Source organism: Stenotrophomonas sp. 78350_Sma (assembly GCF_056482105.1).
In genome coordinates, this window is sequence record NZ_CM151182.1 from 922530 (window position 1) to 1146943 (window position 224414).

Below are 224414 nucleotides of genomic sequence, written 5' to 3' on the forward strand. Positions count from 1 at the left end.
CACTTCGACGCCGTCGTAGCCGGCTTCGCGGGCCAGCTTTGCGCTGCGTGCGTAGTCGGCGATATGCCGCTCGACGCCGCTGGCCGACAACGCACGCGGGGTGAACGGGTTGATCGGCGCCTTCAGCTTCGACGGTGCCACCGACAGGGGGTGGTAGGCATAGCGGCCGGCATGCAGCAGCTGCAGGCAGATCTTCGCGCCATGCTGGTGTGCGGCGGCGGTGAGCTGCCGGTGCGGGCGCACTTCCCAGGGCCAGGACAGCTTGCCGCCGAACGGCTTCAACCAGCCCACCACGTTCGGTGCGAAGCCGCCGGTGACGATCAGGCCGACACCGCCCTCGGCGCGCTCGGCGAAATAGGCGGCCAGGCGCGGGAAGTCGCGGGCGCGATCTTCCAGGCCGGTGTGCATCGAACCCATCAGCACGCGATTGCGCAGCTGGGTGAAGCCCAGGTCCAGCGGGGCGAACAGGTGGGGATAGGCGCTTTCGTTGGCTGGCGACATGGTCGATACGCTTGCGTACGGAAGCGCGAAGCGTGCCGGGAAACGGCGGCCGGGGCAAGGGGCGCGGGGGTAGTGCCGGCCGCTGGCCGGGTACGCTCGGCACATGCGTGCTGTCGCTCCCGCATTTCGCTGCGCGAACCGCGGGCCCCACTTACCGGCCTCCAACCCCCGCGCCTGCGGCGCTGCCCCCGAACTCCGGGGGCGGTAGTGCCGGCCACTGGCCGGGTACGCTCGGCACATGCGTGCTGTCGCTCCCGCATTTCGCTGCGCGAACCGCGGGCCCCACTTACCGGCCTCCAACCCCCGCGCCTGCGGCGCTGCCCCCGAACTCCGGGGGCGGTAGTGCCGGCCGCTGGCCGGCATTCCAGTCAGCTCAGGGCGACTGCGGTTGCCGGCCAGCGGCCGGCACTACCGGCAGCGGCCGGCCAATCCCGAACCAGCCCAGCGTTACCCCGCACAGGGGGCCGATCAGCAGGGCGAAGGCGAGGGTGCCGACACCGACATTGCCGCCGAGCCACCAGCCCAGCAGCAGCACGCTGCCCTCGATCAGGCTGCGTACCTTCCAGATCGGCCAGCCGGTGCGGGCGTGCAGGCCGGTCATCAGGCCGTCGCGCGGGCCGGGCCCCAGCCTGGCGCCGATGTAAAGGCCGGTGGCCAGGGCGACCAGCAGCATGCCGGCGCAGAACATCGCCAGCTGCCAGCCAAGGCCGACCGCCGGGGGGAGCAGCCACAGACCGAACTGCGCGGACGGGCCGATCAACATCACGTTGAGCACGGTGCCGATGCCCGGCTTCTGTCGCAATGGCCACCAGAGCAGCAGCACCAGCGCGCCGATCACATTGGTGGCCAGGCCGAACGACAGCGGTGTCTGTGCGGCGATGCCCTGCGACAACACGTCCCAGGGAGCCACGCCGATCGCTGCACGGATCATCAGCGAGGCGCCGAAGCCGTACAGGAACAGGCCGATGATCAGTTGCAGCAGACGCAGGGGCAGGGCGGTGGGCATGGCGGCGCTCGGGGAGAGGGGGGATCTGTTTCCACCGTATTCCCGATTCATCCGCCGCCATAGATACAGATGCGGGCCAATCCGCCGCCACAGGCAGAATCCGTAGCCGAGCCCATGCTCGGCTGCTTTGCCTGGCCCCGTCAGCCGAGCATGGGCTCGGCTCTACATCGGCGTTCCAGCCTGGCTCAATCGCCCCAGCCCGCCAGCGCCAGCTTGCCCACCGTGCGTCCGCTGGCCAGGCGCTGATGCGCGATGTCCAGATTCGCCGCATTGATCGTGCCCAGCGTCTCGCTGAGGGTGCCGCGCAGCTGGCCAGCATCGATCATGCTGGCCGCGCGGCTGAGGATGCGGTGCTGTTCGATGCGGTCCGCAGTGGCGAAGCGCGAACGCGCGAACATGAACTCCCAGTGGATGCTGATGCACTTTGCCTTGTAGGGATCACCGATGCGCAGCGCGCCGCGTGGTTCGACGATGAGGCCGACATGGCCCTGTGGCGCCAGCAGCTGGCCCAACGCATCCCAGTACTGGTCGGTGTCGGCCAGGTTGAGGGCGACCTGTACTGCGTCGATGCCCAATGCCTGCAGCTGGGGCAGCAGCGGCTGCCGGTGGTCGATCACATGCTGGGCACCCATCTGCCGGCACCAGTCGATCGACGACTCACGCGAGGCGGTGGCGATCACCTCGAATCCGGCGTGCCGGCCCAACTGGATCGCCATCGATCCAACGCCGCCTGCTCCGCCGATGACCAGCAGGTGCTGGCCGGCATGGCGGCGATCATCCAGCTGCAATGGCATGCGCTGGAACAGCAGTTCCCACGCGGTGAGCGTGGTCAATGGCAGTGCGGCCGCTTCGGCGAAGTCGAGCGTGGTCGGCTTGCGCGCTACCAGGCGTTCGTCCACAAGATGGAACTGCGCATTGCAGCCCGGGCGGGTGACATCACCGGCGTAGTAGACCTCGTCGCCGGACGCGAACAGGCTGGCGTCCTCGCCGATCGCTTCGACCACGCCGGCGGCGTCCCAGCCGAGTACGCGGGGTGCGTCGAGCGTGGCCGGATCGGTGGCCGCCCGCTGCTTGCCGTCGACCGGGTTTACCGAGACGGCCTCGACCCGGATCAACAGGTCGCGGCCACCCGGAGGCAGCGGCGGGGGCAGGTGGATATCGCAGAGGGCGGGGGCGGATTCACGACTCAGGGCGACGGCTTTCATCTCGGCTCCGGCTGGGTTCGTGGCTCCATCATAGAGTTCCTCACGTTTCAGCAGATGCGCTGAATCGCGTGGAGCAACCTGTTGAGCAATATGTCGTATTCCGCACCTAAACCCCGTCAAACCCTTGCAGCGTGAGGGTCTTGCGGATTTTCATCATCCTGTATAGGGTTTCAACGTCGGACCGGTGGAGGGTCGGGCACAACACTTCACATGTTACGGGACTGTTAACATGACCTTCACCCGCCTGAGCATAATGTTCGCGGCGGTGGCGTGCTGAATCGGCTGTCGAACATCGACGCACTAGTGCTGGCCCATGCCTCTACCGGTTTCATACCCCCGAAATAGGAGCTGTACTCAATGAACAAGAAGATCCTTACTGCCGCGCTGCTGGGTGGTCTGGCTTTTGCCCAGGCTGCGTCCGCGCAGGAGTTCGATGACCGCTGGTACCTGACCGGTTCGGCCGGCTTCAACTTCCAGGACAGCGACCGCCTGACCAATGACGCTCCGTTCGTCACCCTTGGCCTGGGCAAGTTCATCAGCCCGAACTGGTCGCTGGACGGTGAGCTGAACTACCAGAACCCGAACTTCGACGCCAACAAGGACATGAACTGGTCGCAGTACGGCGTCTCGCTGGACCTGCGTCGCCACTTCATCAAGGAAGGCCGCGGCTGGAACCCGTACCTGCTGGCCGGCCTGGGCTACCAGAAGTCGGAAGAAGAGTACAACCCGATCGGCGGTGGCCTGGCTGACCGCAAGGACGGCAACTTTGCCGCCAAGGTCGGCGTCGGTCTGCAGACCACCTTCGAGAAGCGCGTTGCTGTCCGCGCCGAAGTCGCCTACCGCGCTGATTTCGACGACCAGAGCGTGAACCCGAAGCGTGCCGGCAACGATGAAAGCTGGTTCGGCGACGTGCTGGCTTCGGTCGGCGTCGTGATCCCGCTGGGCCCGGCTCCGGTCGCGGCTGCTCCGGCCCCGGCTCCGGTTGCCCCGAGCTGCGCCGACCTGGATGACGACGGTGACGGCGTCAACAACTGCGACGACAAGTGCCCGAACTCGCAGCCGGGTCAGACCATCGGTCCGGACGGTTGCCCGGTGCCGGTCTCCATCGACCTGAAGGGCGTCAACTTCGACTTCGACAAGTCGAACCTGCGTCCGGACGCCGTGGCGATCCTGAGCGAAGCCACCGAGATCCTGAAGCGTTACCCGGATCTGCGCGTTGAAGTCGCCGGTCACACCGACTCGAAGGGTACCGACGCTTACAACCAGAAGCTGTCGGAGCGTCGTGCTACCGCCGTGTACAACTACCTGACCAAGAACGGCGTTGACGCCGGTCGCCTGGTCGGCCCGATCGGCTACGGCGAGAGCCGTCCGATTGCTCCGAACACCAACCCGGATGGTTCGGACAACCCGGAAGGTCGCGCCAAGAACCGTCGTACCGAGCTGAACGTCCAGAACTAAGTTCTGACGCTCTGCCCGCAAGACACAGCAGGACCCGGCTTCGGCCGGGTCTTGTTGTTTCTGAGGTCCGGAATCCAGGCATCTGTTGATCCGGGAACAACCGTTCGTCGGGTTTTTGTTCGTAAAACCAATGAGTTGCCGTATTCATTGAAAGTGGCGCTTGAAAGCTGTCGCGGCATTGCTAAACTCGCCGCGTCACTTCCTTTCGTGGATGCTCCTCATGCTGCGCTCTGCATCGGCTGCCTTCCTGGCGCTGGCCCTGGTTCCCGCCGCCCACGCTGCGGTCGATTGCTCGGTCAACACCAGCGCCTCGCCGCTGCCGTTGCCGGCCACGACCATCGCGCCGGTGGCCGACGAGCTCTACATCCGTGGCAACCAGCTGGGCATGCCGGCCGGTGTGCTGAGCAGCAACTATGATCCGTCGCAGTCGCTGGACCAGGTGCTGCAGCGCCTGCGCATCGACGGCTGCCAGAACATCGCCAAGGCCATTCCGAGCGCACCGGCGGTGAAGCCGAACGATCCGGCGGCCTACAAGCCGCAGACCGAATTCGACAACACGCCCTGGCGCTTCGACATGAGCCAGAACGGCAAGCGCATGACCGCCGAAGAGTTCGACGCCTGGATGAAGGCGCGCGGCGTGCGCGTGGTCAAGGCGCGTCCGGCTCCGGCCGCCACGCCGGCACCGGCTGAAGCACCGGCTGAGACCAAGCCGGTCGACAAGAAGTAAGCGCCGCGGGGAGCAGAGGCTTGCGCACGCGCCGCCCGCCTGCCGCCCCCGCCGCCCGCTCCCACGCATCGCGTGGGCGTGCGACTCCCGGTGCCACAGCCGCCGGTGTCCGTCATGGCCTGGCGCGCGTGCTGTCCAAGGCCGGCGTGTGCTCGCGCAGCGAGGCCGCGCGCTGGATCGCCGAGGGCCGCGTACGCGTCTCCGGCCGCATCGTGCGGGATCCAGAGTTCCCGATTGGCCAGCCGGCGCCGCCGATCGAGGTCGATGGCCAGCCGATGGGCGCGCCGCAGCGCCTGTACCTGATGCTCAACAAGCCGCGCGGGGTGGTGACCACCGCGCAGGACGAGCGTGGCCGCGACACCGTCTACCGCTGCTTCGATGGTGCAGGGCTGCCGTGGATCGCGCCGGTCGGGCGTCTGGACAAGGCCAGCGAGGGGCTGTTGCTGTTCAGCAACGATCCGCAGTGGGCCGCGCGCCTGACCGATCCGGAAACGGGTCCGCAGAAGACCTACCACGTGCAGGTGGACCGCCTGCCCGACGAGGACACCCTGGCTGCGCTGCGCGCCGGTGTCGAGGACGAGGGCGAGTTCCTCGTCGCCCAGGCCGTGCGCGTGCTGCGCAGCGGCGACAAGACCGCGTGGCTGGAGGTGGTCCTCGACGAGGGCCGCAACCGCCACATCCGCCGCCTGTTGGCGGCCTTCGACCTGCAGGTGCTGCGCCTGGTCCGGGTCGCGATCGGTGGGCTGCAGCTCGGCGATCTCGGCAAGGGGCAGTGGCGGGTGCTGGAGGTCAGTGACCAGCAGCGGCTGGGGGCCGCTGCACCGGGCTGATCATCGCCCGCGGCCGGCAGCTGCCGGCCACCGTTCCAGGCGTAGGGGGCGCCTGGTTGCTGAATTTCCCGAACGGAGCCTGCCCATGTACCACCCGACCCTCAACCAAACCCTGCGCTGCGTAGGCCTGCTGCTGCCGATGGTGCTGCTGACCGCCTGTGGTGGCCACAAGAAGGTGGCCAAGGCGGAAACGCCGGCCGAAACCCCGGTGGTGGAAGTGAAGACGCCGGAACTGGATGGTCGCGGCAGCTACCGCTTCCTGATGAGCAACGGCGACAAGAAGATGACCGCCGATGAATTTGATGCCTGGATGAAGGCCAACGGCATCCGCGTTGCCAAGGGCAACGGCCAGGACGCTGCCGCCAAGCCGGTGGTGGTGGCCAGCAAGGACGAGCCGAAGGGCAAGAAGAAAAAGAAGTGATGCCTGTGGGTGTCGACCTTGGTCGACACGCCTTGACCGGTGGGGTCAGAGCCCTTTCCGCAGGAAAGGGATCCGACCCCGGCCATGATCAACCCTTGATCACGCCCAGCTCGACACCGATGCGGGTGAACGCATCGATTGCGCGGTCCAGCTGTTCGCGGGTGTGCGCGGCACTGATCTGGGTACGGATGCGGGCCTGGCCCTTGGGCACCACCGGGAAGAAGAAGCCGATCGCGTAGATGCCTTCTTCCAGAAGACGCTCGGCGAACTTCTGCGCCAGCGGTGCGTCGTACAGCATCACCGGGCTGATCGGATGCACGCCCGGCTTCACGTCGAAACCGGCGGCGACCATCTTCTCGCGGAAGTGGCGGGTGTTCTCCACCAGGGTGTCGCGCAGGTCATCGGCGGCGGCCAGCATCTCGAACGCCTTGATGCCGGCGGCGACCACGTGCGGCGGCAGCGAGTTGGAGAACAGGTAGGGACGCGAACGCTGGCGCAGCAGTTCGATCACCTCGGCGCTGGCGCAGGTGAAGCCACCCAGCGCACCACCCATGGCCTTGCCCAGGGTGCCGGTGATGATATCGATCTTCTCCAGCACGCCCTTCACTTCAGCCGAGCCACGGCCGGTGGCGCCCAGGAAGCCGGTAGCGTGGCATTCGTCGATGTGCACCAGCGCGTTGTACTTCTTCGCCAGCGCGGTGATCTCGTCCAGCGGGGCGATGAAGCCGTCCATCGAGAACACGCCGTCGGTGGTGATCAGCTTGGTCTTGCAGCCGGCGGCATCGGCGGCCTGCAGCTGGGCTTCCAGGTCGGCCATGTCGCAGTTGGCGTAGCGGAAGCGCTTGGCCTTGCACAGGCGCACGCCGTCGATGATCGAGGCGTGGTTCAGTGCATCGGAAATGATCGCGTCATTCTCGCCGACCAGCGGTTCGAACAGGCCGCCGTTGGCATCGAAGCAGGCGGCGTACAGGATGGTGTCCTGCTTGCCGAAGAAGTCGGCGATCTGCTTCTCCAGCTGCTTGTGCAGGTCCTGGGTACCGCAGATGAAGCGCACCGAGGCCATGCCGAAGCCGTGCGTATCCAGCGCATCCTTGGCGGCCTGGATCAGGTCCGGGTGGTCGGCCAGGCCCAGGTAGTTGTTGGCACAGAAGTTCAGCACCTTGCGGCCGTCGTCGAGGGTGATCTCGGCCGACTGCGGGCTGGTGATGATCCGCTCGGACTTGAACAGGCCCTGGGCGCGGATGGCGTCCAGTTCCTCGGCGTAGTGGCGGGTCAGGGCGGAGGAGGCGTCGGTCATGGCGTGGGCACGGCTCTGAACGGGGAAACCGTTGATTCTACCGGGCATCGCCGCCTGCCGACCGGCCCGGGCCGGGCATCGCCACGGCCGGCACATGTTGCATCGCAATAGCAAACTGGTTAAAAATTCGTGAACCGGAGCTGTCCCGCTCCGGCCGCTACGCCCGCTCCCCGCCTTCCACGCCACCGCCCCCACCGGAGACGCTCATGAAGCACGCCCGTGCCTGCCTCGCCATTGCCGCTGCCCTGACCCTGGCCGCCCCGTTCGCCGCCAGCGCCCAGGAAAACGAATCGCCGTACAGCTGGAACGTCACCGCCGTTTCCGATTACCTGTTCCGTGGTGTGTCGCAGACCGACGAGGATCCGACCCTGCAGGCCGGTTTCACCTACACCAGCCCGGTTGGCCTGTATGCCGGCGTGTGGGGCTCGGGCGTGGATTTTGGTACGGGTGACCCGAAGACCGAGGTCGACTACCTGATCGGCTATGGCGTGGATGTCACCGAGCGCGTCAACGTCGATGTGCTGTTGAACCGCTACACCTACCTGAAGTCCAGCCACCAGAACTACAACGAGCTGATCACCACCACCACGCTGGATGACACCTACAAGCTGACGGTGGCCTACACCAACGATGTCTGGAACAGCAGCACCGATGGCTGGTACTTCGGCCTGGGCGGCAGCTGGGGCCTGCCGAAGGACTTCACCCTGAATGCCAATGTCGGTCGCAGCACCTTCGAGGACGGCATCGCCAAGGATTACACCGACTGGAACGTCGGCGTCGCGCGCCAGTTCGGCCTGTTCAATGTCGGCCTGGGTTACTACGGCACCGACGGCAACGGCCGTGACAACTCCGGCAAGCTGGCCCACAGCCGGGTGATGCTGAGCGTGGCCGTCGGCAAATAACGCCGCAGGCGTTACGGGTAGTGCCGGCCGCTGGCCGGCAACACCAAAGAAAAAGGCGCCCAATGGGCGCCTTTCTCGTTTCGGTAGCGCCGGGCCATGCCCGGCGTCGCCGTGTGCCGGATCAATTCCAGCTGAGGACCACCTTGCCGGCCTTGCCTTCTTCCATCAGGTCGAAGCCCTTCTGGAAGTCGTCGATCGGCAGCTGGTGGGTCATCACCTTGCCGAGCGGGAAGCCGGACAGCACCAGCTGGGTCATCTTGTACCAGGTCTCGTACATCTTGCGGCCGTAGATGCCCTGCACGGTCAGGCCCTTGAAGATGATCTTGTCCCAGTCGCAGCCGGCGCCCTTGGGCATGATGCCGAGCATGGCGATCTTGCCGCCGTGGTACATGCAGTCGAGCATGTCGTTGAACGCACGCGGGTTGCCGCTCATTTCCAGGCCCACGTCGAAGCCCTCCATGTGCAGTTCCTTCATCACGTCCTTCAGCGACTGGTTGGCCACGTTGACCACGCGGGTGGCGCCCATGTCGGCGGCCAGCTTCAGGCGGAAATCATTGACGTCGGTCACCACCACGTTGCGCGCACCGATGTGCTTGCAGATGCCGGCGGCGATGATGCCGATCGGGCCGGCACCGGTGATCAGCACGTCCTCGCCGATCACGTTGAACTCCAGCGCACAGTGCGCGGCGTTGCCGTAGGGGTCGAAGAACGCAGCCAGCTCCGACGGGATCTGGTCCGGGATCGGCCACAGGTTGCTGGCCGGCATCACCATGTATTCGGCGAAGGCGCCGTTGACGTTGACGCCGATGCCGACGGTGTTCGGGCACAGGTGCGGGCGGCCGCCACGGCAGTTGCGGCAGTGGCCGCAGACGATGTGGCCTTCGGCCGAGACGCGCTGGCCGATCTCGTAGCCGGTCACTGCCGAGCCGAGTGCGGCGACGCGACCGACGAACTCGTGGCCGATGGTCAGGCCCGGCTTGATGGTGCGCTGGCTCCACTCGTCCCACAGGTAGATGTGCAGGTCGGTGCCGCAGATCGCGGTCTTCTCCAGCTTGATCAGGACCTCGTTCGGGCCCGGGGTCGGAACCGGAACTTCTTCCAGCCAGATGCCCTTGGCCGCTTCGCGCTTGACCAGGGCCTTCATCGTTTGCTGCGCCATCGGGGTGGAACTCATCAGGGGGAAAGCGCGGATTATAGGGTGCCGCGCGGATTTCCCATGTTGCGCTGCGGGTGCAGTGGCGGAACGAAAGGCGTGCGCCGGCGGGCGTTTCGAACGTGGCCGCTGTGCTCGTCGGGCCATGCCCGGTGGATGCGCGGGTGCCAACCAAGGTTGGCTGCTACCGGGGCATCGGTGCGCCCGGCCCATGACTTCCGGGGTTCGGGGCGGGGCAGGGCGGCGGGCTACAATCGAGGGTTCCACTACCAGGGGCCGCTCCATGCGCTCGAACCTGCTTGCATTCTCCATCGTCGCCAGCCTCGGGCTGGCCCAGGTCGCCCATGCCGCTGAAGGCATGTGGGTGCCGCAGCAGCTGCCGGAAATCGCCGGCCCGCTGCAGAAGGCCGGCCTGAAGCTGTCCCCGGAACAGCTGTCCAACCTGACCGGCGACCCGATGGGCGCGGTCGTCGCCCTCGGCGGCTGCACCGCCAGCTTCGTCTCGCCGCAGGGCCTGGTGGTCACCAACCACCACTGCGCGTATGGCGCCATCCAGCTGAATTCGACCGCGCAGAAGAACCTGATCAAGGACGGCTTCAACGCGCCGACCCTGAAGGACGAGCTGAGTGCCGGCCCGAACGCCCGCGTGTTCGTGCTCGACCAGATCACCGACGTCACCGCCCAGGCCAAGGCCGCCATCGCCGGCGCCGGCAACGACCCGCTGGCCCGCAGCCGCGCGCTGGACGCCTTCGACAAGGCCCAGGTCGCCGCCTGTGAAGCCGATGCCGGCTTCCGCTGCCGCCTGTACAGCTTCTCCGGCGGCAATACCTACCGCCTGTTCCGCAACATGGAAATCAAGGACGTGCGCCTGGTCTACGCGCCCCCGGGCAGCGTCGGCAAGTTCGGCGGCGACGTCGACAACTGGATGTGGCCGCGCCACACCGGCGATTTCTCGTTCTACCGCGCCTACGTCGGCAAGGACGGCAAGCCGGCCGCCTTCGCCGCCGACAACGTGCCGTACCAGCCCAGGCACTTCCTGAAGTTCGCCGACCAGCCGCTGGGCGCCGACGACTTCGTGATGGTGGCCGGCTACCCGGGCCGCACCAACCGCTATGCCCTGGCTGGTGAGTTCAACGAAACCGCCAGCTTCACCTACCCGACCATCGCCAAGCACTACAACGCGGTGCTGAAGATGATCGCCGATGCCGGCAAGGCCGACGCCGACGTCAAGGTGAAGTACGCCGCCACCGCGGCCAGCATGAACAACGTGGCCAAGAACTACCTGGGCCAGCTGGAAGGCTTCAAGCGCATCGACGCCGCTGGCCAGAAGCAGGCTGAGGAAGCCGCCGTGCTGGCCTGGCTGAAAAAGCAGGGCGCTGCCGGCAAGCCGGCCCTGGCTGCACACGCGCAGCTGCTCAAGCATCTGGATACCAGCAAGTCGACCCGCGAACGCGACCTGTTCGTCGGTCAGTTCAACAACACTTCGGCCGTTGGCGCAGCGATCACCCTGTACCGCCTGTCGATCGAGCGCAGCAAGCCGGATGCCGAGCGCGAAGCCGGTTACCAGGAGCGCGACCTGACCACCATCGAAGGTGGCCTGAAGCAGATGGATCGTCGCTACGTGGCGAAGATGGACCAGCAGCTGCAGACCTACTGGCTGGACCAGTACGTGGCCCTGCCGGCCGCACAGCGCGACAACGAAGTGCTGAACAAGTGGCTGGCCGGCAGCGATGCTGCTGCGGTGAAGTCGCTGGTGGCCAAGCTGGGCGGTACCGAACTGGGCAGCCTGGACACCCGCCTGAAGTGGTTCAAGGCCGACCGTGCCGCGTTTGAAGCCAGCAGCGATCCGGCCATCCAGTACGCCGTGGCTGTCATGCCGGCACTGCTGAAGCAGGAAGAGCAGAAGAAGATCCGCGAAGGCGAATCGCTGACCGCACGTCCGCTGTACCTGCAGGCCGTGGCCGACTACAAGAAGAGCCAGGGTGAGTTCGTCTACCCGGACGCCAACCTGTCGCTGCGCATCACCTTCGGCAACGTCATGGGCTATGGCAAGGACGGCGTGAAGTACACCCCGTTCACCACCCTGGAAGGCGTGGCGGCGAAGGAAACCGGTGAGGATCCGTTCGATTCGCCGAAGGCGCTGCTCGATGCGGTCAAGGCCAAGCGTTACGGCGGCCTGGAAGACAAACGCATTGGTTCGGTGCCGGTGAACTTCCTGTCCAACCTGGACATCACCGGTGGCAACTCGGGTTCGCCGGTGCTGGACGCCAATGGCAAGCTGGTCGGCCTGGCATTCGACGGCAACTGGGAATCGGTCAGCTCCAACTGGGTGTTCGACCCGGTGATGACCCGCATGATCGCCGTCGACAGCCGCTACATGCAGTGGATCATGCAGGAAGTGGCGCCGGCGCCGCAGCTGCTGAAGGAATTGAACCTGGCGAAATGATCCGTTTGCGGTCGCTGGCGGTCTATCCACGCATGGCGTGGCTCTACTGGCCGCCTCCGGCAGCGCCGGGCCATGCCCGGCGGAATCCGTAGGAAACCTGAAACCCCGCGACCCACGTCGCGGGGTTTTTTCATGCCCGGCCCGGCCCGGCCCGGTGCGCCGAACAGGTATCATCCGTGTTCCGCGTACTTCACAGGATGTGAACGAAACGCGGAAACCTCCTCCCCCCAGGACCCCTTGCACGCATGCGCATCCTGCTTGCCCGCCACGGCGAAACGCCGTGGAACGCCGAAGGCCGCTACCAGGGCCAGATCGATATTCCGCTTTCGCCGATCGGTGAAGCCCAGGCCCAGGCACTGGGTGCCCGCTTGGCCTCGGTCGACATCACCCGTGCCGTCGCCTCGCCGCTGTCGCGCGCGCAGCGCACCGCGCAGCTGGCACTCGGTGCCGCCCGTGCCGACATGCTGCTGACCGAGCCGGAGCTGCAGGAAATCGCCCACGGCGAGTGGGAGGGCCTGCTGGCCAGCGAAATCAACGAAAAGGATCCGTCGCGCCTGCAGGCCTGGCGCGAGGAACCCGATACCGTGCTGATGCCCGGCGGTGAATCGCTGCGCCTGGTGCTGGAGCGCAGCTGGCGTGGGCTGGCGCGCGCCACCGAAGGCCTCGGCGAGCACGACACCCTGCTGGTGGTCGCCCATGACGCGGTCAACCGCGTGATCCTGTGCAAGGTGCTGGGCCTGCCGATCTCCCGCCTGTGGACCTTCCGCCAGGCACCGACCACGCTCAACCTGCTCGAAGGCGCCGACCTGGACAGCCTGGAAGTGGTGCGCCTGAACGACTGCGCCCACCACACGCCGTTCTTCGGCGAAGCCAAGCACCGCGCCCTCTGATCCATCCCCCGCATCAACTGCTTCTGCTGGAACCGCTGCCGTGACGAACACCCCGACCACCCTGGCCGACTGGCTGGACTACATTGAACGCCAGCACCCGGCGACCATCGACATGGGCCTGGAGCGCGTGCGCGCCGTGGCCACGGCGATGGGCCTGGGCGCGCCGGCCACGCGCACCATCGTGGTCGGTGGCACCAACGGCAAGGGCTCCACCGTGGCCTTCATCGAGGCCATCGGCCGTGCTGCCGGTTGGAAGGTCGGTGCCTACACGTCGCCGCACCTGCTGCGCTACAACGAGCGCGTGCGCATCGACGGGCAGGACGTGGACGATGCGGCGCTGGTCGCCGCGTTCAACGCCATCGAGGCCGCGCGTGGCGAAATCACGCTGACCTATTTCGAGTACGGCACGCTGGCTGCGCTGCAGCTGTTCGCCGACGCCGGGCTGGACCTGGCGGTACTGGAAGTGGGCCTGGGCGGCCGCCTCGATGCGGTCAATATCGTCGACGCCGACGTGGCGGTGATCACCACCGTGGACATCGACCATGCCGAGTGGCTGGGCGAGGACCGCGAAGCGATCGGCACCGAGAAGGCCGGCATCATCCGCGGCTGGAAGCCGGTGATCCTGGGTGAGACCGATCCGCCGTCCAGCGTGCTGGCGCGTGCCTATCTGGTGGGTGCCAACGCGATCCGCGGCGGCAGCGATTATTTCTACGAACCGATCGATGCCCAGCGCTGGCGCTGGCGTGATGTCGGCCTGCGCATGGAGCTGCCGACCCCGGCGCTGGCCGGCCCGATCCAGCTGGCCAATGCGGGTGCCGCCATCGCTGCGATGCGTGCGCTGGACAAGCCGGTGCCGCGCGCGGCCTGGGCTGCCGGTATCGCGGCAGCACGCATTTCCGGCCGCATGCAGGCATTCGAGCGGGAGGGCGTGCAGATCCGCGTGGATGTCGGCCACAACCCACAGGCGGCGGGCCAGCTGGCGCGCACGCTGAAGGCCGAGGTCTCGGCCGGACGCACCCTGGCGGTGTACGCCGCGCTGCAGGACAAGGACGCGGTGGGCGTGGTGCAGGCGCTGCAGGATGTGGTGGGCGAATGGATCCTGGCTGGGCTGGATGGCCCGCGTGGGCAGAGCGCCGCCCAGCTGCAGGCGCGCCTGGCCGGCACGGCCGCGGCCAAGGCGCAGCTGGCCGATACCGTCGAACAGGCACTGGCGCAGGTGCTGGCCCAGGCCGAGCGCGGCGACCGCGTGCTGGTGTTCGGCTCCTTCCATACCGCCGCAGCGGCCCTGCAGATGCTGCAGGGCGATGCCTGATCCGCGTTCAGCCAACGCCGACGCCGTCCGGTCCGGCACCCGTATAATCGATGGCAATCTCCGGACAGTTGCCTGCCTCACGTGGATACGCCTCTGAAACAGCGTCTGATTGGTGCCATCGTGCTGGTGGCACTGGCCGTGATTTTCCTGCCGATGCTGGTCAAGGGACCTGCACCGGACAGCGGCGTCGCCAATGTGCCGATCGCCGCGCCGGATGCACCGGCCGATGGCCAGTTCGAAACCCGTGAACTGCCGCTGGTGGCCCCTGCGGGCGGCGCCACGGGGCTGCAGACCGGCCAGGCCAAGCCGCTTGCGGATGCCGCGGCACCTGCCACACCGCCGACCGTCGACACCTCGCCGGCGGTTGCCGCCGGCAACTATGCGGTCACCTTCGGTGCCTACGGCAGCAAGGCCGATGCCGACGCAGTGATCGCCTACCTGAAGCGCTCGCAGCTGCCGGGCTTCGCTGAAACGGCCACCATCAATGGCCGTCAGGCATGGCGCGTGCGCGTGGGGCCGTACGCCGACCGCGCACAGGCCGAGGCCGCCCGCCTGCAGGCGGTGAAGATCCGTGCCGATGTGAAGGCTGAAGTGATCACCCTGGATGCCGCAGCGGCCAGCAGCGCCCCGGTGGCCGCCACCCCGGCAGCGGCCACGCCAAGCGCCAGCACCCCGTCCGCAGCCACCGCGCCGTCGGCCGGTAGCAACCCGGTGCGCAGCGAAAGCCTGCCGCCGAGTACGCCGACCGCAACGACCGCTCCGGCTGCCAAGCCCGAGCCGCCGAAGCCGGCGCCGAAGCCCGAAACCCCGAAGCCGGAGCCGAAGCCGGATGCCGCCAGCAAGCCGGCAACGGCCCCGACCACGCCAGCAGCACCGGCGGCCAGCGGCGTCGGCTTTGCCGTGCAGCTGGGCGCGTTCGGCCAGGCCAACGATGCCAACGCCCTGCGCGACAAGGTGCGCGCCGCTGGTTTCAGCGCCTTTGTCGAGCAGGTGCGCACTGAAAAGGGCACTCTGCATCGCGTCCGCGTCGGGCCGGTGGCCAACCGCGCCGATGCCGAGCAGCTGAAGGCCCAGGTCGCCGCCAAGGTCGGCGTGGCCGGCATGGTGCGACCGCACCCATGACCCACGCGCAGCCCCGTTGCCAGCGCCGCCGAAGGAGCGGGGCGCCATGATCGACGTGGTGCTGCTGATCGTGATCGCCGCCTCGGCCTTGCTGGGGATGCTGCGCGGCTTCGTGGGAATCGTCATCGGCACCCTGTCGTGGCTGCTGGCCGCGTGGGCGGCCTTCGCCTTCGGCAATGATGCTGCCCATTGGTGGGCTGCCCCGGCGGCCCCCGGTGGCGAACACTTCGTCGGTGGCTACCTGGGGGTGGGCATCGGCGTGATGATCGTGGTCGCCGTGGTCGGCATGGTCATCAAGGCCTTGGTCCACCGCAGCATGCTGACCAGCCTGGACCGCCTGCTGGGTGGCGTGCTGGGCGTGGTCCGTGGCGGCCTGATCGCCGCGATCCTGCTGCTGCTGGGCAGTTTCACCCCGCTGACTGCCGAGCCTTCCTGGCAGCGTTCGGCGGTGCGCCCACTGCTGAACCCCACCGTTGCCTGGATGAACAGCAAGCTGCCGCACTGGGAGGTTCCCGGGGCCGATCTGCTGCCCAAGGCCTTGCCGACCGACGCGCTGTCCCCATCTGCATTGATGGAGTTGGGCAAGAACGCAGGCGCCGGGTTGGGAAAGCCGGGCGCGGCAGGCGATAATGGCATCCTCAACCAGGTAGTGGCAGGCAGCGGATGGCTGCGGCCTGCGAAAGCGGAACAGGGCGATTCCTACGATCCGGCCGAAGTGCGTCCGGACGCCCCAGCACTGCCGGACAGTATCGAGCCGGGCGATCCGGCCAATGTCGACCGCAGGCGCGGCGACCACCGCGGCCAGGCACGGCCACCTTCCTTGTAACTGGGCACAGCCCAGCGGAGACCTCGCACCATGTGTGGCATCGTCGGAATCGTCGGCAACCAGAACGTCGCCGGGCAGTTGTATGACGGCTTGACCGTCCTCCAGCACCGTGGCCAGGACGCGGCGGGCATCGCCACCGCCAATGGCAGCCGCCTGCGCGTGCAGAAGGCCACCGGCCTGGTCCGCGATGTGTTCGATGCCCGCACCATGTCCACCCTGGAAGGCAGCGTCGGCATCGCTCATGTGCGTTACCCGACCGCCGGTTCGGAAGGCATGGACGAGGCGCAGCCGTTCTACGTCAATTCGCCGTACGGCATCGCGCTGGCCCACAACGGCAATCTGATCAACACCGAAGCGCTGCGCCAGCAGGTGTTCGAGCAGGACCGCCGCAACGTCAACACCGATTCGGACAGCGAAGTGCTGCTGAACGTGTTCGCCTACGAACTGGAACAGCAGCGCCAGCTCAGCCCGGAAGCGGCCATCCGTGCCGTGGCCGGCGTGCACCGCCGCTGCAAGGGCGGCTACGCGGTGGTCAGCGTGGTGCTGGGCCTGGGCCTGGTTGCCTTCCGCGACCCGCATGGCATCCGTCCGCTGGTGCTGGGCAAGCGCAGCCATGCCGAGGGCGACGAGTACATCGTGGCCTCCGAATCGGCCGCGCTGGACGTGCTGGGCTTCCAGCGCGTGCGCGACGTGCAGCCGGGCGAAGCACTGGTGATCACCGCGCGTGGCGAGCTGTTCTCGGAGATCTGCGCCGAGCCGGCCGAGCACACCCCGTGCATCTTCGAGTACGTGTACTTCGCGCGCCCGGATTCGATGATCGACAACGTCTCGGTGCACAAGGCGCGCATGCGCATGGGCATCAAGCTGGGCGAGAAGATCCTGCGCCTGCGCCCGGATCACGACATCGACACCATCATCCCGATCCCGGACACCTCGCGCGATGCCGCGCTGGAGATCTCCAACGTGCTCGGCGTGAAGTACCGCGAAGGCTTCATCAAGAACCGCTACATCGGCCGCACCTTCATCATGCCGGGGCAGGGCGAACGCGTGAAGTCGGTGCGCCGCAAGCTCAACCCGATCCACCTGGAGTTCCGCAACCGTGTGGTGCTGCTGGTGGACGACTCGATCGTGCGTGGCACCACCAGCCAGCAGATCGTGCAGATGGCCCGTGACGCGGGCGCGCGCAAGGTCTACCTGGCCAGCGCGGCGCCGCCGGTGCGCTACCCGAACATCTACGGCATCGACATGCCGGCGGCCGAGGAACTGGTCGCGCACAACCGCACCGTGGAAGAGATCGAAGCCCACCTGGGCTGCGACTGGCTGATCTACCAGGATCTGGAAGACATGGAAGCGGCGGTGAGCGAGGGCAACCCGGCGCTGCGCAACTTCGATTCGTCGTGCTTCAACGGCCACTACCCGACCGGTATCGAGCCGGGCTACTTCGAGCGCATCCAGCAGCTGCGTTCGGACGATGCCAAGCACAAGCGCCGCGCCTGAGGTCCAAGCGTGGTTGACGTGCCCGACGTTGGAGGCGACCTGCTGCGCGCGGCGCAGCAGTGCCTGGCTGAAGCCGACCCGCTGCGCAAGGTTGCGCTGACCCAGGCCTACGCTGCTGCGTTCCGCGCCGGCCGCCTGAAGGTCGCGGCCGATGTGCCGCCGCCGGAGCCGATCTGCATGCCGGGCCGTCCGGCGCAGCTGGTGCTGGTGCATCCGCGCGAAGTACCCCGGCGCGGGCTGGGGGGCGTGGCAGGGCGTGCTGCCTTCATCCACGCCATCGCGCACATCGAACTCAACGCGATCGACCTGGCCTGGGATGCGGTGTACCGCTTCCGTGGCCTGCCGCCGGCGTTCCATGCCGACTGGGTCAGCTGTGCCGACGACGAATCGCGGCACTTCATGCTGCTGCGCGAGCGCCTGCAGGCACACGGCCACGATTACGCCGATTTCCCCGCGCACAACGGCCTGTGGGAAATGTGCGAAAAGACCGCGCACGATGGCCTGGCACGCATGGCACTGGTGCCGCGCGTGCTGGAAGCGCGCGGCCTGGACGTCACCCCGGGCATGATCGAGAAGCTGCGCAACGTCGGTGATGGCGAGACCGCCGATGTGCTGGAAGTGATCCTGCGCGAGGAAGTGGCACATGTGGCTGCCGGTTCGCGCTGGTACCGCTGGTACTGCGACCGCGCCGGCGTCGAGCCGCGCGCACGTTTCAAGGAACTGCTGGTGGAGTACGCCGGCGGCTACCTGCACGGGCCGTTCAACATGGAAGCGCGCCTGCTGGCCGGTTTCGATGCGGATGAGCTCGCCAACCTGGTCGAGCAGGCCGGTTGAAGAAAAGGGGACGGAGGGGATTAAGTCGTTTGTGGCACAAACCACTTGATCCCCTCCGTCCCCTTTTTCAGGCGTTTGGCAACACCACGCGCTTGCCATCCACCGTCGGCCGGTTGATGTAGAACAAGCCGGGACCCGGCCGGTACGGCAGTTCGCTGACGCCGGCATCGGCGGCGTAGGTCAGTGCGGTGTCGCCCAACGCATCGAAATTCCAGTGTGCCGACTGCATCAGGTAGCGCCGCCGCAGCAATGCTTCCTGGGTCTGGGTCAATGCCTGTCCGTCCACCAGCCGCCGCGCGATCGGCTGCAGGGCCGACGGCAGCTCCCAGCCGGGAACTTCGGCGGCATTGGCGGTCCATTGCACGCCGGCCTCGATGGCCTGCTGCTGCATCACCTGCAGTGCGATCAGCTGGTAGCGCCAGTCGATGCGTCTGCGCAGTACCACTGCGGCGGTCACGTACAGCACCGGTGACAGCAGCACGCTGCGGCTGCCGGCACGACGCTGCTGCTGCCACTGGTGCCAGACATCCACCCAGATCTCTTTTTCCCCAACGCCCAGCTGCTGCCGCCAGCGCTCGGCATCGGCCTGTGTTTCAGCGTAGACCGTGGTCGCCTGCAGCAGGGCCAGCGGTGGCGTCTGGTAGTCAGCCACTGCTGGCCGACGCAGCTGTTGCCGGCGTGGACGACTGAGCAGCTTTGGGCCTTCCTCCAGCTGGTTGTAACCACCACCGATGTTGGCGTGTACGCCGGGCAGGGCGATCTCGGTGAACGGCGGTGCCACGCTGGTCAGCGGATAGTGCTGGCGATGTTCATCGCGTGCAGTGAGCTGCACGACGCGACCGGCGATGCCGCTGTGCAGGGCCAGCTGCGGCTGCTCATCGGCGCGGCCGCCATTGACTGCGACCACGGTGTCGAACAGTCCGATGAAGCGCAGCACCGGTGTGGCGGGGGCGAAGTTCGCGGTACAGGACAGGCCGGCGCCCTGCAGTAGCTGGCGCCAGCGCGCGCTGTTCCAGCCCTGCAACTGGTGGGCGATGTCACGTGCGGCAGCAGCACCGCGTGAATAACCGAACAGGTCCAGCTGCACACCCTGCAGCGGTCGCTGCCAGCGTGCGGACAGCTCGGCCAGTGCCGCCGGCAGCAGCACCTGCAGCGCGCGCTGGACCTTCGCACGAACGCCGCTGGCACCGATGCCGAAGGCCAGCCCGATCAGATCGTCGTCGGCATCATCGCGGGTACCCACGCCTTCGATATAGATCGACAGCGAGGGCGCGGCCACCGCATTACGGCGACTGTCCGGATACAGCTGCTGCAGGCGCGCGATGTTGGTCAGGCCGTTGTCGTAGCTGCTGGTCAGCCGGCTCTGGTAGGTCGAATCATCATCCGCGCGCAGCTGCGCCGGCCGCGGCTGCGGGACCTGCGGGCGACCGCGCGCCAGGTTGTGCGCGTTGTTGCGGGTGCCGTCGAAGAACAGGCCGATCCGCAGCAAGCCGACATCTTCGTCCGTGTCCTGCGATGGTGCCATGTGCATGTCCCGTCGTGGCTACGTCACGGTAGCGCGAAAGCGATGTGTTGGCGAAGTGTAGTGACGCTTTTGACCTTACTTAACGCAGATGCGGTCGATCACAGTTCCTGATTTTCATTCCCATCTTCTATTGAATTCACACGACCCGCGCAGGCCATATGGCCAAACCCGGCAAACCCGGGCGTGCTGCATCAACGCTGTTCACATCATTCAAGGAGCGACGCAATGTTGTCCAGATCGATTGGCAAAGCGGCAGGTGGCCTCGTGTTGGGTTTGTCGGTGGCGGCTGCCGCGCATGCGGCACCGTTGTTCGAACCGGTAACGGTCATCAGCCGGGCATCGGCCAACAGTGAGCCTGCCCTGGGCAAGCTGCTGGCCACCCCGTCCACGGCGACGGTGCAGGAAGTACGTGTCGACGCGACGGCTACGGCGCAGCCGCAGCTCGAATTCGAACTGCTCGGCAAGCAGGTGCAGGCGGTACGCAGCAAGGTCGAGGCACTGCCCGATGGTGGCAGCATCTGGTACGGCCAGTTCCGCTCACCTTCGGACAAGCTGACCGCCGCCACGTCCAATGGCCAGGACGATCCGGGCAATTCGCTGATCCTGGTGCGTTCGGGCAACACCCTCACCGGTTCAATCCGCAAGGACGGCAAGCTCTATCGCCTGCGTCCACTGGGTAACCGCCACGTGCTGGTCGAGGTCGATGAATCGCGGATGCCGGCCGATCATCCGGCCGACTACAACCAGCTGCCGAAGATCCCGATGGCCGACAACGACCACATCGGCATCGCGCAGGCCTCGTCGGGATCGCCGGCGACCATCCGCGTGCTGGTGGTGGCGACCAATGCGGCGGTCACTGCCTATGGCGGCAACATGCAGTCGCTGGTGCAGCTGGCGGTGGCCGAGTCCAACCAGGGCTACGTCAACAGCAACGTCGGCATCACCCTGCAGCTGGCCGGTTACGAGACCACCAACTACACCGAGTCCGGCAATTTCACCACCGACCTGACCCGTTTCCGCAACACCAGCGACGGCTACATGGACAGCATCCACACCAGCCGCAACAACACCGCGGCCGATGTCGGTGTCCTGCTGATCAACAACACGAGCTACTGCGGGTTGGCCTCGGGCATCGGCTCGACGGCATCGACGGCCTTCGCGGCGGTGTACTGGGACTGCGCGACCGGCTACTACTCCTTCGCGCATGAGATCGGCCATCTGCAGAGTGCGCGGCACGATATCGCCAGTGATCCCAGCACGTCGCCCTATGCCTATGGGCACGGCTATCGCTACGAGCCGTCCTCTGGTTCGCGCTGGCGCACGATCATGGCCTATGACTGCTCGGCCGGCTGCCCGCGCCTGAACTACTGGTCCAACCCGAACATCAGCTACAACGGCATCCCGATGGGCAATGCCAGTACCGCCGACAACCAGCGCGTACTGGTCAATACCAAGGCCACCATCGCGGCCTTCCGCTGAGTGCTGCGCCCGCGGCCGCCTTGCGCGGTCGCGGGTGTTGCCGCCGTGCTCAGGCGCGCGCGAGCGTATCCAGCGACCAGCCGCTGGCATCCACGCGCAGCACCGAACCCTGCTCGTACCAGTCACCCAGCACGATGCGGGTGCAGGCGCGACCACCGGCCTGCAGCGAGTGGATCGCCGGACGGTGGGTGTGGCCATGGATCATGGTGTCCACGCCATGGCGCACGAAGGTGGCATCGACTTCGGACGGAGCCACGTCGGTGACGGTCTCGAACTGCGCACGATCACCCTGCTTCATTTCCGACTGGCGGGCCTGGCTGGCTTCACGCGCCTTCTGCGCGAATGCGATGCGCGCGGCCAGCGGCTGTGACAGGAACTGTGCCTGGAACACCGGGTCACGGGTCTGTGCACGGAACTGCTGGTAAGGAATGTCATCAGTGCACAGCAGGTCACCGTGCTGCAGCAGTACGGGGCGACCGTACAGCTCGATCACGCACGGGTCGGGCAGGATGCGCAGGCCGGCGCGGCGCGCGTAGTCCTCGCCAAGCAGGAAGTCACGGTTGCCGCGGATGAAATACACCGGCACGCCGCTGTCGGAGAGCACCTTCAGCGCGTCGGCCACCGCATCGGCGGCGGGCGAGGGCGTGTCGTCGCCGATCCAGGCTTCGAACAGGTCGCCGAGGATGTACAGCGCATCGGCGCCGGGCGCCTGTTCGCGCAGGAAGCGCAGGAACAGGTCGGTGATCTCCGGACGGCTGGGGTCCAGGTGCAGGTCGGAAATGAACAGCGTGGTCATGCGGTCATTCTAGGGCATCAACGATGTCGGTAGCGCCGCCGGCATCTGACCCCAGGGGCTACACCGGCAACGGCAACCAGGCCAGGCTGGCCGAGGCCAGTCCGATGGCGATGCCGGTGGCGGCAAGCACATCGGACGGATAGTGCAGGCCCAGCACCACCCGCGACAGCGCCACGCCGACGGTGAACGGCACCAGCAGGGGCGCCAGCCACGGGTAGTAGGCCAGCGCCACGATGGTGAACGACACCGCGTGCAGTGTATGCCCGGAGGGGAAGCTGAACTCGTCCAGCGGTGCCACCCAGGCGCGGATGCGCAGGTCGGCAGCATACGGGCGCGGGCGCCGGGTCCAGCGCTTGAGGCCCTTGTACAGCAACAACGCGGCCAGGCCGGTGGCGGCCATGTGCACGGACGCGCGCAGGCCGTCGAAGCCATCAAGCAGCACCAGGGCGCCCATCAGCACATACCAGAACACGCCATCACCGAGCCGGCTGATGACCGCGAACAGGCGGCGCACGCGGCGGCGGCGGCAGTAGTGGTTGGCCCGCCGGCACAGGCGTGCTTCGCGGTCGGCCAGCAGTTCAAGCCGCGTTGTGCGCATGGCCGGTCCTCCGCGACTGGGCCAGTTCGGCCAGCAGGGCGTCGAATTCCGCCACCACCTGCTGCGGATGCAGGCGCTTCATCGCGCGTGCGGCGTTGCCGCCCAGCACGTGGCGCTGCGCGTCATCGGCGGCCAGCTGCACGGCTGCTTCGATGAACTGCTCATCGTTGTCCACTGCGGCGCCATTCTCGCCATTGCGCAGGTACTCGCGCGCAGCGCCGTAGTCGAAGGCCACCGTTGCCACGCCGCTGGCCATGCTTTCAAGGGTCACGTTGCCGAAGGTCTCGCTGCGGCTGGGGAACAGGAACAGATCGCCGCTGGCGAAATGACGCGCGAGGGCTTCGCCGCGCTGGATGCCACAGAAGATGAAGTCGGGATTTTCATGCGCCAGCTTTTCGCGGGCCGGGCCATCACCCACCCACACAAAGCGCGCCTTGGGACGGATCTGCTGCAGCCGGCGGAAGGCCTTCACCGCCAGCCCGAGGTTCTTCTCTGCGGCGATGCGGCCGACGTAGATCGCCACCAGGCCGTTGCCGTCCACACCCCACTCTTCGCGCAGGGCAGGGTCTCGACGGTTCGGATCGAACTGCTGGCTGTCGACCGCGCGTGCCAGCAGGCGCACGCGTTCGAAGCCCTGCTCGCCGAGGAACTGCTGCAGTTCGCGGGTGGGTACCAGGGTTGCATCGGCCTGGTTGTGGAAGCGGCGCATCCAGCGCATCGCGGCGGCCTGCAGCCAGGCCACGCCGTAGTCGGGCAGGTACTCGTCGAAGCGGGTGTGGAAGCCACTGGCCACCGGGATGCCGAGGCGCCGTGCGGTGCGCACCGCCGACCAGCCCAGCGGGCCTTCGGTGGCGACATAGACGGCATCCGGGCGCTGCTGCTGCCAGTGGCGACCGAGCCGGATCGGTGCCGGCATGCCGAAGCGCAGGCCGGGGTAGCGCGGCAGGGCGGCACCAGGAACCAACAGGGTGCCCGGTGCGGAGTCCAGCGCTTCGTTGGCCTGGCGGGGCCGGATCAGGTCGATTTCATGGCCGGAGTTGCGCAGTCCCTGCTCCAGCCCCTGTACGGTGAGGGCAACGCCGTTCACTTCCGGCGGATAGGTCTCGGTGACGATGGCATAGCGCATGGCGGGCCTCCGGGTTTCCGGCATGCTCGGGCCTGGCGATGTAGCCGATGTGACCGCTTTGCGACCGGCAGATGACGCGGTCGGAAGCCTACGCCACCACGGCCCCGAAGGGCCGTGGTGGGCACCGTGCGTGGTGCGTGGATCAGAAGCGCTGCTGGTATTTCATGTAGATGAAACGGCCGATGTCGAAGCCACCGTAGTAGGAGAAGTTGGAACTCGGCTGGCTGTACATGGCCGGACCCTGGCGGCCGAACACGTTGTTGGCGCCGATCGAAACGGTGGCGTCCCACGGCAGGCTGTAGCGCGCCTGCACGTCATGGAAGGTGACCGATCCACGACGGTTGTAGTCACGCGTACCGCTGAACCACGGCGCACGCTGGCCAGGATGGGAACATTCGTTCGGATAGTCCTCGGCACCCAGGCAGCGTTCCTTGACCGCTGAGAAGTAACGCAGGCCCCAGGTCAGGCCGAGATTGCCACGCTCCCAGCCCAGCGATGCGTTGGAGCGCACGCGGAAGCCGATGCCGCCGTTGGTGGCGATGCCATTGCTGGGGATGGCCGGTACGCCGGCTTCGTTGGTGGTCTTCTCTTCGGCGTTGACCACGTAGGTGGTCTTCCAGTCGGCACTCAGCTTGCCCCAGCTGGTTTCGACCTTGTGGCCGATCTCCAGGTCATAGCCTTCTGCCTGGCGGAAGCCACTGTTGCGGTTGCCGAAGTTGAGTTTGTTGACGATGCCCAGCTCCGGATCGCGGGTGAAGCTGCTGCAGCGCTCGGCAATACCCAGCTCGTAGCAGTCGCGGAGGATGTCATTGGGATGGTCGGAAACGATGGTGTTGTCGATGCGGATCTTCCACCAGTCCAGTGCGATGTGAAGTCCTTCGGCGAACGTCGGGCTCCAGACCAGGCCCAGGGTGCGGCTGGTCGAGGTTTCCGGCTGCAGGTCCGGGTTGGAGCCGTTGGTGAAGGGCACGGGCGTCTGTCCACTGCTGCCGGTGATGGGTTCATTGCCCTGGCCGAGCTGGCGGTAGGCGTCGGCATTGGCGATGTCGGCGGCGCAGCGGGCGCGAACCTCGGCACTGCTTGCGGCTGCGCCATGGACCGTATCGCAGGGATCACGGAAGCCGGTGGTGAACGTCTCCGAGGCGCCGCCGTACAGGTTGGCGATGGTCGGCGCACGGAAGCCCTGGGCCCAGGTACCGCGGACCAGCAGCTGATCGATCGGCTTCCAGGTGAAGCCGAACTTGCTGTTGAGGGTTCCGCCGAAGGTGGAGTAGTCCGAGTACCGCGTCGCCGCGCTGAAGGTCAGTTCGCGGGCACCGGCGAGGTCGCGCAGCACCGGCACGCTCAGTTCCAGGTAGGCCTCGTCGACGCGGTAGCCGCCACCGGTGGGCCCTGCCGCCAGGTTGGTGGTGGCACCGGCCTGCGCCAGCGCATCAGGGATGAAGCGGCCGTCCTCGCGGCGGCTCTCGGCACCCACGGCGAAGCCCAGCTCACCGGCGGGCAGGCTGGCAAGGCTGCCGCTGAGGTTGGCGAACAGGTTGCGGGTGGTGGTGCGGCCGCGGGTGAGTTCTTCCGGGAACAGCCAGTCCTGCAGTTCCGGGTTGCCGGTCAGGCCATAGGGGTCGTCCTGGCCATACGGAACCAGCGGGTTCCAGGGTTTGCAGCCCGCGATAGGCGCATCCGGCGTTCCGCATTCGACCTTGCCGGTTGCCGGGTCGTAGAACGAAGGACCGGTGGCATCGGCCACGCGCTGCTTGTGCAGGTTGCCGGTGGTGCGTTGGGTCAGCTCACTGCGGTTGTACTGGTAACCCGCTTCCCAGTCGAAGTCGCGACCGCCGAATTCGAAGCTGCCCTCGAATGCCGCCACGCCCTGCCAGGTGGTCAGTTCGCTGGTGCTGACGCGCGGAATTTCCCAGGCACGACGGTTCCAGTGCACATCGCTGGGCGTGTCATAGCCGTGATGGTTGCCGAACGGATTGAACCAGCTGTCGGCCGACATCGGGGTGATTTCGGCTGGGCCGGACTGGAAGGGGTAGCCGGCGACCTGCCGGGTGGTGGTGCGCCGGTTCCAGGCCAGCTGGGTGTTGAAACGGATCTGGTCGTTCAGATCCGCGCGTGCGTCGACGAAGATCGAATCGCGCTTGATCGGCGTCTGCAGATGCATCTGCTCGTTGCTGTTGCTGACATCGCCGGTGAACGGTGTGTTGTCGCTGAGGTGGAAGCTGTCCGGCCCACCTGGCTGGCTGCCACGGTCGAGCGAGTAGCTGCAGCCCCGGCTGTTGTTGCAACCGGGGCCCTTGAAGCCGGTGATGCGACCCCACTGGCCGACCGTGGTCCAGCCCTCATCCGCATGGCGATCCGTATAGGTGTAGGCACTGAAGCCACGATCCTTCGCCCAGACGCCCTTTTCTTCGACATGCTCGGCAGCAATGCTGATGGAAGCACGGTCATTGGACCAGCCGGCAACCACGTCGTACTGGGTACGGGCACCGTCGCCTTCGCTGAACTGACCATGGTAAACGTTGGCGGTTACGCCCTGGACGTTGCGCCGGGTGATGATGTTCACCACGCCGGCCATCGCGTCGGACCCGTAGATGGCCGAGGCACCGTCCTTGAGCACTTCCATGCGTTCCACCGCAGCGGCAGGAATGCTGGAGATATCCTGGAAGCCAGACGTGGTCATGCCCAGCCGCTTGCCATTGACCAGCACCAGGGTGCGCTGCGCACCGAGGCCACGCATGTTCACGTAGCTGCCGCCGGCGGCTTCGCCGGCGCTCAATGGGCTGGCGCGGCTCAATGCCGGACTGCCGGTCGCGGTCAGGTTCTGCAGGATGTCGGCAACGGAGTTGAAGCCCTGTCGCTCGATGTCGGCGCGGCTGACGGTCAGCACCGGCTGCGCGGTTTCCAGGTCGACCTGGCGGATGCGTGAGCCGGTGATTTCGATGCGGTCCAGCGTGGTGGCTTCCGGTGCCTGCTGGGCGAGTGCGGGAGCGGCCAGGGTTGTGGTCGCCGTGATCGCAAGTGCGCGACGGATCGCCAGCCCCAGTGCGGGAATACGGATGGTCATGGGTCTCTCTCTCTCAGTCTTCGAAGTCTTCGGTGCGCGGCCAAGCGGGCTGCGCCAACGCCACCGCGGGCGGTGGTTGTTCGAACCTAGTGAAGGAGGAGAGGGAGAGGTATGGGGAAAGGACGAAATCGCCATGGAACGGCATGACGCTTCCGCACAAACCGGAAGTGAATCAATCGATTGATGTGATCGACGTGGGAGCGATGGACGAAGCCCCCTCGCCGCGACTCTGGATCGAATGCGTCATGGCAATTGCAGGCAGCGACAACCTGCGTGGAAACAGAAAAAACCACGGCCCCGAAGGGCCGTGGTCGTGGAGCTTCAACAGCGCGGATGGATCAGAAGCGCTGGGTGTACTTCATGTAGATGAAACGACCAATGTCGTAACCGCCGTAGTACGAGAAGACCGAGCGCGGCTTGGTGTACATGACCGGGCCCTGCTTGTCGAACACGTTGTTGGCGCCCACCGAAACGGTGGCATCCCACGGCAGGTTGTAGCGGAACTGCAGATCGTGGAAGGTCACTGCGCCACGCTCGTTGTAGTTGCGCGCACCCTTGTACCACGGCGCGATCACGCCCGGATCGGAGCACTCATCGGCGTACTTGGTCGGGTTGACGCACTGTTCCTTGACGCTGGAGTAGTAGCGCGCGGTCCAGCTCACGCCGAAGTTCTCCAGGTCCCAACCGACGGTCAGGTTCGAACGCACGCGGAAGCCGATGCCCGAGTTGGTGACGATGCCGTTGCTGACGGTCGGCACGATCGAGCTGTCGTTGGACGAGCGGGAGATGTCCTTGGCCACGTAGGTGGTCGACCAGGAGGTGCTCAGCTTGCCGTAGTCGGTCTCCAGGCGGTACGACAGGTCCATGTCGTAGCCTTCGACTTCGGCGAAGCCGGCATTGCGGCCACCGAACCTCAGGCCGGTGACGATGCCGTTGGACGGATTGCGGGTGAAGCGCGCGCAACGATCGGCCAGGCCCTGCTCGTAGCAGTCGATCAGGATCTGGTTCGGGCTGTCGTCGACGATGGTGTCGTCGATGCGGATCTTCCACCAGTCCAGCGAGACATTGAGGTTGCTGACGAACGTCGGGCTCCAGACCACGCCCAGGGTGCGGCTGGTCGAGGTTTCCGGCTTCAGGTTCGGGTTCGAGCCACCGATGAACGGCGTCGGCGTAGCGGCGACCGAACCTTCGGTCGGCTTGTTGCTGCTGTCCAGCTGGCGGAAGTTGGCGACATCGGCGATGTCCTTCGCGCAGCGTGCGCGGACTTCGGCGCTGCTCTTGGCCGAACCGTACTTGCTGTCGCACGGGTCAGAGAAGTTGGCGAAGGTCTCCGAACCACCACCGTACAGGTCGGAGATGGTCGGGGCACGGAAGCCCTGTGCCCAGGTACCACGCACCAGCAGCTGGTCGATCGGCTTCCACTTGAAGCCGAACTTGCTGTTGAGGGTGTTGCCGAAGGTGTTGTAGTCCGAGAAGCGGGTCGCGGCGTTGAGGCTCAGCTCACGGGCACCCGGCAGGTCGGCCAGCACCGGCACGTTCAACTCCAGGTAGGCTTCCTTCACCTTGTACGAGCCACCGGTCGGGCCAGCGGCCAGGTTGGTGGTGGCACCGGTCTGGGCCAGTGCATCCGGCACGAACTTGCCGGTTTCCTCGCGGTTTTCCACGCCGAAGGCAAAGCCCAGGTCACCGGCAGGCAGGGTGAACAGGCTGCCGCTGATGGTGGCGAAGGCGTTCTTGGAGGTGGTGCGGCCAGTCGCGTTCTCGGCCGGGAACAGCCAGTCCTGCAGGGCCTGGTTGTTGGTCATGCCGTACGGGCTGTCCACACCGTAGGGAACCAGCGGATTCCACGGCAGGCAGCCGGCGATCGGCGCGCCGGGCTTGCCGCACTCGACCTTGCCGGTGGTGGCGTTGTAGTACGACGGACCGGTAGCGGCCTGCACGCGGCCCTTGTGCAGGTTGCCGGTGGTGTGCTGGCGCAGCTCGTTCTTGTTGTACTGGTAGCCCACTTCCCAGTCGAAGTAGCGCTCGCCGATCTCGAACGAGCCGTCGAACGCGGCCACGGCGCGGTAGGTCTTCAGTTCGCTGGTGCTGGTGCGCGGCAGCTCCCACAGGCGACGGTTCCACTTCACTGCGGTCGGCGTGGCATAGCCATGCTGGTTGCCGAACGGGTTGAAGTAGCTGTCGATCGACATCGGGTCGATCTTGGCGACGTCGACATCGAACGGATAGCCGGCGGTGACGCGGGTCGAGGAGCGCTTGTTGTAGCCCAGTTCGGCCTTGAAGCGCACGTTGTCGGTGATGTTGGCCTGGCCCGAGAAGTACAGCGAATCACGCTTGATCGGATAGCTCAGGTGCATCTGATCATTGGTGTTGCTGACGTCACCGGTGAACGCGGTCGGATCGGTGAAGTGGTAGTTGGCCGGGTTGGTCGGGTCGCTGCCGCGGTTGAGTGCGTAGTTGCAGCCTTCCTTCGCATTGGTGCAGCCCGGGCCGCCCTTCACGCCATAGAACTGGCCCCACTGGCTGTTGGTGGTCCAGCCATCGGTCGGGTGGCGATCGGTGTTGCTGTAGCGGCTGAAGCCGCGGTCACGCGCCCACACGGCCTTTTCTTCGGAGTGTTCGGCAGCGAACGTGGCCGAGAAGCGATCGTTGGACCAGCCGGCAACCACGTCGAAGCGGTCACGCGCGCCGTCGCCTTCGCCGTACTGGCCGTGGTAGACGTTGGCGGTGATGCCGCTGACGTTGGTGCGGGTGATGATGTTGATCACGCCGGCCATCGCGTCGGAGCCGTAGATGGCCGAGGCGCCGTCCTTCAGCACTTCGATGCGTTCCACTGCCGACACCGGCAGGGTCGACACGTCCTGGAAGCCGGAGGTGCTGATGCCCAGGCGCTTGCCGTTGACCAGCACCAGCGTGCGCTGGGTGCCGAGGTTGCGCATGTTGACGTAGGTACCACCGGCATCTTCACCGGCCGACAGCACGTTGGCGCGGCTGATGGTCGGGCTGCCCATCGCGGTGACGTTCTGCAGGATGTCCGACACCGAGCTGAAACCCTGGCGTTCGATGTCCAGGCGGGACAGGGCCAGCACCGGCTGGGCGGTTTCAACGTCAACCTGGCGGATGCGCGAACCGGTGATCTCGATGCGGTCCAGGGTGGTCGGTGCAGTGCTGCTGCTCTGGGCGAAGGCCGGCAGGGCAGCCAGCGTAGCGGTGGTCGCCAGGGCGTAACGGATGGCCTGGCCCAGCGCGGTGGTACGTGAAGTCATTAACGATCTCTCTCTCAGGTCGTGCGCGAGACGTCACTCCGGACGTCGATGAAGCCGGTCGTTAATCAGACCGACGACCGATAGTAGTCTCGTTGGTTAACATCCTGTAAAGAGAGCGTGTCGAAAGGTGTCGCTTCACTTCACGTGATTTCACGAAAAATGAACAAAAGCAGATGCTTATGCCATTTCGGCATAGCCAGCGTCGGGCTTCAACTGCTGCGATGCAGCAGGAATTGCGCGGAAAACGCGCAGAGGAGGCCTATGGCGACGCGTTGTGACGCGCCGCCCTGGCAGTAGGGATCAGGCCACGAACGGCCGGAACTGGATGCCCAGGCCAGCGAGGCCGTCGGTCTCACCGATCAGGTCGGCGCGCAGCAGCGGGCGGGCATCGATGAAGGTCTGCGGCACGATCAGTGACAGGCGGTTGTCGTCGGCGGTCAGTTCCAACGCCGGCAGCGGATCGTCCTCGTGGGCACGGTTGAGCAGTACCGCCAGGCGCAGCAGGGCAGCCAACCGGCGTGCGGTCGACAGCAGTCGCTCGGGCAGGGCGTCGAAGGCGGTCTTGGTCACACTGCGGCGATGGCTGCGTACCAGTGCGGCCAGCATCTGCTGCTCCTGGCGCGAGAAACCGGCGATGTCCGAGTGCTCCAGCACATAGCTGCCATGCACGTGATAGCCGCTGTGGGCGATCATCAGGCCCAGTTCGTGCAGGCGCGCGGCCCAGCCGAGCATGCGTGCGTCGTCGGCATCGAGCTTCCAGCGCTCCTGCACCTGCTCCAGCAGCGACAGCGCGGTGTCCTGCACGCGGTCGGCCTGTACCGTGTCGATGTCGTAGCGCTGGCTGAGCGCGGCCACCGATTCGTCACGCAGGTCGTTCTCACCGGCGCGGCCGACGATGTCGTACAGGATGCCTTCGCGCATCGCCGCCTTGCTGACCAGCAGTTTCTGCAGGCCCAGCGCCTGGAAGGCCGCTTCCAGCACCAGGATGCCGCCGGCGATGATCGGGCGGCGGTCGCTGGACAGGCCCGGCAGCTGGATGTCGTCGATCTTCTTGGCCTTCAGCAGTTCGTCGCGCAGCTGGGGCAGGGCCTCGGCGGTGATCGCGCCCTTGCTCAGCTTCATCGTCGCGCAGATCTCGCTGATTGCCTTGTGCGTGCCCGACGAGCCCAGTGCTTCCTGCCAGCCCAGCGCGCGGTACTTGCTGGCGAAGGGCTGGAACTCGCGGCCGATCTCCGCCAGCGCGTCCTTCCAGCGCTTCTTGCTCAGCTTGCCGCCGGGGAAGAAGCGCCGGGTGCTGGCAATGCAGCCGGCCTGCAGGCTCTCGCGCTCCAGGGTCTGCATGCCCATGCCGATGATGAATTCGGTGGAGCCACCGCCAATGTCGATCACCAGCCGGCGCTGGCCGGGCTTGGGCGGTTGCGCATGGGCCACGCCCAGGTAGATCAGGCGCGCTTCTTCGCGTCCGCTGACCACTTCGATGGCGTGCCCCAGCGCGGTTTCGGCAGGGACCAGGAACGACTGCGGCGAGCGCAGCTGGCGTACGGTGTTGGTGGCCAATGCGCGTACCCGGTGCGGCGGCACGTTGCGGATGCGCTGGCCGAAACGGGCCAGGCATTCCAGCGCACGCTGCCGTGCAGCGGCAGAGAGGCCACCTTTGCCATCCAGGCCGTCGGCCATGCGCACCGTCTCGCGGAGGCGGTCGATCACCCGCAGCTGGCCGAGCGTGTAGCGCGCGATGACCATGTGGAAACTATTGGAGCCAAGGTCGATGGCGGCCAGCAGGTCGCCATCCTGCAATGCGGGCGGAGTCGTGGTGGTGTGCGGCATGGACGAATGTTAGCCGAAGGGGCGGTGTGCTCGTCACCGCGTGGCCTTCACATTTTGGAAGAGGGGAGTGCGGCAGGGCTGCGCCCTGCACCTGCCGAATCAACGGCAACGGCTAAAGCAAAAGCAAAAGCGGGCTATCCGTGGGATGGCGGGCTGGGTCCGATGGCAGGGGACGCCGTGAACCCGTCCATGGGGGCTTGGTCGCCGCATCCATGCGGCTCACACCCCTGCCACCGGACCCACCCCGCCTTCGACAGTTCGCTGCGATCTGATGGTGGGTGCCGACCGTTGGTCGGCACTGATCCTATCCCGCCCAAAATCGGTGCCTACTGCTCTTGGTAGGTGTCGACCTTGGTCGACACACCGGGTTACAGCCCCTGCATCAATGCCATCTGCGCAGAATGCGGGGCTTCGTCGTGGGCCGGTGCACGCTTGTGGTAGATGCCGTCGGCATCCAGTTCCCAGGCGTTGAGGTTGTCGTCAAGGTAGTTCTGCAGCACTTCGCGGTACACCCGCTTGGCCAGCTCCGGGTCGAGGATCGGGAAGCAGGTCTCGACCCGGCGCAGCAGGTTGCGTTCCAGCCAGTCGGCACTGGCGCAGTACATCTCCGGTGCGCCGTCGTTGCCGAACCAGTAGACGCGGCTGTGCTCCAGGAAGCGGCCGACGATCGAGCGCACGCGGATGTTGTCCGAGATGCCCGGCACGCCCGGGCGCAGAGTGCAGGCGCCGCGGATGATCAGGTCGATCTGCACGCCGGCCTGCGAGGCGGCGTACAGCGCGCGTACCACCTGCGGTTCGTTCAACGCGTTCATCTTGGCGATGATCCGCGCCGGGCGGCCGGCGGCGGCGATGCGCGTTTCGCGCTCGATGCGGCCGAGGATGCCGGTGTGCAGGGTAAAGGGCGACTGCAGCAGGCGCTTGAGCTTCATCTTCGAGGCCAGCCCGGACAGCTGCTGGAACAGCAGGTGCACGTCGTTGCCGATGTCCGCATCGGCGGTGATCAGGCTGATGTCGGTGTATGCGCGGGCGGTACCGCTGTGGTAGTTGCCGGTGCCCAGGTGCACGTAGCGGCGCAGCTTGCGGCCCTCGCGGCGCACGATCAGCAGCATCTTGGCGTGGGTCTTGTAGCCGACCACGCCGTACACCACCTGCACGCCGGCTTCCTGCAGGCGATCGGCCAGGCCCAGGTTGGCCTCCTCGTCGAAGCGCGCGCGCAGCTCGACCACCACGGTCACGTCCTTGCCGTTGCGTGCAGCCTGGATCAGCGCGTCGACGATCAGCGAATCCTTGCCGGTGCGGTACAGGGTCTGCTTGATCGCCAGCACATTGGGGTCGGTCGCCGCCTGCCGGATCAGGTCCAGCACTGCGGTGAATGCATCGAACGGGTGGTGCAGCAGCAGGTCCTGGCGCGCGACCGTCTCGAAGATGCCGTCGCTGTCGCGCAGCGTGCGCGGGGTCATCGGCGGGTACTTCAGGTCCGGCTGCGCGATCAGGTCGTACAGCTGGATGATGCGGTTGAGGTTGACCGGGCCGTCGATGCGGTACACCGCGTTCTCGGTCAGGCCGAAGTTCTGCAGCAGGGTGCGCACGATGTCGCGTGGCATGTCCTGTGCGATTTCCAGCCGCACCGCCGGCCGGTAGCCGCGGTCGACCAGTTCGTCGCGCAATGCCAGCGCCAGGTTCTCCACTTCTTCCTCGTCCACCACCAGCTCGGAGTTGCGGGTAACGCGGAACTGGTAGGCCCCCTGGACTTCCATGCCCGGGAACAGCTCATCGACGAAGGTGGACAGCACCGACGACAGGAACACGAAGTTCTGCGATCCGCCGAGCTTCTCCGGCAGCTGGATGATGCGTGGCAGCGAGCGCGGCGCACGCACGATGGCCAGGTGGCCGGCACGGCCGAACGCGTCGGTGCCCTTCAGCACCACCACGATGTTCAGCGACTTGTTGAGGATCTTCGGGAACGGATGCACCGGGTCCAGGCCCAGCGGCGACAGCACCGGCATGATCTCGTTGCGGAAGTACGCGCGCAGCCAGCGCTTCTGGCGGTGGGTCCACGAATGCCGGCCGAGTACGCCAATGCCGGCCTCCATCAGTGCCGGGCGCAGCGTCTCGTTCCAGCAGCGGTACTGCTGGTCCACCAGTTCGGCGGCACGGTCGTGGATGGCGTTGAGGATGGCCTGCGGGCTCATTCCGTCCGGTGCCGGCGGCAGGCCGAACTCCTGCGCGTGGCGTACGGCCGCGGCGCGGATTTCGAAGAACTCGTCGAGGTTGGTACAGGAGATGCACATGAAGCGCAGGCGCTCCAGCAGCGGCACCTGCGGGTCCATCGCCTGGGCCAGCACGCGGAAGTTGAAATCCAGCTGCGACAGCTCGCGGTTGATGTAGAGCGCCGGGTCGCGCAACGGATCGTTGTCCGGGCTCACGGGGAGGGGGAGGGATCCGAGGCTGCTCATGGCGTCATTCTTCGATGGAAGTCAGGGGGGCGGACTCGCGCGGGCGCACGTGGTCGGCATCGAAATGGCAGGAAAACACCGAGCCCTTGCCAACCTCGCTTTCAATCTCCAGCCGCGCGTGGTGCAGGCCGAGGATGTGCTTGACGATGGACAGGCCCAGGCCGGTACCGCCGCTTTCGCGGGAACGGCTGCTGGAGACACGGTAGAAACGTTCGGTCAGCCGCGGCAGGTGGGTGGCCGGGATGCCGTAACCGGAATCGCGCACCGCCAGCACCGCGCCGTCGCCTTCGCGGCGGAATTCCACCGCGATGCGGCCACCGGCCGGGGTATAGCGCACCGCGTTGGTCACCAGGTTGGAGAAGGCGCTGTGCAGCTCCTTGGTGGAACCCTGCAGGTCGACGCCGGCCAGATCGTCGATGCTGATCTGGTGGCGGCCCTGGCTGTGCGCCTCGGCCTCGCGGCGCAGCGTGGCCAGCATCGGTTGCATGGCCACGGTTTCTTCCTCGCTGTGTTCCTGCGATTCGAGGCGCGACAGCGTCAGCAGGTCTTCCACCAGCTGGGCCATGCGCTGGCTCTGCTTGCGCATTTCTTCCAGCATCGGTCCGGTTCCCGGGAAATCCTCCGGGTCCATCATGTCCAGGTAGCCGTGGACCACGGTGAGCGGCGTGCGCAGTTCGTGTGAAACGTTGGCGACGAAGTCGCGGCGCACCTGTTCCAGGCGCAGCAGCTTGCTGACGTCGCGGGCGATCAGCAGCCAGTAGTCCGACGAATAGGGAATCAGGCGCAGGTTCAGGCGGATCGCCGGATCGACCGGCGAGGGCACATCCAGGATCGGCTCGGCATTACGTCCACCGGCCAGCCAGTGTGCCAGCGGCATCGGCTGCAGGCGTTCGACCAGGGCTTCGCCGAGGTCCCCCGGATGATGCAGGCCGAGCAGGGCGGTGGCCGCTTCGTTGAACCACTGCACACGCTGGCTGTTGCGGTCCAGTACCACCACGGCATCGGGCAACGCGGCGGCGGCGGCGCGGTAGCTGCGCAGCATGTCGAGCAGGCGGCGCTTGCGAACGCGCATTTCCACCTGGTTGCGGTACAGCAGGCGGTCCAGCTCGTTCCAGACGCCGGTGCCTTCCTCGGCGGTGTCCCAGCGCTGGCGCGCGGTCAGCCGGCGCAGCACGCTGCGCAGCCGCCAGTAATGCCAGGCCAGGGTGGCCAGCGCGCCCAGTGCGATGCACAACCACAGGTGACCCGTGAACCACCCCACCAGTCCGGAGAACAGCAGTACCGCGGCAACGGTGGCCAGGGTCTTCAACCAGGCAGAGCGGATGTGGCGGGGCATTGCGATCTCGTCGTTGAGGTGCGGCGGTTCACTGGGGTGAACCGAGGGTTATAGCAGAGTTGCCGGTGCCGGCACCCGCGGGTGCGCGGCGCCGGCACGACGAGACTCAGGTGGCGGTGGAGAAGCGGTAGCCGGCGCCGCGCACGGTCTGCACCATGTTCTCGGCGTTGAACGGTTCCAGCGTCTTGCGCAGGCGGCGGATGTGCACGTCGATGGTGCGCTCCTCCACGTACACGCTGCCGCCCCACACATGGTCCAGCAGCTGGGCGCGGGTGTAGACGCGCTCGGGGTGGGTCATGAAGAAGTGCAGCAGGCGGTATTCGGTCGGGCCGATCGGCACCGGCTGGTCGTTGGCGAACACGCGATGGGCGGCGCCGTCGATGCGGATCGGGCCGACCGCCACGCTGCCGTCCTCGTCGTCCTCGCGGGCGCGGCGCATGACCGCACGGATGCGGGCCAGCAGTTCGCGCGCCGAGAACGGCTTGACCACGTAGTCGTCGACACCGGCTTCCAGGCCACCGACACGGTCGTTCTCTTCACCGCGGGCGGTCAGCATGATGATCGGTACTTCGCGGGTCAGCGTTTCCTTGCGCCAGCGGCGGGCCAGATCCAGGCCGCTGGTGCCGGGCAGCATCCAGTCCAGCAGGATCAGGTCGGGAACGCGGTCGGCGATCGCGGTCTGGGCCTCACGGGCATCGCCGGCGTGGACCGGTTCGTAATCGCCCTTGCGCAGGGCGAAGGCGACCATTTCACGGATCGCGGGCTCGTCATCGACGATCAGGATGCGTTTCTGCACGAGGACACCGTAGGGCTCGGTTACTGGAGTGGTGCCAGTAGACTACGGTTTGATGACATGTTTGTGACTACCTGGCCGGAACCGGCCGGGATTGCCATCGACCGGTCATGCAGCACTCAGCGGCGGTCGAGGTCCGGGTCCTGCACGCCCTGGCGGCGCAGCTCCAGCACGGTGGGGGTGATCGCCTCGATGCGTGCGTCCACCCGTGCCCGGCCCACGTAGTCCAGCGCCGGGTTGCGCTTGAGCGCCTGCAGCTGCATCAGCGACTGCTCCGGGCGGCCGCTGAGGAAGGCGGCCTCGGCATAGGCCTCGCTGGCGCGCACGCTGTCACCGGCCAGCTCGCTGGCGCGGGCGTATCGCTGCTGGAAGACCGGATCGTTACCACTTTGCGACAGCAGGGGCCGCAGCATGGCCTGCGCGCGCTGGCCCGCCTCTCGGGTGCCCTGTTCGTTCAGGATCTCGGCGTAGGTCAGGGCCACGGGCCGGCTGTTGGGGTGCTCGCGCAGCAGCTGCTCGAAACGGGTGTTGGCCTGCGCGCCCAGCCCGGCACGCGATTCGGCCTCGCCCAGGCCCAGTGCCAGCCACAGGTTGTCCGGGCGGGTCTGCAGCAGGCTGGCCAGGGTCTGCCGGGCCTGCGTGGCACCGCTGCGGCCGCCGCGCATGACAGCCAGCGCCTGGCCGTAGCGCTGGGCGTCGTTGAGGCCGTCCTTCTGCCGCTTGGCCATGTCCGCGTATTCGCGCTCCAGCTCGGCGGTGGAATCGGCGCTCAGCACCCGCAGGCGTTCCCGTGCCCACTCGAAGTCGCCGCTGGCGCCACGGGCCAGCTGGCCGACCGGAATGCGCAGCACGCTGCTGGGCAGCAAGGGGTTGTTTCCGCGCAGCAGCGGCTCGGCCAGCCCTGGATCGGCCGGATTCACCCGCTCCTTGCGTTCGCCGCTGGGGGTGCTGGTGGTCAGCAGCACCGTGTCCTTCTTCATCTGCTCGGCGCGGGCCTTGGCCTCGCTGATACGGGTGATGTTGACCGGGTGGGTGCGCAGGAACTCGGGCACGCTGTAGCCGCCCTCGTTGCCGCGCATCGCCGCCGACATGCGCTCGAAGAAGCCGGCCATCGCGTCCACGTCATAGCCGCTGCGCGACAGGGTGCGAATGCCGAGGCGGTCGGCCTCCGATTCGTTGGAGCGGGTGTAGTTGATCTGCCGCTGCTGCATCAGGCCCATGCCCGAGCTGATCGCGGCCATGGTCGCGTTGCCCGAGGAGGTACTGTTGCTGGCCTGGGCAGCCACCACTGCAGCCAGCATGCCCAGCAGGATCGGAATCTGGTCGCGCTGGGCGCGCTCGACCCCGCGCAGCACGTGCTGCTGGGTGACATGGGCGATTTCGTGGGACAGCACCGCAGCCACCTCATCCTCGCGTTCGGCGGTCAGCACCAGGCCGGCATTGACCCCGATGTAGCCGCCAAGGGTCGCGAAGGCGTTGATCTGGCGGTCCTTCATCACGAAGAAGGTGTAGGGCTGGCGCGGCTGGTCGCTGTTGGAGCCAAGCCGGGTGCCCATGGTCTGCAGCCAATCGTTCACCAGCGGGTCGTCCAGCAGGTAGCCGTAGTTGCGCAGCTCGCGCAGCATCATCGCGCCGTACTCGGCCTGGCGCGCCGGGGTCAGCAGCTCGCCGGCCGAGGAGCCGATGTCGGGCAGCTTCTCCTGGGCCTGGGCCAGCGGCATGGCCAGGGCCAGGGTGACGGCGGTAGTCAGCAGCAGGGCTCGCAAGCAGAAGGTCCTCGGGCAGGGCGCGCCAAGCGTGGCAGGGCAGGGGGCAACCATTCGTTAATCCACAGTGTTGCGGCGGTGGCGTGGAAATTCCAGCGCACCGGTACCATATGTAGACCGTCGATCCATCGTGGAGTTTCCCGTGACAGCCCAGACCGCCGGCGGTGCCCCCGCCATCACCATCTATTCCACCGCCGTCTGCCCGTACTGCGTGGCCGCCAAGAACTTCCTCAAGAGCAAGGGGCAGCAGTGGACCGAGGTCCGCATCGACCTGGACCCGGCCGAGCGCGAGAAGATGATGGCGCTGACCCGCCGCACCAGTGTGCCGCAGATCTTCGTCGGCGACGTCCATGTTGGCGGCTACGACGACATGATGGCCCTGCACCGTGAAGGCAAGCTTGAGCCGCTGCTGGCCGGGCAGGGCCAGGCATGAGCACGGCCGACGACGGCAGCAAGGACCGCATCGCCGAATTCACCGACTTCCGCAAGCGCATGAACGAGCGCATCCTGGGTGAACCCAACCAGGTGGTGCGCCGCTTCTTCGCGCTGGATACGCAGACCTACCAGGCCGGCGCGCTGGACGTGAAGACCAAGGAACTGCTGGGCCTGGTGGCCTCGATGGTGCTGCGCTGCGACGACTGCATCAGCTACCACGTGGCCCAGTGCAAGGACGCCGGGGTGACCCGTGAGGAGTTCTTCGAGACCTTCTCGGTCGGCCTGGTGGTCGGCGGCTCGATCGTGATCCCGCACCTGCGCCGCGCGGTCGACTTCCTCGACCAGCTTGAAGGCGGCGCGGCCGCCCCGGCAGCGCACGAGCACTGAGGTAGCGCCGGGCCATGCCCGGCGGATACCTGAACAAACGGCCGCTGGGCATGGCCCGGCGCTACCGGACGCGCGCAGGGGCCTTTACCGCTATCTCTCAGCCCAGGAGCCCCTTCTTGTTGAAGGGGCGCGCCGACAGGCGGGGGTAGAGGAGGAATGCGCGGGCAATTATGTCTTGGCCGGGGCCGGGACCATCGTCTACTTGGGTAGCCGCCCCCGGCTAAGGCATAATTGCGGGTGAAACTTCCTTTGCGCCGGCGTTTCCGGGCACGTCCGGACGGCGTTTTTCCCCCTGTTCGGAACATCGATCAATGACGCAGAAAATTACGGTCATCCGCGGCGACGGCATTGGCCCGGAAATCATGGACGCCACCCTGTTCGTGCTCGACCAGCTCAACGCTGGCCTGGAGTATGAAGACGCCGACGCCGGCCTGGTGGCCCTGGAAAAGCACGGCGACCTGATGCCGGCGGTGACCCTGGAGTCGATCGCGCGCAACAAGGTCGCGCTGAAGAGCCCGCTGACCACCCCCGTCGGTGGTGGCTTCACCTCGATCAACGTCAGCCTGCGCCGCCATTTCGACCTGTACGCCAACGTGCGTCCGGCCCACACCTTCCCGAACACCAAGTCGCGTTTCGACAACGTCGACCTGATCACCGTTCGTGAGAACACCGAAGGTGCGTACCTGGCCGAAGGCCAGGAAGTGTCGGCTGATGGCGAGACCGCCTTCTCCGGCACCCGCATCACCCGCAAGGGTTCCGAGCGTATCGTGCGCTACGCCTTCGAGCTGGCCCGCAGCGTCGGCCGCAAGAAGGTCACCGCCGTACACAAGGCCAACATCATCAAGTCGACCTCGGGCCTGTTCCTGAATGTCGCCCGTGAAGTGGCCGCGCAGTACCCGGACATCGAGTTCCAGGAAATGATCGTCGACAACTGCTGCATGCAGCTGGTGATGCGTCCGGAACAGTTCGACGTGATCGTTACCACCAACCTGTTCGGCGACATCATCTCCGACCTGTGCGCCGGCCTGGTGGGCGGCCTGGGCCTGGCCCCGGGTGCCAACATCGGCAAGGACGCGGCGATCTTCGAAGCCGTGCACGGCACCGCGCCGGACATCGCCGGCCAGGGCAAGGCCAATCCGTGCGCGCTGCTGCTGGCAGCGGCGCAGATGCTGGACCATATCGGCCAGCCGGAAAACGCCGAGCGCCTGCGCAAGGCCATCGTGGCGACCATGGAAGCCAAGGATTCGCTGACCGGCGACCTGGGCGGCACCGGCACCACCATGAGCTTCGCCAAGGCCATCGCCACCCGCCTGTAAACGGCTGGCGTTCCGGCTGGAGCTGGAGATCGTCTCAGGCGATGTCCAGCCGGGGCAACCATCGTTGAAGACGGGCCGTCCTTGTACGGCCCGTCTGCGTTTTCAACTGCGGCTTTTCATCAACAGGACTTTTTCAGATGCCTGAGGCGGCTGTGTGGGTCGTGGCGGCCGTTGCCGTCTATGCCATAGGTGTGGCCATCTACGCCACTTTCTACTGGCCGTGGTCCCGGGCCCAGCGTGCGCTGCGTCACCTGCGGAAGCATGGGGTGCCCCTCCGCAGCCTGCGCGTGAGCGAGGCGCGCGTCCTGCAGTTGATCGAGTTTCCTGCAGGGTTGCCGGTGTATCTGCTTGAAGGCAGCTGCGCGGCGTTCGTTGTCAGGGGCAAATCCCCTCCGGCCCAGCATGTGCAGACGCTGGCAGGCGTGCCGGTGAAGTATCCGGCGGGGCTTGCAGGTGCCGCGCGCGCGGGCAGCAATACCGCTGAAGTGGTGCTGGGGCGTGACCACGCGATGGTCGTGCGGCTCAATGGGGTCAAGCTGGCCTCGTAGCGTCGAGCATGGCTCGACTACGCGGGAACAGTCGAGCATGGCTCGACTCTACAAGAGCGATTTGTGCGTGAATCGCACAGATCATGTGCCACGAAGCCGCTGGTTCGTGCGCCTTCCGCTCCGCATCCTGTGCCCACTTCCCACCGCACAGGAGACGCCCCATGAACCTTTCCGCCTTCGGCCTGGCCAGCCTGATCGGCATGGCCGCCGCTGCGCCGGTCGCCGCTGCCGAACCGGCCCATCCCACCATCCGCCATATGGCCGGCGCGCCGGTCGCGGCCTCGCTGGATGCCGCGAAGACCGCGGTTCTGGTGATCGACTTCCAGAACGAATACTTCGACGCCAGTGCCGCGCCCGGCTTTGCTGGTGGCCGCATGGTCATCCCTGACGGCGTAGCCGCGCTGCGCCAGGCGAAGCGGGTGGTCGAGTTCGCCGATGCCAACGGCATCCGCGTGATCCACGTGCAGCATGTGCTGCCGGCCGGCGCGCCGCTGTTCGCGCAGGGCAGCGTCAACGCCGCCTTTCATCGCGGCCTGCTGCCGCGCCAGGGCGAGGCCGTGGTGCAGAAGGACAACGTGAGCGTGTTCGCCGGCGCCTCGGCTGCCGTGCTGGACACCGTGCTGAAGGACGCCGGCATCGACACGCTGATCGTCACCGGCCTGCAGACCCATGCCTGCGTGGCCGGCGCCGCCCGTGACGCTGCCGCCGCACCGCGCGGCTACCGGGTGATCGTGTCGTCCGATGCGACGGCCAGTCGCGATCTGGATCTGGCCGGCGGCCAGCGCATGGATCATCGCGCGCTGCACGAGGCCTCGCTGGCGCAGATCGAGGATACCTTTGGTGACGTTCTGAGTACCGATGCAATCCTGGCGCTGCCGGTGCGCAAGGCCGGCGACGGCGCTTGATAAGCTGGTAGGGCCCGCATGCCGTGGGCCCCCGCCAGGTGGAGTTGCCCGCTGATGGATCATTTCGCTGCCCTGCGTGCGCTACGCGCCATCGTCGACGCAGGCGGCTTCACTGCTGCGGCCGAACGCCTGGGCACGACCCACTCGGCGATGTCTCGGCAGCTGCGGCAACTGGAAGACCATCTGCAGGTGCGCCTGCTCGATCGCAACAGCCGCCGGCTGTCATTGACCGAAGCCGGACGCGATTACTACCAGGAGGCCGGCGCGCTGCTCGATCGTCTGCAGGAGGCGGATGACCGCGCGCGCGCAGGACAGGCCCAGCCCGGTGGCTCAGTGCGCATCAGCGTGCCGCAGGTGGTCGCCAGCCAGGAGTTGCCACAGTGGTTGCCGTCGTTCCTGCAGCGCTACCCGCAGGTCTCGCTGGATCTGTCGGCCGATGATCAGCTGGTCGATGTCGTGGGCGGTGGGTTCGACCTGGCCCTGCGCATCGCGCATGCGTTGCCGGACAGCCAACTGGTCGCACGTGAACTGGCCAGCTGCCCGCGCATACTGGTGGCCGCGCCAGCCTATCTGGCCCGGCACGGCCTGCCGCGGCAGGCGGCCGACCTTGCGCAGCACGCCCTGCTGGGCTTCAGTCCCACGCCGTCGATGCCGCCCTGGCAGCTGCAGGGGCCGCGTGGTGCCAGCATGAACATCGAGGCTGGCCAGCGCCTGCGCGTGGATGCCACGCCAGCGCTGTATGCCGCCGCGCTGGCGGGAATGGGCATCAGCCTGTTCACCGCGCTGACGGTGCAGGAAGATCTGCGCGCCGGTCGATTGATCCGTGTGCTGCCAGCGTGGCATGCGGGGCAGCGACGCTACTTCGCGCTGTATCCACATGCGCGTGCGCTTGCCCCCAAGGTGCGTGCGCTGGTCGAGCACCTCGCGGCGCACTACGCTGCACAGGTGGGCGCGGCAGGGTAGCCGCGCCGCTGCAACCGAGGTGGTGATGGAATCGGTGTACCTGCTGGTCGCGCTCGGCGCGATCGTCGCCGGATTCGTGCAGGGGCTGTCGGGTTTCGCCTTCGGCATGGTGGCGATGTCGTTCTGGGCATGGGGGCTGGAGCCGCGACTGGCGGCCACACTGTCGGTGTTCGGCGCGCTGGTCGGCCAGCTGGTGGCGGTGTTCACCGTGCGCCGCGGCTTCAATCCGCGCCTGCTGCTGCCTTTCGTGCTGGGTGGGCTGGCCGGCATTCCGCTGGGCGTGATGCTGCTGCCGCAGCTGGACATGGACTGGTTCAAGGCTTTGCTGGGCGGCTTCCTGGCGCTGTGGTGCCCGGTGATGCTGATGGCGCGCTCGTTGCCGCCGATCACCGTCGGAGGGCGCGTGGGTGATGCCATTGCCGGTATGGCTGGTGGCGTGCTCAGTGGCATCGGTGGCTTCGCCGGCCCGGTGCCGACGTTGTGGAGCACGCTGCGCGGCTTCGGCAAGGACGAGCAGCGCGCGGTCATCCAGAACTTCAACCTGGCCATGCTGGCGGTGACCATGGCCACCTATGTCGGAACTGGCCTGGTGACGCGGCAGATGCTGCCGTACTTCGCCATCGTGGCGCCGGCCATGCTGGTGCCGACCCTGCTGGGCGCGCGGGTCTACATCGGTATCAGCGAGGCGCGCTTCCGGCAGATCGTACTGAGTCTGCTGACCGCATCCGGCATCGCGCTGCTGGCCTCGTCGCTGCCGACGCTGCTGGCGCGTGCGCCGGCAGCCTGAGGCTCAGGCTGGGCGGAACATGCGGAAGCGCTGTTCGGTGCCGATGCGGAAGTAGTCGGCGGGGCCGCCGCCGCGCAGGATAGGCGCCGCTGCAGCGGTGTCGTAGATGCCGTCGACCAGCAAACGGGTGTCGATGTGCACTGCGACCACTTCGCCCAGCACCAGCCAGCCGTTGGTGTCCTGCCCGGCGGCATCGCGCAGGCGCACGATCTGGGTGCAGCGGCACTCCATGCTCACCGGGCTCTGTGCCACGCGGGGTGGCGCGACCTGTGTGGAGGCCAGTGGCGTCAGCCCGGCCAGGGCGAACTCGTCGACCTCCGGCCCGACCCCACGACAGCTTTCGTTCATTGCTTCGGCCAGGTCGAAGGTCGCCAGGTTCCAGGCGAACTCACCGGTCGCTTCGATGTTGCGCAGCGAGTCTTTGCGGCCCTGGCTGGAGAAGCCGATGATCGGCGGGGTGTAGTTGAACGCATTGAAGAAGCTGTACGGCGCCAGGTTCAGTGTCCCTTCGGCGTCGCAGCTGGAAATCCAGCCGATCGGGCGTGGGCCGATGATGGCGTTGAACGGGTCGTGCGGAAGGCGGTGTCCGTCTGCCGGGCGGTAGCTGTGGAAGGTGCAGGACATGGGGCAGGGTTCCAAAAAAAAGCCGTGATCCTCGCGGACCACGGCTTGTCGTTTACGACCAGATGGGGTTCAGCGCTGCTGGATCTTCGACAGCAGGCGCAGGAACTCCACATACAGCCAGACCAGGGTCACCATCAGGCCGAATGCGCCATACCACTCCATGTACTTCGGTGCGCGCTGGGCCACGCCGGTTTCGATGAAGTCGAAATCCAGCACCAGGTTCAGCGCGGCGACGACCACCACGAACAGGCTGAACGCAATGCCCAGCCAACTGGAATCGTGGATCACCGGCACATCGATGTTGAAGAAGCCGAGCACGAACGAGGCCAGGTAGAGCAGGGCGATGCCGCCGGTGGCGGCGACCACACCCATCTTGAAGTTCTCGGTGGCCTTGATCACGCCGCTGCGGTAGGCGATCAGCAGCGCGAACAGGGTGCCGAAGGTCAGCAGCACCGCCTGGAACACGATGCCCGGGAACTTGGCGTTGAAGACGGCCGAGATGGCGCCGAGGAAAAGCCCCTCGACCAGCGCGTACATCGGTGCGGTGACCGGGGACCATTCCTTCTTGAAGACGGTGACCAGTGCCAGCACCAGGCCGCCGATCGCGCCGCCCATGGCGTACAGCCTGGCCGCGTCCATGACCTGGTCGTACTCGTCGATCGACTGGTTCCAGGCGAAGGCCGCCGTCAACACTGTCAGCAGCAGCAGGAAACCGGTCTTGTTGACGGTGCCGTTGAGCGTCATGGCCTGGTCGGGGCTGGTTACCACCGAGCCACTGGCGAGGTCGAGGAAGGTCGACTCGGAAAGAGCCGGGTTGCCGCTGCGCATGCGTGTTCTCCGTGCGAATGAGGGGCTGGACGGCCATCCGGCCGATGACCGGGAGCATAGCCGATGGTTGCACGTGGTGCGGTGTCAGGCTTCGGATGCGGGTCGCCCGCGTTGACAGTTCATGATGCGCTTGGCCACAATGACCAGCTCCCCGGGCCTGGCCCGAGGGGATTGCAAGACCGGGGTATAGCGCAGTCTGGTAGCGCGCCTGCTTTGGGAGCAGGATGTCGGGGGTTCGAATCCCTCTACCCCGACCAATCCCACATCACGTCGGATTGGACGCCGTTCCGGTTCGGGCGCCCGTAGCTCAACTGGATAGAGCACCGGCCTTCTAAGCCGGCGGTTACAGGTTCGATTCCTGTCGGGCGCGCCATTAAAATCAATGGTTTACCCATTTTTTCGGCTCTGGTGACCGAATTCTCCAGAAAATTCTCCTGAAAACTAATGGACAGCTCGACGGGGCTGGCTAAGATACGCGTTGGTTGAACAGGGGAAAGCCATGGAGAAAAAGGCGCATTTCATCAAGGGATCACTGCGACGCAGTGTCGAGTTCCGAGAGGACCTTCAGAAGTTCCTGGAGCTGGGACCGGATGCATGGCCGGCCACCAAGAAGGCTAGCATTGAAGCCGTTCAGGGCTTGCTATACGGGGAGAACCTCACTGATGCGGCTGCAAAGCTTGAGGCTACTCAGGCCGAAGCTCAGCGCATGGCGGTCATGTTCCGATTCCTCACGGGCCGATTGGCGGAGGGCGGCGACCCGCTCGAGTTCGTAGATGACCTTACTGAATTGGCAGGCAAAGCCGATTTCGACCCGCGCCATCGGGAGGCGTTGGCCGCGATCCTAGTGCCGGAGCCCCAGCTGCGGGCAGAGGAACGCGAGCGCGAGGCTTTCACTTTCGGGAACACTATCGCGAGCGTCGAAACCAAGAGCATCGTCACATTCCATCTGGACGGGGAGCCCTTCACGGGCGTTAGCGTCACCATCAATTACCTTGATGGTGGCAACAATGACCAGTCCATCTCGCTCAACATGAGCAGTGGAGAAATTCGAGCTATCGCTAATAGTCTGATCCACTCGGCCGACAAAGTGGAAAGGGAGCTCGCCGCCATCAGGGGAGCGAATGCATGACCTTGGCGGAAGTCGTTCAGGCAGCCTCCGCGTTCGCTGCCGCAGGGGTCGTGGTTAACGAGCTTGTGAAGCATATCCGCGAATGGAGAGGTGGTTCACCTGAGCTTCGGACACTGAACCGGATGATCGCTCACATCCAAGATGAACAGCTCGCAGTGTTAAAAGACATCGCTCGTCGGATACCATGATCATATGCTGACAACCATCCTTTCCGTAATCACTGTCTTGGCAGCCTTCGGCGTAGGCATTGTCAGCGGCAAGGCGAAGCGTCGGATGGATGCAGAGCTTGAAGCTGCTGTCACGAAGTCGGAGTCGATGCTTGCAGAAATGCGGGCTATCCGCGATAAGTCAGCGTTGGCTGATGCCCAGGTTCGTGCTAGACAGGAGCACGATTCAGAGAATGAGCTGGCTGCTTGGACTGCTGAATTGGCTGCAGTTAGTGCAAGGCTTAGAGCCTTGCGCGATCGCGAGCTGGTTATCGAACGCGACGTTAACGAAGCTCAGTTTTTCAGAGATCGCATGGTGTCGGTGCTATCCATCCGCGGTAGCGGCGCCGAACGGCTTACTGACGTAGACGGTCGGTGGCTGTTGGAGCGAGACGCAAGTCTTGCAAAGTCATTGCGAGCTACCCGGCGACGTGACCGAGGCATCCCGCAGTCGCGCGAGTTGCCAGGTTGGGCAGTGGGACTTCGCTAAGTTAGATGGCGCATGGGAAGGACGGTCGTATGCGCCGTCCTGTCCCTATCCCTTAAGGGGGGCGCCTCAATGGCTTGGTCGATAGTTTCTCCATTGCAGCACCGCTGGACGACTCTTCTACTACAGGTAGAGAGTGGTCATAGACGTGGAGCATTGCATCAGTCTTGTGGCCACTAGCCTCCTTCTTGTTGCCATCAGTGTCGGTAACGCCTCGATGCTTCAGTCCGTGTAGGGCGAAGCGTTCGTCCGCCGCAATTACTTTTTCCCTCACCGCATTCCGCATCAGTCGGCCCCAGGCGGTGTGCCAGCCATGGGCGGTGAGCATTTCCCCGTCCTCGCTGACGAACAGCGGCCGCATCTTGGACGCTAGTGGGGCATTGAATTGAGTGATGCCGCGCTTGGCCCAGATGGCGGCGCGGCGATTCTGCAAAACCTGGATCGCGACCTCAGTCTGCTCACCCTTGCGCACCAGGTTATCGCGACTGCCTTTTCGTCGGTTGGTCTGGAGAACCTCTCCCTCAACGTGGTGATCGGTCAGCGTTCGAACTTCGATGCCGCGCAAGCGTGCCTGATAGGCTAGTTCCATGGCCGCCCATAGGTAGACCGGCAGCGCTCCTTTCTCGCGCGCGCCACGCTCGCTGCATCGGCGTGCGTAGTCCTGGACCCGGCGGAACACGTCGCGCTCGGGCATGCGGTGATCGCGCTTCTCCTTGACCTTCTTGATGCCGGCGGCAGGGTTGGTGGCCACATGGTCATGCTCGCGCGCCCAGCCAAAGACGCGGCGCAGGTAGCTGAGCCAGTGGTTCGCCTTGGTCGGGTAGCCGGGAACGGATGCATCACCAGGCTTTGTGCCCGGCCGGCCTTGGGCAATGATGTCGATCAGCCGACGGATGAACCCGGGTGACAGGCGGTCCACGACGGCATCCCCCAGCTTGCTCCCGTTCTTTAGCGGGAACACCTTGATCGCCTTCGCGTAGTCTCGATAGTGCTGCTGCGTGGTTGCCCCGAGCTGGGAGAACGCGAGGCTCTTGGCGTGCTGATCGATGACGTAGGCGACGGTGCCTCTCTGTGCCTCGCCCGCGCGAGCTTCGGCGATCGCATGCAGGTCCGATAGGCGTGCGGCCGGGCCAGCGACGGTCTTGCACTTGCTCCCGAATCCCTCCGGGTGTTGATCGCGCACATACCAGCGCCCACGGCCGGTCCCGTCCCAGTAGATTCCTTGAGGAACCTTGCCGTAGTCGATGTGCTTGGGGAGGTTCGATGGAACCTTGCGGGGACGTGCCATGTTTCGTCGCTGTTTCCGTTAGAGCAGGTCGGTGGAATAGGTGTCGCCATTGCTGGCGGGTGCAGTCAGGCCGAGGGCCTCGTTCAATGCTGTCGTGGTGGTCCAGATTCCGCCGCAGGCGTCGTACTGAAAGCGGATGCGGCGGTCGCGCGCCCAGCGCTCGACCGTCGCCAGTCGCGGGCGCTTCCCGGGCTGGCAGAGTTCCTGCAGGTCGCGGAATTGGAGGATCTCGCCGATCAAGGCGTGGCTCCTTCGCCCGCCCGGAATCGAGACGGCGACCAGTCACAGCTTTCGTCTGCAGGGATGTGGCCGAACATGGCGGTGCAGCGCCGGCAATGCACGCAGTCGCCGCAGTTCTTGCCCTCGGGCAGATCCATATCGTTGCCAGTGCGGCCGTACGGGTTTCGCTCAGCCATTGGCGGGCTCCTTCTTGCATTGGTTGCACGGGGCACTGCGGGGCGCCCGAATAGAGAACCTGGTTCCACGCACGTGCTCCCCGGGGCGGATGACGATGTGGCCGCAATCCAGTTCACACTGGAAGCGGCCGTCAAGCACGGACACTCCGGGGCTCGCGATGAACTTCGCGTTCACCACTGCGCGAATGGGACTCACGGTGAGCAGCTGGTCAGCCATGGATGGGCTCCATCGAGACGCCTGCCATGGCAGAATCCCCGGCAGTCCACAGGGGAATCAGGGAATGAGCTGGTGGAATGGCCTCAGTACATGTTGGCCACCGGGTGAGGGCGATTGCGTTGTGTGGTGGGACGCCTGGGCAGCGCTGTTTGGTGGAAGTGCGGCCGGCATCGCTATTGCGGCCCTGGTTGTCTCTTGGATTGGCATAGGCGTTACAACTGCCTCGGCCTTCGCCGTGTGGAAGCTCGGAGTTACTGCGAACGACGCTAGTGCAGAGGCAACGCGCATCGCTGCAGGAGAGGCAAGCCGTAACGCCAGTGAATCGGTCCGCCGAGAGTACCGGGAGGAAACCGAAGAGCTTTTGGTCCTTGCTCAGATCACTGGAGAGGTAGGAGTCGCTTCTGGGCTCATCAGCAACGCGATTAGGATTCTGATAGGCGGCGGAGTCGGTAAGCAGCTCTTCTTGGCAGACAGCAGCTACCGGAACCCGCTCTTCGCAGATCTTGATCGGCTTAAATTCCCAATGACTGGAGCGGCCCGAGACCGCTTGCATTACCTGGACCGAAAGGTCGCCGGCTGCCTGTTGCGTGCAACAGGACTCATGTCCATTGCACAAGAAGGCTACAGCGTTCTGCCTGACGACGCGTCTGCCGAGGATCTGGCCACGGTGTATGAAGCCCTGGAGTTTCTGCTTCCACTGATCCGCACAGATCTTGCAGTCGTGCAACTGGCCTGTGCAGCAGCTATGGAGCGCCTCGGCTTGGCTGATGTTGTGACTGCACGCGCCGCCACAGCGTTCGATCCTGATCGGTAGACGGCTCACTCCAGTACGTAACTTAGCCATTGCCTACCGCCTTGCTGAGCGGAGCCAGCAGCTGCACAAACGTGATCCACGGACGTGCCTCATGGGCTTGGGCGCCCAAGCAGCCGGCATCGTGCGGGAACGGGTATCGTGCGTAGCTGGTCAGCTGTGGCCGCTGGCAGATCCGGCAGCGCATGTAGTCGCCATCCATGCTCCAGCGCTCCGCAAACTCGCAGAGCGCTGCGTTCGCTTCGTACAGGTCGCCACTGGCGATGTACTTGGGATCAGCCATTGCCCACCGCCTGGCTGTCGATCTTGGAAAGCTCGCCGTCGTACTTCGCCAAGAGCCGTTGCTGCTCCTTCTTGGCGATTGCGATCACGCGGTTGATGGGCTTGATAGCCCTCATGTCGCGGTCGGGCGAAGTGGGGCCTTCAAGCAACTGCACGACAGCCGCCCACACATACAGATACGCCTCCGCCTTGGCTGCGGCCTTTGCGTGCTTGACTGCATCAGTCACGGCTGGCCTCCTGCCGCATGGCTGTCGATCAGGTCGATCTGCGCGGCGATCAGGGCGCCAGCGCGCACCAGGTCGTGGCGTGCGTCGACCGGCTTCCACCACTCCGGTGCCCACGGCCAGAAGAACGGCGGTTCCTGCGAGGCAATGTGCTTACGGCTTCCCACTTGGAGATCCATGGCAGCCAACTGCACGTAAGCGGTCGCAGCCCTGGCCAGTTCGCCTTCGCGATACTGCTGGTCGGAATCTCTGGAGAAGCCTTCCATGCACAGCTGTCGCTCACGCTCAGAAGCGATCGCCTTGATGCCGGTTCCCAGGTCCACGGCCTGCGCGGGCGGGGCGGTGTAGAGCGGGCCGATGGATTCGAGGATGGCCTTCATCTGATCCAGCGCTTCATCGAAGCCGTATCGCGCCGCCTCAGAGAGGAAATGCACGCCTCGATCTTCAAGGACGCAGGCGATGCCTACCGCGTTGAACATGGGGTAGTCGAACGCTATCGGCTTCCCCACCGGCTGGCGGGCGGCGAGGGAGTCGCGCAGCAGGCGCTCCAGCACCTCGACGCCTTTGGCCCAGCCATTGATCCCTGCGGTCGGTAGCACATCCTGCAGGCGCTGCAGCACTGCGCGGTCGTCGTCGCTGATGGACACGCCGACACCCTGACCACCCGGGGAGGACTGGGCGGAGAGGGCGAGCAGCTGCTTGCTCAGGGTGACGCGTGCGGTGACCAGTGCATTCGCCACCCTGTAGTTGCCAGCGTGCCGAGCATCGTTGGCTACTTCGTTCACTGCAGCGAGGGCTTGGGCCACGTCTTCCGGCAGCAAACCCCCCAGCCTCACCATCCCACCGGGCTGCACGTCCGCCAGGGTCTTGTTGTCGTTGCTCATGCCTGCATGTCCTTGCTGTTGGCGGGAGGGCGCGCCAGGCGCAGCGATTCCCAGGTAAGGGGATAGGGGCCACGCTTCACCCGCGTGTCTGCAGTAGTCATCGACACGCCTAGTTCGTTGGCGATCTGGCGCATCGTGTAGCGCTTGTTCTCGACCACGCGGGCGTAAAGCGCGGCCTTTGTTCTGCCAGCCTTAACGCGGTATCGGTGGTGCCGCTCGCTCAGCGTCGGGTCCATCAGGCTGCCTCCAGCTGCGGTTGCACAGCTGCGCCTACGTTCGCTTCCAAGATGGCGACCAGCGGCGGCGGGCTCACGCTGTTGCCAACCATGGCAACCGCGCGGCTATTGCTGACCTGTCGGCCATCTTGCGTGCGATCGATGATGTAGCTGGCCGGGAAGCCTTGAGCGCGGAACAACTCATGCGGCTTGAGCATGCGCAGCCCGATATCCACGATCACATACGGCACGCCGCTCAGATGCACCGTGACCAGCGCCAGCCGGTCCTTCGTGGTGATGGTCGCCAGCGGCTCGTTTAGTTCCCCGTGCTGTCCGCCAGCGCCGTAGTAACGCATCAGGAACGCGGCAACGCGCAGTGCGCCGGCTTCCTGCTCAGGGCTCAAGACGCACTGGATCACCCCGTGGTGAGTTGCACCAGCGCAAATGGTGCTGAGCGGATCAGTCGTTGTCTGGCCGTCCAGGTTCCTGCGCAGCGTAACCAGATTCGCGGTCGTGAGGCGCTGGTGGCTCCCGTTGGCGCAGATGGTCGGCAAGTGCTCATCGGCGGCACTGCCGGCGCCCTGGTAGAACCCGCCGTTGGCCTGTTCCAGAAACGCTGCCATGACCCCCATGGCATGGGCGGCACCGGCCGGCCGCGCCGCGCCAGCGCCGCTGGTGATGGTCGGCATCGGCTGGCCGGCGTCCGCGCCATCACTGCTGCCCCGGAACTTCACTAAGCTTGCAGCGGCCAGCGCGTGCTTGGTGCCTCCCGCGACCACAGTGCCCAATGGCTTATCGATGTCGAGACTGCGAGGCGCCTGACCGATCCTCTCGCCGTACCCCGACTGCACAAGCACAGGTGCCACAACGGCGTGGGAACCACCGCGCGGCCAGGCGGTGATGGTGCCCAGCGGATCACTTCCGGTAGCGACGCCGTTGGCGGATGCGTTCGCGCACTGCACGATCGTGGGCGACACGATAATCATCTCGCCACGGTAGGCTGCAGTGATGGTCGGCATCGGTTCACCGATTCCGTGCGGCCTACGTTCCCCGCCGTGGGTGGCGTGGACGATGAACGGCTCAGCGGCATCCAGCACGAAGCGCTTGATGCCTCGGGCGATGCGCGCCTGCGTCGCGTCCGCGAGCGGCTTCTTGCGGCCAAAGATGCTTGGGCACGGAATGGACCAGTCGATACTGGATGCCGCCGACACGTGCGGCTGTGCCCGGTTAGGACCGTGGGTCGGCTCGGGCCAGACGATCGCCTCACCATCGCAGCGGGCGACCATGTAGAGCCGCTCCCTCGTCGTACCTGCGCCGTAATCGCAAGCCCGCAGAACACGCCACTCCACCTGATACCCGAGCGTCCGCAGCACAGCCACGAAGCGACGCCAGGTGCTGCCCTCGCGCTTCTTGTCTGGGATCAGGAACTGCTGGTCCAGCGGGACGCGCTCGCCGGCAGCGGCGACTGTGCCGTCCAGCTTGATCACGCGGCCGGTCGCCTTGTCGCGCTTGGCGATCAGCGGGCCCCACTTCAGGATTTGCTTGACGTTCTCCAGCGTGATGATGCGCGGACGCACTGTGCCGGCCCACCGGGGCACAACCCACGAAAGCGAGCGGGTTGCTCGGCTGCGCGGCTGACCGCCCTTGGCCTGGCTGAAGTGCGTGCAGTCCGGGCTGGCATGTAGTGCGCCCACAGGGCGACCGCCGCACTCGACGCGCGGGTCTGCTTCCCACACGTCCTGGCACAGGTGGCGAGTAAAGGGGTGATTGGCGGAGTGCAGTCCCACAGCCCAGGGGTTGTGGTTGATCGCAATGTCCACCGCTCGGGCCAGTGCTGTTTCCATCGCGTGGCTGGCACCACCTCCGCCGGCGAACAGATCAACTGTGATCTCGTCCGCGCGCAGCCGCGACTTCAGGTCATGCAAGGGGAATCGGAAACCGCCGGAGCCGTCAGCCATGTGCTGCCTCCTTCGACGCCATTGCGGAGAGGGCCAGCGGTCGCACGAACCACGCGGCTGGGCCGTCCTCGGTCTCGCCCAGCCACGCGAGACGCCAGTCACCGCCGGGTGCCTCCGGATTCCAATCGTGCAGCTCCTGCGTGGCGCTGTAGACACCCGATCCGATGCCTTCCTCAGAGAACTCGCCCTCAACCACGACCAGGTCGAAGCCCTGCGCAAGGAACAACGGTCGCAGCGATACCTCGCGACCGTCGGCCCACGCCGGCACGTCCGGATGGCACAGGATCTCGCCGTCGGCATTGCGCGCTGGGAGGCGACTTGGGTGGTACAGACCTCGCCACGGGTCTGCCGGATCGACTACGGTGCGTGTCTGACTCCTGACCAGCTCAAGCAGTTCGGTCGCCTGCGCAAGCCGGGCCCGGGTGGTATCGCAGAGCGGCGTGTCGCCGTCTTGCATGCTGCTGCGCAGGGTCGAGACATAGGCGGCCGCGGCGGCTTCGAACACGCGCAGATCCTGCAAGCGCGGGAGGCGGTGATGCAGATCACGCAGCGCGGTCTGGGCCTGGCCGAGGGTGATGGCCTTCGCCTGGTTGGGGAGCCACACAGCCTCGACAGCGATCGCGCTGATCGTATCGAATGCGTCACGCAGAACGGGGCAGTTCGTGGGAAGAGTGGTAAGTTTTTCGTTCATCGGCGGGCCTGCTCGAATTGGGTGTCGGTGTTGATGACCGCGCCAGCGAGCGGCGCTACCTGGGACGCCTGCACGGCGCCAGCGGGGCGAAGGGGGAAGGGCGCGGCGTGGCGATAGCGGCGGTTGGGGTCCGATGCGAACTTGCCGCCTTCGATGCGAATCACCTGGTACTCAGGGAATGCCTCATCAGGTAGGGCTTCGCGTGCCTCTTCCATCAGCGCGACAAAGCGCGCCTGCCACTCGACCGGCATCGACTGCAGGGTGCGGCGCGGCACTACGTGGTAGGCGGCGCGGCTCACGCCGAATGCATGCCATGCCGGGCCGTCCGAATAGGTGCTACCGGGCCTGCCGGGCTCGATGACGGTAGCTGTGTGCGATTCGCTGCTCATGCGAGCCTCAGTCGATGTCATGGGCTGCCATGCGCTCTGCATAGCTGCCGTGGTTGGCGGCGTGACGGCTCATCAGCGGGCGAATTGGGGTGTGCCCCAGCACCTCGATGTGCCCACCCGCTGCGAGGAAGGCCTCCAGGTCGTCGGCCAGCTGCTGCCGGTCGAGTTCCCTGTGTCGGACCGTGGTCGCCGCGTCACTGACCCCTGTAAGTGGACCGGGCGTGTAGGTCGGCTTCACCCGGACAGGTGCAGCGCGCAGCGGGGCGATCGCATGTTGCGTGTGGCTGGAGAGGCGCCAGATGCCACGCACGCCGGAACGGTGGCAGATCGCCTGTCCGCTGCGCGCCAGTCCCTTCAGCGTGTGGCCGATGGCCTGGTGGGTGCCATTGATACGGCCAGCGGTCTTGATCTGCGCGACCGTGGCGCCTTGCGGGAACATAGACAGGACCCGACGCACCTCGGCAGCGCGGCCGGTTTGCTGTGGGCGAGCGCTCATGCGCGGGCCTCCGCAAGTAGTTCGCGCATGGCCCAGCCGTGATGCATCACCCTGGATGAGCTGTCGGCGACAGCGTCGGGGTTCTCGGTCAGGACCAGCGTGTTGTCCAACGGATAGCTGCTGTGCCCATCCCAGTCTTCAATCACGGCCTGCAGGCCGAAGTGTTCGCGCAGCTCCTGCGCGTTGGCGTTCTTGCCGCACAGGTGCGGCCTATAGATCACAACAGAGCGGCTCATGCCGGGATTCCTCGCGTGCGGTGCGTAGCGCGGTTGATGGGGGAGGTCGACCGAACGCGCACGCCCTGGCGGTCGAGCCAGCGGTGCGCGGCCTGTGCGGCAAGGCGGTTGAGGGAAAACGTGACGCCGCCGAGGGTGATCGAGTGGTGCGATACCCCCACGCTCCGGCTGGCGCTGGCGGCGACCTTGAGGAGCGACTCGCGGGGGGCGGCGGTGTAAAGACCGGCCCATAGCCAGCCCTGGCACACCATGAGGACGAGCAACTCGCCTTGATGGCCGGTGGCGAATTGCTGCTCCACAGGCAGAGCGGTCTGCATGCTCATGCCGTGAGTGCCAGGTCGCGTGCCTTGGCGATCTCGGCCTCGGCGGCAGCGATGCCAGTGGCGGTCAAGGTGGCCTTGCGCGGCAGCTGCGGGTCGTCGTACCTGATCAGCACGCGCTCATCCAGCCAGTTCATAACGCGGCGCGTGAACAGCTTCTCGGGACGGTTGCGGGGCGCGAACCCGTTGGCGGTGCGGTGGAGGGTGAAGTCGGAAGCGCCATGCGCTGCGAGCAACGCGGCTTTTTCCTTCGGCTTCAGTGGAGCGGCCATGGGCAGTTCTCCTGGTCAGGCAGCGATGGGCGTGGAAGGGGAGGCGGCGGCGATCTCTGTCAAGACCTCGCCCCGATGGCGGGCGAGCAGGGAGATCGGTATGCGCAGGTGTGCCAGGCTCGGATCGGTCCAGCGCAGCTCGGCCAACGCGGCTTTTTCCATCGGTACCGGACGGGTCGCGAGACCACACCTATGGCATTCGATGTGCAGCAGCGGTGGGCAAGGCGCGCCCAGGCGGTGTCCGGCCGGAGCGCCTTCGGTCACGACGATTTGCGGTCGATGGCCGGGTGCGCAGAGGGGGACTGAGTCTGGAAGCGGGCGAGCGGTCTGTCGCATGGTTAGCCCCTCACCGAAGTGCTGAGCGCCCAGCGCGCTTTGGCCGCATCGCGGTCTGCGTGCGCCTGGTGGATCTCGGCGATGCGCAGCGGCACGACAACCGCAGCCAACACCACGACGGCTGCCCAGGCGAGTCGGACACGGCGGCTCATGCTGCGCCTCCGCCAATCTCTTGCCGCATTGCCCGCAGGCTTTTGACAGGAAGCGCTTCATCCAGGAGTTCGGCGCAGTCGGCGCATGCGTACTGCGCTCCACCGCCGCCGTCGATGTCGATCCCAAGCACCCAGCCCTCGCGCCCGGCGAGATCCTCGCAGTCGTCCGTGCTTGTGGCGCCTGGGCTGTGCTCATCACAGTTGAAGCACCACAGGTGGTGGTTCTTCGCTGCAGACGCGCTCATGCCCGCACCTCCGCAGACATATCGCGCGAGCAGGCTTCCAGACGGAGGCTTGCGACGCCCATGCGCCGGGAGCGACGGAGTTGGTTGCGGCTGTGTTCGCCCTTGCTGCGAGCCCACAGGGTCCGGGCGGTGCTGTGATCGCGTGCTGCCACGGCCCGCAGGGCCTTCACGGCCAACAGCGGCAGCAGGCAGGGGCTTGTATCGGCGTAGCGATGAGACATGGCGCGCTCCTGTTCGAAGGAGGGCGCCGGCGGGTCAGTGGCCGAGGGGGCGGCTACCGCCGGTCACGGGAGGGGCCGGCAGGGTGGCGACCCGCCGGTCGCCCGCCAGCTGCACAGCTGGCAGGGCGGACTCTACAAACAAACTTGCGTGGCCGTCAACAAGAAAACTTGCGACGGAGCGCGATGTCGCCCGGAGCCCCCAACTTTCGGGCTACTTGGGTCGAAGCTGAACGGGGCAACGGGTGCTAACCTCCGGACCTTCTAAGGAGGGAGGGGAGGTGTATGGAAGTGTTCTTCAGCACGCTGGGTGCTCTGGGTGTGTGGCTCGTGGCGCTGGCCGTGCTTGCTTTGGCCGTCATGGGGCTGCTTATGCCATTGGCCGTGTTCGGCATCAAACCTCTTTTGCGGGTGCTCATTGAGGAGCAGCGCAGGAACAACCGATTGCTCGCTAGGCAGCTTCTGCGAGATCAGGGCATTGAACCGGAGGACGTGGCAGGAGTAGCCACGTCCAGAGATGATGGTGAGCCGCAGACGCTGCAGGACTTCATTCGCGAGCGTGATGGGCTTAGGCCGTAAGAGCAGCAATCAAGGGCGCGGCAAAACTGCGGCCATGTTCTTGATGAGCCCGGTTTGTTCGAGAGGGAAGCCCTCCATGATGGCTTCCCTCGCTTCTTCCATTTCGCAGAGCAATGCGCGCAGCTCTGTCGTTGATAGGTCGCTAAGGCGCTGTCTCAGAACCAGGTGTTGGTCGACAAGCCAGGCGAGCTGGAATGCGTCGCAAAGCATGCGAATCCGTCGAATGTATGCAAAGGCCGTAGCGTCGCTTGGCTCATTTGCGTGGCACTGGCGCAGGCATCTTGCGTCGGGCGGCCGTGCTTGCTGCCGGACCTTGTTAGCGAGTGCCTGCGCGAGAGCTTCCAGTGCTGCCGCTTCCTTCATGATCAACCCCCTTTGAAATCTGGCGCTTCCGCAGGTGCGCGGTAAAGTCGACCACGTTGTCCGGCGTGACTGTCTTCTCCTGCCGGGCAGTCAGATAGCTGTGAGCCAAGATGACAATCGAGGCGTCGCTGGCATCCTCTGGATCGAACGGCGATCCAAGAGCAAGACAGGCCAAGCGGACAAGTTGGTACGACGCGGCAAGCGTAGGGGCGTCGAGTTGCACGGTTTGAGACTGCGCAGTTCGGGGTGTTGAGAGCGCATTCAGTGGCTCATCCTTGTGCCAGCCAAGGAACTGCTCGACCGTCATGCCGAACGCGCGTGCCAGCTCCACCATGTACCTGGGGCGGCGTGTTGGAGTGTCTAGCAGCTGCTGGATGTGCTGGTACTTCACGTTGGGCGCGCCCGCAGCGCGGACGCGGGCTGCCAGAGCCTCAACGCCAAGTCCGTGGGCCTCCATCAGGCCCCGTGTGATTTCACCGATCAACATGCAAGCAATCTTGCACTGTTGATTCGCAAGAAAGATTGCGCTAGTTTATCGCAAGAATTCTTGTGAACTGGCATTTCATGACCCCTCTGCAACGGGCTATCGCGATCTGTGGGACCCAGAGTGAGCTGGCGCGGCGTGTGACCGGGAAGCCTGCGACTGGCTACGTCTATCACTGGCGAAAGAACGGTGTGACCGAGGAGGTGGCGATCGCCATCGAGAGGGCGGTCGCCTCGGCGATGGCCGAGAACCAGGATGCCGCGAACCGGGCCGCTACCCTCGGGGGCAGAGTAACCGCCGACGAGCTGATACCGGACGTGCGCTGGGAGCGTGATGCTGGTGGCGCCATCGTCGGCTACTTCAAGCGCGTCAGCGGTTCGCTGGGGGTAGCCAGTGCCAGCCCGTGACCCAGCGCTAGTCCTCTTCATAGGTCGCTATGGCTGGGTGCGCGGCCACCAGCGCTACCGCCTGTTCCGGACCCGGCAGCAGATCCGCAAGAGCGGGGTGATGGTGGTCCTCCTGGCGATGATTGCCGTGCTTGCGCTGGGAGTGCCGCGGCGCCCACAGGATGGCAACAACCCCGCCTGCCCCGGTGCGAACGTCGAAGGATCGGATGGCCTGAAAGCGCATGCGCTGAGGGAACGTGATGATCTCTGGCATGGCAGCAATGTTGATCGCCGCACTGCCGAGCGCGGAACGATGAAATGCGCGGCATTTCAGGGGGAGAGCGCATGACCTGCCTTCGCTCTGATCTTCACTGGCGGGACGCCTTGAACAACGCAGTTTCGTGCGCTCCGGGTGGAGTGCACGACGCGGCTGCCCACATCAGTAAACGCCGTGGGAAGTCAATCACTACCGAGACGTTGCGGAAGAAGCTTCGTGGGATCGAGGGTGAGTCCATATCGATGGAGATGGCCGAGATCCTCACCGAGTATCTGCAGCGCTTCGTTGGCACCCAGGCGATGGCGACTGACTGGGTGTGCTCGCTGGCTGGGCAGTTTGGCTTGATGGTGGATTACGTGCCAGCGCCGCCCGCAAACGGTTGGCCGGATGAACTGGCTGCAATCCAGGCAAAGCTGCTGGAGTTGCACAAGTTGACTGGTCAGCTGGCTGGCGCCGGCATCGACGCTCTGGCGGATCGTCGACTGACTGTTCCCGAGGCTGATCGCATCCAAGACCTTTCCCGCGAGGTACGCACGCTTTGCTTCCGTCTGGAGCGCAATGCATGCCGGGCTGCTGGTTTGCAGGGAGCTGAGGACTGACGTGGCGATTCATCACGCCCCTCGATCTAAGTATCGATGGCGTGGTCCAGCCAGCGCTTCCGCGCGGCAAGCAATGGAGCTTGCAGCACTCGCGTTGACCGATGCGGTGCCAGGCTTGGTGGGCGACGAAGCATTGGCGGAGCGCGAGCGCATCCGCCGGCGACAAGAGCAGCAAGACAACCGGCAGCACTGCCTGCCTTTGGGGAACCCAGATGTATCAAGCAAGCATTGAATCGGCCCCATCCCCCCGGGTGGCTTGTGAAAGGCCGCGTGCTACCCACTCCACTGAATCCGCCCTGGAATCGAGAGCGATTCTCGATACCAGCGATGGGTCCTTCCTGGGCACTTCGGACGCGGGTAATCAGACGCGCATTTCCTGGGTACATAGCGGCTCGGGAAACTACTGAATGTCTGAAAACTATGGGGATGTGCTGCAGCAGCTGCAGTCTGCTGGCCTGCTGGTCACCGAACTGGACACCACCGGGCGCATGGTCCGGTGCCGCGTCGAAGGTTCACGCGAGCGCCGGGGCTGGTACGCGCTCCACGAACTGAACACCTCGGCCGGGGAAGTGCTGGTCGTCGGCACCTACGGCGTCTGGCACGGCAACGAAAACGGCGCGACCAAGGTCGATCTGCGTAAGCGCGACAAGACCTTCTCCGATGAACAGCGCGAAGCGCTGCGCAACCGCCTGGCCGAGGATCGTCGCAAGGCGGAGTCCGCCCGGCAGACCCAAGCGAAGCGTGCGGCCGAGCGGGCGTCGTCGGCCTGGGCCAAGGCGAATGCAGTCGGCGATGCTGACTACCTGGTCAGCAAGGGCGTGCAGGGCTTCGGCCTGCGTTATGGCACTACTGGTGCCGCACTTGTCCCGCTGCTGGACGTCAACGGCCAAGTGCATGGCCTGCAGGTACTGCGCAGCGCCAAGCTGGCGGCCGCAGGGCGCAAGCCGGCCAAGGAATACTGGCCGGCAGGCATGGTCAAGAAGGGCCACTTCCACCTAATCGGCGGAAGCCCGCAGTGGATCTTGCTGGTGGCCGAGGGCTATGCCACTGCGGCCACGCTGCACATGGCGACGGGCTACCCGGTTGCCGTGGCTTTCGATGCTGGCAACATGCTGGCCGTCGCATCGGCCCTGGCAAAGCGCTATCGCAGCATCAAGATGCTGCTGTGCGCCGACGACGACGTACTGCAGAAGTGCAGGCACTGCAAGAGTCGCCTGGTGCTGGCCGACCATCCGCAGTTCTGCCCATCGTGCGCGCAGCCGCACGGCGCGTCGAATGCCGGCCTGCTCGGTGCAGAGGCCGCTGCGCTAGACGTGGGCGGCGCGGTGCTGCACCCGGTCTTCGCCGACGAGCCGGCCAGGCGTGAGCGCTTCATCGACAACGGCCGTAAGGTCAGCGACTTCAACGATCTGCACGCACAAGAGGGCCTGCATGTCGTGCGGGCGCAGGTCGAAGCCCGTCTCACGGAGCTTTCATGGCGGGTGCCTGCAGAAAAACGCGCGCCTTCCATCACCAACGACGGGGGCGAGGGGAATGATCGCTTGGCCCCCATCCATTCGCTAACCGAGCTTCTCGAGCGCTTCGCGCTGGTCTATGGGCAAGGCGGCACGGTGTTCGACCACAAAGAACACATGCTAGTTGCCCTGGGCGACATGCGCGATGCCTGTGTGCGCAAGGAACTGCATCGAGCATGGATGGAGCACTCGGATCGGTCCATCGTACGTGTGCGGGAAGTGGACTTTGACCCGTCGTGCGAGAAACCTGGGGTGACCTGCAATCTCTTCGCCGGGTGGCCGACCGTACCGCAGGAGGGCAACTGCGACCGGCTGTTGCAGCTGCTCTGGCACATGTGCGGAAACGAGGCCAACCAGAAGGCGCTGTACGACTGGGTGGTCAAGTGGCTTGCGTACCCGCTGCAGCATCCTGGCGCCAAGATGAAATCGACCATCGTCATTCATGGTCCGCAGGGTACCGGTAAGAACATGTTCTTCGATGAGTACATGAAGCTCTACGGTGACTACGGTCGCGTGCTTGACCAGGCGGCGCTGGAAGACAAGTTCAATGACTGGGCAAGCCGTAAGCTGTTCCTGCTGGCCGATGAGGTAGTTGCACGCACCGAGGTGTACCACCTCAAGAACAAGCTCAAGGCGCTGATCACTGGCGACCGCATCCGCATCAACCCGAAGAACATCCAGGCCTACGAGGAGGACAACCACGCGAACCTGGTGTTCCTCTCCAACGAGGCGATGCCTGTCGTGCTGGAGGAGGATGACCGGCGCCACGCAGTGATCTGGACGCCGGACAAGCTCAGTCAAGAGTTCTACACCGAGGTGCTGGCCGAAATCCGCAATGGCGCCACGGCTGCGCTGCACCACTACTTGTTGCAGGTGGATCTGACCGGCTTCACCAATGGCACCAACCCACCGATGACCCAGGCGAAAGAGGAGCTGATTGGCCTGAGCCAAGACAGCCCGCAGCGATTCCTGGACGAGCTCTACGGCGATGACATCCCGGGGTTAAAGCCCATGCCAGCGCTGTCGAAAGAGTGGTACGAGGTCTACAAGGCCTGGTGCGCGCGTGAGGGCTTGCCGCGCCCGGCACCTTCGCCAAAGTTCATCAATGCGCTGGTGCGCAAGCGCCAGATCATCCACCCCGACAGAGCGCGGAAGCGCTACCAGATCGAGCAGAGCGTGAACGGGCCTCACGGCTTCCTAATGCTCGGCAACTGCACCGTGCCAGACGGCAAGACAGAGGCGGCATGGCTGGGTGACCAGGTCGTGTCGTTCCGTCGCATGTTCTCCGACTACAAGGGGCGCGCGTGATCACTATGCCCATCAATGTGCGGTGTGTGCGGGATGTGCGGGCAGATGTGCGGGCACTGAATTGCTGTGAATCGCTTGCAGCAGTAGGCGTGTGCGGGACGTGCGGGCGACGGCCTACATGGGCGTGCGCGGGCGCGAACGGGTATCCAACTGCCACATCAGGATGTGCCTCGCGTGCGTATGTAGGTGGCCGCACATCCCGCACACGCCGCACACGCCTTGTGCCACAGCCATCTGGGGCTCGTCGCGTCCCGCACACGCCGCCGCACAGCCCGCACATGCTCGCGCGCGCGCAATTTTCCGTTTTAACGGTCTTCGAAGGAAATGGAGTGGGGGGTAGCAATGGCTGAGGATGACGTGACGATCACTGGGAAAGAGCTGGCCTCCCTGATCGGCTGCAAGCCGTCCTACGTGGTCGAGCTCAGGAAGAAGGGAAGGGTGGTGGTGGGTGCTGGCGGGAAGGGATTCCTGAAGAACGCCTCCCTGGAGCTCTACGCTCGCACCGCTGATCCGGTCTATGCCGGCGTAGCCCAGCGCCACGCAGATCAGCGTGGCAGCTCGCTGGTGGGGAGCATGGAGGGTGCAAATGCCCTCGACGCCGACATCGACGACGATGAGGAGGACGGTGACGACGACGATGCCAGGCCATCGCGCCCCGGCCGCCCACAAACACCGGATTCCGCGCGCAAGGCCAAGGCGCTGGCTGACAAGGCCGAGACCGACGCGCACATGGCCCACATCGCGCTGCAGAAGGAGCTCGGGCTGCTACTGCCCCGCGCAGACGTGGAGGCTTTCCTCGCTGAGCATGCAACGACGTTTCGGGGTGCGATGGAACGTCTGGCCGACACGCTGGCGCCACAGCTCGCGGCAACGCTGGATGAGGCCGGTTGCCGGCGCCTGGTCTGGGATGAGGTGAGCCATGCCTTGGAGGAGCTGAGCGAGGGCTTCCGAACGCTGGCGGCCAAGGCGGCGGAGGCTGCGGAATGATGGAGGCACAGAGTTGTCTGGCGTCGGTGCTGGCGCGCTCGCTGCAGCCGCGGCGGCCCATGAGCGTGTCTCAGTGGTGCGATGAGCACATGCGCTTGTCCACCAAGAGCGGCAGCAAGCCTGGCCGGTGGGTGACGGATCGGAATCCGCCGCTGCGGGAGCCGATGGACAACATGTCCGCCCGCAGCCCGGTACATGACCAGGTCTGCATGTTCCCGATCCAGTTCGGCAAGAGCCAGCTGGCGACTAATGCCATGGCCTACTGGATGGACTATGCGCCAGGCCCGATGATGTACGCGCTACCGGGTGAGGTGTCCATGAACAAGTGGATCGCCCAGAAACTCAACCCGATGATCGAGGTGTGCGCAGCGGTCAAGAAGGCACTGACCAGCACTGCCAGCCGCGACAGCGCCAACCAGCGCACGTTCAAGGACTTCGCAGGCGGCCAGCTGTTCGTGGAGCACATGGGCAGCCCGCAGCGCCTGAAGTCCTCGACGGTGAAGTACCTGCAGGTGGATGAGATCGATGAGGCGCCGCAGCAGCTCTCCACGGGCGACGATCCTGTGAAGATGCTGGACGGCCGCACGTCGTCCTTCCCGACGACCTACAAGCGGCAGTACATCAGCACGCCTGGCATCGCTGGGCTCAGCCGCATTGCCAAGCTGTACGACAAGAGCGATCAGCGCCGGTATCACGTGCCGTGCCCCCACTGCGGCCATTTTCAGGCGCTGCAGTGGAGTGGCCTGGTGTGGTCGCCCGACAAGAGACACGCATGGTATGCGTGCTGCGAGTGCGGCGTCGCCATCGAGGAACACTTCAAGACCGAGATGATCGCCAACGGGCGCTGGGTCGCGGCCAACCCTGACTCGCCCATTCGCGGCTACACCATCAACTGCCTCTACTACCAGTTCGGCCTGGGGCCGCGCTGGTTGGACCTGGTGAAGGAATGGCTGGAGGCGCAGGGCGATCCAGCTTCCCTAAAGACCTTCGTCAATGATCGCCTGGCCGAGACGTGGGAAGACCCGGCAATGCGGGCAGTGAAGCACAATGTCATCAAAGATCGTGCCGAGCCCTATGCGCTTCGCTCGGCTCCGCAAGGTGTGCTGGCTATCACCGTAGGTGTGGATACGCAGGACAACCGTCTTGCTGTTCACGTCGTCGGCTGGGGACGGGGTATGACCGCATGGACGCTGGACTATGTGGAGCTGCAGGGCGATCCAGCCGAGGAAGCGGTGTGGGTAGCCCTGACCGATTTGCTCAACCGCGCAATTGAGCGCGAAGATGGCGCGCTGCTCCGGCCGATGGCAGTGGCCATCGACGCTGGTGGCCACCGCACCGAGGCCGTCAAGAACTACGTCCGTCAGCGGCGCACCACCCGACCAATGTGCATCTTTGGTGCTGTACCCAACAACGCTCCCGTGCTGTCCAAGGGCAAGCTGGCTGACGTCACCTGGAAGGGCAAGACTGACAAGCGCGGCATCACCATCAACCACGTGGGTACCGTTGCGGCCAAGCACTACCTCTACAGCCGCCTCTCCGCTGATGCAGAGCGCAAGCCCGAGAATCGGATGGTCCACCTCAGCGACCAGTTGCCGGAAGAGTTCTTCCCGGGCCTAGTGTCAGAGGTCTACAACCCTGTGAAGAATCGTTTTGAGAAGAAAGTGACTCGAAATGAGCCTTTGGACACATGGGTCTATGCCTACGCTGCGACCCATCACCCAGAGGTTCGAATCAACCGCTTCACGCGTGCGGATTGGGATTTGCTGGAACAGAGGCTCGCCGGCCCGTCTAGCGTGAACGTTCCACGCGAAACGCCCGCCGAAGTGACTGAGGACGCCGCGCGTACCGATTCCCGTGAAACATCGAGCTTGCCTCGCCGGCAACGTCCCGCGCAGCCTCGCAGCACTGGGAGGCAGTGGTGAGCAGGAACACGGTCCGAAACAAGGTACGAATCAGTGAGCTGACGGAGGAGCTCGCGGTCGGCGCCGCGCTGCGCCTGCGATGTGACAGCGACGATATACGCAGCGTAGTGGAGGCCGTGGTGGCCTACCTTGTCGAAGAGTACCCAGCACAGGACCTGTACATCCCTGCCAGCATGCAGATCAGTGCCTACCCTGTAGATGAGATCCGAAAAGGGATGCAGGAACAGGAGTCTGTACGGTCGCTGTGCAGGAGGTTCAGGATTGACAGACGGACGCTGTACCGCTTGCTTGATGAGCCTTGCGCCAATGAGTAGTAGGTGCGGGTGAGTTCCCCGAGACTCACCCGCACTTGATCAGGAAACTGGCATCCATGATCTCGCGGATGCCTCACTTATGAGCTGGACCAAAGACGATGTGCAGAGGCTGAAGGCCGCCATCGCCAGCGGTCAGTTGTCCGTTCGGCATGGTGATCGTCAGATCACGTATCAGTCCGTCGAAGCCATGTTGACGGCATTGGACCGCATGGAAGCTGAGGTTGCCGTCACGACGGCTGGCCGACGGAAGTCGGCCACACGCCGCTACCGCTTCACGACGCTGAGGGGCTTCTGACATGGCGGCCTCGCTGCTGGACAGGGTCATCGGCGCCATTTCTCCGCAGGCAGCCCTGAAGCGTCACCGCGCCAGGGCAACGCTGGATGCGGTAAGAGCCTACGAGGGCGCCTCGCGAACTGACGGTTGGCGTGTTCGTAGGGCGGGGGCCAGCGCGAACACCGATCACCTGGCAGACGCCCGCGAGCTGCGCAACCGCGCTCGGGCGCTGGTGCAGAACGTTCCGTACTGCGCGCGGTCCCTCCAGGTGCTGGTGAGCGCAACGATCGGGACCGGCATTACTCCCAAGGCCGAAGGTCCAAACGCTTCCGCGCTGGACATCCTGTGGGGCCGCTGGGCCGATGTGGCGGATGCTGATGGAAAGTCGGACATCTACGGCCTCATGGCTACCGCGTATCGCGCGATGGAGCAGGACGGTGAGGTCATGATTCGCCGCCGCACCAGGCGTCAGTCGGACGGTCTCGCAGTCCCGCTGCAGCTTCAGGTACTGGAGATCGACTGGCTGGACGGGAACAAGAACGGGTCTGCGTCGGGCGGTGGTCAGATCATCAACGGCATTGAGTACGACGCGATCGGTCGGATTCGAGGCTACTGGTTGTTCGGAGCGCACCCCGGTGAGGCGGTGCGTGGCTCTGTACGCTTGAGCAGTTCGTTGGTGCCGGCATCCGACATCATCCACCTCTACAACCCCGTCCGCCCCGGGCAGGGACGCGGCATTACGCGCTTCGCCCCGGTGATCGCGCGAGTGCGCGACCTGATGCTGTACGAAGACGCCGAGCTGGCGCGGAAGAATCTGGAAGCGCGGCTTGGTGTGATCGTCAGTGGCGACATCGACTCGATGTCCAACGCGGACGATGACGGCCCTTCGCAGCTCGGCTCAAATCGCGACCAGGTCACCGACCTTGGGCCACTGCCCAGCGGTGGCGTCACCCACATCACTGGTGCCACAGCCTTCCAGACTGTCGAGCCAAAGCCGGCAGGGGGCTACGTCGAATATTGCAAGTTTAACGCGCACATCATTACTGCTGGCATCGGTGTCCCGTACGAGTCGGCCACCGGTGATATGCGTGAGGTGAACTTCTCCAGTGCCCGCATCCGGCAGATGGAGTTCCGTCGTGATTGCGAGCAGATGCAGTGGCTGGTGCTAGTCCCGCAGATGTGTAAGCCAATCTGGCGCTGGTTTGACGAAGCAGCTGCGCTTGGCGGTGGGGTGCGTTCCACGGGAAGCACTGCCGACTGGAGCACGCCGCGCTGGGACTACGTCAACCCCAAGCAGGACATCGAGTCGGAAATCGCAGCGATGGGCGCCGGGCTCAACTCACCCAGTGAAGCGCTGCGTCGGCGTGGCTACGACCCGGATGCGGTCTACGTCGAGATGGGCAAGGACTTCATGCGGATGAAAGAGACCGGCGCCCTCGGTCTGATGACTTTCCTTCAATCCAGTGGCGCCCGGACCGGCCTGGTCGACGCCTCAACAACCAACGAGGAATGACCATGCCCCAGCCAATCCAGGCTTTGACGCAGGACGGTACGACACGCCTCATGCCCACGCAGTTGCGTGAGGCCGAGCTGCAGCCGACCAGCTTCGATAGCGAGGCACGCACGATCGAACTCCAGTGGACCGCCGGTACCCGAGTGCGCCGCTATGACTGGTGGAACGACACGTACTACTGGGAGGAGCTGGTCGTTGATGAGGCTGCCTGCAACATGGAGCGTCTGTCGTCTGGCGCTGCACCGGTCCTGGACAGCCATAACACCTGGGGTATCGGCTCACAGATGGGAGTGGTTGATCGCGCCTGGCTCTCCAATGGTGAAGGCCACGCCCTTATCCGTCTCTCCGGTCGCGAGGAGTTGGCCGGCGTAATCGCCGATATCGGTGCCGGAATCATTCGCAATATCTCGGTTGGTTACACCGTGCAGCGCTATGAGATCGAGCGCGCGGTCAACCCCGGTGATTTGCCGATCTACCGCGCAGTGGAGTGGACGCCGAGCGAGATCAGCTTCGTCACTGTGCCGGCCGACCCGGCAGCAGGTACCCGCAGCAATCAACCCGCACAGGGGACCCCCTGTGTATTCACCCGTAGCGCATCGTCGCAGGAGCACACCATGCCTCAGCCCGCCGCCCGCGCCGCCGAATCGGCGGTCCAGCAGGAACCCATCAACAACACCCCGGCTCCAGTAGCGCCGGCCGCAGCTCAGGCTCCGGAAGGTGACACGCGCGCAGCCGACATCGTGGAGCTGGCAACCCGCCACGGCCAGACCGAGCATGCAGCTGGCTGGATTCGCGCTGGTCACTCGGTCGATCACGTGCGTGGCCTGATCTTGACCACGTTGGAGCAGCGCGACGCCGCTGCTGGCGGCAACATCAACCGCATCAGCGTCACCGAGGACGAGCAGGATCTGCAGCGATCCGCTGTGACGCACGCGCTGCTGCACCGAGCCCAGGTGATCGATCCCTCAACCAAGCGGATCTTCGCGCTCACCGGTGACAATCCAGTGCGAGGCCTGACCCTGATGGACCTGGCCCGTCGTAGCCTGGAGCGCTGCGGTGTACGTACCGATGGCATGGCGAAACTGGAGCTGGTCGGCCGCGCGTTCACGCAGAGCGGTAGTGACTTCCCGGTGCTGCTCGAAAGCACGATGCACAAGGCGCTGCAGGCGGCCTACGCGGTTGCGCCGGACACCTGGTCCCGCTGGTGCGTCACCGGCACCGTCAGTGATTTCCGCGAGCATTCGCGCTATCGCGTGGGCAGTATTGGCAACCTGGACAAGCTGACCGAGGCTGGCGAGTTCAAGAACAAGAAGATCCCGGACGGCGAGAAAGCAACGATCACCGCTGGCACCAAGGGCAACACCATCAACCTGACGCGTCAGGCGATCATCAACGACGACCTGGGTGCGTTCCTCGGCTTGGCGACCGCCTTCGGTCGTGCCGCAAAGCGGACCATTGAGGCCGACGCGTATGCGTTCCTCGCCAGCAATCCGAAGCTGGATTCCAACAAGACGCTGTTCCACGCCGACCACGGCAACATCCTGGCGGCAGCAGTGCCGAGCGTCACCTCGGTCGACGCGATGCGCGTCCAACTGGCCCAGCAGAAGGATGTGGGGGGGAATGATGTGCTGGATCTGTCGCCGGCACTCTGGCTCGGTCCGACCAAGTACGGCAGCGCCGCTCGTGTCACCAACAAGGCCGAGTACGACCCGGACGCTGAGGGAAAGCTCCAGCGCCCGAACGCGGTGCAGGGTCTCTTCCGCGACATCGTCGACACCGCACGCATCAAGGACGACAAGTGGTACCTGTTCGCCGATCCGAACGACTGCCCGGCCATCGAGGTCGCATTCCTCGATGGGATCACCGAGCCCTTCCTGGACTACGAGGAAGGCTTCACCGTCGACGGTGTGCGCTGGAAGGCTCGCCTCGACTTCGGCATCGCTGCCCTCGACTATCGCGGCGTGCAGCGCTGCGGCTGATCCCCAACTGGAGCACTGAGACATGGCACAGAACTTCGTATCCGATGGGGACGTGATCCCCTGGACCAACACCACCGAACAGCAGGTTGCATCGGGTCAGGCGGTTGTCGTCGGTCATCAGCTGGGGGTTGCCCTGGTCAACATCGCAGTCGGTGCAACCGGTAGCGTGGCCCTGGGCGGCGTGTTCACGTTGCCGAAGGTGCAGACGGCGGTCTTCGAACAGGGTGAAAAGCTCCTGTGGAGCGCAAGCGCCAAGGCATTCGACGGAAGCGCTGCGACAGCTGCTGCCGGCGACATCACTGGTGCGGCGTTTGCCTGGGCTGCCGGCTCCGCCGGTCAGGCGACGGCCGAGGTGCGGCTCTCGCCGGGCAACGCCACAAAGGCGTAACCGAACAGACCGGCACCGCTCAGAAATGCCAAGGTGGCGTGAGCGGTGCCGGTTCTTCCACAGCGACAACGGGGAATCGCATGGGCACCACCAGCACGCCGCGCGGCGTACGCAACAACAATCCTGGCAACATCGACCGTACCAGCACGCCGTGGCAAGGTGAGGATCGTTCCGTCGCCGCTATCGCCCGCGAGCAGCGCTTCTGCGTGTTCCTGACTCCGCAGGCCGGGTTCCGTGCTTTGGGGAAGACCCTTCTCACCTACCAGCGCAAGCACGGCCTGCGCACGGTGAAGGAGATCATCGGACGCTGGGCCCCCCCTGTGGAGAACGACACCGGTGCCTACGTCCAGCAGGTTGCCACTGCAGTAGGTGTGTCGCCGTCCGAAGTCATTCGCCTGGACAACCCGGTGACATTGGGGCGCCTCGCGACCGCCATCGCGAAGCATGAGAACGGTGGCATGTACTGGAACAAGGACGTGGTTGCGGCCGGCATCGCCGAGGCGCTCAAGTGATCGGGGGCGTCGACGGAAACGGCGCTCCTTGGTGGCTGGCTGCCAGCGCAGTCGCGCTGTGGCTGCTCAGGGAGACGTGGGGTGCCATTCTGGCGCGCCGGAAAGAGCGCACCGAAACCGATGCCAATGTGGATCTGCTCAACGGGCTCGTTGAGCGGGTGAAGTCCCTGGAGACCTCCCAGGCGGAGGTGGTGAAGCAGTACAACGAGGAGGTTCGCTTGCGCATGAAGGCGCAGGAGGACGCTCATCGGTTGAGGCTTCGGGTCATCTCGCTGGAGTCAGCTCTGAAGCAGTTGGGAGTAGTCGTCCCGCCTGTCGAGGAGCCTGTGTCATGAATCGGGTGCTTCTGGCGCTGCTGCTTGGCTTGAGTGCCCTGGTCATCTGGCAAAGGGGTTCGGTTGCCCAGGCGCACCGAGCTGCCGACATCGCCTCGGCTGCCCGAGACAAAGCTCGTGATGAGCGTGACGCCGCTGCGGCAGCACTGGCTGATGCAAACGCTGTGCTGGCGCTGGAGCGTGCTAGTGCTCAAGCAGCCAATCGCTTGGCTGCCACATATGAAAAGGAAAAGGACGATGCGCAGAAAGGCTCTGATCGCCTTGTCGCTGATCTCCGCGCTGGCAATCAGCGCCTGCACCAGCGCTGGGAAGCGGCCGTCGCCACCGCCGAGCTGTCCGCAGCCGCCGCTGCCGCCAGCCAGCCTGATGGTCGAGCCGACGACCGAATTGAGAGTGCGGGCAGAGCTATTGGCGCCGCAGCCCAGTGCGACGCACAAGTGAGGGCGCTGCAGGCATACGCGCTGCTCTGCACGGGAGGTTCAAAGTGAGCGAAGTCGAGTTCCTGCGGGATCTGGATGCTTCCCTGCATGCAGCTTTCGCCGTTGCCGGCATGGCGTCGATTGGTACGCATACAGCGAAGAAGGACGGTGCGGTGACGGCAAACGTCCGTGTTTACATCGCCCGTGACGTTGAGACCATCGGTGAGCTTCGTCAGTTCGTTGCCGGGCGGGTCGAGATCGCTTACCTGCGTGCTGACGTTGAGCCAGAGCAGGGCGACCGCCTGGAAGTGGGAGTAGCAGGGAGCGGGCTTGGCGTGGAGGTGTTCGTGAACAGCAAGAAGCTCAGCGACGACGGCTCCCGCAGCCGGTGGCTGGTGAACCGTGGTTGACCTGGCCGAGCCGCTGTCCTGGCAGCTGGTCGAGTTCCTGCGCGGCCGCGTGGAGCTGATCCGGGAGAGTGCTGGCTTCCGCACCGACATCGGCACCGGCTTGATCGTCGTTGACGACAGCGAAGTTGATGAAGACTTCGAGGGCCCGGCCACATTGATCTCTGTCAGGCAACTGTCGCGAAGTGGTGGGGGAAGCGCGCAGGTTACCTCGGATGCCGCGATCACCATCGAGTTCGAAGTCCCGCGTACCAGCAACCTCGCGAATCCGCGGCTGCTTGTGCACCGTGCCAGGCACGACTTGATCCGCGCGCTCACGTTCAACGTGAAGACGCTGCCCAAGGGCATTACCAGTTTCGATCTGCTTGAAACCCAGATGGCATCCCTGGAAGACGACGCAGGGCATTCCGCTGTCGTCGCTCAGATCACCGCGCGGGCTGGTCTGACCGAGACCTTTGAGCCCGTCCCCAACCCGTAGGAGAAGCACCACCATGGCACAGCCCAAGGTCCGTAAATTCGCAGGCGATCTGCGTTTCTGGGAGCACGGCGCGAACGGCGCCAGGATTCCCGTCATCCCCGAGCCCACTGACAAGTTCGGAAATCAGCCCCTGGAGCAGTCGTCGTTGACGTTCAGCTACGAAGCCGGCGACTCGGTGGAGATCAAGAGCAAGCGCCGTGATGCGCGCTATCAGCAGATCATCCACAAGGATTCGAACCCCGGCGTCACCAGCGTTTCGATCACCGCGTTGGAAGTGCCGCCGGCCATCCTGGCCCGCATGTTGTACGGCACGTTGGTGGCCACCCAGGTTGCCGCCGGCACCGCCACCGACGCTTCCGTGACCGTGGGTAGCGTGGACACGCCGGTGAAGCTGCCGCACAACTTCCTTCTGGCCGACACCGAGCCGACTTTCAAGAAGGGGGCCGTCGACCTGGTCAAGGGCACCGATTACACCCTCGATCCGGCGCACGGCCTGCTGATTCCGAAGTCCGGCGGCCAGTTGCAGGCGGGCGATACCGTTGTGGCGAACTACAAGTACGACGCGTACCTGGAAACCGCCATCAGCGGCGGCACCACACCGAGCAAATCCTTCCAGATCCTGGGCGACATGCAGGACCGCATCAGCGGTGACGAGGGCCTGCTGACCATCCCGAACGTCGACCTGACAGTGGACGGTGACGTGGACTGGTTCAGTGATGAGCCCATCCAGGTGACCCTGACCGGCCCGGTGATCTTCCAGGCCGGCGAGAGCGACCTGTACACCTTCAAGATCGCGGCGCAGTCAGGCGGCTGATCGCCGGGTTGACTCCAGCATGAGGAGGGCGCCAGCACGGCGCCCTCCCGATTCGAACTAGGAAGGGTGCCATGGCGACCAATCGCAACAACAACCTGCTCAAGTTTTTCGTCAGCGGGCGCCGTGCGAAGGGCCTCCATGGCTTGACCAATCTTGCTGGCGACGTTCTTAACCGCTACGACCTGTCAGTGCAAAGGGCCTTCATCGGCCTGCAGCGGCGGGCAGGCCCTGCGACCACGCAGGAGGTGCGCGGGTCCTACAACATCCGCGCGGCCGCCCTGAGGGGAAAGTACCGCGTGGAGACCGGTGAGCGCGGCTACTCGACGGGCAAGCGCGGCAGGGACGACTTCCTTTCGATCTGGGCGAGTACCCGGCAAATCTCGCTTATCGAATTCGGTGGCCGTTGGGCTGGCAGGCGATCGGTCGGCGCAACGGCCAGCATCGGTCTCGGCGAGACCAGGACTTATGACGGAGCGTTCATCGCCACAATCAAGGGCCGAAGGGCCATTCGCGTGCGAAGTTGGGACCGTGCGACCCAAAGGCGGGCGGGGCGAGGCCCCGTTCGGATTCTTCGGGGCCCAAGCCCCTTCGAGATGCTCTCAGGCGCTGACGGCAACAGCCGGGCTCTCGCAGCGCGCAGACGCTTGATCGAACGTTTTCACACCACCTACCTGGCTGAGTTGCGCCGCCAGTGGCGCGTTAATGGAAAGAGCAATGGCTGACCGGCTGGAAGAAGCAATCAGGGTTGTCATTGAAACCCAGGGGCGCGAAGGTGTGGATGACCTGCGCTCGGCATTTGGCGAGCTGGGTGATGTCTCGGTCGAGACGGCGGGAAAGACTTCTAAGCTGCTCGATTCTCTGACGGGCTTGACCTCGGCTGCGGCAAAGGCCGACGCATTTGAGGCGATGCTGGACCAGTTGGGCGAGCTGGAGCGGGAGTTCAACGCCAACCAGCGGGCGGCGCTTGAGCTGAGCCTCAGCATCGGTGAGATGGAGAAGCCGTCGCGCGAGGTGTTGGCGTCACAGCGCGATCTGCGCAAGGAAGGGGAGCGCCTGAAGAGGGCGCTGAACGAGCAGTGGGCCGAAGTTAGCAAGGTAGATTCGGAGTTGGCGGCGCTGGGGGTCAGTACAGCTGACCTGGCCGGCAGCCAGCAGCGCCTGCGGTCCGAGGCGGCGCGTACCACTGCGGCACTGAGCGCGCAGGCAAAAGCAGTCAGCGATGAGGCCACCGCTAACCGCCGTCGCACGCAGCAGCTCGCGGAAGACGACGCCGCGATGCGCAAGCAGGCGGAGACGACCCGCGCAGCGCAGAGGGCTCTGGCAGAGTACCGCGAGCGTGCTGACGATGCTGCTGCTGGGAGCGCGAACCTGGCCGGGGCAACTGAAGGCGCGGCAGGTTGGCTGGGTAAGCTGAAGGGCCTTGCCGCCGGCGCGATCGCGTTCGTCGGCTTGAACCGAGTGGTTGAAGGCATCAAGTCGATCATCACGGAAGGAAGTGACGCGGAGCAGGAGGTCAACCAGCTCGATGCCGCCATCCAGGCGGCTGGCCGTAGCAGTGAGTTCACTGCTGCGAAGCTGCTGCAGCTGGGTAAGCAACTGCAGACAGGCCTTTTCGATGGAGGGCAGGTCAACAGTGCGATGGTGCGCATGTTGTCCTATACCAACATCGTCGGCAGTCAGTTCCCCGCCGCGATGCAAATCACCATTGACCAGGCCCAACGTCTTGGCTTGTCACTGGAGTCGTCGGCGGAGATCGTAGGCAAGGCACTGCAGACGCCATCGAAGGCGATGGAGAGTCTTAGCAAGCAAGGCTTCACCCTGTCCGACAGTCAGAAGGAGTTGATCAAGAACCTCGAGGCAACCGGTCGCGTTGCAGAGGCGCAGACCATCATTATCGACCTTCTCACCGAGTCCTACGGTGGCGCAGCGGCGGCAGCCAAGGTCGGAACGATCGCGGGTCTCTGGAAGGAGGCCACCGATCGCTTCAAGGACTGGAAGCAGGAAGTCGCGGACCAGGGCGTGCTTGCCTACTTCAAGGATCAGCTGACGACGCTTCTGGCGACACTGGATCGTCTGGCGCAGGATGGGAGCCTTACCCGCTGGGCCAAGCAGACCTCGCAGGCCATTATCGGGATGGCGGAGGCGGTCAAAGGGGCTACGCGGTGGGTGGCTGACCATGCGCGTGTAATTGGCCTCATGGCTGCGGCCTACACTCAGTTCAAGGTGGTAGGCGCGCTCCTTCAGCTGAACGCGTGGAGGGCGGCGTTGCTTGCGACCACGCGCGCGCAGCTGGCAAACAACGCTGCAGTTGCCGCGGGCAGTTCTGGCATCGGGCGCTTTGGGCTGTTGCTCAGGGGCCTGCCGAAGGCAGTTCCGATCGCGGTATCGGTGCTGGGGCTGGAGGCCGCGATGGGTGGCCTTGGCGTCCTCAAGACTGTTGCTCAGGACATCTGGAAGCAGCACGATCCTGCCCTGAAGCGAGCCGGCGATGCGCAGCGTGCGTACATCAGCCAGGTTCGGGACTCCGCATTGGAGCTTCGCCGCCAGGCCGTCTCGTTCATTGAGTACCGCGACGTGGTGGTTAAGACCACTGAGGAAGTCGCTCGAATGGGGCAGGCTGAGCGGGAAGCCTATGCACAGCGCCTGGCTGGGCTTGAGCAGTACCTGACAGCCCAAGAGGGATTCCTGCTGATGCAGCAAAAGGCTGGCGTTGCTACGGCCGCTCAACTGCAGGAACTTGGCCTTGTGACGCAGCAGCTGCTGGCCGTGTCTACGGGATACGCAGGACTCTCCAAGGCGGTGAACATCGCTGCGGATGCCATGAAGAGTGGTATCGGGGGCGCGGCACAGCTGGTGGTCGAGCAGCTTCAGGGCGTGCAGAGCAATGCGCGCCTGGCCACCGATTCGATCAGCAAGATGATGGCGGGGCTCAATTTTGCTGATACGGGTAGCTTGGCCGCCGTTGGCACGGCGCTGGGCTATGTAGCGTCGCAGGGCGCGGCTGCGGAGCGCAATGTTCGGGATGGGCTTCTGGAATCGCTGCGGAGGCTCTCGGGTGAGGAGTTGGCAAGGTTTCAGGCTGCATCCCAGGCGGCATTTGAGGCGCTGCCTCAAAGTGCTGCCAATGCAGCCGCAGTCCTGCAGACGACGTTGCTTGCCGCGATGGAGAAGCTGGGCGTCTCCGCGTCCAGGTTGGGTGTGCAGTTCACCGGAGCCGGCCGGGACGCGATCGCCGCGTTCGGTGCCGTAACCGAGAGCGCTGTTGCCACCGGCGTTCAGATCGAAGAGGCGTTCAAGGCAGCCCTTGGGAAGGTCGCTACGCTGGACGAGGCGAGGGCCTTGGGCGCCTTGCTCGAAGCAGCGGGAACGCAGGGCAAAATCGGGTTCGACGCGGCGGCGCGTTCTGCAGCGGCACTCAACGCCCGAATTCGTGACATCCAGGCATCGGTGGACCCTCTGGCCGATGAGTTCGCCCGCCTCGGGATCCAGTCGCAAGAATCCCTGAACAATGCCCGTGATTCTGCGAAGGCAGCGTTTGAGGCGATCCAACGGGGCGCTTCGCAGGGCAAGGCCAGCATTGAGGATGTCCGCCGTGCATTCGAGGCCTATGCGAGCACTGCTCGCGCAGCGGTGGCCGATAGTGATAGCTGGCGCCGGGGCCAGGTGGAGTCACAGCTCGAGGTGCAGGGGAAGATCCTTCAGACCGGGCAGCACCTGAAGGAGATGGGCGGAAGCGGAAAATCTGCAATGCAGCAGGTCCAGGCCGGCGCGCAGGAAGGTAGGCAGGCCGTGGGGCAGTTGGCTCAGGAAACGTCCCAAGCTGGCAATCAGATGGAAAACCTCGGCAATCGAGCGGAGAAGTCTGGACAGCAGATGGGCAGCGCTGGAAAAGCGGCCCAGAGCATGGCGTTCAGCATCGGCGAGGTTTCCGATGCAGCGCTCAAGGCGATGCGCAACCTGAGTGGTCCGAATCCGCTTCAACAGTTCGCGAATGCCCTCAATAGGGTCACCGCCCAGCGCAAGCAGCTTGCGGCGTACAAGAAAGAGCTTCAGGGATTGGCGGAGACCGAGGACGAGTTTGCCTCCTCCGCAAAGAGCCGATTGGAGTATCAGTACGACTTCCTCGGCAAACAGGAGGTTGCCGAGGTCGCGGCGCTGGAAGCCCAGGTGCAAAGGAAGCGCGCCGAGCAGGATCGTGCGGCCGCCGATGCGATGAAGGAGCGGCGCAGGGCCGCTCAGGCCGAGGCAGATGCTCAGGCGAAGCTCGATGCGGAGCGGATACAGGCAGGCGCCGACAAGGAACAAGTGCTGATCATCGACTGGAAAGTGCCCAGCAAAGAAGTGGTGGCCGGGGCGACCGCCCAAGAGCTCCAGCAGGCCCAGAGGATCGCGAACCTGGTGACGCCGATGGTGCTGACCGCTGTCCAGAAAAGCCGCTCGGTTTCGGTCAGGGGGCGGCGCTGATGACCCGCATTCTGCTCGCCGGGATAGAGCTGCCGGCCGATCTCCAGTGGACCGATGAGTTCACGGCGTGGAGGGTGGGCCAGCAGGTTCGAAACAGCCTCAATGGGGCAATGATCGTGCAGGAGTCCGCGCGGCAGGCCGGTCGCCCCATCACGCTTCAAACAACCCGCGACGGCACTGCGTACGTCGGTGTGGTTGCCTTGTCCACCGTCCGCGCACTTCAGGCCAGTGAGGGCGAGGCGCGCCTGTCGCCTCTGGAGTTGGTTATGCCAGCCCATAACGGCGGCGATCGCACTTTCCAGGTTCGGTGGCGTCGTGTCGACGGGCCAGCTATCGAGGTCGAGCCTACTCGCTTCGCTGTTCCCGCGCTGGATTCGGACCTTTTCTCAATCACTCTTCGCCTCATGACGGTGTAACTAATGCCCATTTCCGCAACCGACATCAAGCTTCGCCAGTCGCAGCGCCTCACAGACAATCCGGATGGTGGTGGCCGGATGATCCAGGCAGAAGTCCAGGACGGCGCCATGAACAATCTTTTCCCTGACATCGGCGATGAGGAGCGGACTACCGGCCGTGCCACGCTGCGCAAGATGTTTGTGCACGTGGACACTTCGAACGTTGATGTGCTGAAAGATGCTATCGGCGTCCTCATTGAGCCGCCGTCTGACCCGAAGGTGACGGTGAGCATGTTCGCAACGGGGTCCTACAGTGATGTGCGCCTGGACGCCAAGAACAGGGTTGAGAGCTACATCACCCGTGGAACCGAGTCGCGATTCATTCTGATGGGGAACCACTTCATCGGCCAGATGACGCTGCTGGTGTACACGACCGCAGATGCGCCAAGCCCTGACATCAATGACAACCTGTCGCTGTTGACGCCTGCCAGCTCGGGGCATGATGAGGGCGAGCAGTACGTGCGGGTGAAGTCGGTGCTCTCGCGCACGACCCGAACCTTCACGGACGATCAGGGGGCTTTCGAGCGGGACGTTCTGGTCATTGAGCTGGTGAATGCCCTGCTGCGGAATTTCTACGGCCAGGAAGTCGTCCGCTACACCGCAAGCAAGCCGGCCACCCGTGTCTACGATACGAACGTGGTGGATGCCAACAGCTATCACAGCGTGAAGCGCCTTACTGCTGCTGGCAAGCCCGGCGATCTCTCCGTGTTGGTGGACACGCCGTACGTGCCAATCGTACCCACGTCTACCGCTGAAACCCCGGTGAGCGACGTGCTTGCCGGTCTGGGCATGATGAGTTTCGTTCCTTCCGGCGCGGCGGGAAGCCTGGCGCTCAACTTTGCGTCCAGCTTCCAGGCAGGCGTACCGGTTACCCGCTACCTGGGCACAGGAATGGCCGTCGGCAGCGTGAAGGTAGTCGCCGGGAGCGTGGAGCTTGCCGACGATGGTTCCGGATCGTTGACCTCGGTGGCGGTCACGCCCTGGGGCGGAACGGTCGACTATCAGGCGGGCGTGATCTCTGTCACCCATGCTTCTGGCGCGAGCGCCACCTCTATCAGTGTCACGGCGACCCCGGCCGGCGCGATCCCTATGCAGGGCTTTACCGATGAGATCGCGGTGACGCAGAACAACCAAGGCATGGTGTGGCTGATCCAAGCGACGCCCTTGCCTGCGCCTGGTACGGTGATCGTGGATTACCGGGCACTCGGTCGCTGGATTCGGTTGACCGACAATGGTCGGGGGCAACTTGTTGGCAAGCCGGGGCAGGGTAGTGGCACGGTCAATTATTCGACTGGGTCCATCGTGCTCACTGCTGGTGCGTTGCCCGACCTGAAAAGCAGCATCATCGCCGCGTGGGGCACGCCTGTGATCGCTGAATCCCGTGTGGGGGATGCGGCCATCCAGCCGCCGGCATTGCACTTCGTTCTGGGCGAGGGCTCGGCTGTCCCGGGCACCGTCAGCATGACCCTGCGGATCGGTGGTGCAGACGTCGCGGTCACCGACAATGGGGTGGGCGGCATGCTGATCGGCGGTCAGGTGCGCGGGTCAATCGCGTACTCGACGGGTGAGGTATCGCTGCGGCCTGGCACCCTGCCGGATGCGGACAGTCGCCTGGCAATCACCTACGATTGGGGGCAGCCGCTGCATGCTGCTCCGCAGCCGGTACCGGACGCGTCAGGCATCGTCTCCTTCACCTTGCCTCAGGGGCCGGTGCGCGCCGGCTCCGTTCTTCTCGATTGGTTGGTCAGCGTTACCCGTGATCGGGACGACCTGACGTCTGCGTCTCAGCCGATGCGGGTTGTCGCAAAGGACGACGGGAACGGCAACATCGTGGCCGTCTCGGTGGGCGACACAGCATCTACGACGGTGCTCGGTTCCGTGAACTACAGCACCGGCGCGGTGTCCGTGCAGGCCGGAAAGTTCCTGGTGCGCCAGGTTTCCTATCCGCAGTACGAGAACAGGTCCGGGCGGCTCAGAGTTGTAGGGTACGGCCGACTGGACGTGCTTTCACAGTTCTCGGCGGGCACGATCATGTCTGCGGCGTGGCTGCTTGCAGGGGAGAGTTCGCAGCAGGCGCAGGAATCGTTGCCGCTGCCCGCCATGCAGCTGCAGCTGACACCGACTATCAGCGACAGTGTTGTGCCCGGCAGCGTGCGCTTTGGCTTCCGTGGTAGGACTTACATCGATCGGAGCGGTGGGCTGTACCACAGCATCGACCCACAGACTGGAGCCGGCGTCTACGCCGGCACTGTGGACTACACGTCGGGTATGGTGAACCTCACTCAGTGGCAGCCCGGTGGCGGAAACACCGTACAGGTGCTTTCGCTGCTGACCCGGATCGCTGACCCGGGCGTGGCGTACTCCTTCTTCCGCGCGCCAGGCTCACCACTTCGTCCGGGTATGTTCACGCTGCGTGCCAACCGCCTGGACGGCGAGCTGCTGACGGCGACAGCTGACATCAACGGTGACATCACCAGCGCCCAGATCCGCGGCCACGTGGATTGGGAAAGCGGCGTTGCGAAGGTAAAGTTCGGTCAGCTGGTGCCGGTCGCCGGTAATGAAGGCCAAACGTGGTTCGATCCCGGCCAAGTGGAAGGCGACCAGGTCTGGCGCCCGGCCTTAGTGCTAGCCGGCTCAATCTACATGGGAGCGGTGGTTTACCGGTCCATTCCGCTCTCCGAGGTGGTAATCGGCCTGTCGTCGGTCCGCTTGCCCAGTGATGGCCGTGTGCCGGCATTCAAGCCCGGCCAAACGGTGCTGATTCATCACACAGCCAAGCACAGCGTCACGTCGCCGCAGGCGGGCCAGGTCGTGCCTTTCGGCCGCACGCGGATCGCCGGTGTCGAGGTCAGGGACTCCAAGGGGTCTCCGGTCGACAGTGCTTGGTATGCAGTGGATCCCGCGTTGGGTCGGCTGACCTTCAGCGACCCCCTGAACTTGTCCGCCTATACCCTGCCCATCGTGATCAGTGAGCGTGTCGAGGACCGCCGGCTGGTGGTGCAGCCTCAGATCACGGGGGAGATTGAGCTCAATAGTGGGCTTACGCATGACTTCCCTGCAGGGGAGGCGATGATCAGTGCTGCGCTACGGCTTGGCGAGGCGAACGGGTCACTCGATCTGCAGGCACGCACGGTGAACCTGTTCGACCAGGCAGCCTGGACTGGTGTGTGGAGCGACCTGCTGATCGGCAGCGCCGCACCTGGCACGTTCAATGACACCGACTATCCGCTGGTGGTGACCAACGCGGATGCCATTACCGAGCGATGGGCGATTCGCTTCAACAGCTCCACGACGTTCGAGGTGATGGGGGAGACGGTCGGCACCATCACGGCAGGGGCGGTCACCGCCGATTGCGCACCTACCAATCCGCGCACGGGCCGCCCCTACTTCACGATCCCTCGAGCAGGCTGGGGCTCCGGGTGGTCTACCAACAATGTGGTTCGCTTCAACACAGTCGGCGGCTTGGCGCCGATCTGGTTGGTACGGACCACGCTCCCAGGTACACCTGAAAGCGTCGTGGATTCGACTCGCTTCCAGGTCATTGGCAATGTCGCAGGAGTTCAAGCATGAGTCTCGTTCCAACTATTTTTCGAAGCACCGATCCAGGCGCTCCGCTGCTTTCAGGTGTGCCGGGCGCACTGATCGCGCTGCTCGATGCCGTCCTGGTCGATGGCTATGGCGTCGGCGCGGGAAGAAAGGACGGCCTCGGGTGGAAGAAGGGATTCGGTGGGGTAAATATTCGTGCCTATCAGAACTCCCAGTCGTTCGGCACTGGTTACTTTCTGAGGGTGGATGACACCGCAGCAAGATCGGCGTTGCTGCGTGGGTACTCGTCCATGAGCGACTTGAACACGGGGGAGGATGCGACCCCCTCGGCTGCCCTCAAAGCGAATGGATCAATGTGGGAGAAGTCCAACGTCGCGAGCGGCGCGCTCCGGCACTGGATCGCGATCGGTACGGAGCGGTTCTTCTACCTGTTCGTTGACACTGGCGGCAACTACGGAACGCAAGGGTACTCGGGCACGCACGGCCACTATGCTGGTGACATCACGTCGATGAAGCCAGGAGATAGGCATCACTTCACTGTTTCCTACAAAGGAAGCGATAGCGAAGCAAGTAGCACGGTTGGCTACGGGTTCAGAGCGCGAGCATGGAGTGATTTTGGAAGCGCGGACACGCAGACATCCGCCTTCATTGGTCGGTCGATGTCCGGAGTTCCTGGCTCTACTCGCGCGTTTGTCTCGGCGTCAGCTGCCACCACCAACGGTGTTGCACTGGGTAGCCAGTCGAACTACCCGACATATCCGTATGCAGGCAACGGTGGGCTGCTGTATTCGCCCGTCGATGTTCTTGAGAATGCAATGCAGCCACGCGGCTTTTTGCCTGGTGCATTTGCTCCCATCCATCGCCGGCCCTTCCCTGAGATGACCGTTGTTACCGATGTGGATGGGTTGCCAGCTGGTACCCAGCTTCTGGCGAAGTGCGTGACGGTCGATAGTTTCGCGGGTGGCTTCAGCGAAACGTACACCGGCCAGATCCTGATCGATATCACTAACGCGTGGGCTTAGTCATGGCTATTGCTTCAGAGCGATACGGCGTGAGGTGGGCGCGGGTTACCTGGAACGTACCCCGTGCTGCGGTACTGCTTGGATGCCGAAGTTCCTCTGGACAAGCGTGGGCAGGGCCCGGCTATCTCGCCGGTGAGGCGCCGAAGACGAGCGATCCAGCTGAGCCAGACGGGAGGCTGCGCATTCTGAACCAGCCCGCTCAGGGCCGGATCATGGTCTTTGAGCGCGGCAGTGGCATTTGCGTGGCGTCCACGATGAGCCGCGCGGACGGCACTTGGAGAGTAGATCGTCTCCATCCGGCATTCCGTTTCACGGTCATCGGCTTCGATGACCTCGGTCGGCAGAATGCCGCAATCCAGGACTGGATTGCGCCGGCGGCGCGCGAGTAGCGAATGGACCAGCTGGGCAACAGGGTAGTGCTGAACCTGGGCCCGCTCGCTGCGGCGGGCGGTGCCCTGGTCGGCCTGAACCTGGGCGTCGACTGGTGGACGGAGGAGCCGCCGGAACCCGAGCGCGCCTACCTTCGGACGAATTCCTCGCTCTCATGGTCGGTGGCTCGCCCGCACGCAGCCATGATTCTGGTTGGTTGGGGAGGCGAGGGTAGTGCATCGATTGTGGCCTCTTCCGGTTGGCGCCGCGCGCCGCGCCTGCAGGGGAGAGCCACAGCCATGGGGTGGGGTCTTACTCCATTGTTGAGCCGTGGAGGCACCCTGCGGTGGCGGACTTCGCAGGGCATCCTTCGGAGGTCAAATGCCCAGCCGTGGCGGTCCATGGACTTCGAGAGCGTGTCGCTACTGTCCCGATGGGGCACGCCAGGCATCCTCGGCGTGGGCGGCGCTCTGCGCTGGTCTTCGCGGGGGCAGGTGAGCGCGTCGACAGATGCGCGTTGGCTTTCAAGCAACTCAGCGCGAAGCCAATGGCGGGGGACCTGGGGGTGTGGGGATCGTTTGCCCCGCTCTTGGCGGCTGCGCTGGGGTACTGCAGCCAAGCTTCCATGGATAGTGCGGCCTCCAGTTCCACCCGATCCTGATCCCGAGCCCGGTTGGCCGGCCGGCAACATGGTCGGACTGAATTTGGGCTGCCCGGTGGTAGGTGGCTTCGGGGTTGTTCCACTCAATCTCGGCGTTGCCGCGTGCTACGCGGTGCGCCCGCAACGAAGGACGTATGTCGTGATCAACACCGTCTCATTCGTACGGCTGCCGGACCGAATGCCGATCGAAGTAACAAGAATCACCTTGGAATCGGGCCGTAGCGCATGGGGCTGGACGTTTGACTTTGAGCTTGCCGATCCGGCGCAGCTGGATCTCCTGAAACCCACAGCGGCGGGCCCGCGCCAGTTCGAGGTTGTGCTCAATGGCCATGCCTGGACTGGGATCGTGGAGAGCTATCAGAAGCAGCGCGAGTTCGCGGATGGGGCGGTACGCCTCAGTGGCCGGTCGCGCACTGCGCTTCTCGCCGCGCCTTACGCGCCAGCTCGGGTGAAGGTCACCGGCGATGATCGGAGCGTGTCGCAGCTGGTGGCGGAGGAGCTCGCCGATACGGGGTTCACAAGCCAGTACGGAACGGTCGACTGGATTGTTCCTGCGGGTGCGTGGTTCTACGACGCTAACACGCCTCTCGATGCCATCAGTGGCCTGGCCGGGGCAAGTGGCGCGGTGGTGCAGTCCGATCCAGCGCAGCCGGTGTTGCGGGTCAGGGCCAGCTATCCAGTCAGCCCGTGGCATTGGAGGGAATCACCTCCTGACCATGTTGTGCAGGAGGACATCGTCCTTACTGAGAGCCTCCAGATGCGCAGCGCGCCGCTGTACGATGCGGTGGTGGTCACCGGTGAGCTGCCTGGGAAGGGCGTCACCTGCAAAGTGCGCAAGGACGGCGAGGCAGGTCAGCTGTTCGCGCAACAGGTCAGCAGCCCGCTGATCAATGTTGCTGCTGCCGGCGCCGAGCGCGGTCGGAACATCCTCAGCGATCGCGGTGAGCAAGCCGCTGTCGACCTCACCATGCCGCTGTTTCCCAAGCCACTTAGACCAGGTGAGGTCGGTCCCATCATGCCGTTGGACCTGGTGGAGGTCGTTGGCGCTGCGGAGAGATGGCATGGGCAGTGCGAGTCGCTGCGCGTTGATGTTGTGATCGATCAGCAGGCAGTGGTGATCGAGCAGACCGTAACCCTTGAGAGGCACTACAGCGATGCGGACTGATCTTTGGGATCAATTCGGCGAACTGGTCAGCAGCAACCCTCGACTGCTGGCGACCGTCACCGCACACAACAGTGATGGCACCAGCACGCTGACGACGTATGACGGTGTACAGATGCGGGCGTTCGGCCAGCTGCAGCAGGCCTTCCCCTACAACGTCTGGGTTCGCGGTGGTCGGTTGGTCGAGGCGGCTCCCAACCTTCCGGTGATTGAGATCAAGATTTAGTCATGTTCTTGCGTCGATCTTTGGGCAGATTTTCTCCTGTTCAGTGACGTGTCCCCAGTCAATGACCTTGAACGCGGCTATCAGCAAGAGGCCGAATGCTATCAATGCGATAGCGACTGTGCCTATCCGTTGGTAAACGTCTTTATCCGCGCGGCAAATTCGGTCTACCAAGTAGGCGATAATCCTCTCCAGTATTGCTATTCCGGCACAGATGCCAACTAGCCAAAGATGGTAGTAGAGGGGGGCTGCGTCGCCGAAGGTGACAGTTCGTTTGACGGCTGCCGCCAAGGCGACCCCCGCTATTGCGAAGGGAAGCTGTGTCGAGAAAGTAACTATCTCTTTGAACGACTTATTGAGGAAGGCTGCACCTTTGGCGCAGGTCAGCTGGAGTCCCGCTGTTATGGCAATAAGCAAAAGTGAGCTTGCCGAGATGAGTGCAACTGAGACAGCCATCAAGGGTACTGAGGAGAGCCCGGCCAAGGCTTGTGAAGCCACTTTAGCCATATCTTTTCGGAGGAAAAGTTCGGCAACTATGAGAAGCCCGGCCGCAACTCCTACTGAAACGTATGAAGCAAAGGCGGTGCCCAGGAAGTCTGTTAGAGAGCGCCTTAGTTCAGGCATGGTGGGTAGTAATGGGCCGGCCTTACTTGAGCTTTCCACGGTGTGCGTTTTCGCCGGCTCCGGCCGGGTGCGAGAACTTTGCGGCGCAGTTGATACTCCAAGTCGCCACTGTTTGTATGCCCAGGATAAAAATGCTAGTCCGGCCACTGTCGTGATGATGCCGAGCACATTGCGCTTCTGCGCCCGACGGTGGAGAGGCGTGTTGACTGCTGGCTTGTTCACTTCTTGTTGGTCCTCGTCCATGATCGTTCACAGGCCAGCGGCCGACACCACTAAAACTTTAACGTCCACCTGTGGTTTATCAGATGAGCAATCGGTGATCATCAGTGACCGGTGAGGTGTTCGCCGGCTTCGACTTGGTGCCGCTGCAGCTCGACTACGCCACCGGCGCCGAAGAAGTTCGGGGAGCTGATCATCAAGAGCTGGGACGACAGCCAGGCCTCCCTGCTGTAGGCATCACGCAACTTGCTGGAGCAGGTCTTCGCGGTTGTTTCGTGGTGTGTTGACCGCGCGGCTGACCCTATACGCCTCCATGGACGGAGGCGAGCTAGCCAGCAGCATCGCCATGGCATCGTCGGGGCTGGCGGCCATCCAGTCATCGATCTGGCCGGCCTGCAGCCACACCGGCATGCGGTCGTGGATGTCGGCTGAGACGCCGCTGCTGTCGCCGGTGATGACTGTGAAGGTGCCCAGATTGCCTTCGGGCAGCAGCGGGCTGGTGTCCTCCCATAGGCCAGCGGCCAGCAGCGGCTCGGTGGCGTGGATGAACCATGGGTCTTTCTTCCCGTCCTCCGGGTTCACCGACCACTCGTAGTAGCCAGCCATAGGGATCACGCAACGCCGCTTCTTGAAAGCCGACCGGAAGGCGGGCTTGGTGGCCACGGTCTCGATACGGGCGTTGATAGTCGAGCCCTGCAGGCCCTTGGCCTTGGCCCAGAACGGCAGCAGGCCCCACGCTAGGCGGGTGACCTGCCGACCTTCGCCTCGGTCCAGGATCACCGATGCGCGCTGTGTCGGCGCCAGGTTATAGCTGGGCTGGATCTCGGCTAGGCCGGGGGCAAGGTCAGCCAGCCCCGGCTGGCCGAAGTCGATCACGGGGAGCTGGACGAATCGGCCGCACATGGCCGCAGGGTAGTCCGGCTGGCCGTGCCCGGGGCGTGTAGGGACAGCCCGACACAACAGGGCGAGGTCGCCCGATGGTGTCAGCCGGCCAAGACGGGCATCCTGACCTTGCCGGACCCGGGGCCGCAGGCTGCTCAACCCGGGGGCGCGTGAGCAGCGCTGCGCCGGCACAGGGTCGACTATGACTCGACTCTGCCCGAACGATTCAGGCAGGTCGCTGGCGCGTTCGCAGGATCTGCGACCGCCGGTCGTATCCTTCCGGCCATGCTTCCCTCGCACGGCTACCAAGGTTTCCGCACTGCCCCGATCCCCACTGGCTGGGTCCAGACTGGTGAGCGCTGGGCGCTCTGGTACAACGGCCGCGAGACGGCCAGTGTTACGCCCGATGGCGGTCATGGGGTGCGCATGTGGATGGAGGGGCAGAAGTTCTGGGAAGTGAAGCAAGCTCGAGCCGCCAACATCCGACAGGCAAAGCGCTACGCCGAGCGCTGGTGCGCCGCCAGACTGTATCCCGAGCTGCCTCTGCGTGAGGCCGTTGCCCGGCTGACCGACAGCACGCCGATCCAGTTGCCCCCGCAATTGCCCGGACTGCCGCCGACCCGCGAGCAGCAGCAACAGGCTCGACGCCTGGCCGAGGCCGGAGCGAAGGAGGTCGAGCGGATCAAGGCAGCACTCGAACCTCGCAAGCCGCCGGCAGAGACGAAGCCCCGAGCGCGGGACATCCGTAGCAAAGCATGGGTGAGGGCAGGGCTTCGCGATCTACGCGGTTGGTGACGGGGGAGGTTCCCGAATACACCATGCCTGCCCCTTGCAGGACTAGGCGCTTTCCCGATGGCCTCCTGAATTGAACTCAATCTAAGTTGTTGACTACAATGCACAGTCCGCCAGCCTTCTAAGCCGGCGGTTACAGGTTCGATTCCTGTCGGGCGCGCCATCGGCGAGGCACTGGGATCGCATCGGCGGATGTGAAGAAGTGCTTGCAAAAGCGTAAAGACTCCACCAGAATATCGGACTCGCTTCGGCAGACCGGAACTTCGGTGACAGTCCCCAGGCAAAGGTTTGAAGTTCCAGCGCCAGCGGATAGCGGCGAAGGAACAAAAGTTTCAGTGGTGGCTGTAGCTCAGTTGGTTAGAGTACCGGATTGTGATTCCGGTGGTCGGGGGTTCGAATCCCCTCAGCCACCCCACTGATTCAACCGCATCGGCGCAGCCGAAACGGTATTGCAATAAACAGAATGCACGCTACAATGTGCGTCTGGGTTTTACGGGCCGTTAGCTCAGTTGGTAGAGCAGTTGACTCTTAATCAATAGGTCCAAGGTTCGAATCCTTGACGGCCCACCAAGACGGAAGCCACCTGGTATGCCAGGTGGCTTTTTTCTTATTAAGTGTGACCCCATCATTTCGATGGATCACACGCTGAAGCGCTCCGCCTGGCGGGGGTCTGCAGAGGCAGCGGGACAGCAGGACTGGTTTCAACGATGTTGAAAAAAGTGCTTGCACCCACCGAGCGGATCGGGTCATAATTCGCGCCCCGATTTCGGGCTGTTAGCTCAGTTGGTAGAGCAGTTGACTCTTAATCAATAGGTCCAAGGTTCGAATCCTTGACAGCCCACCAGACGAAAGCCACTTGGTTCGCCAAGTGGCTTTTTTCTTGTCCGGGCGTCGCCCGGCCTTCATCCACGAATGGCGTGGATCTACTGAAAGCGCCGGTTGTGCACGAGCTGCCATGTTCAGCTTTGTGCAGGCCTTTCGCTTCCCGGCATCGCCTGCGACAATGAACGTCTGTGCCGGCCACGCGAAAGTGGCGGAATTGGTAGACGCCCTGGATTTAGGTTCCAGTGCCGCAAGGCGTGGGGGTTCGAGTCCCCCCTTTCGCACCAGTGCCGGCCTGTCCCCGCCCTGATCGGGCCATCTGCGCCCCCTTGACCGGCACGCGCTGGCAGTGCAGGCCGAATTGGGCGAAACTAAAGGGCTGCGGCAAGCAGGCGCGTCCCAGACGTCGTGTCCTTACAACCGTTTCATCCCAATCATCGAGCCGGGGGCCTGGGCCACCGGTGGCAGGAGTCAACATGCAAGCTTCGATCGAATCCACCGGCAACCTGGAACGCCGCCTGAGCTTCTCGCTGCCGGAAGAGCGTCTGCAGAGCCACATCGTCGGCCGCCTGGGCGAAATCGCCCGTACCACCCGCATCAAGGGTTTCCGTCCGGGCAAGGTGCCGGCCAAGGTGATCGAGCAGCGCTTCGGCGCGCAGGTCCGTGGCGAGGCGCTGGACGGCCTGCTGCGCGAAACCTTCGACGCGGCCGTGCGCGAGCACGACCTGCGCATCGTCGGCAGCCCGCGCATCGACAAGGGCGACGAGGGTGAGTTCTCCTTCGTCGCCACCGTGGAAGTGGTGCCGGACTTCGGCGACATCGACGTCAGCAAGCTGACCGTCGTGCGCCACAGCGCCGAGATCACCGACGCCGACATCGACCAGATGATCGAGAACCTGCAGAACCAGCGTCGTACCTGGGCCCCGGTCAGCCGTGGCGCACAGGACGGTGATCTGGTCGCCGTGGAAACCTGGTCGCAGGCCGGCGAAGAGCGCCTGCCGGCCGAGGGCACCGAGAAGGGTTCGATCGTGCTCGGCCAGGGCATGATGTTCGAAACCATCGAAAAGGGCCTGGTTGGCCTGGCCAAGGGCGAAGAGAAGACCCTGGACGTCGAGTTCCCGGCGGACTGGCGCGTGCCGGTGCTGGCCGGCAAGACCGTGCAGGTCACCGTCAAGGTTGCCGAAGTTTCCGAGCCGGTCGTGCCGGCGGTCGACGAAGCCTTCATCAAGAGCTTCGGCGTGAAGGGGGGCGATGTGGAGCAGTTCCGCAGCGACATCCGTGCCAACCTGGAGCGCGAGCTGAAGGGCGCCCTGATGAACCGTCTGCGCCGCGAAGTGGGCGAGCAGCTGATTGCCGCCTATTCGTCGGTGGAAATGCCGCCGCGCCTGGTCGAGAACGAGGCCCGCGCCATGCTGGCCCAGCAGGTCGAGCAGATCCGCCGCAACGGCCAGAACGTCGGTGAGATCCCGGCCGATGCCCACGAAGGCTTCAAGGACGCCGCCGCCAAGCGCGTGCTGGTCGGCCTGCTGGTCGGCGAGGTGGCCCGCATCAACGACCTGCGCCTGGAAGCCAAGCGCCTGAACGAAACGATGCGCCTGATCGCTTCGACCTACGAAGAGCCGGAGCAGGTCATTGAGATGTACCGCAACGACCCCCAGCTGATGTCTGGCCTGCAGAACCGTGTGATGGAAGAGCAGGTGATCGACTGGATCGCCGAGCGTGCCCAGCACACCGAAGAGAAGCTGTCGTTCCAGGACGCGATCCGCCAGTAAGCCCGGCCGGATCACCGGATGCCCCGCGCCTTTGCCGGCGCGGGGTTGTTGCCCCCCAAGATAGGTACCTCACGTAATGGACAACCGAACCAAAGCCCTGAACCTGGTTCCGATGGTGGTCGAGCAGACCAGCCGCGGCGAGCGTGCCTACGACATCTATTCGCGCCTGTTGAAGGAGCGCCTGATCTTCCTCGTGGGCCCGATCGACGATCACATGGCCAACGTGGTGGTGGCGCAGTTGCTGTTCCTGGAATCGGAAAACCCGGAAAAGGACATCAACATCTACATCAACTCGCCGGGTGGCGTGGTCACCGCCGGCATGGCGATCTACGACACCATGCAGTACATCAAGCCGAATGTGAGCACCACCTGCATCGGCCAGGCCGCCTCGATGGGCGCCCTGCTGCTGGCCGCGGGCGAAGCCGGCAAGCGCTACGCGCTGCCGAACTCGCGCGTGATGATCCACCAGCCGCTGGGTGGCTACCAGGGCCAGGCGACCGACATCGACATCCACGCGCGTGAGATCCTGACCCTGCGTTCGCGCCTGAACGAGGTGCTGGCCAAGCACACCGGCCAGTCGCTGGAGACGATCGCCCGTGACACCGAGCGCGACAACTTCAAGAGCGCCTTCGAGGCGCAGGCCTACGGTCTGGTCGACCAGGTCCTGGAGCGTCGTCCGGATGAGTCGATCCAGGCCGGCTGACCGGCCTTCACGGGGCCATGGAGGCCCCGTTCCTGCAGGGTCGGGCGGGACTGGTGTCCCCTCGGCCCTGTGCTATTCTCGAATCGAACCCCCGTTCAGCGGGTGGGGTAACTGGGTAAGCGAAGCATGAGCGAAGACCGCCAAGGTCGTTCCACGGACACCGGCAAGATCCTCTACTGCTCTTTCTGCGGCAAGAGCCAGCATGAAGTGCGCAAGCTGATTGCGGGTCCGAGCGTGTTCATCTGTGATGAATGCGTGGAGCTGTGCAACGACATCATCCGCGAGGAACTTGAGGAAAAGGCGCAGTCGGCGCGCAGTTCGCTGCCGAAGCCGCGCGAGATCCTCGAGGTGCTCGACCAGTACGTGATCGGCCAGAACCGCGCCAAGCGCACCCTGGCCGTGGCCGTGTACAACCACTACAAGCGCATCGAGAGCCGGCAGAAGAACGACGACGTCGAACTGGCGAAGTCGAACATCCTGCTGGTCGGCCCGACCGGTTCGGGCAAGACCCTGCTGGCCGAGACCCTGGCCCGCCTGCTCAACGTGCCGTTCACCATGGCCGACGCCACCACGCTGACCGAAGCCGGTTACGTGGGCGAGGACGTGGAGAACATCATCCAGAAGCTGCTGCAGAAGTGCGACTACGATGTCGAGAAGGCGCAGCAGGGCATCGTCTACATCGATGAAATCGACAAGATCTCGCGCAAGAGCGAGAACCCGTCGATCACCCGCGATGTGTCCGGTGAAGGCGTGCAGCAGGCCCTGCTGAAGCTGATCGAAGGCACCGTGGCCAGCGTTCCGCCGCAGGGCGGCCGCAAGCATCCGCAGCAGGAATTCCTGCAGGTGGACACCAAGAACATCCTGTTCATCTGCGGCGGCGCGTTCGCCGGGCTGGACAAGGTGATCCAGGCCCGTTCCACCGACGTCGGCAGCATCGGCTTCGGCGCCAAGGTGAAGAGCAGCGAGCGCAAGCAGGAAGTGGGCAAGGTGCTGGCCGAAGTCGAGCCGGAAGACCTGATCAAGTTCGGCCTGATCCCCGAGTTCGTCGGCCGCCTGCCGGTGGTGGCGACCCTGGAGGAGCTGGACGAGCCGGCCCTGATCAAGATCCTGACCGAGCCGAAGAACGCCATCACCAAGCAGTTCAAGAAGCTGTTCGAGATGGAGAACGTCGAGCTGGAGTTCCGTCCGGACGCGTTGTCGGCCATTGCCCGCAAGGCGCTCAAGCGCAAGACCGGTGCCCGTGGCCTGCGCACCATCGTCGAATCGGTCCTGCTGGACACCATGTACGACCTGCCGTCGCAGGAAAACGTCAGCAAGGTGGTGGTGGACGAGTCGGTGATCGAGCACAAGTCCGAGCCGTACCTGATCTACCAGACCCCGGCGGCCCCTGAACAGAAGGCCGCAGGCGCCGAGTGATCCTTCCAGGTTGTTGATTGGAAAGGATTTTCAAGGAATGCCTTGCATCTGAAAGCCGATGGCCCCATAACGGGGCCATCGGCTTTTTTTGTCTCCGGAAGATGCCCTCCCGGAGGCGGTTTTCCCCTTCCCTGGAGCCCCCATGGCCCGTTCCCCAAGTGAAACCCTCGACCTGCCGGTCCTGCCGCTGCGCGACGTAGTGGTGTTCCCGCACATGGTCATCCCGCTGTTCGTCGGCCGTGACAAGTCCATGCACGCGCTCGAACAGGCAATGGAATCGGACAAGCGCATCCTGCTGCTGGCGCAGAAGTCGGCCGAGACCGATGACCCGCATGCGGCCGACCTCTACCAGGTCGGTACGCTGGCGCAGGTGCTGCAGCTGCTGAAGCTGCCCGACGGCACCATCAAGGTGCTGGTCGAAGGCCTGTCGCGCGTGCAGGTCACCCACGTCGACGAGCGCAACGGCTCGCTGCACGGGCAGGCGGTGGAAATCGACGCCACCGACGAACGCGAGGCCCGCGAGGTCGAGGCGATCGCCCGCTCGCTGATGTCGCTGTTCGAGCAGTACGTCAAGACCAACCGCAAGCTGCCGCCGGAACTGCTGCAGACGCTGTCGGGCATCGATGAGCCGGCGCGCCTGGCCGACACCATCGCCGCGCACATCAGCGTGCGCCTGGCCGACAAGCAGCGCCTGCTGGAAACGCTGGCCGTCGGCGATCGCCTGGAGATGCTGGTCGGCCTGGTCGACGGCGAGATCGACGTGCAGCAGATGGAAAAGCGCATCCGCGGCCGCGTGAAGTCGCAGATGGAGAAGAGCCAGCGCGAGTACTACCTCAACGAACAGATGAAGGCCATCCAGAAGGAACTGGGTGACCTGGACGACGCGCCGGGCGAGCTGGAAGAGCTGGCCCGCAAGATCGCCGAAGCCGGTATGCCGAAGGCGGTTGAAGCCAAGGCGCGCAACGAACTGAACAAGCTCAAGCAGATGTCGCCGATGTCGGCCGAAGCGGCGGTTGTGCGCAACTACCTGGAGTGGCTGCTGGGCGTGCCGTGGAAGAAGCGCAGCAAGGTGCGCAAGGACCTGAAGGCCGCGCAGGACACCCTCGACGCCGATCACTACGGCCTGGAGAAGGTCAAGGAGCGCATCCTTGAATACCTGGCGGTGCAGTCGCGCGTGAAGCAGATGAAGGGCCCGATCCTGTGCCTGGTCGGGCCGCCGGGCGTGGGCAAGACCTCGCTGGGCCAGTCCATCGCCAAGGCCACCAACCGCAAGTTCGTGCGCATGTCGCTGGGCGGCGTGCGCGACGAGGCCGAGATCCGTGGCCACCGCCGTACCTACGTCGGTTCGATGCCGGGCCGCATCGTGCAGAACCTCAACAAGGTCGGCAGCAAGAACCCGCTGTTCGTGCTCGACGAGATCGACAAGATGTCGATGGACTTCCGTGGCGATCCGTCTTCGGCGCTGCTGGAAGTGCTCGATCCGGAGCAGAACAACGCGTTCAACGACCACTACCTGGAAGTGGATCTGGACCTGTCCGAAGTGATGTTCGTGGCGACCTCGAACTCGCTCAACATTCCGGGCCCGCTGCTGGACCGCATGGAAGTGATCCGCATCCCCGGCTACACCGAGGACGAGAAGCTCAACATCGCCACCCGTTACCTGGTGCCGAAGCAGATCAAGGCCAACGGCCTGCAGCCGGAAGAACTGGAGATCGGCAGCGATGCCATCCAGGACATCGTGCGTTACTACACGCGCGAATCGGGCGTGCGCAACCTGGAACGCGAGATCGCCAAGATCTGCCGCAAGGTGGTGAAGGAGATCGCGCTGGCCGGCCCGCAGCCGGCGGCGAAGGCGAAGAAGGGTGCGAAGAAGAAGGCGCTGGTGAGCGTGTCCAGCAAGAACCTGGACAAGTACCTGGGCGTGCGTCGCTTCGACTTCGGCCGTGCCGAGGAAGAGAACGAGATCGGCCTGGTCACCGGCCTGGCCTGGACCGAGGTCGGCGGCGATCTTCTGCAGATCGAATCGACGCTGGTGCCGGGCAAGGGCCAGCTGATCCTGACCGGCCAGCTCGGCAACGTGATGAAGGAATCTGCGTCGGCGGCGCTGTCGGTGGTGCGTTCGCGCGCCGTGGGCTTTGGCATCGACAGCGACTTCCTGCAGAAGCACGACGTGCACCTGCACGTGCCCGATGGTGCCACGCCGAAGGACGGCCCGAGTGCCGGCGCGGCGATGGTGACCTCGCTGGTGTCGATGCTGACCAAGGTGCCGGTGCGTGCTGACGTGGCGATGACCGGCGAGATCACCCTGCGTGGTCGCGTCACCGCGATCGGTGGCCTGAAGGAAAAGCTGCTGGCGGCACTGCGTGGTGGCATCCGCACGGTGATCATCCCGGAAGAGAACCGCAAGGACCTGGCCGACATTCCGGCCAACGTCACCCGCGATCTGAAGATCGTGCCGGTGAAGTACATCGAAGAAGTCCTGGACCTGGCGCTGGAGCGTCCGTTGGCACCGAAGAAGGCGCGCAAGAGTGCGCAGCGTGTCACGGTGCGCAGCAAGGCCAAACCGAGTGGAAGCGCGCGCGTCAAGCATTGACGCGCGCTGTCCAATGGCCCGAAACCCGCGTCGTTGCTGGCTTTCCAGCTTGCGTGGGGGTAGGGCCACTGGTATAAAAGCAGCACTCGCGAATGAGTGATCGCTGTCAGCGATGACTGAATCGGCGAACCGTTTCCACATGGCGGCCGCATGCAGAAGGCGTGCGGTTGCTTCCCTGTCGAATAAGCGGAACCCACCGCCAAAGGAGTTGTAGAGAATGAACAAGACCGAATTGATCGATGCCGTTGCTGAAGCTGCCGACCTGACCAAGGCCGAGTCCAGCCGCGCTGTCGATGCCGTCGTTGCTGCCGTCACCAAGGCGCTGAAGGACGGCGATGCGGTCACCCTGGTTGGCTTCGGTACCTTCCAGGTCCGCGACCGTGCTGCACGCACCGGCCGCAACCCGAAGACCGGCGACACCATCAAGATCGCTGCTTCGAAGAATCCGTCGTTCAAGGCTGGTAAGGCCCTGAAGGATGCTGTAAACTAAGCGGCTCGCTGGGGTGCTTAGCTCAGCGGTAGAGCGTCTCCTTTACACGGAGAGGGTCGGGGGTTCGAAACCCTCAGCACCCACCACAGCACCGCGGTAAAAGTTTGAGTGTGGAGCGGTAGTTCAGCTGGTTAGAATGCTGGCCTGTCACGCCGGAGGTCGCGGGTTCGAGTCCCGTCCGCTCCGCCATTCAACGAGGCCTCCGGCCAAAAGCTGGAGGCTTTGTTTTCTCCCCGGTCCAGGCCGGCTGAAAACAAAAAAGGTAACAACGCGGAGCGGTAGTTCAGCTGGTTAGAATGCTGGCCTGTCACGCCGGAGGTCGCGGGTTCGAGTCCCGTCCGCTCCGCCACTACATCGAGGCCCCCGGCCTGAAGCCGGGGGCCTTGTCTTCTCCCCGGAAGGTTCGGGAAGAAGGCGAAAAGGTTTTTGCAAGAACGGAGCGGTAGTTCAGCTGGTTAGAATGCTGGCCTGTCACGCCGGAGGTCGCGGGTTCGAGTCCCGTCCGCTCCGCCATTGCAGAATTCTTAAGTCCCTGTGAAAAAACTTTGAAAAAAGTGTTCATCGGGCTGGGTTTCCAGGGAGTCTTCGGATATACTGGGCGCCTGCAAAGTTTCAGCGCGGAGCGGTAGTTCAGCTGGTTAGAATGCTGGCCTGTCACGCCGGAGGTCGCGGGTTCGAGTCCCGTCCGCTCCGCCAACTCTAAAAGCCCTCGGCGCAAGCCGGGGGCTTTTTCTTTGTGTCATGCGTGCAATCGCACGCGCGGGGGGGATCTGCCCGCCGCGTGTTGCCGCGAAGGCGCGCGCAGGCCATGCGGGCGCTGCTTTTGGTCCCTGCGGCGAAGCGGGTTACACTGCCGGGCTCGCCAATCAGGCCTTGTGATTCCTCACCATGCTGCAGAAACTCCGCGACAAGACCTCAGGCTGGATCGTCACCGTGATCCTGGGGCTGCTGATGATTCCGTTCCTGTTCGTGATCGACAACAGCTACCTTGGTGGCGTTGGCGCACAGAACGTGGCCAAGGTTTCCGCGCCCCCGACCTGGTGGCGTTCGGCACCGTCGTGGTGGCCGGTGCGCATGCTGTGGCAGCACCATGAGATCAGCGCGCAGGATTTCCGCACCCGCTTCGAGCAGGAGCGCATGCGTGAGCGCCAGCAGCAGGGCGAGAATTTCGACCCGCGCGCGTTCGAGAGCACTGAGAACAAGCTGGCCGTGCTCGATCAGCTGATCGACGAGCAGGTCGTGCGCCTGGTCGGCGAGCAGGCCGGTGTCGTGATCGGCGATGGCGCGGTGCGCGAGTACATCGCCACCATCCCGGCCTTCCTCGATTCGAACGGCAAGTTCAACGAGAACAACTACCGCCTGGCGCTGGCCGGTGGCAATCCGCCGCGTACCCCGACCCAGTTCCAGGAACTGGTGCGTGAGAGCCTGCAGCAGTCGGTGATTCCGTCGGGCCTGCAGAACTCGGGCTTCGTCACCCAGTCCGAGACCGAGCGCCTGCTGAAGCTGCTGGGCGAGACCCGCGACGTCGAACTGGCCGCATTGCCGGAAGTGCCGGCCGACACCGCGCCGGTGACCGATGCGCAGATCAAGCAGTGGTACGACAGCCATGGCAAGGACTTCCGCCAGGCCGAGAGTGTCTCGCTCGAGTACGTTGAGATCAATGGCGCGAACCTGCCGGCAGCGACCGCAGCCGACGAAGCCACCCTGCGCAAGCGCTATGAAGACGAGAAGGCGAAGTTCACCACGCCGGAGCAGCGCCAGGCCTCGCATATCCTGATCACCGGCGACGGTGCCGAAGCCAAGGCGAACAAGATTGCCGCCGAAGCCAAGGCCGCCGGCGCCGACTTCGCTGCACTGGCCAAGGCCAACTCGGAAGACCCGGGCTCGAAGGACCAGGGCGGTGACCTGGGTTGGGTCGAACGCGGCGCGATGGTCAAGCCGTTCGAAGATGCACTGTTCGCTGCCAAGGCCGGTGACGTGATCGGCCCGGTCAAGACCGAGTTCGGCTATCACATCATCAAGGTTGCCGCGGTCCGTGGTGGCCAGGGCAAGTCGTTCGAGGAAGTGCGTGACACGCTGGCCGCCGAGCAGCTGAAGGCCGACGGCGAGCGCGGCTTCAACGAACTGGCCGGCCGTCTGGTCGACGCCATCAACAAGAGCCCGAGCGATCTGGCGGCTGCGGCCAAGGAAGTGAACCTGCCGCTGCAGACCCTGGGCCCGATCACCCGTGCCACCGCCAGTGGCATCGCCGCTGACCCGGTCGTGCTGCGTGCCGCGTTCTCCGACGTGCTGGTGCAGGACGGGACCGCCAGCGATCCGATCGCTCTGGGCGGTGCGACCAACCACAGTGTGGTCATCCGTGTGGCCGCGCACACCCCGGAACAGGCCATGCCGCTGGACAAGGCCCGCGAGCAGGTGATCGCCGCGATCCGTGCCGACCGTCAGCGCCAGGCCAGCGACAAGGCGGCCGATGCCGTGCTGGCCAAGCTGAAGGCGGGCGCTACCCTGCAGTCGCTGGCGGCCAGCGAGAAGCTGCAGCTGAGCCCGATGCCGGGCCTGCCGCGCAGCCAGCCGGTGCCGACCCCGGAAATCAACCGCGCGATCTTCAGCGCGCCGGTGCCGGCGGATGGCAAGCCGAGCTACGGCAAGGTCGACGTCAACGGCCACGCGCTGCTGTTCGCGGTGAACAAGGTGAACCCGGGCGACGTGAAGGAAGTGACCGCCGAGCAGCAGAAGCAGCTGAAGGACCAGCTGAGCCAGATCGATGGCATGGCTGCGGCCAAGGCCTACGTCGAGGCGATGCGCAAGAAGTTCGTGATCCAGACCACCGAAGCGAACCTGTAAGCCTCGCGGTGGGCAGGACGAGAAAGGCCCGGCAATGCCGGGCCTTTTTTGTTGGAGCGTTGCTGGAAGTTGAACTGTGGAGCCGAGCCCATGCTCGGCTTGTCATGAATCCAGGCAAGTCGCAGGCAAGAAAAAAGCCGAGCGTGGGCTCGGCTCTACGTGGGGAGGCGCTTGGCCTGTCCGTCAGTCTTCCACGCGCAGTACCGCGCCAGGCTTCAGCACGCTGCTGCCGCTCAGGCCGTTCAGCGACAGCAGGGCCTTCACCGGCATGCCATAGCGGCGGGCGATCGTCCAGGCCGACTCGCCATCACGCACGGTGTGGCGGCGGCTGCGCGGACGGTCGGCGATCGCGGCGACGGTCCTGGTGGCCTGCGGCGCGGGTACAGCGGCCGCCACCGGTGCGGCGCTGGCGACCAGCGCGGTCGCTGTCTCCGTCACCGTCGCATTTGCAGCCGAGACAGGTGCCAGCACTCGGGTGGTGCCCGAGGGGCGGCCACCGGAGGCCAGGGCCGGATTGAGGCGGGCGATCCTCGCCGGGTCCAGGGCGCGCTGTGCGGCCCACTGCTGCACGCTGGTGCCCGCAGGCAGGGTGTGGTCCTTCAGTACCGGCACGGTGCGGTCCAGCGAGGCCATCACGCCGGGCTGGTCTTCCACGTCTTCCAGCACGCACGCCAGGGCATGCAGCTTCTCGACGTAGGCATGGGTAACCGGCGACAGGCCAGGCAGCGCCGACGGCTTGGCGTTCTGCGCGTTCATGCCGGCCTTGCGCATGGACTGCAGCACGCGGTACTCGCCGGCGTTGTAGGCCATGGTGGCCAGGCGCCAGTCGCCGCCGAACATGCCGTGCAGGGTCTTCAGGTAGCGCACTGCGGCCTGGGTCGAATCGACTGCCGACAGGCGGCCGTCATAGCCGTTGGCCATCGGCACGCGGTGGTTGCGCGCGGTGGTGGCGATGAACTGCCACAGGCCGGTCGGGCCGCTGCCGTTGCGGGCATTGGGCCGGTAGCCGCTTTCCACGAAGGGAATCAGCGCGAACTCGGTGGGCAGGTTCGCCTTGCGCAGCTCTTCGACCACATAGCCGAACAGCACCAGCGCATCGTCATCCTGGTTGGCCAGGCGCGAGGGGGCGTGGGCGAACTGCTTCTGCCAGCGCGGGCTGGTGGCCTCTGCGTCGCAGCTGGGTTCGGCCAGGCCGTCGCGGAAGCTGGTGAAGATCTCCTGGCCGTTGCGCACCGAAGCGGCCGGCAGCGCCGAGGGATCCAGCGGCAGGGCCGCGGCAGCGGTCAGGTTCTGGCTGATGCCGGCGCCCAGCGACTGTGCGCCTGCGGTTCCGGCCAGCCCCAGGGCAAGGCCCAGGGCCAGCGGCAGACTTCGGCGCATCATGCGCGGAAGCCGTCTTTCCAGTGCCGGAGACCGGCCATCACGTCGACGTCGTCCACGACGTCACGGCCCAGGTGTGCCGATACCGACGCACGGATCGGTGCAGCGTGCACACGCAGGAAGGGATTGCAGTCGAATTCGTTGGCCAGGGTTACCGGCAGGGTGGAACGGTCATCGCGGCGCATGGCCAAAGCCTCCTCTTGGCGCTGCCACAAGGCAGCGTTGGCGGGGTCGACATGCCGCGCGAAGACGGCATTTGACACGGTGTACTCATGAGCGCAACAAAGCAGCAGTTGCGCGGGCAGGGCACCCAGCTTGCGCATCGACGCCAGCAGCTGGGACGGCGTACCTTCGAACAGGCGTCCACAGCCCAGGCTGAACAACGAATCTCCGCTGAAAAGATGTTCAGCAGTGTGAAACGCGATGTGGCTGCGGGTATGCCCGGGCACGGATAGTACGTGGAACGTCCGGCCCAGTGCCTGAACGCGTTCACCTTCGCCGACCCGCTCGGTCGCCGTGGGAATGCGTTCCTCGACCGGCGCGACAACCCGCGCGCCGGGGAAACGTGCCTGCAATGCCGGCACGCCACCGATGTGGTCGTCGTGGTGATGGGTAAGCAGGATCGTGTCCACGCGCAGGCCCTGATCGGCCAGCGCGAGCACGGGCGCGGCATCACCGGGGTCGACGACCACGGCGGCGCCATCGTTGTCGATCAGCGTCCAGATGTAGTTATCCGCAAATGCGGGCAGGGCAGTCAGTCGCATAGAATTGGACCATGCCCGCGCTGCAGAGCACCCGTCAAGCGAGCCAGACCCCGTGGTTCGACAGTGAACCGGCGGAGTCCTTGCGCGTGCTGGAGCGGCAATTGCTGCTGCCACAGCTGTCGGTGCTGCCGGCGCAGCCCTGGCTGTGGATCGCACCAAGTGTGGCCTGGCTGGACGATGCACAGCTGGGCGGACGCGGTCTGCGCCTGTACCGGCAGGGGCCGGGCTATGACGGCGATACCCGCTGCGGGCTGCCCTTGCCCCTGGCCAACGAGAGCGTCAATGCGATCGTGCTGCAGCATGTCACCACAGGCGATGCCGACCAGCTGCTCGACGAGTGCGAGCGCGTACTGATGCCGGGCGGGCATTTGTGGCTGAGCAGCCTCAATCCGTTCAGCCCGTACCGCACCCACTGGCGGCAGCATGGGCTGGTGGTGCGTACGCCGCAGCGGATCCGCCTGCTGCTCGGCCGCCATGGCCTGGAGTGCGACGATGTGCGCTACCTCGGCCCGCTCTGGCGCGGTGCCGGCAGCCGTCGCCCGGGGGGCTGGGCGCCATTGCGCGCGGCCTGCCTGTTCCATGCGGAAAAACGCACGCTGGCCCTGCCCGGGCCGAAACCGCTGCCGGTGCGCTGGCACGGCACCGTAGCTACTTGATTCTGGAGCTGTATTGAAAACCATCGAAATCCACACCGACGGATCCTGCCTCGGCAATCCCGGCCCCGGCGGCTGGGCTGCACTGCTGCGCTACAAGGGCCACGAGCGCGAACTGAGTGGTGGCGAGGCGCACACCACCAACAACCGGATGGAGCTGATGGCGGCCATTTCCGGGCTGGAGTCGCTGACCGAGCCGTGCAACATCGTGCTCTACACCGACTCGCAGTACGTGCGGCAGGGCCTGACCCAGTGGATGCCGGGCTGGATCCGCAAGAACTGGAAGACCGCCGGTGGCGACCCGGTGAAGAACCGCGAGCTGTGGGAGCGCCTGCAGGCGGCCACGCTGCGGCATCAGATCGACTGGCGGTGGGTGAAGGGCCACTCCGGCGATCCGGACAATGAGCGGGTGGATACCCTGGCGCGCAACGCGGCGATCCAGATCCGCGACGCCAGCCCGGTAAACTGAGCCCATGCGTCAGATCATCCTCGATACCGAAACCACCGGCCTGGAGTGGAAGAAGGGCAACCGCATTGTCGAAATCGGCTGCGTGGAGCTGTTCAAGCGCCGCCCGACCGGCAACAACTATCACCAGTACATCAAGCCGGACTGCGAGTTCGAACAGGGCGCGCAGGAAGTCACCGGCCTGACCCTGGAGTTCCTCGATGACAAGCCGGACTTCGCGCAGATCGCCGATGAGTTCCTGGCCTTCATCGATGGCGCCGAGCTGATCATCCACAACGCGGCGTTCGACCTGGGCTTCCTCGACAACGAGCTGTCGCTGCTGGGGCCGCAGTACGGCAAGATCACCGATCGCTGCACGGTGATCGATACCCTGGTGATGGCGCGCGAGCGCTTCCCGGGCCAGCGCAATTCGCTGGATGCGCTGTGCAAGCGGCTGGGCGTGGACAACTCGCACCGTGCGCTGCACGGTGGCCTGCTCGATGCGCAGATCCTGGGCGATGTCTACATCGCGCTGACCTCGGGCCAGGAAGAGATCGGCTTCGGTCTGGGCGATGAAGATGGCGGCGGTGCCGGCGCGGCATTGCAGGCTTTCGATACCAGCAAACTGCTGCCGCGTCCGCGCGTGGTGGCTACGCCGTCGGAACTGGAAGCGCACACCGCGCGCCTGGAGCGACTGCGCAAGAAGGCCGGCCACGCACTGTGGGATGGCCCGAAGGTGGAAGAGCCCGCCAGCGCGTAATGCCTGGAATGAGGTAGAGCCGGCCGCTGGCCGGCAGCGCCGTATCCACGCGTGGCGTGGATCTACCGGTCAGTGGCAGCGCACCAGGATCACGCTGATGTTGTCACGGCCACCGCCGTCGAGTGCGGCGGCGACCAGCGTATCCACGCATTCCTGCGCGCTGGCATCTTCGAATGCCAGGGTGCGGGCGATGCCGCGGTCATCCACTTCCTCGGTGAGACCGTCACTGCACAGCAGCAGCTGCATGCCGGGGCGCAGCTCGCCGCTGGTCGTGGCCACGTTCAGGTGTGCCGGATCCGTCACGCCCAGTGCCTGGGTAACCACGTTGCGGTGCGGATGCGCGCGGGCCTGCTCAGCGGTCAGGTTGCCCTGTGCGACCAGTTCCTGCACCACGCTGTGGTCCTGGCTGAGCTGCGCCAGCTGGCCGTCGCGCCACAGGTAAGCGCGGCTGTCGCCGACCCAGGCTACTTCATAGCGGTTGCCCTGCACGCGCGCGGCCACCACGGTGGTGCCCATCGGCAACGTGTCGTTGCGCCGGCGCGAGGCGCGGATGATCTCTTCGTCGGCGGTGCGGATGGCCTGTGCCAGCGGTGCGCCGCGGCGGATCTCGCGCACGATGGTTTCGCGTGCCAGTGCGCTGGCCACTTCGCCGCACGCATGCCCGCCCATGCCGTCGGCCACCAGCCACAGGGCCAGCTCGCTGTCACCGTAGTAGGTGTCCTCGTTGAGCTCGCGGCGCATGCCGGGGTGGGTCAGGTGTCCGAATTCGATCATGGTGGGCAGGGCGGAGTATTGCCGGGGGAGACAGGCATCATCGGGTGGGCGCAGGCATCCGGCAAGGCATGCGCCCAGGAAATTTTCACTTCGTTGGCCGGAATCACTTGTCGTCGGCCTCACTTCCTCGTATGATGCGCGTCCCCGGTCCGCCGGGGACCACCCGGAGAGGTGGCAGAGTGGTTGAATGTACCTGACTCGAAATCAGGCAGGCGTTTATAGCGCCTCGGGGGTTCGAATCCCCCCCTCTCCGCCAGATAAAGAAGAAAGCCGCCCACTGGGCGGCTTTTTTCTTGGCCAACGTTCGGGAGATGCAGGCGGTTGTTGTAGTGATCGACACCTCTGATGCGGGGGGATGAGAACCCCCGACGGGGTTCGACGGTTCTGCAGGAGCAGAACCGGACAGCCGTAGGCTGGCCCTGGAGCGCGTAGCGCGGAAGGGTCGGGTGCATGGATGCACCCGACAATCCCCCCTCTCCGCCAGATAAAAAAAAGGGCTGCCGAAAGGCAGCCCTTTTTTTTTATCTGGCGCGGGACGCAACGCGCGTTTCGCGCGTCGCCCCACACGTTGCCGTGCAACGCGTGGGCCCCTCCCTTTGCCTGCCTCTCCCCGCCCCTGTCGGGGCAGCCCCTCAACAGAGGGGCTTGTTGCTCCAGATCGTTCCGTGCGTGGTGGCTGCTGCATTGATGAGTTCCTTGTCTCTGCAGGAGCAGTGGAGGGCTGCCGAAAGGCAGCCCGATTTCTTTTATCTGGCGCGGGATGCGCCGCGCGTAGCGCGCGTCGCCCGAGACGTTGCCGCTGGGCGCATCCACGCATGGCGTGCGAGGGAAGGCCATTCGCACAGGGTGGGAATCCATGCCCTGTGCGAATGGCGTGTGCTCAGAACGTGTAGCCCAGCCCCAGCTGTATGCCGTTCTGGGTCTGGCCGTCGCGCCGCTCGCCCACGTAATCAACCATCACCGACAGGCGCTTGCTGGCACGGCTGGTCACGCCCAGGTTCCAGGCGAGGACCTGTTCGCCGACGGTCTGGCTGCTGGCACTGAACAGCAGGTCCGGGGCGGCGGCGAAGCCGTTGCTGTAGCGGGCCTGGGTATCGCCAAGCTCCTTCTGCCAGACCACGCGGGCACGCGGGGTGATGCGCTCGCCGTTGTTGCCGTCGAAGGTCTTGAACAACTGCAGGCCAGCGCCCACGCGGATGCTCTCCAGGCTGCCACTGCGGCCGACCAGTGCGGCTGCGTCCCGGCCTTCGTTGAAGTGCGTGGCCGAGGTGCGCGTGTAGTCGATCACCGGCAGCAGCGGCTGGATCACCACGCCGTTGCTGGTGGTGAACGAGAACGCATGCTCCACGCGCGCGGAAATCGCGTCGTTGCTGTACTTCGCACGCAGCGGTGCCTGCAGGCCCTCGATACCCTCGATGCTGCGACGGGTGTCGTGGCGAAGATCGGTGTAGCGGACGGCGGCGGACAGGTAGCCGCGCGAATAGAGCGCGTCCACGTAGCCGCCGATATCCAGCGCGCGGACATCGCCGCTGAATCCTGCACCTTCGCTGGACCGGGTCGACATGTCGGCCGCGGCAAGGCTCACGCCCAGTGTCACACGGTCGTCTGCCAGGCGGGTATCGGCACCAAGTACGATGCCGCCGATGGTGTGGCTCAGGCCGGCGACGCCGGCATCCCCCTCGATACGGCCGTGGCTGCCGAAGCCCCGCGCCCAGAAGCTGCGGTTGCGTCCGGCGTCGCCCGCATCACTGCCCGCATCCGCCGGTGCGACCAGGTGCATCGCCAGCTGGTTGAACAGGCGATTGCCGGTCATCGCAGATTGTGCCGAGGCCGTCTGTGCGGCCTGTGCAGCCAGGCCGTCCGCATCACCACCGCTGCGCGATGCTGCCTGGTGCTGCTGCACGACGTTGCCGATGCTGCCGACCAGTGCGGAATCGGCCAGGCGCAGGCTGGCATGCCCGTCGCCACGCAATGCTCCCGCCTGGCGCGCGATGTCATCGCGGTCAGCGAACTGCAGGGCGCCCAGCAGTCCACTCATCGAGGAAGTGCGCTGCGCAGCTGCCTGTTGCAGTGCGATGCCCAGGCCGTCGCCGGACGCGGCATTGCCGAACAAGTGTGTGTCGTCGAAGGAAGGATTGGCGGTCAGCCACAGGCCACTGCCGGTCTGGTTGACGGTGAAGCTGAGCAGTGAATTGTGGCGAGGGCGGAACACCGCGCCGGGAGCGGTGAGATCCACCGCGCTGCCGGCCTCGCCACTGCGCTCGACGTACTGGAAGCGCCCTTCGATGAAGTCCGACACCGGCGCTGCGCGGGTCAGGGTATCGGGCGTAGCGGTGCGGCACCACAAGCCGGCGTACTCACCGTTCGACGGGCCGCAGGGGGCGACGGGCAGCTGCAGGGCGCTGGAATCCACCTGGGTTCCGACCAGATGGTTCTGCTGGCCTGCCGGGAAGAACGCCTGCTTGACGTCCAGCGTTAGCCTGGCGCTGGGGGCAATGCTCAGCACGGCGCGGTTGATGTTGCCGTACAGGTTGTAGTCACCGGACCGCCGGTCCTCTTCGACGAGGAAGTAGCGGGCTTCTTCCAGCGTCAGTGCCGGTGCGGTGCGCTGGCTGTCGACCTGGAAGGCCAGGTTCGCGCCGTCCTTGAGGTTGATGTAGCGCCCCTTGCCGATCCGGAAGCGTTCGCTGGTGAACACGTCGTCGCCACCCGGCGCGAGTGCTTCCAGCGAGTAGGGGCGCATGACGATGCCGGAGGGCGCGAGCGTTCCGCCCTCGTTGATGTCGATCGTGGCATTCAATGAACCGTGTCCGGTCAGCACGCCGCCGCGTTCGACCACGGTCAGGCTGCGCAGTGCGCCCTGCTGCAGCTCGATGCGCCCGCCATTGCGGGCGCCGATGGCTTCGGCGTGGTGGATCCAGCCATTCTGCTGCAGGCGCAGGGTGCCGCCATCGGCCACCACATACTGGGCGGCGGAGGCGGTATCCAGTGACCAGACACCGCCCCTGCCGATGCGGATCACACCGAAGGCGTCGTCCAGCCGGATGTCCGGGGCCGATTGCTGGAAGTAGCGCAGGTTGGCCAGCGCGTTGGTGTAGCGCCCGCGCACGGCCAGGTTCGGATTGAGGTCTCCGCTCACTTCCTTGTCGATGGAAAGCACGTCGCCAGGCTGGACGTAACCGGCTTCGGTAACGACGCGATCACTGTAGAAGGTGACACCGGGATACGCGGTGCAGTTGCCTGCCGCGCTCTGGTCGCGGGTCGGGCAGAAGCGCGTGGCCACGGCCGCCACGTTCGGGTCGAAGTAGCGCAGGAAGCCCGACTGCTGGGTCAGTTCATAGTGCGCCTGGACGATGCGCGCTTCGATGACCGCGAAGTCGGTCGGGCCGAACATGTCCCGGTAGTACTTGATGTACTTGTCCTGCCCCGGGTACGGGGTAGGGCCGTTCGGACCGGATTCGCCATGGATGCCCAGCACCGTCTCCGTGTAGCTCCCGTGCGCCGGCAGCAGGCCGAACTGCGTCACCTTGCGCTTCACGCCGGCAACGAAGGCGTCGGCGCAGGCCGAGTAGCAGCCGCCGTCCAGTACGGTATCCAGCCCATGCTGGCGGATGATGGCGCCCATGCCCACGCCACCGGAGGCGGCCCCGCCCGGCGAGTTGCGGAACACCACCTGGCGCAGCGGCGTACCACGGGCCTGCGCGGCCAGGATGTAGGCCTCCAGCGTCTGCGGATCGGTCGCCAGCACGTTGCCGGTGTAGTAGAGCGTGTCTCCATTCACATGGAAGGCACTGGCATGGGCCTGCGGCGCGGCAGCGATGCCGAGAAGTGCTGCAACAAGGGCACTGCCGAGGACGGTGGCGCGACGGGCGGGGAGGGCGGGATATCGATGCATGCGGAGTTCCACGGAAAGGAGTGAAGTGCGGTTGCCGCCCTCTTTTGCTGCATCTGGTCAGGGCGGGTCGCGCGCGCTCGGCCGTTGGACTGGCCGGGCGTGGAGGGCGGCAGGCCGCCTCTCCAGACCGCTAACGCAGGTGCGGGGGTTTCTCCCCCAGTCGCCGTTCTCGCGGGAAAATGCAGGTGCAGGGGCGGAGCGTTCGCACCGCGCGGGTTACCATGTGTGCATCACTTGCTGGAGCCTTCCCCCATGAGCGCTGAAATCCTCGTCCCCGTGTCCTTCGGCGAGCTGCTGGACAAGATCTCGATTCTGCAGATCAAGTCCGAGCGCATCAGCGACGAGGGCAAGCTGGCCAACGTGCGCAGGGAGCTGTCGGCGCTGGAGCAGACCTGGATGGCGCACCCGGCGGCGGTGAAGGACATCGCCAAGCTGCGTGCCGAGCTGAAGGCGGTCAACGAGCAGCTGTGGGACATCGAGGACGACATCCGCCTGAAGGAAAAGGCGCAGGCGTTCGACCAGGGCTTCGTCGACCTGGCGCGCAGCGTCTACCTGCGCAACGATGAGCGTGCGCGCATCAAGAAGGCGATCAACCTGGCGCTGGGCTCGGCGTACGTGGAAGAGAAGTCCTACCAGGATTACGCGCAGCGTGGGTGAGGTGGACCCGCCGGGCGTGGCCCGGCGCTATCGATGATCCATCCGCTCAGGTGAGGTGGTCCGCCACGTAACGTTCGAATGCGGCGATGCCGTCTTCAACGGTGATCAGTTCCATCACATCGTCGAACTCGATCTTGGTGCCCCATTTCAGATCGGCGGCCTGCTTGGCCAGGTACTTGCGCGCGGCATCGTCGTAGCGGTCCACGCAGTAGCGGCGGTCCGAGTACGGGCCGCTGCGGTTCGGGTTGCTGGCCGCATGCAGGCCCAGCACCTTGGCGCCCATCGCGTTGGCGATGTGCATCGGGCCCGAGTCCGGGGTCATCACCAGGTTGGCGCGGGCAAGCAGGGCAGGCAGCTGCTTCAAGGTGTCCTTGCCGACCAGGTCCAGTGCCGGCGTGTGCAGTTGTGCCTGGATGGCATCGGCCATGCTGCGCTCCAGCTCGCTGCGGCCACCGCACAGCACCACCTGCCAACCGCGCTGTGCGGCGTGGTTGGCCACGGCTGCATAGCGGTCTGCATACCAGTTGCGGCGCACGTGGCTGGAGCAGGGCGAGATCATCAGCACAGGGCGGCCATCGTCCTGCCATTGCGCGGCGGCCCACTCAAAGGCGGACGGCGGTACGGCCAGGTCCCAGCTGACCTCGGTCTGGCGCAGACCCAGCGGCTCGCAGAAGCTGCCGATGGCATCCAGCACATGGATGCCGGGACGGTCGGGAATGCGCTCGTTGATGAAGAGCCCGTGCAGGTCCTTGGAGCGGCTGCGGTCGTAGCCGATGCGGCGCTCGGCGGGAATGAACGCCGACAGCAGGTTGGCACGGAACGCCACCTGCATCTGCAGCAGCGCTTCAAAACGCCCCGGTGGCAGCTGTTTGCGCAGCTCCTTGACCCCTGCCATGCCGCTCTTCTTGTCGTAGGCGTGGAAGGTGACGCCGGGCAGGCCGTCAAGCAGTTTGTGGCCGACCTTGTCGACGATCCAGTGGATCGGCGTGTCCGGACGCGCAGCCTGCAGGGTGCGCACCAGGGGCACCACGTGGGTGACATCGCCGAGTGCGGACAGGCGCAGGAGGCACAAGGAGGAGGACGCTGATGCCATGTGTTGTTAGACTCATTGAAATGGTCGCATTCGACGCCAATGAAGCGCTGACGCCATGCCGCGAGGGTCGCGGCATCGGGGCCATTCTGTTCGACCGCGAGCGGCTGCGGCAAGCCGAGGTTGGTCTGTTCTCGCCCCAGCACTGGGGCAGCAAGGCCCGGCCGGTCGGCGAGGGCGGTCGCGGCAGCGCCTGGTTCATCGATGCGCCGTTCGGCGCCAGCGTGCTGCGCCACTACCTGCGCGGCGGTCTGGCAGCGAAGATCAGCCATGACCAGTACCTCTGGCGCGGGTCGGACCGGACCCGGAGCTTTGCCGAATTCCGCCTGATGCGCGCCCTGCGCGAAAAGAAGCTGCCGGTGCCCCGGCCGATCGCCGCGTACTACATGCGCGAGGGCCTGCGTTACCGCGCCGCGATCCTGATGGAGCGGATCGAGGGCGTACGCTCGCTGGCCGACCGTGCGCTGGTCGCCGGCCGGGGCGCGCCCTGGGAGGAGACCGGGCGGCTGATCGCCCGCTTCCACCGTGCCGGCCTGGACCATGCCGACCTCAACGCGCACAACATCCTGTTCGATGGCAACGGCCATGGCTGGCTGATCGACTTCGACCGCGGGGTGATCCGCATTCCGGCCACCGCCTGGCGCGAACGCAACCTCAAGCGCCTGCTGCGCTCGCTGATCAAGCTGCGCGGCGAGCGCAGCGTGGAAGACGTGCAGAAGGACTACGCGCGCCTGCGCCGCGCCTATGACATGGCCTGGAACCGGGGCACCTGATGGACTGGTCGTTGCGTTTCCTCGGCGTCGGCAACGCGTCGGCGGTCGAGCTGGGGTCGCCGATGTCGGTGATCGAGCGGGACGGGCGTCCGTGGCTGACCATCGACTGTGGCGGCGAAGGCCTGACCGCGTTCAAGGCCCACTACGGGCACATGCCGCAGGCCCTGTTCGTCACCCATGTGCACCTGGATCACGTGGCCGGTTTCGAGCGGCTGTTCGTGGATACCTTCTTCAGCACGCACCGCCGCGGCAAGGTGCGCCTGTACGTGCCGGCCACGGTGGTACCGCTGCTGCACAAGCGCATCGGCGACTACCCGAACGTGCTGGCCGAGGGCGGTGCGAACTTCTGGGATGCCTTCCAGCTGATCGTGGTGGGCGAGGCGTTCTGGCATGAGGGCGTGCGCCTGGAAGTGTTTCCGGTGCGCCATCACTGGCCGGAGACCGCCTATGGCCTGCGCCTGCAGGGCGCGCTGACCTGGAGCGGCGATACCCGGCCGATTCCGGAGATGCTGGCACGCTATGCCAACGACAACGAACTGATCGCCCACGACTGCGGCCTGCACGGCAACCCGTCGCATACCGGCGTGGACGACCTGGAGCGTGAGTACAGCGCCGAGCTGCAGTCGCGGATGATGCTCTACCACTACGCCAGCGTGGCTGACGGTGCGGCGCTGGCCGCGCGCGGCCACCGCGTGGCGCAACCGGGGCAGTGCGTGCCGCTGGCTTTCCCGACCGCACCGAACGTGCTGGCACAGGATCCGCCGTGAACACCACTGTCCAGCCTGCTGATGCAACGCTGGCTGCAGAGCTGGAACATCTTGAGCGCGCCCTGCACACCCCGCAGGTGCGCGGCGATCGCGCGCGGCTGTCGGAACTGCTGGATGAGGATTTCAGCGAGATCGGCAGCTCCGGCCAGTGCTACGGCCGTACGGCAGCGCTGGCGGAGATCCCGCTGGAGCGGGCGCAGGTGCAGATCGAGTCGGAACAGTACGCAGTCTCGCTGCTGACGCAGGACCTGGCCCAGGTGCGTTACCGCAGCCGCCATCACCTTGATGGCCAGCCGCAGGGCTGGGTGCTGCGCAGCTCGCTGTGGCGACGGCATGCGCAGGGATGGCGGGTGGTGTTCCACCAGGGAACGCCGGAGGCGGGGTAGCGCCGGGCCATGCCCGGCGAAGAGCGCCAACCAAGGTTGGCAGCTACCAGAGCGAGGGGCGAGGGGCGCCAACCAAGGTTGGCATCTACCAGAGCGGGGCACGGCCCGAAAAGGCGGTGGCCCCGCCGGCTGACCTCGGCGCCCGCGTCGATCGATACCGTTGCTGCCTTCCGGCCCTGGCGGGGTTTTCGACCTAGCGTCGCGAGGGGCCGACGGGGCCACCATAGAGACGTTGGCCGCCCGGTGGGCGGCCAGTTCACGGATCAGGGGAAGCAGCGCGCGATGCGCCAGAGACCACAGCCGGACTGCGCATCGGCTGGCCGATGGCAGACGCGTAGTCTAGCGCAGGCAGGTGCATCGACGCCAGCTTCACGCACTGAATCGCCTGTAACCCGTTCCCGGCCACGGCGGCCGGGGCCGGCCCCCGTTGCTAGAATGCCGGCCAGGAGGAACGACCTCCCCCACATCGGGAATCAAAGACCAGGACGGCCTGGCCCTACCAAGAGGAGGGCCGTCATGGCCTGGATCTATCTGTTGTTCGCCGGCCTGCTGGAAATCGTCTGGGCCGTGTCCATGAAGCAGTCCGAAGGCTTCACCAAGCTCACCCCCACCGTGGTCACGATCATCGGCATGATCGCCAGCTTCTGGCTGCTGGCGGTGGCCATGCGCAGCCTGCCGCTGGGCACCGCCTATACGATCTGGACCGGCATCGGCGCCGTCGGCGCGTTCGTGGTTGGCATTGTGTTCCTCGGCGAGCAGGTCAACCCGATGCGCATCGGCGCAGCGGTATTGATCGTTTCCGGCCTGGTGCTGATGAAACTCTCCAGCAGCTGAATGCATTTACTTATGGCGGAGAAAGGAATCTCCGCGTTCTGCAGGTATATGCATTTTCGGCAAAATCATTTTGTCCGCCCGCTTTATTTGACGTACGTCATAAAAATAACGAGCGTGATTCACATGCCGCTGGCGCCATCGGTCGCACAGTGCCGCCATTCGTCATGCGAAACCGGGGAGTTTTCGCCTTGACGGACACGTTGGCCTGCCTGTTCCAGGTGCGGCCGCGTGAAGATGTGAAGATTTTCAGAAGTTAATGAAGCCAGGCCTTGTTCCCCTGCCGGGAGCCGGGGTGGGCCGCATTGTCTTCAAAAAAACCTGCCTGCAGTGCCATCTGGTCTTTTCATGGAGATTTACCGATGAACCGCATTTACCGTCTGGTTTTCAATCGCGCCCTCGGCGTAATGCAGGTTGCATCGGAGGTCGCCCAGAATCCCGGCGGAAGCGCGGTCTGCACGGCACGGGTGCCGCGATTGCGGGCGCACCAGCTGGCGGTCGCACTGGCGGCCACGCTGGCCAGCGGTTCGGCATTCGCAGCGTGCACAGGCACCACCACCGTCGACTGCGACGGCACCACCAACATCAACAACTACTCCAATGCGACCAACGGCCTCACGCTGAACATCGCCTCGGGTGCGTTGCTGCGTACGCCACCGATCGTAGGTGGCGGCAACGCAGCAACGCTGACCGGCGACAACGTGACAGTCAACAACAGCGGCACGATCGATCCGAGCTCGATCATCCTCGCGTCGCCCGGCCTGGTGGTCGGCAATGGTCTGGCCAACAACAGCGCGATCCTCGTCAACAACAATTCCGGCGGGCAGATCAAGGGTGTCGTCAACATCGCAACGCTGCTGGGTTTCGGTGGCCAGGCACTGGTGGCACAGAATGTCAACGGCATCACCACCATCAACAATGCCGGCCTGATCAGTACGTCGTTGATCGGCGTAGGTAGCGTTTCCGACGCGACCACGGTGGTGACCTATGGTGGCGCGGCAGCCAACGTGACCAACACAGGCACCATCGACGGGCGGGTCGGCCTGGGTGCTTCCGGCGGAAATGCGTTCCTCAATGCGGGGGCGGTCAGCGGCAGCGTTCACCTGGGTGATTCAACCGGCGGAAATACCTTCACCGCAGTGTCGGGTTCCAGCGTTGTGGCAGGCGGCGGCACCGCCATTGCCGGCGTGATTACCGGTGTCACCGGGGTGAAGGTTGCGGCTGCGGGATCGGTCGATGCCGGTACCGGCAGCGGTGCCACCAACAACACACTGGTGCTGCAGAACAGCGCTTCCGGTACGGGATCCGGCACCGGTGGAGCGGTGACAACGCTGGGTTGGAACCAGTACCTCAACTTCCGGAAGCTGACCGTCAACAGTGGTACCTGGAATCTGCAGGGCGCATGGACGGGAGCCGGGGCGACGACGCTCAATGACGGCCTGGTCAATTTCAATGATGCCGGTTCCTTCGGTACAGGGCTGTTCACCGCCAACGGCGGTGCCATCGCCTCCTCCACGGCCGGCCTGAACCTGGCCAACGCTTTCAGCCTCGGTGGCAATCTGTCTCTGTCCGGAACCAATGCGTTCGGCCTGGGGGGCGTCCTTTCAGGCGCTGGTGGGCTGACCGTCAACAACACCGGCATCGTCACTCTGGGCGGCGCAAACCTGTTCTCCGGCGGCGTCAATCTCAATGCCGGTGGCCTGCTGCTGGGCAATGCGGGTGCTCTCGGCTCCGGCACCCTCACCGTGGGTGGCACGGCGTCGCTGGACACCACCGCCGCGTTCAACCTGAGCAACAACCTGATCGTCAGCGGGGGCGGCACGCTCAACCTGCTCGGCAACAACAGTCTTGGCCTCAACGGATCGATCTCCGGCGCCGGCAACCTGGTCAAGGCCGGTCCGGGCACGCTCACCTTGAATGGTGCCAACCTGCTCACGGGCTCCTTCGCGGTCACCGGTGGTGCGCTGGCCTTGGGCGCCGGTGGCAGCCTGTCGCCTACAAGTGCGATTTCGCTGAGCGCAGGCACCAACCTCGATCTCTCGGTTGCGGCCAGCCAGACCATCGGCTCACTTGCCGGATCCGGTGCGCTCAACCTCGGCGCGCGCAGCCTCACGTTGGGCGGCCTGAACACCAACACCACCTTCTCCGGCGTCATCGGCGGTGTCGGTGGCGCGCTGGTCAAGGTCGGTACGGGTACCCAGACCCTGTCTGGTGCCAGTACCTTCACCGGTGGCGTCGCGCTCAACGGCGGCGGCCTGCTGCTGGGCAATGCAGGCGCGCTGGGCACCGGCGCGCTCAGTGTCGGCGGCAACGTGTCCCTCGATGGTACCGGGTCGCTTGCTCTCGCCAACGCGGTCAATCTGGGCGCGGGCAGCATCCTCAATCTGTCCGGGAACCAGGCGTTGACCTTCAACGGCGTCATCGGTGGTACCGGCAGCCTGGTCAAGAACGGTGCGGCCACCCTGACCCTCAACAACGCCAACACGTTTGGTGGAGGGCTGTCGCTCACCGCCGGTGGACTGGTGCTTGGCAACGGCGGTGCGCTGGGAACCGGCGCATTGAATGTCGGTGGTGCAGTGACGCTTGATGCCAGCTCGGCACTGACCGTGGGCAACGGCATCAACCTGGGACTGGGTGGTTCGCTCAATGTGCTGGGGGGCAACGCGCTGACGCTGGGTGGCGTGATCGGTGGTACCGGCAGCCTGGTCAAGAACGGCGCCTCCACGCTGACGCTGGGTGGGGCCAACGCGTTCACCGGCGGCCTGAACGTGAATGCCGGCAAGGTGGCGCTGGCCAGTGGCGGCAGCCTGGCGGCAACCGGGGCGGTGAGCCTGGCCGGGGCCGGCGCCGAACTGGATATCTCACTCGGCGGCAACCAGACCATCGGTGCGTTGTCCGGTGTGGCTGGCAGCACGCTTTCGCTGGGCAGCAGCACGCTCACCTTTGGTGATGCCACCAACCAGACGTTCGCGGGCGCGATCGGTGGTACCGGCGGCCTGGTCAAGCAAGGGACCGGCATCCAGACGCTGACCGGCGCCAATACCTTCAGCGGTGGGGTGAATCTTGCGGCCGGTGGCCTGGTGCTGGGCAACGCCGGTGCGCTGGGAAGCGGCGCACTGTCGATCAGTGGCAACGGTTCGCTGGACACCACCGCAGCGATGAACCTGGGCAATGCGATCAACCTCGGCGCAGCGCTGACACTGCCGGGCAGCCAGAACCTGACCCTGGGCGGCGACATCACCGGCACTGGCAGCCTGGTCAAGAACGGTGCGTCGACACTGACCTTGAACGGCACCAACACCTTCACGGGTGGCTTGAGTGCAAACGCTGGCGCCCTGCTGCTGGGCAACAGCGGCGCACTCGGTACGGGGACGCTGGGCATCGGCGGCAACGTCTCGCTCGATGGTGGCGCCGCGCTGAATCTGGCCAACAACGTGTCCCTGGGCGCGGGAGCCGCGCTGTCGTTGCCGGGCTCGCAGGCCATCACGTTGGGCGGGGTGCTCTCCGGTGCGGGCAGGCTGGTGAAGAACGGTGCCACCACCTTGACTCTCAATGGCGCCAACACCTTCGGCGGTGGGTTGACCGTCAACGGTGGCGGACTGGTGCTGGGCAATGCCGGTGCGCTGGGCACCGGTGCATTGTCGGTGGGCGCCAACACCACGCTGGACAGTTCGGTGGCGCTGAGCCTGGCCAACGGCGTCAATCTTGGAGCAGGGGCAGTGCTTAACCTGCTGGGCGGCCAGAATGTAGCACTGGGCGGTGTCATTGCCGGCACCGGCAGCCTGGTCAAGAACGGTGCGGCGACACTGGCGTTGAACGGGCCCAATACCTTCAGCGGGGGTGTTGGCCTCAACGCGGGCCTACTGCAGCTGGGCAATGCACAGGCACTGGGTACCGGCCAGCTGGACGTGGGCGGCAACGCGTCGCTGGATGCAGCATCGGCGCTCACCGTAAGCAACAACATCGGCCTCGCTGCCGGTGCCAATCTTTCCGTGCTGGGCAGCAATGACCTGACGCTCACCGGTCCGGTATTCGGTGCAGGCGGGTTGATCAAGGATGGCTTGGCGCAACTCACTCTGTCCGGTGCCAATCTCTTTACCGGAGGCACCACGGTCAATGCCGGTGTACTGGCGTTGGGGGCAGGTGGCAGCCTTGCCGCAGCCGGTGCGGTGAATCTTGCCGGTGCGGGAGCGACACTGGACATCTCCGCAGCCGGCGCGGCACAGACCATCGGTGCGCTGAACGGCGTGGCGGGCAGCCAGCTTGCACTGGGCGCGCAGTCGCTCACGTTCGGCGGTGCCAGCGACGGCAGCTTTGCCGGCGTGATCGGTGGCACCGGTAGCCTGGTCAAGAACGGCACGGGCGTGCAGACGCTGTCCGGTGCAAACACCTTCAGTGGTGGCCTTGCGCTCAATGCGGGTGGCCTGATTCTCGGCAACGCCAGCGCGCTGGGGACGGGGGCGCTCGGTATCGGCGGCACCACCACGCTCGACAGCACCGTGGCGCTGAACCTGGCCAATGCGGTGAACTTTGGTGCCGGTACGCAGCTGACGCTGGGCGGCAGCAACGATGTCACCCTTGGTGGCGTGGTGGCCGGCAACGGCAGCCTGATCAAGAATGGTGCGGGCCTGCTGACCCTCAACAACACCAATACCTTCGGTGGCGGCCTGACTTTGAATGGTGGCGGCCTGGTGGTCGGTGCGAATGGTGCGCTAGGTACCGGCGCGCTGGCGGTGAATGCCAGTACCGCGCTGGATGCAGGCGCGGCAGTGACGCTCGGCAATGCAATCACGCTGGGCTCGGGCGTTGCACTGACATTGCCTGGCAGCAACGCGCTGACGCTGGCGGGTGTGATCGGTGGCAACGGCAGCCTGGTCAAGAACGGCGCTACCACGCTGACGCTGTCCGGTGCCAATACCTACACCGGCGGTACCACCATCAACGCCGGCACGCTGGCGCTGGGCACGGGTGGAAGTCTCGCCGCAGCGGGTGATGTCACGCTGGGCGCGGGCGCTGGCTTCGATATCTCCGGTGCCGGCAGCAGCCAGACCATCGGTGCGCTCAACGGTGCGGGCGGCAGCACGCTGGCGCTGGGCGGAAATTCATTGACCTTCGGTACGGCCAGCAACGCCGCGTTCGACGGCGTGATCAGTGGCGGCGGCGGTCTGATCAAGGTAGGCGCGGGCGTACAGACGCTGTCCGGCGCCAACACCTTTGGCGGCGGCGTGACGCTCAACGCAGGCGGGCTGGTGCTGGGCAATGACGCGGCGCTGGGCACGGGTACCTTGACCGTCGGCGGTGCCGCCACGCTGGATACCACCGGCCTGGCAACGCTGGCCAACAACATCGCGCTCAACGCCGGGCTGACCGTGCTCGGCAGCAACGCGCTGACACTCAACGGTGTTCTTTCCGGGGCCGGCAGCCTGACCAAGAATGGCGGCGCAACGCTGACCCTGAACGGCATCAACACCTACACCGGTGGCACCAACATCAACGCCGGCACGCTGGCGCTGGGGGCCGGCGCCAGCCTGGCGGCGAGCGGCACGGTGAACCTCGCTACCGGTGCCACGCTGGATCTGTCTGCCGGCAGCGGCACGCAGGTGTTCGGCACCCTGGTCGGCAACGGTACGGTGAACCTTGGTGCCAACTCGATCGAAGTGGGCGGCGCCACCAATGGCACCTTCAGTGGCTCGATCGCAGGCACGGGTGGCCTGACCAAGGTTGGTACGGGCATCGAGACGCTGACCGGTGCCAACACCTACACCGGCGGCACCTTCATCAATGCAGGTACGCTGGCGATTGGTCCGGGCGGCAGCCTGGCAGCCACCGGCGCGGTGACGCTGAGTGCAGCAGGCACCGGCTTCGATATCTCCACCGCAGGGGCCAACCAGACCATCGGCTCGTTGAACGGCGTGGCCGGCTCGACGGTGAGCCTGGGGGCACAGACGCTGACACTCGGTGGTGTTGGCAACAGCCTCTTCGATGGCGCGATTTCCGGCACGGGTGGCCTGGTCAAGAATGGCGCCGGCATCCTCACGCTGGGCGGTGCCAATCTGTTCAGTGGTGGCGTTGCACTCAACGGCGGTGGCCTGGTGGTCGGCAACAACGCTGCGCTCGGCAGCGGTGCGTTGACGGTCGGAAGCAACGCAACACTGGATGCATCGACCGCTGCCAGCCTGGCCAACAACATCAGCCTGGCAGCGGGTGCCAATCTTGATCTGCTCGGCAGCCAGGCGCTGGCGCTGGGCGGTGTGATCTCGGGTACAGGTGGGTTGATCAAGGACGGTGCGGCCACGGTAACCCTGAGCGGTGCCAACACCTACACCGGGGGTACCACCATCAACAGCGGCACGCTGGCGATCGGTGCCGGTGGCAGCCTCGCCGCAACCGGCACGGTGAACCTGGCCGGTACCGGCACGCTCGACATCTCGGCGGGCAACCAGGCCATCGGTTCGCTGGCCGGCGTGGCCGGCAGCACGGTGGCGCTGGGCGGCAGCACGCTGACCCTGGGCGGCACCGTGGACAGCACCTTCAACGGTGCGATCAGCGGCAATGGTGGGCTGATCAAGAACGGCGCGGGCGTGCAGACGCTCACTGGGGCCAGCACCTTCAGCGGTGGCGTGGCGCTCAACGCCGGTGGCCTGGTGGTCGGCAACAACGCTGCGCTGGGCACCGGTGCGGTGACGGTCGGTGGCGCGGCTACGCTCGATTCGAACACCGCGGTGACGCTGGCCAACAACTTCATCCTCAACAACGCGTTGACCGTCCTCGGCAGCAACAATCTGACCCTCAACGGCAACCTGATTGGTACCGGCAGCCTGACCAAGGAGGGTGCGGCGACGCTGACCCTGAACGGCACCAACACCTATACCGGTGGCACCAACATCAACGCCGGTACGTTGGCACTGGGTGCTGGCGCGAGCCTGCACGCCAGTGGCATCGTCAACCTGGCCTCGGGTGCGACGTTCGATCTGTCGGCGGGCAGCGGCACGCAGCAGTTCGGTACCCTGATCGGCAACGGTACGGTGAATCTGGGCGCCAACACGCTGACGATCGGAGACGCCACCAATGGCACCTTCAGTGGTTCGGTGGCGGGCACCGGTGGCCTGGTCAAGGAAGGTTCGGGCACCCAGACGTTGACCGGCACCAATACCTTCACCGGTGGCACCACCATCAACGCTGGCACGCTGGCGATCGGCGCCGGTGGCAGCCTGGCTGCCACGGGTGCGGTGAATCTGGCCAACGCCGGTACCGCCTTTGACATCAGCGCGGGCGGCCCGCAGGCCATCGGCTCGCTGGCAGGCGTGGCCGGCAGCACCGTGGCGCTGGGTGGCAGCACGCTGACACTCAATGGCGTGGGCAACACTACGTTCGCTGGTGACATCACCGGCACCGGTGGCCTGGTGAAGAACGGCGCTGGCGTGCAGACCCTGAGCGGCAGCAATACCTTCAGCGGCGGCGTGGCACTCAATGCCGGTGGCCTGGTGCTGGGCGACAACGGTGCGCTGGGAACCGGCACGCTGACCGTGGGCGGCAACGCCAGCCTGGACGGCACCAGCGCGTTGACCCTGGCCAACACCGTGCAGCTGGCCAGCGGCACGCTGACCCTGGCCGGCGGCAACACGCTGACCTTGAACGGCCCGATCAGCGGCGCTGGCGGCCTGCTCAAGGATGGCGCAGCGACGGTCACCCTGGGCGGTGCCAGCACCTATACCGGTGCCACCACCATCAACAGCGGCACGCTGGCGGTGGCGGCCGGTGGCAGCCTGTCCGGTGCCAGCACGGTGAACCTGGCCGGCGCTGGCACGTTGGACATCAGTGCCGGTGGCAGCCAGAGCATCGGTGGCCTGGCTGGCGTAACCGGCTCCAGCGTGGTGCTGGGTGGTGCAACCCTGACCACCGGCGGCAACAACGGCAGCACCACCTTCGGCGGCGTGCTCAGTGGCACCGGCGGCCTGGTGCAGAGCGGCACCGGCACGCTGACCCTGAGCGGCGACAACGTCTATACCGGCGGCACCACCATCAATGGCGGCAGCACGCTGCAGATCGGCAACGGCGGCAGCACCGGCTCGGTGCTGGGTGACATCACCAACAACGGCAGCCTGGTCTACAACCTCGGCACCACGGCAACCGTGGGTGCTGTGGTCAGCGGCAGCGGCGGCCTGACCCAGGCCGGCAGTGGCACGCTGGTGCTGACCGGCAACAACGCCTACACCGGCGGTACCACCATCAATGCCGGTGGCACGCTGCAGGTCGGCAACGGCGGTGCGACCGGTGCGATTGTCGGTGACATCACCAACAACGGTGCGCTGGTGTCCAACGTTGCCGGCAACACCACGCTGGGCGGCACCATCAGCGGCGCTGGTGGCCTGACCCAGGCCGGCAACGGTACGCTGACCCTGACCGGCAACAACACCTATACCGGCGGCACCACCATCAATACCGGCGGCACGCTGCAGGTGGGCAATGGCGGTGCGACCGGTGCCATCACCGGCAATGTCGCCAACAACGGCAGCCTGGTGTTCAACGTCGGCGGCAACACCACGGTCGGCGGTGCGATCAGCGGCAGTGGTGGCCTGACCCAGGCCGGCGCCGGCGTGCTGACCCTGGTAGGCAACAACAGCTACACCGGCGGCACCACCATCAATGCCGGCGGCACGCTGCAGGTCGGCAACGGCGGGGCAACCGGCGCCATCGCCGGCGACATCACCAACAATGGTGCGTTGATTTCCAACGTGGCCGGCAATACTGCGCTGGGTGGCACCATCAGCGGTACGGGTGGCCTGACCCAGGCGGGCAGTGGGTCGCTGGTGCTGACCGGCACCAACACCTACACCGGCGGTACCACCATCAACGCCGGCGGTACGCTGCAGCTGGGCAATGGCGGTGCGACCGGCTCGATCGTCGGCGACATCACCAACAACGGCACGCTGGTGTCGAACGTGGCGGGCAACACCACGCTGGGGGGCACCATCAGCGGCAGCGGCGGCCTGACCCAGGCCGGCAGCGGCACACTGACCGTGACCGCCAACAACACCTACACCGGGCCGACCACGATCAACGCAGGCGGCACGCTGCAGGTGGGCAACGGCGGTGCGACCGGCGCGATCGGCGGCAACGTCACCAACAACGGCAGCCTGGTGTTCAACGTGGGTGGCAACACCACCGTCGGCGGCGCCATCAGCGGCAGCGGTGGCCTGACCCAGGCCGGCAGCGGCACGTTGATCCTGGGCGGCAACAACACCTATACCGGCGGCACCACCATCAACACCGGCGGCACGCTGCAGGTTGGCAACGGCGGCGCGAGCGGATCGATTGCCGGCAACGTCAGCAACAATGGCAGCCTGGTGTTCAACGTAGGTGGCAACACCACCGTCGGTGGCACCATCAGCGGCAGCGGTGGCCTGACCCAGGCCGGCACCGGAACGGTCACCCTGACCGGCAACAACACCTACACCGGCGGCACCACCATCAATGCGGGTGGCACGGTGCAGGTCGGCAACGGCGGGGCCAGCGGTTCGGTCACCGGCAACATCACCAACAACGGTGGCCTGGTCATCAACACCGGCGGCACCACCACGCTGGGCGGCACCATCAGCGGTGGCGGCAGCATCGTGCAGGCCGGTCCGGGAGGCCTGAACCTGGGCGGCAACAGCGGTGGCTTCAGCGGTACCGGCCAGGTCACCGGCGGCGGCCTGAATGTCACCGGCAACATCGGCGGCCAGTGGACCATCGGTAGCGGCACCACGCTGTCCGGCACCGGCACCATCGGTGGCACTGGCGGTGGCGTGACGGTATCCACCGGGGGCGTGCTGTCGCCGGGCAATGGCCCGGGCAACGGCAGCGGTGCGGGCAATGGCACCGGCACGATCACGGTGGGGGGCAACCTGACCCTGTCGCCGGGCAGCACGCTGGGCATCGATCTGGGTGCTACAGGCAGCGACACGGTGCAGGTGGGGGGAAGTGCCAGCGTAGGTGGCAGCATCGTGCAGGTGAACACCATTTCGCCGAGCACCAGCTACCAGCAGGGCCAGCAGTACACCGTGATCAACGCGGGTGGTGGCGTCAGCGGGCAGTTCGCCTCGGCAACCACGCCGTCGGCCTTCCTGACCATCACCCCGGTCTATACCGCGAACACGGCCAACCTGCAGATCGATGTGGCGCAGACCGCGGCATTCACCACGGCGGCGAAGACGCGCAACCAGTACAACACCGCTGCAGCGCTGGACAGCCTGCCGCAGAGTGGTTCGGCACTGGGCCTGTACAACACGCTGCTGATGTATGACGCGGGTACCGCGCGCGCGGCGTTCGACCAGCTGTCCGGTGAAGTACATGCGGCCAGCCGTGCGGTGCTGCTGTACGACAACTACCTGGAGGAGGGCATCCGCCAGCGCCTGGGCAGTGAGTTGCCGACCGTGCGTGGTGAGCGTGCCTCGGCCTGGCTGGCCGGTAGTGGCAAGGTGTTCCGCCAGGACGGTGACGGCAACGGCGATGACATCCGCTCCAACCGCAATGCGCTGATGGCGGGCGTGGACTGGCAGCTGGGCGAGCACGTGGTGCTGGGTGCGGCCGCAGGCAACGAGCGGCTGGATACGCGCCTGTACGATCGCAGCTCGCGGGCCCGCCTGCGCGGCAATACGTTCGGCCTGTATGCGCAGGGCCAGTGGAACAACGGCTTCGCGGTCGGTGGCAGCGTATCGCGCGGTGACTACCGCACGCGTACCACGCGTGAGGTGCCGCTGCTGGGCCAGACCCTGTACAGCCGCCAGGACTCGGATGTGACCATCGCGCAGGTGGAGGGCAGCTGGACCTGGACCCATGGCAAGACCCAACTGCAGCCGTATGTGCAGTTCACCAAGCACTGGGTCGACAGCGATCGCGCAGTGGAGCAGGGCGGCACTGCTGCACTGGAGCTGGAAGGCGGCAAGGACACGCTCAATGTCAGCACCGTGGGCGTGCGTGGACGCTGGGACGTGGGCAGCGGCGAGCGCTTCCCGGCGCAGCTGACGGTTGGCCTGGGCTGGCAGCACGCGTCGGGTGATACCGATGTGGCCAGCCGCAACCGCTTCGCCGTGGGTGGCAACGCGTTCGATGTCTACAGCACGGTGATGGCGCGTAACGCGCTGGTCAGCCAGGTCGGCGTGGCAGTTGGGCTCGGCCGCAACAGCCAGCTGTCGATGTTCGTGCAGGGCCAGCACGGCGATGGTCGCCGCGATGTCGGCGGGCAGATCAACCTGCGCGTGGGCTTCTGAGGGGAGCAGGGCCGCAATGGATCCGCGCGCTGCGTGGATCCGGGTCGGGGCGGAGGGTTACATCCTCCGCTCCATCTCCACGGCGTCGATGCCGGGGCCGTGGCCATCCGGCACCACCCGTGTCACCTGGAAGCCCAGGCCAGCGTAGAAGCCCCGGGTGTGCTGGCTGGTGCTGAGCGTGATGCGTGCAATCGAGGCATCACGTTCGGCCTGCTGCAGTCGTGCCACCGCCAGTTCACGGCCGATTCCCTGCCGGTGCAGCGCGCGCTCGACCATGCCCCAGCAGAAGCCGGCACTGCCATCGCCGCGGCGCGAGAGCCCGCCGCAGGCAATGATGCTGCCATCGCGCTCGATGACCTGGAACGCGCAGTCCGTGGCCTGCTCATGCAGGAAGCGTTCGAAATCGCTGCGCTCTTCGGGTGCGAAGTAGGTGGGTACGTTGCTGTCGAAGATCGACAGGCAGGCGCTGGCATCCGTGTGGTGGTAGAGGCGGAGTGTCATGGGTCCACGATAGACGATCGTCAGTAGATCCACGCCATGCGTGGATTCATGGGCCGGATGCCGTGCGTGCTTCGTTCAGGCCGAGATTCCCGCCAGCACCGCATACATCACCACGAAGCTGACCAGAAACAGGTAGACGCCGCCGATGGCCAGGTAGCGCAGCACGGTCAGCACCTTGTTGCCGCCGTAGACGCGCTGCTGCATCCACAGCAGGTAGACCGGGACCGCCAGCCACAGCAGTGCATACAGCCATTGGCTGACGGCGCCGAATGCGGGGGATGCGAGCGCGCTGCTGACGCCCGCGAGGAGGAAGGTTGCCAACAGCACCATCATCAGCCAGCAGTGGCTGTACAGCGCCACCACCAGGTGTTCCAGATAGCCCATCGGCCGCGGGATGTAGGCGATACGCAGCACCAGCGCGAACACCGGCATCAGGAAGAACAGGGCACCGGGCAATGCAGTCAGGATCGCCTGCATGTACAGATCGGTCTTGCCGCCCATGCGCTGGATGTTGGTGTTGCCATTGTGCAGGCGCTTGTTGAGCCAGTTGTTGGCGAACGTCGGCCAGCCGGCAACCACGACGGGATTGGTGTCCGCATCCCAGGGCTTGCCGTTGACGGTGTGGTTGAAGAAGGTGCCGTGCTCCGTCGTGGCGGCCTCCTTGCCGGCACCGGTGAGCTCGGCTTTGCGCTGCGCGGCTGCGGCATTCACTGCAGCCCTGGCCATGGCGAAGCCGGCGTTGCCGGTGGCGGGTGAGTTGGCCTGCTGGCGATCGATCGTCGCGAGCTGTTCCACGCGCGTGGCTTCGACCTGCTCGACGGTTGTGGCCCTGGTGTACGCCGAACCGCTGCTGCCGCCCATGTGGATGTCGTCGACATGCACGAACAGCTTGCCGATGAAGAACGTAAACAGGGTGAGGATGACGAACAGCCGCAGGGGCTGTACGTATCCCACGCGACGCCCCTTGAGGTAGTTCAGTGCGATGCGGCCGGGAACCCAGAGATCGCGCAGCGTGCGGAAGATGCGCCCGTCCAGGTGCCAGAAGGATTCGAACACTTCCTCGATGGCGTGGCCCACATGCTTGAGCGGGTTGTGCGCCGATTGCCCGCAGCGATGGCAGTAGTGGCCATGCAGGACGGTGTCGCAGTTCTCGCAGGCGGCGTGCGCGCTGTCGGTCGAGCTCATGGGCAATGGGCCAGGCGTCGGTTGAAGGCGCCTACGATAGCGAATTTTCAGGATTCGTTCAGTTTTGTTTGGGGGGCAGAGCGTGCGGAAGGCGACCGGAAGCATCCACGCATGGCGTGGATCTACTGATCTGTCCCCGAGAGCGCCGAAGAGGGGGATTGTCGGGTGCATCCATCGGGTGCATCCATGCACCGGATACCGGCGTGCGCTGCGCACCGGGACCCGCCTGGGGTGGTCTGTCCGTGCATATCGCGTATCTGGAGGAACAAGCCCCTCTGTTGAGGGGCGGCCCCGACAGGGGCGGGGAGAGGCAGGCAAAGGGAGGGGCCCAAAGGTTGCGCAGCAACGTTTGGGGCGAAGCGCGCGCAGCGCACTTCGCGTCCCCAGCCAGATAACTGAAAAAGGCCGCCCCAAGGGGCAGCCTTTTTCAGTTATCTGGCGGAGAGAGGGGGATTCGAACCCCCGAAGCGCGGTTTAGACGCTTACACACTTTCCAGGCGTGCTCCTTCAACCACTCGGACACCTCTCCGGATCCCTGCCATCGGCAAACGCCTCAGCAGGGGCGCAGATTCTAGCGGGCTGCGCGACACTTCACAAGCACCCCGGCCAGGAACCTGCGAAGGGCGTGCCGGGGGCGAGGGGGCTGGACAGGCATGGCACAATGGAACATCCGATGGAAAACGGTGGCCTGATGTCCTATCTCGTCCTTGCCCGCAAGTGGCGTCCGAAGCGTTTTGCCGAGCTGGTGGGCCAGGAACACGTGGTCCGTGCGCTCAGCAACGCGCTGGACAGCGGCCGGGTCCACCATGCGTTCCTGTTCACCGGTACCCGCGGCGTGGGCAAGACCACCATTGCGCGCATCTTCGCCAAGTCGCTCAACTGCGAGCAGGGCACCAGCGCCGACCCGTGCGGCCAGTGCGCGGCCTGCCTGGACATCGACGCCGGCCGCTACATCGATCTGCTGGAAATCGACGCCGCGTCCAACACCGGCGTGGACGACGTGCGCGAGGTGATCGAGAACGCGCAGTACATGCCCTCGCGTGGCAAGTACAAGGTCTACCTGATCGACGAAGTGCACATGCTGTCCAAGGCGGCGTTCAACGCGCTGCTGAAGACGCTGGAAGAGCCGCCGGAGCACGTGAAGTTCCTGCTGGCCACCACCGACCCGCAGAAGCTGCCGGTCACCGTGCTCAGCCGCTGCCTGCAGTTCAACCTCAAGCGACTGGATGAGGATCAGATCCAGGGCCAGATGACCCGCATCCTGGCAGCAGAAGAGATCGAGGCTGACGGCAGCGCCATCGTGCAGCTGGCCAAGGCCGCCGATGGCAGCCTGCGTGACGGCCTGTCGCTGCTGGACCAGGCGATCGCCTACGCTGGTGGTGCACTGCGCGAGGACGTGGTGCGCACGATGCTGGGCACCGTCGACCGCACCCAGGTGGCGGCGATGCTCGATGCGCTGGCCGAGGGCGATGGCCCGCGCCTGCTGCAGGTGGTGGCTGCCCTGGCCGAGTTCTCACCGGACTGGAGTGGTGTGCTGGAGGCGCTGGCCGAAGGTCTGCACCGCATCCAGGTGCAGCAGCTGGTACCGGGTGCGGCCGTTGCCGAAGGCCTGGATGCCACCGCGTTTGCCGAGCGCCTGCGCCCGGAAGTGGTGCAGCTCTGGTACCAGATGGCCTTGAATGGCCGTCGCGATCTGCCACTGGCACCGAGCCCGCGTGCGGGCTTTGAAATGGCCGTGCTGCGCATGCTGGCGTTCCGTCCGGCTGCTGCGGTACCGCCGGTGCCGAAGTCGGTTGAAGGCGCCGCAGGCGGCAACGTTGCCGGTGGAGGCAGCGGCGCGGGTACCCACGAAGCGACGCCGGCCGCTGCCGCCGCTCCGGCGGGCCCGGCCCCGGCGACGCAGGTGGCTGCGCCGCGGGAACCTGACCCCGAGCCTGAGCCGGCCCCGCAGCCCGAACCTGACCCAACGCCGGAACCCGAGCCGGTTCCGGTGGAAGAGCCCGTGTCGCCGCCGCCGGTAAAGGCCGAAGCAGAGACGCCGCCGCCGGCCGCTGAAGCAGAAGCGAGCGACGACCTGCCGCCGTGGGCGACCGATGAAGCCGAGGCGCGTGACGAGGCACTGGCGGCCGAGATGGCTGGGCCGGACGCCGCCATGGTGGCGCCCTGGCATGAGTCGCCGGCTTCCGTCGCGGCTCCCAGCGAGCCTGCGCCGCCCGAGCGCCCGTTCCGCACTGAAGGCATCGCCATCGCGCCGGCCGCGCCGGTCCCGGCGCGTGATACCGCGCCGCAGGAAGGTGTCAGCGAGCTGGCCACGGCCGAGGACTGGCTGGATCTGGTCGCCAACAGCGGCCTGAGCGGCCCGTCGCGTCAGCTGGCGGCCAACGCTGCCTTCATCAGTTGCCAGCACGGGACCTTGAAACTGGGCCTTTCGCCCGGATTTGAATACCTGCGCTCGGAGCGCGCGCTGGCCGCCCTGGGCGAGATGCTGGAGAAGGCCCTTGGCCAGGCGCCGAAGATCGTGGTCGAGACCGTGGAAACCGAACACGTTCCGGCCGAGACCCTGCACCAGCGCGCCGACCGCCAGCGTGGCGAGCGGCAGCAGGAAGCAGAGGCCGTTTTCATGGATGACCCGGAAGTGCAGGTGCTGATCCAACAGCACGGCGCCCGGGTTGTTTCCGATTCCATCCGTTCTTTTGACGAGTAAGACACCATGCGCGGAAACATCGCCCAACTGATGCAGCAGGCCCAGAAGATGCAGGAAAACCTGCAGAAGGCCCAGGAAGAGATCGCCAAGATCGAAGTGACCGGCAGCGCCGGTGGCGGCATGGTCAGCGTGACCCTGACCGGCGCCAAGGAATGCCGCAAGGTGCGCATCGACCCGTCGCTGGCCAGCGACCCGGAGATGCTGGAAGACCTGATCGCCGCCGCTTTCAATGACGCCTCGAACAAGATCGATGCCGAGTCGAAGTCGAAGATGGGTTCGGCCACCGCCGGCATGCAGCTGCCGCCGGGCATGAAGCTGCCGTTCTGATTTTCGGCGTGGCACCCGTGCAAGCGGGTGCCACAGAACCTGTAGCCGTCGAGCCTGCTCGACGCCATGAAAGCATGCCGCCGTGTCCGCACCCCTGCTTGAACAATTGATCGACGCGTTGCGGGTGCTGCCTGGCGTCGGCCAGAAGACGGCGCAGCGCATGGCCTACCACCTGCTCGAGCGCGAGCGCGAAGGTGGCCAGCGTCTGGCCGAGACACTGGCATTGGCGGTGGAGCGCATCGGCCACTGCGCGCAGTGCCGCGATTTCAGCGAAACCGAGCTGTGCCCGACCTGTGCCAACAGCAGTCGCGAGCGCAGCCAGCTGTGCGTGGTCGAATCGCCGGCCGACCGCCTGGCCATCGAAAACGCCACCGGTTTCCGCGGTGTCTACTTCGTGCTGCAGGGGCGGCTGTCGCCGCTGGATGGCATCGGCCCGCGCGAGCTGGGCCTGGAGCAGTTGGAGCGACGGCTGGCCGAAGGCGAGGTGCAGGAGTTGATCATCGCCACCAGCGCCACTGTCGAGGGCGAGGCCACCGCGCATTACCTGGCGCAGCTGGCGCGCGCAGGCAAGGTGCGGCCCAGCCGCCTGGCGCAGGGCCTGCCGCTGGGCGGCGAACTGGAGTACGTCGATCGTGGCACGCTGTCGCATGCGTTCGGGACGCGCAGCGAATTCCGCGATTGAGCAACGGCCGGCATGGCCGGGCGTGAGCGGCCTACAATGCGGGAGACATCCCCGCCGAGGCCGACCATGAGCAACGAAACCCTCTTCAGCAAGATCATCCGTCGCGAGATCCCGGCCACCATCGTCTACGAGGATGACGAGGTGCTGGGCTTCAAGGACATCGCACCGCAGGCGCCGGTGCACGTGCTGTTCATTCCGAAGAACGAGATCATTCCGACCCTGGATGACCTGCAGCCGTCGCAGGCGCACCTGATCGGGAAGCTGGCGCTGGCTGCCGCCGAGTACGCGCGCCGCGAGGGCTTCGCACAGGACGGCTACCGCATCGTGATGAACTGCCGCGAGGATGCCGGGCAGACCGTGTTCCATATCCACATGCACCTGCTGGCCGGTGCGCCGCTGGGGCATTTCGGTACGCCGGGGCGTTGAAGCCCCTATCCACGCATGGCGTGGATCTACAGTGGCAGCTGCTGGATGAAAAAAGGCCGCCCGAGGGCGGCCTTTTCCGTCACGCGTGCCGGTTGGCGATCACCACCAGCCCCAGCGGCCGTAGCCACCCCAGTACGGGCCATACGGGCCAGGGCCCCAGGGGCCATAGGGGTAGGGCACCACGTCGACCTGGCGCTGTTCCGGCCACAGGTAGATCACATCGGCCGACAGCTTCGGCAGGCGGTAGTCGTAGTCCCCGATGCGGGTGTTCTGGTAGCCATCGATCTTGCCGATGAAGGTCACGTCACGGCCCGCCTCAAACACGGCCGGGTCGTAGAAGCCGGCGCGGCAGGCGATGAAGCGGCCGTCGCTGGCGTCGGACGAGGTGGTGTTCGGGCGGCCACTGGCGTTGAGCGGGCGCGAGATCATCTGGAAGCAGGTCTCGCCCTGGCCGGGCTTGGTTTCGATGATGCGACCGCCCCAACGGACCGGCGTGCCGACCTGCTGGGTGGCGACCGAGTCGCGCGGGGAGACCAGGCTGAACTGTCCCTGCAGCGGCTTGGGGGCCGTGGCGCAGGCCGACAGGGCCAGCGTGGCCACAGCGGTGAGGAGGAACTTGGTGTTCATGGGGAGGCTCCGGAAGTCGGGCGATGCCTGCGCAGGTCCCGCAATAATGAAGCGAGGTCGGTGCAAGTTCCAGCGTAACGCGCGTCGGCGAAACGCTGGCTGAGTGCGAGCAGGGCGGGATCGGAACGTTGGGCATGAACCCGCTGTGCCCAGTCCTGCGCGGTTTCGTGGGGGTGCCGTCCCAGCCCGAGGCGGGCATAGCGCCGGCCCAGCCCGCGCCAGGCACGCAGCAGCGGGTCACGTTCGCGCTCGCCCCGGGCCAGCAGCCAGGCCATCCACGCCAGGGCCAGCATCGTTGCCACCACGAAGCCAGCGACAAGTTGCGCAGGGCCAAGATCATCCAGCCCCAACGGCTTGAGCAGTTGCTGCTGGCGGCGTGCATCGAAGGAGAGCACCAGGTCGTTCCAGCCGCGGCGCAGCCAGTCGCCCATCTGCCCCAGCTGCTGCCAGCGTTGCTGCAGCGGGCTGTCGGTGCCTGCCTGCAGGCGGTCGTCGAGGGTATCAAGGATGCGTTCCGGTGCGACCGCAGCGGTAGGGTCGACCCTTACCCAGCCGCGCTGCGGCAGCCATACCTCGGCCCAGGCATGGGCGTCCATCCGCCGCACGATCCAGTAGTCGCCAAGGCGGTTGTAGGTGCCACCGGCAAAGCCGGTCACCACCCGCGCCGGAATGCCGGCATTGCGCATCAGTACCACGAAGGCGGAACTGAAGTGTTCGCAGAAGCCGGCCTTGTAGCCGAACAGGAACTCGTCGACCGGATCGCGTCCCGCCGGCGGCGTCTGCAGCGTGTAGGAGAAATCGGTGGTGATCCATTGCAGCGCGCGGCGAACGATGGCTTCGTCATCACCGCCGGCATCCTGCCGCCATTGCTGCGCCAGTGTGGCCGTGCGCGGGTTGAAGCCACCGGGCAACTGCAGCGCGGCCCGTCGCAGATAGGGCGACAGCGTGCTGTCGAAGCGTTGTGGGGGCGCTGAATGCAGTCGCCAACGGCTCAGCGACGCCAGTGACCGCTCGCTGCTCAGGCTCATGTCCGCATCCAGCGTGCTGCCCGCAGGGGCGCGGCTGGGCAGGTCCAGTGCCACCAGCTGGCGCCGGTCGGTGGGTTCGTAGTCGATCTGATAGTCCCAGCCCTGCGTGCCGGCCTCGACCATGGCCGCCGGCCGTCGATCGCTGGCGCGGTCGCGTGTCCAGCGCCGGCCATCGAAGGCGGTCAGTACCGGTCCTCGCCAGTAGCGTTGCATCGGCTCGGGTACCGCACCGAAGAACTGCACGCGCAACGCCGGGGCATCGTCAGCCATCAGGTCCAGCCACTGGCCGGGCTCCATGCTGTCGGACAGCCCAGGCGTGCTGACGGCACGCTCGGGAACGCCCCACAGCGGCGTTGCCAGCCGCGGGAACAGCCAGAAGCAGGCCAATGCCAGTGGCAGGCCGATCGCCAGCAGGCGGCCAACGCCGCGCAGCTGCCCTCGCAGTGGCAGGTGGCCGGCGTGGCCTTCATCCCCGGCCAGGCGCTGCAGGGCGAGCAACGCGCTGATCCCCGCCAATGCGGCCAATCCGGTGGTCAGTGGTCCCTGGTCGAGCAGGAACGCCGCAAACGGGGAAAACAGCGCGAAGCCGAGCAGGCTGCGGGCATCGCGCCGGCTGCGCAGTTCGCTGGACTTGATCGCCAGCATCGCTGCCAGCAGGGCGCAACCGGTATCGCGCCCGGGTCGAACCATCCCCATCTGCCAGACGATGGCACCGAGCATGGCCAGCACCAGCAGCAGGCGCAGCGGCATGGGCAGGACCTTCCGCCACGACAGGGCCGCAGTCACGACCGCCGCGGCCGCGATCACGCCGGCCAGCAGGGGCGGCAACTGCAGCAGCAGCGGCAACAGCGCCAACGCCGCGCTGGCCAGGGTCCAGTTGCGGGCATTGCGGTCGAGCGAGGGCGTGGTCTCAGTCATGCGGCATCAATGCCAGTGCACGCAGGCACAGGTGGTGGTGGCTGGCACCCTGGCCTGGCCCGAACGGCGGGTGTGCAGGCAGCAGCAGGGTGTAGCGGCGGCCTTCGCGCTCGGCCATGTCGACCCATCGTGCCAATCGTGCGATGCGTGCTTCATGGCCCAGGGGGGCCAGCGTGCGCCAGTCGAGGATGACTTCGATGCCGACCGGCTTTTCGTACTCGCGCACCAGCAGGCTGTCGCGGCGTGCCGAGTGCTTCCATGAAATGCTGCGTGGTGCATCGCCCGCACGATAGGGCCGCAGCTGATGCAGTTCCTCGCCACTGGCATGGGCGCGGGTGTGCAGCGGATCGTTGCCGCTTTCCGGCAGTGGAGGAGCCAGCGCCTCGGGTTGCGGATAGACCAGCAGCGCTTGTTCCGGCCACACCCACGACCCTGCCCGCACCAGGCCCAGTGGCTGGGTGGTGGACAGGCGGATGCGTGGCAGTTCCAGCCAGCCTCGGCGTTCGCTGGGAACCTGCAGTTCCACTTCACCGCGGCCGTGTGCAGGCAGCGAGGTCCAGGCTTCGCTGTCACCCAGCTGCAGGTGCAGGCCGTGACGTGCGCGCGGATCGCGCAGTGACACGTCCACGCGCAGGCGCAGTGGTTGTCCAGCCGGAACCGGTTCGGCGGAGATCGCGTCGATCTGTACGCCCGACAGCTGAAGGTGCGCGGCGATGGCGCTGGCGATCGCCGCTGCCGCCAGCAGCAGGGCCAGCAGCAACGCCGGGTTGTTGTTGTAGTTCAGTGCGCCCAGCAGCATGGCCGCCAGCAGCGTGGCGACGAACAGGCCGAAGCGGGTGGGCAGCACGTAGATGCGATGGCGGTCCAGGCGCTGCGGCAGTACTTCAGGCCTGCGCGGGCGTGCCAGCAGTTGCAGTCGTGCCCAGCGTGTGGTCACCCTCAATCCACCGCAACGGTCTGCAGGATGGCCCGTGCCAGTGCCGGCCCCGAGCTGGACTCGGCTTCGGCCACCAGGCGATGACCGGCCACTGCCACGAACAGGGCCTGCACGTCCTCGGGCGCCACGTGGCTGCGGCCCAGCAGCAGTGCATGCGCCCTGGCCGCGCGCAGCAGCGCAAGGCCTGCACGCGGTGACAGGCCCACGCGCACGCCGGCGTGCTGGCGGCTGCGGGTCAGCAGGGCCTGCACGTAGTCGACCAGTGCATCGCTGGCATGGACCTGGCCGACGGCTTCACGCAGCGCGCGTACCTGGGTGTCATCCAGCTTCGGCACGGCACGTGCGATCAGGTCGCGGCGGTCTGTACCGCGCAGCAGTTCGCGTTCGGCCTGCGCACTGGGGTAGCCCATCGCCAGCCGCAGCAGGAAACGGTCCAGCTGCGAATCCGGCAGCGGGAAGGTACCGGACAGGTCCACCGGGTTCTGCGTGGCGATCACGAAGAACGGATCGGGCAGGGGGTGGGTCTGGCCATCCAGGGTGACCTGCTGTTCGGCCATCGCTTCCAGCAGCGCGCTCTGCGTGCGCGGCGGCGCACGGTTGATCTCATCGGCCAGCAGCACGTGCGTGAACACCGGTCCCGGATGGAACTGGAACTGGCGGCTGCCTGCTTCGTATACCGAGACGCCCAGTACATCGGCGGGCAGCAGGTCGGAGGTGAACTGCACGCGCTGGAAGCTGAGGCCCAGGCTGCTGGCCAACGCATGCGCCAGCGTGGTCTTGCCCAGGCCGGGTAGATCCTCGATCAGCAGATGACCGCCGGAAAGCAGGGCGACAAAGGCCAGCCTGACTTCCGGCACCTTGCCCAGCACCAGTGCGTTTACCTGATCCTGTGCCTCCCGCAGGGCCTGGCGCAGTTGATCGGTTAGCATGCTGGGATTGGGGGACGAGGCTGTCATGATCGTCTCAGGTCTGGAATCCATTCGATTATCCATAGAGCAATGCAAGGCGAACAGCGCGCGCGGACAATATTTCTCTGGTTATGGACGCTGGTCACAGCGGCCAAGCTGGTGGTGGCTGCGCGCCTGCCACTGTTCGTTGACGAGGCGTTCTACTGGCAGGAAGGCCAGCACCTGGCCGCTGCGTATTCGGATCTCCCCGGACTGACCGCATGGCTGGCGCGCCTGGGTGTGGAGATCGGTGGCCACCATGTGCTCGCGTTGCGCCTCCCGTTCCTGGCCATCGGCGCGCTGCTGCCGTTGCTGGTGGTGCGCACGGCCACGCGCTGGTTCGGCAATGTGGCTGGTTGGCAGGCGGGCAGCCTCACGCTGTTGATGCCGTTGTCGGCGACGCTGGGCCTGCTGGCGGTGCCGGATGTGCCCATGGCGCTGGCCGCGGTGATCTGCCTGCACGCCGGTGCACGGCTGCTGCACAACGTTGATGCATCGTCGGCGATGAAGCTTGCGCTGGGTCTGTCGATCGGTGCGCTCAGTCACTACCGTTTCATCGGTGTCATCGGCGTTGGCTTCATCGCGCTGCTGGCGCTGCCGCAGGGGCGGCGCATGCTGGCCGATCCGCGCGTATGGGTCGCACTGGCGGTGGGCGTGCTGGCGTGGCTGCCGTTGCTGGCATGGAACGCGGACAACCACGACGCCGGTTTGAAATTCCAGGTGGTCGAGCGCCATCCCTGGACGTTTGAATGGAACGGACTGTGGTTCCTGGTGATCCAGCCGATGCTGGTCACCCCGATCCTGTGCATGGCGATGTGGAAGGTGGCGCTGGCCGGTACCCGCAGGGGCGGCGGCACGCGCGTGCAGTGGCGCTACTTCGGCCTGGTCGGGGGCGTATCCACGCTGGGCATCTTCCTGCTGGGCTTCTTCACCGACGTCGAGCGGATCAGTTTCCATTGGCCGCTGCCGGGCTACCTGGCCCTGCTGGTGGCGGTGCCGGTGGTGCTCAACGGCTGGCCACGCTGGCTGCGGCGCACCGGCTGGTGGCTGGCCGGCGCAGGCATGGTGCTGGCGTTCGGTTATTACCTGATGGCCTCTACGCCTGCGTTGCGCGAGCAGCTGGCGGGCAGCAAGTACTACCCGCGCAATTTCGCTGGCTGGCAGCCGTTGGCGATGGCGGTGCGCGAAGAGTTGCAGCAGATGCCCGCGGGCACGCGGGTGCTGGCGGGGAACTTCAAGGTGGGGGCCGAACTGGGCTTCCAGCTCGGCAACGGCGATATCGAGGTGCTGCCGCATCCGCTCAACGACAAGCATGGGCGCACCGCGCAGCTGGCGCAGTGGGAACTGCTGCATGAGGGCAAGCGTTCGGCGCCGATGCTGCTGGTGCTTTCACCCAGCGATCAGCGTTACCGCGATCTGCTGGCGCGCTATCACGCCATCTGCGAGCAGGTGGGGCCGTTGCCGGCGCCGCGGGTGGTCAGCAGTGACCATGGGTTCCAGCGTTTCCTGCTGTTCCGGCTGCCGGCGCAGCGCGCACCGGGGGCGTGCGTGACTCCGGCAATGGCGTGGCTGGATACACCTTCCAACGGCGAAAAGGTGTCTGGCACGCTGGCCATCAAGGGATGGGCATTCAAGGATGGCGTCGGCCTGTCACGGGTTGAAGTGCTGGTCGATGGCCGCTCGATGGGGGATGCGCGCTATGGCCGCGCATTCGACGTGCGCCAGACCTGGCCGGACAGCACCGATCCGCAGCATCCGGCGGTGGGCTTCGATGCTTCATTGGACACCAGCACGCTGGCGCCGGGACGGCATTGGCTGGGCCTGCGCCTGCACGGCCGCGATGGCAGCGTGGAGGAATGGCAGGAGCAGCCGTTCGAGGTTCGTTGAGGCTTCTGCTTTTGTAGAGTCGAGCCATGCTCGACTGCTTCTGTACCAGGTGGCAGGGGGCCGGGAAAAGCAGTCGAGCATGGCTCGACTCTACAGTTCAGGGCACCGCGAACCCTGCCTGGCGCAGCAACCCGCACAGCGCGATCAGCGGCAGGCCGATCAGCGCGGTCGGGTCGCGGTTGTCGATCGCTTCGAACAGGCTGATGCCCAGGCCCTCGCACTTGAAGCTGCCGGCACAATCCAGCGGCTGTTCGGCGGCCACGTAGCGGGCGATCTCCTCCTGCCCCAGCGTGCGGAAACGGACTTCGGTCAGATCCACGGCGCTGAATGATTCTCCGCCCTGCGTGAGACTGATGGCAGTGTGGAAGCGTACCGTCTGCCCGGACATCGCCGCCAACTGCGCGCAGGCCGCCTTGGCCGTGCCCGGCTTGCCCAGCGGCCGCCCGTTCAGGTCCGCCACCTGGTCCGAGCCGATCACCCAGATGCCGGGGTAGCGGGCGGCGACCTCGGCCGCCTTGGCCGAGGCCAGGCGCGTCGCCAGGGCCAGCGGCGTCTCAGCGTTCAACGGGGTTTCATCCACGTCCGGGCGGGCGCAGTCGAAGGGCAGGCCCAGCCGCTGCAGCAACTCGCGGCGGTAGCGGGAGGTAGAGGCCAGGGCCAGTGACATGCGACAATTCCGGGGCAGGGCGCGGCAGTCTGGCCTGTGCGCAGCGCCAGCAGCAAGTCCTGTATGGCGGGCATTTGACAGCAGCCCCCCCGATCCTTAGTATTCAGCGGCTTATGTCCGCGAACGTGCCCGAATCGCTGGATGCTTGGCGGATGGTCGTAGCGCGAAGGCGCTTCGACGGCCAGGTCTCCCTGGCTGAATTGACCCGCCTGCAGGGGCTGGTCGCAGATACCGACGGCGAGTGTTCCTACTCGCTTGAATTCGGTCGCGACGAAGTCCTGCGGGTATCCTATGTGGAACTGACCATCGACACCGCGTTGCCGCTGACCTGTCAGCGCAGCATGCAGCGATTCCTGTTGCCGGTGAAGGTGACCCAGAGGCTTGGCCTGATCCGCGACGAGGACGAGGAATCGTCCCTGCCGGAGGAATACGAGGCGTTGCTGGTGCCGGAAGACGGCCAGCTGTGTCCGCTGGACCTGGTTGAAGACGAGTTGGTGCTGGCGGTGCCGGTGGTACCGCTGTCACCCGACGGCGAAGCAGTCGACAAGGACTGGGCGCCGAGCGAAGAAGAAACGAAGAAGGCCAACCCGTTCGCGGCGTTGGCGGCATTGAAGAAACAATAGCAGCCGGATTGTCGTCGGCGGCTGCGGCGAAAGCGAAAGTGTGCTGGGCGCTGGCGTCCTGCGCGACGATACGACGAAGCAAATCGAACCGAGTTTGGAGCAATCCCATGGCTGTGCAGAAATCCCGTGTCACCCCGTCCCGCCGCGGCATGCGTCGTGCCCATGACGCCCTGAGCGCCAAGCAGCTGTCGACCGACCCGACCACCGGCGAAGTGCACCTGCGTCACCACATCACTGCCGACGGTTTCTACCGCGGCAAGAAGGTCATCCAGACCAAGACCTCGGCCGTCGAAGAAGATTGATGTGCCGGGAAGGCCGCTGCCTCTGGGCAGCGGCCTTTGCCTTCTTTCCCGGGCGTGCCGGTGATCGGCGGCCCGCGCAACAGGAAACATGATGAGCAAGCGGATCTATTCGAGGATCGCGGGCACCGGTAGCTATTTGCCGGAAAAAGTCCTGACCAACGCCGACCTGGAAAAAATGGTCGAAACCTCGGATGAGTGGATCCAGTCGCGCACCGGAATTCGTGAACGGCACATCGCGGCCGAAGGCGAAACCACCAGCGACCTCGGCTACCAGGCCGCGTTGCGCGCACTTGAAGCGGCCGGTATCGACGCTTCGCAGCTCGACATGATCGTGGTTGGTACAACCACGCCTGACCTCATTTTCCCCTCCACCGCCTGCCTGATCCAGGCCAAGCTCGGTGTTGCGGGGTGCCCTGCCTTTGACGTCAACGCCGCCTGCTCGGGCTTCGTGTTCGCGTTGGGCGTGGCCGACAAGTTCATCCGTTCCGGCGACTGCAAGCATGTGCTGGTGATCGGCACCGAAACGCTGACCCGCATGGTCGACTGGAACGATCGCACCACCTGCGTGCTGTTCGGCGATGGCGCCGGCGCCGTCGTGCTCAAGGCCGACGAAGAAACCGGCATCCTCAGCACCCACCTGCATGCCGACGGCAGCAAGAAGGAACTGCTGTGGAACCCGGTGGGCGTCTCGACCGGCTTCAAGGACGGCGCCAACGGTGGTGGCACCATCAACATGAAGGGCAACGACGTGTTCAAGTACGCCGTCAAGGCGCTGGACTCGGTCGTGGACGAGACCCTGGCCGCCAATGGCCTGGACAAGTCCGACCTGGATTGGCTGATTCCGCACCAGGCCAACCTGCGCATCATCGAAGCCACCGCCAAGCGCCTGGACATGTCGATGGACCAGGTGGTGGTGACTGTCGACAAGCATGGCAACACCTCGTCCGGTTCGGTGCCGCTGGCCCTGGATGCCGCGGTGCGTTCAGGCCGCGTCGAGCGCGGCCAGCTGCTGCTGCTGGAAGCCTTCGGCGGCGGCTTCACGTGGGGTTCGGCCCTGCTGCGCTATTGATAGTGCAAGTTACGACAATGTGAAGCTTTGTCGTTACGGCCCCTCTGGGGCCGTAACGCGTTTATAGGAGTACCTGTCATGGTTGAGCCCATCGTCATCGAAGGGCAGCGCGCCTGGCTGAAGCAGTACGGCAAGGGAAGCCGCGCACTGGCCCTGGGCCTGCTCAATTTCGTTGCCCGCCGTTTCCATCTCGATGCCCTGCGCCCACCGCCGCACCGTGGTGGTGACGCCGCGCGCGAAACCGAAGCCCGTCGCCTTGGGGAACTGCAGGCGCAGGGCGTGAACGTGCCCGACGTGCTGGGCAGCGGCCATGCTGCACTGGTGATCGGCGACAACGGCAGCTCGTTCAATACCTGCCTGCGCCAGGCCGATGAGGCAGGCCGCGACCGGCTGGTGATGGCGGCGATGCAGGCCATCGCAGAGGCGCATGCGCGCGGCGCCTATTTCGGCCAGCCGTTGCCGCGCAACCTCACCTGGGATGGGCAGAAGGTGGGCTTCATCGACTTCGAGGAAGATCCGCTGGAAGTGATGGAGCTGTCCGAAGCGCAGGCCCGCGACTGGCTGATGTTCGGTTACGGCGTGGCCAAGTACTACGCCGACCGCCCCGAGCAGCTGCAGACGATGATGGCCGAGGCGATGGGCGATGCCCAGGCGCCGGTGCGCGAGCATGTGCATGCGGTCAGCGGCCGCCTGCGCAGCCTGGCCCGGGTGTGCATGAAACTGGGCCGTTCAGCGCGCGCGCTGGCCCATTCGATCTTCATCGCCCATGGCGCCAGCACGGCGGGCGTGCTGATGCTGGTGGGCCTGTGCGTGGATTTCCTCGCCGACGGCGACCTGGACGTGCTGCAGCTGTTCTGCTGATCGCTGGCAGGGGTCAGATCCCTTCTCCTGCGGAAAAGGGATCTGACCCCGTCGCGCTTGCCCGGCCGCGCTCCATACGCCTGCATACGCGCACGTACAGACGACACAGCGGATTCGCCCTTATCATGGCCCGCTTCGATTGCAACAAGCGGATGACCGCGTGACCGTATCCACCCTCGCTTTTGTCTTCCCCGGCCAGGGCTCGCAGTCTGTGGGCATGGTGGCCGAGCTGGCCGAACTGCACCCGCAGGTGCGTGAAGCCTTCACCGAGGCATCCGATGGTGCCGGCGTCGACCTGTGGGCGCTGTCCCAGGGTGGCCCGGAGGAAATGCTCAACCGTACCGAATACACTCAGCCGGCCCTGCTGGCCGCAAGCATCGGCGTGTGGCGCGCCTGGAACGCCGTGGGCGGTCCGCGCCCGTCGGTGCTTGCCGGTCACAGCCTGGGCGAGTACACCGCCCTGGTTGCCGCTGGCGCGCTGAGCCTGCATGACGGCGCCCACCTGGTGCGCCTGCGCGGCCAGCTGATGCAGGAAGCCGCACCGGCCGGTGTCGGCGCCATGGCCGCCGTGCTCGGCGCCGAAGACCAGCTGGTGCTGGACGTCTGCGCCGAAGCCGCAGGCAGCCAGGTGGTGGTGCCGGCCAACTTCAATTCGCCGGGCCAGATCGTGATCGGTGGCGACGCCGACGCCGTCGACCGTGCGCTGGCGCTGCTGGCCGAGAAGGGCGTGCGCAAGGCCGTCAAGCTGGCCGTGAGCGTGCCCTCGCACACCCCACTGATGCGCGAAGCCGCCAACCGCCTCGCCGAAGTGATGGCTGGCCTGTCCTGGCAGGCGCCGCAGCTGCCGGTGGTGCAGAACGTCGATGCCAAGGTGCATGACGGTATCGACGCGATCCGTACCGCGCTGGTGCAGCAGCTGTACCAGCCGGTGCAGTGGACCGGTTGCGTGCAGGCGCTGGCCGGCCGTGGCATCACCCAGATCGCCGAGTGCGGCCCGGGCAAGGTTCTGACCGGTCTGGTCAAGCGCATCGACAAGGCCATCGACGGCCGTTCGCTGGCCACCCCGGGCGACTTCGAAGGCGCCCGCGAGGCATGGTCGGTCTGACTCCCCCTGTTCCTGCCGACCGTACCGGTGGCCGCTGCACGCGGCACGGGTGCGGCCGCCGCCCCAGCCTGAGGAAAACATCATGAGCAAGCCCCTGCAGGGTGAAATCGCACTGGTCACCGGTGCCAGCCGTGGCATTGGTGCCGCCATCGCCGATCTGCTGGCCGCCCAGGGCGCCACCGTCGTCGGCACCGCCACCACCGAATCCGGTGCTGCCGCGATCGGCGAGCGCCTGGCCGCCCACGGCGGTCACGGCCGTGCACTGAACGTGACCGACGCTGCCGCGCTGGACAGCGTGCTGGACGGCATCGCCAAGGAGTTCGGCCCGATCTCGATCCTGGTCAACAATGCAGGCATCACCCGCGACAACCTGCTGATGCGCATGAAGGACGAGGACTGGGCGTCGATCATCGACACCAACCTGACCAGCGTGTTCCGCACCAGCAAGGCGGTGATGCGCGGCATGATGAAGGCACGCAAGGGCCGCATCATCAACATCGCATCGGTGGTGGGCGTGACCGGCAATGCCGGCCAGGCCAACTACGCGGCCGCCAAGGCCGGCATCATCGGCTTCAGCAAGTCGCTGGCCAAGGAAATCGGTTCGCGCGGTGTCACCGTCAATGTGGTCGCTCCCGGCTTCATCGACACCGACATGACCAAGGCGTTGCCGGAAGAAGCGCGCACCGCGCTGATCAACGACATCGCCCTCGAACGCCTGGGTTCGCCGGAGGACATCGCCCATGCGGTGGCCTTCCTGGCCAGCCCGGCTGCCGGTTACATCACCGGCGAAACCCTCCATGTGAACGGTGGCATGTACATGCCGTAAGCAAGGGGCGCAGGGATTGCGCCGCAAGTGGTTGATCTGCTGAGGTTTTTGCTGCGATGCAAGGCCGCGCCGGTTTCCACTACACTATCCCACGGCCATCGCCTTTGATGGCGACCACTTTTGAACCACAACTCCATCTGGAGCGAGATCCCATGAGCACCATCGAAGAACGCGTCAAGAAAATCGTCGTCGAACAGCTTGGCGTCAAGGAAGAAGAAGTCACCAACAGCGCATCGTTCGTCGATGACCTGGGCGCTGACTCGCTGGACACCGTCGAGCTGGTGATGGCCCTGGAAGAAGAATTCGAGTGCGAGATCCCGGACGAAGAAGCCGAGAAGATCAGCACCGTGCAGGCCGCCATCGACTACGTCAAGGCCCACGTCAAGGCCTGATGTCAGACGGCAGTGCGCGTGCGGGTCATCCTCGCCGCGCACCGCACCCCATGGGGCCGCTGTTGCGGCCCCGTGTGTTTGAGCATCACATCGAAGCAAACCGAGTTGCCCGTAGAAACCATCCGGGTCAGGAGAAACAGCAATGAAGCGTCGCGTCGTCGTAACCGGCCTGGGTATCGTCTCGCCGTTGGGCAATGATCTGGCCAGCAGCTGGGAAGGCATCACCCACGGTCGTTCGGGCATCGGTCCGCTGACCAACGTTGCTGATGCCTACGTGGATCGGTTCACCACCAAGATTGCAGGTGAGGTCAAGGGATTTGACATCACCGCCGACAATGAACTGTTCGGCAGGTTCCGGGTCAGCGGCAAGGATGCCAAGAAGATGGACCCGTTCATCCATTACGGCCTCGGTGCCTCGTTCATGGCCCTGCACGATTCGGGCCTGGAGATCACCGACGCCAATGCCGAGCGCATCGGCGCCATCGTCGGCGCCGGCATCGGCGGCCTGCTCGGCATCGAAGAGCAGACCATCGAGTTCCACGAGGGCAAGAAGATCTCGCCCTTCTACGTGCCCAAGACCATCATCAACATGCTGCCGGGCCAGCTGAGCATCATCACCGGCCTGAAGGGCCCGTCGTTCTCGGCGGTGTCGGCGTGCGCGACCTCGAACCATTCGATCGGTACCGCGATGCGCATGATCCAGTACGGCGATGCCGACGTGATGGTGGTCGGTGGTGCCGAGCGTGGCTCGTCGCCGACCGCGCTGGGCGGCTTCTGCGCGATGAAGGCCATGAGCACCCGCAACGACGCCCCGGAACAGGCCTCGCGCCCGTGGGACAAGGACCGTGATGGCTTCGTGCTGGGCGACGGCGCCGGCATCCTGATCCTGGAAGAGTACGAGCACGCCAAGGCACGCGGCGCGAAGATCTACTGCGAACTGGCCGGCTTCGGTGCCAGCTCCGACGCGTACCACATGACCGCCCCGAGCGAGAACGGCGAAGGCGCCGCGCGCTGCATGGTCATGGCCATGAAGGACGCCGGCGTGACCCCGGAACAGGTGGGCTACCTCAACGCGCACGGCACCTCCACGCCGCTGGGCGACCTGGGCGAGACCATGGCGATGAAGACCGCCTTCGGCGACCACGCCTACAAGATGATGGTCAGCTCCACCAAGTCGATGACCGGCCACCTGCTGGGTGCCGCGGGCGGCGTGGAAGCGATCTTCTCGGTGATGGCGCTTCAGGACAACATCATTCCGCCGACCATCAACCTGCAGCAGCCGGGCGAAGGTTGCGACCTGGACTACGTGCCCAACGAAGCACGCCAGGCCAAGGTGGACGTGGTGATGTCCAATGGCTTCGGCTTCGGCGGCACCAACGGCACGCTGATCTTCAAGCGCGTCTGACCGGCATCGTCGCGACGCGACCCATCGGCAATCCGACAAACGGAACAATGCCGTGCACCACGGAGCCGCCGCAAGGCGGCTTCCGTGCATCTGAACCCCTGAACTGGCCGCCATGACCCACGCACCGCTGATCCACCCGCTGCCGCACCCGATCGATCTGCTGGCCCTGCAGCAGCACGACCCGGCGCGCTTCCCGCTGCTGATGGAATCCACTGCCTCGGGCACCGCCCAGGGCCGCTGGAGCCTGCTGCTGGCCGCGCAGGGCGATTGCCTGCGGCTGGATGCCGATGGCCAGGTGCGCGACCAGCACGACGTGGTGCACGCTGGCGGATTCCTGCAGGTGCTGGACCGCGCCTGGCAGCGCGAACGCCTGCCACATGACGGCAGCCACAGCCTGCCGTTCCGCGGCGGCTGGGCGTTGATGCTGGATTATGAAATGGCCAGCCAGATCGAACCGGTGCTGCCAGCGCGTGCTCGCGAGGACGGCCGCCCGACCGCGCTGGCGCTGCGCTGCCCCGCAGCGGTGCTGCATGACCATCAGAACGACGCCAGCTTCGTCATCGCCGAAGCAGGTGAGCAGGTATTGCTGGATGCTTTGGTCGCACTGGCCTCGGCGGCGTTGCCCGAGGCCGGGCAGGGCTGGCAGCCGCCGCAGTCGGTGGGCGAGGACGCGCCGCAGCGCTTCACCGACGGCGTGCGCCGGGTGATCGAGTACCTGCGTGCCGGCGACGTGTTCCAGGTGAACCTGTCGCGGCGCTGGAGCGCGCAGTTCGCTGCGCCGGTCAGCCCGCAGGCACTGTATGCACAGCTGCGTCGTGCCAACCCGGCGCCGTTTGCCGGCCTGTTCAGCGCGCAGGGCCGCCATGTGGTCAGTTCCTCACCGGAGCGGCTGGTGTCGGTGCATGCCGGTCATGCGCAGACGCGTCCGATCGCAGGTACGCGTCCGCGGTTTGAAGGTGATGACGATGCCGCGCGTATCCAGGAGCTGGTCGGTCACCCGAAGGAGCGTGCCGAGCACGTGATGCTGATCGACCTGGAGCGCAATGACCTGGGTCGCATCTGCCTGCCGGGCACCGTGGTGGTCGATGAGCTGATGACCGTGGAGAGCTACGCCCACGTGCACCACATCGTCAGCAATGTCAGCGGCCACCTGCGCCCGGAGGTCACGCCCGGTGAGGTGATCGCCGCCACGTTCCCGGGCGGCACCATCACCGGCTGCCCGAAGGTGCGCTGCATGCAGATCATCAGCGAGCTGGAGCAGGTGCCGCGCGGTGCCTATACCGGCGCCTTCGGCTGGCTGAACCGCGATGGCGACCTGGACCTGAACATCCTGATCCGCACCGCCGAAGTGGATGGCCACGAGGTCAGCTTCCGCACCGGCGCAGGCATCGTGGTGGACTCGGACCCGGACAAGGAACTGGACGAGACCCGCGCCAAGGCGCGCGGCCTGCTGCGCGCGCTGGGCCAGCAGGGGTGACGCGGCCGGTTCGGCTTCGGTGGGTGCCGACCTTGGTCGGCACGGATGCCGCCATGGCCGTTCATCCACGCATGGCGTGGATCTACTGATCGCCGCGCCAGGCATGGATTGTGGTGGGTGCCGACCGTTGGTCGGCACGGGTGTGCGGCCCCGGTCATGACCCCACACCACCGGCACGGTATCCTGCACGACGGAATCGAGTTCAGAGGTAGTCCATGGCGGGAGCCAAGCGCGGGTGTCTGTTCGTGGTAACGCTGGTGGTGGTGCTGGCCGCCGTCGTGGCCGGCGCGGGCGCGTGGTTCTTCTACCAGCAGACCCGGTTCGCCGATGCCCCGATCACCCCGTCCGCCGAGAGCGTGGTCATCGCCAGTGGCGATGGCATGAACAGCGTGCTGCGCAAGCTGCGCGATGCGGGCGTGGACGAGGGCCAGGACACCCAGTGGCAGCTGCTGGCGCGCCAGCTCGATGCGGCCGGCAAACTGAAGGTGGGCGAGTACGCGCTCAGTGGCGAGCTGACCCCGCGCGAGCTGCTGCTGCGCATGCGTGCCGGCAAGGTGCTGCAGCACCGCGTCACCATCGTGGAGGGCTGGAACATCCGCCAGCTGCGTGCCGCGCTCAAGCGCGCCGAGCCGCTGCTGCACACCACCGACACGCTCGATGACGCCGCGCTGATGCAGCGCCTCGGCTTCGGTGGCCAGCATCCGGAAGGCCGCTTCCTGCCGGAAACCTACGTCTACCAGCGCGGCGACAGCGACCTGGACGTGCTCAAGCGGGCCCATGGCGCCATGGAAAAGGCGCTGGACGAGGCCTGGGAAAGCCGTGCGCCGGACCTGCCGATCAACACGCCCTACGAACTGCTGACGATGGCCTCGATCATCGAGAAGGAAACCGCGCTGGCCAGCGAGCGCCCGCAGATTGCCGGCGTATTCATGCGCCGCCTGAAGATCGGCATGCGCCTGCAGACCGACCCGACCGTGATTTACGGCATCGGTGCCGCGTATGACGGCAACATCCGCCGCCGCGACCTGACCACCGATACGCCCTACAACACCTACACCCGTGCGGGCCTGACCCCGACCCCGATCGCCATGCCCAGCCGCGATGCGCTGATGGCCGCCGCGCAGCCGGCACCGGGCGACGCACTGTATTTCGTCGCCGTGGGCGATGGCAGTGGCGCGCACGTGTTCTCGCCCAGCCTGGACCAGCACAACGCCGCAGTCGCCCGCTACCTGCAGCAGCTGCGCCAGCAACGTACCAAGGAGACCCCGGCGCAATGAGTCCCGCGCTGCTTCGCCACCCGCGTTTCGTCAGCCTGGAAGGCGGCGAGGGCGCGGGCAAGACCACCGCCATCAACGCCATCCGTGACTGCCTGCGCAGCCACGGTCATGAGGTGGTACTGACCCGCGAGCCAGGCGGTACACCGCTGGCCGAGCGCATCCGCGGCCTGGTGCTGAAGCCTGATGCCGAGATCGCCGCCGAACCGCTCAGTGCCGAGGCCGAACTGCTGCTGGTGTTCGCTGCGCGCGCGCAGCATGTGCGCCAGGTGATCCAGCCGGCCCTGCAGCGCGGCGCCTACGTGTTGAGTGATCGCTTCACCGATTCCAGTTACGCCTACCAGGGCGGTGGCCGCGGGCTCGATCCGCAGTGGATTGCCGATCTGGAGCGCCGCGCGGTGGGCCTGTTGCCGGGCCTGACCTTGCTGCTGGATGTGGACGTGGCGGTGGGCCGCGCGCGTGCCAACGGCCGTGACCTGTGGCCGGACCGCATCGAAAGCGAGCAGGACGATTTCTTCCAGCGCGTGCGCGAAGTATTCCGCGGCCGTGCGCAGCAGGACCCGCAGCGTTTTGCGTTGATTGATGCGGGCCAGGAGCAGGCGCGCGTGGCCGCTGATGTGGTCGCGCATGTCGAGCGCTGGCTGCAGGACGGGGAGGGCGCATGAGCACGTTCTCGCCATGGCAGCAGCGCGCGTTCGACCAGACCGTGGCCGCGCTCGATGCAGGTCGCCTCGGCCATGGCCTGCTGATCTGCGGGCCGGCCGGGCTGGGCAAGCGTGAGGTGGCGCTGGCATTGGCCGACCACGTGCTGGCCCGCGGCGATGCCGCGCATGCCACGCGCACGCGCCAGCTGATCGCTGCGGGTACCCATCCGGACCTGCAGCTGGTCAGCTTCATTCCGAACAAGAGCGGCGACAAGCTGCGTACCGAGATCGTCATCGAGCAGGTGCGCGAGATCACCGACAAGCTGGCGCTGACGCCGCAGTACGGCGTGGCACAGGTGGTGATCGTCGACCCGGCCGATGCCATCAACCGCTCGGCCGCCAACGCGCTGCTGAAGACCCTGGAAGAGCCGCAGCCGGGCCGCTACCTGTGGCTGATCAGCAGCGACCCGGCGCGCCTGCCGCAGACCATCCGCAGCCGTTGCCAGCGCCTGGAATTCAAGGTGCCGCCGCAGCATGAAGCGATGGCGTGGCTGCAGCAGCAGGGCCACAGTGAAGCATCGGCGCGCGAAGCGCTGGACGCCGCGCGCGGCCACCCCGGCCAGGCCGACAACTGGCTGCGCGAAGACGGCCTGAGCCTGCGCCGTGAAGTAGGCCGTGAGCTGGAGCAGCTGGCCGCCGGCAAGACCGGCGCGGTGGAGCTGGCGCAGAAGTGGTGCGGCGATGACAACGCGGCGCTGCGCCTGCGCTTTGCCGCCGACCTGGCGCTGGCCCAGGCCAGCACCGATGCCTTGACCACGCCGGAGCGATTGCACAAGCTTGCAGCCTGGTTCGATGCGGCCAACCGCACCCGCGACCTGCTGCGCACCACGGTGCGTGCAGACCTTGCGGTGGTTGAGTTGCTGCTGGCCTGGAACAAGGTGAACGAGCGGCCTGCCGCAAGGGGAAATCGATGAGTGCCAGCAACGCCCGCCAGGGCATCCTGTCCCTGGCCGTGAAGGACAAGGCCGCGCTGTACAGCGCGTACATGCCGTTCGTGAAGAACGGCGGCATCTTCGTGCCCACACCCAAGCGTTACTTCCTGGGCGACGAAGTGTTCCTGCTGCTGACCCTGCCCGATTCCAGCGAGCGCCTGCCGGTGGCCGGCAAGGTGATCTGGGTGACCCCGGCCGGCGCGCAGGGCAACCGCACCGCCGGCATCGGCGTGCAGCTGGCCGACGGTGCCGAAGGCGAGGGCGTACGCCACAAGATCGAGACCCTGCTGGCTGGCCTGACCAGTTCTGACAAGCCGACCCATACGATGTAACAGGGCGCGGATTGCCGCCCCCGGTAGCGCCGGGCCATGCCCGGCGGCGCCCCTCGAAACACCCGTGAACACGAATGTGAAAAACTGTTGACGGCCTCTGAAAAGCCCCTATAATGAGCGGCTCAGCAACACACCGGGCGGTTAGCTCAGCGGTAGAGCATTGCCTTCACACGGCAAGGGTCACAGGTTCGATCCCTGTACCGCCCACCAAATAGAACCCTGATTTTTCAGGTGTTATGAAAAAGCCGGCCATGAGCCGGCTTTTTCGTGTGCGTCAGCTATCGGCAGCTGTAGTGCCAACTTAGCATTCAATTGTGAGTAGAGCGTGCCAAGCCTCGATCAGGTTAAGTGAATCTCCTGTACTGTCGTCAATGCCTGCATTTGCGGTAAAGTCAGCTTTTGAGCCTTTGGCTTAAAGTTGAGGGGGGGCAGATACTGGTGCTGCAATGCCAGCGCTCTGGTCAAGAAATCTAAGCGATGCGAAAGGAATAGGCATGGCTGTAAATCAAGTGATTGAGCTTGGTGCAATAAACGTTGTGCTCACTCCGCATCCTACGGGGGCGTACAAGAGATTTTTTGAGCTCGTCTTGCGTGCTCGTATCAGGGCGCCCATCTTTGGCGGGAAGTGGGGAATCTTTAGCGCATTGGATCCAGTTGCCGGCAGAAACGGCGATGTTGTTGGCTTTAGTGGTGTGATTTCTACATTTACGAAGCTTGATAAGAATCTGCCGTGGTTCAACGAGGATACTGCGCAACCTGCGTCAGATGACGACTTGGATGGGCTGGCGATCCTGGATCATCTTCAGCCTAATCATCAGGGGTGTTCTTTCTACTTCGATTTGCGGCAGCATATTTTCATCTTTGAGACTCTTGCTCGCAAAGGTGGTCTATCTCCTCGTTTGATGAAAATTTTCCTGGATCGAGTATTTTTGGCAGAGGAAATTTCTTCGGAAATAAGGCCGCCTAAGCTCACTGTTATTCCAGATGCTGATGCGGTTGACGAAATCCTGGGCTGGGAGAGGATCAAAAAGTTGACGATCCACGCCACAAGGCCGAACCCCGGTGACTATGATGAAGATGACCTTGCTGAGTTCGAAGAATCCTTGGTAGAGCAGAACGCGGCTTCCGTCGACTTGGTGCTAAATGCCATGGAGGGTGAGTTCTTGCAGCCTAGTGACAGGACTCGAACTCTTACTGCAATCAGTGCAGATAACGGCTTCGTGGTTGCCAAAGGGCAAGATGAACAAGGGCATCCCAAGACACTATCGACGAAGGACGAGTCACCATTCTGGCAGAGAAAGTACTTTGATCCTGACGTTGAGATTTTTGGCTACGCCTTCGTAAGGATGGCGCAAGCGGCAGTGCGAACGATCGTTCAAAGTCGGCGGAGTAGGGCTTAACACATGAAAGTATCGGCTGCGTACAACGGTGTTCGAATTGCGTTTCGCCGATACTGGTCCACCTATGGGGGGATGTCATACGTGTTGACCTCCCCCTTCTGTCACGCAGCTGTGCTGCTCACGCTGCTTTGCACTCCATTCTGGTGGTCGGGAGACTGGTGGGAGAAGAGTCTTTCGGTTCTCCCGTCGCTTTTGGGGTTCTCGATCGCAGCATTTGCACTTCTTTTGGCTGTCGGGGACGACAAGTTCAAAGTTGCAATGGGTAGAGAGCGCAGTGGTGGAAGCGCCTCTACCTTGAACGATCTGGCTGCCAGGTTTTTTCATTTTTTGATGATTCAAGTGCTGGCTGTGCTTTTTGCATTCTTGGCGCTCGGGCGTCCCGCGACATGGCTGGTGAACAATGTGCCAGCCTTCGATCAAGCGACTGTTTTAGGATTATTTCTACTAATCGCAACGAAGATCTTCCGATTTTCCGGTTTCTTCCTTCTTTCGTATTCACTGATGACGGCGCTCGCTGCGACTCTCTCGCTTTTCAGAGTGGCGACCATTTTTTCGAAATTTGTTAGCGCGCAGCCTCCAGGGCCGGCTGCAGGATCGGGTGGTGCAGTTGGAAATGCCGCGGCTCATAGCAGGGCTGGAGTCCAACAACCAAGCCAGCGGGATCCGAATGACCCGTAGCGGCTTGTGATCATCATATAGCGTCACTCGCCAGGCAGTTGCTCACATCACGCACCAGCTGTCGCGCGGCCACGATCAGTCCGTCGATATGGAAAGCGCCCAATTGTTCGTCCGGGCCCCCTTCGTTGCGCGCACGGTCGGCGGCCTGCAGCAGATCTAGCAATGCTGTGAGCCCAGACATCGAACGGCGCAGCGAGGCGTGATTGCTGGCGCCGAGGGTGAGGCTGCGGCACGGCTGTCCGTCGTCGCCATCGGCGTGGCTGATGGCGTTGAGACAGGCGAAGAAGGCGGGCGACTGTGTGGGCAGGTTCTGTTCCTGCAGGGCGCATTCGATCTCGCGTGCGAGGTCTTCAGGCACGTCGGTGGCAATGTTGCCGATCAGGGCGTGCAGGCGGGGATGGATGGCGGTGCGGTTGGTCATGGCGAAACCCTCACTGGCGTAGGTCCACCTTCCGGAGCGAAGGTGGCGGACGGTGCGGGTTGGCGTACCAAGGCAAACAAGCTTCAGGGGAGAAGAATGCCTGGCGGATCTGGCGATCCCCACGCACCGGCCGCCATTGAAGGCAGTCGGTGCATTCTCTCTGCTGCGATTGTTCTTGCAGCCCCTAAATCTTGTTTGTTTATTCGAGACGCCAATCCCGGCCCAGGCAATCTGCCTCGGCGCGGCGATCATCACGCCGGGCAATCACATCGGTCTGTAAGGAAAGTTCCCAACTTTCTCCAGGCAGGCCGGACGTTTCCCGTTGTGTGCCGTCCAACACCTGCGAGTAGTGCGGCGCGTCACTGATGGCGCAAATCGCCGCCCCTGCCGACCGTGCGCATGACGCCTTCGGAGCCGCGCCGCCATGCCAATCACGTCACCTCGCGCGGGAGGGGGGGGGCACGCCACGAATGAAGGCAGAGGGTTCCATTCCTGCGCTGTCCCACCGCCCCGGGTAGGCGTAGTCTCAACCTCTCGCCGTACCCATCCACGCTGGAGTGTCACCATGCCGCTCGCCCGCATCGATGTTCGCAAAGGTAAATCCGCCGACTACCTGCAACGCGTCGGCGAAACCATCTACCAGGCCATGCGCGCGGTGGGTGTGCCGGAAAACGACCGCTTCCAGATCTTCCAGGAACACGAGCCCGGCACGCTGATCTACGACCCCGGCTACCTGGGCGTGGACCGCACCGACGACTTCATCTGCATCCAGATCACCTGGAACGAAGGGCGTACGCTGGAGCAGAAGAAGGCGTTGTATGCGGGCATTGCCGAGGGCCTGCACGCGGCAGTGGGCATCCGTCGCGAGGATGTGTTCATCAACCTGGTGGAAGTGAAGAAGGAGAACTGGTCGTTCGGGAACGGGGTAGCGCAGTACGTGAGTTGATGCGGGAAGCGCATCCACGCATGGCCTGGATCTACACCTCGCTGCCGACCTGCTCGCCTTCGGTGACCGCGGCACTGCGGGCCGCCTTCACTGTGTCGGCACTGTTGGGTTGTTCGCACTCGATGCTGGTCACGTAGCCGTCGTGGCTGATGTTGTGCTCGGCACGCTTGACCAGCCACTGCCCGTCCACGCCATCGCGGAAGCCCTGCATCACCACCGTGGCTTCGGCCATCAACGTCTCGCGGCCGGGCAACGTGTAGCTCAGCGTACGCGTCTGCCTGGCCTGTTCCTGGTGCTTGGCGCGCGCTGCAGCTTCGGCGGTTTCGCGGTCGGCGTAGGCCATGCGCAGGCGCACGATCGGTTCACCGCTGCCCAGCTTCACTTCCTGGCGCGTGGCACCGCGTACATCGCGATAGTAGGCGATGGTGGTGCCGGTCTTCTCGCGCGAGACGATGCTCACCTTGTAGCCACTGCCATCGGCCGGGGTCAGGGTGACGTCGGCAATGCGCTCACCGCTGGCACTGGTGGATTCACCCCGCTTGATGAACATCAGGCGGCCGCCGCCCGGCTTGGCGATGGCGTCATGCTGCTTGGCCAGGCGCAGCAGCAGGTTCATGTCCGACTCCTGCGACTGCACCGTCAGCGGCAGCGCGATCGATGCAAGCGACCCACTCACGGCAGCCTCCATTCCGTGTTCGCCGGCCATGCGTTGCACCATGCCGCCGATGGTCGTGCCCTTCTTCCAGGTGCGCGTCTTCTGCGTCTGCAGATCGTTCTTGCCGCCCTTGCTGGCCTCGAACGGCGCCGCGCGGGCACGCAGGGTCATGCTGCCCGGGTAGCCGGAAATCTCCACCTCGTCGCAGATGTACAGGCCCATGCGCCGCACGTCACCGTCGTAGCCGATGAAGGCTTCCAGCTCCGCGCCCGCCGGCGGCAGCTGGATCGGATCGGAAGGATCATGGTCGGCCAGCTGCAGTTCCAGCATGTCCGAGTTGTTGTCGGTCTCGTCGGTGATCCGCAGCGACTTGAAGCGCGACCTGATGGTGTCGGTGATGTCCTGGTTGTTGGCCACCACGCGGAATGCCGGTGTGATGTTCAGTCCCACAGGGCCACTCCCTTGCGCTCGTTTGCCGGGCGCTGCACATCCGGCAGGGTGATCGCCATGCCCGCGGGCAGTACCGCGCCGCGTGCGGCAAGACCCGGGTTGGCGTCGAATACCGCGCGCAGGATGGCCGGTGATTGTTCGCCATAGTGCGTGTACGCGATGCGGTCGACGACGTCGCCGTCGCGGGTGTTATACGTTCGTGCCATCGCTGTGCTTCCGCAGGGAGAGGGTGAATTCGTGCCGTTGGATTCCGGCATCGGCAGTGAAACCGGAGGCGGTGGCGTCGATCTTGTCGATGACCCACAGCCCCAGGTTCCCGCCCTTGCCGGTCAGCAACCGCTGTGGCTTGCCCTGCGCGGCCAGCTTGCGCAGCTGCGAGAGCTCATTGCCGGCACCGCGGAACGCATAGTGGATGACGCCAGGCAGCGTCATGCTGGCCTTGCCGGGCCCGGTGTACTGCAGCGCAGCCATCTGGCCGATGCGTTCCTGCGCTGCCCAGCCATACTCGTTGCTCTGCTGGATGTCCTGGAACACGGCGGTGTTGAGGCTGAACTTGAAGCCGCCCAGCATCAGAAGTACCGGGGCGTTGCCGGAATCGTTGGCTTTGAACTGCGACAGCAGCTTGTCCACTGTGCCGGTTACGAACTCGCGCTTCATGCTCAATTCCTGTCTGCAAGGCCACCACGGGCGGCAACCGCGTTGCGACGCTGCAGTTCGTCGGCGGTGCGACGTGCTACGGATTCGCTGGATTCACCTGGTTGCTGGTGGATGGTGATGTTGTTGGTCTGTTGTTGCTGCACGGTGGTGGGTGCACGGGTGGTGGGCGAGGGCATGGCCGGTGCAGTGCGTCCCTGCGCACCGCTCAGCTCAGCCATGCGCCGGTTCAAGCCATCGTTGCTGTCGGTGCCGACGGCATATGCGACCCGTGCCATGTCACCAATGCCACCACCACCGCGTGCCTTCATGCTGCTGTAGATGTTGGCGGCGCCCACTGCGGTCTGCAGCCCGCCCTCGGCGACCTCCAGCGCTTTGTCCTTGGCAGCCCCTACGCCACCACCAAGCTTGTCCATGAACCAGCCGACGCCTTCAATGACCGGCTTGAGCTTCTCCAGGATGCGGTCGAACGCAGCCGTTGCCTTCTCGCTGATCGACTCCCAGATGCTGCCGAGCGTCTCGCTGATGAAACCGGCGACGGTGCCAAGCATCTCGCCCAGCCACACCACTGCTCCCACCACGCCGCCGATGACCTGGATGACCAGCCGGAAGTTGGTCAGCAGCGCTTCGCCTACCAGTGAGCCGATCTGGCCGACGCGTGACAGTTCGTTGCCGGTGTACTGCGCCGGTTCCAGCATCTTCGACAGCCAATCCCAGGCCTGCCCGATCAGCCCGCTCATGACTTCCCAGGCAGGGCGCAGCGGTTCGACCGCGCGCATCAGCTCCCCCATCGCCGCGGTGCCTGCACCGCTGAGACCTTCCCAGACACCGCCCAGGAACGCCTTGATCGGCTCCCAGTATTTGCGCACCAGGATGGCGCCTGCGGTGATCGCTGCGATGGCGATCGTGATCGGCCCGCCACCGATGGCGGCCACGGCAGTAGCAACCACACGGAAGCCAGATGCCAGGCGCATGGCCATCGGCCCGAAGCGTCCCAACTGGGCCAGCAGGCTGCCGCCACGGAACAGCTCGAAGGCCTTCTGCACGGCCAGGATCGGGCCCTGCAGGAACGTCCAGGCGTAGCGGGCGCCGAGCACCGCCGTGCGCACGCCCAGCATGCCGACCACGATCTGCGTGGTGTTGGCGATCAGCTTCGGGTTTTCCTGCACGAACGAGGTGACCCCGTTCAGCAGTTCGGTGAGCTTGACCGCGGCCTCGCCCACCGCCGGCAGCAGCGCGGCACCGAAGGCCTTGGACAGGTTGTCCACGGCGATTTTGGCGCCCTCGATCTTCTGCGGGTCGGTCTGCATCGCATCGGCATAGGCTGCATCGGTGGTGCCTGCCGATCCATTCAGCGCCTTGTCGCGGGCTCGAACATAGGTGTCCCAGTTCTCGATCATCGGCTGGACGAAGTTCTTCGCCTGGGCATCGCCGAACAGTGCGCCGATCTTCTTCTGGTCGCCCGCAGTGGCCTGGATGATTCCCTGCATGGCGGCATCGAAGGGATTGCCACCGTCGGTCTGCGCGTCACCGATGATCTTGCGCAGGTCCAGATTGAGGCTCTTCTTCGCCTTGTTCTGCAGCTCCGGCGACAGGACGGACGACATGAAGTTCTTCATGTTGCTGGCGGCCTTGTCGGCGCCGCCGGCCGAATCCAGCGTGGCCTGGAGGGCGGCGCCGAGGGTCGCGGCCGCCGAGGTGCCCCGCAGCTTCATCGCTTCGAACGACGAGCCCAGGGCAGGCAGCACTTCAGCCATGTCCTTCAGGCCCAGGCCGCCCTGCCGGCTGTTGACGACCAGCACATCCAGCGCGTTCTGCATGCGCGAGGGGTCGATATCGAACGACTGCTGCAGGGCGGCTGCGGCCTGGGCCACATCATCGATGCTGGCGCCGGTGACGGTGGTGGTCCGCCCGACCGCGCCCAGGCTGGCCTGGGCCGACTGCGCATCCATGCCGGCGTCGATCATCAGCCTGATCGAGCGCTGCAGCGCGTTGGCGCCCTGGTTGGTCGCACGCGACTGTTCCAGGATGGCCTGACCCAAGGCGCTCACCTGGGCCCGGCTGAGGTTGGCCGCCACGCCGATCTGCTGGTTCTGGCGGGCAAAGCCGGAGGCGTTCTCCACCGGCTTGGCCAGCGCGGTAACGGCCGTGCCAAGCGCACCACGTGCCTCGCCGAATGCCGAGCCGAGCTTCTCGCGCTTCTCCAGATTGGCGGTGCGCTTTGCCTCGATGCTCTCCAGTGCCTCCTGCGAGGCACGCAATGCGTCGACCTGGGCACGCATGCGAGCGTATTCCTTGCTCGTCGTGTTCAGACGGGCAAGCCTGCGGTCCAGCAGTGTCATCTCGGTGCCGATGCGCTTGATGCCATCATTGGCGAAGGACAATGCGTCCTTCAGCGATTTGGACACCGAGCCGCCGATCGTGATCGTTGTCGTTTGAACGTTATTGGCCATGTACCGGCAACCCCTGAATCCACCAGATGAACTTCGACACCCGCAGCGTCATGATCTCGCGCAGGCCCCAGCCGGTATGCCCGGCCAGGGCAAGCACTCCCTGCCTGATCTGCGGCAGGGTCAGGTGGTAAAAAGCGCCACGCCTGCCTGCAGCCGGGCGTAGTCGCGCAGCGGCATCTTGCGCACGTCGTCCGGCGAGATCTCGCACAGGTTGGCGATCATCCGCACCTCACGCTGGGCGTCGCTGCCCTTGTCGTCCTGGTAGCGCTCCATGTCTTCCACGGTCGGTTCACGCATGCGCAGCACGGCGGTCTCCATGCCGTTGACCTGGCGCGGGCGGGTGAGGGTGATCTCGGCAAAGCCATCGCGCTCGATGACGGTGTCGGTGGGGGTCTTGGTCTTGCTGGACATGAAGGCGTTCCTGGAATGCGATGCGGTGCGATGGATGCGGGGGCGCGAGGCGCCCCCGGGTTCTTCGGTGCGGCGTGGGCTCAGATGCCCAGCGCGCCGCGGATGCCGGCCAGGACGTCGACGCCACCCTGGCGGGCGATCATGTTGACCACGTCGATCTCCTGCACGACCTGGGCGCCATGGGTCAGCTTGTAGTAGCTCAGCGCCAGGCTGACCTTGATCGTGCCTTTCTCGCCGACCTTGGTTTCACCACGGTCCAGCAGCTTCACCTTGCCGCGCATGTTGTGCACGACCTGGGTCACTTCGCCGTCGTCGCCTTCCAGCGCTTCGCGGGCGGTGAAGCCATACTCCTTGCTCTCGATGACGTGGAACTTGGTCATGATCTCCGCGTCGTCCGAGGCGAACTCGACCTCGGCGGTGAGCTTTTCATGGCCGAGCACGATCTCGGTCGGGGCCAGCATGCCACCGGCCTGGAAGTCCTCGGTCTTCAGCGACAGCTTGGGGGCGGTGAAGGACATCACGCTGCCGGCATAACCCTTGCCGTCGACGTAGAAGTTGAAGTTCTTGCGGATCTTGCGCGCCATGCTTAGAAGATCTCCGAGACGTAGTTGTTGTTCATGTGCATGCGGAAGGTCAGCTGCTCACCCGGGTAGGTCGGGGTGAAGTCGAAGTCCCAGTAGAAGCGGCCCTGGGCCACGCTGTCCGCTGCGTTCAGTTCAGGGTCAATCCAGCAGTTGCCACCGAGGATCGCGCCCTGGGTCTTCAGCCCGCGCAGGAAGGCATTGACACCCTCGCGCACGTCATCGACGTAGGTCTTGCTGATGCCGCGATCGACGGCCCACAGGTGGGCGGCTTCCAGGCTGTCGGCGATGATGTCGGCGGTGCGCACCACGCACAGGAACTGCCACTTCGGGTCGATGCTGGTGGTGCGGTTGCCCCACAGGCGGAAGCCCCCTTCGCGGATGACCGTCGCCACGTTGGCCTGGTTCAGCAGGTTGGCGCGGCTGGTGGCATCGGACAGACCGAAGTCGATCGCACGCGCGGTACCGACCACGCCGTTGAGTTCCAGGTTCGACGGCGACGCCCACCAGCCGCGCTCGTTGTCGCTGCGGGCGATGGCACCGGCCACGGCACCGGAGGCATAGCGGGTGACGATGGCATCACCGGACTGCACCAGCAGTGCCGGGTCGACCACGTAGACGCGCTTGGAGCCGGTCAGGGCGGCGGTGGACTTGGCAGCGTCGTCGTTGCTGTTCGGGCCATCCTTGATGATCACTGCGCGCAGCTTGTCGGCAATGCCGAGCAGTTCCGCGACGACCGGGTTGGCCAGCACGGCCTCCGGCTTGGCCGGGTCGGTGGGGTGCACATGGGTGAAGCCGGGTGCGACCAGGATGCGCGGCTTGACGCCAACGATGGACTTGGCAGCCAGCAGTGCATGCACGCCTTCGTAGGCGCCGGTCTGGGCGTTCACGCCGCCCAGCACGTTGGCCAGGGTGGCGCTTTCGTTGGCGCCCTTCTCGACGCGGACGACGACGACGACGGCACTGGACTGGTCGAAGATCGCGTCGAGCGCACCGGGCAGGGTGCCGGCATCGGCGCCGGTGGTGGCCGACAGCTTGGCAGCCTGCGACGACGAGGTCACCAGGACGGGCGTGTTGATGGGGAACGCTTCGGTGTCGGCCAGCGGTGCGGTGCCGACGATGCCGATCACGCTGCTGGAGGCGATGGCAATCGATCGGGCACCGGTATCGATGTTGACGACCTGTACGCCATGGAGAAATTCGGTCATTCGGGGTTCTTCCTCGGTGTGGGTGTGTGCCGGCTTGTGTAGGCGACGGGGTAATGTTCGGAGAATGTGGTTGTCGGGATAATTGCAGCGGTGGCCCGCTGATCGATCAGACCCAGCCGGAGGCGCTGACTCTGGCGCTGAAGGTTGAAACCTGGGCGATACCCCCGGCACGGCGCAGCGCGACGGAAATGCTGACGCTGTCTGATTCGTAGCTGGCCGACTTGGCAGGGACGCTGATCGACAGGCCTGCCGATGGTGCCGCCGATGCCGGAACGAACGAGGGAGCACTGGTGCTGAAAGAGGCTTTCGCGGGCGTGGAACCGGTGATCTGCACTTCGTACTCGGAAACGCTTGCACCTGCCGGAAGCCACTGGCCCGACGCTGCTACTGAGCTGCCTCCATTGCCGCCACCGGCGACGCCTGTGCGGATGGCATAGGTGCCGTCGGCATACATCAGGATCGAGACGGTTGCCGACACGGAGCCGGTGGAGTTGGTCTTGGCGCCATTGCTTGCCGAGTAGCCCTTGCCATGGAACGGTAGCCTGTAGGTGGCGCTGCCGCGGGCCGCCCACAGGTTGGACACGTCCATGCCGTTGATGCGATGGCCTACGTCCGCACGTTTGCTGCCGTACTGGATGTGCGCGTAGCGGCGGCTCAGGTCGGTGCCGCCGATACGGCGGCCCGAATCCTGTGCAAGTGGACCTTCGACGTACGGATCGAACAGGTCGTCAAAGTCGACACCGGAAGAGCGATATCCGCTGGGCATGTCAGCGCTCCGCTTTCAGTGCGCGCACTTCGGCGGCCAGCTCCTGGATGGCCTTGGCCATCACCGGCAGCAGCTGGTCGAGCTTGACCGATGCCACGCGCTCGCCCTGGAACTCGACACCTTCCAGGTCGACCGCTTCCGGCACCAGTTCGGCCAGCTGCTCGGCGACGAAGAACAGGCGGCGACGACCGTCGTCGTTGTACTCAGGCTTGTAGTGGCCGGCTGCCAGTTCCATCTGTTCGACAGCCGCCAGGCCGTAGGGGAGCGTGCCTTCGATGTTCTTCAGCTTGCGCGAAGAGCCAACGTCGTAGCCTCCCGTGGCAGATACGCTGCCGATGAAGGCATGGCCAGTGAACCCATTCTCCGCTGAGTATTGAATCCGATTGCCATCACCCCAGCCTACGTATCCCATGCGTGTTCCATCCGCGCGATGGAACGCGACGTAGCCAGCGAGTGCATCGGTACCGGCGTTGGTTCGAACGCAGTCGCCCGCGCTGATGACCGAGCCTGCTGCGGTGAGGGTTTCATTGAAGGAGGCGGGACCGATCACGGAAACGGAGGAGCCGCGCAGCTCAAGTGGTGCGAAGGCATTCTCGGCCGGATTCACTGATTGGAGCACGGTGTTTCCCGCCCCATTGCTGATGAATCGGATCAGATTGTGTCCCGCAGCTGCCTGGGCATACAGATAGGCATTGATGCGCAGTGCACCAGACACCGTGTCGCCGGCTTTGCTTATCTTGCTTGCCGGATCGAAGTTGCCGCTGGTCCAAATCGTGCCGCCCGCATTCAGCGTTGCGCCATAGCCGCCAGCGGAGTTGGAAAAAGTGAAATTCGGCCCGTTCTTGAAAATGTAGGAACTGGCATCGCCAAGTACCAGGACGCCGTCGTTCGCCACTCCGGCCCAGCCATAAGAGCGAAGCGAGTTTCCATTCACAGCAACGTGACCACTGAAGATTCCGCCGGTCTTGTCCATCTTCGTGTCAGGCGAAAAGTTGCCTGCGTGCCACATCGCCGAGCCGTTCCAGCGTGGCACGTCATTGTGTGCGATGGTCAGTTCGCCTGCGGCGGTCCGGCCGGTATTCCATGACCTCCAGGTCGACTTGCCCTCCCAGGCCCCGATGTACGCGGTTTCCGCGCCGTACTTGCCGAAGCCAAGAAGCGGGTATGTGCCACCAATGAACTGCTGGTCGCGGAAGTCATTACGCGACAGGTTGGCCTTGTCGTTGATCGCCTCCTGCAGCCCGGTCACATCAGCAATCACATGCTTGTGGCCCACGGTGGCGAAGTCACCGGCCAGGGCGAACTCGGAGGCGTGCTTGCCATCCAGGGTGTCGGCGTCCAGGCCGTTGCCATGCCCGGTGTCCTTCAGCGCGGCACTCTTCAGCTCCAGCGCCGTGCGGGCCGCGCTGGTGTTCGCCGCAGACAGCAGTGTCTTCGCCAGCGCGGTCGGGGCGCTGGCGCCGAAGCGCTTGTCGGTGTAAGCGCGCACGCCACGCGGGGTAACTGCGCGCTGGGTGTCGGTCGCATCTTCGGCTTCGGTGCTGGTGGCCAGCTCGACCACGCCGACGACCTCGGTGGTGGCCGGAGGATAGAGGAAGCCGGCATCGCCGAACTGGATCTGCGTCGTGTCGATCCCGCTGAAGCGGGTATCGGTGGCCAGCAGCAGCATCGACGCGGCCGACTTCTCCATGATCGGATCGGCCTGGCCGTAGCTGGCGAACAGGGTGCCGTCGGCCAGGTACAGGCCGAAGCCGCGCAGCGTGTAGGAGGTGGCGCTGTCGTCGCGGATGGTGACGTGCACGGTGTCATCGCCCACCGCCTGGCCGCCGAAGGTGGCGACGCGCTTGATCTCACCGGGCAGCGCGGTGAGCCCCGCGGAAGGCACGAAGGCGGTCGAGGTCAGGCCGATCTGGGTGATCAGCACGGCGTTGGTGCCGGTGTTCGGCGGATTGACCAGCTTGGCGAAGCCGGCATCGGTGATTTTCAAGCGCATGCGGGGGTTACTCTCCGATCAGTTGAAGGCGGCGGAAGGCCGTGGCGTGGGCGGCTGCAAGTGCGCCGACGGCGGCGTCGGCCTGCATGCCCTGGGTAAAGGTGAAATGCGAGCGCACCGGCTTGGTCCGGGTGATTTCGCCAATGACGTCCTCGACGAACATCGCCGTGGCGGACTGGCCATCCTGGTTGGCGATGGTCATCACCGCTTCGAAGGTGTGCGGCGCGCCCTTGGGCTGCAGCTGCCACCACTCGCGGATCAGCACCGAGCCGCCGAAGGCGGCCACCACGTCGCGCACGCTGCCGGCGGTGCCCTTGCGTCGCTGGATGGCGATGGCCGTACGCACCCGGGCGCGCTTCACGGCTTCGGGCCAGTAGGCCTTCCATTCGTCCACCGACAGCGCCCAGGCCAGCCAGGGCAGCAGTGCGGTCGGACAGCGGTCGGCATCCCACAGCGCGGTGATGTCCACCGGCAACGGACGCGCAACGATGGCGCGGGCAAGCGCGCGCTCGGCGTGGGTGGCGTTGGCGGGCAGCAGGTTCGCCGCTGAAGGCACCACCACCTGGGCGTCACCATCGATGACCTCGCCGGGCGCCGGTGCAGCGGCCAGGGTGACCCTGCTGCCCTCGATGACGCTGCCCTGCAGCAGCTGCCGCCCCTGCGCATCGGTGCGGTATGCCGCCTGCAGGCTCGCCAGCGCGCCGCCGGGGTGGCGGAAGGTGCGGTTGCGGCCATCGATCGCGCCGCGCAGGCGCGCGTTGATCAGGCGCGTGCTCGGCTCATTCATCGGTGCCGCCGTGGGTCAGGGTCACGCCGGTGCAGTGCGTGGCCTGGGTTCGGTCCACCACCACATCTGCAGCCGGACGGACGATCTCCACGCGCTGCACGCCCTCGGCATGCAATGCGGCGAACAACCCCGAACGGGTGACATCGCGGCCGAGACGATGTGACTCGCCGATGTAGCGGTCCAGGCGGGTGCGTGCTTCGGCAAGCACGACCTGTGAATCCGGGCCGGCAAAGGTGAACAGCGTGGCGTCGACCGTGTAGTTGACGATCGTGGCCGGCTTGACCAGCACGTGGTCGGTCAGCGGTCGCACGTCATCCGCGCTCAGCTTCGCCTCGACGATGTCGAGCAGGCCCTGGGTGGCGGTTCCATCCGCTTCGCGCGACAGCACCGAGACCACCACTTCGCCGGGGCCGGGACTGGTCGCACTGGCGTCGAGCACGCGCGGGTCCGCGCTCAGCGCATGGAATACATAGGCACCCTCCGGCCCTGCCACGCTGAATCCTTCCGGGCCCAGCTGGATGCGGCGGCGGAAGTCCTCATCGCTCTCATATCGCGGTGGAATGCCTTCCTGCGGTTTGCCCGGGTCGAGCACCTGGCGGACGACGCCGAAGATCGCGGCGAGGTGGTCCAGGTCGCTGCCACCGGCATACGCCAGCATCACGCCACGCGCGGCGTCGTTGACGCGCTGGCGATCGAGCAGGCGCAGGTAGGTGCAGACCTCCAGGATCTTGAAGGCCGGGTCCGACGGCAGCAGCGCGTCGAAAGTGGGATCCAGGGCCTGCAGTGCGGTCAGCGATTCATCGAACATGGCTTCGAAATCGAGCACTTCGATGACCGCCGGTGCAGGCAGCTGGGACAGATTGACACTGGTGAACGAGCCGGATGCCACGGTTAGCGAACCTCGATTCCTTCGATGGTGATGGCCTCGCCGTCCGGCAGGTGGATCCCGGTCACTGCCAGGATCATCACGCCGGGGGCGGGGAGGGAGACGTCGACGTTCTCGACGTGGAGACGCGGTTCCCATCGCGCCAGCGCGTCGACGGTGGCCGCGATCAGGTCCATGCGCAGCGAGCGGTTGGTCGGCGCATCGATCAGTTCAAACACGCGTGAACCGTATTCGCGGCGCAGTACGCGGGAGCCAAGGGGCGTGGTGAGGATGTCACGCACGGACTGGTGGAGATGGGCGAGCCCATCCAGTGATTTGCCGGTGTTGGCGTCGGTTCCTCGCATGGCCTCTATCGTCGTGGAGTGCGGGTTTTCAGGGCATTGCAGGCGTGGCCGCTCAGGCCTGGGCCGGCGTGGTCGGGGCGGTTGGGCCCTGTGCGGTGTGCTTGTGTGCCTTCAGACCGATGGCGCCAGCCTTGATCTCGCCCGGTGTGCTGATGTCCTTGCCAGCGCTGATCGCGCCGCTGACATCCAGATCGCCGGTCGCCTTGATCAAGGGCGTATCGAGCACGATCGATTCGCTGGCGATCACCTGTGCATTCGCACAGGTGACGATGACCTTGCCGCTGCCGACATGGACGTTGAGCGTGGTGGTTTCCTGGTCGTATTCGACGCTGCTGCCGTCGGCGAACTCGGTGCGTTGCCGCAGGCGCGAGTCGGCCGGTGGCGGAAAGCGGTCCTGGTACAGGCTGCCGAGTACCAGTGCCTGGCCGGGGTCGCCGTAGGGGCACGCCAGCACGACCTGCTCGCCCGGTTCGGGCGCGCACCAGCTGCGCATGCCTGGTCCGGCGCGGCGCTCCAGCCAGGGAATCCAGTCGGTAAGCATGCCGTCGGCATCGACGCGAACGCGCCCGTTCGCTTCGTCCAGCTCGCGTACCACACCGATCATCAGCAGGTTGCCGATCAACCGTGCGTGTTCGGCGCTCATCGTGCGCGCTCCGGCAACGGCAGGTAGCGGGACTCATGGGCGCGGCCGATCTCCGGCGCGAAGCTGTAGGACGCCTGCGGCACCACGCCACCGGCGTCGTCCCACGGGTTGTCGCCCAGTGCGATCGGCAGCGACCACTCGACGATCCAGGTGCGCAGGCCCGGCTGTGCTGCCGCTGGGTCTTCGGGCAATGCCGCGATCACATCGATCGCGCCGCTGGCAACGCCGGGAAAGCGGCCGAGCTGGTGCAGCCAGGTCGCGAGGGCGAGGGCCGCGTTGCGCAGCCGCAGCGCTGTGGTTGCATCGGTTGCCGGCAGCACAATGCGTGCTTCGAAGCGCAGCGTGGCCTGCAGAAGGCCACTGCCATCATTGTTTTCCCTGCTGCGGTCACAGCGGGTCATCGCCAGCAGGCAGGCCGGCAGGGGCATCCCCTCAGCGTTGGCGTCGCGATGGAACTCGATGCTTGCAAACCCCGGAAAGCGTGCGCGGATTGCGGCTTCGATCGCGGCAATCAGCGGATCGAGCGTAGGAGGGAGGGGATCGTTCGCCATGTCAGCTCATGCAGGGAAGGGAAGAAGGGCGTGGCCTGTGCGGCGCGCGCGGTCTGCAGCCAGTGTTGCCATCACCGCAGTGGGGTGGCATTGCAGGCGTGGCCGTATCCGGCAGGCTCAGTGCGCGGGAGTGGCGCTGCTGCTGCAGTCGGCAGGTGCTGCCGGCGCGGCGCCATTGATGGTGATGCCGCGCTGGTTGCCGAGGCTGCACAGCAGCGCACTCAGCTGGTCGGCCAGCGCGTGGTACTGCTGTGCGACGGCAACGTGATTGCGCAGCAGCGCGTCATCGCTGGCCGCGTGCAGGTCCGGCAGGCGGGAAGGGGGAAGCAGCTGGGCAGGTGCGATGCTGAGATCAGCGCGGCAGGGCGTGGCCGGCGTTGGCCTTGCGCCAGATGCGCACGAACTCAGCGTCAGCGTCGCCGCGATCACGACCAGGAGTCTTGGCATGGGTCTCGATGTCCCGTTGCAGGGTGTTGAACTGTTCGGTGCGCCGGGCCTGCTGGGCCAGGCGCTGTGATTCGGCCTGCGCGCCTGCGGCGCTGTTGGCGAGGGCCTGCTGGTGCGCGCGCTGGGCTGCATCGGTGCGGGCCGCCTGCTGCGCTGCCCGGGCGGTGGCAGCGGCAAGGTCCGCGCTGCGGTCGCGCAAGGTCCATCCCAGCCCGGCGCAGCTCGCGTGGCTGCCGGCAAGGACCAGCAGTCCGATGCCCAGCTTCAGTGTCCCGGGTGTCACTGCAGGGCTCCGCCGGCGGCACGGTAGGCCGCGCGTAGCGTTTCCAGTGCGTGCTCCTTCTGCCCGTAGCCGGCGCCTGGCAGCGACGCCCAGATGCGTCGTGCCGCGGTGACGGCGGCATCGAAGCGTCCCAGCCGGATCAGCTCGTAGGCACCGCATTGTTTCAACAGGGCGACCGCCGCACGGTCCTGCGAGACCGGGCCGAAGTCGGGCAGGCCCAGGCGTGCGCGCAGGTCGTCCCAGGTGCTGCGTAGGAACTGGTAGCGGCCGGCGGCGCTGGATTTGATGCCATAGCGCGGCAGCGACACCAGCACGCGGGGATGGTCGCGGTAGTCGGTGAACAGCTGGCCGCCGACGATGACGTCGTAGCCGTGGTCACGTGAGCGCTGGCCCGGAATGTCGGTGCCTTCGGACACGGCCAGCATGTCCAGGAACGCAGCGACGTTGGTGCCACCGAGGGCGCTGGCGGCGGCGACGGTCATGCGGCCGCTCCTGGTTGCTTGCGAACCAGGGCCAGCAGGGCGTCTATCTGTACGCTCTGCTGGGCGATCTGTGCACGCAGGGCGCTGACCTCACCGCGCAGCTGCCCGATCTCCTGGGCCATTGCCTCGCGTTCGTGCATCAGTCCATCGGCGCGTGTACGTTCGGCCGCGAGTTGTTCCTGCAGGGTGCGCAGGGTGTTGCTGGTGGCTTCGTCGGCGGTGCGGTCGACCTTGGCCGATGACAGCCACTGGCGCAGCCACAACGACACCGCGATCAGCACGCCCGAGGTCCCGCCCAGGTACTTGGCCCAATCCGGCACGCCCGCCAGCAGGTCGCTCTCGTTCATGCGCGTGCGTACCCCTTGAGCAGGGCCGGATGGACCGCCGGTGGCAGCGCGGTGCGCGCACCGCGCAGGGCGCGCTTGATGGTGGTCTGTGAGACGCCGAACTCACGCGCGACATGCTCGCGCGGCATGCCGCTGGCGACCGCGCGGGCGATCTGCTCACGGCGTTCGTGCGCGCCGGCGGCGAAGCAGGATGCCAGGAACAACAGTTCGCCGCCGAAGTGCGCGACCAGCCGCCGGGCGGCGTCGTGGCCAAGGATGTCGATCAGCCGATGCTGGTCGGGCAGGGTGGAGGGGACGTAGACGATGACGCGGTGACGGCCGGTGGTGCTGGAGGTGGTCGGCGGCCACGCACGCACCAGCGTAAGGGCTGCGGATTCGCCGATGACCTCGGCCAGGGTCTGGATACTGTCGGGCAGGGCGTTCATGGAGGATGTCTTCAGTGGCATTGATCTCCACTGTTGCCATCCCGCCTGTCCAGTCAAAACCGTTCATCTACTTTTATATCGGTGCGCTGAAGACGTTCAGTGGTGCGCGAGGACGGGTGAGGAGCACGACACGCCTGCTTGCAGTGCGCCGTATCCGCTTGCACCGACCGCTGGTGTTTTCCTGTAGATCCGTACTCGCTGTCCTCACCTGGCAGGAACAGAGGCAGATCAAGGGGATGGGGCAGGTACAGGGTGAGGACGGCCCCCCGCCGCATGGCCTCATGCGCCGTGTACTGGCCGGAAACAAAAAAGCCCCGGACGATGCCGGGGCTTCAGGACTGCAGGAGGCGCTGGATCAAAGATCGAATACCAGGTTGCCGCCGGTCTTGCGGGGGATGTACCCGGCGTCGCGCAGCCAGCGTGCCGCGTTGACCTGGTCCATGCGCTTGACCGGGAAGCGGTTGGCGAACATCAGGAAGCGCGCCACGGTGATCGACTCGCCCTTGCCCTTCAGGGCCGCGAGGGTTTCGACGAACCATGGCGCGGGCGGTTGCTGGTTGCCCGGGCGGGCCACGGTACGCGCCTGCTGGGCGCTGCCAGCGCCTGCCCGGGCAGTGGCCAGCGTGCACAGCGAGATGAAGATCGCATCCAGGCTCACGTTGTCCTTGCTGCCCTTGGGCTGGGACTTGAACAACTCGATGGCCTTCAGGCGCGTCGACGTGAACTGTTCGACCTCCATGGCGTTTCCTCTTTGCGAAATGGGTTGGGGATGCAGGGTGACGACAGGTGTCGTCGGTGATGGGGGATGACCTTACATCATTTCCGCCGATGATGGGTCGTGGCCTGCGGTGGGTTCAGCGGATGGGGCGGGTAGCGGGTCCTGATTACGGATCAGATCACACCGCGTGCAAGCAGCTGGTCCAGCGATCTGCGGACCAGATCGGCCGGGGTACCGTCGTTGTCGACTTCGATGTCGACCAGTTCATGCGGCAGCGGCTGCTCGCTGGCATGAGGGTCGCTGCTGCAATGGCCCGGGCGGTTGACGCGGATCACGACACCACCACGACGCCGGATCGCGCGGGCCTCATTGGCGAAGCGGACGTCGGGTACCAGCCCGCCCTCGGGCAGGCGTGCGAACAGCGAGCGTACCCACAGTTCGGGATGGACGCGGTCACGCCCCCATTCGGTACCGGCGGCCTGCATCAGGTGGCGCGGGGTGAGTTCGGCCAGCCAGTCGATGGCGTCCTCCTTGCGGCGGTCCAGTTCGTGCAGGGAGAGCCCAAGGAGAGAGGCGACGAACTGCCGCAGTGGGGCCGTGAAGCTGTCGCGTGGCAGCGCCAACGCCGATGCGAGTCCATTGGCGAGTGTGTCCTTGCCCGAGCGCTTGCTGCCGGCGATGCCGATGTAGAGCGGTACACGTGCGCGCGGCGCCGGCCGCAGGGCGATGCTGCCCAGTGCAGGGCCGGCACGGAACGCGGCCAGTGTGTCGGCAATCATGCGATGACCGCTGTCGAGGGAGGCGGGAATCATGCGGAATCTACTCCTGGAGAAATGCGGCAGGTGCCGGAGGATCAGGAATCGCGGCCGGCGAGGCTGCGGGCGCGGAGGATGCGCTGGGTGATGCGACCACCCCGGGCCGCCGCGGCGATCGGGTCAAAGCACAGCATGGCGGTGCGGGTACGTCGGCCGGCAGCAAGGTGGTCGCGGATGGTCCGCTCGGACAGCACCGGTACCCGCTGATGGATCTGCTGCACGGTCAGCTGCTCACCTTCGAAGGCATGCAGTCGGGGATGAGGCATGGCGGAAGCGCTCCTGGAAGGTGGCGGGCCGATACAGCCATCTTGCCTCTGCAGATGGTCTCAGTCAACACCTTTCATCTACTTTCATCGTGACGTGGTCGGCCGGACGGGCTGGCGGTCCACAGCCGCAATGCCGCTGCTGCCAGGCGCTCGCGCTCAACCGCGCCGCGTGCCGCCAGGACACCCTCGAGATACTGCTGGCGATGTCGGCGCGGACTGACCGCCGTCCAGCGCCCGTCGTTGCCCATGCGCCGGTAGCCGTCCAGTTGCAGCAGGCGACGTGCTTCGTAGTGCAGGCGCCAGTCGTCGCTGCTGCTGTCAACGTCGCGACCATCATGGATGCGTGGCATCTAGAACGGGCCTGCCGCATGCTCGGCGAGACTGCGTCTGCGCTCTGGCATCAGCCAGACCTTGGCACGCTCCTTGCCCACCACGCGGGTGCGTACGCCATGGCGTTTGACCACGTAGGCGGCGGCCTCGTTCACCTCGCGACGGTTGGGCTTGTCGATGCCCACCGCGATGACGATCTCGGTGGCGCGGTAATGCGCGCTCCAGTGTTCGGCAGGGAGCGACCAGTCGAAATGGCGATCGATCAGTTCGGCGATCGGCGAGATGGGTTCGTGTTCGCTGTTGGTGGCATTCAGCGCATCCAGTTCCTCGGCACTCAAGTGCCAGGTCTCGCCCCCGCAGTACAACGCATGGGCCTCTGCCCAGACCTGCTGCATGTCGATCCGCGCCGGTTCGCCCAACGCTACGGCGTGCACGGTCCACCAGCGGGTGTTGCCGGTGGCATCGCGCAGGAAGCGTTCGTCGTTGACACTGGCAAACAGGATGGTGCGCCGTGCATAGCGGGATTCGGTGCGCGCGTAGGGGCGGCGGATCTCGTCATGGCTGCGCGAGATGAATGATTTCAGCGCCGCGATATCGGTACGGCGGAAGGTGGCATCGACTTCGCCCAGTTCGACGATCCACTTGGAGATGACCTGCTTGACGCTGTCCTTGTTGGCCGGATCGAGCACCACCCCGTCAGCGATCAGTTGCAGCTCCGCCGGCGCCAGTTGCCGTGCCCAGCGCGTCTTGCCCAGGTTCTGTTTCGAGACGAACGTCAGCACGCCACGCGCGACCACGCCATCGGGCTCAAAGGCGGCCGCCACGCCGGAAATCAGCCAGCGCCGCATCAGGACCTCCTTCAGCACGCGGCCGTCGGCCATGCGCGTGGGCTGGGCTTCCTGCACGGTGTCGAAGAACGCCTGCAGGCGGGTCTGGCCATCCCACGGCCGTGAGGTGATCCAGCTGGCGGCGGGATTGTAGGGATTGGCTTCGGCCACCTGGCACAGGTTGGTCTCGAAGCTGGCGGTGGCCATGCCGGCGCGGTGCATGCAATCCATCACTTCTCCAGCCGCGACCTCCTTGGCGTTGTCCACGGTCGTCTGCAGCCCAGGGACCAGGATTTCCAGATCCTTGCGGATGACGTTGTAGCGCACGGTCACACCGGTACGGCGGCACAGCTCGGCCAGGTTGCGGGCCGTTGGCAACGGCCGCCCGCGCGCGCTGGTGTCGGGAAACGGGGTGAAGGCATCGAATGCGGACAGGTTGCCAGGCACCTGGTAGCGCGCGCTGTCCGATGACGGCGCATCGTCCCGCGCCACGTCGTCGCCTGCCGCGGGCGGCGCGGGAGGCAACAGCTGGATACGCACGGCGTCCAGCCCTTCACGCAGATGCAGGTCGTTGAAGTCGGTAGGACGGTCATCATCGCCATGCAGCGCAGCGAACTCGGGCCAGACTACGCGGGCATCGATGTCTGCAGCGGTCCGCGTGGCCAGAGTGACGCCAGGGTTGTCCAGTGGCTGCCGCGTCCACTGATCGTTGTCGGCACATAGCACGAACGACGCGTCCGGCATGGCGCCGCGCCAGGCCTGGCCGACCGGGCCGAGGTTGCCCGCATCCCAAGCCACTACCACACACCAGCCGGTGGCCTGGTGGATGGATTCGGCCGTGGCGTAACCTTCTGCAATGGCGATCGGCTGGCCGGGGACCGGCTTGCCGATGACATGGAAGCAGCCCTGCTTGCGGCCGCCGGAAAGAAAGTCCTTGTCGCGTCCGAGTGCCGGATCCATGCGGGGAAAGATCGCCTGCAACGAGACAATCCGACCCGCACTGTTCATCACCGGCACCAGCAGGGCATTGTCGATGTGGCGGAAGACCAGCCCATCGCTGTTGCGCACCAGCCATGGCGCCACACGCAGGCCATGTGCGTGGATGCCCTTGCGTATGAGATAGGGATGGTGGGCATCCGCGGGAATGGCGCGGTTCCACAGCACGTTGGCCACCTTGGCGGCGGCGTCCTCGCGCTCGCGCTGATCCCGTTCGCGCGCGTTGCGGGCCGCCTCCTGGCGTTGCCGGATGGCACGCTGCTCGGCGGCGCTCAACGCGGTCGGCGATTTCGCGCACCAGGCATGGCGGATGCCGGTCCGCCAGCTGCCGAACTCGCCGGCCGGCACGTGGTCGCCAAACAACACCGCCCAACCATTGCGTGTGCCACGACGGTCGCCTTCCACATGGAAACGCACCAGCGTGCCATCGGCGTTGAGCGCGTCGCGGCCGCGCGCGTCCGGCACGATACCGTGCGCGTGCATGGCCTGCAGGAACGCGGGAACGATGTCCTGCGTGGGATGCGGTGTGTGCATTCGACGGGGCCCCTGGGAACGTGGATCGGTCCACGGCGGCCGATGGTGGCCAACGTGCTGTGCAGTACCTGGCGTGCGCAGGCCACGCAGCGGCCGACCGACGCAGTGTGGTCAGGATGTGATGGGAGGTAGTGACACGGTCATGGTGTCGGAATGAGTGTTCAATTGCAACACCTTCCAGCACCTTGCATCCCCGGTCGCGAACAGGCCGGCCGGTACTCGTTGGATCTGTGATGACGATCCGCAGATTGCTGTGGTCGCGCCGGTGCGTCGCAGTTGGCGAGAACCGGTTTTCGGATGATGTGATCGCCGTCAGCGACGGCCCTTTGTTTCTCTCCATCGCGCCTTCGGGCGCCCGTGCACAAGGAGCCTGCATGCCTGAAATCCACTGCAACCACGAACACCAATCCGCCGCGGAGTCCATGTCGTTGACGGTCGTTGCGACGTTCTCAATCGGTGCGACCACCCCTCGATAAAATACAACCCGCATGACGGACACCATCGACGAAGCGCAGGAAATGGAAGCGCGCCACCTGCAACGCGCCCTGGCCCAGCACGCAACGCGGGCCAGCAACGTTGCCCCTCTCACTCCCATGGGGGAATGCCACAACCCGGACTGCAGCGAAGACTTCGACAACGATCCGGCAAGGCTGTTCTGTGGGCCTGCCTGTGCCGAGCGTTTCGAAGCCATCCATCAACACCGCAACGCATAGGAACAGGGGACATGTCTCTGAACAGCAACGACGCTGGCTTCACCGAACGCATCGCCGGTCTATCGGCCGAGCTCGCCGTGCTGGTGAGCCTGGTGGAGAACCACATCCATCTGCAGCTGGCTGATCTGGCCGACTCGGGTGATGTGGATGCACAGGAGCGATTCGCGGTAGCCGATCCGGAGCGCTGGTTGGAGAACGCCCGCAACAGCCTGCAGGCGGGTGTCATGTTCCTGGAGCGCGCGGTGCAGCAGCCGGCGCGGTTCTAGTCATCCGGTGCGGGGGCGGAAGGGGCCGGCCAGGCTGCCTTCCGTCCCCCTCGGGCAGTGGACGATCCCCTGCGCTGGAGGCTGCGTCATAACGTCGCACTGGCCGCCGGGCAACCCTGAACGTGGTCCAAGGTTGACCGCAGGCCCGTAGAATGGCCGGGTGCGTCGTTCTGTCCTCCACCGCCGGTTCCAGACCCTGGCATGGCTAGCCATGCTGCTGGTGCTGCTTGCCCCGCTGGTGAGCCGCTGGCTGGCGCATGGTCACGTTGCAGCGGCTGTGCCGGTAGCGGCGATGGACCATTCCCAGCATGCGCAGCATGCGATGGAGGGCCATCACGACCACCACGCGATGGCGATGCAGCAGGGCGAGGTCGCAAAGAAGCCGCCCGCCGATCCACACGCCGAGCATGAGATGGGCGTGGACTGCGACTACTGCCTGATCGCCGCGCGGCTGATCACCCTGCTGGTGGCGGCATTGCTGCTGTTGGCACCGATGGTATCGATATGCCGTGCGCTGCGTGGTGCAGTGCAGGCGTTGCCGCAGCGGGTCAGCGGCACATTGGGAGCACGCGGGCCACCGGCCTTCATGGCTGCCTGAGCCACACGCGCGGTGCATTGATCGTTTTTCATGAGGTTGCCGGCCACGGCCGGTGCCCGCACGCGCGTGTCTGTCCCTTTCTGATTGCTGCCCTGCCATTGCAGGGTGGCCTTGCATGCCGTGAACAAATGAAAACGAACCCCAACTCCGCGCGCCTGCGCCGGGCGACGCTGCCTGCCATGTGCGCGTTGCTCCTGCACACCGCCTCTGTACTTGCCGCCGATGCGGCACCACCGACCACGCTGGATACCGTGCGCGTGGTCGATACCCGCAGCGGCGAGCTGTCATCCACCGCCAGCGCAGGCTCTGCGCTGGGCCTGAGCGTGCTGCAGACACCGGCCAGCCTGACGGTGATTTCGCGCGAGCAGCTGGAACAGCGCGGCGACACCAACCTCAATGATGCGATCAGTCGCGCCGGTGCGATCAGTGCGATGCCGCACCCGGGCAATGGCCTGAGTGCGCTGTCCAGCCGTGGCTTCACCGATGGCGCTTCAGTGATGCGCCTGTATGACGGGCTGCGCCAGTACGGCGGTGTGGGCATCACCTTCCCGTTCGATACCTGGTCCATCGAGCGCATCGAAGTGCTGCGCGGTCCGGCCTCGGTCATCCATGGCGATGGTGCCATTGGCGGGGTCATCAACATCGTACCGAAGAAGCCGACGCGCGGTGCCATCGAGAACGAGATCAGCGTGACCGTGGGCAGCGAGGACACCGCACGCCTGGGCTTCGGCAGTGGCGGCGCGCTGGCGCCGGAGCTGGCCTACCGGCTGGACGTGAGCGGCAACTACAGCGGTGGCTGGGTTGATCGCGGGCGGAACAGTGATGCCACCTTCTCCGGCGCACTGCTGTGGCAGCCACGCACGGACCTGCAGCTGACCCTGACCCATGCGCAGGGCCACCAGAAGCCGATGCGCTACTTCGGTACGCCCCTGGTGGATGGCCGACAGTTGGACGCACTGCGCCACCGCAACTACAACGTGGAAGACAGTGACATTCGCTTTCGTGACCGCTGGACCCAGCTCGATGCGCTGTGGACACCGAACGCGAACGTGGAATGGCGCACGCGCATCTACCAGATCGACAGCCAGCGCGACTGGCGCAATGCCGAGGCCTATGTCTACAACCCTGGAACCGGGTTGATCGACCGTTCGGGCAATACCCGGATCACCCACAACCAGGACCAGACCGGGCTGACCTCGACGCTGCGGGTACAGGGGAACATCGCGGGCCTGGCCAACAGTTTTGCCGTGGGCCTGGACGCCAACCGTGCGCACTTCAAGCACACCAACAATACCTACGCCGGCAGCTCCGGCCCGGTCGATCCGTTCCATCCGGTGCCGGGGCAGTTCGCCAGCGATGCACCGAATCTGCCGCGCTACCGCAACGGTGCCGAGCAGTACGCTCTGTTCGTGGAGGACCGGTTGGCGCTGAGCGAACGCTGGTCGGTGCTGGGCGGGCTGCGCCACGACCGCGCGCGCATTGATCGTACGGATCTGGTCAGCGGCCAGAATGCGTTCTCGAAGACCTACAGCAGCACTGGCTGGCGCGTGGGCGCGGTGTTCGCATTGCAGCCAACGCTGAGTTTCTATGCACAGTACTCACAGGCGGTGGACCCGGTCAGCGGCCTGCTGATGATCAGCCCGGCCAACGGCGCCTTCGACCTGGCCAAGGGACGGCAGGTCGAGGTGGGCCTGAAGCAGGCGTTCGACGGTGGCGAGTGGACCCTGGCGGCCTATCGCATCCGCAAGACCGGCTTGCTCAGCCGCGACCCGCTGGTGCCGGATCGCCGGGTACAGGTGGGCGCGCAGACCTCGCGTGGCATCGAGGCATCGCTCAACTGGGGCTTCGCGCCGCGGTGGTCGCTCGATGCCAATGCCACGGTGCTGAAGGCCGAGTTCGAGGACTTCCTGGAAACCACCGGTTCGCCGCCGGTAGTGGTCTTGCGTGATGGCAATGTGCCGCCGAACGTGGCCGAGCGCCTGGCCAATGTGTGGGTGAGCTGGCAGTTCCTGCCCGACTGGAGCGCGGCCGCAGGCGTGCGTTACGTCGGCAAGCGCTACGCCGACAATGCCAACACCCTGGAGCTGCCCGGCTACAGCACCACCGACCTGGCGCTGACCTGGCAGGCGTCACCGCGCACGCGGTTGTCGGCGCGCTTGTTCAATGTGTTCGACAAGGCGTACTACGCCACGGCGTACCACACCAGTACGCAATGGCTGCTGGGACCGGATCGGCGCGTCGAGTTCACCGTCGACCATCGGTTCTGAGGGCACTGGCCATGTCGTTGCGATCCACTGCCAAGCGCTGGACCTATCTGGCGCACCGCTGGCTGGGCATCGGTGGATGCCTGTTGATGCTGCTGTGGTTCGTCAGCGGCATGGTGATGCTGTTCATCGGCTACCCGAAGTTGACGCCTGGCGAACGGCTGGCGGCATTGCCGGTGCTGGGTGATGCAAGGGATTGGCGAGGACTGTCGGCGCTGCCGGACGCTGTACAGGCCGAGCCGGAAGCCGTGGCCCTGACCACGGTAGGTGGTGAAGCGGCGTATGTGGTGCGCAGCGGCAGCAACGTCGGTGCGTGGTCGCTACGGACCGGCAAGGCGCTGCTGCCGGTTTCCACGCAGCGCGCCGAGGCGTCGGCCGCGCAGTTCGCCGGTGGGCAGGCCTTCGTTGGTGCGATGCGCGTGGATGAGGACCGCTGGACCCATTCGCGTGCGCTGGATGCGCATCGGCCGCTGTACCGGGTTGAAGTGGGCGGTGCGCAGCCGGGGGATGTGTATGTGTCCTCGCACACCGGCGAAGTGGTTCTGGACGCACCGCGCGTGCAGCAGCGCTGGAACTACGTGGGCGCGTGGCTGCACTGGCTTTACTTCCTGCGCATGCAATCGGTCGATCCGGTGTGGACGTGGGTGGTGATCGTGCTCTCAGCGCTGTGCACGGTGGCGGCAATCAGCGGCATCGTGGTGGGTGTGTGGCGCTGGCGCTTCCGTGGGCACTACCGCACTGGCGCGAAGACGCCGTATGTCGAGCCGTGGATGCGCTGGCACCACCTGATCGGGTTGGTGGCAGCGGCATTGGTGTTCACCTGGATCTTCAGCGGCCTGATGTCGATGAATCCATTGGGCGTCTTCAGCAGCACGCGCGAGGCGATCGACAGCGAGCGCTATCGTGGCGGTGTGGCAGCCGTGGATGGAATGCTGGGTGAACCTGCAGTGCTGCTGGCGGCGGCGGGTGCCCGGAACTTCAGGCCGGTGGAGATCCAGTGGCGGCGCATCGGCGGCGAACTGTTCGCAGTGTTGCTGGATGGACGGGGCGATACCCGCATCGTGTCCAGTGCAGATGGAGAGCTGCGGGTCCTGCGGCAACTGCCTGCGGGCTGGCTGCGGCAGAAGGCGCGCGCCATGTCCGATGCGCCGATGCAGGCGTTCGCGGTCCAGCAGGGGCCGGACGCGTACTTCTATCCGCGCGCACCCGAAGCGATGAACGGTGCAGCCGTACGCCGCTTCCCGGTGGCGGTGGCGGACTTCGGTGATGCCGAGGCGACGCGTGTCTATCTCGACCTGGCCACCGGCGATCCGCTGCTGACGATGGGACATCGCGAGCGTGTCGGGCGCTGGCTGTTCTACTTCCTGCACAGCTGGGACCTGCCGGCGATGCTGCGCTTCGACAGCACCCGGTTGGCTGTTCTGCTGCTGTTGAGCGTTGCGGGTGCGGCGTTGTGCGCGACGGCCGTGGTGATTGGCTACCGCCGTTTGCGGATGAAGTTGCGGCCAAGGCGGCGGTAGCGTCCTGCCACAAGCGCGTAGGCTGTGAGACTATCGGGAGTTCCTGGCCAAGAAGGCCGCGGCGTGCAGTCGATGTTGCTGTCGATGGCCAGGGGGAGTGCAGGGACGCCATGTTTGCAGCGTTTCAAAGGTCGTCCCTGGATAGGATTTCCACACAGCGTAAATGGAGCAAGGATGAACTACGTTTCAATGGGTGTTCTCGCAATTGGAATTGCAGCGGTATCTGCAGGTGCAAAGGCCGATTCCCTCCCGCGCCTGTACAACTTCCCGACCACCACCACGGCTTCAGTATCCAATGCGCTGCCCGCACCCGGGCAGGTGATCCAGCTTTCCGCACAGGTCGATTCCCAGGCCTTGGGGCTCTACCACATTCCCGGAAATGACCAGATCGGTGGTTTCGTTGAATTCAAGGTCAACGGCCAGCCGGTGGGCAAGGTCCAGGTCAATACCTCCAACACTCCCTTTCTGGGAACGGTTTCTGATCTGAACAAGGGGTGCTGGGCTGCTTTCCGTGATGTCCGGATCTGCACGCACCAATTTGCCTATGGCCGTCAAGCCAAGGTTGCGATCAACTACACCGTGCCCGCCGGTTTCACCACCGCGTCGATCACCGCCGCCTTCAGCGGCGATGGCCAGTTCTCACGGGGCTCGGTGTCGGCGCCGATCAACCTGCGCAACATTCCGACCTTTGGTGAGATCCGCGGTGCGGGCAACAAGTGCCTCGATGCCGAGGGTGCCAACACCGGTCCGGGAACCGCCATCCAGGTGTGGGATTGCACACCTGGTACCCCGCAGCAGCTGTGGACGGTGAAGCCCAACACTTCGACCATCACCGGCGTGCCCAGCAACCGCGTGCTCGATATCGTGGGTTACGGCACCGGCAATGGAAGCCGCATCCAGCTGTATGACGCGCACGGTGACTGGAACCAGTCGTGGAAGTTCACCAATACCTCCATCGTAGGCGTGGCCAACAAGGTGCTTGACGCGACCGGCGCCTCCAGCGCCAACGGCACCAAGATCCAGCTTTACAGCAACGCGCAGACCGCCAACCAGAAGTGGGAGTTCAATCCGGCCAACGGCTCGATCGTCGGTGTCGGCGGCAAGTGCCTGGATGTGGAAGGCGCCAACACGGCAGATGGCACCCGCGTACAGCTGTGGGATTGTACGGGTGTACCGCAGCAGCGCTTCGAACTGGGTTCGGATGGGTCGATCCGTGGGCTGGGTGGGAAGTGCCTGGAGGCAGCCGACGGCGCAAGCCATGACGGCAATGCGATCCGCATGTGGACCTGCAACGGCGGTGCGCACCAGTCGTGGCGCCTCGTCGGCGAGATCCGCAATCCGCAGACCAACATGTGCCTGGATGATCCTGGCCTGGGCAACACCAATGGCTCCAAGGTGCACATGTGGATGTGCCATGGTGGCGACAACCAGCGCTGGCAGTTCTCCTCCTACTGAGGAGAGCCAGGGCTGATGTCATGCTCTGGAACCGCGTGCCTTCGGGCGCGCGGTTCCGTACAGGCGTCACACCCGCAGCCAACGGGTGGAGACCGCCACCAGCAGCAAGGCTATGGCCACGCCGATGAACGCAGCGATCAGACCGAAGTGGTTGGCGGCGAAGCCGATCAGTGCCGGGCCGGCGAGGATGCCGGCAAAGCCCAGCGTAGAGACGGCCGTGATCGCCAGTGCACCGGGCATGCGGTTCTGATGGCCGGCCAGCGAGAACAGCGCCGGCGCGATGTTGGCGCAGCCGAGGCCGACCAGCACGTATCCGGCCAACGACATCTGCCACGGCGTGACCAGGGTCAGCACCAGCACGCCGCTGGCAGCGAGCAATGCACCGAATACGATCGCGCGCTGGCGTCCCATGCGTGAGACCAGTGCATCGCCGAACAGGCGGGCGACGGTCATGGTCAGGGTGAAGGTCACATAGCCGATGCCTGCCAGGCTGGCATCGACACGGCGCACATCGCTGAGGAACACCGCGCTCCAGTCCAGCATCGCGCCTTCACCCAGGAAGGCGACGAACGCGAGCACGCCGATGAACAGCACGATGCCATGCGGCATGGCCAGCATCGGGGTGTCATGGGGCATGCGCTCGCTGTGCCAGTAGGACGCCGACAGCAGCATCACCAGCAGCATGGCGGCAACGCCGATCAGTACCGATGCCAGCGGTGGCAGCTGCGCGGACATCAGCACGGTCATGCTGGCCGCGCCGAGGAAGCCGCCGATGCTGAAGAAGGCGTGGAAGCCGGACATCATCACGCGACGCGCCTCGCGCTCGACGATCACCGCCTGTACGTTCATCGTGCAGTCCATCGCACCCACGGCGGCACCGAACACGAACAACACCAGGCCCAGCGCCCACGCCGAGCTGGCCAATGCCAGGCCGGGAACGGTCAGGCAGATCAGCAGGCTGCTGGCCACCATCACCCGGCGGCAGCCCAGGCGCGCGGCCAGCACGCCGGACAAGGGCATGGCCAGCAGCGAACCCGCTCCGAGGCAGAGCAGCACCAGGCCCAATGTGGCGTCGTTGATGTCGGTGCGTGCCTTGGCGAACGGCACCAGCGTGGCCCACAGCGCGGTGGCGAAGCCGGGAATGAAGAATGCAGCGCGGGTCGCGTGCTGTTCTGCACGCGCGCGGTTGGCGAGGGACATTGGAGATGCGCTCAGGGCGGAGTGGGGTGTACCGCGATGCCGGCGGCGTGGAAGCGCGCCGCCAGTGCGGGCGGTGCCGATGTGGTGAGCACCAGATCGTCGATCTCGTCCAGGCTGGCGATCTGCCAGTGGCCGCGGGCACCGAGCTTTTCCGTGGTGGCGGCGACGATGATGCGGCTGCTGCAGGCCACCATCGCGCGCTTGAGCGTGGCTTCTTCGGCATCCATCGCCCACACGCCAGTGTCGCCGTCCACCGCGCAGGGGCCGGGCAGGTACACGTCAGCACGCAGGCGCTGGACCTGGGCCAATGCTTCGGCGCCGACCGCGCCCCCCCCGCTGGCCAGGCGGCCGCCGATCAGCTGTACGGAAGTACCTTCATGCAGGCTGGCGGCGACGGCGATCTGCGGGGCGTTGGTGATCACCGTCAGCCCGAGGGCGGCGGGTAGCTGCTGGGCAATGGCCAGGTTGGTCGAGCCCGCATCAAGCAGCGCCACCTGGCCGGGCTGCAGCAGTGCGCAGACGCGGGCGGCCAGTTCGGCCTTGTCGCCGCGGTCGCGGGTCAGGCGCTCGCGCAGCGGGCGTTCCTTCGGTGGCGGCAATACAGCGCCGCCGTAGACGCGCTGGCACAGTCCCTGGGCGGCGAGTTCGCGAAGGTCGCGGCGGATTGAATCTTCGGAAACGGCATAGCGGCGCGCCAGTTCGGCGGCGACCACGCGGCCCTGCTGGCGCAGTTCCTCGAGGATCTGCCGGGTGCGCTGGGCGGGGAGGGGGCTGGGATCGGAGCTCATGACGCAAGTCTGCATGTTCGTGCATAAATGTGCAACAACGTGCATTTGGTGGAAGTGGGCACAGGGCGGCTGGACTGCCGGTGAACCCGCCCGCCCCGGGGTCTATGGATCGCCCTCGCGGACCGGCATCATGGCGGGGCATTTGGCATGGAATCCCCGATGTCCCCCACCGTTCACCGCAAGCTGCGCATCGGCGCGGACCAGTACACCGGCCAGAAAGTGGTCGACCAGCAGTTCCACGAGTGCGATTTCTCCGGCGCGGACCTGACCGGCACCGAGTTCATCAACTGCAGTTTCTACGATGCCGACAGCCGCACCGGCTGCCGCTTCAACGGCGCCACGCTGAAGGAAGCCAGTTTCCGCAGCTGCGACATCAGCATGTGCCACTTCAGTTTCATCAAGGCGCTGGGCCTGGAGATCAGCGAGTGCCGTGCGCAGGGCGCGGATTTCAGCAACGCCAGCTTCATGAACCAGATCACCACGCGCAGCTGGTTCTGCAGTGCGTTCATCAAGAAGTCGAACCTGCGCTATGCCAATTTCTCGCGGGTAACGCTGGAGAAATGCGAACTGTGGGAAAACCGCTGGGACGGTGCGAACGTGAGCGGCGCCAGCTTCGCCGGCTCGGACCTGTCGGGCGGCCAGTTCGAGGGCATCGACTGGAACAGCGCCAACTTCACCGACTGCGACCTGACCAACTCGGAGCTGGGTGAGCTGGACCTGCGCAGCACCAACCTGCGCGGCGCCACGCTGGACGTGCAGCAGGTGGCGCTGTTGATGCAGCGCATCGGCATCACGGTGGTGCCGTAGGCATCACCCGGCGTACGCCACCCAGCCCTTGAAGCTGAAGCCTGCATAGAACAGCTCCACGCCGTCGAATCCGGCCTCCTGCAGCAGCGCCACTTCCTGTTCGGGGGCCAGCAGCGGCAGCCGCTCGGCAATGGCGTCGATCGCGCGCTGTGCATCGGCGTGGGCAACGCCCGAGGCTTCGGCGAACGCTGCGTAGCGCTGCAACCAACGCAGCTTGCCGGCCGGATCCTGCGGCACGCTGTGGTGGGCCACCACCAGCGGCGCGCCGGGTTGCAGGCGCCGGTGCAGCTCGCGCAGCGTGTGCAGGCGCTGCGTGGCATCGAGGAAGTGCAGGGTCAGCAGGCAGCTGGCCCCATCGAAGCGCAGATCGGGCGCATCGTCGATGTAGCCCTCCAGCAGCTGCACGCGCGGCATCAGCGGCCCCAGTGTCTGCTCGGCCAGGGCCAGCATGGGCGCGGCCGGGTCCACGCCCAGCAGCTGCCAGCCCGGCTGCGCCTCGGCGAAGGCCTTCAGCTCCAGCCCGCCGCCGGCACCGAGTACCAACACGCGGCCCTGTGCGGGAACACGTTCGGCCAGCAGCAGGCGGCTCATCTGCTGCAGGGCGACAAAGCCCGGCACCTGGCGCAGTGGACCTTCGGCATAGCGGGCCACCGCCTGCGGATCGGAGAACGAGGACATGCGCGGATTCCTGCGACGGGGGACATACCACTGTAGCGCGGCGCGCAAGAGGCATTGCGCGCCGCTGCCGCACGGGCAGGACAGGGCTCAGGCCGCTGCTGCCTCAAGCACGTCTTCCAGCCGCACCTCGCCGAGGAAGCCGCCGCTGCTGGCTGCCGGCTGCTGCGCTTCGATGGCGTGGGCGAACTGCACGCCGGCGTCGTCCTGCAGGCGCTCGAACAGCTGCTGCACCCTGGGAAACTCGCGACGATCGACCACCTGGTGATAGTCGTTCCAGCGCGCGATGCCGGCGAAGTACGCATCGGCGAAGCTGCGCTGTTCGCCCAGCAGCCACGGGCCTGTGCCGATCATCTGCTCCAGCGCCTGGTGTGCGTGGCGCACCTTGGTGGTGCCATAGGCACGCAGCGCCTCGCCGTCATCACCCCCGGCGTGTTCCAGCGCATGCCAGAGCGGGGCGTAGGCACCGAAGAAGCTGGTGTTGAGATAGGCCAGCCGGTGGTTGAGGCGATCGAAGCCGGACGTGCCCTGTGCGAAGCCCAGCCCCTGCGCGATGCCCTTCGCGGCCAGGTGGTTGAGGATGGCCAGGCTCTCGCTGAGCAGCTCGCCCTGCGCGGTTCGCAGGGTCGGGGTTTCGCCCAGCGGATTGAGGCGGCGGTAGTCTTCGCCCTGCACCTGGCCGGGCATGTCGATGCGGCACAGGTGATAGGGCTGGCGCAGCCATTCCAGGGCGACGATGGAGCCGAACGAGCAGCCCGAGGGCACGCCGTAGAAGAGGATCGGGGTCATGGCAGGTTTCCGGTTCAAGCCGCGATGCGGCGGGTGAAGAAAGCGTGCCTGCGTGGACATTGCCCCGGAAGCCGTTCGAATGGCATCCTGAAGTCCACATCTGTGGACGTTGTCCATGCTCAACCTCAACGATCTGGCCCTGTTCGTGACCGCGGTGGAGCAGGGCGGCTTCGCTGCAGGCGGGCGCCATCTGGGCCTGCCGCGCTCGACCCTGAGCAAGCGCGTGGCGCTGCTGGAAGAACAGCTCCAGGTGCGGCTGCTGCAACGCAGTTCGCGTCGCTTCGCGCTCACCGAGGTCGGCCAGGAGTTCTTCGAACGCGCACGTGCGGCGCTGTCGGAAGTGGAAGCGGCAGAAACCATCGTCCGTGGCCGTCAGGCCGAGCCCAGCGGCACCGTGCGCATCAGCGCTTCGATTCCGGTGGTGCAGGGTGAGCTCGCCGCGTGCCTGCCCGCGTTGGCCCGCCGCTATCCACGGCTGCGCATCGAAGTTGAAGTGAGTGATCGTTTCATCGACCTGGTGCAGGAAGGCATCGACATCGCCCTGCGCAGCCACTTCGGTCCGCTACCCGATTCCGGGTTGGTGCAACGCATGCTCGGTAGCGAGCGTATCGTGCTGGTGGCGTCCCCTGGCTATCTGGCAGCCGCGCCGGCAGTGGATACGCCCGAGCAGCTGCGCGCGCATGCCGGCCTGCTGACCGCGCGCCATGCAACGCGCTGGACGCTGCACAGCGCCGACGCCCGCACTGTGCAGGTGGAGCCGCAGGTGGCGCTGGTCGGCAATGAATCGCATCTGCTGGTCGCGGCGGCCGAAGCGGGTCTTGGCATCACCGTGCTGCCACACAGCCTGTGTGCGGCGTCAATCGCTGCCGGCCGCCTGCAGCAGGTCCTGCCAGCGTGGCATGCCGGCGAAGTCACCACCAGCGTGCTGCTGCCGCATCGTCGCGGCCAGTTGCCGGGCGTGCGCGTGGTGGTGGATGCGCTGGTCGCGCATTACCAGCTCAACGCAGCGCGCGCGCCAGTACCTGCCAGATCCTCGGGTCCTGGCACTGCGAAACGTTGAAACGCACATAGTCGGTCGCGCGCTGCGACTGACTGAATGCGTTGCCCGGTGCCAGCACGATGCCTTCGCGGAGGCATTGCCGCGCCAGTGCGGCGGCGTCGCGACCATCGGGCAGCTGGCACCACAGGAACAGACCGGCTTCCGGCTGCAGCCAAGGCGTGATGCCCAGCGTCTGCAGTTTCCGCAGCGTGTGCCGGCGCGCATCGGCCAGGTGCGAACGTATCGACTGCATGTGGCGGCGGTAACCGCTGTCGGTCAGCGCGATGTGCATCAACTGTGCGGCCAGATGGCCACCGCCGAAGCTGGTCGCCAGCTTCAGATCGGTCAGCGCTTCAATCCAGTCGTGGCGCGTGGCGATGTAACCGCAACGCGACGCCGCCGACAGCGTCTTGGAGAAGCTGCCGACATGGATCACCCGTGACAGTCCATCGAGCGCGGCCAGCCGCGGTGCCGGCTGCAGTTCAAAGTCGGCGAAGATGTCATCCTCGACGATGATCAGTTCGCTGCGTTCGGCCAGGCCCAGCAGGCGGTGTGCGGTGCTCGCGGATAGCACCGCGCCGGTCGGGTTGTGCAGGCCGGAGTTGGTGATGTACAGCCGCGGCGAATGCGCTTGCAGTGCCTGTGCAAACGCCTCCAGGTCCGGGCCGCTGTGCGTGTACGGCACGCCGATGGCCTGCACCTGATGCGCCTTCAGCAGCGCGTGGTAGTTGAAGTAGCTCGGATCATCCACCAGCACGCAGTCGCCGGGTTTGAGCAGGAAACGGCAGAGCAGGTCGACCGCGTGCGTACCGGATTCGGTCAGCAGGATCTGCTCCATCGGTGCATCAATGCCCAGCGCCGCGCTGCGCCGTTGCAGCAGCTGGCGCAATGCGGGCAACCCGAGCGGGCCGGCGTAGTCGACCAGCTGCATGGCATCGGCACGCGCCAGCCGGCGCAGACCGCGGCGCACGCCATCGTGATACAGCCAGTCACTGGGCATCCAGCCGCAACCTGGCTTGAGGTGGCCCGCCGGCGTCTCCAGCGATTGCCGTGATACCCACAGCGGATCCACCGCGCGGTCCAGCCGCGGCTCCATCTCGGCCAGCGCCAGCGGTGTGGCCGGGCCACTGACGTAGAAGCCCGAGCCTGCGCGCGCACTGATCAGGCCTTCGGCCGCCAGGCGCTCGTAGGCCTCGACCACGGTCGAGACCGAAACCCCCATCGCCGCCGCCTGTGCACGTACCGAGGGCAGGCGTGAGCCGGGGCCATCCAGCCGCGCACTGATGCGGGTGCGGACGGTCTGGATGACCGATTCGATGCGGGTAAGCGGACGCGGCATGGCGGAACCGTAGTGGAAGTGTGGGAAGTACAGTTACTTGCGACTGTACTGGATTGTAGCTGGGGTCGTCCCGCGCTGGATGCTTCCATACAGGTCCAGCCGGGCATCGTCCGGCACCTTCAGGAGTACAGGCGTGGAACGGTCGGCGAGTGGTTGGATCAATGGCTTCATCGGTGTGGTGATCTTCGCTGGCTCCTTGCCGGCCACCCGCCTGGCGGTGCTGCAGCTGGATGCCGGATTCGTCACTGCTGCACGCGCCACCATTGCCGCCGTGCTCGGCCTTGGCCTGCTCCTGCTGCTGCGCCAGCCGTGGCCGCGGCGCAGTGACCTGCCGGGGCTGGTAGTGGTCAGCCTCGGGGTGGTGGTCGGCTTTCCGTTGTTGACCGCACTCGCGCTGCGCCACGCATCGTCGGCGCACACCATCGTGTTCCTCGGCCTGTTGCCGCTGAGCACTGCGGTGTTCGGCGTGCTGCGCGGCGGCGAGCGGCCGCGTCCTGCCTTCTGGCTGTTCTCATTGCTGGGTAGTGCCTGCGTGGTCGGCTATGCCGCGCGCAACGGCATTGAAGCCTCGTTGCAGGCCGATCTGTTGATGCTGGCGGCGATCGTGGTGTGCGGGTTGGGCTATGCCGAAGGTGGCCGGCTCGCCCGTCATCTGGGCGGTTGGCAGGTGATCAGCTGGGCGCTGCTACTGGCCTTGCCGGTGATGCTGCCGCTGACGGTGCTGATGCGCCCGGCCTCGTTCACCGCGGTCGGTGCGTCGGCATGGTGGGCACTGGGCTACGTGGCGGTGTTCAGCATGCTGCTCGGGTTCCTGTTCTGGTATCGCGGGCTGGCCCAGGGCGGCATCGCCGCCGTCGGCCAGCTGCAGCTGCTGCAGCCCTTCTTCGGCCTGGCCCTGGCCGCGCTGCTGCTGCACGAATCGGTCAGCCTCAGCATGGTGCTGGTGACCGTGGTCGCGGTGATCTGCGTCGCCGGCGCGCGCCGCTTCAGCCGCTGAGCGAAAAAGGGGACGGAGGGGATTAAGTCGCAACTGGCCACACTGTGCCTGAAACGACTTAATCCCCTCCGTCCCCTTTTTCGACGATAGCGTGCGCGTATCGTGGAGGGCGGTGAACGGTATTGGCCGGGGCGGTGAGCTTGGCTGAAGCTGTGCGCATGAAGCCGATGTCGCGTATTTCCTTTGAGGGCCAGGTCGGCCTGGTGACCGGTGCCGCGGGTGGGTTGGGCCTGGCCTACAGCCGCCTGCTGGCCGAGCGCGGTGCGCAGGTGGTGATGCACGACGTCGGTGCGGGTACCGATGGACGCGGCGCCGATCCACAGCGCATCCTGCGCAGCGTCGAAGCGCTGCAGCGGCAGGGGTTGCCGGTGCAGGCCGCAAGCGGTCCCATCGACCATCGCGCCGGTTGCCATGCGCTGGTGCAGGAACTGCTGCAGGCGCACGGCCGCATCGACTTCCTGATCCACAACGCGGGCTGGGTCGAGTACCAGACGCTGGAAGCGATCGAGGACGAGGCGTTGGAGCAGATGCTGTGCCTGGCGGCGAAGACGCCGCTGTGGTTGGCACAGGCGGCGTGGCCCGCGATGCGCGCGGCGGGCGGTGGCCGCATCGTCATCACCACCTCCGATCGCGCGCTGTATCCGCAGTACGCACAGCGCGGACTGTCCGCCTATGCGATGGGCAAGCTCGCCGCGCTTGGCCTGGTCAATGTGTTGGCGCTGGAAGGTGCCGAGCATGGCATCGTGGTCAATGCGGTTTCGCCGGTGGCGAAGACGCGCATGTGGGGCATCGACGGCGAGCCCGACGAACTGCATCCGGATGCAGTCGCGCAGGGCGTGGCCTATCTGGCATCCACGCGTTGCCGCGACGGCGGATGGGTGCTGCGCGCCAGCAACGGGCAGTTCCATGCACTGCGACTGCAGGAGGCCGAACATGTGGCGTATCCGCGCGATCTGCGTGCGGTCAGTGCCGACAGCATCGAATCAGTCGCGCTGCAATGGCCAGCCATTGCCCGCGCCAGCGTGGACGCGCGCAGCTGAGGGCGTACCCTAGGCGGGTTCCCATTGCTTGCATCGAGATGATCGACCTGCGCCTGCTTCGCCAGTTCGTGGCCGTGGCCGAAGAGCTGCATTTCCACCGTGCCGCGGCCCGCCTGCACATGTCGCAGCCGCCGTTGACGGCGGCAATACGACGGCTGGAAGACGAACTCGGAAGTGAACTCATCGTGCGCGGCAACCGTACCCTGGGCCTGACCGTGGCCGGGCAGACGCTGCTGGTGGAGGCGCGGGCAACGCTGCAGCAGGCCGAGCGGGCGTTGCAGCGCACGCGCGAAGCCGCCGCCGGGCAGTCCGGCAGCCTGCGCGTGGGCTATGTGGGCAGTGCGCTGTATGGTCGCCTGCCGGGCTTGATCCGCCGCTTCCGCCAGATCTACCCGCACGTTCAGCTGCACCTGCAGGAAGCCACGTCGCGCCAGCAGCAACTGTGGCTACGTGAGCAGCGCATCGACGTCGGCGTGCTGATTCCGCCGATTCCCGCCGCCGAGTTGGTGCTGCACGATTTCGACCATGACCGCCTGGCAATCGCGCTGCCGCGCGCTCATGCGCTGGCCGACGCGCCGGAGGTCAGTCTGGCGATGCTGGCCGACGAACCGTTCGTTTCATGGCCGGCGGGCGAGGGCATCGGCTTCCACGCGCAGGTGCTGGGCCTGTGCACCGCGTCGGGCTTCACTCCGCGCGTGGTGCAGGAAGCGCAGGGCATGCACGCGGTGTTGTCGCTGGTGGCGGTGGACGCCGGCGTGGCGATCGTCCCGGCCAGCATGGCCAGCTTCCGCCCGCAGGAAATCGCCTATCGCGTGCTGGAGGGCGAAGCCGCTCGCTTCGCCCTGCAGTTCTGCGTGCGCCCGGAACAGGCGTTGCCGGTGGTGGGCAATTTCCTGCAGACGGCGGGTGCGAACTGATTCTGTGGATCCGCTACGCCTCGTCGTCGCGGAACAGGTTGGCAACGGCATAGTCGATGAACACCCGCAGGCGTGCACTGGGATGGCGCCCACCGGGCCATGGCAGCGAGAACTGCCCTTCGTGCGTGGGCAGTGCAGGCAGCACCTGCTGCTGCGGCCATCGGTCAGCGCTGGCAATGCTCAGAACCGATAGCTGATGGTGCCGGTGACCACGCGCGGGTAGCCGGCGAAGCAGTCGCCAAACGTACGGCACGGGGCGTAGTAGCGCTTGTCGGTGAGGTTGGTGATGTTCAATGCCATCGTCCAGTCGGTCACCTGCACTTCCACCAAGGCATCGGCCAGCGTGTAGCTGGGCGTGACGATGCGTCCGCCATTGCCCAGCGATACGGTGTTGCCGACGTGGCGCACGCCCAAGCCCAGGCGCAGGCGTGCGGCATCGTCCAGCTGGAAGCCCTTCGAGACCCAGGCCGAGGCCAGGTCCTGCGGGGTGTCATTGAGGCGCTGGCCCACTTCCAGCGCGAAGTTGCTGCGGCTGACCTCGGCCTCGTTGCGCGCAACGGCGGCGGTGATCGTCAGGTCGTTGGCGAACTGGAACTGCCCTTCCAGTTCCACGCCCTTGGAGCGGATCTGCCCGGTCTGCACCACGTTCAATACGTTGTCCGGGTCGTTGGTCTGCCGGTTGGTTTCGGTGATGCGGTACGCCGCCATCGTCAGCAGCAGGTTGCGTGCCGGTTGCCACTTGATGCCGGCCTCGCTCTGGCGGCCGCGCATCGGCTTGAAGGCCTGGCCGAACAGGTCCTGGCCGGCCACCGGCAGGAACGATTCGCTGTAGCTCAGGTAGGGCGACACGCCCGCGCCGAGGTCGCCGATCAGGCCGGCGCGGTAGGTGGTGGCGTTGTCGGTCTGGCTGGGTTGGCCTTCGGTTTTGGAGCGTGCATGGTCGCGGCGCGCGCCCAGCACCAGCGAGACGCGGTCGGCCCAGCGGATCTGGTCCTGCACATAGACACCCAGCTGGGTGGAGGTCTGGTCCGGCTGACGATCCCAGCCACGCACGATCGGCGCGACCGACACCGGGGCGTAGATATCGATGGGCGTGCCGGTGGCATCCAGCCGCTGCAGCTGTTCCTTGTACTGGCTGTAGTCCACGCCGGCCAGCAGCAGGTGCTGGAAGGCACCGGTGGCGAAGTCGAACTGCAGCGCATTGTCGGCGCTGAAGATCTGCACGTCGGGGCGGGTGCCGTAGGCGGTGCGGTTGACCACGCGGCGCGCAGCGTCGATGAACGGATCGGCCGGATTGCTGTAGCTGTCCACGTACATCTGCTGCAGCGTCGTCCTGCCGTCGATGTAGCGTACGGCCGAGCGCAGGCTGAGCACATCGTTGAAGCGGTGGTCGAACAGCGCGGTCAGGCTGTAGACGCGCGAGTCGATGCGGTCGAAGTCGGGGTCACCGATGAAGGTGGAAGGATCCAGGCGGCGCCCGGGGGGGGCCAGCAGGGTCGCGGCCAGCGGCAGGAACTGCTGGCTGGAGCCGGTCCTGTCATGCTGGTAACTGGCCAGCAGGGTGAGCGTGCTGCGTTCGCCGCGCCAGCTGACCGAGGGCGCCAGATAGACGCGGTCGTCCTTCAGTACATCGGTCTGCATGTTCGATTCACGCACCAGCCCGACGAAGCGTCCGGCAACCGTGCCGGCATCGTTCAACGCACCGCTGAAGTCCCCCTGCAGCTGCCTGCGGTCGAAACTGCCGAGCTGCACGCCGACCTCGCCACCGAGGGCGCCGAAGGTCGGGCGCTTGCTCATCGCATTGATGATGCCGCCGGTGGCGCCGGCACCGTACAGCACCGAAGACGGGCCGCGCAGTACTTCCACGCGTTCCAGGCCGTAGATCTCCGGGCGGGCGAGGGGGCTGAATCCGTAGCTGCGGCGCAGGCCATCCTGGTACTGCACCGGGTCCAGGCCGCGCACCGAGGTCGCGTCGTTGCGGGTATCCAGGCCCCAGGCATCGGCAGTGACGCCGGCGCTGTAGCGCAGCACTTCCTGCAGGTTGTGCGCGCCGCGATCGGTGAACAGCTGCTGGGTGACCACGCTGATCGCCTGCGGCGTTTCGGTCAGGGCGGTGTCGGTCTTGGTCGCGGTGCTGGCCCGCTCGGCCACCACGGTCACTTTGTCCAATGTGCGTGCCGCCGGGCCGTCCTGGGCCTGGGCGATGGCCGAGGCCAGCAGGGTGGGCAGGGCGAGCGCGTACAGCATCGGGCGGTGCGGCGACAGGGCGGGCATCGTCAGGAATCCGGGAAGGGCGGTGACGGCGGATTATCCGGATGCCTGCCTGCAAATACAAATGATTCCCAAATGCGATTGAGTTGCCCGGGGTGGATGTCAGGGCAGGCCGTCCGAGGCGCCGCGGATGCTCAGCCAGGCGCCACCGCCCGGGGCGCTGCCTGCGCGCAGCCGGAAGCCGTGCAGGCCGGCGATGGCGGCCACGATCGACAGGCCCAGGCCGAATCCCGGCCCCTGGCCGGCGCTGCTGCTGCCTCTGAAGAAGCGCTGGTAGATCAGCGTGCGGTCCTGCGGCGGGATGCCGGGCCCGTTGTCGATCACATCGATCCTCGGCGCGCCGTGATCGTCGACTGCACGCAGCAGGATGCGCCCGTGCGCAGGGGTGAACTGCAGGGCGTTGGACAGCAGGTTTGCCACCGCTTCGAACAACAGTTCACGGTCGCCACGCAGCAGGCCAACCTGTGGGTCCACCTGCAGCTCCAGCAACTGCTGCTTCTCTTCGGCCAGAGGCAGGTAGAACTGGTGCAGTTCCTGCAGCAGCTCGGCAACGTCGACCTCGTCGAAGGCCGAACGTCGCTGGTGGCTCTCCAGTTCGGACACCCGCAGCAGCGCGGTGAAGCGCGCCATCAGCATGTCCGTTTCCGCCAATGCCTTGTCCAGCGGGTCGGCATGCGGATCCTGCTCGTCCAGGCCGACGCGCATGCGGTACAGGTGCGCCCGCAGTCGGGTGAGCGGGGTCCGCAGATCGTGGGCGATGCTGTCGCACACGCCTTTGACCTCGGTCATCAGCTGTTCGATGCGTTCCAGCATGGCATTGACGATGCTCGACAGCCGATCGATCTCGTCGCGACGGTTGGATACCGGCAGGCGTTGACCGAGGTCACCGGCCACGATGCGGTTGGTGGCGGCTTCGATCTGCTGGATCCGCTTCAGCGGGCGCCGGCGCAGCAGATGCCAGCCCACCAGGCCAGGAATGACGGTCAGCGATACCCCCCACAACAGCGCATCGAGGATGATGCTGTTGACCGCAGTGAGCTTGCCGTTCTGGCGGACGAACACCAGCGTCCGCCCATCCCGGGTCGCAATGCCCAGCGCGTTGCCACCACTGTCGTGCCGGCCGCCGGCCAGCGTCCATCCCTGCACCGGATGCGAGCGGCCATCCAGTGGCAGTCCCTCGGGAATGGCGATCAGCGTGCCGCCCATGGGTGAACCGCGGCGGTCGAACAACCCGTAGGTGTACACCTGGTGCAGGTCGAAGCGCTGGCTGTCGCGCAATGCATCGTCCAGTGCCTGGCCGTCGAACGCCATGAACAGATGGGCACGCTGCTGCAGCCCGGATTCGGTCAGGTCATTGAGGTAGTCCGAGATGCGCCAGTACATCACGCCCAGCAGCAGGCTCGACCAGGCGACGAACAGGATGCAGTACAACCCGAGCAAGCGGCTGCTGGACGAGCGCCATTGGTCAGGGTTGCGCATCGAAGACATAACCGGTTCCACGTACGGTGGTGATGGGTTGCGGGCGGCCCGGCTGCTCGATGCGTTTGCGAACACGGCCGATGTGGACGTCGATGAGGTTGGTGCCGGGGTCGAAGTGATAGCCCCAGACTTCCTGGAACAACATGCTGCGGGTGACCACCTGGCCGGCATTGCGGACCAGGAATTCGAGCAGCTTGAACTCCGTCGGCAGCAGGCTGATCTCCTGCCCGCCACGCCGGGCCGAACGGGTCATCAGATCCAGTTCGAGGTCGCCGGCGCGCAGGACATTGTCTGCAGGGCCGGCCTGGCTCTGGCGACGGATCAATACCTCCACGCGGGCCGCCATCTCATCCGAGGCGAACGGCTTGGTCAGGTAATCGTCACCGCCTGCACGCAGGCCTCGCACGCGCTCGTCCACGTCCGACAGCGCGCTGATCATCAGTACGGGCGTGACGATACCTTCGCGCCGCAGGGCAGTGACCAGCGCCAGGCCATCGATACCGGGCAGCATGCGGTCCAGGGTGATCACCGCGTAGTCGCCCGCACGCGCCAATGCGAGGCCGGCAGTGCCATCAACGGCAACGTCGACCTCGAAGCCATGGCTGCGCAGCTCGGTTGCGATTTCCTCCGCGGTGACAAGGTCGTCCTCGATGGTGAGTACGCGCGGCATGGGCCAGTGTGCAGGTTGGATGGCTGCCATCCTCGCAACCGCGCGCGGTGACTGCAAATGAAAAATGTTTCATGCGCGATTCGCCGGAATCCACGTACGGGTCTTCTATATTCGGCGCCGAGCGTCTCCCCCCGGCGCGTGGAATCCCGGCCACCGATGAACCTCCTGCACACCCCGTTGCCACGCCCCGCCCGGCCACTGAGGATGCGCCGGCCGGCGCTGTTTGCACTCGTTCTGCTCAGCCTGCTGTCGGCCTGCGGCAAGGAGGCGCCCAAGCCGGCCGGCAGGCTTCATGAGGTGGAAGTGCTGACCCTGCAGGAGAAGCCGTTGGCGATGGAACAGGAGCTGCCTGGCCGGACCATCGCATCGCAGGAGTCGGATGTGCGCCCGCAGGTGGATGGCGTGCTGGTCAAGCGCCTGTTCGAAGAGGGCGAATCCGTGCATGCCGGGCAGCCCTTGTTCCAGATCGAGCCGGCCCTGTACCAGGCGGCAGTGAACCAGGCCCAGGCCAACCTGAAAACCGCCGAAGCGGCGGCGGTCACCGCACGCCTGCGCGCGCAGCGGATGCAGGCGCTGGGTGGCGAGCAGCTGGCCGCGCGCCAGGACGTGGATGACGCCATCGCCAGTGGGCAGCAGGCCGCAGCCGCGGTGCAGGCGGCACAGGCGAGCCTGGATACCGCGCGCACGCGGCTTGGTTTCGCCACGGTTACCGCGCCGATTGCCGGTCGCATCGGTCGTGCGCTGTTCACACCGGGTGCGCTGGTCACCTCGGGCCAGGCCAATCCGCTGGCGCGGATCCAGCAGGTCGACCCGATGAACGTGGACATCACCCAGTCCAGCAACGAGTACCTGGCTTTGCGCCGTGCGATCGCCGACGGAGGCGTGCAGGCCACCACCGCTGCAGTGCGGCTGCGCCTGTCCGATGGCAGTGAGTATCCGTTGCCCGGCACCCTGGAATTTGCCGATATCGACGTGCAGCAGGAAACCGGCAGCATCACCCTGCGTGCACGGTTTCCCAATCCCGCCGGGCAGCTGCTGCCGGGAATGTATGTGCGGGCGCAGGTGGGGCAGGGCACGCAGCGGCAGGCGCTGCTGGTGCCGCAGTCTGCGGTGGACCGCAGCCCGAAGGGCGAGGCGCAGGTGTGGGTGGTGGATGAGGGCGGCAAGGCGAAGCTGCGCCTGTTCCGTACCGCACGGGCGATTGGCGACCAGTGGCTGGTGCTGGATGGCATCGTGGCCGGCGAACGGGTGGTCGTGGCCGGCGCACAGGGGCTCTCCGATGGCATGGCGGTGCAGGTGAAGCCCGCGGCGGCAGTCGCGCCGGCAGCCGCCGGGAAGGGCTGAGCCATGTTGCCGCGCTTCTTCATCCATCGCCCGGTATTCGCCTGGGTGCTGGCGATCTGCATCATGGCCTTCGGCGCGATCGCCGTCAGCCAGCTGCCCGTCGAACAGTACCCGGATATCGCACCGCCGCAGGTCAACATCACCGCCAATTACACCGGCGCCTCGGCGCAGACGGTGGAAGACAGCGTTACCCAGGTGATCGAACAGCAGATCAAGGGCATCGATCACCTGCTGTACTTCTCCTCCACCAGTTCGTCATCGGGGCAGGCGCGGATCACGGTCACGTTCGACCAGAGCGCCAATCCGGATATCGCCCAGGTCCAGGTGCAGAACAGCGTCAACCAGGCCATCAACCGACTGCCGCAGGAAGTGCAGCAGCAGGGCGTGACCGTGGCGAAGTCGCAGGGCGACTCGCTGATGGTGGTCTCGCTGTACGACACCAGCCGGCGCATGGAACGGGTGGACGTTTCCGATTTCCTGGTCAGCAACGTGCAGGATCCGATCAGCCGCATCCCGGGTGTCGGCGAGATCAATGTGTTCGGCTCGGCCTATGCGATGCGCGTGTGGCTGGACCCGCACAAGCTGCGCGCCTACGACCTGATGCCGGCCGACGTGCGCACGGCCATCCAGGCCCAGAACACCCAGGTCACCGCCGGTGAGCTGGGGGCGTTGCCATCCAGCGCAACGCAGAGCCTGAATGCCACCGTCACCGCACAGTCGCGCCTGCAGACGCCCGAACAGTTCCGCGCGATCATCCTGCGCACGCTTCCCAGCGGCGCCGCCGTACACCTGGGCGACGTGGCACGGGTGGAGATCGGTGCCGAGAACTATCAGACCAGCAGCTATCTCAATGGCTATCCGGCGGCGGGTTTCTCGGTCACGCTGGCTTCCGGGGCCAATGCGCTGGCCACCGCGGATGCGGTCCGTGAGGAGATCGAACGCCTGCGACCAACGTTCCCGCCCGGGCTGCAGGTCGCCTATCCCCGCGATAGCACGCCGTTCGTGCGGGTCTCGATCGAAGGTGTCATCCATACCCTCATCGAGGCCATCGTGCTGGTGGTCGTGGTGATGTTCCTGTTCCTGCAGAACCTGCGTGCCACGTTGATCCCCGCGATCACGGTGCCGGTGGTACTGCTGGGCACGTTCGGCGTGCTGGCGGTCGCCGGATTCACGATCAACACGCTCACCCTGTTTGCGATGGTGCTGGCGATCGGCCTGCTGGTCGACGATGCCATCGTGGTGGTGGAGAACGTCGAGCGCATCATCCACGACGAGCACCTGCCGCCACGCGAGGCCACCGAAAAATCGATGGGCGAGATCACCGGCGCGCTGATCGGCATCACCGTGGTGCTGGGCGCGGTGTTCCTGCCGATGGCCCTGTTCGGTGGTTCCACCGGCATCATCTACCGCCAGTTCTCGATCACCATTGCTTCGGCGATGGCGCTGTCGGCGCTGGTCGCACTGACGCTGACCCCGGCGCTGTGCGCGACCCTGCTCAAGCCCTCTTCGGCGCAGAAACCGCAGGGCCGCTTCTTCAGGGCGTTCAACCGCGGTGTCGAGCGCAGCCAGTTGGCCTATCAGGGAAAGCTCGGTGGCGTGGTCGCCCGGCCGCGGCGCTGGATGGCGTTCTACCTGCTGCTGGTGGTCGCCATGATTGCGCTGTACGCGCGCATGCCCACCGGCTTCCTGCCCGTGGAAGATCAGGGCCAGGTGACCTTCCAGTTCTCCACGCCGGAGGGCACCCCGATGGCGCGCACCGAAGCGCTGGGCGAGCAGATCAGCCGCTACTTCATGGAGCACGAGAAGCAGAACCTGGACGTGGTGTTCGTGGTGGTCGGCCGCAACAATGCCGGCACCGGCCAGAACGCCGGACAGGGCTTCCTCGCACTGAAACCCTGGGATGAGCGTACCGGCGACAACACCGCTGCGGCGATCATCACGCGTGCCAATGCCTACTTCCGCAGCTTGCCGGATGCCAAGGTCAATGTACTGGCACCGCCGGCGGTGCGTGGACTGGGCCAGTCCAGCGGCTTCGAACTGTGGTTGCAGGACACCAGCGCCGCCGGGCGCGTGGCCCTGCAGGCGGCGCAGGAACAGGTGGTGCGTGCGGCCGGCGAAGACGATGGGCTCACCTCGGTGCGCCTGAATGGCCTGGGCGACAAGGCCGAACTGCGGCTGGACATCGACCATGCCCAGGCCAGCGCGCTGGGGCTGTCCCAGGCTGACATCAATTCCACCCTGTCCGCGGCCTGGGGCGGCAGCTACATCAACGATTTCCTCGATCGCGGCCGGGTCAAGCGTGTCTACATGCAGGGCGACCAGCCGTACCGCAGCGTGCCCGACGACATCGGCCAGTGGTATGTGCGCGGTGGCAACGGCCAGATGGCGTCGTTCGCCAGCTTCGCCAGCAGCCACTGGGCACGTGGGCCGCAGCTGCAGCAGCGCTTCAACGGTCTGCCGGCGATGCAGATCCAGGGCAGCGCCGCGGAAGGACGCAGTTCGGGTGAAGCGATGCAGCGCATGCAGGCGCTGGTTGCGGACCAGCCGGGATTCGACCTGCAGTGGAGTGGCCTGTCCTACCAGGAGCGGCTGGCCAGCAACCAGACGATCTGGCTCTACCTTGCCTCGATTGCTTTCATCTTCCTGTGCCTGGCTGCGCTCTATGAAAGCTGGACGGTGCCGGTGGCGGTGGTGCTGGTGATTCCCTTGGGCGTAATCGGTACCGTGCTGGCGACCACGGCGGCAGGCTTCGTCAACGACATCTACTTCCAGGTGGGTCTGCTGACCACCATCGGCCTGTCGGCGAAGAATGCGATCCTGATCGTGGAGTTCGCCGAGGCCCGTTATCGTGCAGGCAGCTCCGCGGTGGAGGCTGCGCTGCAGGGCGCACGCCTGCGCCTGCGGCCGATCGTGATGACGTCGCTGGCCTTTGTGGCCGGCGTGATTCCGTTGGCGCTGGCGACCGGTGCGGGTGCAGTCAGTCGCCGTGAAATCGGCATGAGCGTGATCGGCGGCATGGTGTCCGGCACGGTGCTGGCGGTGGTGCTGGTGCCGCTGTTCTTCGTGCTGGTGCGCCGCCTGGGCCGGTCACGGCTGCAGGACTGAGGGGGCGCGGCTGTCATCTGGCTGCCGCAGCACCATCACCCGTCCTTTGCCCAGGTGTCGCTAGCGTAGGCCGTCCCCGTCCCCCGCGGAGATCTGCCATGTGGCTGCTCGATCATCTCTGGCCCGGCCGCAGACCTGTCCCTCCCCCGGTCGCCGTCGAACCGCAGGCGACGCCCCGCCGGCCCTGGCTGAAGCGCCCGGTGCGGGCCGGGCGCAGCTGCATGGCCCCCTGGCAGAAGATCGCCGCACCGCCGCGGCGCACACGCCACTAGGCGGTGCGGTCGGCGGGATGGTTGACCCCGTCGTTGACCGGGATCACACCCAGCGCGAACGGGTCGATGCCCTCCAGGCAGGCCACGTTGTAGCCGTACTGGTCCGGGTTGGAGCGGCGCCGGTGATGGGTGTAGATGCCGCACACGCCACAGAAATAGTGCTCGGCCACATGGGTGTTGAACTGGTACAGCTGCAGGTGGTCCTGCCCGCGCACCACCTGCAGGCCCGCGCGGGTGACGCTGGCGGCGATGGCGCCACGGCGGCGGCACATGGAGCAGTCACAGCGGCGCGGGTCGACGATGCCGTCGGGCAGGTCCAGCAGCAGTTCGACCGTACCGCAGTGGCAGGTGGCGCGGTGCCGGGGTTGGACCGGAACGCCGGCCACGGACGTGATACCCATCGTTGCTCCTGTGTGGTGGAAGGCGGCCGCAAGGGCCGCTGCCGACCCTGCGCCGGCCAGCCTGAACGGACCGTAGATGCCACGCTGATCCGGCTTGTGGCTAACTATGCGGCTTCAAGACCGCGACAGGATGCCAGTGAACGCCGCAGGACGTTGGATGACAGGAAGTGCCACAGCGCTGGCGGCGCTGTGGGTGACCGGGGTGCTGGCGTACCAGTTGCCGGGGCCGGGCTGGTTGGCCATCGGCGTGGCCGTGCTGTGGCTGCTGGTTGCCCTGTGGGCGTCGTGGCGGATCGCGCGTGGCCGCGGTTCACGCAGGTCGGGCCTGATGTTCGGCGCGTCGCTGGCGCTGGCCGTGCTTTGGTGGTTGCTGCTGACCCCGCGCCAGGACCGCCTGTGGGCCGACGACGTCGCGCAGCGTCTGCACGTGGTGTCCTTCGATGGCCGCCACGTGGTGTTCAACAACGTGCGTGATTTCACCTGGCGCACCGAGACCGACTATGACGCGCACTGGGTGCGTCGCGAGTACGACCTGGACCAGCTGCGCTCGGCCGACCTGGTGCTGTCGTACTGGATGGGCCCGGCCATCGCCCACACGCTGATCTCGTTCGGCTTCGAGGATGGCCGCCACGTGGTGTTCTCGCTGGAGATCCGCAAGGAACGCGGTGAATCGTTCTCGGCACTGGGCGGTTTCTTCCGCAAGTTCGAGATGACCCTGGTGGCGTCGGAGGAGACCGACATCATCCGCACACGCACCAATGCGCGTGGCGAGGATGTCTACCTGTACCGGCTGCATGGCATGGACCGCGCGCAGCTGAAGGAACTGTTCGCTGCGTACATTGCGCAGGCCCGTGAACTGGATGCGAAGCCCGGCTTCTACAACACGTTGACCAGCAACTGCACCACGATCGTCTTCGACCTGGCCCGCCACATCGCACCGCGCCTGCCGCTGGATTACCGCCTGCTGTTGTCCGGTTACCTGGCCGAGTACGCGCAGGAGGTCGGCGCGCTCACCCCGGGCGTGCCGTACGCCGAGCTGCACGACAAGGGCCGCATCACCCAGCGTGCGCTGGACCTGGGCGATGGCGCCAATTTCTCCACCGCAATCCGCCAGGGCGTGCCCGGCACCGAGCAGGACCCGCAGTAATGACACGATTCTTCCCATCCCGCTGGCAGCGCCTGCTGCCGGTGTTGTTCGCCGTCTTCCTGCTGCTGGGCAGCAGTGGCTGCGCGATGGTCACCGTCAAGCAGGTCAAATCCAGTGATTCGCTGGTCAACAAGCGTGCCGACGTGCTCAACACCGGCAAGCTCAGCCCGGCCGCGCGCGAGACGCTCAGCGCGGCAGGCCTGGACGAGTCGCAGTGCGAGAAGGACTTCCTGGTCTGCCGCAGCACGCTGCTGATGACCGACGATCTCAATGTCGAGCAGAGGTTGTCGGCGCTGTCCGAACTGTGGGTGAAGGCAGCGCTGGCGCTGACCCCGAAGAAGACCGCTGCCGGCGATCCGCCGATGAGCGATGCGGCGCTGGATGCCTGGCTGGAAGCGGCGCGCTATGCCTACGCCTACCTGTTCTACAGCGGTCGGTCTCCGTCTGATCGTGCTTTCGAGGACCGGCAGACGCAGGTGCGTGACTACTACAACTACGCGGCAGAGAAGGCGGCGGTGGTGCTGTTCGTGCGCGCACGCGCCGCTGCGCTGGCCGGCGAGGACTATACGAAGCCGCTCACGGTCGGCAGCTGGTCGCTGGCCTCCAACTACCAGCAGCTGAACCTGAAGAGCATTCCCGCGCAGCTGGTGCCGGCTGGCACGGTCAGCTTCGTCGGCCTGCGCAGTACCTATCGCCGCGATGGGTTCGGTGCCGAGCTGGTGATGGTGATGGACCCGCCGAAGCTGGTCGCGCCGGTGATCGCACCCGATGGCCCCAAGGCCGAGACGCCGCAGGAGGATGAGGACGACGCGCGCCGTGGCCGCCGCCATCGCCATGACGACTCGGTACCTGAGTTCAGCGAGATGTCCTCGATCAACGTCACTGCGCTGCTGCGCTTCGAGGGCAGCAGCCTGGACGATGTGATGCGCACGCGCCGGGTCGAACTGGATGCCTATTCGCCGGAAGCCACCGAGCGCATCACCCTGCACGGCGAACAGGTGCCGCTGGCCGGCAACTTCACGGCTGCCTACGGCTTGTGGCTGGCGCAGAGCGGTTTCGCCCGGCAATCACTGCGCACCCTGTTCGGCATGAGCGAGGGCATCGGCGAACCGCACATCTACCTGATGCAGCCGTGGGACCCGAACCGCCGCATCATCTTCATGCTGCACGGCCTGGCCAGCAGCCCGGAAGCCTGGGTGAACCTGGCCAACGAGATCATGGGCGACCCCGAGCTGCGCCAGCAGTTCCAGGTCTGGCAGGTCTATTACCCGACCAATGCGCCGATCGCGCTGAACCGCTACGAGATCGCCAATGCGTTCAACGATACGCTCAAGCACTTCGATCCCAATGGCAGTACGCGTGCATCGAAGGACATGGTCTACATCGGGCACAGCATGGGCGGCGTGCTGGCGCGCCTGCTGGTCAGCGACTCTGGCGACGTGCTGTGGAATGACCTGCTGGCCAACTACGACCTGAAGGGCGAGCGCCTGAAGCGGGTGCAGAACAAGCTGGGGCCGCTGCTGCATTTCAAGGCGCAACCGAACGTGGAGCGCGCGATCTTCATCGCCGCGCCACACCAGGGCACCGACATCGCCGGCAACAAGGTCGGTCGCCTGATCGGTCGCCTGGTGCGCCTGCCGCTGACCATCCTCGGCAAGTTCGAGGACGTGTTCCTGGCGCTGGCGCAGGCCGAACAGCAGGTCGATGGTACGGCCAAGCCCAAGATCCCCAACAGCATCGACAATCTCAAGGCCAGCGATCCATTCGTGAAGGCGTCCGCGCAGCTGCCGATCGAAGCGGGCCTGAAGTACCACTCGATCATCGCCCAGCGCAAGCCGGAGCTGCCGGTGGAAAAGTCCGATGATGGGCTGGTGCCGTACTGGAGCGCGCACCTGCCGGCCGCACTGTCGGAGAAGGTGATCATTTCCGGCCACAGCGTGCAGGAGACCCCACAGGCGGTGCTGGAGGTGCGGCGCATCCTTCACCGGGATATCGATGACATGGGGACTGGCACCCGGTAGTGCCGGCCGCTGGCCGGCAATCCCACAATCCGGCGGCGCTACACCCGCCGCGCGATCACCGTGGCCAGCAGCGCCAGGCCGAAGGTGATTGCCAGGCACAGCACGTAGCCGGTATGGGGTGCGCTTTGCACGAACAGCGCGAACAGTGCGCCGGAAACCGCCAGCGCGGTGGTCACCGACAGCGCTTCGCTCAGCTGCAGTGCCGAGGTGTTGGCACCCTGCTCGTGTGGTGCGGACAATGACAGCGTCAGCACCGACAGGCTGCCGTAGATCATGCCCATGCCGAAGCCGGTCATGGCCCAGCCGACCAGGGCCACCGGCAGCGGCACTGCGTTGAACAGCACGGCCAGTGTGGCGGCAATACCGATCGTCATCAGCGGTGTGCCCACGCGCAGCAGCTGCTGGCGCGACCAGCCACGCTGCTGGTGGCCCTGCAGCCATGAACCGGCGAACCAGCCCAGTGCGCCAAGACTGAGCACGGCACCGGCCCAGCTGGGTGAGAGCCCGCGTTCGCGCTGCAACAGCAGGGGCAGATAGGCCTCGCAGGCGAAGAATGCGGCTGCCGCGACGCCGCGCAGCGCGATCACGCTGGGCAGTCCGCGGCGCAGGATCAATGTGCCGGCCGGCAGCAGGCGATGCACGCAGAACATCAGGGCCAGCATGGCCACGCCGATGCAGAGCAGTGCAGGCAGGCCCTGCTGCTGGCCGCCGAAGTAGAGCAGCAGCGCCGCCAACGAGGCACCACTGGCCCAGCGCACCACGTTGCCTCGCCCATCGTCGGCGAGGCCGCCATCGGTGGGTTGCATGCGCGTGAGTGCCGGGCGCAGCAGCAGCGCGGCCGGAATGGCCAGCAGCGGCACGGCCAGGAACACCCAGCGCCAGCCGAGATGCTGCACGATCAGCCCGCTCAGCGCGGGGCCGATCATTGACGGCACCACCCAGCCTGCGGAGAACGCGGCGAATACCTTCGGCCGCAGGTGCTCCGGGTAGCTGCGCCCGACCATCACATAGAGCGAGACCGAGATCGCACCCGCACCCAGGCCCTGCAGCAGGCGCCCTGCCACCAGCATGCCCATGCGCATGGCAAAGCCAGCCAGCAGCAGGCCCAGCACGAAGCAGGCCAACCCGTACCAGAGTGGCCGTGCCGGCCCATGCTGGTCGGCCCAGCGCCCGGCCAGGGTCATGCCGATCACGCTGGTGGCCAAGGTACCGCCGAAGGCCAGTGCGTACAGGCGCAGGCCGTCCAGTGCCACGGCCACGGTCGGCATGGCGGCCGCCACCGCGAGGGCCTCGAAGGCATGCAGCGCGACCAGCGCGACCATGCCGATGGTGGTGGCGCGGTAGCGCGCGGACAGGATCGAAGTGTCAGCCGATGAACTGGCGTTGGCGGGGGAGAGCGTGGGGGTCATACGGGTCAGATGCGGGCCGCGCTTGTCAACAGGCGGCGAAGATAGCAGCATGACACCTCAACTGTAGTTGAGGTCAAGCAATGGTGTCCCAGGAACTGAGCGTTGGCGAAGTCTCCCAGCGCAGTGGCGTGGCGGTTTCGGCGCTGCACTTCTACGAGCGCAAGGGGCTGATCAGCAGCCTGCGCACTTCGGGCAACCAGCGCCGCTACAGCCGCGACGTGCTGCGCCGGCTGGCGGTGATCCGCGTAGCGCAGCGCGTGGGCATGCCGTTGGAAGCGGTCGGCCGGGCCTTCGAGAGCCTGCCCGACGGCCGCGCACCGACCAAGGCGGATTGGGCCAAGTTGTCCGCGCGCTGGCGCGCCGAGCTGGAGGAGCGCATCCACATGCTGCAGCTGCTGCGCGATGAGCTGACCGGCTGTATCGGCTGCGGCTGCCTGTCGCTGCAGCGCTGCCGCCTGGCCAACCCCGGTGACGTCCTCGGCGAACGCGGCGACGGCCCGATGCGCTGGGAATGAAAAAGGGGACGGAGGGGATTAAGTCGCAAGTGCACAAACGACTTAATCCCCTCCGTCCCCTTTTTCTTACCAGACCGTGATCGTCTCGCCGCTCTGGATGCCTTCCACCGCGCGCTGGTAACCCAGTGCCGCGCGCTGTGCGGTCACCGCTTCGAAGCCCGGGAAGTAGGGGCCGTAGTCGGCCATCGACTCGACCAGCACGTTGGGGCTGATCACGTTGATGCGCAGGCCACGTGGCAGCAGCTCCAGCGCAGCGGCACGCACGAAGCCTTCCAGTGCGGCATTCACTGCGGTGGCGTTGACGCCGTCGCGGATCGGATGCGCGCTGATGATCCCGCTGGTCAGGGTGATCGAACCGCCTGCATTGAGGTGGTGCTGGGCGGCCAGCGCCAACCGCACCTGCCCAAGCAGCTTGTCCTGCAGGCCGAGGTTGAACTGTGCCGGCGTCATCGCCTGCAGCGGGCCGAAGTGCACCGCGCCGGTGGTGGAGATCACCGCATCGACCGGTCCGCTGCGTGCGAACAGGTCGGCAACGCTGGCATCGTCGGTCAGGTCAACGCGCAGTTCGCCACTGTGGCGACCGGCGGCAAGGATCTGGTGATGCTGGCCGAGCTGGCGGGCGACTGCCTGGCCGAGGGTGCCGCTGGCACCGACGAGGAGAATCTTCATGGCCGTTCCTTGAGGAGGGGGATGGGCGCAGTCTGCACCCTCACAAAGGGGTTAGGTAAGGAGCGTATGCTTCGCTGATTCCTAACTCTGGATTAGTAATGGATACGTTGCGCTGCATGCAGGCCTTCGTCGCCGTGGCCGAGCGCGGGAGCTTTGCAGGGGCTGCCGAACAGCTGCAGGTGTCGGCGGTGATGGTCGGCAAGTACATCCAGCAGCTGGAGGCGCATCTGGGCACGGCCTTGCTGCAGCGGAACACCCGCCGCCAACGCCTGACCGAAGCCGGCGGGGCCTACCTGGCCGGTTGCCGGCAGGTGCTGGAGCAGGTGCAGCAGGCCGAGGCGGATGTGGCCGGCCTGCAGGTGCAGCCACGCGGCCTGCTGCGGGTCAGCGCGCCGACCACCTGGGGCAGCTGTGTGCTGGCTCCGCAGCTGGCCACGCTGTTGCGCGCGCAGCCGCAGTTGAACATCGAGCTGGACCTGAGCAACCGCCGCGTGGACCTGATCGAGGATGGTTTCGACGTGGCGATCCGGGTGGGGCCGCTGCCGTCGCAGGAAGTGGTGGCGCGACCGCTGCCGCCGTACGCGATGAGCCTGTGCGCGGCGCCCGCGTACCTGCGCCGGCGCGGCACGCCGCGCACACCCGATGATCTGGAAGGGCACGACTGCCTGAGCCACCTGGCCTGGCGTGGTGGCCACGGCTGGCAGCTGGCCAATGGCGAACAGGTGGATTGGGACGCACGCCTGACCTGCAACGATGGCTTCGCGTTGCGTGAAGCTGCCGTGGCCGGTGCCGGCCTGGTGTTGCAACCGACGGCGTTGCTGGCTGCCGAAATTGCCGCCGGGCGCCTGAAGCCGCTGCTGCGCGGCTACCTGCCCGAACCGCGGCCGATGCACCTGATCTACCTGCCCGACCGCAGGCCGCGCCCGCGGTTGCAGTGCTTCGTTGATTTCGTCATGACCACATTGGGGCGGTGATCATCGGGTAGATGGGGTCAGATCCCTTTGCCTCGGCAAAGGGATCTGACCCCAGGGGATCAATCATTCGCCGCAGACAGTTCCTGTCCACGCACCTGCGCGGCGCGCAGCGCCGTGTCCACCAGCGCCTCGAAGCCACCGGCCTGGAAGCTCTCGATGGCGGCCTGGGTGGTGCCGTTCGGCGAGGTCACGCGGCGGCGCAGCTCGGCCGGGCTCTCACCAGCCTCATCCAGCATGCGCGAGGCACCCAGCAGGGTCTGCACCACCAGCGTGCGCGCGGCGTCGGCCGGCAGGCCCTGGGCGATACCTGCTGCTTCCATCGCTTCGGCCAGCAGGAACACATAGGCCGGTCCGCTGCCGGATACAGCAGTGACCGAATCCATCAGCGGTTCGCTGTCGATCCACACCGTGCGCCCGGCACTGGCCAGCACCTGTTCGGCCTGCGCGTGCTGCTGCGCGTCCACCGAGGGCGTGGCGTACAGGCCGGTCACGCCGGCGCCAAGCAGGGCCGGGGTGTTCGGCATCGCACGCACCACCGGCAGATTGCCGCCCAGCCAGCGTTCCAGCTGCGTGCTGGTGATGCCCGCGGCAATCGATACCACCAGCGGCTGGTTTGCCTGGGCCAGTGCCTGCAGCGACTGGCAGACATCGCGCAGCACCTGCGGCTTCACCGCCAGCAGCCAGGTGCCGCCCTGCGCGGCGGCATCGGCGGCGTTGTCGTGCACCTGCACGCCGAAGTCGGCGGCCAGCGCCTGGCGCAGTTCGGTCACCGGCTCCGCCACGTGGATGTGCACGGCCGGCACGCCCTGGCGGATCAGGCCGGCGATCAGGCTGCGGGCCATGTTGCCGCCGCCGATGAAGGTGATGGAATCAGCTGCCATGGAAGTCTCCTTGGAAAATCAGGCCGGGCGCGGGCGGGCGCCGAACAGGGCGGTGCCGATGCGCACCAGGGTGGCACCCTCGGCGATGGCTTCGGCGTAGTCGCTGCTCATGCCCATCGACAGCGTGTCGACCTGCGCGTGCTGGGCAGCCAGCGACTGGAAAAGTGTGCGCATGCGCACGAATGCATCCCGACGGCGCTCGGCCTCGGGCCATGGCGCGGGAATCGCCATCAGTCCGCGCAGGCGCAGGGTGGGTTCGGCGGCAATCGCGGCGGCCAGTGCATCCACTTCTTCCGGTGCACAGCCATGCTTGCTGGATTCGTCGTCGATGTTGACCTGGATCAGCACGTTCAGCGGGCCGCGCGCGGCCGGGCGATGGCGTGCCAGCGCGGTCACCAGCTTGGGGCGGTCCACGCTCTGCACCCAGTCGAAATGGCTGGCCACGGCATCGGCCTTGTTCGACTGCAGGTGGCCGATCAGGTGCCATTCCAGCGCCAGGTGCTGCAGCGCCTGCATCTTGGCGAGCGCTTCCTGCACGTAGTTCTCGCCGAAGGCGTGCTGGCCTTGTGCGGCCAGCGCGGCCACAGCCTCGGCCGGCTGGGTCTTGGACACCGCCAGCAGGCGTGGATCGGGCCTGCCCGCGCCCTCGGCGGCGGCATGCAGGTTGCTCAGGATCTGGGGCAGGGGAGTGGCCACGTAACGCGTTCCGTTGAATCAGGAGGCTATACTGCCGCCCGGGGAAAGATCCTTCCAGTCGAAGCCGTTATTGGGGAGTAGCCGCTCATGGATATCGCCGAACTGTTGGCGTTTTCCGTAAAGAACAAAGCGTCCGACCTGCACCTGTCCGCAGGCCTGCCGCCGATGATCCGCGTGGACGGCGACGTTCGCCGGATCAACATCCCAGCCCTGGACCACAAGCAGGTCCATGCGCTGGTGTACGACATCATGTCCGACAAGCAGCGCCGCGATTACGAGGAATTCCTCGAAGTGGACTTCTCCTTCGAGATTCCATCGCTGGCGCGCTTCCGAGTGAACGCGTTCAACCAGAACCGCGGTGCCGGTGCGGTGTTCCGTACCATTCCGTCCGAGGTGCTCACCCTCGAGGACCTGGCCTGCCCGCCGCTGTTCCGCGAGGTGATCCAGCAGCCGCAGGGCCTGATCCTGGTGACCGGCCCGACCGGCTCGGGCAAGTCGACCACGCTGGCGGCGATGATCGACTACATCAACAAGAACGAGTACGGCCACATCCTCACCGTCGAGGATCCGATCGAATTCGTGCACACCTCGCAGAAGTGCCTGATCAACCAGCGCGAAGTGCACCGTGACACGCATGGCTTCAATGAAGCGCTGCGCTCGGCACTGCGTGAGGACCCGGACATCATCCTGGTCGGCGAACTTCGCGATCTGGAAACCATCCGCCTGGCGCTGACCGCCGCGGAGACCGGCCATCTGGTGTTCGGCACCCTGCACACCAGTTCGGCGGCCAAGACCATCGACCGCATCATCGACGTATTCCCGGCCGGCGAAAAGCCGATGGTGCGCTCGATGCTGTCCGAATCGCTGCGTGCGGTGATCTCGCAGGCGCTGCTGAAGAAGGTTGGCGGCGGTCGTACCGCAGCGTGGGAAATCATGGTCGGCACCCCGGCCATCCGCAACCTGATCCGCGAGGACAAGGTGGCGCAGATGTACTCGGCCATCCAGACCGGCCAGCAGTACGGCATGATGACCCTGGACCAGCACCTGCAGGACCTGGTCAAGCGCAGCCTGATCACCCGCAACCAGGCCCGCGAGTACGCCAAGGACAAGCGCCTGTTCGAGTAAGGCGGGGCAGCAGCGGGGCGGCGTGCGCCAGTGCGCCGCCGTTCCCGCGCCGTTTCCTCCACCGACCGTTTCCTGGTACATGCCCCATTGGGAGCCCGCCGTGAACACCACCGCGACCACCATCGATTTCACTTCGTTCCTCAAGCTGATGGCGCACCAGCGCGCCTCGGACCTGTTCATCACCGCTGGCATGCCGCCGGCGATGAAGGTCAACGGCAAGATCTCGCCGATCACGCAGACCCCGCTCACGCCGCAGCAGAGCCGCGACCTGGTCCTCAACGTGATGACCCCGGCACAGCGCGAGGAGTTCGAGAAGACCCACGAATGCAACTTCGCCATCGGCCTGTCCGGTGTCGGCCGCTTCCGCGTGAGCTGCTTCTACCAGCGCAACCAGGTCGGCATGGTGCTGCGTCGCATCGAGACGCGCATTCCGACCGTGGAAGAGTTGAGCCTGCCGCCGATCATCAAGACGCTGGCGATGACCAAGCGCGGCATCATCCTGTTCGTCGGTGCCACCGGCACCGGCAAATCGACGTCGCTGGCGGCGATGATCGGCTACCGCAACCAGAATTCGACCGGCCACATCATCACCATCGAAGACCCGATCGAGTTCGTGCACAAGCACGAAGGCTGCATCATCACCCAGCGTGAAGTCGGCATCGATACCGACAGCTGGGAAGCCGCGTTGAAGAACACCCTGCGCCAGGCGCCGGACGTGATCATGATCGGCGAGGTGCGTACCCGCGAAGGCATGGACCACGCCATCGCCTTCGCCGAGACCGGCCACCTGGTGCTGTGCACCCTGCATGCCAACAACGCCAACCAGGCGATGGACCGCATCGTCAACTTCTTCCCGGAAGACCGCCGCAACCAGCTGCTGATGGACCTGTCGCTGAACCTCAAGGGCGTGGTCGCGCAGCAGCTGGTGCCGTCTCCCGATGGCCGTTCGCGCAAGGTTGCCATGGAGATCCTGCTCGGCACGCCGCTGGTGCAGGACTACATCCGCGACGGCGAGATCCACAAGCTGAAGGAAGTGATGAAGGACTCGGTCCAGCTGGGCATGAAGACCTTCGACCAGAGCCTGTTCGAGCTGTACCAGGCCGGCGAGATCAGCTACGAGGACGCGCTGCGCTACGCCGATTCGCAGAACGAGGTACGCCTGCGCATCAAGCTCAGCCAGGGCGGCGACGCCCGCACCCTGTCGCAGGGGCTGGATGGCGTGGAGATCTCGGAGATCCGGTGACCCGGCCGGCAACGGTCGTGACTGGATTGATGAATTCCAGTCATGACCGACTGCCATCCCGTCGGTTCAATCCATCGCCCAAGCGGGCGTATCGTCAGCGCTCCCCCTCTGGAGCACGACGATGCAGACACGTGAACTCGGCCGCAGTGGCCTGAAGGTTTCCGCCCTGGGCCTGGGCTGCATGGGCCTGAGCCATGGCTATGGCCAGCCGGTCGAGCGCAGCCAGGGCATCGCCCTGCTGCAGGCCGCCGTTGAACGCGGCGTGACCTTCTTCGACACCGCCGAGGTGTACGGCCCGTACACCAATGAAGATCTGCTTGGCGAGGCGTTGGCGCCGTACCGCGACACGCTGGTGATCGCCACCAAGTTCGGTTTCAAGGATGCGCGTGTCGACACCGGTTTGGACAGCCGCCCGGAGAACATCCGTGCGGTGGCCGAAGCCAGTCTCAAGCGCCTGCGTACCGACCACATCGACCTGTTCTACCAGCACCGTGTCGACCCGAACGTGCCGATCGAGGACGTGGCCGGCACCGTGCGCGATCTGATCGCCGAGGGCAAGGTCGGCCACTTCGGCCTGTCCGAGGCCAGTGCCGCCACCGTGCGCCGCGCGCACGCGGTGCAGCCGGTGGCTGCCGTGCAGAGCGAGTACTCGCTGTGGTGGCGCGAGCCGGAACGCGAACTGCTGCCGACGCTGCAGGAACTGGGCATCGGCTTCGTGCCGTTCAGCCCGCTCGGCCGCGGTTTCCTGACCGGTGCGATCAACGCCGACACCACCTTCGACGCCAACGACTTCCGCAACACCGTGCCGCGTTTCGAAGTGGAAGCGCGTCGTGCCAACCAGGCGCTGGTGGATCGCATCAGCACGATCGCCGTGGCGCGGGGGGCGACCCCGGCGCAGGTGGCATTGGCCTGGCTGCTGGCGCAGGCGCCGTGGATCGTGCCGATCCCGGGCACCACCAAGGTCCACCGCCTGGAAGAAAACCTGGGCGCGGCCGACCTGCAGCTGGCGCCCGAGGAACTGCAGCGCATCGCGCAGGCGCTGGACGAAGTGTCGATCGTCGGCGAGCGCTATAACCCGCAGCGTGCGGCCCAGGCCAAGGGCTGACCACCAGGTGGGTGCGGATCGCTGGTGGGTGCGGACTGTTGGTCCGCACTCCTCAACCCTCACCCCATCGGCCCACGCAGCGCATCAAGCACCGTGCGCATCGCCACGGTCACGTGGCGGCGCGACGGGTAGTACGCGTAGTAGCCATCGAAGTGCGGGCACCAGTCGTCCAGCACCGACTGCAGGCGGCCCTCGTCCAGCATCGGCTGCACCTGGTCTTCCGGCAGCCAGGCCAGTCCGCTGCCGGCCAGCGCAGCGGCGCGGGTCATGCCCATGGTGTTGAAGGTCCACTGGCCGGACACGCGCACACTGAGTTCGTTGCCGTCCTGGCCGAAATCCCACGGCATCAGCCCGCCATGCGTGGGCAGGCGCAGGGTCACGCAGTTGTGGTCGGCCAGTTCGTCCGGATGCCGTGGCACCACATGCTGGCGGAAGTAGCTGGGTGCGCCGACCACGCGCATGCGCAGCGGCGGGCTGATCGGCACCGCGATCATGTCACGGGCCAGCCGCTCGCCGAGGCGGATGCCGATGTCGTAGCGCTCGGCCACGATGTCGGCCAGCCCGTAGTCGGCCGCCAGTTCCACCTTCAGGTCCGGATACTGCTGAAGCAGCGGCGCCAGCCTCGGCCAGGCGATGTACTCGGCGGCGTGGCCGGTGGCATTGATGCGGATGGTGCCGGCCGGGCGTTCCCGGTACTCGGCCAGTGCGGCCAGCCCATCCTCGATCTCGGCCAGGCGTGGGCCCAGGGTGTCGAGCAGGCGGGCGCCGGCTTCGGTGGTGGACACGCTGCGGGTGGTACGGGTCAGCAGGCGCACGCCGAGGCGCTGTTCCAGGCCGCGCATGGCATGGCTGAGCGCGGACTGGGAGACGCCCAGTTGGGCGGCGGCCTTGGTGAAGCTGCCCTCGCGGGCAACGTGGACGAAGGCCTGCAGGTCGTTGAGATTTTCGCGGGGCATGACGGGATGATACGGCCGGGCTGCGCCCGGCACCTGCTTCAAGCCAAGGCAACGTCAACGTCAAATGCGTGCATCCCGTGGGATGGCGGGGTGGGGCCGGTTGAGGGGAACGCCGTAAATACGTCCATGTAGGCTCGGTCGCCGCATCCATGCGGCTCACGCCCCCTCAACCGGACCCACTCCGCCTTCGACAGTTTCCCGTGAGCTGTTGGAACGGCATTCTGCTTTGGTGGGTGTCGACCGTTGGTCGGCACTGGGTCGGACGTGTGGGTATGTCGATTTCTGCGTCTGTGGTTCGTCGAATGAATGACTTCAACGGGAGCTGCACATGAGCACTGACACCAAGCCCAAGGGCCCGGCCTCGTACTTCCCCTCCATCGAGAAGACCTACGGGCAGCCGGTTGCGCACTGGTTCGGCCTGCTGTCGAAGAAGAAGGGGCTCAAGCACATGGAACTGGTCAGCTTCCTGAAGAGTGAGCACGGCCTGGGCCATGGCCACGCCAACGCGCTGGTGGCGCACCATCTGGCCGGCAAGGGCTGATCGGCAAGGGGGCAAGCAGGGTGGGGCGCATTCAGCTGAACGATTTCATCTGCAACTGTCATGCGGATCGTGTCTAATAGCGCTCCCCACCTGCTGTTCCCCACCCGTATGTCCCTTCCCTCCCATGGCCCCGCGCCGTGCGACGACGCTGACGGCCACCTGGTCACCGCTGGTCCGCTGACCCCGCCGCCGGACAGCGCTGGTACCACCGCCGACGAAAAAGCGCTGCGCCACTCGATCGCCGAGGATGTGCAGGGCATGGTGCTGGCCACGATGGTGGCCTCGCTGGGCCTGGCGATCTTCGCCAAGAGCGGGCTGATGATCGGCGGCATGGCCGGCATGGCCTTCCTGCTGCATTACGCGCTGGACTGGAACTTCGGCGTGGTGTTCGTGCTGGTCAACCTGCCGTTCTACTGGGTGGCGCTGCGGCGCATGGGCTGGGAATTCACCCTGAAGACCTTCGCCGCGGTCACCGCCTGTGGCGTGCTGACCGACCTGCTGCCGCGCTGGATCGACTTCTCGCACATCCACCCGCTGTATTCGGCGATCGTGGGCGGTGCGTTGTCCGGCCTGGGCATCCTGTTCTTCATCCGCCACCGCGCCAGCCTTGGCGGCATCGGCATCCTGGCGGTGTACCTGCAGCGCACCCGTGGCTGGAGCGCGGGCAAGGTGCAGATGTCCTACGACGCCTGCCTGATGGTGGCCGCGTTCTTCGTGTTGTCGCCGTCGAAGGTGCTGTACTCGGCCATCGGCGCGGTGGTGCTCAGCCTGGTGCTGATGTTCAACCACCGCCCGGGCCGTTACATGGGCGTGTGACGATTCGACGGTAGTGCCGGCCGCTGGCCGGCAGCACCTGCAGCATTCCGAGGCTGCCGGCCAGCGGCCGGCACTACCGGGAGGCCTGCAGCCACGGCGGCGACAGCGTCAGCAGCCGCGCATGCACCGGGCAGTCCTCGGCGTGCGCACCGGGCAGGTAGCCCAGGCTCATCAGGAATTCGCCGGTGATCTCGCCGCCGGTGAAGCGGAACGTCTTCCTGAACAGCTTCACCCAGTCGGCCTTGCTGCGCGGATGGTGCGCGTCCAGCCACGCCGCGAAGCTGCCGTGGCTGGCCCGCAGCTGCTGGATCACCTGTGCGTTGTGGATCGCCGCCAGCACCTTCAGCCGGTTGCGGATGATGCCGGCGTCCGAAAGCAGCCGCTCGATGTCCTGCTCGGCATACGCTGCCACCCGGTCCACATCGAAGCCGTCATAGGCCGTGCGGAAGCCCTCGCGCTTCTTCAGGATCGTTTCCCAGCTCAGGCCGGCCTGGTTGATTTCCAGCACCAGCCGCTCGAACAGTTCGCGCTCGTCCCGCTGCGGGAAGCCGTACTCGTTGGCGTGGTAGTAGTCGTGCACCGGATGGCCCGGGGCGATGAGGCAGTAACCGCTCATGGGAAAGACTCGTTGGATTCGGGTTCGGGATCGATGGCCAGCGCAGGGCGCCCGCCGATGGACAGCATCGGCCAGCGTGGCGGTTCGAGAGTGAGCTCGCCATCACGCAGTGCCTGGTTGATCGCTTTGGCCTGGCCGCTCGCGGTGCCGAACAGCGAACCGGCCCGGCGCCAGTGGGTATCACTGCCACGTGCGTACAGCACGCAGTCCGGCCCACGGTGGGTGTACAGCTCGCACAGCAGCACTTCGCCGGTGCCATCGCCGTCCAGGTCGCGATGCACGATCAGGCAGTCGCGCTCGCTCTGGGCGCAGGATTCGCCATTGATCGCGCGCGTGGCCAGTGCCTGCCACCAATCGTCCGGCGGCGAGCTGGATCCCTTGGCCAGCTTCAGCGCACGCTGCAGTGCGGTGACGTCCTGCGGCCCCTTGTCGAGGCGATGGCCGTCGTCCCAGCGTGAGGTACGTGCCAACGCTGCAGCGATCACCTGCGGCGCATTGGCATCGGCGGTGATGGCTGGATCACGCTGCAGCTCGCGCAGCGCCTGCACGCCACGGCGTCCAAGATCGAAGCGCAGCACGTTGACGTCGCTGCTGGTGATCGCCGGCGGGTCCGCGCGCAGCCGCGCCAGCTGGCTGGACAGGGTCAGCCGCACCGGGTCCAGCAGCGGCGAGTTGCCCAGCAATGCCAGTGCCAGTACCGCCCAGCACATCCAGCGGTTGACCGGCTCCAGCATCTGCAACCAGCGGCGCTGCCGGCGCAGCACCGCCAGCGCGTAGCCCACGGCATAGCCGGTCACGGCCAATGCGACGAGTACCGCCCAGAACCGGTCGATGGTCCAGCCGTACTGCGTCACGCGCAGGCCCAGTGCATACAGCGCCAGCGCGGCGTACACCGGCAGCGTCAGCAGGCTGGCCTCGACCAGCCTGCGCAGCACGAGAGGGTAGGGTGCACTGTCATCCCCCTGCTGGTAGACCGCATTGGTGAACGTCACCAGCAGCAGTGACACCACCACCAGCAGGCTGGCGGCCGAACGGGTTTTCCACAGCGGCTCCAGCCCGGTAAGCGGCAGGCTCAGCACGAACAATACGGCGATGAAAGAGAGCAGCGGCAGCAGCCCGCGGCAGATCGCGAACAGCACCTGGCGGGTGATCTGGATCGCGCGGTGCTGGGTGCGCCCAATCAGCACGCCGAAGCCGGCCAGGCTGCCGGTGGCCAGCGCGATGAATGCATCCTGGCGGAACAGATCGCGGAAGACGTTCACGTCCAGCAGCTGGAACAGCGCCGCCCACAGCCACAGCAGCAGCCAGGTCAATCCGGTGAACAGCGTTGCCAGCGCCAGGGTCAGGCCGTTCTGCCAGGCGCGCTCGAACAGCTCGGGGTAGCTGGCGCGCCAGTGCCCGTGCTGCAGCTGGAACTGCCACCAGGGCAGCGCTACGAATACCGCCACGGCAATGCCCAGGGTCAGTGGAAACTGCAGCGCGCTCGACTCCAGCGCGGTCTCGCCAGTGAGGTTCCAGCCGATCCAGGCGGCCAGCGCCAGCACCACCGCCGAGCCGAGCACGGCCTGCAGCCACAGGCGGCGCTGGCCCAGCTCGACCAGGCTCAACGCCACCGCGCTGGGAATGGCCAGCGCCCAGGCGTACCAGCAGTAGCGCCAGCCGATATCGCGGAACGGCCACGCATCGGACAGTTCCTGCGCGGCATACAGCATCAGACCCTGCAGCAGGGCAATCAGGACGATGGCGCTGCGTGCCGGCAGGGTCAGGGGCGATGAAGACTGCATCGATGACCTTCCATGGCAAAGCACCATCCTAGCCCATCGCTGTTCGGCGCCATCGCGCGACCATCCCGCGCCCAGCAGGTAGAATGGGCCCATGCCTGTAACGCCGACCTCCCTTGCCGATCACCTGCTCGTCGCGCTGCCGTCGCTGCTCGACGCGACCTTTGCCCGCAGCGTCGCGCTGATCTGCCAGCACGACGAGAACGGGGCGATGGGCGTGCTGGTCAACCAGCCGTCCGAATACACGCTGGGAGAAGTGCTCGCGCAGATGGACATCACCACCGGTGATGGCGACCTGCAGGCGCGCATGGTGCTCAACGGTGGCCCGGTGCATCCCGAGCGCGGCTTCGTCATCCATGACGACGCGCGGGCGTGGGATTCCAGCCTGACCGTGGGCGACGGCCTGTACCTGACCACTTCGCGCGACATTCTTGAAGCGATGGCGCGCGGCGAAGGCCCGGCCAATGCCGTGGTCACCCTCGGCTGTGCCGGTTGGGGCGCAGGGCAGCTGGAAAGCGAGCTGTCCGAGAACAGCTGGCTGACCGTGCCGGCCGATGCCGAACTGGTGTTCCAGCTGCCGCTGGAGCAGCGCTGGCAGGGTGCGGCCTCGCGCATCGGCGTCGACCTGTTCCGGCTGACCGACTACAGCGGCCATGTCTGAGCCCGTCACGCCCGCGCCGGACCCTGCTGCCCCGGCCATCCGCCGTGACGGCACGGTCCTGGGTTTCGATGTCGGCTCGCGCCGGATCGGCGTGGCCATCGGCAGTGCCTTCGCCGCGCATGCGCGCGCGGTGGCCGTGGTCGATGTGCACGGCAACGGCCCGGACTGGACCGCGATCGAACGCCTGCTCAAGGAATGGAAGCCCGACGGCCTGGTGGTGGGCGACCCGCTGACCCTGGACGGCCAGGACCAGCCCAACCGCAAGCGCGCGCAGGGCTTTGCCCGCCAGCTGCGGGAACGTTTCAAGCTGCCAGTGGTGATGATCGACGAGCGTTCCAGCTCGGTCGAGGCCGCCCGCCGCTTCGCTGTCGAGCGCGCCGAAGGGCGCAAGCGCCGCCGTGATGCGGCCGCCCTCGATGCCGTGGCCGCGGCGGTGATCATCGACCGCTGGCTGTCGTCGCCGGACGACGCCACCCCCATTCCCTGACTGCCGACTCCCGCCATGACTGCCCAGCAAATCGATGCCTCCGGACGCCTGCGCCACCTGTTGACCCTGGAGGGCCTGCCGCGCGAGACCCTGCTGCAGCTGCTTGACCGGGCGGGACAGATCCGCGATGCCGCGGTCGGCCGCGTTGGCAACAAGCGCCACGTGCTGGCCGGTTCGGCGGTGTGCACGCTGTTCTTCGAACCGTCCACGCGCACCCGCAGCTCGTTCCAGTTGGCCGCGCAGCGCCTGGGCGCCGACGTGCTGAACTTCGATGCCTCGACCTCGTCCACGCGCAAGGGCGAAACCGCCTGCGACACCCTGCGCAACCTGGAAGCAATGGGCGTGCGCGGCTTCGTGGTACGCCACCCCGATGACGGCGCCGTGGCCGCACTGGCCGACGCCGCGGGCGAGGGCACCGCGCTGATCAATGCCGGTGACGGCCGCAGTTCGCACCCGACCCAGGGCCTGCTGGACATGCTGACCCTGCGCCAGGCCAAGGGCCCGGATTTCTCGAAGCTGAAGGTGGTGATCGTCGGCGACGTGAAGCACTCGCGCGTGGCCCGCACCGACCTGCACGCGCTGCGTACGCTGGGCGTGGGCGAGATCCGCGTGTGCGGCCCGCAGTCGCTGCTGCCGGACGACGAGACCCTGAAGGGCTGCGTGGTCGGCGATGACTTCGACGCGATGCTGGAAGGCGTCGACGCGCTGATGATGCTGCGCCTGCAGCGCGAGCGCATGGAAGAAGGCCTGGTGCCGTCGCTGGAGCAGTACCACGCCCAGTACGGCCTGACCAATGATCGTCTGGCCCGCGCCGGCAAGGATGCAGCGGTGCTGCACCCGGGCCCGATCAACCGCGGCGTGGAAGTGACCGACGACGTGGCCGACGGCCCGCAGTCGTGGGTACTGCGGCAGGTCGCCAACGGCGTCGCCGTGCGCATGGCCGTGCTGGAAACCCTGCTGGGCTGACCTGCCCTGGTGGGGTAGGTGTCAACCTTGGTTGACACACTCACCGCCCGGTTCGTGCGCGCACTGTTTTGGTAGATGCCAACCTTGGTTGGCACTATCCACCGGTGCTAATGTCATCGGGCAGATCACATGACGCCCCAAGCTCCCATTCGCACCATGCATGGGGATATTGCCCAAGCCGCGTCGTCAGCCCGGCCCTGGTCGGATTTCCCATCAGGTACATCGCATGCCGGTGCAACGATTCGTCAGAGCGGATCGCATGATCGTGATAGCAGGCCTGCCAGAAGCGCCCGACTCGCCCCAGCAATCGGTTTGCCTGCTGGGCTGTGCGCGACTTGAAACGCTTCATGACGGTTTCCAGCGTTCCCGCACGTAGTTCGACTAGCCAGTGGATGTGGTCGGGCATGACCACGTAGGCAATCGAGCGGGTGAAGCCTTCCTGATCCAGTCGCTGGAATTCGCGGACTGCCAAGGCGGCCGCTGCGGCGTTGGTGAAGAGCGGCGCGCGGTCATGGACGACGGTGGTGAGGATATAGCTGAGGCCGATGCTGGAGTGACGGCCGAGCAGGAGACGGGTGTTCTGCATGGAGCAAGCATGGGCGGGCCTGCTTTCAGTGAACATCGGGGAAAGGCTTGGTTTCAGGTAGGCCAGTGCCAACCAAGGTTGGTAACTACCAAAGCAGTCAATGCCAACCAAGGTTGGCAACTACCAAAGCAGTCAATGCCAACCAAGGTTGGCAACTACCAAAGCAGTCAATGCCAACCAAGGTTGGCAACTACCAGAGCAGTCAATGCCAACCAAGGTTGGCAGCTACCAGAAGCTGCGGTTCATCGCTTCTGCGCGAACAGCCAGGCCCACATCGCCGGGTCGGCGTAGGTGGCGTCCCAGGCATTGTGGTTGCCTTCCGGGTACTCGGTATAGCGCACGTCGCGCGCGGTGGCGCTCTGGAAGGCGCTGTGCAGCCGGCGGTCGTCGTCCGGCGGCACCACATCATCGAGTGCGCCGTGGAAGATCCAGATCGGCGTCTGCCGCAGGCGTTGGGCGATCACCGCATACGGATCTGACTCCTGTGCGACCTGCTCGACGAACAGGGTCGGTCGCTTCGCGCGCGGTGCGAACACGGCACCGCATACCGGCACGATCGCGGCAAAACGATGCGGGTCGTCCAGGCCGATGTTCCAGCTGCCGTAACCGCCCATCGACATGCCGGTCAGGTACTGCCGTGCCGGGTCGGCGCCGAACTCGGCGACGATCGCGTCCAGTGCGGCCAGGGCCATGCGGTTGTTGCGCCCGCTCCATTCGGAATGGCGCGGTGCCTGTGGAAACACCACCAGGGCCGGGAAGTCGGGATGCTCGCGCAGATAGGGGCCCAGTCCCGAGTAGGTCTGCTTGACGCCATCGGCGCCGCGCTCGCCCGAGCCATGCAGGAACAGGATGACCGGGGGTCCGCCCTGCGTGGCTGCGCTGCCCGGGGCGGAGGCCCGGACGCCGGCAGGAATGAAGACCTGGTAGTAGGCGGTCTCGCCATCCACCTTCACCGCGCGGCCCTCGAAATGCCCGCGCGCACTGTCCGGCAACGAGGCACAACCGGACATCATCAGTACGGCCAGCAGCGGCAGCCAGCGCGACATCGAACGGACCATGGGACTTCCCGAGGCAGTAGGGTCACCTGCATCGTAGTGCGCGGCGGGTCAACGCAGCATCATGCACCGCGTCACTCCGGCCGAGGAAAGCTGGCGATGATCTCCAACTGCTCCCGTGCTTCGGCATTGCCTTCGGCAGCGGCGGCCTGCACCTGCGCCATGTCCGGGTGCAGTACCACCAGCAGCGGGTTTTCGCAGACCGGGCAGTCGTACTCGGTGGCGTCCTCGTCCAGTTCCATTTCCATGGCGCGCGAGCTGCCCTTCCATTCGCAGGCCGGGCAGGTGTGCTGCTGGTCGCGCCAGCCGGGCTGGAAGTAGTTTTCGATCGTCGTTGCCATGGGTGTTCCAGTTGGGATCCGGGCAGAGCCCGGCGTGGCGGGGATCCGACCCTGCAGGGTTCAGTGCAGCAGCACCAGGGTGGCCAGGCCGAGGAAGGTGAAGAAGCCCATCGAGTCGGTCACGGCGGTCAGGAAGATGCCGCTGGCCAGCGCCGGGTCGAAGCCGAAGCGTTTCAGCGTCAACGGCACCAGCACGCCTGCCAATGCAGCGAACAGGAGGTTGCAGGTCAGTGCGATGGCAATCACTGCGGACAACCCGGGCGAGTGGAACCAGGCCAGCACGATCAGGCCCAGCACCGAACCCAGCATCACGCCGTTCAGCAGCGCGACCCGTACTTCCTTCCACAGCAGGGTGCGGGCATTGGAGGCGCCCACCTGGCCCAGCGCCAGGCCGCGCACCATCAGTGCCAGCACCTGGGTACCGGCGTTGCCGCCGAGGCCGGCGACGATCGGCATCAGCACCGCCAGTGCCACCAGTTTGTCGATGGTGCCTTCGAAATGACCGACCACGCTGGAGGCCAGGAAGGCCGTGCACAGGTTCACCGACAGCCACATCAGGCGACGGCGCATCGCGCGCCAGACCGGGCTGAACAGATCCTCGTCCTCGTCCAGACCGGCGGCGCCCAGCGCCTGGTGCTCGGCCTGGCCGCGGATGATGTCGACCACGTCATCGATGGTGATGCGGCCGATCAGGATGTTGTTGTCGTCCACTACTGGCGCGGAGATCCAGTCATGGTCGGAGAACTGGCGGGCGACTTCCTGGTCGCTCTCGCCGACGTCGATGGCTGGCTGCTCGTCGTCGATCAGGCGGTTGATCGGCGTGGTGTCCTCGTGGGTCACCAGTGCCGCCAGCGACACCCGGCCGAGGTACTGATGGCGGCGGCTGACCACGAACAGGTGGTCGGTGTGGTCGGGCAGTTCACCGCGCAGGCGCAGGTAGCGCAGCACGACGTCGACATTGACGTCGGCGCGCACGGTCACCACGTCCGGGTTCATCAGGCGGCCGGCACTGTCCTCGGGATAGGACAGCACCTGTTCCAGGCGCTCGCGGTTCTCGCGGTCCATCGACTTGAGGACTTCGTCGATGACCGTGTCCGGCAGGTCTTCGACCAGGTCGGCCAGATCGTCGATGTCCAGGTCTTCGACCGCGGCGATGATCTCGTCCGGGTCCATGTCCGCGAGCAGGCTTTCGCGCACGTCGTCGCCGACGTGGACCAGCACCTCGCCATCATCTTCCGGATCGACCAGGCCCCACACCACCTCGCGCTTGCCCGGCGGCAGCGATTCGAGCAGGTTGCCGATCTCGGCCGGGGCCAGGGTGTTGACCAGGCGCCGCACCGGGCCCAGCCGGCCGCTGTCCAGTGCATCGGACAGCATCCGCAGTTGGCGTGCAGTCTTGTCGTGGCGTACAGCTTCAGCCATCGCAGCTCCCGCGGGGATAAGAAAAGCCGCGATCCCGGCAAGGATGCGGCAACAGGGGTGTTCAGCGCGTCATTATCGCAAGGGGATGTTTCACCGGATACCCCGGCGGCAACGAGACGGGGTCAGATCCCTTTTCCCGCGGAAAAGGGATCCGACCCCAGGCGTGCATGCCCGGCGAGCGGGTGGTGTCAGGGCGTATCGGCCACCAGTGCCAGCCAGCGTTCGATCGCGCGGCGGTCGCGCGCGGCCAGCAGCTTGGGTGCGCGTGCACGCAACGTCGCCAGGTCGGCCTCGCGGATCGCGCGGCGTACTTCCAGCAGCGTGCCCGGGTGCAGGCTGAATTCGGTCAGGCCCAGTGCCAGCAGCAGCGGGGTCATCCGTGCATCGCCGGCCATCTCGCCACAGACCGCCACCGGGATGCGGTGGCGCGCGCCGGTCTCGATCACCATCTGCAGCAGCCGCAGCACCGCCGGGTGCAATGGCGAATACAGCTCGCCCAGCGCTTCATTGTTGCGGTCGGCCGCCAGCAGGTACTGCACCAGATCGTTGGTGCCGATCGACAGGAAGTCGACCAGATCGATGAAGCTCTCCAGCGCCAGCGCGGCCGCCGGCACTTCGATCATCGCGCCCAGCGGCACATGGTCGGACACCATGTGGCCTTCGCCGCGCAGCTGTTCGGTCAGCTTGAGCATGCGCCGGCGCACCGCCAGCAGCTCCTCGCGGGTGCTGACCATCGGCACCAGCACCCGCAGCTTTCCGTAGGCCGAGGCGCGCAGGATCGCGCGCAGCTGGGTGTCGGCTACCTTCGGCCGTGCCAGCGACAGGCGTACGCCGCGCAGGCCGAGCGCCGGGTTCTCTTCGTTGCTCAGGGTCAGGCCGGTGCGGTCGGCCTTGTCCGCACCCAGGTCGAGGGTGCGGATGGTCACCGGTCGCCCGCTCATGCCCAGTGCGGCATCGCGGTAGGTCTGGAACTGTTCTTCTTCGTCCGGCAGCTCGTTGCGCTGCAGGAACAGGAATTCGGTGCGGTACAGGCCCAGGCCGTGGGCGCCCAGCGCATGCGCCTGGGTCACGTCCTCCAGCGATTCGGCATTGGCCAGCAGGGCGATGTCGACCTGGTCGCGGGTGCGGCTGGGCTTGCTGCGCAGGCGGCCAAGCTCGCGCTGTTCGCGCGCGTGTTCCTTCAGTCGTGCGCGGTAGTCGCGCAGATTGTCGGCCTGCGGATTGGCGGTGATGCTGCCGTCGGCACCATCGATGATCAGCACGTCGCCATCGGCGATGCGGCTGAGCAGCTGCGGCACGTTGACGATCAGGGGCAGGTGCAGGCTGCGCGCCAGGATCGCGCTGTGCGAGAGCGCGCTGCCGGCGGCGGTGACGATGCCGACCACGCCCTGTGCCTGCAGCTGTGCCAGCTCGGACGGGGCGATGTTATCGCAGACCAGGATTTCCCCGGCCAGGCCTTTCACCGCCGGCGGGCGCTCGGGCTGCAGGAAGGCATGGATGCGGCCGATCACATGGTCGAGGTCGTCCATGCGGCTCTTCAGATAGGCATCGTCCATGCCGTCGAAGACTTTGGCCAGGCGGTCGCGCTGCAGGCGCAATGCATAGCCGGCGCTGTACGGTCCGCTGCGGATCAGTTCGTCCAGGCCATACAGCAGCTCGGGATCGTCCAGCAGCAGCGCATGCAGGTCGAGGAACTCACCCACTTCCTGGTTCAGCGCTCCATGCAGGCGCTGGCGCAGCTCGTGCATCTCCGTGCGTGCGGCATCCAGCGCACGGTGCAGGCGGGCCAGTTCGGCCTCGACCTGGTTGGCGGCAACGCGCTGCTCGGCCACTTCCAATGCATGCGGCAGGCGCACGCGGGCGCGCCCCATTGCCGTGCCGCGGGCGGCACCATGGCCGGCCAGCAGCAGTACCGGCCGTTGGCCGGAAGGGGGCTGGCCGGCGCGTGCGCGTGGCACGCTCAGCTGTCCTCGTCGAAACGGCGTTCGAACAGGCCGACCACCGCCTCCATCGCGGCGGCTTCGTCCTCGCCGTTGATGCGCACCGTGACCGGGGTGCCCTGGCCGGCGGCCAGCAGCATCACGCCCATGATGCTCTTGGCGTTGATCTCACGGCCCTTGGCGGCCATGGTCACGTTGCAGCGGAACGGCGCCAGGGTCTGCACCAGCTTGGCGGTGGCCCGGGCGTGCAGGCCCAGGCGGTTGCTCACGGTGAGTTCTCGTTCAAGCATCGTCGACTATCGCTCCATTACGGGTGCCCGCCGCGGCTGTGGCGGGCAGTTGATCCAGTCCCTGTTCCGGATAATTCATCACCCGCAGCAACATCGGCAGGCTCAGCGCCGACACCCGGCGAACCGGGGTCCCCAGCCGGGCCAGCTGCCCGGCAAGGTTGGCGGGGCTGGCGCCGTACAGGTCGGTCAGGATCAATACGCCTTCACCACTGTCGACCCGCCGCAGAGCGGCCGAGGCGAGCGGGAGCAGGGCGTCCAGGTCTGCGTCGAACGGTACTTCGAAAGCTTCGGTTTTCAGCGGCAATTGCCGCAGGAGCCGGGTCGCCACGTCAAGCAGGGCGGTCCCGACCCCAGGATGTGTTACGAGGAGAATGCCACAGGTCATTACTGCACGTTAACAGGTCAAGGTGAATCGGCGATAGCAGCAGGAGAGGGGCACTGTGTCCCGTATTCAGCGTTGCTCGCGTGGGAGCCCTTTTTCGTTGGAAAAGAGATCCGACCCCATCCGTTTTTCGATGCCTGACAGCGATTCATCCACGCATGGCATGGATCTGCCGTGTCGACCAAGGTCGACACCTACCAACAGTGAAACGACGTGCCGCGATCTGTCCAAGGCGGGGTGGGTCCGGTTGCGGGGGTGTCCGCGGCATGGATGCCGCGGCCAAGCCCCCAGGGATGGGTTTACGGCGTCCCCCGCAACTGGACCCGCCCCGCCATCCCACGGAATGCCGCTTTTGTTGTTGCTGTTGCTGTTGCTGTTGCCGGCCAGCGGCCGGCACTACCGGCGGGTGCCGGGCGCAGCCCGGCCGACCACCCTCAATCCTGTTCGCGGTGGTACGTTGCCACGTCTTCCCAGCCCATCTCGCGGGCGTGGCGTGCCATGCGCTCGGCCAGGAACACCGAGCGGTGCTTGCCGCCGGTGCAGCCGAACGCCACGGTCACATAGCTGCGGGTGCCATCCCCCAGCTTCGGCAGCCAGGTATCGAGAAAGTCCGTCAACTGGGCCAGATAGCGCTGCACATCCGGCTGCGCTTCCAGGTAGTCGCGCACGCCGGGTTCGCGACCGCTCAGCGCACGCAGTTCCGGGTCCCAGTGTGGATTGGGCAGCGCCCGCGCATCGAACACGAAGTCCGCTTCGGCCGGCACGCCGCGCTTGTAGGCGAACGATTCGAACAGCAGCGACAGGCCGGTGGCATGGTCCATCGTGAACTCGGTGATGATCCGGCGCCGCAGCTGGTGCACGTTGAGGTTGCTGGTATCGATCACCGCATCGGCCTCGCGGCGCAGCGGTGCGGTCAACTCGCGTTCGCGGGCGATGGCTTCGGGCAGGGACAGCCCCAGCTGGCTCAACGGATGGCGGCGGCGGGTGTCGGCGTAGCGCTTGAGCAGCGTCTCGTCGCTGGCTTCGAAGAACAGCACCTTCACGTCCACGCCGGCGTCGGCGGCCAGCTGCCGCCAGTCGCCCAGCTGGCTCAGGTCGGCCTGCCCACGCACGTCGATGCCTACGGCCAGCCGGCGCGGTGCACTGCCGCCGCGATTGGCCAGCAGGCTGCGCACGAAGTCCGGCAGCAGGTTGATCGGCAGGTTGTCCGAGCAGTAGTAGTCCTGGTCCTCGAAGGTCTTCAGGGCGACGGATTTACCCGAGCCGGACAGGCCGCTGACGATGATCAGGGTCGGGGCGGAGGGGGTGACGGTGCTCATGGACAGGCTCTTCGTAGGGCAGGGGGTCAGGGCGTTCGCCGTTCCAGCAGGTTGCTGTGGCGGGCGATGAACATCGCCGCCGGGTCGATGCCCTTGGTCCGCAGGATATGCAGGCGGGTGGCCGCCTCGGTCAGCACGGCCAGGTTGCGGCCGGGCATTACCGGCAGGGTGATCAGCGGCACGTCCAGATCCAGCACATGGCGGGTACCCGAATCGCCGGTGAGGCGCTCGTAGCCATGCGGGGTGGGTTCGGTCATCGGCTTGGTCAGGTGAACGATCAGCCGAAGGTACTTGTTCTTCTTTACAGCCGTGTCGCCGAACATCTCGCGCACGTTCAACACGCCCAGGCCGCGCACTTCCAGCAGGTCCTGCAGCAGCTCCGGGCAGGTGCCGTCGAGTACATCGGGTGCGATCTGGGTGAATTCGGGGGCATCGTCGGCCACCAGGCGATGGCCACGGCTGAGCAGTTCCAGCGCCAGTTCGCTCTTGCCGGATCCCGCTTCGCCGGTGATCAGCACGCCGATGGAGTAGATCTCCATGAACACGCCATGCAGGATCACCCGCGGCGCCAGCGTCCGCGCCAGGTGGTAGGAGAGGTGGTTGAGCAGCTCGTGGCCGCGCTTGGGCGACAGCCACAACGGGGTGCCGGATTCATCGGCGGCGGCGCGCAGGTCTTCCGGGCACGCCTGGTTGCGGGTCAGCACCAGTGCCAGCGGGTGCGACTGCATGATTTTTTCGATCGTTTCCCAGCGCTGGCGCGGTTCAAGTGCGTCCAGCCAGGACAGTTCCTCGGTGCCCAGGATCTGCACCTTGTTGGGGTAGATCGCATTGAGGTAGCCGGCCAGCGAGGGGCGCCGCGAGACCGTATTGCCGGCCTCGAGCTCGCGCTTTTCACCCGACTGGCCCGCGGCCCAGCGCAGCCCCAGCCGCTCGCGCTGCTGTTCGAACAGTTCACGGGCGGTGATGCTGGTATTCATGCGGCACTCGCAGGTGGGGTCATGTCCAGCGCCTCGCGCAGGGCCCGGGCATCGCCTGCCTGGCGCAGGGCCTGGCGGACATCCGCTGCCGAGAACAATTCGGCCAGCTCGGACAGCAGCATCAGGTGCTGGTGGGTGTAGTGGGCAGGAACGGCCATCGCGAATACCAGGTCCACCGGCTCGTCGCCACCGAAGTCGACCGGGGTGGCCAGGCGCAGCAGGGCGCCACGGGGGCGGTCCAGGGTCGGCGCGCGGCCGTGGGGAATGGCGATACCGTGGCCGATCGCGGTGCTGCCCAGCGCTTCGCGCTGGCACAGGTTCAGATAGATCTGTTCGGCGTTGGCCTGGCGGCAGGCCAGCAACCCGGCGGCGGCCTGCAGGACGCTGTCACGGTCGGTGGCCGTGCAGAGCTGGGTCTGCACGGCCGCCAGGAGGTCAGTCAGGGGCATGTCTGCGGGGAACGGTGGCGATCAGCCACCATTGTCGCCCACCGGCAGCGGTGCGTGCTGCTGTTTTTTCTCCTTGTGCTTGATCACCAGGCGGTCAAGCTTGTCCGCAAGCAGGTCGATCGCGGCGTACATGGTCTGGCCGCCGGCCTCGGCGTGCAGGGTCTGCCCAGGGATGTTGAGGCTGGCGTCGACGTGGTGCTCGGTCTTCTGCAGCTTGAGGGTCACCCGCGCTTCGCAGTGCTGGTCGAAGTGTTTGCCGATCCGGGCCAGCTTCTCCTCCACATAGGACTGCAGGGCCGGGGTGACTTCGACATCTTTGCCAAACGTTTCGATGCGCATCGGGTTTCTCCTGTGTTCGGATGTGCCAATGAACCTCTCCGCCGGGCGCGGCGGCGCGTCAAGCGATTCTGACCCTTTCGTGCGAGGCGGAAATGTTCATGGCTTCACGATACTTCGCCACGGTGCGTCGCGCTACTGGAATTCCCGACGATTTGAGCAGGTCAGCCAGCTTGGCGTCAGAAAGCGGCTTGCGCGGGTTCTCGTCGTCGATCAGGCGGCGGATCATCGCCTGGATGGCGGTGCTGGATGCTTCGCCACCGCCCTCGGTATCAATGCCCGAGGCGAAGAAGGCGCGCAGCGGCAGGGTGCCGCGCGGGGTACGAACGTGCTTGCGGGCAATCGCGCGCGAGACCGTGGATTCGTGCAGGCCGAGCTCGGCGGCGATCTCGCGCAGGGTCAGTGGACGCAGCGCCTGCTCGCCGAATTCGAGGAAGCCGGCCTGCTGCAGGATCAGGCTGCGCACGACGCGCAGCAGGGTCTCGCCACGCTGCTGCAGGCCCTTCAGCAGCCAGCGTGCTTCCTGCAGCTGGGCGCGCAGGTAGCCGGCGTCGGCGTCGCCGCAGCGGCGGATCAGCTGTTCATAGCCACGATGGATCACCACCTTTGGTCCGGCGTGCCCGGCCAGCGCCGCGCGCCACACGCCGTTCTGCCGCCACACCACTACGTCCGGCACCACGTAGGTGTCCTGCGACAGCGGCGCGATCTGCGTGCCCGGGCGCGGGTCCAGCGAGCGCAGCAGCGCCACGGCAGTCTCGACCTCGTCCAGCGGCTGCTTCAACTCGTGTGCAAGCCCGGCAACGCCGCTGCGCGGCAACCGCTCCAGTGGTCCTGCGGCAATCTGTCGCGCCAGCAGCAGGCCCGGCGTTTCATCGGCCAGCACGTCCAGCTGCAGCTGCAGGCATTCGCCAAGCGTGCGTGCAGCCACACCCACCGGATCGAAACGCTGGATGCGATGCAGCACGGCAAGGATCTCGTCCTCGTCGGCGTGGATCGCCGGCAACAGGGTTTCGGCGATGGTGGCCAGCGGCTCGCGCAGGTAACCGTCGTCGTCCAGTGCATCGATCAGTGCCGCGCCGATGCTGCGATCGCTGGCAGAAAGATGCGACAGGTGCAGCTGCCACAGCAGATGGTCGGCGAGCGTTTCGGTTTCGGCCACGCGCTCGGCAGCGCTGCCGGTATCGTCGTCATCATCGAAGCTGCCACCGCTGCCGGTCGCCGTCCAGTCCAGTTCGGCCGGCGCCCAGTCGTCGCCTTCATCGCTGCGTTCTGCAGGCGCTTCGTTGTCGTTGACATCGCTGCCTTCATTGGCGGCGCTGCTGTCGTTGCTGTCGGCCCAGTCCAGTAGCGGGTTGCTCTCCACTGCCTGGGCGATCTCCAGCTCCAGTTCGGTGGTCGACATCTGCAGCAGCTTGATCGCCTGCTGCAACTGGGGCGTGAGCACCAGTTGCTGTCCCAACGATGTCTGCAGCCGAGTCTTCATGCCTGTGCCGAAAGGAAGGAAAGGGACCCGGCGACCGCAGTCACAGCTTGAAGGAATCCCCAAGGTAGACCCGGCGCACGTCGGCGTTGTCCAGGATCGCCTCCGGCGAACCCTGGGCCAGCACGCTGCCCTCGGCGAGGATATACGCGCGGTCGCAGATACCCAAGGTCTCGCGCACATTGTGGTCGGTGATCAACACGCCGATGCCACGTTGCTTGAGATGGGTGACGATGCGCTGGATCTCGCCCACCGAAATCGGGTCGACACCGGCGAAGGGTTCGTCTAGCAGGATCAGGCGCGGCTGCGCGGCCAGTGCGCGGGCGATCTCGCAGCGGCGGCGTTCGCCACCGGACAGGCTGGCGCCGAGCTGGTCGGCAACATGGCCCAGCTGCAGCTCGTCCAGCAGGCCGTTCAATTCGCGCTCGCGGCCGGCCGAGTCCAGGTCCTCGCGCAGTTCCAGCACCAGGCGGATGTTGTCGGCCACGGTCAGCTTGCGGAACACCGAGGGTTCCTGCGGCAGGTAGCCCACACCCTGCTTGGCGCGGGTGTACATCGGGTCGCCGGTGATGTCCTTGCCGTCGAGCACGATGCTGCCGGCATCGGCGGCGACCAGGCCGACGATCATGTAGAAACAGGTGGTCTTGCCGGCGCCGTTGGGGCCGAGCAGGCCGACCACTTCACCGGCGTCGAGGGTCAGCCCGAAGTCCTTGACCACTTCGCGCTGCTTGTACTTCTTGCGCAGGCCCTTGGCGACGAGCATTACTTCTTGCTCCCGG

Annotated in this window: 216 protein-coding genes, 14 tRNA genes, 1 other RNA gene and 1 pseudogene (2 of these 232 cut by a window edge); 123 read left to right on the forward strand and 109 right to left on the reverse strand. The window is 65.9% G+C overall.

The window, feature by feature from the left end:
* The 3 genes from ACZK4H_RS04120 to ACZK4H_RS04130 form a co-directional block, all read right to left on the reverse strand.
* On the reverse strand, positions 1-501 hold the start of the coding sequence (locus ACZK4H_RS04120) for an NADPH-dependent 2,4-dienoyl-CoA reductase (protein WP_099551219.1). The gene continues 1530 nt to the left of window position 1, outside the view; the window shows 501 of its 2031 coding nt (coding positions 1-501); it begins with the start codon at positions 499-501; its stop codon lies beyond the left edge, outside the window.
* Positions 502-874: 373 nt separating this feature from the next.
* Positions 875-1507, reverse strand: coding sequence for a membrane protein YczE (gene yczE, locus ACZK4H_RS04125; RefSeq protein ID WP_099551218.1), 633 nt, complete (start codon positions 1505-1507; stop codon positions 875-877).
* A 185-nt stretch (positions 1508-1692) separates the two neighbouring features.
* Complete coding sequence (locus tag ACZK4H_RS04130; protein WP_099551217.1) at positions 1693-2712, reverse strand: zinc-binding alcohol dehydrogenase family protein; 1020 nt, start codon at positions 2710-2712, stop codon at positions 1693-1695.
* Between the two features lie 357 nt (positions 2713-3069).
* Here ACZK4H_RS04130 and ACZK4H_RS04135 point away from each other — a divergent pair, with 357 nt between their 5' ends.
* The 4 genes from ACZK4H_RS04135 to ACZK4H_RS04150 all read left to right on the forward strand — a co-directional run bounded on the left by ACZK4H_RS04135 (position 3070) and on the right by ACZK4H_RS04150 (position 6148).
* Entirely contained in the window at positions 3070-4170 is a 1101-nt protein-coding gene (locus ACZK4H_RS04135) for an OmpA family protein (protein WP_005412354.1), read from the forward strand.
* Positions 4171-4390: 220 nt separating this feature from the next.
* Positions 4391-4897 (forward strand): hypothetical protein, encoded by a 507-nt coding sequence (locus ACZK4H_RS04140; RefSeq protein WP_010483956.1) that lies wholly within the window; start codon positions 4391-4393, stop codon positions 4895-4897.
* Positions 4898-4917: 20 nt separating this feature from the next.
* Positions 4918-5727 (forward strand): pseudouridine synthase, encoded by an 810-nt coding sequence (locus ACZK4H_RS04145; protein WP_142807330.1) that lies wholly within the window; start codon positions 4918-4920, stop codon positions 5725-5727.
* 85 nt (positions 5728-5812) lie between these two features.
* Positions 5813-6148: a hypothetical protein gene (locus tag ACZK4H_RS04150; RefSeq protein ID WP_099551281.1), complete on the forward strand. Its 336-nt coding sequence runs from the start codon at positions 5813-5815 to the stop codon at positions 6146-6148.
* 88 nt (positions 6149-6236) lie between these two features.
* On the opposite strand, the gene kbl is transcribed toward ACZK4H_RS04150, so the two are convergent.
* Positions 6237-7445, reverse strand: a complete 1209-nt coding sequence (gene kbl / locus ACZK4H_RS04155) for a glycine C-acetyltransferase (RefSeq protein ID WP_099551280.1) — start codon at positions 7443-7445, stop codon at positions 6237-6239.
* A gap of 206 nt (positions 7446-7651) precedes the next feature.
* Between kbl and ACZK4H_RS04160 the strand changes: the two genes are divergently transcribed.
* Positions 7652-8347 (forward strand): TorF family putative porin, encoded by a 696-nt coding sequence (locus ACZK4H_RS04160; protein WP_099551279.1) that lies wholly within the window; start codon positions 7652-7654, stop codon positions 8345-8347.
* 121 nt (positions 8348-8468) lie between these two features.
* On the opposite strand, the gene tdh is transcribed toward ACZK4H_RS04160, so the two are convergent.
* Positions 8469-9491 carry an L-threonine 3-dehydrogenase gene (gene tdh / locus ACZK4H_RS04165; protein WP_010483949.1) on the reverse strand — a complete coding sequence of 341 codons (1023 nt, stop codon included), beginning with the start codon at positions 9489-9491 and terminating at the stop codon, positions 8469-8471.
* A 292-nt stretch (positions 9492-9783) separates the two neighbouring features.
* On the opposite strand from tdh, the gene ACZK4H_RS04170 reads away from it, so the two are divergent.
* The 7 genes from ACZK4H_RS04170 (at position 9784) to ACZK4H_RS04200 (ending at position 18427) form a co-directional block, all read left to right on the forward strand.
* Positions 9784-11946 carry a S46 family peptidase gene (locus tag ACZK4H_RS04170; RefSeq protein ID WP_099551278.1) on the forward strand — a complete coding sequence of 721 codons (2163 nt, stop codon included), beginning with the start codon at positions 9784-9786 and terminating at the stop codon, positions 11944-11946.
* 245 nt (positions 11947-12191) lie between these two features.
* Positions 12192-12836 carry a histidine phosphatase family protein gene (locus ACZK4H_RS04175; protein WP_010483945.1) on the forward strand — a complete coding sequence of 215 codons (645 nt, stop codon included), beginning with the start codon at positions 12192-12194 and terminating at the stop codon, positions 12834-12836.
* Between the two features lie 40 nt (positions 12837-12876).
* Positions 12877-14148, forward strand: a complete 1272-nt coding sequence (gene folC, locus ACZK4H_RS04180; protein ID WP_099551277.1) for a bifunctional tetrahydrofolate synthase/dihydrofolate synthase — start codon at positions 12877-12879, stop codon at positions 14146-14148.
* Between the two features lie 81 nt (positions 14149-14229).
* Positions 14230-15270: an SPOR domain-containing protein gene (locus ACZK4H_RS04185; RefSeq protein ID WP_099551276.1), complete on the forward strand. Its 1041-nt coding sequence runs from the start codon at positions 14230-14232 to the stop codon at positions 15268-15270.
* A gap of 46 nt (positions 15271-15316) precedes the next feature.
* Positions 15317-16096 (forward strand): CvpA family protein, encoded by a 780-nt coding sequence (locus ACZK4H_RS04190; protein ID WP_099551275.1) that lies wholly within the window; start codon positions 15317-15319, stop codon positions 16094-16096.
* A 30-nt stretch (positions 16097-16126) separates the two neighbouring features.
* The gene (gene purF / locus ACZK4H_RS04195) at positions 16127-17593 is read left to right on the forward strand and encodes an amidophosphoribosyltransferase (protein WP_005408246.1); all 1467 of its coding nucleotides are present in this window, start codon (positions 16127-16129) and stop codon (positions 17591-17593) included.
* A gap of 9 nt (positions 17594-17602) precedes the next feature.
* On the forward strand, positions 17603-18427 hold the full coding sequence (locus tag ACZK4H_RS04200) for a ferritin-like domain-containing protein (RefSeq protein ID WP_099551274.1): 825 nt from the start codon (positions 17603-17605) through the stop codon (positions 18425-18427).
* A gap of 67 nt (positions 18428-18494) precedes the next feature.
* Here ACZK4H_RS04200 and ACZK4H_RS04205 read toward each other — a convergent pair whose 3' ends face one another.
* Positions 18495-19952: a DUF2235 domain-containing protein gene (locus tag ACZK4H_RS04205; protein ID WP_099551273.1), complete on the reverse strand. Its 1458-nt coding sequence runs from the start codon at positions 19950-19952 to the stop codon at positions 18495-18497.
* Between the two features lie 225 nt (positions 19953-20177).
* On the opposite strand from ACZK4H_RS04205, the gene ACZK4H_RS04210 reads away from it, so the two are divergent.
* Positions 20178-21431, forward strand: coding sequence for a zinc-dependent metalloprotease (locus ACZK4H_RS04210; protein ID WP_099551272.1), 1254 nt, complete (start codon positions 20178-20180; stop codon positions 21429-21431).
* A gap of 49 nt (positions 21432-21480) precedes the next feature.
* Here the strand turns inward: ACZK4H_RS04210 and lpxH are convergent, their stop codons facing one another.
* From lpxH to ACZK4H_RS04260, 10 genes are all read right to left on the reverse strand, one after another.
* On the reverse strand, positions 21481-22227 hold the full coding sequence (gene lpxH / locus ACZK4H_RS04215; protein WP_099551271.1) for a UDP-2,3-diacylglucosamine diphosphatase: 747 nt from the start codon (positions 22225-22227) through the stop codon (positions 21481-21483).
* 58 nt (positions 22228-22285) lie between these two features.
* Positions 22286-22825 (reverse strand): phosphatase PAP2 family protein, encoded by a 540-nt coding sequence (locus ACZK4H_RS04220; RefSeq protein WP_099551270.1) that lies wholly within the window; start codon positions 22823-22825, stop codon positions 22286-22288.
* Complete coding sequence (locus ACZK4H_RS04225; RefSeq protein ID WP_099551269.1) at positions 22806-23951, reverse strand: glycosyltransferase family 4 protein; 1146 nt, start codon at positions 23949-23951, stop codon at positions 22806-22808. The genes ACZK4H_RS04220 and ACZK4H_RS04225 overlap by 20 nt, the downstream gene beginning before the upstream one ends.
* A gap of 142 nt (positions 23952-24093) precedes the next feature.
* Positions 24094-27018: a TonB-dependent receptor domain-containing protein gene (locus tag ACZK4H_RS04230; protein ID WP_099551268.1), complete on the reverse strand. Its 2925-nt coding sequence runs from the start codon at positions 27016-27018 to the stop codon at positions 24094-24096.
* Positions 27019-27356: 338 nt separating this feature from the next.
* The gene (locus tag ACZK4H_RS04235) at positions 27357-30284 is read right to left on the reverse strand and encodes a TonB-dependent receptor domain-containing protein (RefSeq protein WP_099551267.1); all 2928 of its coding nucleotides are present in this window, start codon (positions 30282-30284) and stop codon (positions 27357-27359) included.
* A gap of 300 nt (positions 30285-30584) precedes the next feature.
* Positions 30585-32111 carry an exopolyphosphatase gene (gene ppx / locus ACZK4H_RS04240; protein ID WP_099551266.1) on the reverse strand — a complete coding sequence of 509 codons (1527 nt, stop codon included), beginning with the start codon at positions 32109-32111 and terminating at the stop codon, positions 30585-30587.
* A gap of 368 nt (positions 32112-32479) precedes the next feature.
* The gene (gene ppk1, locus ACZK4H_RS04245; RefSeq protein ID WP_099551265.1) at positions 32480-34567 is read right to left on the reverse strand and encodes a polyphosphate kinase 1; all 2088 of its coding nucleotides are present in this window, start codon (positions 34565-34567) and stop codon (positions 32480-32482) included.
* A 4-nt stretch (positions 34568-34571) separates the two neighbouring features.
* Positions 34572-35903 (reverse strand): phosphate regulon sensor histidine kinase PhoR, encoded by a 1332-nt coding sequence (gene phoR / locus ACZK4H_RS04250; RefSeq protein ID WP_087921666.1) that lies wholly within the window; start codon positions 35901-35903, stop codon positions 34572-34574.
* 106 nt (positions 35904-36009) lie between these two features.
* Positions 36010-36699, reverse strand: coding sequence for a phosphate regulon transcriptional regulator PhoB (gene phoB, locus ACZK4H_RS04255; RefSeq protein ID WP_005408258.1), 690 nt, complete (start codon positions 36697-36699; stop codon positions 36010-36012).
* 116 nt (positions 36700-36815) lie between these two features.
* Positions 36816-38462: a M48 family metalloprotease gene (locus ACZK4H_RS04260; RefSeq protein ID WP_049431132.1), complete on the reverse strand. Its 1647-nt coding sequence runs from the start codon at positions 38460-38462 to the stop codon at positions 36816-36818.
* A 142-nt stretch (positions 38463-38604) separates the two neighbouring features.
* Between ACZK4H_RS04260 and grxC the strand changes: the two genes are divergently transcribed.
* From grxC to ACZK4H_RS04295, 7 genes are all read left to right on the forward strand, one after another.
* Positions 38605-38895 (forward strand): glutaredoxin 3, encoded by a 291-nt coding sequence (grxC, locus tag ACZK4H_RS04265; protein WP_004154541.1) that lies wholly within the window; start codon positions 38605-38607, stop codon positions 38893-38895.
* The gene (locus ACZK4H_RS04270) at positions 38892-39284 is read left to right on the forward strand and encodes a carboxymuconolactone decarboxylase family protein (protein WP_099551264.1); all 393 of its coding nucleotides are present in this window, start codon (positions 38892-38894) and stop codon (positions 39282-39284) included. Before grxC ends, ACZK4H_RS04270 begins: the two co-directional genes overlap by 4 nt.
* Positions 39285-39595: 311 nt before the next feature.
* Positions 39596-40600: an isocitrate dehydrogenase gene (locus ACZK4H_RS04275; RefSeq protein WP_099551263.1), complete on the forward strand. Its 1005-nt coding sequence runs from the start codon at positions 39596-39598 to the stop codon at positions 40598-40600.
* A gap of 266 nt (positions 40601-40866) precedes the next feature.
* Positions 40867-41148, forward strand: a complete 282-nt coding sequence (locus tag ACZK4H_RS04280; RefSeq protein WP_143567562.1) for a hypothetical protein — start codon at positions 40867-40869, stop codon at positions 41146-41148.
* Between the two features lie 161 nt (positions 41149-41309).
* Positions 41310-42053 carry a cysteine hydrolase family protein gene (locus ACZK4H_RS04285; RefSeq protein ID WP_099551261.1) on the forward strand — a complete coding sequence of 248 codons (744 nt, stop codon included), beginning with the start codon at positions 41310-41312 and terminating at the stop codon, positions 42051-42053.
* Positions 42054-42107: 54 nt separating this feature from the next.
* Positions 42108-43016 (forward strand): LysR family transcriptional regulator, encoded by a 909-nt coding sequence (locus ACZK4H_RS04290; RefSeq protein ID WP_099551260.1) that lies wholly within the window; start codon positions 42108-42110, stop codon positions 43014-43016.
* Positions 43017-43041: 25 nt separating this feature from the next.
* Positions 43042-43803, forward strand: coding sequence for a sulfite exporter TauE/SafE family protein (locus ACZK4H_RS04295; protein ID WP_099551259.1), 762 nt, complete (start codon positions 43042-43044; stop codon positions 43801-43803).
* Positions 43804-43806: 3 nt separating this feature from the next.
* Here ACZK4H_RS04295 and ACZK4H_RS04300 read toward each other — a convergent pair whose 3' ends face one another.
* Positions 43807-44427 (reverse strand): flavin reductase family protein, encoded by a 621-nt coding sequence (locus ACZK4H_RS04300; protein WP_099551258.1) that lies wholly within the window; start codon positions 44425-44427, stop codon positions 43807-43809.
* Positions 44428-44496: 69 nt separating this feature from the next.
* The gene (locus ACZK4H_RS04305) at positions 44497-45255 is read right to left on the reverse strand and encodes a Bax inhibitor-1/YccA family protein (protein WP_099551257.1); all 759 of its coding nucleotides are present in this window, start codon (positions 45253-45255) and stop codon (positions 44497-44499) included.
* Positions 45256-45435: 180 nt separating this feature from the next.
* On the opposite strand from ACZK4H_RS04305, the gene ACZK4H_RS04310 reads away from it, so the two are divergent.
* The 4 genes from ACZK4H_RS04310 (at position 45436) to ACZK4H_RS04325 (ending at position 47080) form a co-directional block, all read left to right on the forward strand.
* Positions 45436-45512 (forward strand) — tRNA-Pro (locus tag ACZK4H_RS04310).
* Between the two features lie 39 nt (positions 45513-45551).
* Positions 45552-45628: transfer RNA gene (locus ACZK4H_RS04315), tRNA-Arg, on the forward strand.
* 126 nt (positions 45629-45754) lie between these two features.
* On the forward strand, positions 45755-46384 hold the full coding sequence (locus tag ACZK4H_RS04320; protein ID WP_049460341.1) for a hypothetical protein: 630 nt from the start codon (positions 45755-45757) through the stop codon (positions 46382-46384).
* A 192-nt stretch (positions 46385-46576) separates the two neighbouring features.
* Positions 46577-47080: a hypothetical protein gene (locus ACZK4H_RS04325; protein ID WP_099603958.1), complete on the forward strand. Its 504-nt coding sequence runs from the start codon at positions 46577-46579 to the stop codon at positions 47078-47080.
* A 52-nt stretch (positions 47081-47132) separates the two neighbouring features.
* Here ACZK4H_RS04325 and ACZK4H_RS04330 read toward each other — a convergent pair whose 3' ends face one another.
* From ACZK4H_RS04330 to ACZK4H_RS04340, 3 genes are all read right to left on the reverse strand, one after another.
* Entirely contained in the window at positions 47133-48365 is a 1233-nt protein-coding gene (locus ACZK4H_RS04330) for a site-specific integrase (RefSeq protein ID WP_241898470.1), read from the reverse strand.
* 18 nt (positions 48366-48383) lie between these two features.
* Entirely contained in the window at positions 48384-48605 is a 222-nt protein-coding gene (locus ACZK4H_RS04335) for a hypothetical protein (RefSeq protein WP_099603957.1), read from the reverse strand.
* 168 nt (positions 48606-48773) lie between these two features.
* On the reverse strand, positions 48774-48998 hold the full coding sequence (locus tag ACZK4H_RS04340) for a hypothetical protein (RefSeq protein WP_099603955.1): 225 nt from the start codon (positions 48996-48998) through the stop codon (positions 48774-48776).
* 64 nt (positions 48999-49062) lie between these two features.
* Between ACZK4H_RS04340 and ACZK4H_RS04345 the strand changes: the two genes are divergently transcribed.
* Positions 49063-49812, forward strand: coding sequence for a hypothetical protein (locus tag ACZK4H_RS04345; RefSeq protein WP_143570814.1), 750 nt, complete (start codon positions 49063-49065; stop codon positions 49810-49812).
* A 22-nt stretch (positions 49813-49834) separates the two neighbouring features.
* On the opposite strand, the gene ACZK4H_RS04350 is transcribed toward ACZK4H_RS04345, so the two are convergent.
* From ACZK4H_RS04350 to ACZK4H_RS04420, 15 genes are all read right to left on the reverse strand, one after another.
* Entirely contained in the window at positions 49835-50092 is a 258-nt protein-coding gene (locus ACZK4H_RS04350) for a hypothetical protein (protein ID WP_099603953.1), read from the reverse strand.
* Positions 50085-50318 carry a hypothetical protein gene (locus ACZK4H_RS04355; protein ID WP_099603952.1) on the reverse strand — a complete coding sequence of 78 codons (234 nt, stop codon included), beginning with the start codon at positions 50316-50318 and terminating at the stop codon, positions 50085-50087. Before ACZK4H_RS04355 ends, ACZK4H_RS04350 begins: the two co-directional genes overlap by 8 nt.
* Complete coding sequence (locus ACZK4H_RS04360; protein WP_099603951.1) at positions 50315-51199, reverse strand: hypothetical protein; 885 nt, start codon at positions 51197-51199, stop codon at positions 50315-50317. Before ACZK4H_RS04360 ends, ACZK4H_RS04355 begins: the two co-directional genes overlap by 4 nt.
* Positions 51196-51435 (reverse strand): leucine zipper domain-containing protein, encoded by a 240-nt coding sequence (locus ACZK4H_RS04365; RefSeq protein ID WP_099603950.1) that lies wholly within the window; start codon positions 51433-51435, stop codon positions 51196-51198. Before ACZK4H_RS04365 ends, ACZK4H_RS04360 begins: the two co-directional genes overlap by 4 nt.
* The gene (locus ACZK4H_RS04370; RefSeq protein ID WP_099603949.1) at positions 51435-53372 is read right to left on the reverse strand and encodes a DNA cytosine methyltransferase; all 1938 of its coding nucleotides are present in this window, start codon (positions 53370-53372) and stop codon (positions 51435-51437) included. Before ACZK4H_RS04370 ends, ACZK4H_RS04365 begins: the two co-directional genes overlap by 1 nt.
* Positions 53365-54063, reverse strand: a complete 699-nt coding sequence (locus ACZK4H_RS04375) for a hypothetical protein (RefSeq protein ID WP_099603948.1) — start codon at positions 54061-54063, stop codon at positions 53365-53367. Before ACZK4H_RS04375 ends, ACZK4H_RS04370 begins: the two co-directional genes overlap by 8 nt.
* Positions 54060-54452 (reverse strand): hypothetical protein, encoded by a 393-nt coding sequence (locus ACZK4H_RS04380; protein WP_099603947.1) that lies wholly within the window; start codon positions 54450-54452, stop codon positions 54060-54062. The genes ACZK4H_RS04375 and ACZK4H_RS04380 overlap by 4 nt, the downstream gene beginning before the upstream one ends.
* Positions 54453-54459: 7 nt before the next feature.
* Positions 54460-54948 carry a hypothetical protein gene (locus ACZK4H_RS04385; protein WP_099603946.1) on the reverse strand — a complete coding sequence of 163 codons (489 nt, stop codon included), beginning with the start codon at positions 54946-54948 and terminating at the stop codon, positions 54460-54462.
* Positions 54945-55184, reverse strand: coding sequence for a hypothetical protein (locus tag ACZK4H_RS04390; RefSeq protein ID WP_099603945.1), 240 nt, complete (start codon positions 55182-55184; stop codon positions 54945-54947). Before ACZK4H_RS04390 ends, ACZK4H_RS04385 begins: the two co-directional genes overlap by 4 nt.
* Positions 55181-55507: a hypothetical protein gene (locus ACZK4H_RS04395; protein ID WP_099603944.1), complete on the reverse strand. Its 327-nt coding sequence runs from the start codon at positions 55505-55507 to the stop codon at positions 55181-55183. Before ACZK4H_RS04395 ends, ACZK4H_RS04390 begins: the two co-directional genes overlap by 4 nt.
* Positions 55504-55776 carry a hypothetical protein gene (locus ACZK4H_RS04400; RefSeq protein ID WP_099603943.1) on the reverse strand — a complete coding sequence of 91 codons (273 nt, stop codon included), beginning with the start codon at positions 55774-55776 and terminating at the stop codon, positions 55504-55506. Before ACZK4H_RS04400 ends, ACZK4H_RS04395 begins: the two co-directional genes overlap by 4 nt.
* 15 nt (positions 55777-55791) lie before the next feature.
* The gene (locus ACZK4H_RS04405) at positions 55792-56040 is read right to left on the reverse strand and encodes a hypothetical protein (protein ID WP_241898471.1); all 249 of its coding nucleotides are present in this window, start codon (positions 56038-56040) and stop codon (positions 55792-55794) included.
* Positions 56041-56114: 74 nt separating this feature from the next.
* On the reverse strand, positions 56115-56264 hold the full coding sequence (locus ACZK4H_RS04410; protein WP_199157847.1) for a hypothetical protein: 150 nt from the start codon (positions 56262-56264) through the stop codon (positions 56115-56117).
* Positions 56261-56509 carry a hypothetical protein gene (locus ACZK4H_RS04415; RefSeq protein ID WP_099603941.1) on the reverse strand — a complete coding sequence of 83 codons (249 nt, stop codon included), beginning with the start codon at positions 56507-56509 and terminating at the stop codon, positions 56261-56263. The genes ACZK4H_RS04410 and ACZK4H_RS04415 overlap by 4 nt, the downstream gene beginning before the upstream one ends.
* Positions 56506-56730, reverse strand: a complete 225-nt coding sequence (locus ACZK4H_RS04420) for a hypothetical protein (RefSeq protein ID WP_099603940.1) — start codon at positions 56728-56730, stop codon at positions 56506-56508. Before ACZK4H_RS04420 ends, ACZK4H_RS04415 begins: the two co-directional genes overlap by 4 nt.
* Before the next feature lie 282 nt (positions 56731-57012).
* On the opposite strand from ACZK4H_RS04420, the gene ACZK4H_RS04425 reads away from it, so the two are divergent.
* On the forward strand, positions 57013-57306 hold the full coding sequence (locus ACZK4H_RS04425; protein WP_099603939.1) for a hypothetical protein: 294 nt from the start codon (positions 57013-57015) through the stop codon (positions 57304-57306).
* 316 nt (positions 57307-57622) lie between these two features.
* On the opposite strand, the gene ACZK4H_RS04430 is transcribed toward ACZK4H_RS04425, so the two are convergent.
* Positions 57623-58156 (reverse strand): hypothetical protein, encoded by a 534-nt coding sequence (locus ACZK4H_RS04430; RefSeq protein ID WP_099603938.1) that lies wholly within the window; start codon positions 58154-58156, stop codon positions 57623-57625.
* Positions 58157-58293: 137 nt separating this feature from the next.
* On the opposite strand from ACZK4H_RS04430, the gene ACZK4H_RS04435 reads away from it, so the two are divergent.
* The 24 genes from ACZK4H_RS04435 (at position 58294) to ACZK4H_RS04550 (ending at position 84484) form a co-directional block, all read left to right on the forward strand.
* Positions 58294-58560, forward strand: a complete 267-nt coding sequence (locus ACZK4H_RS04435; RefSeq protein ID WP_143570816.1) for a hypothetical protein — start codon at positions 58294-58296, stop codon at positions 58558-58560.
* Between the two features lie 100 nt (positions 58561-58660).
* Positions 58661-58888, forward strand: coding sequence for a hypothetical protein (locus ACZK4H_RS04440; protein ID WP_143570817.1), 228 nt, complete (start codon positions 58661-58663; stop codon positions 58886-58888).
* Positions 58889-59064: 176 nt separating this feature from the next.
* Entirely contained in the window at positions 59065-59415 is a 351-nt protein-coding gene (locus ACZK4H_RS04445) for a hypothetical protein (RefSeq protein WP_241898472.1), read from the forward strand.
* A 407-nt stretch (positions 59416-59822) separates the two neighbouring features.
* Positions 59823-62237, forward strand: a complete 2415-nt coding sequence (locus ACZK4H_RS04450; RefSeq protein WP_099603935.1) for a DUF5906 domain-containing protein — start codon at positions 59823-59825, stop codon at positions 62235-62237.
* A gap of 342 nt (positions 62238-62579) precedes the next feature.
* A complete protein-coding gene (locus ACZK4H_RS04455; protein WP_099603934.1) occupies positions 62580-63224 on the forward strand; it encodes a hypothetical protein in 645 nt (214 codons plus the stop codon).
* Positions 63221-65146 carry a phage terminase large subunit family protein gene (locus ACZK4H_RS04460; protein WP_099603933.1) on the forward strand — a complete coding sequence of 642 codons (1926 nt, stop codon included), beginning with the start codon at positions 63221-63223 and terminating at the stop codon, positions 65144-65146. The genes ACZK4H_RS04455 and ACZK4H_RS04460 overlap by 4 nt, the downstream gene beginning before the upstream one ends.
* Positions 65143-65460 carry a helix-turn-helix domain-containing protein gene (locus ACZK4H_RS04465; protein ID WP_199157845.1) on the forward strand — a complete coding sequence of 106 codons (318 nt, stop codon included), beginning with the start codon at positions 65143-65145 and terminating at the stop codon, positions 65458-65460. The genes ACZK4H_RS04460 and ACZK4H_RS04465 overlap by 4 nt, the downstream gene beginning before the upstream one ends.
* 79 nt (positions 65461-65539) lie before the next feature.
* Positions 65540-65755, forward strand: a complete 216-nt coding sequence (locus ACZK4H_RS04470; RefSeq protein WP_053451656.1) for a phage head-tail joining protein — start codon at positions 65540-65542, stop codon at positions 65753-65755.
* A 1-nt stretch (position 65756) separates the two neighbouring features.
* The gene (locus ACZK4H_RS04475) at positions 65757-67247 is read left to right on the forward strand and encodes a phage portal protein (RefSeq protein WP_099603932.1); all 1491 of its coding nucleotides are present in this window, start codon (positions 65757-65759) and stop codon (positions 67245-67247) included.
* 2 nt (positions 67248-67249) lie between these two features.
* Positions 67250-69226 (forward strand): prohead protease/major capsid protein fusion protein, encoded by a 1977-nt coding sequence (locus tag ACZK4H_RS04480; protein WP_199157844.1) that lies wholly within the window; start codon positions 67250-67252, stop codon positions 69224-69226.
* A gap of 22 nt (positions 69227-69248) precedes the next feature.
* Positions 69249-69614, forward strand: coding sequence for a DUF2190 family protein (locus tag ACZK4H_RS04485; RefSeq protein ID WP_053451659.1), 366 nt, complete (start codon positions 69249-69251; stop codon positions 69612-69614).
* A gap of 80 nt (positions 69615-69694) precedes the next feature.
* A complete protein-coding gene (locus tag ACZK4H_RS04490; RefSeq protein WP_099603930.1) occupies positions 69695-70126 on the forward strand; it encodes a structural protein P5 in 432 nt (143 codons plus the stop codon).
* The gene (locus ACZK4H_RS04495) at positions 70123-70461 is read left to right on the forward strand and encodes a hypothetical protein (RefSeq protein ID WP_053451661.1); all 339 of its coding nucleotides are present in this window, start codon (positions 70123-70125) and stop codon (positions 70459-70461) included. The genes ACZK4H_RS04490 and ACZK4H_RS04495 overlap by 4 nt, the downstream gene beginning before the upstream one ends.
* Positions 70458-70949: a lysis system spanin subunit gene (locus ACZK4H_RS04500; protein WP_099603929.1), complete on the forward strand. Its 492-nt coding sequence runs from the start codon at positions 70458-70460 to the stop codon at positions 70947-70949. Before ACZK4H_RS04495 ends, ACZK4H_RS04500 begins: the two co-directional genes overlap by 4 nt.
* Positions 70946-71290, forward strand: a complete 345-nt coding sequence (locus ACZK4H_RS04505; RefSeq protein ID WP_053451663.1) for a hypothetical protein — start codon at positions 70946-70948, stop codon at positions 71288-71290. Before ACZK4H_RS04500 ends, ACZK4H_RS04505 begins: the two co-directional genes overlap by 4 nt.
* Entirely contained in the window at positions 71283-71765 is a 483-nt protein-coding gene (locus tag ACZK4H_RS04510; RefSeq protein WP_053451664.1) for a hypothetical protein, read from the forward strand. Before ACZK4H_RS04505 ends, ACZK4H_RS04510 begins: the two co-directional genes overlap by 8 nt.
* A gap of 13 nt (positions 71766-71778) precedes the next feature.
* Entirely contained in the window at positions 71779-72579 is an 801-nt protein-coding gene (locus ACZK4H_RS04515; protein ID WP_099603928.1) for a phage tail tube protein, read from the forward strand.
* A 71-nt stretch (positions 72580-72650) separates the two neighbouring features.
* Complete coding sequence (locus tag ACZK4H_RS04520; protein WP_099603927.1) at positions 72651-73301, forward strand: hypothetical protein; 651 nt, start codon at positions 72651-72653, stop codon at positions 73299-73301.
* Complete coding sequence (locus tag ACZK4H_RS04525) at positions 73294-77043, forward strand: coiled-coil domain-containing protein (protein ID WP_099603926.1); 3750 nt, start codon at positions 73294-73296, stop codon at positions 77041-77043. Before ACZK4H_RS04520 ends, ACZK4H_RS04525 begins: the two co-directional genes overlap by 8 nt.
* Positions 77043-77459, forward strand: a complete 417-nt coding sequence (locus ACZK4H_RS04530; protein ID WP_099603925.1) for a hypothetical protein — start codon at positions 77043-77045, stop codon at positions 77457-77459. Before ACZK4H_RS04525 ends, ACZK4H_RS04530 begins: the two co-directional genes overlap by 1 nt.
* Before the next feature lie 3 nt (positions 77460-77462).
* The gene (locus ACZK4H_RS04535; RefSeq protein ID WP_099603924.1) at positions 77463-81068 is read left to right on the forward strand and encodes a hypothetical protein; all 3606 of its coding nucleotides are present in this window, start codon (positions 77463-77465) and stop codon (positions 81066-81068) included.
* Complete coding sequence (locus ACZK4H_RS04540) at positions 81065-82066, forward strand: hypothetical protein (protein WP_099603923.1); 1002 nt, start codon at positions 81065-81067, stop codon at positions 82064-82066. The genes ACZK4H_RS04535 and ACZK4H_RS04540 overlap by 4 nt, the downstream gene beginning before the upstream one ends.
* A 1169-nt stretch (positions 82067-83235) precedes the next feature.
* Complete coding sequence (locus ACZK4H_RS04545) at positions 83236-84261, forward strand: hypothetical protein (RefSeq protein WP_241898473.1); 1026 nt, start codon at positions 83236-83238, stop codon at positions 84259-84261.
* Positions 84251-84484 carry a hypothetical protein gene (locus ACZK4H_RS04550; protein ID WP_099603922.1) on the forward strand — a complete coding sequence of 78 codons (234 nt, stop codon included), beginning with the start codon at positions 84251-84253 and terminating at the stop codon, positions 84482-84484. Before ACZK4H_RS04545 ends, ACZK4H_RS04550 begins: the two co-directional genes overlap by 11 nt.
* Here ACZK4H_RS04550 and ACZK4H_RS04555 read toward each other — a convergent pair whose 3' ends face one another.
* Together ACZK4H_RS04555 and ACZK4H_RS04560 are read right to left on the reverse strand one after the other, a co-directional pair.
* A complete protein-coding gene (locus ACZK4H_RS04555; RefSeq protein ID WP_143570818.1) occupies positions 84485-85348 on the reverse strand; it encodes a hypothetical protein in 864 nt (287 codons plus the stop codon).
* A gap of 213 nt (positions 85349-85561) precedes the next feature.
* Positions 85562-86227 carry an SOS response-associated peptidase gene (locus tag ACZK4H_RS04560; protein WP_099603920.1) on the reverse strand — a complete coding sequence of 222 codons (666 nt, stop codon included), beginning with the start codon at positions 86225-86227 and terminating at the stop codon, positions 85562-85564.
* A 264-nt stretch (positions 86228-86491) separates the two neighbouring features.
* On the opposite strand from ACZK4H_RS04560, the gene ACZK4H_RS04565 reads away from it, so the two are divergent.
* From ACZK4H_RS04565 to ACZK4H_RS04640, 16 genes are all read left to right on the forward strand, one after another.
* Entirely contained in the window at positions 86492-87001 is a 510-nt protein-coding gene (locus tag ACZK4H_RS04565) for a hypothetical protein (RefSeq protein ID WP_099603919.1), read from the forward strand.
* Positions 87002-87336: 335 nt separating this feature from the next.
* Positions 87337-87413: transfer RNA gene (locus ACZK4H_RS04570), tRNA-His, on the forward strand.
* Positions 87414-87492: 79 nt separating this feature from the next.
* Positions 87493-87568: transfer RNA gene (locus tag ACZK4H_RS04575), tRNA-Lys, on the forward strand.
* Between the two features lie 198 nt (positions 87569-87766).
* Positions 87767-87842: transfer RNA gene (locus ACZK4H_RS04580), tRNA-Lys, on the forward strand.
* Positions 87843-88022: 180 nt separating this feature from the next.
* A tRNA-Leu gene (locus tag ACZK4H_RS04585) sits at positions 88023-88107 on the forward strand.
* Between the two features lie 189 nt (positions 88108-88296).
* Positions 88297-89592, forward strand: coding sequence for a trigger factor (gene tig, locus ACZK4H_RS04590; protein WP_049448004.1), 1296 nt, complete (start codon positions 88297-88299; stop codon positions 89590-89592).
* A gap of 76 nt (positions 89593-89668) precedes the next feature.
* Complete coding sequence (clpP, locus tag ACZK4H_RS04595) at positions 89669-90295, forward strand: ATP-dependent Clp endopeptidase proteolytic subunit ClpP (RefSeq protein WP_004146318.1); 627 nt, start codon at positions 89669-89671, stop codon at positions 90293-90295.
* 126 nt (positions 90296-90421) lie between these two features.
* Positions 90422-91711 (forward strand): ATP-dependent Clp protease ATP-binding subunit ClpX, encoded by a 1290-nt coding sequence (gene clpX, locus ACZK4H_RS04600; RefSeq protein ID WP_004154600.1) that lies wholly within the window; start codon positions 90422-90424, stop codon positions 91709-91711.
* 142 nt (positions 91712-91853) lie between these two features.
* Positions 91854-94304: an endopeptidase La gene (gene lon / locus ACZK4H_RS04605; protein WP_099485204.1), complete on the forward strand. Its 2451-nt coding sequence runs from the start codon at positions 91854-91856 to the stop codon at positions 94302-94304.
* Between the two features lie 217 nt (positions 94305-94521).
* Positions 94522-94794, forward strand: a complete 273-nt coding sequence (locus ACZK4H_RS04610; RefSeq protein ID WP_004146343.1) for an HU family DNA-binding protein — start codon at positions 94522-94524, stop codon at positions 94792-94794.
* Between the two features lie 11 nt (positions 94795-94805).
* Positions 94806-94880 (forward strand) — tRNA-Val (locus ACZK4H_RS04615).
* 26 nt (positions 94881-94906) lie between these two features.
* A tRNA-Asp gene (locus ACZK4H_RS04620) sits at positions 94907-94983 on the forward strand.
* A gap of 83 nt (positions 94984-95066) precedes the next feature.
* Positions 95067-95143, forward strand: a tRNA-Asp gene (locus ACZK4H_RS04625).
* A gap of 87 nt (positions 95144-95230) precedes the next feature.
* A tRNA-Asp gene (locus ACZK4H_RS04630) sits at positions 95231-95307 on the forward strand.
* Positions 95308-95413: 106 nt separating this feature from the next.
* Positions 95414-95490: transfer RNA gene (locus ACZK4H_RS04635), tRNA-Asp, on the forward strand.
* Between the two features lie 192 nt (positions 95491-95682).
* Positions 95683-97638, forward strand: a complete 1956-nt coding sequence (locus tag ACZK4H_RS04640; RefSeq protein WP_099551256.1) for a peptidyl-prolyl cis-trans isomerase — start codon at positions 95683-95685, stop codon at positions 97636-97638.
* A gap of 183 nt (positions 97639-97821) precedes the next feature.
* Here ACZK4H_RS04640 and ACZK4H_RS04645 read toward each other — a convergent pair whose 3' ends face one another.
* Positions 97822-99021, reverse strand: a complete 1200-nt coding sequence (locus ACZK4H_RS04645; RefSeq protein WP_099551255.1) for a lytic transglycosylase domain-containing protein — start codon at positions 99019-99021, stop codon at positions 97822-97824.
* Positions 99018-99782 (reverse strand): hydroxyacylglutathione hydrolase, encoded by a 765-nt coding sequence (gene gloB, locus ACZK4H_RS04650; RefSeq protein ID WP_099551254.1) that lies wholly within the window; start codon positions 99780-99782, stop codon positions 99018-99020. Before gloB ends, ACZK4H_RS04645 begins: the two co-directional genes overlap by 4 nt.
* Before the next feature lie 11 nt (positions 99783-99793).
* On the opposite strand from gloB, the gene ACZK4H_RS04655 reads away from it, so the two are divergent.
* Genes ACZK4H_RS04655 through dnaQ form a run of 3 tightly spaced genes read left to right on the forward strand, consistent with a single transcriptional unit; the run spans position 99794 to position 101640 of the window.
* On the forward strand, positions 99794-100438 hold the full coding sequence (locus ACZK4H_RS04655; protein ID WP_099551253.1) for a class I SAM-dependent methyltransferase: 645 nt from the start codon (positions 99794-99796) through the stop codon (positions 100436-100438).
* Between the two features lie 13 nt (positions 100439-100451).
* Positions 100452-100904 (forward strand): ribonuclease HI, encoded by a 453-nt coding sequence (gene rnhA, locus ACZK4H_RS04660; protein ID WP_032129326.1) that lies wholly within the window; start codon positions 100452-100454, stop codon positions 100902-100904.
* Positions 100905-100908: 4 nt separating this feature from the next.
* Complete coding sequence (dnaQ, locus tag ACZK4H_RS04665; RefSeq protein WP_099551252.1) at positions 100909-101640, forward strand: DNA polymerase III subunit epsilon; 732 nt, start codon at positions 100909-100911, stop codon at positions 101638-101640.
* A gap of 69 nt (positions 101641-101709) precedes the next feature.
* Here dnaQ and ACZK4H_RS04670 read toward each other — a convergent pair whose 3' ends face one another.
* Positions 101710-102414, reverse strand: a complete 705-nt coding sequence (locus ACZK4H_RS04670) for a PP2C family protein-serine/threonine phosphatase (RefSeq protein ID WP_005408277.1) — start codon at positions 102412-102414, stop codon at positions 101710-101712.
* Between the two features lie 165 nt (positions 102415-102579).
* On the opposite strand from ACZK4H_RS04670, the gene ACZK4H_RS04675 reads away from it, so the two are divergent.
* Positions 102580-102670: transfer RNA gene (locus ACZK4H_RS04675), tRNA-Ser, on the forward strand.
* 624 nt (positions 102671-103294) lie between these two features.
* Here the strand turns inward: ACZK4H_RS04675 and ACZK4H_RS04680 are convergent.
* Entirely contained in the window at positions 103295-106309 is a 3015-nt protein-coding gene (locus ACZK4H_RS04680; RefSeq protein WP_099604547.1) for an autotransporter outer membrane beta-barrel domain-containing protein, read from the reverse strand.
* A gap of 252 nt (positions 106310-106561) precedes the next feature.
* Here ACZK4H_RS04680 and ACZK4H_RS04685 point away from each other — a divergent pair, with 252 nt between their 5' ends.
* Positions 106562-106966 (forward strand): DUF6165 family protein, encoded by a 405-nt coding sequence (locus tag ACZK4H_RS04685; RefSeq protein ID WP_049430220.1) that lies wholly within the window; start codon positions 106562-106564, stop codon positions 106964-106966.
* A 46-nt stretch (positions 106967-107012) separates the two neighbouring features.
* Here the strand turns inward: ACZK4H_RS04685 and ACZK4H_RS04690 are convergent, their stop codons facing one another.
* Positions 107013-108059, reverse strand: coding sequence for a glycosyltransferase family 9 protein (locus tag ACZK4H_RS04690; protein WP_099553810.1), 1047 nt, complete (start codon positions 108057-108059; stop codon positions 107013-107015).
* A 20-nt stretch (positions 108060-108079) separates the two neighbouring features.
* Here ACZK4H_RS04690 and ACZK4H_RS04695 point away from each other — a divergent pair, with 20 nt between their 5' ends.
* From ACZK4H_RS04695 to ACZK4H_RS04705, 3 genes are read left to right on the forward strand one after another with little or no spacing between them, the layout of a single operon-like run.
* Complete coding sequence (locus tag ACZK4H_RS04695) at positions 108080-108829, forward strand: 3-deoxy-D-manno-octulosonic acid kinase (RefSeq protein ID WP_012479275.1); 750 nt, start codon at positions 108080-108082, stop codon at positions 108827-108829.
* A complete protein-coding gene (locus tag ACZK4H_RS04700) occupies positions 108829-109596 on the forward strand; it encodes an MBL fold metallo-hydrolase (RefSeq protein ID WP_099553812.1) in 768 nt (255 codons plus the stop codon). The genes ACZK4H_RS04695 and ACZK4H_RS04700 overlap by 1 nt, the downstream gene beginning before the upstream one ends.
* Positions 109593-109982, forward strand: a complete 390-nt coding sequence (locus tag ACZK4H_RS04705) for a nuclear transport factor 2 family protein (protein WP_099553814.1) — start codon at positions 109593-109595, stop codon at positions 109980-109982. The genes ACZK4H_RS04700 and ACZK4H_RS04705 overlap by 4 nt, the downstream gene beginning before the upstream one ends.
* A 119-nt stretch (positions 109983-110101) precedes the next feature.
* On the opposite strand, the gene ffs is transcribed toward ACZK4H_RS04705, so the two are convergent.
* Positions 110102-110198: signal recognition particle sRNA small type (gene ffs, locus ACZK4H_RS04710), an RNA gene on the reverse strand.
* Positions 110199-110498: 300 nt separating this feature from the next.
* Here ffs and ACZK4H_RS04715 point away from each other — a divergent pair.
* Positions 110499-110816 carry a DMT family transporter gene (locus ACZK4H_RS04715; protein ID WP_099553816.1) on the forward strand — a complete coding sequence of 106 codons (318 nt, stop codon included), beginning with the start codon at positions 110499-110501 and terminating at the stop codon, positions 110814-110816.
* A 359-nt stretch (positions 110817-111175) separates the two neighbouring features.
* Positions 111176-122065 carry an autotransporter-associated beta strand repeat-containing protein gene (locus ACZK4H_RS04720; protein WP_099553818.1) on the forward strand — a complete coding sequence of 3630 codons (10890 nt, stop codon included), beginning with the start codon at positions 111176-111178 and terminating at the stop codon, positions 122063-122065.
* 57 nt (positions 122066-122122) lie between these two features.
* Here ACZK4H_RS04720 and ACZK4H_RS04725 read toward each other — a convergent pair whose 3' ends face one another.
* The 3 genes from ACZK4H_RS04725 to ACZK4H_RS04735 form a co-directional block, all read right to left on the reverse strand.
* Entirely contained in the window at positions 122123-122566 is a 444-nt protein-coding gene (locus tag ACZK4H_RS04725; RefSeq protein WP_099553820.1) for a GNAT family N-acetyltransferase, read from the reverse strand.
* Between the two features lie 75 nt (positions 122567-122641).
* Entirely contained in the window at positions 122642-123751 is a 1110-nt protein-coding gene (locus ACZK4H_RS04730) for a DUF3667 domain-containing protein (protein ID WP_099553822.1), read from the reverse strand.
* Positions 123752-124187: 436 nt separating this feature from the next.
* A tRNA-Ser gene (locus ACZK4H_RS04735) sits at positions 124188-124280 on the reverse strand.
* 144 nt (positions 124281-124424) lie between these two features.
* On the opposite strand from ACZK4H_RS04735, the gene dnaX reads away from it, so the two are divergent.
* From dnaX to ACZK4H_RS04755, 4 genes are all read left to right on the forward strand, one after another.
* Complete coding sequence (gene dnaX / locus ACZK4H_RS04740) at positions 124425-126455, forward strand: DNA polymerase III subunit gamma/tau (protein WP_099553824.1); 2031 nt, start codon at positions 124425-124427, stop codon at positions 126453-126455.
* A 6-nt stretch (positions 126456-126461) separates the two neighbouring features.
* Positions 126462-126782, forward strand: coding sequence for a YbaB/EbfC family nucleoid-associated protein (locus tag ACZK4H_RS04745; protein WP_004154630.1), 321 nt, complete (start codon positions 126462-126464; stop codon positions 126780-126782).
* A gap of 82 nt (positions 126783-126864) precedes the next feature.
* Positions 126865-127464 carry a recombination mediator RecR gene (gene recR / locus ACZK4H_RS04750; protein ID WP_099553826.1) on the forward strand — a complete coding sequence of 200 codons (600 nt, stop codon included), beginning with the start codon at positions 126865-126867 and terminating at the stop codon, positions 127462-127464.
* A gap of 66 nt (positions 127465-127530) precedes the next feature.
* Positions 127531-127890 (forward strand): histidine triad nucleotide-binding protein, encoded by a 360-nt coding sequence (locus ACZK4H_RS04755; protein ID WP_014646179.1) that lies wholly within the window; start codon positions 127531-127533, stop codon positions 127888-127890.
* A 99-nt stretch (positions 127891-127989) separates the two neighbouring features.
* Here ACZK4H_RS04755 and ACZK4H_RS04760 read toward each other — a convergent pair whose 3' ends face one another.
* Genes ACZK4H_RS04760 through ACZK4H_RS04775 form a run of 4 tightly spaced genes read right to left on the reverse strand, consistent with a single transcriptional unit; the run spans position 127990 to position 132356 of the window.
* The gene (locus ACZK4H_RS04760; protein ID WP_008265847.1) at positions 127990-128517 is read right to left on the reverse strand and encodes a Slp family lipoprotein; all 528 of its coding nucleotides are present in this window, start codon (positions 128515-128517) and stop codon (positions 127990-127992) included.
* A complete protein-coding gene (locus ACZK4H_RS04765) occupies positions 128514-130463 on the reverse strand; it encodes a transglutaminase TgpA family protein (protein WP_099553828.1) in 1950 nt (649 codons plus the stop codon). The genes ACZK4H_RS04760 and ACZK4H_RS04765 overlap by 4 nt, the downstream gene beginning before the upstream one ends.
* On the reverse strand, positions 130456-131400 hold the full coding sequence (locus ACZK4H_RS04770) for a DUF58 domain-containing protein (protein WP_099553830.1): 945 nt from the start codon (positions 131398-131400) through the stop codon (positions 130456-130458). The genes ACZK4H_RS04765 and ACZK4H_RS04770 overlap by 8 nt, the downstream gene beginning before the upstream one ends.
* A gap of 2 nt (positions 131401-131402) precedes the next feature.
* Positions 131403-132356 carry an AAA family ATPase gene (locus ACZK4H_RS04775; RefSeq protein ID WP_099553832.1) on the reverse strand — a complete coding sequence of 318 codons (954 nt, stop codon included), beginning with the start codon at positions 132354-132356 and terminating at the stop codon, positions 131403-131405.
* A gap of 42 nt (positions 132357-132398) precedes the next feature.
* On the opposite strand from ACZK4H_RS04775, the gene ACZK4H_RS04780 reads away from it, so the two are divergent.
* Complete coding sequence (locus ACZK4H_RS04780) at positions 132399-134234, forward strand: glycosyltransferase family 39 protein (RefSeq protein ID WP_099553834.1); 1836 nt, start codon at positions 132399-132401, stop codon at positions 134232-134234.
* 97 nt (positions 134235-134331) lie between these two features.
* On the opposite strand, the gene ACZK4H_RS04785 is transcribed toward ACZK4H_RS04780, so the two are convergent.
* Positions 134332-134901, reverse strand: a complete 570-nt coding sequence (locus tag ACZK4H_RS04785) for a Maf family protein (protein WP_099553836.1) — start codon at positions 134899-134901, stop codon at positions 134332-134334.
* 113 nt (positions 134902-135014) lie between these two features.
* On the opposite strand from ACZK4H_RS04785, the gene ACZK4H_RS04790 reads away from it, so the two are divergent.
* The 16 genes from ACZK4H_RS04790 to ACZK4H_RS04865 all read left to right on the forward strand — a co-directional run bounded on the left by ACZK4H_RS04790 (position 135015) and on the right by ACZK4H_RS04865 (position 148281).
* Complete coding sequence (locus ACZK4H_RS04790; protein WP_099553838.1) at positions 135015-135524, forward strand: YceD family protein; 510 nt, start codon at positions 135015-135017, stop codon at positions 135522-135524.
* A gap of 107 nt (positions 135525-135631) precedes the next feature.
* Positions 135632-135826, forward strand: a complete 195-nt coding sequence (gene rpmF / locus ACZK4H_RS04795; RefSeq protein ID WP_004154640.1) for a 50S ribosomal protein L32 — start codon at positions 135632-135634, stop codon at positions 135824-135826.
* Between the two features lie 91 nt (positions 135827-135917).
* Positions 135918-136895: a beta-ketoacyl-ACP synthase III gene (locus ACZK4H_RS04800; protein ID WP_099553840.1), complete on the forward strand. Its 978-nt coding sequence runs from the start codon at positions 135918-135920 to the stop codon at positions 136893-136895.
* Positions 136896-136973: 78 nt separating this feature from the next.
* Positions 136974-137756, forward strand: a complete 783-nt coding sequence (locus ACZK4H_RS04805; RefSeq protein WP_099553842.1) for a BUD32 family EKC/KEOPS complex subunit — start codon at positions 136974-136976, stop codon at positions 137754-137756.
* A 160-nt stretch (positions 137757-137916) separates the two neighbouring features.
* A complete protein-coding gene (fabD, locus tag ACZK4H_RS04810; RefSeq protein WP_099553844.1) occupies positions 137917-138861 on the forward strand; it encodes an ACP S-malonyltransferase in 945 nt (314 codons plus the stop codon).
* 82 nt (positions 138862-138943) lie between these two features.
* Complete coding sequence (fabG, locus tag ACZK4H_RS04815) at positions 138944-139687, forward strand: 3-oxoacyl-ACP reductase FabG (RefSeq protein WP_099553846.1); 744 nt, start codon at positions 138944-138946, stop codon at positions 139685-139687.
* Positions 139688-139839: 152 nt separating this feature from the next.
* On the forward strand, positions 139840-140079 hold the full coding sequence (acpP, locus tag ACZK4H_RS04820) for an acyl carrier protein (RefSeq protein ID WP_005408313.1): 240 nt from the start codon (positions 139840-139842) through the stop codon (positions 140077-140079).
* A gap of 142 nt (positions 140080-140221) precedes the next feature.
* Complete coding sequence (fabF, locus tag ACZK4H_RS04825; RefSeq protein WP_099553849.1) at positions 140222-141484, forward strand: beta-ketoacyl-ACP synthase II; 1263 nt, start codon at positions 140222-140224, stop codon at positions 141482-141484.
* Positions 141485-141596: 112 nt separating this feature from the next.
* A complete protein-coding gene (locus ACZK4H_RS04830) occupies positions 141597-142961 on the forward strand; it encodes an aminodeoxychorismate synthase component I (protein WP_099553851.1) in 1365 nt (454 codons plus the stop codon).
* 215 nt (positions 142962-143176) lie between these two features.
* The gene (gene mltG / locus ACZK4H_RS04835; RefSeq protein WP_099553853.1) at positions 143177-144238 is read left to right on the forward strand and encodes an endolytic transglycosylase MltG; all 1062 of its coding nucleotides are present in this window, start codon (positions 143177-143179) and stop codon (positions 144236-144238) included.
* Entirely contained in the window at positions 144235-144900 is a 666-nt protein-coding gene (gene tmk / locus ACZK4H_RS04840; RefSeq protein ID WP_043033676.1) for a dTMP kinase, read from the forward strand. The genes mltG and tmk overlap by 4 nt, the downstream gene beginning before the upstream one ends.
* Positions 144897-145853 (forward strand): DNA polymerase III subunit delta', encoded by a 957-nt coding sequence (locus ACZK4H_RS04845; protein ID WP_099553855.1) that lies wholly within the window; start codon positions 144897-144899, stop codon positions 145851-145853. The genes tmk and ACZK4H_RS04845 overlap by 4 nt, the downstream gene beginning before the upstream one ends.
* Entirely contained in the window at positions 145850-146203 is a 354-nt protein-coding gene (locus tag ACZK4H_RS04850) for a PilZ domain-containing protein (RefSeq protein ID WP_004146965.1), read from the forward strand. Before ACZK4H_RS04845 ends, ACZK4H_RS04850 begins: the two co-directional genes overlap by 4 nt.
* Positions 146204-146338: 135 nt before the next feature.
* Positions 146339-146413 (forward strand) — tRNA-Val (locus ACZK4H_RS04855).
* A 284-nt stretch (positions 146414-146697) separates the two neighbouring features.
* Positions 146698-147603, forward strand: a complete 906-nt coding sequence (locus ACZK4H_RS04860; protein ID WP_158230221.1) for a DUF4747 family protein — start codon at positions 146698-146700, stop codon at positions 147601-147603.
* 81 nt (positions 147604-147684) lie between these two features.
* Complete coding sequence (locus ACZK4H_RS04865) at positions 147685-148281, forward strand: hypothetical protein (RefSeq protein ID WP_143567684.1); 597 nt, start codon at positions 147685-147687, stop codon at positions 148279-148281.
* A gap of 13 nt (positions 148282-148294) precedes the next feature.
* Here ACZK4H_RS04865 and ACZK4H_RS04870 read toward each other — a convergent pair whose 3' ends face one another.
* The gene (locus ACZK4H_RS04870) at positions 148295-148702 is read right to left on the reverse strand and encodes a hypothetical protein (protein ID WP_099553859.1); all 408 of its coding nucleotides are present in this window, start codon (positions 148700-148702) and stop codon (positions 148295-148297) included.
* Between the two features lie 565 nt (positions 148703-149267).
* Here ACZK4H_RS04870 and ACZK4H_RS04875 point away from each other — a divergent pair.
* Positions 149268-149648: a tautomerase family protein gene (locus ACZK4H_RS04875; RefSeq protein ID WP_099553860.1), complete on the forward strand. Its 381-nt coding sequence runs from the start codon at positions 149268-149270 to the stop codon at positions 149646-149648.
* Positions 149649-149679: 31 nt separating this feature from the next.
* On the opposite strand, the gene ACZK4H_RS04880 is transcribed toward ACZK4H_RS04875, so the two are convergent.
* The 24 genes from ACZK4H_RS04880 to ACZK4H_RS04995 all read right to left on the reverse strand — a co-directional run bounded on the left by ACZK4H_RS04880 (position 149680) and on the right by ACZK4H_RS04995 (position 168500).
* Positions 149680-150753, reverse strand: a complete 1074-nt coding sequence (locus ACZK4H_RS04880; RefSeq protein ID WP_099497689.1) for a phage late control D family protein — start codon at positions 150751-150753, stop codon at positions 149680-149682.
* Positions 150744-150959: a tail protein X gene (locus tag ACZK4H_RS04885; protein WP_049430174.1), complete on the reverse strand. Its 216-nt coding sequence runs from the start codon at positions 150957-150959 to the stop codon at positions 150744-150746. The genes ACZK4H_RS04880 and ACZK4H_RS04885 overlap by 10 nt, the downstream gene beginning before the upstream one ends.
* The gene (locus tag ACZK4H_RS04890; RefSeq protein ID WP_049430173.1) at positions 150943-151410 is read right to left on the reverse strand and encodes a phage tail protein; all 468 of its coding nucleotides are present in this window, start codon (positions 151408-151410) and stop codon (positions 150943-150945) included. The genes ACZK4H_RS04885 and ACZK4H_RS04890 overlap by 17 nt, the downstream gene beginning before the upstream one ends.
* A gap of 2 nt (positions 151411-151412) precedes the next feature.
* On the reverse strand, positions 151413-153860 hold the full coding sequence (locus ACZK4H_RS04895) for a phage tail tape measure protein (protein WP_099553862.1): 2448 nt from the start codon (positions 153858-153860) through the stop codon (positions 151413-151415).
* 120 nt (positions 153861-153980) lie between these two features.
* Positions 153981-154271, reverse strand: a complete 291-nt coding sequence (locus ACZK4H_RS04900) for a phage tail assembly protein (protein ID WP_005412456.1) — start codon at positions 154269-154271, stop codon at positions 153981-153983.
* Positions 154272-154351: 80 nt separating this feature from the next.
* On the reverse strand, positions 154352-154855 hold the full coding sequence (locus ACZK4H_RS04905; protein ID WP_099553864.1) for a phage major tail tube protein: 504 nt from the start codon (positions 154853-154855) through the stop codon (positions 154352-154354).
* A 2-nt stretch (positions 154856-154857) separates the two neighbouring features.
* Positions 154858-156060, reverse strand: coding sequence for a phage tail sheath C-terminal domain-containing protein (locus tag ACZK4H_RS04910; RefSeq protein WP_099553866.1), 1203 nt, complete (start codon positions 156058-156060; stop codon positions 154858-154860).
* Positions 156061-156166: 106 nt separating this feature from the next.
* On the reverse strand, positions 156167-156826 hold the full coding sequence (locus tag ACZK4H_RS04915; protein WP_099553869.1) for a hypothetical protein: 660 nt from the start codon (positions 156824-156826) through the stop codon (positions 156167-156169).
* A gap of 1 nt (position 156827) precedes the next feature.
* Positions 156828-158819 carry a tail fiber domain-containing protein gene (locus ACZK4H_RS04920; RefSeq protein WP_478473059.1) on the reverse strand — a complete coding sequence of 664 codons (1992 nt, stop codon included), beginning with the start codon at positions 158817-158819 and terminating at the stop codon, positions 156828-156830.
* A gap of 7 nt (positions 158820-158826) precedes the next feature.
* Positions 158827-159375: a phage tail protein I gene (locus tag ACZK4H_RS04925; protein WP_227860081.1), complete on the reverse strand. Its 549-nt coding sequence runs from the start codon at positions 159373-159375 to the stop codon at positions 158827-158829.
* A gap of 223 nt (positions 159376-159598) precedes the next feature.
* Positions 159599-160495 (reverse strand): baseplate assembly protein, encoded by an 897-nt coding sequence (locus tag ACZK4H_RS04930; protein WP_099553874.1) that lies wholly within the window; start codon positions 160493-160495, stop codon positions 159599-159601.
* A gap of 2 nt (positions 160496-160497) precedes the next feature.
* On the reverse strand, positions 160498-160836 hold the full coding sequence (locus ACZK4H_RS04935) for a GPW/gp25 family protein (RefSeq protein ID WP_099553876.1): 339 nt from the start codon (positions 160834-160836) through the stop codon (positions 160498-160500).
* Positions 160837-160888: 52 nt separating this feature from the next.
* Entirely contained in the window at positions 160889-161479 is a 591-nt protein-coding gene (locus ACZK4H_RS04940) for a phage baseplate assembly protein V (RefSeq protein ID WP_099553878.1), read from the reverse strand.
* A complete protein-coding gene (locus ACZK4H_RS04945; RefSeq protein WP_099553880.1) occupies positions 161476-162030 on the reverse strand; it encodes a hypothetical protein in 555 nt (184 codons plus the stop codon). The genes ACZK4H_RS04940 and ACZK4H_RS04945 overlap by 4 nt, the downstream gene beginning before the upstream one ends.
* A gap of 117 nt (positions 162031-162147) precedes the next feature.
* Complete coding sequence (locus ACZK4H_RS04950) at positions 162148-162459, reverse strand: hypothetical protein (RefSeq protein ID WP_158230222.1); 312 nt, start codon at positions 162457-162459, stop codon at positions 162148-162150.
* Complete coding sequence (locus ACZK4H_RS04955) at positions 162383-162676, reverse strand: hypothetical protein (RefSeq protein WP_241896749.1); 294 nt, start codon at positions 162674-162676, stop codon at positions 162383-162385. Before ACZK4H_RS04955 ends, ACZK4H_RS04950 begins: the two co-directional genes overlap by 77 nt.
* Positions 162677-162756: 80 nt before the next feature.
* Positions 162757-163242 (reverse strand): glycoside hydrolase family 24 protein, encoded by a 486-nt coding sequence (locus tag ACZK4H_RS04960; RefSeq protein WP_099553884.1) that lies wholly within the window; start codon positions 163240-163242, stop codon positions 162757-162759.
* Complete coding sequence (locus tag ACZK4H_RS04965) at positions 163239-163589, reverse strand: hypothetical protein (protein ID WP_043033662.1); 351 nt, start codon at positions 163587-163589, stop codon at positions 163239-163241. Before ACZK4H_RS04965 ends, ACZK4H_RS04960 begins: the two co-directional genes overlap by 4 nt.
* Positions 163586-164014 (reverse strand): helix-turn-helix domain-containing protein, encoded by a 429-nt coding sequence (locus tag ACZK4H_RS04970; RefSeq protein WP_239503738.1) that lies wholly within the window; start codon positions 164012-164014, stop codon positions 163586-163588. Before ACZK4H_RS04970 ends, ACZK4H_RS04965 begins: the two co-directional genes overlap by 4 nt.
* Positions 164015-164369: 355 nt before the next feature.
* Complete coding sequence (locus tag ACZK4H_RS04975; RefSeq protein ID WP_049444117.1) at positions 164370-164753, reverse strand: hypothetical protein; 384 nt, start codon at positions 164751-164753, stop codon at positions 164370-164372.
* A gap of 152 nt (positions 164754-164905) precedes the next feature.
* On the reverse strand, positions 164906-165544 hold the full coding sequence (locus ACZK4H_RS04980; protein WP_099553888.1) for a deoxynucleotide monophosphate kinase family protein: 639 nt from the start codon (positions 165542-165544) through the stop codon (positions 164906-164908).
* Between the two features lie 41 nt (positions 165545-165585).
* Positions 165586-165813, reverse strand: coding sequence for a hypothetical protein (locus tag ACZK4H_RS04985; protein WP_012510243.1), 228 nt, complete (start codon positions 165811-165813; stop codon positions 165586-165588).
* 74 nt (positions 165814-165887) lie between these two features.
* The gene (locus tag ACZK4H_RS04990; RefSeq protein ID WP_099553891.1) at positions 165888-166163 is read right to left on the reverse strand and encodes a DUF7696 family protein; all 276 of its coding nucleotides are present in this window, start codon (positions 166161-166163) and stop codon (positions 165888-165890) included.
* Positions 166164-168500 carry a VapE domain-containing protein gene (locus ACZK4H_RS04995; protein ID WP_099553893.1) on the reverse strand — a complete coding sequence of 779 codons (2337 nt, stop codon included), beginning with the start codon at positions 168498-168500 and terminating at the stop codon, positions 166164-166166.
* Between the two features lie 488 nt (positions 168501-168988).
* On the opposite strand from ACZK4H_RS04995, the gene ACZK4H_RS05000 reads away from it, so the two are divergent.
* From ACZK4H_RS05000 to ACZK4H_RS05025, 6 genes are all read left to right on the forward strand, one after another.
* Positions 168989-169213, forward strand: coding sequence for a hypothetical protein (locus ACZK4H_RS05000; protein WP_005408344.1), 225 nt, complete (start codon positions 168989-168991; stop codon positions 169211-169213).
* A gap of 11 nt (positions 169214-169224) precedes the next feature.
* Positions 169225-169479, forward strand: a complete 255-nt coding sequence (locus ACZK4H_RS05005; RefSeq protein WP_005408345.1) for a hypothetical protein — start codon at positions 169225-169227, stop codon at positions 169477-169479.
* A 211-nt stretch (positions 169480-169690) separates the two neighbouring features.
* A complete protein-coding gene (locus ACZK4H_RS05010) occupies positions 169691-170077 on the forward strand; it encodes a DUF2946 family protein (RefSeq protein ID WP_005408346.1) in 387 nt (128 codons plus the stop codon).
* A gap of 128 nt (positions 170078-170205) precedes the next feature.
* A complete protein-coding gene (locus ACZK4H_RS05015) occupies positions 170206-172344 on the forward strand; it encodes a TonB-dependent receptor (RefSeq protein WP_099553898.1) in 2139 nt (712 codons plus the stop codon).
* Between the two features lie 11 nt (positions 172345-172355).
* Positions 172356-173861, forward strand: coding sequence for a PepSY domain-containing protein (locus tag ACZK4H_RS05020; RefSeq protein ID WP_099553900.1), 1506 nt, complete (start codon positions 172356-172358; stop codon positions 173859-173861).
* A 174-nt stretch (positions 173862-174035) separates the two neighbouring features.
* Complete coding sequence (locus ACZK4H_RS05025) at positions 174036-175316, forward strand: RICIN domain-containing protein (RefSeq protein ID WP_099553902.1); 1281 nt, start codon at positions 174036-174038, stop codon at positions 175314-175316.
* Between the two features lie 66 nt (positions 175317-175382).
* Here ACZK4H_RS05025 and ACZK4H_RS05030 read toward each other — a convergent pair whose 3' ends face one another.
* A complete protein-coding gene (locus ACZK4H_RS05030) occupies positions 175383-176516 on the reverse strand; it encodes an MFS transporter (RefSeq protein ID WP_099553905.1) in 1134 nt (377 codons plus the stop codon).
* An 11-nt stretch (positions 176517-176527) separates the two neighbouring features.
* Complete coding sequence (locus ACZK4H_RS05035; protein ID WP_099553907.1) at positions 176528-177304, reverse strand: DeoR/GlpR family DNA-binding transcription regulator; 777 nt, start codon at positions 177302-177304, stop codon at positions 176528-176530.
* Between the two features lie 159 nt (positions 177305-177463).
* Here ACZK4H_RS05035 and smqnr point away from each other — a divergent pair, with 159 nt between their 5' ends.
* Positions 177464-178111, forward strand: a complete 648-nt coding sequence (gene smqnr / locus ACZK4H_RS05040) for a SmQnr family pentapeptide repeat protein (RefSeq protein WP_099553909.1) — start codon at positions 177464-177466, stop codon at positions 178109-178111.
* Positions 178112-178114: 3 nt separating this feature from the next.
* Here the strand turns inward: smqnr and ACZK4H_RS05045 are convergent, their stop codons facing one another.
* Entirely contained in the window at positions 178115-178789 is a 675-nt protein-coding gene (locus ACZK4H_RS05045) for a class I SAM-dependent methyltransferase (protein WP_099553911.1), read from the reverse strand.
* A gap of 87 nt (positions 178790-178876) precedes the next feature.
* Positions 178877-179575: a glutathione S-transferase family protein gene (locus tag ACZK4H_RS05050; RefSeq protein ID WP_099553913.1), complete on the reverse strand. Its 699-nt coding sequence runs from the start codon at positions 179573-179575 to the stop codon at positions 178877-178879.
* A gap of 115 nt (positions 179576-179690) precedes the next feature.
* Here ACZK4H_RS05050 and ACZK4H_RS05055 point away from each other — a divergent pair, with 115 nt between their 5' ends.
* On the forward strand, positions 179691-180635 hold the full coding sequence (locus tag ACZK4H_RS05055; RefSeq protein WP_099553915.1) for a LysR substrate-binding domain-containing protein: 945 nt from the start codon (positions 179691-179693) through the stop codon (positions 180633-180635).
* Here the strand turns inward: ACZK4H_RS05055 and ACZK4H_RS05060 are convergent.
* Positions 180574-181953, reverse strand: coding sequence for an aminotransferase-like domain-containing protein (locus tag ACZK4H_RS05060; protein ID WP_099553917.1), 1380 nt, complete (start codon positions 181951-181953; stop codon positions 180574-180576). The two genes, ACZK4H_RS05055 and ACZK4H_RS05060, sit on opposite strands and share 62 nt — an antisense overlap.
* A 133-nt stretch (positions 181954-182086) precedes the next feature.
* Between ACZK4H_RS05060 and ACZK4H_RS05065 the strand changes: the two genes are divergently transcribed.
* The 3 genes from ACZK4H_RS05065 to ACZK4H_RS05075 all read left to right on the forward strand — a co-directional run bounded on the left by ACZK4H_RS05065 (position 182087) and on the right by ACZK4H_RS05075 (position 184907).
* Positions 182087-182950 (forward strand): DMT family transporter, encoded by an 864-nt coding sequence (locus tag ACZK4H_RS05065; protein WP_099553919.1) that lies wholly within the window; start codon positions 182087-182089, stop codon positions 182948-182950.
* A 158-nt stretch (positions 182951-183108) separates the two neighbouring features.
* Positions 183109-183990, forward strand: coding sequence for an SDR family NAD(P)-dependent oxidoreductase (locus ACZK4H_RS05070; protein ID WP_099553921.1), 882 nt, complete (start codon positions 183109-183111; stop codon positions 183988-183990).
* A 38-nt stretch (positions 183991-184028) separates the two neighbouring features.
* Positions 184029-184907, forward strand: coding sequence for a LysR family transcriptional regulator (locus ACZK4H_RS05075; protein WP_099553923.1), 879 nt, complete (start codon positions 184029-184031; stop codon positions 184905-184907).
* Between the two features lie 13 nt (positions 184908-184920).
* On the opposite strand, the pseudogene ACZK4H_RS05080 reads toward ACZK4H_RS05075, so the two are convergent.
* From ACZK4H_RS05080 to ACZK4H_RS05095, 4 genes and pseudogenes are all read right to left on the reverse strand, one after another.
* Positions 184921-185087 (reverse strand): annotated as a pseudogene (locus tag ACZK4H_RS05080) (LysR family transcriptional regulator); the annotation flags it as partial.
* A complete protein-coding gene (locus ACZK4H_RS05085; RefSeq protein WP_099553925.1) occupies positions 185088-187181 on the reverse strand; it encodes a TonB-dependent siderophore receptor in 2094 nt (697 codons plus the stop codon). It abuts the pseudogene before it with no gap.
* 99 nt (positions 187182-187280) lie between these two features.
* Positions 187281-188657: a sensor histidine kinase gene (locus tag ACZK4H_RS05090; RefSeq protein ID WP_099553927.1), complete on the reverse strand. Its 1377-nt coding sequence runs from the start codon at positions 188655-188657 to the stop codon at positions 187281-187283.
* Complete coding sequence (locus ACZK4H_RS05095) at positions 188644-189327, reverse strand: response regulator transcription factor (RefSeq protein WP_099553929.1); 684 nt, start codon at positions 189325-189327, stop codon at positions 188644-188646. Before ACZK4H_RS05095 ends, ACZK4H_RS05090 begins: the two co-directional genes overlap by 14 nt.
* Before the next feature lie 156 nt (positions 189328-189483).
* On the opposite strand from ACZK4H_RS05095, the gene ACZK4H_RS05100 reads away from it, so the two are divergent.
* On the forward strand, positions 189484-190671 hold the full coding sequence (locus tag ACZK4H_RS05100) for an efflux RND transporter periplasmic adaptor subunit (RefSeq protein ID WP_099553932.1): 1188 nt from the start codon (positions 189484-189486) through the stop codon (positions 190669-190671).
* Between the two features lie 3 nt (positions 190672-190674).
* Positions 190675-193776, forward strand: coding sequence for an efflux RND transporter permease subunit (locus ACZK4H_RS05105; protein ID WP_099553934.1), 3102 nt, complete (start codon positions 190675-190677; stop codon positions 193774-193776).
* Between the two features lie 268 nt (positions 193777-194044).
* On the opposite strand, the gene ACZK4H_RS05110 is transcribed toward ACZK4H_RS05105, so the two are convergent.
* The gene (locus ACZK4H_RS05110) at positions 194045-194449 is read right to left on the reverse strand and encodes a GFA family protein (RefSeq protein WP_099553935.1); all 405 of its coding nucleotides are present in this window, start codon (positions 194447-194449) and stop codon (positions 194045-194047) included.
* Between the two features lie 157 nt (positions 194450-194606).
* On the opposite strand from ACZK4H_RS05110, the gene ACZK4H_RS05115 reads away from it, so the two are divergent.
* The gene (locus ACZK4H_RS05115; protein ID WP_099553937.1) at positions 194607-195596 is read left to right on the forward strand and encodes an Lnb N-terminal periplasmic domain-containing protein; all 990 of its coding nucleotides are present in this window, start codon (positions 194607-194609) and stop codon (positions 195594-195596) included.
* Complete coding sequence (locus ACZK4H_RS05120) at positions 195596-197617, forward strand: esterase/lipase family protein (RefSeq protein WP_099553939.1); 2022 nt, start codon at positions 195596-195598, stop codon at positions 197615-197617. The genes ACZK4H_RS05115 and ACZK4H_RS05120 overlap by 1 nt, the downstream gene beginning before the upstream one ends.
* 38 nt (positions 197618-197655) lie before the next feature.
* Here ACZK4H_RS05120 and ACZK4H_RS05125 read toward each other — a convergent pair whose 3' ends face one another.
* On the reverse strand, positions 197656-199077 hold the full coding sequence (locus ACZK4H_RS05125; protein WP_099553941.1) for an MFS transporter: 1422 nt from the start codon (positions 199075-199077) through the stop codon (positions 197656-197658).
* A 29-nt stretch (positions 199078-199106) separates the two neighbouring features.
* Here ACZK4H_RS05125 and soxR point away from each other — a divergent pair, with 29 nt between their 5' ends.
* Positions 199107-199541, forward strand: coding sequence for a redox-sensitive transcriptional activator SoxR (soxR, locus tag ACZK4H_RS05130; protein WP_099553943.1), 435 nt, complete (start codon positions 199107-199109; stop codon positions 199539-199541).
* 66 nt (positions 199542-199607) lie between these two features.
* On the opposite strand, the gene ACZK4H_RS05135 is transcribed toward soxR, so the two are convergent.
* Complete coding sequence (locus tag ACZK4H_RS05135; protein WP_099553946.1) at positions 199608-200210, reverse strand: short chain dehydrogenase; 603 nt, start codon at positions 200208-200210, stop codon at positions 199608-199610.
* Between the two features lie 98 nt (positions 200211-200308).
* Between ACZK4H_RS05135 and ACZK4H_RS05140 the strand changes: the two genes are divergently transcribed.
* Positions 200309-201184, forward strand: a complete 876-nt coding sequence (locus tag ACZK4H_RS05140) for a LysR family transcriptional regulator (protein WP_099553948.1) — start codon at positions 200309-200311, stop codon at positions 201182-201184.
* A 59-nt stretch (positions 201185-201243) separates the two neighbouring features.
* Here the strand turns inward: ACZK4H_RS05140 and proC are convergent, their stop codons facing one another.
* The gene (proC, locus tag ACZK4H_RS05145) at positions 201244-202065 is read right to left on the reverse strand and encodes a pyrroline-5-carboxylate reductase (protein WP_099553950.1); all 822 of its coding nucleotides are present in this window, start codon (positions 202063-202065) and stop codon (positions 201244-201246) included.
* A gap of 18 nt (positions 202066-202083) precedes the next feature.
* Positions 202084-202761 carry a YggS family pyridoxal phosphate-dependent enzyme gene (locus tag ACZK4H_RS05150; protein WP_099553952.1) on the reverse strand — a complete coding sequence of 226 codons (678 nt, stop codon included), beginning with the start codon at positions 202759-202761 and terminating at the stop codon, positions 202084-202086.
* Positions 202762-202848: 87 nt separating this feature from the next.
* On the opposite strand from ACZK4H_RS05150, the gene ACZK4H_RS05155 reads away from it, so the two are divergent.
* The 3 genes from ACZK4H_RS05155 to ACZK4H_RS05165 all read left to right on the forward strand — a co-directional run bounded on the left by ACZK4H_RS05155 (position 202849) and on the right by ACZK4H_RS05165 (position 206234).
* Positions 202849-203886, forward strand: a complete 1038-nt coding sequence (locus ACZK4H_RS05155) for a type IV pilus twitching motility protein PilT (RefSeq protein ID WP_004147099.1) — start codon at positions 202849-202851, stop codon at positions 203884-203886.
* Between the two features lie 79 nt (positions 203887-203965).
* Positions 203966-205129 carry a PilT/PilU family type 4a pilus ATPase gene (locus ACZK4H_RS05160; RefSeq protein ID WP_049400675.1) on the forward strand — a complete coding sequence of 388 codons (1164 nt, stop codon included), beginning with the start codon at positions 203966-203968 and terminating at the stop codon, positions 205127-205129.
* Between the two features lie 121 nt (positions 205130-205250).
* Complete coding sequence (locus tag ACZK4H_RS05165; protein WP_099553954.1) at positions 205251-206234, forward strand: aldo/keto reductase; 984 nt, start codon at positions 205251-205253, stop codon at positions 206232-206234.
* A 59-nt stretch (positions 206235-206293) separates the two neighbouring features.
* Here the strand turns inward: ACZK4H_RS05165 and ACZK4H_RS05170 are convergent, their stop codons facing one another.
* Positions 206294-207190: a LysR family transcriptional regulator gene (locus ACZK4H_RS05170; protein ID WP_099553957.1), complete on the reverse strand. Its 897-nt coding sequence runs from the start codon at positions 207188-207190 to the stop codon at positions 206294-206296.
* A gap of 328 nt (positions 207191-207518) precedes the next feature.
* Between ACZK4H_RS05170 and ACZK4H_RS05175 the strand changes: the two genes are divergently transcribed.
* Positions 207519-207731 carry a DUF4287 domain-containing protein gene (locus tag ACZK4H_RS05175; RefSeq protein WP_099553959.1) on the forward strand — a complete coding sequence of 71 codons (213 nt, stop codon included), beginning with the start codon at positions 207519-207521 and terminating at the stop codon, positions 207729-207731.
* Positions 207732-207839: 108 nt separating this feature from the next.
* Positions 207840-208547, forward strand: coding sequence for a YitT family protein (locus tag ACZK4H_RS05180; protein WP_099553961.1), 708 nt, complete (start codon positions 207840-207842; stop codon positions 208545-208547).
* 73 nt (positions 208548-208620) lie between these two features.
* Here the strand turns inward: ACZK4H_RS05180 and ACZK4H_RS05185 are convergent, their stop codons facing one another.
* Positions 208621-209163, reverse strand: coding sequence for a DNA-3-methyladenine glycosylase I (locus ACZK4H_RS05185; protein WP_099553963.1), 543 nt, complete (start codon positions 209161-209163; stop codon positions 208621-208623).
* Positions 209160-210947: a DUF4153 domain-containing protein gene (locus tag ACZK4H_RS05190; RefSeq protein ID WP_099553965.1), complete on the reverse strand. Its 1788-nt coding sequence runs from the start codon at positions 210945-210947 to the stop codon at positions 209160-209162. Before ACZK4H_RS05190 ends, ACZK4H_RS05185 begins: the two co-directional genes overlap by 4 nt.
* A gap of 91 nt (positions 210948-211038) precedes the next feature.
* Here ACZK4H_RS05190 and ACZK4H_RS05195 point away from each other — a divergent pair, with 91 nt between their 5' ends.
* From ACZK4H_RS05195 to ACZK4H_RS05205, 3 genes are read left to right on the forward strand one after another with little or no spacing between them, the layout of a single operon-like run.
* Complete coding sequence (locus ACZK4H_RS05195) at positions 211039-211605, forward strand: YqgE/AlgH family protein (protein ID WP_005408377.1); 567 nt, start codon at positions 211039-211041, stop codon at positions 211603-211605.
* On the forward strand, positions 211598-212092 hold the full coding sequence (gene ruvX, locus ACZK4H_RS05200) for a Holliday junction resolvase RuvX (protein ID WP_099553967.1): 495 nt from the start codon (positions 211598-211600) through the stop codon (positions 212090-212092). The genes ACZK4H_RS05195 and ruvX overlap by 8 nt, the downstream gene beginning before the upstream one ends.
* Positions 212093-212107: 15 nt before the next feature.
* Positions 212108-213058, forward strand: a complete 951-nt coding sequence (locus tag ACZK4H_RS05205; RefSeq protein WP_099553968.1) for an aspartate carbamoyltransferase catalytic subunit — start codon at positions 212108-212110, stop codon at positions 213056-213058.
* Between the two features lie 94 nt (positions 213059-213152).
* Here ACZK4H_RS05205 and ACZK4H_RS05210 read toward each other — a convergent pair whose 3' ends face one another.
* The 14 genes from ACZK4H_RS05210 to lptA form a co-directional block, all read right to left on the reverse strand.
* Positions 213153-213644 (reverse strand): REP-associated tyrosine transposase, encoded by a 492-nt coding sequence (locus tag ACZK4H_RS05210; RefSeq protein ID WP_099553970.1) that lies wholly within the window; start codon positions 213642-213644, stop codon positions 213153-213155.
* A 242-nt stretch (positions 213645-213886) separates the two neighbouring features.
* On the reverse strand, positions 213887-214702 hold the full coding sequence (locus ACZK4H_RS05215; RefSeq protein ID WP_099553972.1) for a carboxylesterase family protein: 816 nt from the start codon (positions 214700-214702) through the stop codon (positions 213887-213889).
* Between the two features lie 71 nt (positions 214703-214773).
* Positions 214774-215040 carry a hypothetical protein gene (locus ACZK4H_RS05220; protein WP_099553974.1) on the reverse strand — a complete coding sequence of 89 codons (267 nt, stop codon included), beginning with the start codon at positions 215038-215040 and terminating at the stop codon, positions 214774-214776.
* Between the two features lie 60 nt (positions 215041-215100).
* A complete protein-coding gene (gene mgtE, locus ACZK4H_RS05225) occupies positions 215101-216462 on the reverse strand; it encodes a magnesium transporter (RefSeq protein ID WP_005408383.1) in 1362 nt (453 codons plus the stop codon).
* A gap of 188 nt (positions 216463-216650) precedes the next feature.
* Entirely contained in the window at positions 216651-218420 is a 1770-nt protein-coding gene (ptsP, locus tag ACZK4H_RS05230) for a phosphoenolpyruvate--protein phosphotransferase (protein WP_099553976.1), read from the reverse strand.
* Positions 218421-218422: 2 nt separating this feature from the next.
* A complete protein-coding gene (locus tag ACZK4H_RS05235; protein ID WP_005408385.1) occupies positions 218423-218692 on the reverse strand; it encodes an HPr family phosphocarrier protein in 270 nt (89 codons plus the stop codon).
* Positions 218685-219077, reverse strand: a complete 393-nt coding sequence (locus tag ACZK4H_RS05240) for a PTS sugar transporter subunit IIA (protein WP_014036239.1) — start codon at positions 219075-219077, stop codon at positions 218685-218687. Before ACZK4H_RS05240 ends, ACZK4H_RS05235 begins: the two co-directional genes overlap by 8 nt.
* A gap of 431 nt (positions 219078-219508) precedes the next feature.
* Positions 219509-220393, reverse strand: a complete 885-nt coding sequence (gene rapZ / locus ACZK4H_RS05245) for an RNase adapter RapZ (protein WP_164145902.1) — start codon at positions 220391-220393, stop codon at positions 219509-219511.
* Positions 220394-220419: 26 nt separating this feature from the next.
* Positions 220420-221370, reverse strand: a complete 951-nt coding sequence (gene hprK, locus ACZK4H_RS05250; protein WP_099553978.1) for an HPr(Ser) kinase/phosphatase — start codon at positions 221368-221370, stop codon at positions 220420-220422.
* Positions 221367-221819: a PTS sugar transporter subunit IIA gene (locus tag ACZK4H_RS05255; RefSeq protein WP_099553980.1), complete on the reverse strand. Its 453-nt coding sequence runs from the start codon at positions 221817-221819 to the stop codon at positions 221367-221369. The genes hprK and ACZK4H_RS05255 overlap by 4 nt, the downstream gene beginning before the upstream one ends.
* A 21-nt stretch (positions 221820-221840) precedes the next feature.
* On the reverse strand, positions 221841-222158 hold the full coding sequence (gene hpf / locus ACZK4H_RS05260) for a ribosome hibernation-promoting factor, HPF/YfiA family (protein WP_005415556.1): 318 nt from the start codon (positions 222156-222158) through the stop codon (positions 221841-221843).
* 58 nt (positions 222159-222216) lie between these two features.
* Positions 222217-223638 carry an RNA polymerase factor sigma-54 gene (locus ACZK4H_RS05265; RefSeq protein ID WP_099553982.1) on the reverse strand — a complete coding sequence of 474 codons (1422 nt, stop codon included), beginning with the start codon at positions 223636-223638 and terminating at the stop codon, positions 222217-222219.
* Between the two features lie 40 nt (positions 223639-223678).
* On the reverse strand, positions 223679-224398 hold the full coding sequence (gene lptB, locus ACZK4H_RS05270; RefSeq protein ID WP_005408391.1) for an LPS export ABC transporter ATP-binding protein: 720 nt from the start codon (positions 224396-224398) through the stop codon (positions 223679-223681).
* Positions 224398-224414, reverse strand: the 3' portion of a protein-coding gene (gene lptA, locus ACZK4H_RS05275; RefSeq protein ID WP_099553984.1) for a lipopolysaccharide transport periplasmic protein LptA. 535 nt of this gene lie beyond the right edge of the window; the window shows 17 of its 552 coding nt (coding positions 536-552); its start codon lies beyond the right edge, outside the window; its stop codon occupies positions 224398-224400. Before lptA ends, lptB begins: the two co-directional genes overlap by 1 nt.

Bases quoted from the DNA above. Each gene is read 5' to 3' on its own strand.
- yczE (WP_099551218.1), bottom strand. From the start codon at position 1,507: ATGCCCACCGCCCTGCCCCTGCGTCTGCTGCAACTGATCATCGGCCTG.
- ACZK4H_RS04130 (WP_099551217.1), bottom strand. From the start codon at position 2,712: ATGAAAGCCGTCGCCCTGAGTCGTGAATCCGCCCCCGCCCTCTGCGAT.
- ACZK4H_RS04135 (WP_005412354.1), top strand. From the start codon at position 3,070: ATGAACAAGAAGATCCTTACTGCCGCGCTGCTGGGTGGTCTGGCTTTT.
- ACZK4H_RS04140 (WP_010483956.1), top strand. From the start codon at position 4,391: ATGCTGCGCTCTGCATCGGCTGCCTTCCTGGCGCTGGCCCTGGTTCCC.
- ACZK4H_RS04150 (WP_099551281.1), top strand. From the start codon at position 5,813: ATGTACCACCCGACCCTCAACCAAACCCTGCGCTGCGTAGGCCTGCTG.
- kbl (WP_099551280.1), bottom strand. From the start codon at position 7,445: ATGACCGACGCCTCCTCCGCCCTGACCCGCCACTACGCCGAGGAACTG.
- ACZK4H_RS04160 (WP_099551279.1), top strand. From the start codon at position 7,652: ATGAAGCACGCCCGTGCCTGCCTCGCCATTGCCGCTGCCCTGACCCTG.
- tdh (WP_010483949.1), bottom strand. From the start codon at position 9,491: ATGAAGGCCCTGGTCAAGCGCGAAGCGGCCAAGGGCATCTGGCTGGAA.
- ACZK4H_RS04170 (WP_099551278.1), top strand. From the start codon at position 9,784: ATGCGCTCGAACCTGCTTGCATTCTCCATCGTCGCCAGCCTCGGGCTG.
- ACZK4H_RS04175 (WP_010483945.1), top strand. From the start codon at position 12,192: ATGCGCATCCTGCTTGCCCGCCACGGCGAAACGCCGTGGAACGCCGAA.
- ACZK4H_RS04190 (WP_099551275.1), top strand. From the start codon at position 15,317: ATGATCGACGTGGTGCTGCTGATCGTGATCGCCGCCTCGGCCTTGCTG.
- purF (WP_005408246.1), top strand. From the start codon at position 16,127: ATGTGTGGCATCGTCGGAATCGTCGGCAACCAGAACGTCGCCGGGCAG.
- ACZK4H_RS04205 (WP_099551273.1), bottom strand. From the start codon at position 19,952: ATGGCACCATCGCAGGACACGGACGAAGATGTCGGCTTGCTGCGGATC.
- ACZK4H_RS04210 (WP_099551272.1), top strand. From the start codon at position 20,178: ATGTTGTCCAGATCGATTGGCAAAGCGGCAGGTGGCCTCGTGTTGGGT.
- lpxH (WP_099551271.1), bottom strand. From the start codon at position 22,227: ATGACCACGCTGTTCATTTCCGACCTGCACCTGGACCCCAGCCGTCCG.
- ACZK4H_RS04220 (WP_099551270.1), bottom strand. From the start codon at position 22,825: ATGCGCACAACGCGGCTTGAACTGCTGGCCGACCGCGAAGCACGCCTG.
- ACZK4H_RS04225 (WP_099551269.1), bottom strand. From the start codon at position 23,951: ATGCGCTATGCCATCGTCACCGAGACCTATCCGCCGGAAGTGAACGGC.
- ACZK4H_RS04230 (WP_099551268.1), bottom strand. From the start codon at position 27,018: ATGACCATCCGTATTCCCGCACTGGGGCTGGCGATCCGTCGCGCACTT.
- ACZK4H_RS04235 (WP_099551267.1), bottom strand. From the start codon at position 30,284: ATGACTTCACGTACCACCGCGCTGGGCCAGGCCATCCGTTACGCCCTG.
- ppx (WP_099551266.1), bottom strand. From the start codon at position 32,111: ATGCCGCACACCACCACGACTCCGCCCGCATTGCAGGATGGCGACCTG.
- ppk1 (WP_099551265.1), bottom strand. From the start codon at position 34,567: ATGAGCAGCCTCGGATCCCTCCCCCTCCCCGTGAGCCCGGACAACGAT.
- phoR (WP_087921666.1), bottom strand. From the start codon at position 35,903: ATGCCCCGCCACATCCGCTCTGCCTGGTTGAAGACCCTGGCCACCGTT.
- ACZK4H_RS04270 (WP_099551264.1), top strand. From the start codon at position 38,892: ATGAGCACGGCCGACGACGGCAGCAAGGACCGCATCGCCGAATTCACC.
- ACZK4H_RS04275 (WP_099551263.1), top strand. From the start codon at position 39,596: ATGACGCAGAAAATTACGGTCATCCGCGGCGACGGCATTGGCCCGGAA.
- ACZK4H_RS04285 (WP_099551261.1), top strand. From the start codon at position 41,310: ATGAACCTTTCCGCCTTCGGCCTGGCCAGCCTGATCGGCATGGCCGCC.
- ACZK4H_RS04290 (WP_099551260.1), top strand. From the start codon at position 42,108: ATGGATCATTTCGCTGCCCTGCGTGCGCTACGCGCCATCGTCGACGCA.
- ACZK4H_RS04295 (WP_099551259.1), top strand. From the start codon at position 43,042: ATGGAATCGGTGTACCTGCTGGTCGCGCTCGGCGCGATCGTCGCCGGA.
- ACZK4H_RS04300 (WP_099551258.1), bottom strand. From the start codon at position 44,427: ATGTCCTGCACCTTCCACAGCTACCGCCCGGCAGACGGACACCGCCTT.
- ACZK4H_RS04305 (WP_099551257.1), bottom strand. From the start codon at position 45,255: ATGCGCAGCGGCAACCCGGCTCTTTCCGAGTCGACCTTCCTCGACCTC.
- ACZK4H_RS04320 (WP_049460341.1), top strand. From the start codon at position 45,755: ATGGAGAAAAAGGCGCATTTCATCAAGGGATCACTGCGACGCAGTGTC.
- ACZK4H_RS04325 (WP_099603958.1), top strand. From the start codon at position 46,577: ATGCTGACAACCATCCTTTCCGTAATCACTGTCTTGGCAGCCTTCGGC.
- ACZK4H_RS04330 (WP_241898470.1), bottom strand. From the start codon at position 48,365: ATGGCACGTCCCCGCAAGGTTCCATCGAACCTCCCCAAGCACATCGAC.
- ACZK4H_RS04340 (WP_099603955.1), bottom strand. From the start codon at position 48,998: ATGGCTGACCAGCTGCTCACCGTGAGTCCCATTCGCGCAGTGGTGAAC.
- ACZK4H_RS04345 (WP_143570814.1), top strand. From the start codon at position 49,063: ATGAGCTGGTGGAATGGCCTCAGTACATGTTGGCCACCGGGTGAGGGC.
- ACZK4H_RS04350 (WP_099603953.1), bottom strand. From the start codon at position 50,092: ATGGCTGATCCCAAGTACATCGCCAGTGGCGACCTGTACGAAGCGAAC.
- ACZK4H_RS04360 (WP_099603951.1), bottom strand. From the start codon at position 51,199: ATGAGCAACGACAACAAGACCCTGGCGGACGTGCAGCCCGGTGGGATG.
- ACZK4H_RS04365 (WP_099603950.1), bottom strand. From the start codon at position 51,435: ATGGACCCGACGCTGAGCGAGCGGCACCACCGATACCGCGTTAAGGCT.
- ACZK4H_RS04370 (WP_099603949.1), bottom strand. From the start codon at position 53,372: ATGGCTGACGGCTCCGGCGGTTTCCGATTCCCCTTGCATGACCTGAAG.
- ACZK4H_RS04375 (WP_099603948.1), bottom strand. From the start codon at position 54,063: ATGAACGAAAAACTTACCACTCTTCCCACGAACTGCCCCGTTCTGCGT.
- ACZK4H_RS04380 (WP_099603947.1), bottom strand. From the start codon at position 54,452: ATGAGCAGCGAATCGCACACAGCTACCGTCATCGAGCCCGGCAGGCCC.
- ACZK4H_RS04385 (WP_099603946.1), bottom strand. From the start codon at position 54,948: ATGAGCGCTCGCCCACAGCAAACCGGCCGCGCTGCCGAGGTGCGTCGG.
- ACZK4H_RS04390 (WP_099603945.1), bottom strand. From the start codon at position 55,184: ATGAGCCGCTCTGTTGTGATCTATAGGCCGCACCTGTGCGGCAAGAAC.
- ACZK4H_RS04395 (WP_099603944.1), bottom strand. From the start codon at position 55,507: ATGAGCATGCAGACCGCTCTGCCTGTGGAGCAGCAATTCGCCACCGGC.
- ACZK4H_RS04400 (WP_099603943.1), bottom strand. From the start codon at position 55,776: ATGGCCGCTCCACTGAAGCCGAAGGAAAAAGCCGCGTTGCTCGCAGCG.
- ACZK4H_RS04410 (WP_199157847.1), bottom strand. From the start codon at position 56,264: ATGAGCCGCCGTGTCCGACTCGCCTGGGCAGCCGTCGTGGTGTTGGCT.
- ACZK4H_RS04415 (WP_099603941.1), bottom strand. From the start codon at position 56,509: ATGAGCGCGTCTGCAGCGAAGAACCACCACCTGTGGTGCTTCAACTGT.
- ACZK4H_RS04420 (WP_099603940.1), bottom strand. From the start codon at position 56,730: ATGTCTCATCGCTACGCCGATACAAGCCCCTGCCTGCTGCCGCTGTTG.
- ACZK4H_RS04425 (WP_099603939.1), top strand. From the start codon at position 57,013: ATGGAAGTGTTCTTCAGCACGCTGGGTGCTCTGGGTGTGTGGCTCGTG.
- ACZK4H_RS04430 (WP_099603938.1), bottom strand. From the start codon at position 58,156: ATGTTGATCGGTGAAATCACACGGGGCCTGATGGAGGCCCACGGACTT.
- ACZK4H_RS04440 (WP_143570817.1), top strand. From the start codon at position 58,661: ATGGTGGTCCTCCTGGCGATGATTGCCGTGCTTGCGCTGGGAGTGCCG.
- ACZK4H_RS04445 (WP_241898472.1), top strand. From the start codon at position 59,065: ATGGCCGAGATCCTCACCGAGTATCTGCAGCGCTTCGTTGGCACCCAG.
- ACZK4H_RS04450 (WP_099603935.1), top strand. From the start codon at position 59,823: ATGTCTGAAAACTATGGGGATGTGCTGCAGCAGCTGCAGTCTGCTGGC.
- ACZK4H_RS04455 (WP_099603934.1), top strand. From the start codon at position 62,580: ATGGCTGAGGATGACGTGACGATCACTGGGAAAGAGCTGGCCTCCCTG.
- ACZK4H_RS04460 (WP_099603933.1), top strand. From the start codon at position 63,221: ATGATGGAGGCACAGAGTTGTCTGGCGTCGGTGCTGGCGCGCTCGCTG.
- ACZK4H_RS04470 (WP_053451656.1), top strand. From the start codon at position 65,540: ATGAGCTGGACCAAAGACGATGTGCAGAGGCTGAAGGCCGCCATCGCC.
- ACZK4H_RS04475 (WP_099603932.1), top strand. From the start codon at position 65,757: ATGGCGGCCTCGCTGCTGGACAGGGTCATCGGCGCCATTTCTCCGCAG.
- ACZK4H_RS04480 (WP_199157844.1), top strand. From the start codon at position 67,250: ATGCCCCAGCCAATCCAGGCTTTGACGCAGGACGGTACGACACGCCTC.
- ACZK4H_RS04485 (WP_053451659.1), top strand. From the start codon at position 69,249: ATGGCACAGAACTTCGTATCCGATGGGGACGTGATCCCCTGGACCAAC.
- ACZK4H_RS04490 (WP_099603930.1), top strand. From the start codon at position 69,695: ATGGGCACCACCAGCACGCCGCGCGGCGTACGCAACAACAATCCTGGC.
- ACZK4H_RS04500 (WP_099603929.1), top strand. From the start codon at position 70,458: ATGAATCGGGTGCTTCTGGCGCTGCTGCTTGGCTTGAGTGCCCTGGTC.
- ACZK4H_RS04515 (WP_099603928.1), top strand. From the start codon at position 71,779: ATGGCACAGCCCAAGGTCCGTAAATTCGCAGGCGATCTGCGTTTCTGG.
- ACZK4H_RS04520 (WP_099603927.1), top strand. From the start codon at position 72,651: ATGGCGACCAATCGCAACAACAACCTGCTCAAGTTTTTCGTCAGCGGG.
- ACZK4H_RS04525 (WP_099603926.1), top strand. From the start codon at position 73,294: ATGGCTGACCGGCTGGAAGAAGCAATCAGGGTTGTCATTGAAACCCAG.
- ACZK4H_RS04530 (WP_099603925.1), top strand. From the start codon at position 77,043: ATGACCCGCATTCTGCTCGCCGGGATAGAGCTGCCGGCCGATCTCCAG.
- ACZK4H_RS04535 (WP_099603924.1), top strand. From the start codon at position 77,463: ATGCCCATTTCCGCAACCGACATCAAGCTTCGCCAGTCGCAGCGCCTC.
- ACZK4H_RS04540 (WP_099603923.1), top strand. From the start codon at position 81,065: ATGAGTCTCGTTCCAACTATTTTTCGAAGCACCGATCCAGGCGCTCCG.
- ACZK4H_RS04550 (WP_099603922.1), top strand. From the start codon at position 84,251: ATGCGGACTGATCTTTGGGATCAATTCGGCGAACTGGTCAGCAGCAAC.
- ACZK4H_RS04555 (WP_143570818.1), bottom strand. From the start codon at position 85,348: ATGGACGAGGACCAACAAGAAGTGAACAAGCCAGCAGTCAACACGCCT.
- ACZK4H_RS04560 (WP_099603920.1), bottom strand. From the start codon at position 86,227: ATGTGCGGCCGATTCGTCCAGCTCCCCGTGATCGACTTCGGCCAGCCG.
- ACZK4H_RS04565 (WP_099603919.1), top strand. From the start codon at position 86,492: ATGCTTCCCTCGCACGGCTACCAAGGTTTCCGCACTGCCCCGATCCCC.
- tig (WP_049448004.1), top strand. From the start codon at position 88,297: ATGCAAGCTTCGATCGAATCCACCGGCAACCTGGAACGCCGCCTGAGC.
- clpP (WP_004146318.1), top strand. From the start codon at position 89,669: ATGGACAACCGAACCAAAGCCCTGAACCTGGTTCCGATGGTGGTCGAG.
- clpX (WP_004154600.1), top strand. From the start codon at position 90,422: ATGAGCGAAGACCGCCAAGGTCGTTCCACGGACACCGGCAAGATCCTC.
- lon (WP_099485204.1), top strand. From the start codon at position 91,854: ATGGCCCGTTCCCCAAGTGAAACCCTCGACCTGCCGGTCCTGCCGCTG.
- ACZK4H_RS04610 (WP_004146343.1), top strand. From the start codon at position 94,522: ATGAACAAGACCGAATTGATCGATGCCGTTGCTGAAGCTGCCGACCTG.
- ACZK4H_RS04640 (WP_099551256.1), top strand. From the start codon at position 95,683: ATGCTGCAGAAACTCCGCGACAAGACCTCAGGCTGGATCGTCACCGTG.
- ACZK4H_RS04645 (WP_099551255.1), bottom strand. From the start codon at position 99,021: ATGATGCGCCGAAGTCTGCCGCTGGCCCTGGGCCTTGCCCTGGGGCTG.
- gloB (WP_099551254.1), bottom strand. From the start codon at position 99,782: ATGCGACTGACTGCCCTGCCCGCATTTGCGGATAACTACATCTGGACG.
- ACZK4H_RS04655 (WP_099551253.1), top strand. From the start codon at position 99,794: ATGCCCGCGCTGCAGAGCACCCGTCAAGCGAGCCAGACCCCGTGGTTC.
- dnaQ (WP_099551252.1), top strand. From the start codon at position 100,909: ATGCGTCAGATCATCCTCGATACCGAAACCACCGGCCTGGAGTGGAAG.
- ACZK4H_RS04670 (WP_005408277.1), bottom strand. From the start codon at position 102,414: ATGATCGAATTCGGACACCTGACCCACCCCGGCATGCGCCGCGAGCTC.
- ACZK4H_RS04680 (WP_099604547.1), bottom strand. From the start codon at position 106,309: ATGCATCGATATCCCGCCCTCCCCGCCCGTCGCGCCACCGTCCTCGGC.
- ACZK4H_RS04685 (WP_049430220.1), top strand. From the start codon at position 106,562: ATGAGCGCTGAAATCCTCGTCCCCGTGTCCTTCGGCGAGCTGCTGGAC.
- ACZK4H_RS04690 (WP_099553810.1), bottom strand. From the start codon at position 108,059: ATGGCATCAGCGTCCTCCTCCTTGTGCCTCCTGCGCCTGTCCGCACTC.
- ACZK4H_RS04695 (WP_012479275.1), top strand. From the start codon at position 108,080: ATGGTCGCATTCGACGCCAATGAAGCGCTGACGCCATGCCGCGAGGGT.
- ACZK4H_RS04700 (WP_099553812.1), top strand. From the start codon at position 108,829: ATGGACTGGTCGTTGCGTTTCCTCGGCGTCGGCAACGCGTCGGCGGTC.
- ACZK4H_RS04715 (WP_099553816.1), top strand. From the start codon at position 110,499: ATGGCCTGGATCTATCTGTTGTTCGCCGGCCTGCTGGAAATCGTCTGG.
- ACZK4H_RS04720 (WP_099553818.1), top strand. From the start codon at position 111,176: ATGAACCGCATTTACCGTCTGGTTTTCAATCGCGCCCTCGGCGTAATG.
- ACZK4H_RS04725 (WP_099553820.1), bottom strand. From the start codon at position 122,566: ATGACACTCCGCCTCTACCACCACACGGATGCCAGCGCCTGCCTGTCG.
- ACZK4H_RS04730 (WP_099553822.1), bottom strand. From the start codon at position 123,751: ATGAGCTCGACCGACAGCGCGCACGCCGCCTGCGAGAACTGCGACACC.
- dnaX (WP_099553824.1), top strand. From the start codon at position 124,425: ATGGAAAACGGTGGCCTGATGTCCTATCTCGTCCTTGCCCGCAAGTGG.
- ACZK4H_RS04745 (WP_004154630.1), top strand. From the start codon at position 126,462: ATGCGCGGAAACATCGCCCAACTGATGCAGCAGGCCCAGAAGATGCAG.
- ACZK4H_RS04755 (WP_014646179.1), top strand. From the start codon at position 127,531: ATGAGCAACGAAACCCTCTTCAGCAAGATCATCCGTCGCGAGATCCCG.
- ACZK4H_RS04760 (WP_008265847.1), bottom strand. From the start codon at position 128,517: ATGAACACCAAGTTCCTCCTCACCGCTGTGGCCACGCTGGCCCTGTCG.
- ACZK4H_RS04765 (WP_099553828.1), bottom strand. From the start codon at position 130,463: ATGACTGAGACCACGCCCTCGCTCGACCGCAATGCCCGCAACTGGACC.
- ACZK4H_RS04775 (WP_099553832.1), bottom strand. From the start codon at position 132,356: ATGACAGCCTCGTCCCCCAATCCCAGCATGCTAACCGATCAACTGCGC.
- ACZK4H_RS04780 (WP_099553834.1), top strand. From the start codon at position 132,399: ATGCAAGGCGAACAGCGCGCGCGGACAATATTTCTCTGGTTATGGACG.
- ACZK4H_RS04785 (WP_099553836.1), bottom strand. From the start codon at position 134,901: ATGTCACTGGCCCTGGCCTCTACCTCCCGCTACCGCCGCGAGTTGCTG.
- ACZK4H_RS04790 (WP_099553838.1), top strand. From the start codon at position 135,015: ATGTCCGCGAACGTGCCCGAATCGCTGGATGCTTGGCGGATGGTCGTA.
- rpmF (WP_004154640.1), top strand. From the start codon at position 135,632: ATGGCTGTGCAGAAATCCCGTGTCACCCCGTCCCGCCGCGGCATGCGT.
- ACZK4H_RS04800 (WP_099553840.1), top strand. From the start codon at position 135,918: ATGAGCAAGCGGATCTATTCGAGGATCGCGGGCACCGGTAGCTATTTG.
- ACZK4H_RS04805 (WP_099553842.1), top strand. From the start codon at position 136,974: ATGGTTGAGCCCATCGTCATCGAAGGGCAGCGCGCCTGGCTGAAGCAG.
- fabG (WP_099553846.1), top strand. From the start codon at position 138,944: ATGAGCAAGCCCCTGCAGGGTGAAATCGCACTGGTCACCGGTGCCAGC.
- acpP (WP_005408313.1), top strand. From the start codon at position 139,840: ATGAGCACCATCGAAGAACGCGTCAAGAAAATCGTCGTCGAACAGCTT.
- fabF (WP_099553849.1), top strand. From the start codon at position 140,222: ATGAAGCGTCGCGTCGTCGTAACCGGCCTGGGTATCGTCTCGCCGTTG.
- ACZK4H_RS04830 (WP_099553851.1), top strand. From the start codon at position 141,597: ATGACCCACGCACCGCTGATCCACCCGCTGCCGCACCCGATCGATCTG.
- mltG (WP_099553853.1), top strand. From the start codon at position 143,177: ATGGCGGGAGCCAAGCGCGGGTGTCTGTTCGTGGTAACGCTGGTGGTG.
- tmk (WP_043033676.1), top strand. From the start codon at position 144,235: ATGAGTCCCGCGCTGCTTCGCCACCCGCGTTTCGTCAGCCTGGAAGGC.
- ACZK4H_RS04845 (WP_099553855.1), top strand. From the start codon at position 144,897: ATGAGCACGTTCTCGCCATGGCAGCAGCGCGCGTTCGACCAGACCGTG.
- ACZK4H_RS04850 (WP_004146965.1), top strand. From the start codon at position 145,850: ATGAGTGCCAGCAACGCCCGCCAGGGCATCCTGTCCCTGGCCGTGAAG.
- ACZK4H_RS04860 (WP_158230221.1), top strand. From the start codon at position 146,698: ATGGCTGTAAATCAAGTGATTGAGCTTGGTGCAATAAACGTTGTGCTC.
- ACZK4H_RS04870 (WP_099553859.1), bottom strand. From the start codon at position 148,702: ATGACCAACCGCACCGCCATCCATCCCCGCCTGCACGCCCTGATCGGC.
- ACZK4H_RS04875 (WP_099553860.1), top strand. From the start codon at position 149,268: ATGCCGCTCGCCCGCATCGATGTTCGCAAAGGTAAATCCGCCGACTAC.
- ACZK4H_RS04885 (WP_049430174.1), bottom strand. From the start codon at position 150,959: ATGGCACGAACGTATAACACCCGCGACGGCGACGTCGTCGACCGCATC.
- ACZK4H_RS04890 (WP_049430173.1), bottom strand. From the start codon at position 151,410: ATGAAGCGCGAGTTCGTAACCGGCACAGTGGACAAGCTGCTGTCGCAG.
- ACZK4H_RS04895 (WP_099553862.1), bottom strand. From the start codon at position 153,860: ATGGCCAATAACGTTCAAACGACAACGATCACGATCGGCGGCTCGGTG.
- ACZK4H_RS04900 (WP_005412456.1), bottom strand. From the start codon at position 154,271: ATGTCCAGCAAGACCAAGACCCCCACCGACACCGTCATCGAGCGCGAT.
- ACZK4H_RS04905 (WP_099553864.1), bottom strand. From the start codon at position 154,855: ATGGCGCGCAAGATCCGCAAGAACTTCAACTTCTACGTCGACGGCAAG.
- ACZK4H_RS04910 (WP_099553866.1), bottom strand. From the start codon at position 156,060: ATGACCGAATTTCTCCATGGCGTACAGGTCGTCAACATCGATACCGGT.
- ACZK4H_RS04915 (WP_099553869.1), bottom strand. From the start codon at position 156,826: ATGCCCAGCGGATATCGCTCTTCCGGTGTCGACTTTGACGACCTGTTC.
- ACZK4H_RS04920 (WP_478473059.1), bottom strand. From the start codon at position 158,819: ATGCGCTTGAAAATCACCGATGCCGGCTTCGCCAAGCTGGTCAATCCG.
- ACZK4H_RS04935 (WP_099553876.1), bottom strand. From the start codon at position 160,836: ATGCGAGGAACCGACGCCAACACCGGCAAATCACTGGATGGGCTCGCC.
- ACZK4H_RS04940 (WP_099553878.1), bottom strand. From the start codon at position 161,479: ATGAGCGCCGAACACGCACGGTTGATCGGCAACCTGCTGATGATCGGT.
- ACZK4H_RS04945 (WP_099553880.1), bottom strand. From the start codon at position 162,030: ATGGCGAACGATCCCCTCCCTCCTACGCTCGATCCGCTGATTGCCGCG.
- ACZK4H_RS04960 (WP_099553884.1), bottom strand. From the start codon at position 163,242: ATGACCGTCGCCGCCGCCAGCGCCCTCGGTGGCACCAACGTCGCTGCG.
- ACZK4H_RS04965 (WP_043033662.1), bottom strand. From the start codon at position 163,589: ATGAACGAGAGCGACCTGCTGGCGGGCGTGCCGGATTGGGCCAAGTAC.
- ACZK4H_RS04970 (WP_239503738.1), bottom strand. From the start codon at position 164,014: ATGAACGCCCTGCCCGACAGTATCCAGACCCTGGCCGAGGTCATCGGC.
- ACZK4H_RS04975 (WP_049444117.1), bottom strand. From the start codon at position 164,753: ATGGAGGTCGAACAGTTCACGTCGACGCGCCTGAAGGCCATCGAGTTG.
- ACZK4H_RS04980 (WP_099553888.1), bottom strand. From the start codon at position 165,544: ATGATTCCCGCCTCCCTCGACAGCGGTCATCGCATGATTGCCGACACA.
- ACZK4H_RS04985 (WP_012510243.1), bottom strand. From the start codon at position 165,813: ATGCCTCATCCCCGACTGCATGCCTTCGAAGGTGAGCAGCTGACCGTG.
- ACZK4H_RS04990 (WP_099553891.1), bottom strand. From the start codon at position 166,163: ATGCCACGCATCCATGATGGTCGCGACGTTGACAGCAGCAGCGACGAC.
- ACZK4H_RS04995 (WP_099553893.1), bottom strand. From the start codon at position 168,500: ATGCACACACCGCATCCCACGCAGGACATCGTTCCCGCGTTCCTGCAG.
- ACZK4H_RS05000 (WP_005408344.1), top strand. From the start codon at position 168,989: ATGACGGACACCATCGACGAAGCGCAGGAAATGGAAGCGCGCCACCTG.
- ACZK4H_RS05005 (WP_005408345.1), top strand. From the start codon at position 169,225: ATGTCTCTGAACAGCAACGACGCTGGCTTCACCGAACGCATCGCCGGT.
- ACZK4H_RS05010 (WP_005408346.1), top strand. From the start codon at position 169,691: ATGCTGCTGGTGCTGCTTGCCCCGCTGGTGAGCCGCTGGCTGGCGCAT.
- ACZK4H_RS05015 (WP_099553898.1), top strand. From the start codon at position 170,206: ATGAAAACGAACCCCAACTCCGCGCGCCTGCGCCGGGCGACGCTGCCT.
- ACZK4H_RS05020 (WP_099553900.1), top strand. From the start codon at position 172,356: ATGTCGTTGCGATCCACTGCCAAGCGCTGGACCTATCTGGCGCACCGC.
- ACZK4H_RS05025 (WP_099553902.1), top strand. From the start codon at position 174,036: ATGAACTACGTTTCAATGGGTGTTCTCGCAATTGGAATTGCAGCGGTA.
- ACZK4H_RS05030 (WP_099553905.1), bottom strand. From the start codon at position 176,516: ATGTCCCTCGCCAACCGCGCGCGTGCAGAACAGCACGCGACCCGCGCT.
- ACZK4H_RS05035 (WP_099553907.1), bottom strand. From the start codon at position 177,304: ATGAGCTCCGATCCCAGCCCCCTCCCCGCCCAGCGCACCCGGCAGATC.
- smqnr (WP_099553909.1), top strand. From the start codon at position 177,464: ATGTCCCCCACCGTTCACCGCAAGCTGCGCATCGGCGCGGACCAGTAC.
- ACZK4H_RS05045 (WP_099553911.1), bottom strand. From the start codon at position 178,789: ATGTCCTCGTTCTCCGATCCGCAGGCGGTGGCCCGCTATGCCGAAGGT.
- ACZK4H_RS05050 (WP_099553913.1), bottom strand. From the start codon at position 179,575: ATGACCCCGATCCTCTTCTACGGCGTGCCCTCGGGCTGCTCGTTCGGC.
- ACZK4H_RS05055 (WP_099553915.1), top strand. From the start codon at position 179,691: ATGCTCAACCTCAACGATCTGGCCCTGTTCGTGACCGCGGTGGAGCAG.
- ACZK4H_RS05060 (WP_099553917.1), bottom strand. From the start codon at position 181,953: ATGCCGCGTCCGCTTACCCGCATCGAATCGGTCATCCAGACCGTCCGC.
- ACZK4H_RS05070 (WP_099553921.1), top strand. From the start codon at position 183,109: ATGAAGCCGATGTCGCGTATTTCCTTTGAGGGCCAGGTCGGCCTGGTG.
- ACZK4H_RS05075 (WP_099553923.1), top strand. From the start codon at position 184,029: ATGATCGACCTGCGCCTGCTTCGCCAGTTCGTGGCCGTGGCCGAAGAG.
- ACZK4H_RS05085 (WP_099553925.1), bottom strand. From the start codon at position 187,181: ATGCCCGCCCTGTCGCCGCACCGCCCGATGCTGTACGCGCTCGCCCTG.
- ACZK4H_RS05090 (WP_099553927.1), bottom strand. From the start codon at position 188,657: ATGCGCAACCCTGACCAATGGCGCTCGTCCAGCAGCCGCTTGCTCGGG.
- ACZK4H_RS05095 (WP_099553929.1), bottom strand. From the start codon at position 189,327: ATGCCGCGCGTACTCACCATCGAGGACGACCTTGTCACCGCGGAGGAA.
- ACZK4H_RS05100 (WP_099553932.1), top strand. From the start codon at position 189,484: ATGAACCTCCTGCACACCCCGTTGCCACGCCCCGCCCGGCCACTGAGG.
- ACZK4H_RS05105 (WP_099553934.1), top strand. From the start codon at position 190,675: ATGTTGCCGCGCTTCTTCATCCATCGCCCGGTATTCGCCTGGGTGCTG.
- ACZK4H_RS05110 (WP_099553935.1), bottom strand. From the start codon at position 194,449: ATGGGTATCACGTCCGTGGCCGGCGTTCCGGTCCAACCCCGGCACCGC.
- ACZK4H_RS05115 (WP_099553937.1), top strand. From the start codon at position 194,607: ATGACAGGAAGTGCCACAGCGCTGGCGGCGCTGTGGGTGACCGGGGTG.
- ACZK4H_RS05120 (WP_099553939.1), top strand. From the start codon at position 195,596: ATGACACGATTCTTCCCATCCCGCTGGCAGCGCCTGCTGCCGGTGTTG.
- ACZK4H_RS05125 (WP_099553941.1), bottom strand. From the start codon at position 199,077: ATGCTGCTATCTTCGCCGCCTGTTGACAAGCGCGGCCCGCATCTGACC.
- soxR (WP_099553943.1), top strand. From the start codon at position 199,107: ATGGTGTCCCAGGAACTGAGCGTTGGCGAAGTCTCCCAGCGCAGTGGC.
- ACZK4H_RS05135 (WP_099553946.1), bottom strand. From the start codon at position 200,210: ATGAAGATTCTCCTCGTCGGTGCCAGCGGCACCCTCGGCCAGGCAGTC.
- ACZK4H_RS05140 (WP_099553948.1), top strand. From the start codon at position 200,309: ATGGATACGTTGCGCTGCATGCAGGCCTTCGTCGCCGTGGCCGAGCGC.
- proC (WP_099553950.1), bottom strand. From the start codon at position 202,065: ATGGCAGCTGATTCCATCACCTTCATCGGCGGCGGCAACATGGCCCGC.
- ACZK4H_RS05155 (WP_004147099.1), top strand. From the start codon at position 202,849: ATGGATATCGCCGAACTGTTGGCGTTTTCCGTAAAGAACAAAGCGTCC.
- ACZK4H_RS05160 (WP_049400675.1), top strand. From the start codon at position 203,966: ATGCCCCATTGGGAGCCCGCCGTGAACACCACCGCGACCACCATCGAT.
- ACZK4H_RS05165 (WP_099553954.1), top strand. From the start codon at position 205,251: ATGCAGACACGTGAACTCGGCCGCAGTGGCCTGAAGGTTTCCGCCCTG.
- ACZK4H_RS05170 (WP_099553957.1), bottom strand. From the start codon at position 207,190: ATGCCCCGCGAAAATCTCAACGACCTGCAGGCCTTCGTCCACGTTGCC.
- ACZK4H_RS05175 (WP_099553959.1), top strand. From the start codon at position 207,519: ATGAGCACTGACACCAAGCCCAAGGGCCCGGCCTCGTACTTCCCCTCC.
- ACZK4H_RS05180 (WP_099553961.1), top strand. From the start codon at position 207,840: ATGTCCCTTCCCTCCCATGGCCCCGCGCCGTGCGACGACGCTGACGGC.
- ACZK4H_RS05185 (WP_099553963.1), bottom strand. From the start codon at position 209,163: ATGAGCGGTTACTGCCTCATCGCCCCGGGCCATCCGGTGCACGACTAC.
- ACZK4H_RS05190 (WP_099553965.1), bottom strand. From the start codon at position 210,947: ATGCAGTCTTCATCGCCCCTGACCCTGCCGGCACGCAGCGCCATCGTC.
- ACZK4H_RS05195 (WP_005408377.1), top strand. From the start codon at position 211,039: ATGCCTGTAACGCCGACCTCCCTTGCCGATCACCTGCTCGTCGCGCTG.
- ruvX (WP_099553967.1), top strand. From the start codon at position 211,598: ATGTCTGAGCCCGTCACGCCCGCGCCGGACCCTGCTGCCCCGGCCATC.
- ACZK4H_RS05205 (WP_099553968.1), top strand. From the start codon at position 212,108: ATGACTGCCCAGCAAATCGATGCCTCCGGACGCCTGCGCCACCTGTTG.
- ACZK4H_RS05210 (WP_099553970.1), bottom strand. From the start codon at position 213,644: ATGCAGAACACCCGTCTCCTGCTCGGCCGTCACTCCAGCATCGGCCTC.
- ACZK4H_RS05215 (WP_099553972.1), bottom strand. From the start codon at position 214,702: ATGGTCCGTTCGATGTCGCGCTGGCTGCCGCTGCTGGCCGTACTGATG.
- ACZK4H_RS05220 (WP_099553974.1), bottom strand. From the start codon at position 215,040: ATGGCAACGACGATCGAAAACTACTTCCAGCCCGGCTGGCGCGACCAG.
- mgtE (WP_005408383.1), bottom strand. From the start codon at position 216,462: ATGGCTGAAGCTGTACGCCACGACAAGACTGCACGCCAACTGCGGATG.
- ACZK4H_RS05235 (WP_005408385.1), bottom strand. From the start codon at position 218,692: ATGCTTGAACGAGAACTCACCGTGAGCAACCGCCTGGGCCTGCACGCC.
- ACZK4H_RS05240 (WP_014036239.1), bottom strand. From the start codon at position 219,077: ATGACCTGTGGCATTCTCCTCGTAACACATCCTGGGGTCGGGACCGCC.
- rapZ (WP_164145902.1), bottom strand. From the start codon at position 220,393: ATGAGCACCGTCACCCCCTCCGCCCCGACCCTGATCATCGTCAGCGGC.
- hprK (WP_099553978.1), bottom strand. From the start codon at position 221,370: ATGAATACCAGCATCACCGCCCGTGAACTGTTCGAACAGCAGCGCGAG.
- ACZK4H_RS05255 (WP_099553980.1), bottom strand. From the start codon at position 221,819: ATGCCCCTGACTGACCTCCTGGCGGCCGTGCAGACCCAGCTCTGCACG.
- hpf (WP_005415556.1), bottom strand. From the start codon at position 222,158: ATGCGCATCGAAACGTTTGGCAAAGATGTCGAAGTCACCCCGGCCCTG.
- ACZK4H_RS05265 (WP_099553982.1), bottom strand. From the start codon at position 223,638: ATGAAGACTCGGCTGCAGACATCGTTGGGACAGCAACTGGTGCTCACG.
- lptB (WP_005408391.1), bottom strand. From the start codon at position 224,398: ATGCTCGTCGCCAAGGGCCTGCGCAAGAAGTACAAGCAGCGCGAAGTG.